The sequence below is a fragment of the Serratia sp. root2 genome (assembly GCF_031931805.1).
In the GTDB taxonomy this organism is placed as follows: Bacteria; Pseudomonadota; Gammaproteobacteria; order Enterobacterales; family Enterobacteriaceae; genus Serratia; species Serratia inhibens.
On sequence record NZ_JAUJXB010000001.1, the window covers coordinates 1,942,376 to 2,173,061 of the forward strand.

Here is a 230,686-nt window from a genome sequence, read left to right on the forward strand (position 1 = left end):
TGAAATAAAACAAAACGATGATTATCTTTCGTCTCCTCTGGAAAAATAGTCGCAAAAGAAAATTATTCAGTATTGACTTATGTGCCAAAGAGTAAGACAACCGCGATGATAATTAAAACAACCCATATAAGTTGATAATAACATGCCGGGTGAATACTTATTAACCCCACCGAAATAACTGCCCTCTTATTCTGCCCCCTTCCGGCTGCCATACGGATACCCCGCATTCATTAGCCCATTGCGCGCCTGCGCTATACCCCACAGCCGATAATGGCCTCATTAATGTATCGATAACCACGGAATGGTGCGGTTCCAGCGCTATCTGTGCAGATGGATATCGGATGCTATGCTATACTCCGCGCCCAGATAAATACGCATCTGCATGCCAGAGTGAATGTAATCGGTGCTGATGCTCATCAAAATGCATATTGTTTCAGGCTACGGCCCAAAAAATCAGGAGAGAAAATGAGCAACGTTGATTTCACTACGTCTGCAAACCCGGAAACGCTGGCGACAGAAGTCGCCTGTCTTAAAGCAACGCTGACGCTGATCCTGAAATCGATCGGTCAGGCGGATGCCGGGAAAGTCATTATCAACATGGAACGCTTTATCGCACAGATTGAAGACCCGGCTCAGGCCGAAATCTTTAAAAACAGTATCCAACAGATTAAACACGCGTACCGTCAATAAAACGATCGTCCATCCGGCCTGCACTTCCTGCAGGCCCGATTCTCCGCGAGTGATTGATCTCCCAATTTTTTTCGGGCAGTGTATTTTTATTTACGCCAGAGAAATCTATGGGCATTCTCGTTAAAGCGCTGATCGGCGCTTTGGTAGTAATCTTAATCGGCCTGCTGGCTAAAAGTCGCAGTTACTACATCGCCGGTCTGGTGCCGCTGTTTCCCACCTTTGCACTGATTGCCCATTACATTGTCGGCAGCGAACGATCGATCGAGGCGCTGAGAACCACGCTGATTTTTGGCATGTGGGCAGTTCTGCCCTATCTGGTGTATCTGATCTCGCTGTATTTATTTATCAACAGCATGAGACTGTCTTGGGCTCTGGGTGCGGCGGTGTTGTGCTGGATTGCTGCGGCGTGGTTATTAATTACGCTGTGGGGATGGTGGCAGGGGCGCTGACTGCGCCCCGCCTGTTTACGGCCTGCCGGCCTGCAGCACAAAGCCGCGTTGCATATCGCCCGCAATGCGGAAGTAACGGCTCTCACCGGCGCGCAGCGTCATCGGTAACCGGCCGCTGGTGTTGCGCCAGATGCACAGGCTATTTTCGATCATATCCTGCCCAATGCTAACTTCGTTATTCCCCACCGGCACCCGGAACTCGGCCTTCTCTTTTGCCGCCAGTGACGCCGCAAACTCCCCGTTGATATAAACCCCGGTACGGCAACTTCCTGCCAACATCCCGCTGTCGCGCACCACCACTACCGTGGCGTAAGGCGTTTGCGGCACGTTCTGATAAAGTATCAATCGGCTGGGCGGCGGCAATTCGGCCTGTTGCGGCGGAACCGCCTGCGTGGCGCAGCCAGACAACAATAGGGCTGTAATAAGTAACGCGGCGTAATGCTTCATCCTGAGCTCCTGGAAAAAACCAATCTTCATAGTAGCAAGAGAATAGGCCGCAACAGTAGCAGGCGCGCGCGAACAATAGAAGAATAGGATAACTTCCAATAGGCTGACAAAAAACACGACGCAAAACGTATTTGCACTGCCCATCGCGACAATGAGCAGAAAAACCGCATGCGCACCAAGAAAATTCCTGGTTATTGTCTTGAAATAGATAAGATTTTTCCGTAATCCATTTAAAATTTAATCATGCGTTTCCTGATATCATCTTGAAAAACTCCCCCCACATAGTTAAATCCCTCCTCAGTGACATACACCCGCGAGTAGCCGGTTTCCGACAGCCCAGTCACCATGTATCCTCGACTGATCATCTCTGGGGAAGGTGCGTTCATCAAAGTAAGAAAACCGCGCCCCCGACACCATTGATAAAAACGGGTGCGGCCATAACCGAACCCATCGCCAACGTCGGAAAGACTTTTCAGCCGAACATAATCGCCTGATAATGAAGATAATTTGGCATTATTTTTAGGTATTTCAGGTTTATTCAAGAAATAAAGCTCCCTTTTCACGCCTTCGCTATCAGGAAAATCATTCATCGCGTCTGAATCTAAAAAATTTATAGATGAATTGCAATCGCATTACGAGTCATTTGAATAATAGTTTTAACTATTCCAGATTGAAGAATTGGATAAAATTGCACATATCAATGCAGTATTTCAAAAAACACCTTCCGCAACCAATAATAAGCCCTACCCTTTAGGTAAAAATCTTAAAAAACACCCTCCATGAAATCATAAAAACTTAGCGACGACACTATAGCTAAAAACATTAGTTCTTTTTTACTCGTTTACGTCATTAATATTCATCTGCACAGCCCATACCCCCGCATACCAAAGTGAAAGTGATTTGCGTGAGCGGCATTATATTCCGGACCCAAGGCGCTACCAAAAAAGCCGCATCCCTCTTCGAACACAGTTCTCAGATAACTTCCTGCGGTACTTTGCTCTGGCCAGTTTCGCAATATTGTCAGCCGATTGCCATTTGCCAGCCGAAAACCGGCAATATCCCAAGCTTCCGCAGTGGCATGCTCACTGAGCCTTCCCACCGGGCGATGATAGATATTTCGACAAGCGTAGCTGCCAAGATGATCAATACGCGCCAGCCTCACGCCAAACTGCCGTTGCGCTTGCGGCTCGGCGATTTGCCCAACGAACATTGCGCTGCTTAGCGCCAGCGGGCAACTGGCAAGAAAACTGGAACTGAGACGCACCTCACCAAAATTTTGCACCTTCACCGGCGCAACCAGCGGACATTCGCCCTGACTGTCACCAGGCAGGGTAAAACCTATACGCCCCGCGTCTCTGGCCTGAGTCAAAATGGCCATGCAGGCCACGGGATCATCGGCCAACAATCGCAGTTTAAGGCGCGTGACCAGAGTTGGCGGATCATCCAGCGTCAAAGGAGCGAAAGGATGATAACCGGGTGGCAAATAACGGCTTGCCCAGGGGAACAGCAAGACCAGCGCCAGCAATACAGAAAGTAAAACGAGCGTACGTCGCATGCCATTTTCCCCTTAGCCAAAAACATCAGTATATACCCGTCGCCTTACCGCAGCGTTGTTGGCTGCAGCCTGTAAGGCGGCGGGTATGGGCTTCGCCGGCGTAACCTCAATCTTACCTAAACAATAACCATTATCATTTCCAATTTTAACATCAGTTCATTACACTCCTGCCTTGCGTTGCCTAGGATGATTCTTAGCACGTGTATTTAGGACGACAGAAAGAGTTAGGGAGACCATGAAGACGTATAATTTTTTGATTATTTTGCCATTCTTGACATTGACCGCCTGCACCCAATGGGAAAAACCCGGCGCTGGCGCAACCACCCGCGATGCGGAATATGCTGAATGCAAAGGTAAGGGCTATGAACGTTTTCCACCAGATATGGTGAGAGATTTTGAGTTTGCCTACGAAAACCAATACAAGAGTTGTAAGAAAGACAAGAAGGATTGCCCAGAAGGCTACCGTTACGAAAAGCAGCCCTCGTTCAAAACGGTGCAGAATGATCGCAATGAGGCCGCCCGTTCGGCGACCATCGAGGCCTGCATGTATGGCAAAGGCTGGCACGAGAAAACCTATTATTGGCCACAGTACTGACAACGCTGTCAACGGGTTCGGCATGCCGAACCCGGTCACCCTGCCTGTAACCGGACGTTATTGATCATCACCGTGCGGCATGCCAGTCTTCGGTTTAGATTTACCCCCCTCTGGTTTTTTATCCTTGGCAGCCGATAGAGCACGGCCAATCAGCCATAACAACAGAGGCATCAGCAACAAACATAGCGCCAGCGTTATCAGTGCATTTGTCATCCTTTGCCCACCCACTTTCTCTGGTTATTATGCCTGAGTGTAGCATGCTTATCCGTCGCTCTCGGCTCGGCCAAGCCGCACCAGCGTTTCTGTTCTGGTCGGCGTCAATGGGATCCGTGGAACCTCCAACGGCCAGCCAAAAAGATGACGTGCCGCCGTCGCGCAAATTTTGCCTTGGCAGGCTCCCATTCCACAGCGGCTACCCAGCTTGGCCGCCGACCAGCCGGAGAACTCACAGACCTGTCCCAGCGGGACATCCTCGCAGCGGCACAACAGAGTGTTGGGCATCGCTAACGTTTTCAGAACAGGGTTTAGCGTAAAGGCGCTATCTACCGCCCCAGCGAAATGCCGCCACTTATCACGTTGCGCCAGTAATGCCTGCGCCCGTTCCATATTGCCGGTTGCGACATAACCTGCGATGGCTCCCTCTGCTAGTGCCAACTCGCTGCCACCCACGCCGGTACAGTCTCCGGCGGCATAAATCTGCGGCAGACTGGTTCGCTGCTGCTCGTCCACCGCCACCGCATGGTTGAAAATGCGACACCCCAAGAACATCGCCAGTTCGATATTCGCCACCAGGCCAAAACCGCAGGCCAATCGATCGCAAGGCAGCGTCACCACTCGTCTGCCCTGCCGAACCCGCACCGCCTCCAGCCGTTGTCCACCCAGCGCCTCCAGCACATGGCTGTCAGGGCGATAGCGGCGATTTAGCAGAGTCAATGATTGGCGTAGCTTCGTCGGCCAGCGCCACAACCCACCGGCAAATCCCGCCAACCGTTGGACGGAGGCTTGCTCCGCCAGCAACACCACTTCGCCGCCGGCTTTGGTAACGCCATTGGCCACCGCCAGCAGCAACGGCCCGCTACCAGCAATCACCACCCGCTCCCCTTTGATTTGCAGACCCTGTTTTATTTGCGCCTGCAACCCGCCGGCACCGGTCACTCCTGGCAGTGTCCAGCCGGGAAATGGCAGCAAAAGCTCCCGCGCGCCGCAGCACAAGATCAACCGTTGATAATCGACGAGCCCGCTGCCCAATGCGCCTTCATAAAGAATTTGCTGTGGCCCGCAATGAGCCACTATTTTAACGGCGTTAAGTAACGTCACGTTATTCAGCGCTTCAACAGCCTGCCGATACTGCTGCGCAAGCACCGGCAATATGACTCCCGGCCCATCGCGCCAAATTTGTCCGCCAGGACGGGGGTTATCGTCCAACACCAGCACCGACTGCCCACTTTGCGCAGCGGCGCGGGCTGCCGCTAATCCAGCCGGCCCTCCGCCGATAATCAGTACATCGCACGTCAGATTACTCATCATCGCCCCTCTCAATACGCATCCCTGGCTGACACAGGGTCTGGCACGCCAGCCGCCGCAGTCCATTCACCGTGACGCGACACTCCTGGCAAATACCCATGCCACAAAACGGTGCTCGCGGCAGTTGGCTGACCGAGTGACGACAGCGATCCTGCCCGCTCAGGCTAAGCGCTGCCGCCACGCTGATGCCCTCCGGCACGCGCAAACTTTCACCCTCAATGGTTAGCGTCAGCAAATTATCCTCCTGGCTCATACCGACAATACCTCCGTGCCAAACATCCGCGCAGCAAGATAGGGAGTGTCGTCAATCGCTGGCCGGTGATTCTGGATCTGCGCCGCAATCAGTGCAGCGCTGCCCAATGCGGTTGTCACCCCCAACCCCTCATGCCCCAATGCCAGCCACAACCAGGAGTGCTGCGGGTGCGGCCCCAATAGCGGCAAACCATCGGCCGAAGCGGCACGCAGGCCTGTCCAGCAGCGGATAATATTCAGTTGCGCCAGCGCGGGCAAAAAGGTTTGGGCGCGCGCCAGCATCGCCGCCAGTATTGGCATGTCTATGTCGGTGTCTAAGGTGCCAAATTGGCGGGAAGAACCAATCAGCAATTGGCCTGTCGGGCGTGCCTGAACGTTAAACGCCACTGAAGTGCCGTCGCAGGCATGCGCACTGGCGCCATAACCCAGTTCGACCAATTGATGGCACACCTGCCGTGGGTAGCGATCGGTGATGGCCAAGTGCCCTTTTTTGGCTTTCAGCAACGGCTGCGCCAACAGCCGATCGGCCTGGAGGCCGCAGGCAAGCACCACTACGGATGCCGTCAGGCGTTCACCGCTGGCCAGCACCACCGCCTGATCCTCCAGCATGACAGCCTCGCCGGCAATCACGCTGATCGCCGTTCCCGCATCGCTCTGTAGCCAGCGGGCAACGTTGGGGGCATACACAATGCCATCGCCCGGCACCCGTAACCCGCCCGCCAGGCCGGGCCGCAGCATCGGCTCAAGACGGGTAACCTGCTCAGCACTGAGCATTTCGCTAAGCACGCCATATTCCGCCATTCGCCGCAGCTTCAGTTCGGCAATCGCCATTTCATCTTCGCGCTCTGCTAACCAGAGCGTGCCGCAACCTCGCCAGGCGCAGCTTTCCGGCATGCGATCCACTACATCGCGCCACAATTGCAACGAATAGGCGCTTAAGGCCAATTCCGCGGGATTATCATCCATGCAGACCAGGTGTCCCATGCCTGCCGCCGTGGCACCAGGGCGCTGATTATCCACCAGCAAGACCTGATACCCTTCCTGCGCCAGCTGCCAGGCACAGGCCGCACCGATAATGCCGCCGCCCACCACTATCGCCTCCGCGCACCTGCCGGCGACCATCAGCGAATCCCCCAGACGAAGGGGTCGTGCTCATCCAGCAATAACCGGTTGTCTGCGCAAACGTACGCTTGCCCGCGAATAAAAGGGGTTATGCGATCGCCATTACGACGGTAATAGCCGCTGAACTCGCTACCCATCACGCTCGCCTGGCGCCAGACCTCATCCGGTTGCAATTTGCCGTCGGCCGCCAGACAAGCCAGCTTGGCGCTGGTGCCGGTACCACAAGGCGAGCGGTCATAGGCCTTGCCGGGGCATAGCACGAAGTTGCGGCTGTCTGCCTGCGGGTCGGCGGTGAACAGTTCAATATGATCGATAACACCGCCGTCTTCCCCATAAACTCCTGCCAGTTCCAGCGCCTGACGTACCGCCCAGCAAAAAGCGGTTAGCGCCTCCAGATTTTGCCTGTTGATGACCAGAGGATGTTCGGCAATCAGGAAAAACCAGTTTCCCCCCCAGGCGATATCGCCCGTCACCGCGCCATAGCCCTTTACTTCAACCGACACCTGGCGGCGAAAACGGTAGGCGGGCACATTTTCCACCGTGACGCTGCCATCTTGATGCAACGTGGCGTTTACCGTGCCGACAGGGGTTTCAATCCGATGCTCCCCGGCGCTGATCCTCCCCAGATAGGCCAGCGAGGCAACCAGCCCGATAGTCCCGTGGCCGCACATGCCCAGATAACCGGCGTTGTTGAAGAAAATCACCCCGGCTGTGGCTTGTGGTGAACAGGGTTGGCACAGCAATGCCCCCACCAGTACGTCATTGCCACGGGGCTCCAGAATCACGGCGCTTCGCCAGTTGTCATACTGCTGCGCAAACAACGCCTTGCGCTCCGCCATACTGCCGCTGCCCAGATCGGGGAACCCCTCAATAATCAATCGGGTGGGCTCCCCGCCGGTGTGGGAATCGATCGCCCGCAGTACGGTGAAATGCGAAGAAATTGTCATCGGAGTCTCCTGGGTTGATAACCTGTTACCTATAGCCCTAGCCTGACCGAATACGCCGACGAGAGCTTGATGCATTTCGGCGCGGTGAATGCAGAAATCAGCACAATGCACACAGCGGCGTTTACCCCATGCCGCAGCCCCCTGTTGAGGCGGTCATAAGAATGACTTATTTATCATTGTGTTATTGATATGCTATTTCTAGAACTGCGAGGCGACAGCCGTTTTTCTTGCTGAAAACTGCGCTGCGAAAAGAAAAAGTATGCGGCAATGCGCATATTTGGCAGCTGCGCTTGAAAAGTTATCGGAAAGTTAATATTGATTAACGGCGCCAAGAATGGCCTGCCCGGACCGCCTCAGGTTCGGTGTCAAACAGCGGGAAAGGTGTTGCTATGCGATTGGCCCATGACCATCAGGTTGTTACTTCTCCTCAGCCCGCTGCAGTTGAGCAGGAAGATGACGTATTCGCCGTAGAACAGCTGTCCCGGCTGTGCGATGGCCTGGCGCAACAGCGCCCTAACAACCTGCACGAATTGCTGAACTCGCTGGCGCTGATCGCCCCGCTGCTGAACGCCATTCCCAACGTGGTGTTCTTTATCAAGGATGCGCAGGCGCGTTATCTGTTGGCAAATCTGACGCTGGCCAAGCGCTGTGGGTTTAAAACCGTCATGCCCTTGCTGGGAAAAACCTCGGCGGACGTCTTTCCCGCCCAGCTTGGCTCAGGTTACATCGAGCAGGATCTCCGGGTGCTGCGCCATGGGGTGCTGATTCAGGATCAGTTGGAAATGCATCTGTATAACGGTCGGGAAACCGGCTGGTGCCTGACGCAAAAGCTGGCACTGTACGACGCGCAGGGCAAAATCATCGGCATGGCAGGCATCTCGCATGACCTGCAGGAGGCTAAAGCCAATCACCCGGCCTATCAACGGCTGGCGGCCATCGACGTCTATATACGTCAGCATTACGCCCGACCGATCGCCCTCGAAGAGCTAACGGAGCTCACCGCGCTTTCCGTGGCGCAGATAGAACGCTACTGCAAACGCATTTTTCACCTCACGCCGCGCCAGATGATCCACAAGGTTCGGTTGGAAAAAGCCACCGAATTACTGGCCGGTGATTTGCCCATCACCGATATTGCCCTGCAGTGCGGCTATACCGATCACAGCGCTTTCAGCCGTCAGTTCAAGTCGATGACCGGCTTGACCCCGCGCGATTTTCGGCTAACGTCAACCCATTAACCTTCTGATATTACTAATCATACCTCTTTTCTCGGCGGAATAACCCTCAGGTTTGTTGCCGCGCGATGATCTGCGCCACTGTGCCAATTTCGTCGTGGCATTCGGCGAAAACCGTCAAGCCCCTGCGAACAATACAGGTCAATCTGTGGTTGGATTTCACCAATAGTTCACCATCGATTAACAAACTTGGACGACAGGATAAACACTATGAGTCATAAAGCCATTAAATGGAGCGGCGTGTTCCCGGCGGTCAGCACCCAGTTTCGCAGTGATTTCTCTCTGGATCTCGATGCCACTCATACGGTGATCAAAAACCTGGTCAAGGACGGCGTTTCAGGTCTGGTAGTGTGCGGCACCGTCGGCGAAAACACGTCATTGACAGTACAGGAAAAACTGTCAGTCATTGAGGTAGCGCGGGATGCGGCCCAGGGCAAGGTCCCGGTGATCGCAGGCATCGCCGAATTCACTACTGCCTTTGCGCGCAATATGGCGCGCGAAGCGCAGAAAGTCGGTGTCGACGGCATTATGGTGATGCCGGCCCTGGTTTACTCCGCCAAACCCCACGAAACCGCCGCGCACTTTCGCAGCGTCGCCACCGCCACCGATCTACCGATCATGGTCTACAACAACCCGCCCATTTACAAAAACGACGTAACGCCCGACATCCTGACCTCGCTGGTCGACTGCGAAAACATCGTGTGTTTCAAAGACTCTTCCGGCGACACCCGCCGCTTTATCGATCTGCGCAACGAGGTTGGCGATCGCTTTGTCCTGTTCGCCGGGCTGGATGATGTGGTGCTCGAAAGCATCGCTGTCGGGGCCGAAGGCTGGATATCCGGGATGTCCAACGCCTTCCCGCGCGAAGGCGAAACGCTGTTCCGCCTGGCGAAGCAAAAACGCTTTGAAGAAGCGCTATCGCTGTACCGTTGGTTTATGCCGCTGTTGCACCTCGATGCGCGGCCGGATCTGGTGCAGTGCATCAAGCTTTGTGAAGAGCTGGTAGGCCGCGGTAGCGCCATTACCCGTCCCCCACGCCTGGCACTGCAAGGCGACACGTTGGCGGAAGTCACTGCGGTGGTCAAAAAAGCGCTGGCAAACCGCCCCGAACTGGCGGACGTCGGCCTGTAATCGCCACCTTCGCCCGGCCGCCTGCCGGGCATTCTCATTTTTCTAACGGGGGAGACATGCCCAATATCCATACCATCAGCGGCCAACAGTTTATCGGCGGCAAACGCTGCTCCAGCGGGGAAGCTACACTGCTCAGCCTGCGTGCCGACAACGGCCAGCCAACCGGCCACCGCTTTCATCAGGCCACCACCGCTGAAACCGCATCCGCAGCCGAGGCCGCCGCACAGGCCTTCACTGCCTATTCACAAATCAGCGCCGAGCGCCGGGCAGCATTCCTTGACGCTATTGCCGATCAATTGGACGCGCTGGATGAGGGTTTCTTCGCCTTCGCCATGCTGGAGACCGCTCTGCCATTGGCTCGTCTGAGCGGTGAGCGCACCAGAACCAGCGGTCAGATGCGGTTATTTGCCACCCTGTTGCGTCGCGGCGATATGCACGGCGCACGCATAGATTGCGCTCTGCCGCAGCGAACGCCATTACCGCGCCCGGACCTGCGGCAGTATCGCACCGCTATCGGCCCGGTAGCGGTGTTCGGCGCCAGCAATTTTCCGCTGGCGTTCTCCACCGCAGGCGGGGACACGGCGGCTGCGTTGGCTGCGGGTTGCCCGGTGGTGTTCAAGGCACACGGCGGCCATATGATCACCGCAGAGCTGACCGCGCAGGCGATTGAACGAGCCCGAGAGTTGCAGCAAATCCCGGCCGGGGTGTTCAACATGATTTACGGCGATAGCATTGGCGCCGAACTGGTACAGCACCCGGCGATCCGGGCGGTGGGCTTTACCGGCTCGCTGCGGGGTGGCAGAGCCTTGTTCGATCTGGCCATGCGCCGTCCACAGCCTATTCCGGTGTTTGCCGAAATGTCGAGCATTAACCCGCTGATCGTGATGCCCCAGGCTCTGGCCCGACGTGGGCAGAAAATCGCTCAGGAACTGGTTGCCTCATTCACCCAGGGGTGCGGCCAGTTCTGCACCAAACCGGGGTTGATCCTCGGCCAGCGCGGTGCAGCATTCAGTCGGCTGATTAACGAGTTAAACACGCAGGTAAAGGCTGCCGCACCACAGCCAATGCTGAACGCCGGCACGCTGACGCATTACCACAGCGGATTGAAAGCGCTCGAAGAGGTGCCGGGTATTCGCCATCTGGCGGGCAACCGCGAGCAGCAACCGCATCTGGCCGCTCCGCAGCTTTATCAGGCTGACGTCAACCTGCTGCTGAGTGGCAACCCTTTGCTGCAGGAGGAAGTTTTTGGTCCGGTGGCCGTCCTGGTGGCGGTGGAAGACAACCGTCAACTGGCCGCCGTGCTGGAAAGCCTGCACGGGCAACTGACCGCCACCCTGCTGGCGGAGGAAGATGATCAAGCCGACGCAGCACCGCTGGCCCAATTACTGACTCACAAGGCCGGGCGGGTACTGTTCAACGGGTATCCCACCGGGGTAGAAGTCTGTGACGCCATGGTGCACGGCGGCCCTTATCCGGCGACCAGCGATGCACGCGGCACGTCGGTAGGCACGCTGGCCATCGAACGTTTTCTGCGCCCGGTCTGCCTGCAGAATTACCCCGCAGCCTTACTCCCCCCGCCGTTGCAAGACAGCAACCCACTTGGCCTGTTGCGGCTGGTTAACGGCATTTATACCCGGGATCCCATGACGTTATCTGCCAGCGACTAGCCAGGCCGTATCTGAATGCCATCAAATAACAAAAGGGTAACCCCATGACAACCCAAGGCAAATTCAAGAAGCAGCTTACGCTCACCGATCTGACGTTTATTGGTCTGGGCGCTATATTTGGTTCCGGCTGGCTATTCGCCGCCAGCCACGTCTCCTCCATTGCCGGCCCGGCGGGCATTTACTCCTGGCTTATCGGCGGCCTGGCCGTTTTGCTGCTCGGCATCGTTTATTGCGAACTGGGTGCCGCTCTGCCGCGCGCCGGTGGCATCATCCGCTATCCGGTATTTTCCCACGGCGAACTGATGGGCTATCTGTTGGGGTTTATCACCCTGATCGCTTTCTCCAGCCTGATATCGATCGAGATCGTCGCCGCCCGCCAATACGCCGCCGCCTGGTTTCCCTTTCTGAGCCAACCTGGTTCCGGCGACCCAACGCTGATCGGCTGGGTCGTGCAACTGATACTGCTGTGTTTCTTCTTCGCCCTTAACTACTACAGTGTCAAAACCTTTGCCAAATCCAACAACCTGATCAGCGTGATTAAATTCGTGGTGCCGCTGTTGGTGATCGTGGTGCTGTTCAACTTCTTCAAACCCGAAAATTTGTATAGCCAGGGCTTTGCACCCTTCGGTTCCGCCGGGGTAGAGGCAGCCATTTCGGCAGGCGGAATTATCTTCGCTTACCTTGGCCTGACGCCGATTATCTCTGTCGCCAGCGAGGTGCAAAACCCGCAGCGCACTATCCCCATCGCGCTGATCCTGTCGGTGATACTGTCCACCATTATCTACGTACTGCTGCAAGTGGCGTTCCTCGGCAGCATTCCCAGCGAGATGTTGAGTGGTGGCTGGGCCGGTATCAGCCGGCAATTCTCACTGCCTTACCGCGATATCGCCATCACACTGGGGATGGGATGGCTGGCGTTCCTGGTGGTGAGCGATGCGATTATCTCGCCGAGCGGCACCGGCAATATCTATATGAACGCCACGCCGCGCGTGATCTACGGCTGGGCGCGCGCCGGCACCTTTTTTAAAATATTTACCCACGTCGACGGTGAGTCAGGCATTCCGCGCCCCGCGCTGTGGCTGACCTTTGGTCTGTCGATCTTCTGGACACTGCCCTTCCCCTCCTGGGAGAAGCTGATCGGCGTAGTGTCCGCCGCGCTGGTACTGAGTTACGCCATTGCACCCGTCACCGCCGCCGGTCTGCGTCGTAATGCGCCAGACCTGCATCGCCCATTCTTCGTGAAGGGGTTTTGCGTGCTCGGCCCACTGTCATTCATCATCTCGGCACTTATCGTTTACTGGTCCGGATGGAACACCGTTTCCTGGCTGCTTGGCCTGCAGATCCTGATGTTCGTGGTCTATATCCTGTTCAAAAACAAGGTACCCACCCATGCCGTCAGCTTGCGGCAGCAGATTTTATCCTCACTGTGGCTGATCGGCTTCTATGCGCTGCTTATTGTGGCGTCTTATCTCGGTAGCTTTGGCGGCATCAATGCCATCGGCCACCCGTGGGATACCCTTACGGTGGCGGTCATTGCGCTGGTGATTTACTACTGGGGCGCCTATACCTGTTTGCCCAAGGCGAATTTCGACGGTGATGAAGAAGAGTAACCCAAAGGAGAAATCTAATGACGAAAACCCAGACACTGTCGCTGAGCGAGGCCTATCATCTCGCGCTGCGCGCACTGCGCAGCAATGGTTTCAGCGCCGAACATGCCGATGCCGTCGCGCAGAATGTGACTGCCGGTGAACGTGATGGCTGCGCCTCGCACGGCCTATACCGGGTGCTCGGTTGCGTGCGATCGCTGCTGGCCGGCAAGGTGTCCGCCGACGCCGTTCCTGTACTTACCGACAGCGCTCCGGCGATCCTGCGGGTGGACGCCAACTACGGGTTTTCGCTGCTGGCTTACCGCAGCGCACTGCCCGCTTTTGTCGACAAGGTACGTACTAACGGCATAGCGGCGTTGGCCATTAACCACTGCGTGCATTTTTCCGCCCTGTGGGCCGATATTGAACCCTTAACCGAGCAAGGACTGGTGGCGCTGGCATGCACGCCCAGCCATGCCTGGGTCACCCCCGCCGGGGGAACCCGTCCGTTGTTCGGCACCAACCCTATCGCCTTTGGCTGGCCGCGCCCGCAACGCCCACCCTTTATCTTTGATATGGCCACCAGCGCCGCGGCACGTGGCGAAATAGAGCTGCATCGCCGCGCCGGCAGGCCGCTGCCGGAAGGATGGGGAATTGATAAACAGGGGCAACCTTCAACCGATCCGGCCAGCGTATTGCAGGGCGCGATGCTGACCTTTGGTGGCCATAAGGGATCGGCACTGGCGGCAATGGTTGAGCTGCTCGCCGGGCCGTTGATTGGCGATATGACCAGTAAGGAATCGCTGGCCTACGATCAGAAGACCGGCTCCTCGCCTTATGGCGGCGAATTGATTATCGCTATGGATCCCGATCGTTTTATGGGGGTCGACAAAGAGGTTCACTTTGCCAGAGCGGAAGCCTTGTTCGCCGATATGTCCGGGCAAGGTGCGCGTATTCCAGGGGAGCGACGTTTTCAGATACGGCAATACAGTGAGCAGCACGGCGTTACCTTGCCGCTGGCGCTGTATGAAGAAATCGTGGCCCTCTGCCACTAAATGATGCAGGCCCGCAAGTTGAACTGCGGGCCTGATTTAACTGATTATCTGATTATCTGATTATCTGATTATCTGATTATCTGACCACCATGACCGAGATATTGGCGTGGCGCACAATCGCCGCTGCATTAGATCCCAGCAGGTAAGTTTTCACGCTCGGACGGCGCGAACCTATGATGATCAAATCCGCTTTGATTTCCTCAGCCAATTCCAGCACCTGATCGCGCGGGGAGCCAAAGCTGATGGTGTAATCCAGACGTTCCAGCGGAATATCAATTTCCGACATGATTTTCTTGAGCTTATCTACCGCTTTTACTTCCGCTTGATTCTCAAACTCCTTGATGCCAAACGAATAGGCGGTAACGAACGCTGAAGCGTCCGGTAGCGCGTGGAAGAAATGCACTTTGGCACCGGAAATTTTTGCCAGGTACTCGACATTCTTCAAGGCGTGCTCTGTCAGCAGATCTTCTTCGATATCTATCGGCACTAGTATGGTCTTGTACATATTACATCCCTTCTATGTAAACCTTGGTACCTATAGGGTACTGCCGGGAGAAAGTTGCGTGAACCGCTTTCTCGCGCTTTTGTGATCGCCGGTAACTCCTGACCAGGATAATTGACTATTTAACAAAATATAAACATAGCGAGGTTAACAGCTAGTCGATTAATTATTTCAACACCCGTTAAATAAGTTGCAAATACACGGCTTTCGCCGTAGCGGCGGTTTTATTGGCAACGGACAGTTTTTTAATCGAATTACCAATATGAAAATTCACCGTCCTTTCACTCAATCCCAGAAGCATGGCAATTTCCTCTGAAGTTTTACCTTCGCTGCACCAGCGTAAAATATCCTTTTCACGCATCGTCAACACGTCTTTGATCGCCTCGTCGTTCACCGATATCAATGCTTCGCGCAACGTTTTATGGGCTATCTGCGCCAACCACAAAAAGAAGGTTTCGTTATGCGCACCTGCCTGCGGCGACTGTTCAGGGATTTTTTTGCCGGCAAAAGTGAGAATGCCCAGCCGGCCGTAGCAGTCCTTGATCGACTGTGACCAGCCTTCACGAATGCCGAACTGCGCCATACGCCACCACAGTTCCGGTTTATCTTGATAGAACCCTTCGTCCCAATGAAACTGCAGAGTGGAATGATGGGCCTGATCGATAACCGGATCCTGCAGATAGACCCGCAATTTGCGATAGTCCTCCAGGTATTCGGCGGGATAGTTCCCTTCTATCTGCATTTTGGGCCGGCTGGCGGGGTAACATGAAAATACGGTATAGGAATAGTATTCGAAGCCCAACGTCTGGGCGCAGAGTTCCAGACGGCGTAAAAAAAGCTCGCGATCGTGCACACTGCCGAGTAAAGCGTCCATCAAAGGCTGAATACGGGGGTCCATAAAACACGTTCTCCAGAAAGCAGTACCGGGTTATCGATAAGTGACATTAACTATAGTGGGGCATCAGGGCTACAACAGCCGTTTCATAGTATAAAAAATACGATGGCTATAACAAAAGAAGCTATGGTCATCCGAACGCTAATAAATAACGCTTTTAACGCTGACGAATAACCGGAATTACGCGAATACCATAACCGCCTATTATTGTAAACCTGTCACTTTTACCGTTAGACAGTCATCTCGCCGCCAATTACCTTCGCCATAGGCACCCGGTGCCGTTCCAAATCCAAATAAATTATAAGCATTTGCGAATTCTGCAATGCAGAAAAATACTCACGGGGATTTTCTATGGCAGAGAACAATTCGGCAATCCGTTCAGCCGCCGTTATTGGTGCGGGGACCATGGGCAGAGGCATCGCCTACCTCCTGGCGCTGAACGACATACGAACCGTACTTTATAATCGCAATAGCAATAATCTCAATCAGGCCCGTGACTATATTGTCAGTGACCTGGACAGAAAAATGGATAACGGAAAAATAACCCTGCAGGAAAAAGGGCAGGTATTAGCCAATATTATTTTCTCGGCCGTTTTTGATGCGATAGCCGACAGCGATCTGGTGATTGAAACCATTGCGGAGGATGAGCAAACCAAGCATGAAATCCTTGCAGCCATCGCGGCTACGGTAAAACCAGAAACGATTATTGCAACCAATACCTCATCGCTGTCGTTGAACAAGTTGGCGGCAGGGGTGGAAAACAATCCGCGCTTTATCGGCCTCCATTTTTTCAATCCGGCACCGCTGATGAAGTTGATCGAAATTATTCCCTCTTATTTTACCTCTCACGCCACCACTCTACGCTGCCAGCAGTTGGTAACAACGTTGGGTAAACAGTTTGTGGTCTGCAAAGCCACACCGGGCTTTATTGTTAATCGCATGGCGCGGCCTTTCTACCTGGAAGGGTTCCGGCTGCTGGAGGAAAACGTGGCGCTGGCACCGCAGATCGACCGCGCCCTCAAGGCTGGCGGGCGTTTTCGCATGGGGCCTTTAGAACTGACTGATTTTATCGGCCAGGATATCAACTATCAGGTCAGCAAGCAGATTTGGCAGGATATGCAGTTCGACCCCCGCTATACCCCCGGCCATTTGCAACGCTCGCTGGTGGATGCCGGGCTGCTGGGGAGGAAAAACGGGCGTTCTTTTTTTTCCGCCCAACCTGCGACGCCGCCCAGCCCCACCACAGAGGGCGACACGCCGACTTCACTGCATTTTTATGGTGAGCACGCGTTATTTGATCATCTGCAACAGCGCGCTCTGGCCGTCTGGCCTGCGCTGCGCGTTCAACGGTTGCCGGAACGGCCGGAGCTGGGGCGCTTTATCCTGGTGAACAACAGGCTGGCGATCAAAATCACCGATGGCAGAACGGCGAACCTGCTCGCCAGCCTGACCGCTCTCGATACCTTCGTGATTGATGCCGCACTGAATTACGCCGATACCGCCTATCTGGTGGCCGCCCACAATCAACATGCCACAGAGAGGAACAAGGCGCTGTTTCTGACGCTGCTGCAAACCGTCATCGCTCAGGTGGAATTTATTAAAGATTCCCCTGCCCTGATCGTTGCCCGCGTACTGAGCAGCCTCATCAATGAATCGGTGATCATGGTAGAAAGCGGTGTTTGCAGCCGTGCGGATATCGATATCGCCGCCGTTGCCGGTGTGAACTATGCAGACGGCATTTTCGCCTGGCTGACGCAACTCGGGCAGAAAAACGTGAAATCGACGCTGGATAACATGGTGCAACTGCTGCACTCCACGCGCTATTACCCGCATTACTCATTGCTGAACGCGGCCCGGCCTGAGCTGGCTGTAGCACCCTAAGGAAAAATGATGACGATTAAAGACGACGGGGTCTATCTGATCGACGGCACGCGCACGGCGATCGGCGCTTACGGCGGCAGTCTGGCGCTGACGCGTCCGGATGATATGGCTGCTGTCATTATTCGGGCGCTGCTGCAACGGCACCCTGAGGCAGAGCTGGATATCGATGAAGTTATCCTGGGTTGCGCCAATCAGGCCGGTGAGGACAACCGCAACGTCGCGCGTATGGCGGCGCTATTGTCTGGCCTGGATCAGAGCGTACCGGCCATTACTCTGAACCGGCTGTGCGCTTCCGGGCTGGATGCCGTGATCTACGCAAGCGCGAAAATAAAAAGCGGCCTCAGCGATCTGGTGCTGGCAGGCGGCGTAGAAAGCATGAGCCGGGCGCCCTACGTGATGGGCAAAAGCGAAACGCCTTTCGACAAGGGCGTCAAGCTGTACGACACCACGTTGGGCTGGCGTTTTGTCAATCCACGGTTGGCGGAGCGCTATGGTTGCGATCCGCTGGGCGTTACGGCGGAGAACGTGGCGCAACAACACCAAATATCCCGTGAGGATCAGGATATTTTTGCCCTGAGCTCGCAGCAAAAGGCCTGGAAGGCTATCGAAAATGGCCGATTGGCCAGAGAAATCACGCCACTCGAGGTGCAGGCGGATCGTAAAACCAGCAAGACTTTCGAACAGGATGAATTTCCGCGCCAGACCACGCTGCAAAAACTCCATGCGCTGAAGCCTGCCTTTATTGCCGACGGATCGGTAACCGCCGGCAACGCCTCCGGCATCAACGACGGAGCTGCCGTGCTGCTGTTGGCTTCCGGCCGTTATGTGAAACGCAAATCGCTGCAACCGCTGGCGGAGATCGGCGACAGCGCCAGTGCGGGCGTTACCCCATCGGTGATGGGTATCGGGCCGATCGCCGCTACAGATCGGTTGCTGGCGCGAACCGGCTTTACCCTGAACGATTTTGACGTGATTGAAATTAATGAGGCATTTGCCGCACAGGTGTTGGCGACGCTGAAAAACTGGCGCATCGATTTCGACGATACACGGGTCAATCCAAACGGCGGCGCCATCGCCCTCGGTCATCCACTCGGGATGTCAGGCGCACGGCTGGTGCTTTCCGCCGCGCTGGAACTCAACGCCCGGCAGGTAAACAACGCGCTGGTGACGATGTGTGTCGGTGTCGGCCAAGGCGTTTCATTGGTTATTAAAGCCCTCTAATGCAAGGAATTCCGTATGAGCGTATTAAACATTCTTGAAGAAAAATTGGCCGAAACCAAAAAACAGGGACGGTTCCGCGAGTTCCTCAACCTCGAACGCAGCGTGGTGGATAAACCCTGGGCCACCAGCCACGGGCAGAACGGGGAGCGTCGTCTGAACGTCTGGTGCTCGAATGATTACCTGGCGATGAGTCATCACCCCAAAGTCATCCTGGCTACCACCGAGGCGGTGAATCGCGTTGGGCTGGGCACCTGCGGCGCTCGCAGCATTTCCGGCACCTCGGTCTACCACAGCGAGCTGGAAACGCTGCTGGCCAGCGCCTACGGCAAAGAGTCCGCATTGCTGTTCACCACCGGTTTCGGGGCCAATGACGCTACGTTGTCCACACTTTGCGACGCCATTCCCAATCTGATCGTATTTTCCGATGAGCTTAACCACGCCTCGATGATTTACGGCATCCGCTACAGCAAGGCGGAGAAAAAAATCTTCCGCCACAATGATGTGGCGCACCTTGAAGAGCTCCTGCTGGCGGCCGAACCTGGTCGCCCCAAGTTGATCGCCTTCGAGTCGCTCTATTCGATGGACGGCGACTTCGCGCCGCTGGCGCAGATTGTGGAACTGGCGGAGAAATATCAGGCGCTGACCTACCTGGACGAGATCCATTCCGCCGGCGTTTACGGCCATCGCGGCCTTGGCTATGCCGAGCAACTGGGCCTGTTGGATAAGATCACCATTATCCAGGGCGGCTTCGGCAAATCTTACGGGGCCGCCGGGGGCTACATCGCCGCACCACGCGTGGTGGTTGAGGCCGTGCGCAGTTGGGCGCCGGCGTTTGTCTTCAGCACGTCGTCCCCTGCGCCAGTGGTGGCCGCCGCGTTGGCCAGCTTTAAATACAACCTTGAGCACGATAATCAACGCAAACACCTGCTGGCGATTATCGATCATCTTAAGTCCGGCCTGCGCGCCGCCGGTATTCCGCTGGTTTCGGAAGACAGCCACATACTGCCGGTGCTGGTCGGCGATCCGCACCGGAACAAACACATCAGCAAGGTGCTGCTCGACGAATACGATATTTACGTGCAGCCGGTGAACGCCCCAACGGTACCGGCAGGCAGCGAGCGTTTGCGCGTTACGCCGACCTCTGCCCATACTCATGAAGATGTGGATTATTTCCTGGCGGCGTTAAGCAAAGTCTGGACCGCCAATGAATTACGGAGAGCAGGATGAAGTTGACGGATTATAACGGCCATTTTCTCACGCTTTGTCTGATGGCGGCCGGCACCTTTGCCATTGGCACCGATGCGTTTATCGTCGCCGGCGTACTTACCGAGATTTCCGACACCTATACTGTCAGCCCCGCTCAGGCGGGGCAGTTAATCTCGGTGTTTGCCCTCGCCTATATGCTGTTTGCCCCGCTGACCGCCTGGCTGTTTGGTAACCTCAACCGCAAGCATATTCTACAGATCGCCCTGATATTATTTATTGCCGGTAATCTGGCCTGCGCGTTTGCCGACAGCTTTTTGCAGATCTCTGCCGGCCGCGTGCTGGCAGCGTTGGGAGCCGCCGCCTACACACCACAAGCCGCCGCCGCCGCAGTCGGGCTGGTGTCGGAAAAGCGCCGCGGGCTGGCTATCTCCATCGTTTACGGCGGCATGACGCTGGCAATCGCCCTCGGCATTCCCTTTGGCACCTTCCTGGCCAAATTGATCGGCTGGCGGGAGATTTTTCTGCTGATCGCTCTGCTGGGCGCCGTTTCTCTGCTGGGGCTTTCGCTGGCGCTGCGCGCCATTGCGGCACCGGGTAAACACACGCTGAAAGAGCGGCTTGCCCCGCTGCGACAAAAAGCGGTGCTGACCACATTGCTGATCACTTTCTTTGCCGTCTGTTCCGAGCATATTGTGTACAGTTATGTCAGCGTGCTGCTGAAAAATACCCAACTGGGCGCGGAGGCCATTTTACCGATCGCGCTGCTGGTATTCGGCGCAGGTGCCGTCATTGGCAATTTCGTTTCCGGCGTGTTGACCGATACCCTCGGCAGTAAGTTTGTGCTGTTGTTTTCGGTGTCTATTCAAACGGTCTCGCTGTTTCTGCTCACCTTTTACGTTACCTCCCCCTGGTGGGTACTGGCGATCTTTCTGGTGTGGGGCATTACCGGCTGGATGTATCTGGTGCCGATCCAACACCACTTGCTGTCGCTATCGAAACGCTTTGGCGCACTGACCGTTTCACTGAACAGTTCCGTACTCTATGCCGGCATCGCCGCCGGCGGCATGCTCGGCGGTCTGACGCTGTATACGCTGCCGGCCTATTATCTGCCGCTGTTTTCGCTGCCTCTGGGCGCCATCGCCCTGCTGTTGACGCTGTTCTTTTTCCAGGGAGAGAAAGCCTATGAATGACCCGCTGCCTCCGGTGCTCTACGAGCGCCACGATGACGGCGTTGCCGTTATTACCCTCAATCGGCCGGAAAAAAAGAACGCCATCAATCTGGAAATGGCGCGTCTGATTCAAACTTATCTGCAACAGGCCGAGCAGGATGATGCGATTCGGGCGATTGTGCTGACCGGCCATCCGGAGGTATTTTCCGCCGGGATGGACATAAAGGCATTTCGCCAGGGGGAACTGCCGGTGGTCGAACCTGAGGGATTTGGCGGCATCGTGCATGCCCAACTCGTCAAAATCCTCATTGCCGCCGTCGATGGCATGGCCTTCGGCGGCGGTTTCGAGATTGCGTTGGCCTGCGACCTGATCGTCGCCAACCGCAGCGCACGATTCAGTTTCCCGGAAACCGGGCTGGGGCTGATTGCGGCACAAGGCGGCTGTTCACGGCTGCCTGCGCGGATCTCTCCTTATGTTGCCCTCGACTGGCTGCTGACCGGCCGATTGATCACCGCAGAGGAAGCCTGGCAACACGGGGCGATTTCCCGTATCAGCGAAGGATCGGCCCGGGAAGAAGCGCTCAGCGTCGCCCGGCAAATCGCGCACAAAAGCCCGCTGGCCAGCCAGGCCGTGAAGGCTATCGTCCGTCATGGATTAACTCAACATGAGGCACCGACGTTTGACTATCAACAAGCTTGGGTTGAACAGGCGCGACATGCGGCAACAAAGTTCTTTTGAGAACATTCTTAGTGAATGGTAATCATTCGCAGTCTAACGTTTAATCACTACAAGACCGCGTTTGAGAAGCCATTGACCCCGCTCAGCGGGGATTTTTTTGCCCTTTTAATCCTTCTCGGAAGAAAAATGTTTCATAAACAGAAAGGTGCAAGGCTTGCTTTGGTGCTGGTTGATCAAAGGCACCAGACGCGTGAAATGTTCGGTTTGGCAATGTGCGTCCAATGCAGCCCGATCGGGCCACTCCTCGACAAAAATAAAATGCCCCGGGTCCTGATGGTCAATAAACAGCTCATAGGAGAGGCAAAGTGGCTCCTGACGTGTTTTCTCCACCAGTTCCCGATACAGCGGCATCACCGTTTCAACACAATCGACCTTGATAAAATCCTCAGCAATTACCTTTAGCATGGCGTTTTTTCCTTTTAGCGTATCTATCATGTGGGCCCACTCTACCGCGAATCCTTATTCCCGAGGCTCCTGTTCGACACCTCATCGGAACCCCGGATAGCGCGAGTTGTCGGGTAAAACGTCGCTCTTTCCCCAATATTTAACCTTTATTGAAGCGTGAAAGAGGACACTGGTTCTCAGACACATTTCATGAGGTTTTTTTATGGCGGAATTGAGCCATATTATCGCTAAATACAGCCCGGAGCCGGGCTTTCTGCTGCTGTTCATCTTTCTGTTTTCGTTCGGCAAGTCGGTAATTTTCATTTCGTCGCTACTGCCGCCGGCGTCGATTACGCTGATGCTGGGCATTGTCGCCGGCAAACCGGTGCTGGCCGACGGTTACGTCTGGGGGGCGATTGCTCTGGGTGCGACGCTCGGTTCCATTTTATCTTTCCATTGCGGGGCGCTGCTCCAGGGCCGTGAACACGGGAAGTGGTTGCCGGCCAGATATCACAGCGCGTTGCACAAGGCTAAGTCAGCCTTGCAGCAAAAAGGCGTGATACTGTTGTTTGTCTCACGTTTTTTGGCCGTGATGCGCTACACCGTGCCTTTGGTCGCCGGTATGATTTCGTTGCCGCGTAAGCAAGTCTACTGCGCCAGCGCGCTCTCCGCCGGGATTTGGGCGGTGGCGTTGATGTCTGTTGGTCAACTGCTGTAAACACTTTCTACCGCTCTCCGAAACACCGCGCGATAAGCCCGAAGAGGTTGAATGCTGAGGTATAATAATATTTATCTTCAGATGGGATGCTGGCTTCACATGAAGCTCCTCGGCACTATAAGGAAATAAAATGCCTCTCCTGCGTATCGCCACCACCGCCCTCCTGGCAGCGCTCAGCTTAACCGCATGCAACAGTAATTACCCTGAGCCAAAACGCGCCGGCGTCGCGATAACGGATTATTACCACGATGTAACCTACGCAATACGTATGGAGACGATCATAAAGGATAACTATTACGGGCAATAATGCAGTATGTCCATATCCCTAAACCGGCAGGGTAAGGTCACCGATATCAATAATGTTGAGGGTTTTAAGCCATTGTGCGAAGCAGGCATGACCGCCGTATTCTCGGCAGAGCTCCCGGTACCGCCGGATGAAAAGACCCATGAAGCCTTCAAAAAACTCGTGATCGTCTTTCAGCCGCAGCGAACCTAGGGTTCGGCAAAGCAAATGCCCTCAGATTTCCATTATCAATTTTGCTGCATATTGAGGGATCAAGTGTCGATAGAAGGGTGCGAAGATAGACTCTTGTTGCGCCAGATCACCTTTTCTGAACACGCGCGGCAAATCGACACTATTTTTTCGTCTTGCGACACGAGTACGCCACAACTTAGGGGCGAAAAGAAGCAATAAAGAAATGTAACCGCATGATTTATTGGTGGGTCGTACAGGGTTCGAACCTGTGCCTCATTGATTAAGCGTCAACCGCGCCACTCATCGTTCTAGCGCCCCAACGGGTTAAAACAATTCGCCTCTCCATAATCAATGTCAAACGCTTACATTCATTACTTTTTCTCATGCGATATTTTCAACCCTCTGTTTTATCAACAAGATAAGGCTGATTAGGGCTATTAATCTGCTACAGCGAGGAGTAATCTTCCGCCCCCAAGACGTCCGATTTGCCTCCTCGGTGTAAAGAATAATCGACTTTTATCCCTCGCATAAATGTTGTAAACATGTTGCACAAAGATGGCGTTATTGCACTACCTTACTAAAGCCGGGTTAACCGGATAATCGTATAAAAAAGAGCCACTTCAGAGCTCGCTATTTCACCCATGACAGGTAAAACAGGACATCATCAGATGGTAGATCACTCTAAAATAGCTACGGACGCGACGCCTGCGTCAGAAGATCATCTACGGCGAAACCTAACTAACCGACATATTCAACTGATCGCCATCGGCGGCGCTATCGGTACAGGTCTGTTTATGGGGTCCGGCAAAACCATCAGTCTGGCCGGGCCTTCCATCATCTTCGTGTACATGATCATCGGCTTTATGCTGTTTTTCGTGATGCGCGCCATGGGCGAGCTGCTGCTCTCCAATCTGGAATACAAATCCTTCAGCGATTTCGCCGCCGACCTGCTCGGCCCCTGGGCCGGTTTCTTTACCGGTTGGACCTACTGGTTCTGCTGGGTCGTTACCGGCATCGCCGACGTGGTGGCGATCACCGCCTACGCCCAGTTCTGGTTCCCCGGGCTGTCGCAATGGATCGCCTCTTTGTTGTGCGTATTACTGCTGCTGGGCCTGAACCTGGCGACGGTGAAGATGTTCGGCGAGATGGAGTTCTGGTTTGCGATGATTAAAATCGTCGCCATTGTCGGGTTGATCGTCGCCGGGTTGGTGATGATCGCCATGCAGTTCCAGTCCCCTACCGGTACCGTCGCGTCGTTCTCACACCTGTGGAATGATGGCGGCATGTTCCCGAAAGGCATCAGCGGCTTCTTCGCCGGCTTCCAAATCGCGGTGTTCGCCTTTGTCGGCATCGAGCTGGTGGGCACCACTGCGGCTGAAACCAAGGATCCGGAAAAAGTGTTGCCGCGCGCCATCAACTCCATTCCGATCCGCATCATCATGTTCTACGTGTTCGCGTTGATCGTGATTATGTCGGTTACGCCATGGAGTTCTGTGGTTGCCGATAAAAGCCCGTTCGTCGAGCTGTTCGTGCTGATCGGCCTGCCGGCTGCGGCCAGCGTGATCAACTTTGTGGTGCTGACCTCCGCCGCCTCTTCCGCCAACAGTGGGGTGTTTTCCACCAGCCGCATGCTGTTCGGCCTGGCGCAGGAAGGCGATGCGCCGAAGTCGTTCGCCAACCTGTCCAAGCGGGCGGTGCCGGCTAACGGCCTGACTTTCTCCTGCATCTGTCTGTTGGGCGGTGTGGTGCTGATTTACCTGATCCCGAACGTAATGACGGTGTTTACGCTGGTGACCACCGTCTCCGCCATTTTGTTTATGTTTGTCTGGACCATTATCCTGTGTTCGTATCTGGTTTACCGTAAGCAACGCCCGGCGCTGCACCAGAAATCGATCTACAAGATGCCGGCCGGCAAGCTGATGTGCTGGGTGTGCATGGCGTTCTTCGCGTTTGTACTGGTGCTGCTGTCGCTGCGCGATGACACTCGTCAGGCGCTGATCGTCACGCCGCTGTGGTTTGTGGTGCTCGGTTTGTCTTACGTGTTCCTGCGCAAGAAAAAAACCGCCTAAAAACAACAGGGGGATAATCGCTTATCCCCCTGCATTTCCGCTATTGAGACGATTAACGTGGGCGTATCCCGTCGATAATCACCCGCTGCACGTTTTCCACCGTCTGCTGAAAGAACGCCTCATCATCCAACGTCTTGCCGGTCACCGCTTCTACCTGCACCCAAAAATCCGCATAGTGCTGAGTGGTAGCCCACAGCATAAATATCAGGTGATGCGGCTCCACCGCCGCGATATGGCCTTCGGCGATCCAGCGCTCAATCATCGCGGACTTCTCGTCCACCAGCGCCTTCAGCCCGCCCTGCAACTCCAGCTTCAGCAACGGAGCGCCCTGGATCATCTCCAGACAAAACAGCCGCGAGGCCTGCGGGTGATGGCGGGACACGTCCAATTTAAGGCGGATATATTCGCGAATAGCCTGCAAGGGTTCCTGATCGGCGCGCAGCGCTTTGAGCGGTGCCAGCCACACGTCGAGGATGCCTTTCAGCACCGCAACGTATAGCTCTTCTTTCGAAGGGAAGTAATAAAGCAGATTGGTTTTGGACACGTCGGCGCGTTCCGCCACCTGATCCAGACTGGTGCCGTGAATACCGTACAGCGAGAAAAACTCCAGTGCCGCATCCATGATAGTGCTGCGTTTTGCAGCCACCGCACGCGAGCGGCGCGTAGGCGGTTTAACGGGTTGTTGCTTCACTGCAGCTCCTTGGCGCCACCTGATTCGGTCACCAGCATAACAAAGCCATTGCGTGAAACCCACGCATTTACCTACTCCTTTCGGGGGATTTTTTGCACCTTTTACGGGCAACTGCGCCTGATTTTTGTGCACATATTTTTTACCAAACGGTCCATTTTGGACCATTCGCTCAACAACCCCCGTCACACATAAACCTCAATCAATTGATAAATAGGCCATTTTAAAAACTGGCATTGCGTTTGCTATATCCATGACAAGCGCCGCGCAATTTGGAACCCGCAGGAAGCATTCAAGCAGCGCGTGAACCGTCCCATTCGCAGACCCGAGGTGTTCAAATGAAAATTGGCGTATTTATCCCGATCGGCAACAACGGCTGGCTGATTTCCAGCAATGCTCCGCAATACAAACCGACGTTTGAACTCAACAAGACCATCGTGCAGAAGGCCGAGCATTACAATTTCGATTTCGCCCTGTCGATGATCAAACTGCGCGGCTTCGGCGGCAAAACCGAATTTTGGGATCACAATCTGGAGTCCTTCACCCTGATGGCCGGGCTGGCCGCAGTCACCTCGCGCATCAAGATCTACGCCACCGCCGCCACCCTGACCATGCCGCCGGCGATCGTCGCGCGGATGGCTTCCACCATCGACTCTATTTCCAACGGGCGTTTTGGCCTGAACGTGGTCACCGGCTGGCAAAAACCGGAATACGAACAGATGGGCATGTGGCCGGGCGACGATTACTTTGGCCGCCGTTACGACTATCTGGCGGAATACGTGAAGGTGCTGCGCGATCTGTGGGGGACAGGCAAATCCGATTTCAAAGGCGAGTTCTTCCAGATGGACGACTGCCGCGTCAGCCCGCAGCCGCAGGCGGACATCAAGGTCATCTGCGCCGGGCAGAGTGATGCCGGCATGGCCTTCTCGGCCAAATACGCCGACTACAACTTCTGCTTCGGCAAGGGCGTCAACACCCCGACCGCCTTCGCGCCGACCGCCGCACGGCTGAAAACCGCCGCCGACGCCGAAGGCCGCAGCGTCGCCTGTTACGTGCTGTTCATGATCATTGCCGATGAAACCGACGAGGCCGCACGGGCCAAATGGGAAAGCTATAAGGCCGGTGCCGACACCGAAGCGCTGGCCTGGCTGACCGAACAAAGCGGCAAAGACACCAAATCCGGCGCCGACACCAACGTGCGCCAGATGGCGGACCCGACCTCGGCGGTCAATATCAATATGGGCACGCTGGTCGGTTCCTACGCCAACGTGGCGCGCATGATGGATGAGATTGCTACCGTGCCCGGCACCGAAGGCGTGTTGCTGACCTTCGATGACTTCGTGAAAGGGGTGGAAGACTTCGGCGAGCGCATCCAGCCCCTGATGAAAAGCCGCGCCGACGTTTGCCCGACAACCGCTGATAGCCGTGAGGTGGCCTGATGAAAATTGTTGAAAACCAGCCGGTAGTACGCCGCCAGTCGCCGGAAACCGGCGCCACCGTCACTCTGCCCGCTCGCCCGGAAGCCATCGCCTTTGCACCGCAGGAAACCGCGCTGATCGTGGTCGATATGCAAAATGCCTACGCCTCGCAGGGCGGTTATCTCGATCTCGCCGGTTTTGACGTCTCGGCCACCGCTCCGGTGATCGCCAATATCAAACGCGCCATCAGCGCCGCGCGCGCCGCCGGTATCCGGGTGATCTTTTTTCAGAACGGCTGGGACAATCAGTATGTGGAAGCCGGTGGCCAGGGTTCGCCCAACTGGCATAAATCCAACGCGCTGAAAACCATGCGCAAGCGCCCGGAGCTGATGGGCAAGCTGCTGGCCAAAGGTGACTGGGACTACGATCTGGTGGATGAACTGCAGCCGCTGCCGGGCGATATCGTCATCCCGAAACCGCGCTACAGCGGCTTCTTCAATACCCAACTCGACAGCCTGTTGCGCTCCTACGGCATTCACCATTTGGTATTTACCGGCATCGCCACCAACGTCTGTGTGGAATCCACGCTGCGCGACGGCTTCTTCCTCGAATATTTCGGCGTGGTGCTCGCGGATGCCACTCACCAGGCCGGGCCGCAATTTGCCCAGCAGGCAGCGCTATATAACATCGAGACTTTTTTTGGCTGGGTGTCGGACGTCGACAGTTTCTGCGATGCGCTCATCGCCCCACTCAGCCAAACGGCATGAGTTTTGCCGGCTTTACCCTTTGATCATTCATCAGGAGCAAGACTATGCCAAAAACCATCATTACGCCGCCGGGCACCGGCAAACCGCTGGCCCCCTTCGTCCCCGGCACGCTGGCCGATGGCGTGGTTTACGTCTCGGGCACGCTGGCGTTCGATAAAGACAATAACGTGGTGCACGTCGGCGATGCCGCGGCGCAAACCCGCCACGTGCTGGAAACCATTAAAAGCGTGATCGAAACCGCCGGCGGCGGCATGGATGACGTGACCTTTAACTCGATCTTCCTCACCGACTGGCAAAACTATGCCGCCATCAATCAGGTCTATGCGGAGTATTTTCCTGGCGACAAACCGGCGCGCTACTGCATTCAGTGCGGGTTGGTGAAACCGGACGCACTGATTGAGATCGCTACCGTGGCCCATATCGGCCGCTAACCCCTTATCCGCAGAGGATTGAGAATGTACTTTGAGATTTTGGGAAAAGACACACCGCTCGCCCCCACCGTGGTGCTCTCTGCCGGTCTGGGCGGCGCAGGCAGTTTCTGGCAACCGCAGATTGACGTGCTGAGCGAGCATTTCCGGGTGGTGGTTTACGATCATCAGGGAACCGCCCGCAGCAAGGGCGAGATACCGGCCGGCTACAGCATGGCCGATATGGCGGATGAGGCGGCACAGTTGCTGCGCTCGATTGGCGTTGAACGCTGTTATTTCGTCGGCCACGCGCTTGGCGGCATGATTGGCCTGCAACTGGCGCTCAACCACCCGCAATTGGTCGAAAAGTTGGTGGTGGTCAATGGCTGGCCGACGCTGGACAGCCAGACCCGGCGCTGCTTCAAGGTACGTCAAGACCTGTTGCTCAACAGCGGCGTGGAAGCCTACGTACGTGCCCAACCGTTGTTCCTGTTCCCCGCCGACTGGCTGTCGCGGCACGAAGCGCTGCTGGACGAGGAACTGGCGCATCAGGTGGCGCATTTCCAGGGGACAGAAAACCTGTTGCGCCGCCTGAATGCGCTGATGAACACCGATTTCCGCCCGCAGTTGGCGGACATCTCCACGCCGACGCTGGCGCTATGCTCCCGCGACGATTTGCTGGTGCCTTACCACTGTTCGCATCAACTGGCGGAAAGCCTGCCGTTCGGCGAACTGGCGCAGATGGTGTACGGCGGCCATGCCATGAGCGTGACGGATGCTGAAAACTTTAACCGCATCCTGCTCGGCTGGCTGCTGAAACCCCACGGCCAGTCGTCTGCTTATAGCCCTGCAGACGCTCAGCTCGAGCCCACAGGGCAGAGACACTGAGCTTAACCGCCAGGCCGCCACTATTGGCTAGCCAAAGGAGAAACAGTATGCAAACCCAAACCCTTCTTGCCAGTGCGACGCTTGCACCGCCGGACGTAGAAAAACAAGACTTCCGCGACGCGATGGCGCGCCTGGGCGCTGCGGTGAATATCATCACCACCGACGGCCCCGCAGGCCGCGCCGGGTTTACCGCTTCTGCGGTATGCAGCGTTACCGATACGCCACCGACGTTGCTGGTGTGTCTGAACCGCTCCGCATCGGTGTATTCGGTGTTCAAGCAAAACCAGACGCTGTGCGTCAATACGCTGGCGGCGGAACACGAGTCGCTGTCGAATCTGTTTGGCGGAAAAACGCCGATGGACATGCGATTTTCTGCCGCACGTTGGTCCACGCTGGCAACCGGCTCCCCCATTCTGCACGGCGCAGTGGTCTCCTTCGATTGCCGAATCAACCAAATTGTCAGCGTCGGCACCCATGACATTCTGTTTTGTCAGGCAGTGGCGTTGGTGCGTAATGATGAAAGCCACGGGCTGGCTTACTTCGATCGCCGCTATCACCCGTTGCTGAAGCGATGATTTGCCGATGATGCCGTAACGCGCACTCACCTGCGCCCTAACCTGTACCCCTGTTTTGGAGATGACGATGGCGAATACCTGGTTTCCCCAATGGCGCATGAAGCAAGGCAGTCTGGACGGTACGGTGGTCGCACCCGATGAAAGGTTGCCGCTGGTGCCAACGCTGGTTATGGGCCTGCAACATGCGGTGGCGATGTTTGGCGCCACAGTGCTGATGCCGCTGCTGATGGGCTTTGACGCCAACCTGGCCATATTGATGTCTGGCATCGGCACGCTGCTGTTCTTCCTGGTGGTCGGCGGCCGAGTGCCGAGTTACCTCGGTTCCAGCGCGGCGTTTGTCGGGCTGGTGATCACCCTAACCGGTTATAGCGGCCAGGGCGCGAACCCGAACATTGCGCTGGCGCTGGGCGGCATCATCGCCTGCGGGCTGGTGTATCTGCTGATCGGGTTTGTGGTGATGAGCGTCGGTACCCGCTGGATCGAACGCCTGATGCCGCCGGTGGTGACCGGTGCGGTGGTGATGGCGATCGGCCTGAACCTGGCGCCTATTGCCGTACGCAGCGTCTCGGCCTCCAATTTTGATAGCTGGATGGCGGTGGTCACCATTTTGTGTATCGGTTCGGTGGCGGTATTCACCCGTGGGTTGATGCAACGACTGCTGATCCTGATTGGGCTGATCGCCGCCTATCTGATTTATGTGGCCGTGACCAACGGTTTTGGGCTCGGCAAACCGGTGGATTACAGCGCGCTGAGTCAGGCCGCCTGGTTTGGCTTACCGCAATTCACCGCGCCGGCGTTTAACCTGCACGCCATGCTGCTGATTGCCCCGGTGGCGATCATTCTGGTGGCGGAAAATCTCGGGCATGTGAAGGCGGTTGCAGGGATGACCGGCCAGAACCTCGATCCCTATATCGGTCGCGCCTTTGTTGGCGATGGACTGGCGACCATGCTGTCTGGCTCGGTAGGCGGCACCGGGGTCACGACCTATGCTGAAAATATCGGCGTGATGGCGGTAACCAAAATTTACTCCACCCTGGTGTTTGTCGCCGCAGCGGCGGTGGCGATTGTTCTGGGCTTTTCACCGAAGTTCGGTGCGCTGATCCACACCATTCCAGGCCCGGTGCTGGGCGGTGCCTCGGTGGTGGTGTTCGGTTTGATTGCCGTCGCTGGCGCACGTATCTGGGTGCAAAACAAGGTCGATTTGGGCGACAACGGCAACCTGATTATGGTGGCAGTAACACTGGTGCTGGGTGCCGGCGATTTTGCGCTGACCATCGGCAACTTCACCATGGGGGGCATAGGCACTGCCACCTTCGGTGCCATTATTCTGAATGCGCTGCTGCGCAACCGTAAAATCCTGCCGCTGGCGGACAACGCCGCACGTTGATACCGAGGGCCCGGCCTGCCGGGCCTTATTCAACCAGCGCCGCGGCTTTGCCCTTGCGGCGAATGCGCAGTTCGCTGACCAGCACGCCCAGCACAATCAGCCCGCAACCCAGCAGGGCTACCCCCGGTAAACGTTCCCCGGCGATACGCCCGACGATCCCCGCCCAGACCGGTTCGCCGGCATAAATGACCGTAGCGCGGGTCGGTGACATGCTGCGCTGCGCCCAGTTCATCGTCAGTTGAATCATGGCGCTGGCAATGCCCAGCCCTATCGCGCTGTACAGCAGATAACTGGTGTACGGCGGCACCGCCTCGCCGGTCGGCACCATCATCAGGAACGAGGCCAGCGATGCCGTGGCCAGTTGCACCACCGTCACCCGTTTGATATTCACCTTACCGGCATAGGCGCCAATCAGAATGATCTCGGCCGCCATTCCCAGCGTGCCGATCAATGTCAGTATCTCGCCGACGCTGAGCGTCATATCCGCACTGCTCGGCGCGGCCAACAGCATCAGACCGGTGAACGCCAACAGAACGCCGACCCACGACATCAGGCCGGGAAAACGCCCCAGCACCAGCCACTGTAACAGCGGCACCATCGGCACATACATGGCGGTGATAAATGCCGACTGGCTGCTGCTGATCGTTTGCAACCCAAGGGTTTGCAAGCCGTAGCCAAACATGATGGCAATGCCGATAAACACGCCCGCTTTCAGTTCATACCAGGTTAACCCGCGCAGAGTACGCAGGGAGAACAGCGTCAGCACCAACGTGGCGGCGGCAAAACGCAACCCGACGAAAAAAAACGGCCCGCTGACCTGCATGGCGTGATGCACCGCCAAAAAGGTTCCGCCCCAGATCATGGTGATGAAAATCAGCACCGCTTCCTGAAGTTTAATTTTGGAAATAAGTGTAGAAACAAAAGATTTTTTTACTGCAGACACTGACTTGCCCTTAATGCCGGGTGCAATATAATGCACAGATCGCACCAGTATGAGGGAATGCCTGCGGATGAGCAATATAGTGCACAATGAAAAACATGACGCGCTCAAAGTGCTGCAATATCTGAGCAGCAACCTGCGCGGATACCGCCAGCAAGCCGGGCTAAGCCAGATGGCGCTGGCGGAAAAATCCGGCGTCAGCCGCCGCATGCTGGCCGGGATTGAGGCCGGCGACCGCAACGTCAGCCTGGCGGTGTTGGACAAATTTGCCGAGGCGCTGAATATCGCCTTCACCGATCTGATCCAGGCACCGGAAGCACGCGGCAATCATCTGGTGGGTGAACTGGCCTGGCAAGGTCGCGAGCCGGCAAGCCAGGCGGTGTTCATCGCCAGCGTTCCCGCACGTCAGCGGGTGGAGCTGTGGGAATGGGCGCTGATGCCGGGCGAACGCTACGACTCGCTGCCGGATGCCGCAGGCTGGAATGAGATTATCTATGTGATCACCGGCAGCCTGACGCTGGTGCTGGAGCAACAGACCCTGACGCTGGATGCCGGTGAAACCCAGGTGTTCAACAGCGATCAGCACTATGCCTACGTCAACCGCACCGATCGGCCGCTGCGTTTTATCCGCAACGTCACCTTTTAATCATCCAGCGCCGGCACTTCCGGCAGCTCTTCCAACGGCGGCTGGATCCCCTCGGAAATGTAATCCCTGGCGGCGAAAGTACGTTCATCGCCCACGTCGTCCTCCACGACCACATGCTTGATGGCGCCGTCGCTCAGCAATACCCGTTTGATGCCACGATATGATGTCATTGTTTCCTCCGTTAATAGGCCGGACACACTGCAAGTGTAGTTTAGTCCTCGTCGGCCGCGGGTGTCACCCGCCTGTCGTGCGCACCCTGCGGCTACCAGATGTTTTCAGCCGTTGGCAACGGCAGCGGCCGGAGCAAAAGCTCAGGCATCTGCACTGAACTTCAGCCAGTCCGCCAGCCTGGCGAGCGCGCTACCTGGCCTGATTTCCTGTGGCGACAACAAACAGTAACCACTGCCGTCCGGCGTAAAACCGAAGGGTGCGCTCAGTAAGCCGGCGGCCACATCATCGCGTACCTGCTGCCACGGGCCGATGGCAATCCCCATCCCCGCCACTGCCGCCTGCAGGCTGAAATAGAAATGGTCAAAACGCTGCTCCGGCCGGCCAGTCAGCGCCACGCCTTGCCCCTGCGCCCATTGCCGCCAGGCGTCGGGACGGGTGGCGGAATGCAGCAGTACCGCGTCGTGGCTCAACTGCGGTTGGCCGTCGCCAAGGGTTACCCAGCGCCGCAGCGTTTCAGGTTTGCACACCGGTCCGACCCGCTCGCTGAACAACGCCAGGCTGTACAGCTTATCCCCCCAGTCAAAATCGTTGCGCCGGATAGCGGCGGTAATGCCGTCATGAAACGAAAATGGCCCGCCACCGGCCACCAGTTGCAGGTTGATTTCCGGGTGCGCCTGCTGAAACGCCGGCAGGCGTGGTATCAACCAGCGCATCAATAACGTTGGCTCGCACGACAACACCAGTGGCGCGTCCTGCGCCTGCCGGCGCAGCGTTTGCGCCGTATGATCCAGAATGCCGAATGCTTGCTGAGACGCCTGAAACAGCGTGTGCCCGGCTGGCGTTAGATATACCCGCCGGTGGCGGCGTTCGAACAACGCAACGCCCAGCTCATCCTCCAGCGCCCTGACCGCACGGCTGACGGCCCCATGCGTCAGATTCAGGCCATTCGCCGCCTGCGTAAAGCTTTCCAGTCGCGCAGCGGCCTCAAAGCAGCGCAGCCCGCCCAGTGACAGCGGCCGATTAATTTTGCGTGAGTTTTTCTCACTGATATTGTCAGATTTCATCGTTTGTCACCGCCGGCTATTCCTCTTATAAATCAGCCACTCTAATTCTGATTTTTTACAGGATAACTATGACTGAACTCCTCGCCGTCGTCACCATCACTTTACTCGCCGTTATCAGCCCGGGACCGGACTTTGCCATGGTGTCGCGCAACAGCCTGCTGCTTTCCCGCCGCGCCGGGGTACTGACCGCCTGCGGTATCGGCGCCGGTGTGTTGATCCACGTGAGCTATACCCTGGTCGGTGTCGGCGTATTGATCCAACAATCGCTGTGGCTGTTTACCCTGCTGAAGGCGATCGGCGCCGCCTATTTGATTTATCTGGGTGTCAGCATGCTGCGCCACGCCGGGGCTGCCGCTGCCGCCTCTTCCCGCGCAGACACAGCCGCCACCAGTGACTTCGCCGCGCTGAAGACCGGTTTTTTGACCAATGTGCTGAACCCCAAAACCACTATTTTTATCGTCAGCCTATTCATGCAGGTGGTCAATCCGCAGACGCCGCTCAGCGTGCAGATCGGCTATGGGTTGTTTATTGCGGTTGCTCATATTCTCTGGTTTGCCGCTGTAGCGCTGCTGTTTTCCGCGCCGGGCGTCAATGCGCGCCTGCTGCGCCTGCGCAAAGGCATCGACAGAGCCTTTGGCGGCCTGCTGATCGCCTTCGGCGCGCTGCTGGCGGTAGCCGGCATCAAATAAGGTCCAAGGATAAGTTCAGCATTCACTTCTATGCTTATGGGGCCACTCTTTCAATCACCGAGCGGGGAACGCAACATGGCAAAAGTTTTGGTCCTTTATTACTCAATGTATGGGCATATCGAAACGCTGGCAGAAGCGGTAGCAGAAGGCGCGCGCAGAGTCAGCGGCGTTGAAGTCACTGTGAAACGGGTGCCGGAAACCATGCCGCCGGACGCCTTCGCCAAAGCCGGCGGCAAAAGCGATCAAAAAGCGCCTGTCGCCACGCCACAGGAGTTGGCCGATTACGATGGCATTATCTTCGGCACCCCTACCCGCTTTGGCAACATGGCCGGGCAGATGCGCACCTTCCTCGATCAAACCGGGGGGCTGTGGGCTTCCGGCGCGTTGTATGGCAAGGTCGGCAGCGTATTTTCTTCCACCGGTACCGGCGGTGGCCAGGAGCATACCATCACCTCCACCTGGACTACGCTGGCGCACCACGGCTTTATTATCGTGCCGATCGGCTACGCCACGCCCGAGCTGTTTGACGTCTCCCACACCCGCGGCGGAACGCCCTATGGCGCGACCACTATCGCCGGTGCCGACGGCTCGCGTCAGCCCAGCCAGGAAGAACTGACCATTGCCCGTTATCAGGGCGAACACGTGGCGAAAATCACCGCCAAGCTGAAAAGTTAAGCAATAACCTTCCGTTATCTACCCGGTGGGGCCGCGGATTCGTTCGGCCCCATCTTGTTGCCAACCCGCAGCAAGGTTAAAATGCCGCTCAGCCTGCCATTCACTACCTGAACGTCACGGTCGAAATTCGTTCTGCCCGTCTATCACCGGCATTGGCCCTGATGGCGGGCGTTCTGTTTTTGCGCATAGCGAAGGGAAATAAGTCAGTGTCTAAAGATTTTGATGAACTAATAAGAGACATGGATCTTATTATTGAAAATGTAGACAGTTTCAAGGCTATGGCCCCGCGCGCACCCGAGCCACCCGTTGCGCCGCCGGCAGTTCACCACTACGACTCGTTCTGCGAGAACGTTGCGCTGAAAGTGGTGTTGAAAGTCCTGCTCTCGTCTGTGGATAAAATCGTCAAGGTGCAGATTGCCAATAAGGTCGAGCAGGAGATCGCCCAGATAGAACAGCAGGTAGTACGTGCCGGCGGAGGGCCAGTATCGCCTGAAGATCTGGCACAGATGACGCAGTATGTGCGCCGCACCGTAAATAACCTGTTGGAATAAACACAAGCCTTATTAGTCGGTGGTATCGAAGGTTAGCCGCCTGCTGCTATCGCCGCTCTCGATTTCCCCCTCCAATTCGACACAACTTTGTGTATCAGCTGTAGCACATTCACAACCTGAATGTGTTGCATTGTTGTATTCATTTCACTGATATAAGTTAAAAACACTGTAAATACATACAGTATAATTTAACTTATTGAGGACATGAATATGCGCTTTAACAAGATGTTGGCCCTGGCCGCCTTGCTGTTTGCCGCTCAGGCTTCGGCCGAAACGCTCGAATCCATCGACAACTGCGCGGTGGGTTGCCCGACTGGCGGCAGCAGCAACGTATCTATCGTTCGCCACGCTTATACGCTGAACAATAACAGCAGCACCAAGTTCGCCAACTGGGTGGCTTACCACATCACCAAGGACACGCCGGCCAGCGGCAAGGATCGCAACTGGAAAACCGACCCGGCGCTGAACCCGGCGGATACGCTGGTACCGGCGGATTACACCGGCGCCAATGCAGCGCTGAAGGTTGACCGCGGGCATCAGGCACCGTTGGCCTCGCTGGCGGGAGTGTCTGACTGGGAGTCGCTGAACTACCTTTCAAACATTACGCCGCAGAAAGCCGATCTGAATCAGGGATCCTGGGCGCGGCTGGAAGATCAGGAACGCAAGCTGATTGACCGGGCGGATATCAGCTCGGTGTATACCGTCACCGGCCCGCTGTATGAACGTGATATGGGCAAACTGCCGGGCACCCAAAAAGCCCACACTATCCCCAGCGCCTACTGGAAGGTGATTTTTATCAACAACAGCCCGGAAGTGAACCACTACGCCGCGTTTCTGTTTGATCAAAACACCCCGAAAAGTGCCGATTTCTGCCAGTATCGCGTAACGGTCAGCGAGATCGAGAAGCGTACCGGGCTGATTATCTGGGCAGGTCTGCCGGAGGATGTGCAGGCTTCGCTGAAGAGCAAGCCAGGAGTGCTGCCGGAGCTGATGGGCTGCAAGAGCTAAAACCAAAAAACCCGCTTCGGCGGGTTTAGGTTGATGACAAAATAGCGTTTGCTTAATTGACAGAGGGCGAATATGTTCGCCCCTGTTTACCATATTGATTGTCAGGGTAACCGAAGCATACCGCGTCCTGGCGAAGAAAACCTGTGAAGGCTTTGCCAGGAACCTGAAGCCCTTCAGCATTTTTTTGTTTCGCAAATTGTATTGAAAAACCTCAGGTTACTGCATCATTGAAAACATCAGCCGCGCTTGTTCCCTTCTTGCTGAGGCTGAAGTTTAGTTCATATAGCTTTTTTTACCTGGAACGTTATTGATGGAGCGGAACTCAAATCTGTGTCTTTGCCTGCAAATACGATGAGTATCAGTTTTCATTATAAGTATCAAAAAAGATAAAAAAGACAATCTTGTTAAGCATGACATATCGCCAATAGCCCATACGATGCAATGAGCATTTTTCAGATGAGTTATAACGTCCCAGATTAGAATCAGCCCTTTCCGAAAACACAATATATTTTAGCTTTTGCAGTAAGTTAGTATGGGAAAACCTCCGGTAATCATAGCGAAATTCTCATTTTTAACCGGCGGGAATATTTTTATTGACAAAGAACATTAAATGGAACATAAATGACTGTTTTGTAAAATTCTGGAATGAAAATGAAGCATGCTAAACACGCCAAAATAGCCGCTCAATCAAATCAATGCAGTCAGTTGATTTTAAATAAAAATTCAAAAAAACATAATATCTATACGTTTTGTAATGGCATGGGTGCATCTCGCAACAGATCCGTCTGTATAAGTTTATATTTTTATTAAAATGCTATTTTTGAACGTAATGAAATGCACTCAAAAAAATGATAGGGGATACATCGATGAAAAGACTCGAACTTCTGGATTATGGACGACTATTTGCGGCACTAATGGTCGTTTTATTTCACTATACATTTAACGGAATCAATAATGGAAAAGTGTACACAATCGATTTCATTCCGCACCTTTCTGAAATAACGAAGTATGGTTATTTGGGTGTAGAGTTGTTTTTCATGATTAGTGGATACGTAATATTCTATTCCGCAAAAAACAGAACCGCCGCAAAGTTCGCGTCATCTCGAGTAACAAGACTTTATCCAGCGTACTGGTTTGCAGTTATTTTTACATCGATCTTTGCTTATTTCCTGGGTGGCAGCATGATGTCAACAAATTTAAGCACGGTACTTGTCAATCTCACGATGTTACAGTCACTGCTTGGGGTTGAAAATGTCGATGGTGTTTACTGGACATTAATATTTGAATTAAAATTCTATTTATTGATATTCGCCCTTCTTTTTATCGGGTTACAAAAGTACTTAGAAAAAATTATTGTCGCATGGGGTGTGATTATAACCTTGTCTTATTTCTTAGGCTTGGAAAGTCACGTATACCTGGGTGGTTTTTACGGTTATTTCGTTTCGGGAGCGTTGTTTGCTATTTTAAAAGAACGTTTTACTCTGTTCAGGTTTGCTGTCCTGACCGCTCTTTATGTAATAAGCACTATTTACATAGTTAATCGTGCTGAATTACCTGGCGAGGCAACTGGAACAGGAAACTCAGCGATCGTCATTTCAATTGTAATCACTTTGTTTTATCTATTCTTTTTCCTTCAAAACACAAAGTTATCAGAAAATCTCAAGTTAAAAGGGTCGAAACTAGCGGGGGCTTTAACATACCCAATATATTTAATTCACGCCCACTTTGGGTATATGATGCTAAACAAGTTTGCAACGAACGATAATAAAATAGTTGCATACATTATCATTATCACTTCTGTTTTCATCATTGCAGCGCTGATGCATTTCATTATCGAGAAAAGGTTATCCTTTATCTGGAAATATCTATTCAGCATGTTTATAGAGAAACCTGTCACTCAGCTTCAATATTACTTCGATGCGGTCAGAGACTCATTATTCCGGAAAAAGAAAATAGCTTAGAATCTTTTTCTGGCATTGAATAAAACCCTACCAATAAAAAAGGTGAGAGGGGTGTATAAAACCCCCTCTCACCGTCTAAATGATTATTCACTTATCATCGATTAATACTAGTCAACAAGGTGAATCCGCTATGGAAAACATCTGAGAATCGAAGTGACTGCTTAAGTTTGATTTTCCACACGCGTAATCCCGTGTTTCTTCATGACGTCTTCCATGGTCAGATTTTCATCCTCTGGCGTTTCGTCAATAACGACATTTTCCGGACGAACATAAGGCTTGGTTGCACGCTTGAACATCCACCACCAAACGAACACCAGAAACGCTCCGGACTTCAGAAAAATCATGGTCCATAACGCCACTTGATACCAGTTCATCTCTATCTCCATGAAAGAGTTAAGCGCAATCGCATTACTCCATTTTAACCTTTGCACTGCCCTGATCAAGCGTTGGAAACCCGTCGACCAGGGATGACATCGAACAGATCGGGGAAAAAACGATGTGACAGTTTGTTCAGTAGCAGAAAGTCGGGCCATCTGGCACGGTCGTGCCGATAAAAAGCTGATTTTCGCATCCCGCGTATACCTGCTTTTTGGCTATGTCAGCGGGAGTCTACTCTGGTGAGCGTTGTTTTAGAGCGGCATAATGGCCACCAAGCTGCTTCAGATGCATCTCCACCTGAGCCTGCACGGCGGAAGGCAACGGCTGCCCTGCAGGTGTTTGCGCCAATATTCGCAACTGTTCTTCGAGCGGCATGGTACGGTTAAACGACTGCATGGCGGTAAATACGACTGATTTCAGTTCGCTGACCGTCATGTATTTTCCCTTTTGCTCATCCAGCCCATTCAGCCTGTCGCTGAGTTGCTGTAGCTTCATCATTCCCTGATGCCAGCCATTCAGATTTTCTGCCGGCAAACAGTAGCGAGAGAAACGGAAGGCAGGCAGGAGTTTATGGGCGTTTCAGTGCGCCAGATACAAAAAACCCCGCGCTCGAAGAGCACGGGGTCAGAATGTATGGCGGAGGAGCAGAGATTCGAACTCTGGAACGGTTTCCCGTCGACGGTTTTCAAGACCGTTGCCTTCAGCCACTCGGCCACCCCTCCGCAACGAGCCGAACTATAAACAGAGCCGATCCGCTTGTAAAGCCCATTCCCGCTCAACCGAACGAAAAAACAGCACCTGGCGTGCAAGCGTTGAAGAAACCACCAACGTTCGCTCAGGGTTGCAGCAATGATAACTAACGGTAAAGATTGGTAAACAAACTTTAATCAAACGCTTGCGCTGCCTATCATCGGAACTAATTTTGTGATGACCTGATAAGAGAGATCATTATGGACCGTATTGTCGTCTCATCCTCCTCGCGCGACTCGTTGCTCAGCACGCATAAAGTTCTGCGCAATACCTACTTCCTGCTTTCGTTAACGCTGGCGTTTTCCGCGCTGACCGCGACCGCCAGCACCATGCTGGGGTTGCCGGCGCCGGGCCTGCTGTTGATGCTGGTCGGGTTCTACGGCTTGATGTTCCTGACCCACAAACTGGCGAACAGCCCGGCGGGTATCCTGGCGGCATTTGCGCTGACCGGTTTTATGGGGTACGCACTGGGTCCAATCCTCAGCTCGTTCATTAATACCGGGGCCGGCGATCTGATCATGCTGGCGCTGGGCGGCACCGCAGTGGTGTTCTTCTGCTGTTCAGCCTATGTGCTGACCACGCGCAAGGATATGTCATTCCTGTCCGGGATGATGATGGCAGGCTTTGTGGTGTTGCTGGTTGCGGTAATCGCTAACCTGTTCCTGCAAATTCCGGCCCTGCATCTGGCGATCAGTGCACTGTTTATTCTGTTCTCCGCCGGCGCAATCTTGTGGGAAACCAGCAATATCATCCACGGCGGCGAGACCAACTACATCCGCGCCACCGTCAGCCTGTATGTGTCGCTGTATAACATGTTCATCAGCCTGTTAAGTATTTTGGGCTTCGCGCGCAGCAACTGAGTCAACGCTTGCTAAACACCCAAACCCTGCCTCGGCGGGGTTTTGTTTTTTGCGACAACCAAAAATTTGTTAAACTGGCGGCCGTTCTGAATCATTCGTTATCGAGGCAGTATGTTGGAGTTTGAAGGCCAGACTATTGAAACTGATGCGCAAGGTTACCTGAAAAACAGCGCAGACTGGCATGAGGGCCTGGCGCCGCTACTGGCTGCACAGGAAGAGATAACGCTAAGCGAGGCGCATTGGGAAGTGGTGCGCTTTGTGCGTAACTTTTACCAGGAATTTAATACTTCACCGGCAATCCGCATGCTGGTGAAAGCCATGGCGCAGAAATACGGTGAAGAGAAAGGCAACAGCCGTTACCTGTATCGCCTGTTTCCAAAAGGCCCGGCCAAGCAGGCAACAAAAATCGCCGGCCTGCCAAAACCGGTAAAATGCATCTAAACGTTAATAGCGAATACTGAAACCCTGGTAATCGGCCGTGCCGCGGGGCTCAACCAAAACGCGATCGACACGTGCGCTGCGCGGGCCACCGTTCTTCAGCCATTCCACCAGCTTATCTACCTGCGGTTGTTCGCCGCAGGCCACCACTTCGACGCTGCCGTCATCAAGGTTGCGCGCATAACCGCTTAACCCCAACGCCGTCGCCTGATGCTGGGTGTTATAGCGAAACCCCACCCCTTGCACCACGCCATAGACATACGCAGCAATGCAAACTTGTGTCATAATCCGCCCCTTATCAACTTTCGTTTATGGCATGGCCTGTGCGTCGCACGGCGATGTCACTCTTTTTATCTAGCTGGCACATTCTTAATTATGACCGTACGCCTGTTTCTCGCCAAAGGACGTGAAAAATCCTTACTCCGTCGCCACCCATGGGTATTCTCCGGTGCCGTTCAACGTATTGAAGGTAAAGCCCTTTCCGGCGAAACTATTGATATTCACGACGCCCAGGGCAAATGGTTGGCGCGCGGCGCCTATTCACCTGAGTCGCAGATCCGCGCCCGTGTCTGGACATTCCAGCAGGAAGAAGAGATTAACATCGATTTCTTTGTCCGCCGCTTGCAGCAGGCACAAAACTGGCGTGATTGGGTAGCGAAACGTGATGGGCTGGATGGTTATCGCCTGATTGCCGGCGAATCTGATGGTATGCCAGGCGTTACCATCGATCGTTTCCAGAATTTCCTGGTCCTGCAATTACTGTCCGCCGGCGCCGAATACCAACGCGCGGCGCTGATTACCGCCTTGCAGCATTGCTATCCTGAATGTGCGATCTACGATCGTTCAGACGTAGCTGTACGTAAAAAAGAAGGTTTGCCGTTGGCGCAGGGGCCTGTGCTGGGCGATCTTCCCCCTGCTCTGCTGCCAATTACCGAGCACGGCATGAAGCTGTTGGTGGATATCCAGCAAGGCCATAAGACCGGTTTTTACCTCGATCAGCGCGACAGTCGCCTGGCGGCACGTAATTATTCCGCCGGCCGCCGCGTACTCAACTGTTTCTCCTACACCGGAGCCTTCGCCGTTTCAGCCCTGATGGGCGGTTGTTCGCAGGTGATCAGCGTAGATACATCGCAAGCTGCGCTGGATATCGCCAAGCAGAATGTCGAACTGAACCGGTTGGACCTGAGCAAAGCTGAGTTTGTGCGCGATGATGTATTCCAGTTGCTGCGCGCCTACCGTACGCAAGGCGAAAAATTCGACCTGATCATTATGGATCCACCGAAGTTCGTCGAAAACAAAAACCAACTGGCCAGTGCCTGCCGCGGCTATAAAGATATCAATATGCTGGCGTTGCAGTTGCTCAATCCGGGCGGCATTTTGCTCAGTTTCTCCTGCTCCGGCCTGATGCCAACCGATTTGTTCCAGAAAATTTTGGCCGACGCCGCTGTAGATGCCGGGCGTGATGTACAATTTATAGAGCAGTACCGTCAGGCTGCCGATCACCCGGTTATCGCAACTTATCCTGAAGGATTGTATTTGAAAGGGTTTGCGTGCCGGGTGATGTAACTTGAAATACGCTGCGTTGCCCTCATATAGAGAGCAACGCACTGTTTCTCAGGAGGTCATCATGATTGCCAGCAAATTCGGTATCGGACAACAGGTTCGGCATAAGTTGCTGGGGTATTTGGGCGTGATTATCGATATCGACCCTGAATACTCCCTCGAGCAGCCCAAAGCTGATGAGATAGCGGCGAATACCGATCTGCGGTTCGCCCCTTGGTACCACGTGGTGATGGAAGACGAAGAAGGCCAACCGGTGCATACCTACCTGGCGGAAGCACAGCTGGATGGGGAAGCTCAAGACGCCCACCCCGAACAACCATCGCTGGATGAACTGGCGGAATCCATCCGTCACCAGTTACAGGCACCACGCCTGCGCAACTGATGCGTAATGGCCTGAGAAACTCGCCTTAAAGGCCTGGCGCAATACCAGGCCTTTATTTTACTCAGTGCTCGAGGCCCAGCCGCGGGATTTCGATTTTAGGGCAACGATCCATCACCACCTTAAGCCCCGCTTCGTTCGCCAATGCCTCTGCTTGCTCATTAATTACGCCGATTTGCAGCCACAACGCCTTGGCACCGATGGCAATAGCCTCTTGCGCCACCTCGTATGCAGCCTCTGAATTGCGAAATACGTCAACCATATCGATCAGATGCGGAATATCCGCCAGCTTCGCATAAACTTGCCGGCCCAGGAGCATCTGCCCCGCCAGCTTGGGGCTAACCGGTGTCACCTGGTACCCCTGTGAAAGCAAATAGGCCATCACGCCAAAGCTGGCGCGCGCCGGATTATCACTGGCACCCACCAGCGCAATGGTTTTCACCTGTTGCAGCAGGCCGGCAATGTCGTTGTCTTGCATTTTCCGCTCCCAATAATTGACAGGGACTCCCCTGTGATGAGTGTAACTCATTGACCTTGAATCGACGAAACGCGATACCCCGGAAACTCCCTGCCACTTTTGTGGTCTGATGCTGTCACTGCTAACATTCACTCGGCGAATGATGTCAAAATAAATATAAATGTGTATATTTGTAAACAAAAACGCATTTATGAAAAATTTTGACACAATCTATGGCATGTCCAACACTAATAACGATGCCACTTATAAGGAGATAACGATGAAATTTGGTCTGATGGTTGCGGGGCTGCTCAGCATCAGTATCAGCGTGCCAGCCGTAGCTACGACCCTGAGACTCTCCTCTGATATCGACCTGCTGGTGGTTGATGGCAAGAAAATGACGGGATCGTTGCTAAAAGGCGCCGACAGCCTGGAGCTGGATGGCGGACAGCATCAGTTGCTGTTTAAAGTCGTCAAGTCTGTTCGCTCGGGCCAGCATGAGGTAACGGCCTATACCTCCCCACCGCTTATCGCCACCTTCAATACGCAAAATGTCAGCTCCGTAGCCATTGAGTTGCCACGCATTGAGAATGTACGTGATGGCCAGAGATTTGATAAAACGCTTAATTACCAGGTTATTGATAAAAAAGGCAACGCGTTGGCGATGAGACATGACGTGTTGCACCCCGATGGCGTGACGCTCAATATTGATCTGGAAAAACTGATGGCGGATTACAACAGCCAGAATCGCCCAGCCTCGGTGCCATCCTTCGCACAGGTTCGTACCGGCGCGTCGCCCTCCCCACTGGGCAGCACAACATTAAACTCTCCCACGGTGACGTTGAAGGGTGAAAACGTTTCCGAACAAATGCTGCAATACTGGTTTCAACAGGCAGATAAAGACACCCAGAAACGTTTCCTGCAGTGGGCCAATAAACAGGCCACCCATTAGGATCAGCGGCGCCTTTTGCACAAAGGCACGCTTTCTTCGCATTTTCCGGTGTAAACGCTAGGCAGTGAAAAACAGTTTCAGTAATCTGTCGCACATCCCCCCCGATCAGCGAAGGACATCGAGATGGAATTTACTACCCGCACTATCGCCGCGCGCAAACACATTGCATTGGTGGCACACGATCACCGCAAGCAAGCCCTGCTCAAGTGGGTTGAAGACAATAAATCCGTATTGGAGCAGCATCAGTTGTACGCCACCGGCACCACCGGCAACCTGATCCAGCGGGCCAGTGGCATTCCGGTACAAAGCATGCTGAGCGGCCCGATGGGCGGCGATCAACAGGTCGGCGCACTGATTGCGGAAGGTAAAATCGATATGTTGATTTTCTTCTGGGATCCCTTGAATGCGGTACCCCATGACCCGGACGTAAAAGCCCTGCTGCGCCTGGCGACAGTATGGAATATTCCCGTCGCCACCAATCGCTCTACCGCAGATTTCCTGATTGATTCTTCGCTGTTTAAAAGCGAAGTGGAAATCGCTATTCCAGATTATCAGCGTTATTTGCAGGATCGCCTGAAGTAGTGATTGCGGCCTGGCAAACACCAGGCCCTGAACTTAAGGTTTTTTCTGCAGCGGCACGCCGAGATCCTGCAAATGCTCAACGAACACCGACGGACGTTCGCGATCCTGCAATAGCCAGACCTGATGCTTAGCGCGTGTCAGCGCCACATACAGCAGCCGCCGCTCCTCTGCATCCGGAAAATCTTCCGGTTGGGGCAACAAGACATCCTCCAGCACCGACTCACGCGCTACCGCGGGGAAACCATCGTTGCCTTCGTGCAAACCGGCGATAATCACATACTCCGCCTGCTGCCCTTTGCTGGCGTGAATAGTCATAAACTCGAGGGTCAGTTTTGGCCACCGGGTCGCCGCTTTCGACAGCACTTCCGGTTTCAGATGATGATAACGCGCCAGCACCAGAATGCGCTCATCCGGCTTGGCGTAACCGCTCAGCTTGTCGAGCAGATTCTCCAGTTGCTCATGCGGTAAAATCACCACCGATTTCTTATTGCCTTTACTCAGGCTGTTCAACGGTTTTTTCAACTGGTGTGGATTCTGTTGTACAAAGCGGTTTGCCACCTCACCGATACGTTCATTGAAACGGTAAGTGGTATCGAGCGCACACTGGGCACCTTCGCCAAAGTTTTCGGCAAAGGCCGTGGTTAGCGTCAACTCCGCACCGCTAAAGCGGTAAATAGCCTGCCAGTCATCCCCCACCGCGAACAGGCAGGTTTGCTTATTCTGCTTGCGTAGCGCTGCCAGCAACTGGGCTCGTTGCGGCGAAATATCCTGGAACTCATCGACCAGAATATGCTTCCACGGGCTGACAAAACGCCCTTTTTCCAGAATATGGACCGCCTGATGAATAAGGCCGGAAAAATCCACTGCCCCTTCATCTTTCAGCGCACTTTTCCAGGCTTTCAGCAACGGTGCCATCAGGCGAATGCGTTTTGAAAACAGGTCACGGATCTCTTCATCCGCCTGTTCGATCATTTCCGCCTGGCTGCCACCGTGCATCCGCATCAGTCCCAACCAGCGTTCGAGCCGGCCGGCCAGCCGCTCTGTCAGGCGTTTATCCTGCCAGAAGTCGCCTTCGGGCACGTCCCATTCCAATTCATCAATCAACCACTGACGCCATCCTTTGGCCTGAGTTTTTTTCTCTGTACATTGTTGCTGCCAATGGGTAATCAACAAAGCACGCCGGGCCTTGCTGTCGGTTTCCAACTTGCTGATTGCAGGCACCTTGCGGTTGCCCTGCTGAATGATCTGCAGCGCCAGCGCGTGAAAAGTTTTGGCTTGAATCGCTACGCTGCCCAAACGCTCCTGAATACGCTCATTCATCTCTTCCGCTGCCTGGCGACCAAACGCCAACAACAGTATCTGCCCGGGTTCAGCCTCCTGACGGCGTAACAACCAGCCGGCTCGCGCCACCAGCACCGAGGTTTTTCCACTGCCGGCACCCGCCAGAACCAGCACCGAGTCTTCGCCATTGACCACTGCACGGCTTTGTGACTCATTCAACGGTGAACTTTCGATAGTCTGGAAGAAATCGTGATACGTCTCCAGCATGCGCTCTGTCCACTGCTGATTACGTTGCCCCACACTGCGCAATCCGTGCTGCAACCATTGCTGACATAACTGATAATCATCCCGGCAGTTGTCGAACTCGTCTAACCGCGCTACCGGCATTGGCAAAGCGCCAAAAGACTGTCGGATCTGCTGCTGCAATTTTCCCAGCTCGGACTTTTTGAACCACTTGTCCTGCTGTTCAATACGGTGGATATGTTCAACCTGCTGTTGTAAAACGCCGGAGCTGATTTCGCTCATCTCGGCGCTCCATTGCTGCCAGGCCTGTTGCAGGTAATGGTAGAAACGCTGAGTTTCTTGCCATTCGGTACCATGCAGACGTACCACTTTTTCATCGGGCAGCTCAAATTCCAGCTCGCCCCAGACGATGCCTCGTTTGCATCTGACTTGAATCAACTGATTGAAAGGAATCAGATATTCATGCTTTTCACCGCTCACCTCAACCCCAGCGTGCAGCAACCGCACACGGTTATAAGGATGCTGAGCCAGGTGTTTCCCCAGCGATGTCGCTTTAAGTTCCATATCGGCGCGCCATGACTATGTTGAGATTAAATAACGGATATCTGCCAGTTTACCTGTGATAAGCAGTGGCACTCTAGCGCTAAAAAAAGGGTAGAATAGATTTTGCGTTTTGATACCAAACGCAACCGCGTCGCGGTTTGGCCATCATTAGAGCAGAATGACGACTATGCGTACTGTACTGAATATTCTTAATTTTGTGTTGGGCGGTTTTTTCACTACCTTTGGCTGGCTGGTCGCAACGGTGTTCAGCGTCATACTGATTATTACCCTGCCCTTGACCCGCTCATGTTGGGAAATCACCAAATTGTCGTTTCTGCCTTTCGGCAACGAAGCCATTCACGTTAATGAACTGTATCCGGAAAAAAGCAACGCGCTGCTTTCTGCCAGCGGTTCGCTGCTGAATATTGTCTGGCTGATACTCTTCGGTTGGTGGTTATGCCTGTCCCACATCGCCGCCGGCATTGTGCAGTGCGTGTCGATTATTGGCATCCCGGTTGGCATTGCCAATTTCAAAATCGCCGCCATCGCACTGTGGCCAGTGGGTCGCCGCGTGGTATCGGTTGAGATGGCTCAACAGGCCAGAACTGAAAATGCCCGGCGTCAGTATCAACAGCGTTAATTTTTTCTCCGTTTGAGGAGTTTTTCGTGCTCTCTTTTGCACCAGCAATACGCCGTTATACCTACAACAGCAATTTGCTTTATAACCTGCGTATTTTTATCGCGCTGGCTGGCGCAGCCGCCATTCCTTGGTGGCTAGCCATTCCCAAACTCACGATTCCCCTGACTCTGGGAGTAGTAGCTGCTGCATTGACCGATCTGGATGACCGCCTGAGCGGCAGGCTGCGTAATCTGTTGATCACGCTGGTGTGTTTTTTTATAGCCTCCGCCTCTATTGAGCTGCTTTTTCCTTACCCATGGATGTTCGCTCTCGGTCTAGCCACTTCTACCTGCGGCTTTATTCTGCTGGGGGCCTTGGGGCAACGCTACGCTACCATTGCGTTTGGCGCCTTGCTGATCGCGGTTTACACCATGCTTGGGACCTCAATGTATGACGCCTGGTATCAGCAACCGATACTGCTGATCGTTGGCGCCCTGTGGTACAACCTCCTGACACTTATTGGCCATCTGATATTTCCTATTCGCCCTTTGCAGGAAAATTTGGCGCGCTGTTACGATCATTTGGCGAATTACCTGGATGCCAAGGCCAACCTGTTTGACCCCGATGCCGAACATGCTGCGGACCTGCCGTGGATGGATGTAGCAATGGCCAACAGCACGCTGGTGACCACTCTCAACCAAGCCAAAGTCTCATTGCTGACGCGGCTGAAAGGCGACCGTGGCCAACGCGGTACGCGGCGTACCTTGCATTATTATTTTGTAGCTCAGGATATTCACGAACGCGCCAGTTCCGCTCATGTTCAATATCAGGCGCTGAGCCGACAATTCCGTCATAGCGATATCCTGTTTCGTTTCCAGCGTTTGCTCAGCATGCAAGCACGCGCCTGTCAGCAGTTGGCGCAATCGATCTTGCTGCGGCAAAAATACCAGCACAACCTCCGTTTTGAACCGACCTTCAGCCGCATTGATGAAGCTCTGGCTCGCGTTGCTGTCACCACGGAAAATCGTAAGCTGGCCAAAGCACTATCGCACCTGTTGAAAAACTTGCGTGCGATTGACGCACAGTTGGCAAATATCGAATCCGAACAGGCGTTGGCCGACGGTCAGACAGAAGAGAACAGCCTGTCAGATGACCGGCTCAGGGGTTGGAGCGACATCCGCCTGCGCATTAGTCGCCATTTGACCCCTCAATCGGCCTTATTTCGCCATGCCATTCGCATGTCGGTGGTGCTGTGCATCGGGTATGCTTTCATTCAATTTACCGGCATGCAGCACGGTTACTGGATCCTGCTGACCAGCCTGTTTGTTTGCCAGCCAAATTACAATGCCACCCGCCGCAGACTCGCGCTGCGAATTATCGGTACGCTTGCCGGCATTCTTATTGGCCTGCCGATCCTCTATTTTGTGCCTTCACAGGAAGGCCAGATGGTGTTGATCGTCATTGCCGGCGTCCTGTTTTTTGCTTTTCGTACCGTTCAGTACGCGCACGCGACCATGTTTATCACATTGCTGGTACTGCTATGTTTTAACCTGCTGGGTGAAGGCTTTGAAGTGGCTGCACCACGCGTTTACGACACCCTCCTGGGATGCGCCATCGCTTGGGCAGCGGTCAGTTTTATCTGGCCAGATTGGAAATTCCGCCAATTGGCGGCCGTGGTGAACAAAACATTGAACGCCAACTGCCGTTATCTGGATGCGATTTTGGTGCAATACCATCAGGGTAAAGATAATGGTCTGCCGTACCGTATCGCCCGTCGGGACGCGCACAACAGCGACGCAGAGTTGGCCTCGGTGATTTCAAACATGTCGGCAGACCCCAAGGCCGATAAAGTGGTTCAGGATGCCGCTTTTCGCCTGCTATGCCTGAACCACACCTTGTTGAGTTATATCTCCGCATTGGGAGCACACCGTGAACGTATGAACAATCCCGCTACACTGGCGTTGCTGAATGATGCCGTATGCTATGTCGATGGCGCCTTGCATCAGGAAGAGCAAGGCGGCCTCCGTATCGCTCAGGCATTAGAAAACCTGACTGAGCGTATTCAACTCGCGGCTCCAGAACCAGAAAGCAAAGAGCAACTGGTATTGCAGCAGATAGGCCTGGTCATTGAACTGCTGCCGGAACTCATGATGCTAAAAACGCAGATAGCTAAATCGGCATAATCATGCGAGATCTTTCATCACCCCCCTGATTCCTGGAGTGTGCCCATGGCTAAGCAGAGCCATGGTCTGTTCAAACCACTCGGTTAGCTCACTGCGCAGGGCCAGGGGCAAAGCGGCATGGTGATAACCGGCAATCGCCCCACCTAACGAAAGCAACACCCGCAATCCCAAATTGCGTTGCTGTTGCAACAGCCGCAGATAGCTGCGTTTGGCACCATTCAAGCGCAAGTCATAAACGTTGCGAATACCGACACGCCATAGTAAACGCTCCATGTTAATGTCGATGTTCGGCAACGTTTTCAGCCGCCCATGAGTATCCGTTTTGACCTGAAGCTCCAGGTAGGCTTCCTGGATGGCCTGCCGCGCCAACCCGATAAGCTCATCCCTTTCCCGCCACAACGACTCATCGACCCAATAATAACGCAAGGTTATTGGTACGCCCCGTTTGGAGTAAACCATATTGACCATTCCGCGGGCGCGAAAAGCAGGCTCCAGGCTATCCGTAGCACGAAGATACAGCTCGCCTTCCGCTATCACCCCAAACATAACGCCATCGGCCAGCAGCCCATAACCGCCAAACTGCGAGCGCGTAGTAATGCTCCCTAATGCACAGAAACACGCTTTGGCCTGTTTGACCCTTGCTGTTGATATCCCTTTCATAGAACTTCTCCTTGTGTTGGTTCCAATTGTATTATTTCTCACATCAATGAAATAAAAGTAACGTGAACAAGTAATTAGAAAAATACGCACTATCCGCGGTCCTGCCAATCATAAAAACAGTACGTATAAAAAATAATCGCAATTATGCGAGGTACTACGAAAATTTGGGTTGATCTTACTGATAGTTAGATATACTGTATAAACATACAGTGACACTACGGGCGGGATACTTTATGCGTACTCAATCACTCTACAAACCCCATTTCAGCCACACCTCTTTTGCGGTGAACAATGCTGCGAAAAACACGGATGCCGGTAAAGAAAATGGCCTTATCAGTGAACTTGTTTACAACGAGCATCAACCCGCAGTGGCGCAGCTATTGCTGCCCCTGTTGCAACAGCTAGGCAGACAATCGCGCTGGTTGTTATGGTTAACCCCACAACAAAAACTGAGTAGATTGTGGCTGCAGCAGTCCGGTTTGCCTGTCAATAAAGTGGTGCAACTGAGCCAAATTACTCCGCTTGCCACAGTTGAAGCGATGGAAAAAGCGCTTCTGACGGGTAATTACAGTGTCGTTCTCGGATGGTTGCCCGATCTTACGGAAGAAGATCGGCTAAAATTAAGACGTGCGGCAGAATTAGGTAACGCTTATGGGTTCATTATGCGTCCACAACGTGACATAAACCCGACTCAGGGACAGTGTTCCACGCTAAAAATTCACTCTTCTTTGTATCATTAAGTAAATTTAGGATTTTTCCCATCATTTTTATCGCTCCGGGAGGGAACCTTTGGTGGATCAGGTGCAAAGCGAGTCCTGCTGCGGTTCCGCACGAAAAAATACAGACTAAATTGCCCCATTTTTTACCGGTTAGTGTTAGTAAATATGTACGATTCTGCGTTTTTTTTTAGAGCTTTATCACATCACACTTGTAACTTTCGCGCCACGTTGTAGACTTTACATCGCCAAGGTTGCTCTATAACGCCAGAAAAACTGGCCGAGTAACAAACGAGGGCTCAAACCTTGGCGAAGGAATTTAACCAAGGGCTTAAAACAGCTTTAAAGCTCATTGCCTATTTGGATGATAACGAGGCGCAAAATGAAAAAGACAGCTATCGCATTAGCAGTGGCACTGGCTGGTTTCGCTACCGTAGCGCAAGCCGCCCCAAAAGATAATACCTGGTACACCGGTGCTAAACTGGGCTGGTCCCAGTACCATGACACTGGTTTCTACGGCAACGGTTACCAGAATGGTATCGGCAATGGTCCGACCCATAAAGATCAACTGGGTGCTGGCGCGTTCCTGGGTTACCAGGCGAACCAATACCTGGGCTTCGAGCTGGGCTATGACTGGCTTGGTCGTATGCCTTACAAAGGCAGCGTGAACAACGGTGCTTTCAAAGCACAGGGCGTTCAACTGGCAGCTAAACTGAGCTACCCAATTGCTGACGATCTGGACATCTACACTCGTCTGGGTGGTATGGTATGGCGTGCAGACTCCAAAGCTAACTACGGCAATGGCACTCGTCTGAGCGACCACGACACCGGCGTTTCTCCGCTGGCTGCAGTGGGTGTTGAATACGCACTGACCAAAAACTGGGCTACTCGCCTGGACTACCAGTTCGTTAGCAACATCGGTGATGCAGGTACTGTCGGCGCACGTCCAGACAACACCATGCTGAGCCTGGGTGTTTCTTACCGTTTCGGTCAGGATGATGTTGTTGCTCCAGCACCAGCACCAGCTCCGGCTCCAGTTGTTGAAACCAAGCGTTTCACTCTGAAGTCTGACGTGCTGTTCAACTTCAACAAATCTACTCTGAAAGCAGAAGGCCAACAGGCTCTGGACCAGCTGTACACTCAGCTGAGCTCCATGGATCCTAAAGACGGTTCTGTTGTAGTTCTGGGTTACACCGACGCAGTTGGTTCTGACCAGTACAACCAGAAACTGTCTGAAAAACGCGCACAAAGCGTTGTTGACTACCTGGTTTCTAAAGGCATCCCGTCAGACAAAATCTCTGCACGTGGTATGGGCGAAGCTGATTCCGTCACTGGCAACACCTGTGGCTACAAAGCTGGCCGTGCTACTAAAGCTCAGATCGCTTGCCTGGCACCAGATCGTCGCGTAGAGATCGAAGTTAAAGGTATCAAAGACGTTGTAACTCAGCCACAGGCTTAAGTTACCACTGCTTAGTAAAAAACCCCGCAATGCGGGGTTTTTTTTCGTCTGCTACACGCGGTGAGTTTTGCAATAACGGCCCTTTTCTTGTTGGGCAGGCAGGTTACTTTTCGTCTTTGCCGAGGATAGCCTTCAGATCCTGTTTCAACGACGACATCTGACTGGCGTACTTCTCTTTACGTTCGGCATCTTCGATCAATTGCACTATCGTCTCTGATAGCGTAACTCCACGGCGACGAGCCAGCGCGGCCAGGCGTTGCCAAACCAGAAATTCCAGATCGATAGATTTTTTACGCGTGTGTTGATGTTCTGCGTTAAAATGACGCTTACGCCTTGCGCGGATAGTTTGCTTCATCCGGTTATCAAGTTCCGGATTCATATGCCTGCTAATCCACGTCAGCACTTTTACCGGCTCATTTTCCAGCTTAAGCAGCTCGTCAATGGCTTCCTGAGCTACACTGTTTTCAATGTGGCGGGTAATAGATTCACCTTCCCGGTGTTTTTTCACCAGGTATTTCCATTTCCAGCCGCTCTCCAGGTTTTCCAGTTGCTGATATTTCATCTTGAACTCTTCAGTGACCGCGTAACTTTATTAAGCATAACAGCTTTGCACCGAATTTCCCCGGCAATTACGCCCCCTTTTAGACTGTTTTTTGCACAGTCGTCACGCGATGTCAAACTCCCTGATGCCAACTGTGACTCTGTATGTATCAAGCTGCCGTTATTCTTGTATAATCGCCCTTTCCCTTTTTGACGATTGCATCTAACACTTTGACCAATAACCGACTTGAATGGCAATCTCTGTTGCCGGACGTTACGCCTTATCAAGCGATATTTGATACCGCCGCTCAGTTGGCACCTGTGTCCTTTGCCGCCATTCAGCCTCGGCTGGAAAATGCATTGACGCTGTTTTGCCATCCGCAATCGCCACCGCGTTTCATGTTGCTGAAAGCGCAGGAAACCCGCGAGTATCTGGCATTGATTGCCAGAGCGATTGAGCCATTGCAGCCGCAGAACACTGCTTTCAAAGGCAGCCACTATGTGATCCAGGGCAGCAAGATAAGCGTAGAGCCTGCCAGCCACGGTGATGAGCCGTTTGCCGCCGGTGGCGCCTGCGTGTTTCAGGAATGGGTTGAGCCGGAGCAGCTGTTTGGCTGCGTCAGAATTCACAATGATGAAATCTCGCTGCAACCGGGCCTGGTGCATCAGGCCAACGGCGGCGTACTGATTCTGTCGGCACGTTCTCTGCTGGCCCAGCCCCTGCTCTGGCTGCGGTTAAAGCAAATGATCACCCAACGCCAGTTCCATTGGGTTTCTCCCGATGAAACGCGCCCGCTTCCGGTCACTATCCCACCGATGCCGCTGGAGTTGCGTCTGATTGTGGTAGGCGATCGCCACGGCCTTGCTGATTTTCATGATATCGAACCGGAGCTGAGCGAGCAGGCCGTCTACGGCGAATACGAAGATGACCTGCAGCTCACCGAAGCCGAGGATATGGTGCAGTGGTGCAGCTACGTCAACACGGTTATCGATGAACAGCAACTGCCCTCGCTGGCGGCAGATGCCTGGCTCCCGTTGATGATACAGGCGGTACGCTACAGCGGCGATCAGGGCAATCTGCCGCTCTCACCGTTGTGGATCGGCCAGCAGCTCTCTGAAGCAGCTCTGTATGCAGAAGAAGAAAGCATCACGGCCAAAGCCTTTGAAGCCGCCTTGAATGCGCGCGAGTGGCGCGAAAGCTACCTTGCCGAACGGATGCAGGATGAGATCGAACTGGGTCAAATTCTGATTGAAACCGAAGGCGAAGTCGTCGGTCAAATCAACGGACTCTCAGTGCTGGAATATCCGGGGCATCCACGCAGTTTCGGTGAACCCTCCCGTATCAGCTGCGTGGTTCATCTTGGCGACGGTGAATTTACCGACGTTGAGCGTAAGGCCGAGCTTGGCGGTAATCTGCATGCCAAAGGCATGATGATTATGCAGGCATTTCTGATTTCCGAACTGGAACTTGACCAACCGCTGCCCTTCTCCGCTTCAATCGTGTTTGAACAATCCTACGGTGAAGTAGATGGCGATAGCGCCTCGCTGGCCGAGCTGTGTGCATTGATCAGCGCGCTGTCATTACAACCGATCACCCAGCAGATTGCAGTCACCGGCTCTGTCGATCAGTTCGGTAATGTTCAGCCGATTGGCGGCGTCAACGAGAAGATCGAAGGCTTTTTTGAAGTTTGCCAGCGTCGTGGTTTGACAGGCAAACAGGGCATCATTCTGCCCGCAACTAACGTGCGTCACCTGTGCCTGCGCCAGGATGTGGTCGATGCGGTGCGCGAAGGGCAATTCCATCTGTGGGCCGTCAACAGCGCCGCAGAAGCCTTGCCATTACTCACCGGTTACCCCTACTCTGATGAGCAGCAACCGAATCTGTTGGCTGCCATTCAGGAACGAATTGCGCAGGTGAATCCGCAGGAACGTCGGCGCTGGCCATGGCCGTTTCGTTGGCTCAACTGGTTCAACCACGGCTGATCGGACTTGTTCAGCGTACACGTGTTAGCTAATCTGCGTCCTTCAATAAAATAAGGCTTACTGAGAACATGGTAGAAAAACGCGACTCCTATACGAAAGAAGACCTCGAAGCATCCGGCCGTGGCGAGCTGTTTGGCGCTGGTGGCCCGCCGTTGCCGGCAGGTAACATGTTGATGATGGACCGCGTGGTCAAGATGACCGAAGACGGTGGCTCCCACAACAAGGGTTATGTGGAAGCGGAACTGGATATCAATCCGGACCTATGGTTCTTTGGTTGCCACTTTATCGGTGATCCCGTCATGCCAGGCTGCCTGGGCCTGGACGCAATGTGGCAGCTGGTAGGTTTCTATCTCGGCTGGCTGGGTGGCGAAGGTAAAGGCCGTGCGTTGGGCGTGGGTGAAGTAAAATTCACCGGCCAGGTACTGCCAACCGCGAAAAAAGTCACCTACCGCATTAACTTCAAACGTGTCATCACCCGTAAGCTGATTATGGGTGTGGCTGATGGTGAAGTGCTGGTCGATGGCCAGGTCATTTATACCGCCAGCGATCTGAAAGTGGGCCTGTTCAAGGACACTACTGCGTTCTAATCGCAGTGACGGCGGCCCTTCCCGGCCGCCGTTTATTATCCCCGCCGTTATCTTGTTGCGAACTGCAAAGCTCGCGTTCGTAACGGCCAATAAGTTACTACAATTATTGTAGTTACCTAAGAGGTGTGCCATGCAAAGAACCCGTTTTGATAACATGCCATGCCCGGTAGCTCGCTCACTTGATCGCGTCGGCGAATGGTGGAGCATCCTGATACTTCGCGATGCGTTTCATGGGTTGTCGAAGTTTGATGAATTCCAGCAAAGCCTCGGCCTTTCACCTACCATACTGACGCGCCGCCTGAAATATCTGGTGGAGAGCGGCATTCTGCATAAACAACGTTATCAGACGCGGCCGGTACGCCATGAGTATTTGCTCACCGAACGCGGAAAGGATTTTTTCCCGGTGCTGGCGGCTCTGTTTCACTGGGGCAATACGCATCTGGCCGATGAAGGCATTACCGCCGAACTGGTCGATCGTCGCACCGGACAACCGATAGATGTGCAACTGATCGACAGCGTTACCCGGCAACCGATCGCATTGCATGACATCACTTTAGCGCCAGGGCCGGCGGCAACCGACGGTATACGTCGGCGTGCGGCCCTGATGCAACAAAATCATTCTGCATTACCCCCCGAATCATCCAAGGAGTCACTATGAACAGTCGTCGTATAGTCATTACCGGCATGGGCGCCGTTTCACCACTGGGATGCGGCGTAGAAGCTATCTGGCAGCGTCTGCTAAATGGCCAGTCAGGTATTCGTCCGCTTCCGGAAGCGATCGTGGCCGACCTGCAGGTAAAAATCGGTGGCCAGGTTCCTACGCTGGAACAGGATGCCGAAGCGGGCTTTGATCCCGACCTTTCCGTGGCACCCAAAGACCAGAAAAAAATGGACCGTTTTATCCTGTTCGCCATGGCTGCGGCCGACGAAGCAATCCGTCAAGCGGGCTGGGTCGCGGATACGGAAGAGAAACAAGAACGCACCGCAACCGTGATCGCCTCCGGTATCGGCGGCTTTCCGGCCATTGCCCACGCGGTGCGCACCACCGACAGTCGCGGTACCAAACGCCTGTCGCCATTTACCATTCCCTCCTTCCTGGTAAACCTGGCTGCCGGCCATGTGTCGATTAAACACCAGTTCAAGGGCCCGATTGGCGCCCCCGTTACCGCTTGTGCCGCGGGCGTACAGGCCATCGGCGACGCGGTGCGTATGATTCGCAACGATGAGGCCGATATCGCGCTGTGTGGCGGTACAGAGGCCGCTATCGACACTGTCAGCCTGGGGGGCTTTGCCGCCGCGCGTGCCATGTCCACTACGCCGCCAGAAGCGGCAGAAAAAGCGTCTCGGCCTTTCGACAGCGCTCGTGACGGCTTTGTCATGGGCGAAGGCGCCGGCATGCTGGTCATTGAGACGCTGGAACATGCGCTGGCCCGCGGAGCGACCCCTCTGGCGGAGATCGTCGGTTACGGCACCAGTGCAGATGCCTACCACATGACCTCCGGCGCAGAAGATGGTGACGGTGCCTACCGCGCAATGAAAATTGCTCTGAAACAGGCAGGTGTCATACCCGAACAGATCCAGCACCTGAACGCCCACGCCACATCGACACCCGTGGGCGATCTGGGGGAAATCAACGCGATTAAGCACCTGTTCGGTACCGACGGCGGCGTGGCGGTGACCTCAACCAAATCAGCGACCGGCCATTTACTGGGCGCCGCGGGTGGGCTCGAAACCATCTTTACTGCACTGGCACTGCGCGATCAGATCGCACCGGCTACGCTGAATTTGGATAATCCGGATCCGGCTTCCGAGGGATTGAATCTGGTGGCGAAAAAAGCGCAGCCTATGGTCATCAATTATGCGCTGTCGAACGGGTTTGGTTTTGGTGGGGTGAACGCGAGTATCTTGCTGAAACGTTGGCAGGGTTAATAAGGCTTAAACAAAAACCTCCGCCTTGAGCGGAGGTTGTTCCTTTTTATGACAGGGAGCCGCTTAAGCGGTCACAGCCCTGTCCTCCATGGCTTCTCGCCAACCTCCCAGCCATTGAGACCGGCTGTCCACAGTCGTTTTGTAGGGACAATAATCTTTCGAATGCCCTAAAATACCTGCCTGATAACCTTTCGAATGCGCCCTTTCCAGACGATCGCGTTTCTGTCTCTTCATGCCTCGTTTCCCTCACTTTTTTGGTCAGTTGGAAAGAAAACAATGGCTGCTTTTTGCGCAACCACCTATAAGCAATAGCGCTAAATGAAGGGAAGATCAATGCGCAAAATTCACGCCAATGTCATATTTGTGAGCTACGTACGCAGAATTCCCTAAGTGGCTGATATGCCAGAAAAGACGTTAATTCATTGAATTAAAATAAAAATCCCTCCCGGAGAAAAGTTTTAATACCTCTCGCCGGAAGGGATTAGACCGTTTTAGTACAAATTATGACTAAAAACTACCCGCCTGAGAGGCGATAGCCTGGGCTTCCTGCTGCCAGCCTTGCGCCAAGGTACGGACCAACGCATCGTAACCGTCCTCACCCTGTTTCAATTCCAGGCTGAATGGCCGTTTGGTCAGCTTGCCCTGATGATTCAGCACCCACTCGCCACGGATAATCGCCTTGCCGTCAAAGCGGCCGTGGAAGCCGCTGATAGTGACGTTAAGCACATCCTGCTCGCTGCTCATCGGCAGAGAGGACACCACCCAACCTGGCAGCGCGCTGCTCAGGTTGGTAACCAGCGTCTGCTGCAATTGTTGATCGAGCGGGCTGGCCCACAGGTTGTTTTGGGCGATGACATACTGCACATCATTGGTCTGGTAAACCACACCGTTTTGCGCCAGGTAATCCGCCACGCTGACGTGTTCCAGCCACAGCTGACGCGTCGCAGTGCCAGTACTGACCGTACTAACTGGCGCCGACACACCCAGCGCCGGCAGTTGATAGTAGGTTTTCTGTGGTGTGCTGCTACAGGCGCTGAGTAACAGCGCCATGGCTACCGGAATCCATTTCATCATTTATTGGCCTTCTTCGGCTGAGGATCGTTACTGCCCGCGGCTTCAAATACCAGCGCGTTGCTCTTTTCGTTCAGGGTACGCAGCACGGGTTGCAATTCGCGCAGCACCTGATCAAGACGTTGCATGTCACCGACCATCTTGTTGTAGGCCGGGGAGCCTGGCTGGAAGCCTTTCATGCTGCGGTTCAGTTCCTGCAGGGTTTTTTGCATATCCTGCGGCAGCGCCTTCATCTCTTTGCTGGCGATGATGTCATTCAGCGACTGCATGGTTTTCTGCGTCGACTGCATGGTTTTCTGGCTTTCCGCCAGCGTTTTGGTCGCTTCGTTGATCATCGGATTCAATGGCATCGAGTTGATCTTATCCAGCGTCTGCATCAGTTTCTGCTGGATCTGCGCCAGACCGCCGCTGGTGGTCGGCATCAACGGATAACCGAACAGTTCGCGCGGCCCTTTCCAGGCTTTCTCCTGCGGATAGAAGTCCAGATCGATATACAGCGAACCGGTCAGCAGGTTGGCGGACTTCAGCGAAGCACGCATACCACGTGACTCAGCATCTTTCAGATGACCTTCGATATCGAAGTTGCCGCCCAACTGTTTCTGGAAACGATCCGGCTCAATGCGGATCAGCACCGGAATGCGGTAGTCGTTGTCCAAACGCTGCGCCATACCTTCTTTATAGAACGGCACCTGCGCGACCGTACCGAGACGAATGCCGCGGAATTCTACCGGCGCGCCTGGCTGTAAGCCGCGAACCGAGTCGGAGAAGAACATCAGGTAATCTTTGTGTACGGTATACAGCGAGTCCTGAATGCTGCGCTGGTTGTCGAACAGCTGATATTCCGCCTTTTCTTTCGCCAGTTCACCTCGCTCCCAACCGTCCGGCACGTCAAAGCTGACGCCGCCGCTGAACAGGGTTGCCAGCGATCCCATTTCCACACGCATGCCCTGTGCCGACATATCGAATGCCACACCACTGTCTTTCCAGAAACGCACGTTGCTGGTCACCAGTTGGTCATAAGGCGCCGAAATAAACAGCTGATAGCGCATGGCGCGCTCTTTAGGATCGAAATAGCTGGTTTCCACCGAGCCGACGCGGTAGCCGCGGAACAATACCGGATCGCCAGCGTTCAACTGACCCGATTTCTCACTGTCGAGCACGATGCGCAACCCTTTGGCGTCCGGAGAGGCCAGCGGCGGCGCGTCGAGCAATTGGTAGTTATCCTTGCCGTTTTTGCCTTTGTTGCCCGGCTGCAGTTCGATATAGGCGCCAGACAACAACGTACCCAAGCCGGAAACGCCTTCTCGGCCAATCTGCGGTTTAACCACCCAAAAGGCGCTATCCTGGTGCAGCAATTTCTCCATACCAGAGCTGAGCCGCGCCTGCACCATCACCTTGCTCAGGTCGTCACTCAACGTCACGGTCTCGACGACGCCAACGTCGACGCTACGGCTCTTGATTTTGGTTTTGCCCGCCTCCAATCCTTCGGCTGTGGTGGTAACCAAGGTGACTACCGGCCCCTGATGGCTAAAGTGGTAAAACAGGATCCACGCGCCGATCAGCGCGGTGACGATGGGAACAATCCACACCGGCGACCAGCGCTTGATCTTTTCAACGTCCGCGACGCTATGATTATTTTCCGTCACCTTGCGGCTCCTTTTTTATTGTCTCGTTTACGCGATCCCAGGTCAGCCGGGGATCAAACGTCATGGCTGCGAACATGGTGAGGATCACCACCAGGGCGAACAGCAGCGCGCCAGTATCAGGATAAATACTCATCAATTGTCCCATCCGTACCAATGCCGAAAGCACGGCGATAACAAACACGTCTATCATTGACCAGCGACCGACAAACTCAACCACTTCATAAATCAGGTGCATTCGTTCGCTGTCGGCCCTGTCTTGCTTCTTGCCGTTGGCATCCCAGCACAGCCAGCCAATCGCCAACATTTTCAGTGAAGGCACCATAATACTGGCGATGAAAATGACCATCGCCACAGGATAGGATCCTTCTCCCCACAGCAGGATCACCCCAGCCATGATGGTAGAAGTGATTTTGTTGCCCAGCGCCTCGGTCACCATAATAGGCATTAGATTCGCCGGAATATACAGCATGATCGACGTGAACAGCAGCGCCAGCGTCCATTGCAGACTGTGGCGGCGACGCACGTAACCATTGGTATGGCAGCGCGGACAATGAGCCAGCTCCGCCGGCAGGATCGCCGTACAACACGGGCAGGAACGCAACCCCTGGCGTAACCCGATCCGACCTACCGTTACTGGACGATCGAGGCGCGGCATCGGCTCTATGTCATTCCACAGCCAACGGCGATCCACACATTGGAAAGCACGCACCTGCAGCAAGCAAAACAGGCAATATGCCGCAAAGCTGCTGCCGACGCCAATATCCCCGTAGGCCATCAGCTTAACGAAACTGACCAGTACCCCGGCGAGAAAAATTTCTACCATGCACCAGGTTTTAAACTGAAACAGCATCTTGGCCATCCACTCTTTCAGGCCAAGAGGCATGCGCACCCTGGCGCATAACAAGACAATCGCCACCATGCAAAACGCCGGGATCAACTGAACGAATACCATAAACAGCGTGGCCATGCTGGCGTAGTCTTCCGCCACCATCACCTGCGGGATCTGGATCAGTTTGATTTCGTTACCTATACCGGCAACGCGCATATTGATAAACGGGAAAATATTCGCCAGCAGCAACATAAACAAAGCGCTGACGGCATAGCCGATGGGCCGCTTGCGCGGTTCTTCCCAGCGGGAGCTGAGGGTCGTTTTACAGCGCGGGCACACCGCTTTTGTGCCATATGCCAGCGGCGGCAACGCCACCATCATGTCGCATTGCGGGCACAGCATCAGGTTGTCCTGTTGCCGTTCAGCAGGCTTTGCGTGGCTGTACTGCTCGTGATTGTCGTGGGAACACACCATATTCCTCCTTAATAACGTTGCTCACCGGTACGGCAATACCGCCCGCAGCAGCGCGCGGACGGTATTTTCAACGGTCAGCCGTTTTTCATCGCTTCCAGCTCTTCCCAACGGGCGAACGCTTCTTCCAGAGCCCCTTCAGCGGCGGCCAGCGCCGTCAACACCTGCTGTGTTTCACTGTGTGGACGCGTGAAGAAATTCGCGTCGCTCATTTGCGCCTGCAGCGCTTCGATTTCCGCTTCCAGCTGTTCCAGGCGTTGTGGCAACTGTTCCAACTCACGCAACAGGTTATAGCTCAGTTTAACCGTTGATTTCTTCGGCTGTTCAGCCTTTTTTTCCACCGACGGCTTGTTCTGTTCGGCCGCTGCAGCCTGACGGATCGGTTTCGCCGTGGCACGTTGATGATGCGCATCATAGTAACCGCCGACGAAGGTGCTGATCGCCCCCTTGCCTTCGAAGATCCAACACTCGGTCACCGAGTTATCAACGAATTGACGATCGTGGCTCACCAGCAGCACGGTGCCCTGATAGCCATCGATCAACTCTTCCAGCAACTCCAGCGTTTCGACGTCGAGATCGTTGGTTGGTTCATCGAGGATCAGCAAGTTGCTCGGTTTCAGGAACAGCTTGGCCAACAGCAGACGGTTGCGTTCACCGCCCGACAGCGCTTTCACCGGCGTCATCGCGCGTTTTGGATGGAACAGGAAGTCCTGCAAATAGCCCAACACGTGGCGAGACCGGCCGTTGACCATCACTTCCTGTTTACCTTCCGCCAGGTTGTCCATCACCGTGCGTTCCGGATCCAGATCGGCGCGGTGCTGGTCAAAGTAAGCCACTTCCAGCTTGGTACCGCAATGTACGCGGCCGCTGTCGGCCTTCAACTGACCGAGCATCAGTTTCAGCAACGTGGTTTTACCACAGCCGTTAGGACCTACCAACGCAATCTTGTCGCCACGCTGCACCTGGGCGGAGAAATTACGCACCAGCACTTTGTCGCCGACCTGATAGTTAACGTCTTCCATCTCGAACACGATCTTGCCGGAGCGCACCGCTTCTTCCACCTGCATTTTGGCGGTGCCCATCACTTCACGGCGTTCCGAACGCTCATTGCGCAGCGCTTTCAGGGCGCGTACGCGGCCTTCGTTACGAGTACGGCGCGCCTTGATGCCTTGGCGGATCCAGACTTCTTCCTGCGCCAGCTTGCGGTCAAATTCGGCGTTCTGCAACTCTTCCACCCGCAGAGCCTCTTCTTTGCTCAGCAGATACAGATCGTAGTTGCCCGGCCAGGACACCAGCTTGCCGCGATCGAGATCGACAATGCGCGTCGCCATGTTGCGGATAAAGGAGCGGTCGTGGGAAATGAACACAATGCTGCCCTGGAACTCTTTAAGGAAACCTTCCAGCCAGTCGATGGTTGAAATATCCAGGTGGTTGGTTGGCTCGTCGAGCAGCAACACGCGCGGTGAACTGACCAGCGCGCGGCCCAAGGCGGCCTTGCGCAGCCAACCGCCGGAGAGCGAGGACAGCTCCGCATCGCCATCCAGCCCCAGTTGCAACAGCACTTCGCTGATGCGGCTGTCGAGTTGCCACAGCCCCTGGTGATCGAGGATCTCCATAATCTGCGCCATGCGCGTCAGATTTTTCTCGCTGGGATCGGTTTCCACCAAATGCGAAATCGCGTGATACGCTTTCAGGTGCTCTGCCTGCTCGGCCACGCCTTCGGCGACAAAATCGAATACCGTACCGCCGATATTGCGCGGTGGATCCTGTTGCAGACGCGCCACAATCAGATCCTGCTCATAAATCACCCGGCCGTCGTCCAGCGGAATTTCTTTGCCGAGGATCTTCAACAGCGTGGATTTACCGGCGCCGTTGCGCCCAACCAGACAAACGCGCTCGTTGTCTTCAATATGAATTTCGGTGTTGTCTAAAAGCGGCGCATCGCTGAAGGACAGCCAGGCGCCGGACATGCTGATTAACGACATAGTAATTATTTTCCTTCGCCGGCATGGGTGAGCAGCCAGCAGTTATGAATTTGACGGTTACGGGCGAAATCCTGCGACTGCGTCTGGGCGGTGATCTCTTTCGCCTCAAGACCCAACGCGCTCAGGCCGGCCATATCCATCTGGAAACCGCGCTTGTTGTTCGAGAACATGATGGTCCCGTTACGGCGCAGCAACCGTTTTAAATCTTGCATCAGCACCAGGTGATCGCGCTGGACGTCAAAGGTGTTCTCCATCCGCTTGGAGTTGGAGAACGTCGGCGGGTCGATAAAGATCACGTCGAACTGTTCGTCGGCATTATGCAGCCATGACAGGCAGTCCGCATGGATCAATCGATGCTGTTTACCGGTCAGGCCATTGACGCGCAGGTTCTTCTCCGCCCATTCCAGGTAGGTGCGCGACATATCCACGGTAGTGGTGCTGCGCGCGCCGCCCAGCCCGGCATGCACGCTGGCTGTGCCGGTATAAGCGAACAGGTTGAGGAAGTCTTTGCCTTTGCTCATCTCGCCCAACATGCGGCGCGCGATGCGGTGATCCAGGAACAAACCGGTATCGAGATAATCGGTCAGGTTAACCCACAGCTTGGCGTTAAATTCTTCCACCAGCAAGAACTCACCTTTCTGAGCCAGCTTTTCGTACTGGTTTTTGCCTTTCTGACGCTCACGGGTTTTCAGGATCAACTGATTGGACGGCAGATCCAGCACCGACAGCGTAGCGTTGATCACGTCGAACAGACGCTGGCGCGCCTTCTGCGCATCAACGGTTTTCGGCGGCGCATACTCCTGTACCACAACTTTGCTGCCATAACGGTCAACCGCGACATTGTATTCCGGCAGGTCGGCATCATACAGGCGATAGCATTCAATGCCCTGCTGCCTGGCCCATTTATCGAGCTTCTTCAGGTTTTTGCGCAGACGGTTGGCAAAGTCTTCCGCCGCCAGTACGCCGCCGGCGCCCTGCGGGTTTTCCGCCAATTGGTAGTTTTTCTGTACGCAATCCAGCGGGCCATTTTTAGCCTTGAACTGGCGTTCGGCACGCAGTTGCAGACAGCTCAGCAGCTCCGGCGACGCACTGAACAGCGACAGTTGCCAGCCGCCGAAGGCGCTCTTCATGATGCGGCCCAGCATATTATGCAGCGCAATCAGCGCCGGTTCGCTTTCCAGACGCTCACCGTAAGGCGGGTTGCTGACCACGGTGCCCTTCGGGCCTTCCGGTAGCGGGTTGGTCAGTTTGCTGACATCGCTGACGTTAAAAGTAATCAGTTCGGCAACGCCGGCACGGCGAGCGTTGCCGCGCGCCATCTCAATCACCCGGCGATCGATATCCGAGCCGAAGAAACGCGAGGGCGTTTCCTGCAAACCGCGGCGCGCGCGCACCTGCGCTTCGGTGATCACTTCACGCCACAAATCGGCATTGTGGCCGTTCCAGGCGGTAAAGCCCCAGTGCTGCCGGTGCAAGCCCGGCGCGCGATCGGAAGCAATCATGGCCGCTTCAATCAGCAAGGTGCCTGAACCGCACATCGGGTCAAGCATCGGCGTACCCGGCTGCCAGCCTGAACGTTGCACAATGGCTGCCGCCAGGCTTTCCTTCAGAGGAGCCTGGCCGGTCAGATCGCGGTAACCGCGCTGATGCAGGCCTTCTCCGCTCAGATCGAGCGCAACGCTGGCCATATCGCGTTGCAGGAACACGTTAACGCGAATGTCCGGCTGTTGCTTCGCCACCGTCGGGCGTTGATCGATCTTGCGGGTAAAGCTGTCGACAATGGCGTCCTTGACCTTCAGCGCGCCATATTGGCTGTTACGGATCTCTTCGTTAACGCCGCTGAAGTGAACGGCGAAGGTTTTATCCACGCCAAAAATGCTCGTCCAGTCGATCGCCTGCACGCCAAGGTACAGGTCCAGATCGCTGTGTACGCGGAATTCATTGAGCGGCAACAAAATACGTGAGGCCAGACGGCTCCACAGCAGGCTTTGGTACAGAAGACGATCGTCACCCTGAAAATGTACCCCACCCTGCACCACTTTACAGGCGTGAGCGCCCAGCGCTTCCAGTTCGCTTTTTAACAGTTCTTCCAGTCCACGCGCCGTGCTGGCAAACAGAGAGTTCATATCGTACTTATCACCAAAAAGAAAATTGTTGCGCATTATAGCTAATCCAGACCGCTTGTCATAAAGTTGCTCCCTTCTATTTGATAATCGCACGGGGGCAAGGGTGATTACGCTTTCCAGGCTGTACGTTCATCCGGTTAAATCGCTTCGAGGTTTGCAACTTTCTCACGCCCAGGTTTCCAGCAGCGGTCTGGCGTTCGATCGCACCTTCATGATCACCGAGCCAGATGGCACCTTTATTACCGCACGCCAATATCCTCAGATGGTTCTGTTTACGCCTGCACTGCTGGCGGACGGCCTGTTCCTGAGTGCGCCCGACGGGGAAAGTGCCGCCATTCGTTTCAACGATTTTTCCACCGAGGCGCAACCAACCGAAGTGTGGGGCAATCATTTCACCGCCCTGATTGCGCCGCAGGCTATTAACAGCTGGCTGAGCGGTTATTTCCAGCGTGAGGTACAGTTGCGTTGGCTTGGCCCTGAGTTGACCCGGCGAGTCAAGAAGCACCCGGAAATCCCTTTGTCTTTCGCCGACGGCTACCCTTATCTGCTGATTAACGAAGCCTCGTTCAATGATTTGCAGCAACGCTGCCCTGGCAGCATCAAGCTGGAGCAGTTCCGCCCCAATCTGGTGGTGACCGGTGCCAGCGCCTGGGCCGAAGATGGTTGGCAGGTGATCCGCGTCGGTGACGTGATGTTCGATCTGGTAAAACCGTGCAGCCGCTGCGTGCTCACCACCGTCAGCACCGAGCGCGGGCGCAAACACCCCAGCGGCGAACCACTGAGCACCCTGCAGAAATTCCGCACCGCCGATAATGGCGATATCGACTTCGGCCAGAATTTGGTGGCGCGCAACAGCGGCATTATCCGCGTTGGCGATACGGTGGAAGTGTTATCCACCAAGCCGCCCCGCCCTTATGGCGCAGGTAAAGTGGTTGAAAGCGTGCAAGCGCCACAAGACAGTGCGCAGAGCGTCACCATCGAATACGCAGGGAAGGTATTTACCGGCAATAATCAACAGATCTTGCTTGAACAGTTGGAACAGCAAGGGATCCGCGTGCCTTATTCGTGCCGTGCGGGGATTTGCGGCAGTTGCCGTATTGAGTTGGTCAGTGGCGAAGTGGCACCGCTGAAGAAAAGCGCGGTCGCCGGCAACGGCACCATTCTCTCCTGCAGCTGTATTCCGAAAAGCAATTTGACGCTGGCGTAATCTGCCTTATACCGCCCTGTCGTAAGCCGGGGCGGACGCTTCATCCTGCGCACAGGGTTTAAGGCGATCGTGCATCACTTTGATCGCATCACCCAGGACCATGGTACGGCCGGCCAACAACAGCTGATTTTGCGCCAGCAGACACAGGCTGGCGTTATCGCCGGCTTCCACCACCAACAGACGGGCATCCGCGCCGCTGTCCATGACCTTTACCGCCGCCAGCTCGCCGTTCTTAGGTTGCAGCGGGTAGTGTTGCTGGGCGAAATGCCAGCTTTTCGGCATCAAGGGTTTCAGGAAGCGATAGGCCACCAGAGCGTTTAATACCAGTTCGGCGCGTTGTTCATGGCTGAGCTTTATCTGTTTGCACTGCTCTTCATAATTAAAATAAAGCGCAGCGTCGTCAACGCAAAAGGCGCATTCATCGAAGGCATCCGGCGTTAGCATTTTGGCAGGGAAGCGCGAGCGGAAGATCATCCCATTGGCTAAATCCAGCATTAGCCGATCGTGTTCGGCGTCAAAATACCAACGCCAATTATCGTCAGGTTTTATCTTCATCTCTTATCCTTCTCGCTGCCCATGCCACGCTGTATTTACCCAAAAGGCGATTTTATCACCGATAAAGTAGCTCAAACATCAGATAATTCCGCGAACGATATTTATGCTAGTGGACAAAATATAGACGAGCCGGGGGAAGAAATAAACCCCCGGCGGAAAATGAAACAAAAAATATTAGATGTAGTTAACGATATCTTTAATCAGACGCGGACCGTGGAAGATAAATCCGGAATAAATCTGCACCAACGAAGCACCGGCTGCCATTTTTTCCCGCGCTGCAGTCAGAGAGTCAATTCCGCCAACGCCGATAATCGGCAAACGGCCCTGCAGCTCAATCGACAGGCGGCGGATCACTTCAGTGCTGCTCGCCTGCAGCGGACGACCGCTAAGGCCCCCCATTTGTTCGCAGTAATTCAGCCCCTGGATCAACTTGCGATCCAGCGTTGTATTGGTCGCGATCACGCCATCAATATTATGACGCACCAGGCTGTCGGCTATTTGGATCAATTCTTCTTCAGAAAGATCCGGCGCGATCTTTACCGCGACCGGCACATATTTGTGATGCCGCGCATGCAATTCCTGCTGTTTATTTTTAATGGCGGCTAAAAGATCGTCCAACGCTTCACCATACTGTAAGGATCGTAATCCCGGTGTATTTGGTGACGAAATGTTAATCGCGATATAGCCGGCATACGGATAAACTTTATCCATGCAGATCAGATAATCGTCTTTGCCTTGCTCTACCGGGGTATCTTTATTCTTGCCGATATTGATCCCCAAAATACCGCCAAAATGGGATTTTTTAACGTTTTCAACCAGATTATCCACACCCTGGTTATTAAAGCCCATACGGTTGATCAGGCCTTCAGCTTCCACGATCCGGAACAGGCGCGGCTTATCATTGCCCGGCTGCGGACGTGGCGTCACAGTGCCGACTTCGACAAAGCCAAACCCCATGGCACCGAACGCATCGATGCACTCGCCGTCTTTATCCAGACCGGCGGCCAACCCCAATGGGTTTTTAAAAGAGAGCCCCATGCAGCTAACCGGCTTGGTCGGCACAGACTGACGAATGAGAAATTCTAACGGGGTGCCGGTGATGCGGCGAAGCTGGTGAAAGGTCAATTCATGCGCACGCTCGGGATCGAGCTGGAACAACGCTTTCCTGATGATGGGGTAGTACATGTACTCTCCTGATTTCCCGGTTGCAAACCGGGGGCCGATTATCCGGCATCCCCCGATCAATTGGAATTGATTAAAAGCAAAAAAAGCGTTTTTTACGCAATCGTTTTCCTTTAACGAGCCAAGACCACCACCAAACCGCATTTGCGCATATCAAAATCAAAAAATGAGATTTAAGCAACTCGCTCCTAACTGATAGGTTTAAAACAAGTCACGAACATTTCCTGATTAAACCTAACTTTTAGTTATAAGGAGTGGTAATGCGCGTTATATCACTGGCCGGCAGCCCCCGCATCCCCTCGCGCTCAGCCGCGCTGCTTACCCTGAGTCAAAACTGGTTGCAGCAACAAGGCGTGGAAGTGATTGCCTACACGCTGCACGATTTTGATGCCGAGGATTTGCTTTACGCCAATTTTAACAGCCCGGCAATCAGAGCCTTTACCGAGCAGTTAGCTCAGGCGGACGGTTTGCTGGTGTCTACGCCCGTCTATAAAGCCTCGTTCTCCGGCGCGCTGAAAACCCTGCTGGATCTGCTGCCGGAACGCGCCCTGGACCATAAGGTCGTGTTGCCGCTGGCCACCGGCGGCTCGATTGGCCACATGCTGGCGGTGGACTACGCCCTGAAGCCGGTGCTGGCGGCGTTGAAAGCGCAGGAAGTGCTGCACGGCGTGTTTGCCGACGACAGCCAGGTGGTGCTTAACGGTGAAGAGATCAGCCTGTCTGACGGCTTGGCGACCCGCCTGGAAGAGGCGCTGGAAAGCTTTTATCTGGCGCTCGGGCGCCGCAAGCCCCCCACGGTAAAGCTCTCCCCTTCCCTGTTTGCCCGTCAGACCGCCTGACGGAGAAGAGAATAAATAAGGAAAAGGACATCATGATGAAGCGACTTTCTTCACTCCGCCGCTGGCTTGGCGCCAGCACCTTAGCCGGTATCCTCTCCCTTGCGTGGAACAACGCCGCCAACGCGCAGGATCCGGCGCAGTTCCGCATCGGTTACCAAAAAGGATCGGTCAGCCTGGTATTGGCAAAAACCCATCAGCTGTTGGAACAGCGTTTTCCCTCGACCAAAATCAGCTGGATAGAATTCCCCGCCGGCCCGCAAATGCTCGAAGCGCTGAACGTCGGCAGTATCGATTTGGGCAGCACCGGCGATATCCCTCCGATCTTCGCCCAGGCCGCTGGCGCCGATCTGCTTTATGTCGGCGTAGAGCCGCCAAAACCCAAGGCAGAAGTGATCCTGGTACCGGAAAACAGCCCTATAAAAACCGTCTCTGAGTTGAAAGGCCATAAGGTCGCCTTCCAGAAAGGCTCCAGTTCCCACAATCTGCTGTTGCGTTCACTGCAGAAAGCCGGGCTGCAATTTACCGATATCCAACCCATTTACCTGACCCCGGCCGATGCCCGCGCCGCCTTCCAGCAAGGCAACGTTGATGCCTGGGCGATTTGGGATCCGTACTATTCCGCCGCATTGCTGCAAGGCGGCGTACGGGTGCTGGGCGACGGCAGTGGTCTGAATCAAACCGGTTCGTTTTATTTGGCGGTTCGCCCTTATGCGCAAGCGCACGGACCCTTTATCAGCCAGGTTCTTGAGGTGCTGACCCAGGCCGACGCGCTAACCCGCAGCGATCGTGCGCAAAGCGTCACTCTGTTGGCAAACGCCATGGGCCTGCCGGAAAAGGTGATCGCCACCTATCTGGACCATCGCCCACCGACCGCCATTAAACCTTTGGATGCGCACACTATTGCCGCCCAACAGCAAACCGCCGATCTGTTTTACGCCAACCGTTTCGTGCCGGTGAAGGTCGATATCTCTCAACGCATCTGGCACCCGAGCGCGCAATAACTTTGGAGAACAAGCTATGAGCCTAAACGTATTCTGGTTTTTACCTACTCACGGCGACGGCCATTATCTAGGCAGCACGGAAGGCGCACGCAGCGTAGATTACGGCTATTTGCAGCAGATAGCTCAGGCCGCTGACCGGCTGGGTTTCGGCGGCGTGCTGATCCCTACAGGCCGTTCGTGCGAAGACTCCTGGCTGGTCGCGGCTTCACTGATCCCGGTCACCCAGCGGTTGAAGTTCCTGGTGGCTCTGCGCCCCGGCATCATTTCGCCCACGCTGGCAGCTCGCCAGGCAGCAACGCTGGATCGCCTTTCCAACGGTCGGGCGTTGTTTAACCTGGTCACCGGCGGTGACCCCGAAGAACTGGCGGCAGAAGGTCTGCATCTGAATCACGAAGAACGCTATGAAGCCTCGGCAGAGTTCACCCACGTCTGGCGTAAGGTGCTGGAAGGGGAAACCGTCGATTTCCAGGGCAAGCATATTCAGGTGAAAGGCGCCAAGCTGCTGTATCCACCGGTGCAACTGCCGCGTCCGCCGCTGTATTTTGGCGGATCCTCCGACGCCGCTCAGGATCTGGCCGCAGAACAGGTTGAAATGTACCTCACCTGGGGGGAGCCGCCTGCACAGGTAAGAGAAAAAATTGCCGAAGTACGTGCCAAAGCGGCGGCCAAAGGCCGCACGGTGCGTTTCGGTATTCGCTTGCATGTGATCGTGCGTGAAACCACAGAAGAAGCCTGGCGGGCGGCCGACCGGCTGATTGCCAATCTGGATGAAGAGACCATCGCCAACGCACAGAAAGCCTTCGCTCGTTTTGATTCCGTTGGACAACGGCGCATGGCGGCGCTGCACGGCGGCAAGAAAGACAATCTGGAGATCAGCCCTAACCTGTGGGCCGGGGTTGGCCTGGTACGCGGTGGCGCCGGCACTGCGCTGGTCGGCGATGGCCCGACGGTGGCGGCACGCATTCAGGAATATGCCGATTTGGGTATCGATACCTTTATTTTGTCCGGCTATCCGCATCTGGAAGAAGCCTATCGCGTCGGCGAATTACTGTTCCCGCATCTCGACCTGGCGGAAAGCGAAGTGCCTGCCCAGCGTCGACCGGTCAAACCGCAGGGCGAAGTGGTCGCCAATATTTATATTCCGCAAAAAGCGTCGCAAAGCTGAGGAGCAGCCCTATGGCAAACGGTACACAACGCATTCTGCACCGACTGGCGCCCTGGGCATTGCCGGTCGCACTGGTGGTTATCTGGCAAATTTCCGTTGAAGCCGGTTGGTTGTCGAACCGTATTCTGCCGGCACCGAGCGCAGTCGTGACCGCTTTCTGGGCGCTGACCAAAAGCGGTGAATTGTGGCAACACCTGACCATCAGCAGTTGGCGCGCGCTGATCGGTTTTAGCATCGGCGGCAGTATCGGGTTGGCGCTGGGTTTTATCACCGGTTTGTCGCGCTGGGGCGAGCGCCTGTTGGACAGTTCCGTGCAGATGATCCGCAACGTGCCGCATCTGGCGCTGATCCCGTTGGTGATCTTGTGGTTCGGCATCGATGAATCCGCCAAGATTTTTCTGGTCGCGCTGGGCACCCTGTTCCCTATCTATCTGAATACCTATCACGGTATCAAGAATATCGATCGCGGTTTGCTTGAAATGGCACGCAGCTATGGTCTGAGCGGTTTCCGGTTATTTACCCAGGTGGTATTGCCGGGCGCATTGCCCTCAATCATGGTCGGCGTGCGTTTCGCTCTGGGCTTTATGTGGCTGACGCTGATCGTGGCCGAAACCATTTCCGCCAACTCGGGGATTGGTTATCTGGCGATGAACGCTCGTGAATTCCTGCAGACCGACGTGGTGGTGGTGGCGATTGTGCTGTACGCCCTGCTCGGCAAACTGGCTGACGTCAGCGCGCAGTTGCTGGAACGTGTCTGGCTGCGCTGGCATCCGGCTTATCAACTTAAATCAGGAGAAGCGCTATGACGACTCCCGCCCGAATTCCCCAGGGCACCCCGGTTACGCTGGACTCTATTGCCAAACGCTATGGCAACCGTACGGTGCTGGACAATATTCAGTTGCGTATCCGTTCCGGGCAATTTGTCGCCGTGGTCGGCCGCAGCGGTTGTGGCAAAAGCACGCTGCTGCGTTTGATGGCCGGGTTGGAAAAAGCCAGTAGTGGCGCGCTGCTTAGTGGAACCGCTCCCCTCGCCAGCGCCAAAGAGGATACCCGCCTGATGTTTCAGGATGCACGCCTGCTGCCATGGAAAAAGGTGATCGACAATGTGGGACTCGGCCTGCGCGGCGACTGGCGTGCCGACGCGTTGCTGGCACTGGAAGCCGTTGGGCTGGCCGATCGCGCCAATGAATGGCCGGCCGCGCTGTCCGGCGGGCAAAAACAGCGAGTGGCGCTGGCACGCGCGCTGATTCATCGTCCTCGCCTGCTGTTGCTGGACGAGCCTTTGGGAGCGCTTGATGCGTTGACAAGGATTGAAATGCAGGGGTTGATCGAAGGCTTGTGGCAACAGCATGGTTTCACTGTGTTGCTGGTGACGCACGATGTCAGCGAAGCCATTGCGTTGGCGGATCGGGTGATCTTGATCGAAGAGGGACGTATCGGGCTGGATCTGACGATTGATCTACCGCGCCCGCGCCGTAAAGGGTCGGCCAGATTGGCGGAGCTGGAAGCAGAGGTATTGGACAGGGTGCTTTCACCGCCCCCACCGGTGGCTGAAAACCCACGCCGGGCAACGAATTGAAACCAGGGACGGCATGTCGCAGCGCCGTCCCTGGTCAGTTTTTATGCGTCGAGCGCTTTGCTGACTTTTTCGAACAGATCGCCGGAGAGGTTTTCCAGCCCTTTCAACTGTTCGAGCGCCTTGCGCATCAGAGCCTGACGCGAAGCATCATAGCGTTTCAGGCGGATCAAAGGTTCGATCAAACGAGCGGCAATCTGTGGGTTGCGCTGGTTCAGATCGCTGAGGATCTCCGCCAGGAACTGATAACCACTGCCGTCCGCCGCATGGAACGCCGCCGGGTTGGCGGAAGCGAAACCGCCGATCAACGAACGGGTACGGTTTGGATTGCTCAGGCTGAACGAACGGTGCTTCAGCAGGCCGCGGACCTGGGTCAGCACGTCCGCCGCCGGGCTGGTCGCCTGCAACACGAACCACTTGTCCATGACCAGGCCATCCTGATGCCAGCGTTCATCGAACGCCGACAGCAGCGCATCGCGGCACGGCAACTGCGCCGCTACCGCCGCCGCCAGCGCCGCCAGCGAATCGGTCATGTTGTCGGCCTGACGATACTGCTCGGCCACCAGCCGATCGGCCAACGCCTCGTCGCCAAAAGCCAGATAACTCAGGCACAGATTGCGCAGAGCGCGTTTGCCGATATCGGCATGCTCCACCCGGTAACCGTCGGTTTTGTTGGCGTGATAAACCGCCAACCACTCATCGGCCATTTCCTTCGCCAGGCAACGGACAATCGCTTCGCGCACCGCGGCGATCGCTTCCGGATCGATAGTGGCGAACAGTTCGGCAATCTCGGTTTCCGAAGGCAAAGTCAGGATCTGCGCGGCAAGCGCCGGATCCAGCTTCTCGTCCAGCAGCACAGCCCGGAACGCGTCGGCAACGTGCAACGGCAGAGACAGAGGCTGTTTCTGCTGATGCTTGGCGACGTTCAGTTTGATATAGGTAGCCAGCAGGCTCTGCGCCGCGTCCCAACGGGCAAACTCATTGCGCGCGTGCTGCATCAGGAAAGTCAGTTGCTGATCGCTGTACGGATAATCCAGCTTCACCGGCGCCGAGAACTCACGCAACAGCGAAGGCACCGGTTTGTGCGCCACGCCGTCAAACACGAAGGTCTGCTCGGCTTCAGTGACGTTCAGTACGTTACCGATCGCCGCACCGCCTTTCTGCAGGGCGATCACATTGCCTTCGGCGTCGTACAATTCGATATCCAGCGGAATATGCAACGGCAGCTTCTCTGGCTGATCGGCGGTCGGCTCGGTTTTTTGGCTGACGTGCAGACGGTATTGTTGGCGCTCTGCGTCGTATTCATCGCGAACGGTCAGCAACGGCGTGCCGGACTGGCTGTACCAGCGGCGGAACAGCGACAGATCGACATTGGAGGCATCCTCCATCGCCTGAACGAAATCGTCGCAAGTCGCCGCACTGCCGTCATGACGCTCGAAATACAATTGAATACCTTTCTGGAACTGTTCTTCGCCCAGTAGCGTGTGCATCATGCGGATGACTTCTGACCCTTTCTCATACACCGTCAGGGTGTAGAAGTTGTTCATTTCGATCACTTTATCCGGACGAATCGCGTGCGCCATCGGGCTGGCGTCCTCTGCGAACTGCGCGCCGCGCATAACGCGCACGTTATCGATGCGGTTGACCGAGCGTGAACCCAGATCCGAACTGAACTCCTGATCGCGGAACACCGTCAGGCCTTCTTTCAGGCTAAGCTGGAACCAATCGCGACAGGTCACGCGGTTACCGGTCCAGTTGTGGAAATATTCGTGGCCAATCACCGCTTCGATATTCAGGTAATCCTTGTCGGTCGCGGTTTCCGCTTTCGCCAGCACATATTTGGAGTTGAAGATATTTAGCCCTTTGTTCTCCATCGCACCCATATTGAAGAAATCGACGGCCACGATCATATAAATGTCGAGGTCGTATTCCAGACCGAAACGGGTTTCGTCCCATTTCATCGAGTTCTTCAGGGAGGTCATCGCCCAATCGGCGCGATCCAGGTTGCCACGGTCAACGAACAGTTCCAGCGCCACCTCACGCCCCGAGCGGGTGGTGAAGCTATCGCGCAGCACGTCGAAGTCGCCGGCCACCAGCGCAAAGAGATAACAAGGTTTTGGGAACGGATCTTGCCACTGTACCCAGTGACGCCCACCCTCCAGTTCGCCCTGGCCCACGCGGTTGCCGTTCGACAGCAGGAAGGGATAACGCGCCTTATCCGCCACAATGCGGGTAGTGAAGCGCGCCAACACGTCCGGACGGTCCAGGTAATAGGTGATGTGACGGAAACCTTCCGCCTCGCACTGGGTACACAACGCTTCGCCTGACAGATACAGCCCTTCGAGCGCGGTATTCTTCGCCGGGTGAATATCATTGACGATGGTCATAGTAAATTGTGCTGGTAATTTCTCGATAACCAGCTTGTTATCCTGCAACTGATAGGCACTCCACGGCTGCCCGTCGATCTGAATGCTCACCAGCGTGAGATCTTCGCCGTTCAGCACCAGCGCCGCATCGGCCGCGCCCTGGCGTTTAATCTTGCTGACTGCGGTGACGCGTGTCGTTTCTGCGTCCAGCTCAAAATCCAAATCAATGTCAGTGATGCTGTAGTCTGGCGCGCGATAATCGTGGCGATACTTCGCCAGTGGCTGTTGTGTCATAAAAACCCTTCGACGTCTCAGTGAGTTACAGGTGCCAGGTGGTCATCATTGGCTTATTTCACCCTCAGCAGAGGTGCGAAATTATCGATGAGCCTGATTGTAAATAAACTGTATCACAGCCACGAAAAAAGCCTAGAGATGCCGGGGCGCTGGAGCGGAGAAATCGGAGGTGGATCCAAAAGTTGTCGCAGAATGCCCCACTCCATCAGGCTCCTTCACCTGATGCAGAGCAAAAATCAGCATTTAATGCTAAAAACCTCCCTTCATGTTACCCACTTGCAGATGCTTTATAACTGCGGAGGATATCCCTGTTTCAACGTTCCCCGAGCCGCTACACACCGATGGACTCTCTGCGGGTATAGTTAAGACATTTCGGCTGACTCGATGATATAATTGAAAAATCTGGCTCAAGGACTCCCGGCAATATGAAAGTAAAATATCTGATCTATTTTTTTACCTTTGCCCTGATGTCATCGTTCGCCATATTTATTTCCGATGAGCTGATTGAAGCCCATACCGACTATCGCGACAATCAACTTAATCTGTATAAGGTAAGCCGCGCCAAAGAGATCTCGGAAGCGTTTCAAGCCACCCTGTTGGCGCACCGATTAAAACGTTTGAGCCTGATTAATGCGAACATTACTCCGGCACAATGGCAGGAGGCCGATCGCCTGGCGCGCGAAAAAATTGACCGGTTCAAGCCTCATATCGACAGCAAGATTTCGCAACAACTCGGCATACGGCAAAAGATCGCCGCGCTTTCCATGCTCGGCCTGATGGAGCAATTGCTGGATAACGATAATCGACAGCTTTCATATGTTACCGATGCCAATGCCAATCTGTTTAATATCAACAGCGCCTACTACATTTCTCAGACCAGCAAAAGCTACTACCGATATACCTACGATACCCGCATGATTGACGCCGACTCGTTTCTGTTTCTGGAAGCCGTGCGCCTGAATAACCGGCTGAATATGTCCCTGACCGAATTAATCGATCAGGTCATTGACGTAAATACCAATCAGTTGGAACGCAAAGACGCCTATCTGAAAGCCGTACAGCTCACCGGGGTGTTGAATGCGCTAAGCACCCGGCTGATCTTTATGAAACTGACCTACAACGATGTACCCACCACCCTGCTGGTGAATGAGCTGCTCCGTCAGCTGTCGAAAGGGCAACTCGACCGGATTACCCAAGGGTTGTATACCGCGGTCGATAATCATATCCCCTACTCCCCCGATTTTATTTATCAGTACGTCAAAAATCTGAGTGAGCTTTCACAACGACTCTATCAACGCAGTTTTGAACTGGAAATCGCCGCATCACAACATAAGATCTACACCAGCCAGACGGCTATTTATGGGTTGATTTCTCTCGGTGGTCTGATCGTGCTGTTTATTTTCCTGCCGACGCTGGTTTACTGTTCAAATATCAGCCGTTGGCTGACCAAAACGCATAACAATATTTTGCGGTTGTCACGCGGCAATATGAACATCGACCGTAATGAGGTGTTTTACGGCCAGGAGTTAATCGCCATCAGCGACGCCATTAAACAGCTAAAACAGTATCAATTGGAAAAGGTGACGTTGGAAAATGAGAAACAGTTGTTGATCAAAGAACTGGAAGCCTCTTCGTTCGTTGATCCTTTGACCAATATCTATAATCGCCGCAAGTTCTTCCGTGAATGCGAATCCCTGGCAGCCCGCAGTTATCCATTGGCCTTTTGCTTGATTGATATCGATAATTTCAAAAACCTGAATGACAGTTACGGGCATGATATCGGCGACCGCGTGCTGGTGGCCTTCGGCAAACTGCTGCAAAGCGCTTTCCGCTCCAGCGACATTTTCTGCCGCTATGGCGGAGAGGAATTCGCCGTGATCCTCGGCAACTGCACGTTGGAGAATGCGCGGGAAATTATGGCTAAGCTGCGCGAGCGCACCCACCAACTCATCCTCACCGTCGCCGACGGGCAAAACGTGCGTTTCACGACCAGTTGCGGTATTGCCCAGGTGGACAGCCTCGGGATGTTGCCAACGGCGATCAAACAAGCAGATGAAGCGCTCTATTTCTGCAAGAAAAACGGCAAGGATCGGATCAGCATTCACACGCCGACCGGTTTTATCTGAATTGTTGTTTAAAATAATTAACATTATAATTTTTATGACTAATTAGGCTAAGTCGTTCACCTTACAGGCTTATCTGGCTTTTCTGCCTGGAACCTGATGGCAAGCCGACATAAAGGCACGTTTAATCCTCGACCCGCTCCGGCGATTTGTGGTGTGATGCAGCTTCAATAACAGGATAATCCGGGTATACTCGCTCAACTTTTTTATGACTATCCGGATTTGGACTCGCGCCTGACGAGGATGCAGTAACGCGCTATGACTCAATACGCTTCCCCGATTTTGACATCACTGCTTGATACTGACGCCTACAAGCTTCATATGCAGCAAGCAGTGTTCCATCGCTACCCCGCGATCAGCGTGGCGGCGGAATTTCGCTGCCGTGGTGATGAACTGCTGGGCGAATATGCCGACGAAATCCGTGCGCAAGTCGCGCTGATGAGCCAACTGGCACTGACCGAGGCTGAATTTGGCTATCTTTCAGGGTTGCCTTTCTTCCGTCAGGACTACCTAAGCTGGTTGCGTGATTTCCGCTATGATCCGCAGCAGGTTCAGATCGACGATCGTGACGGCAGGCTGCATATCCGCATTGCCGGCCCGTGGCGCGAAGTGATTCTGTGGGAAGTCCCCCTGCTGGCAGTGATCAGCGAGGTGGTGCACCGTCACCGTTCGCCGCAGGTGACACCGGACATGGCGATAGCCCATCTGCGCAGCAAACTGGCGCAGTTTAAAGCCGTAAGCGCCGACGTGGATATCTCACGCTTTAAACTGATGGATTTCGGCACCCGCCGCCGTTTCTCCAAAAGCGTGCAGCAGGCGATCGTCAGCACGCTGAAAAACGAATTCCCCTACCTGGTCGGCACCAGCAATTACGATCTGGCGCATCAACTCGACCTGACGCCGGTAGGCACCCAGGCGCATGAATGGTTCCAGGCGCATCAACAGATAAGCCCGGTACTGGCCAACAGCCAACGCGCAGCCTTGCAGGCCTGGCTGGACGAATATCCAGACCAGCTCGGCATCGCGCTGACCGACTGTATCGCCATGGACGCCTTCCTGCGTGATTTCGGCCCACAGTTCGCGCCGCGCTATCAGGGGCTGCGCCATGACTCCGGCGACCCGTTTGAATGGGGTGAGAAAGCCATCGCGCATTACCAGAAGTTGGGTATCGACCCGATGAGCAAAACGCTGGTGTTCTCCGACAACCTGGATCTGGACAAGGCATTGGCGCTTTATCGCCACTTCTATCAGCGCATCAACCTGGTATTCGGCATCGGCACGCGCTTGACCTGCGACATTCCGGGCGTGAAACCGCTGAATATCGTCATCAAACTGGTCGAATGCAAAGGCAAACCGGTGGCTAAACTGTCCGACAGCCCGGGTAAAACCATCTGTCAGGATCAGGCCTTCGTGAAAGCCTTGCGCAAAGCCTTCGATCTGCCGCTGGTGAAGAAAGCCAGCTAAGCGGCCAGCCGCTTCAAAGGGAAAAAAGCCGGCTGAAAACTTCAGGCCGGCTTTTTTCTTCTTTATAAGACACTTTCCGCCGCTCCCTTTTCGCCCTGCCCCAAGAAATGTTGCACCAATCCGGCGATTTCTGCTTGTGCTCTGCATCGCGGCAAGTAACATAGCACCATCCCCATATTGTTGGGTTTTAAGCTATTTCCAAATCAAATTATAAAGAGAGAAATCTATGAGCGTAGTGCCTGTAGTCGACGTACTGCAAGGTCGTGCTGCGGTTGACAGTGAAGTCACCGTGCGCGGTTGGGTGCGTACCCGGAGAGATTCTAAAGCTGGTATCTCCTTCCTGGCCGTCTATGACGGTTCCTGCTTTGATCCGTTACAGGCCGTCGTTAATAATTCTCTGCCGAATTATCAGGATGAAGTGCTGCATCTGACCACCGGCTGCTCGATTGAAGTCACCGGCAACGTCGTTGCCTCACCGGGCGAAGGCCAGAGTTTCGAACTGCAGGCGACCGCCATCAAAGTGGTTGGCTGGGTTGACGATCCGGACACTTACCCAATGGCGGCCAAACGTCACAGCATCGAGTACCTGCGCGAGGTCGCTCACCTGCGTCCACGCACCAATCTGATCGGTGCCGTGGCCCGCGTGCGTCATACGCTGGCGCAGGCGATCCACCGTTTCTACCACGAGAACGGCTTCTTCTGGGTTTCCACCCCGCTGATCACCGCTTCCGATACCGAAGGCGCCGGCGAAATGTTCCGGGTTTCGACGCTGGATCTGGAAAATCTGCCGCGCACCGATAAAGGCGCGGTTGATTTCAGCCAGGACTTTTTCGGCAAAGAAGCTTTCCTGACCGTTTCCGGCCAGTTGAACGGCGAAACCTACGCCTGTGCGCTGTCGAAAGTGTATACCTTCGGCCCAACCTTCCGCGCAGAGAATTCCAACACCAGCCGCCACCTGGCGGAATTTTGGATGATCGAACCGGAAGTGGCGTTTGCCGACCTCGAAGACATCGCCGAACTGGCGGAAAAAATGCTGAAGTATGTGTTCCAGGCCGTATTGAACGAGCGTATGGATGACATGCAGTTCTTCGCCGAGCGTGTGGACAAAGATGCAATTGAGCGTCTGAAGCGCTTTGTGTCTTCCGATTTCGCCCAGGTAGATTACACCGAAGCGGTGGAAATCCTGATCGCCTCCGGCCAGACCTTCGAAAACCCGGTATCCTGGGGCATCGACCTGTCTTCCGAACATGAGCGTTATTTGGCCGAGAAACACTTTAAAGCGCCGGTGGTAGTGAAAAACTACCCGAAAGACATTAAAGCTTTCTATATGCGCATGAACGATGACGGCAAAACCGTCGCGGCCATGGACGTGCTCGCTCCTGGCATTGGCGAGATCATCGGCGGTGCCCAACGTGAGGAACGTCTGGACATATTGGATCAGCGTCTGGAAGCGATGGGCCTGAATAAAGAAGATTACTGGTGGTATCGTGATCTGCGTCGTTACGGCACCGTCCCTCATGCCGGTTTCGGTTTAGGCTTTGAACGTTTGATCGCCTATGTTACCGGCGTGCAAAACGTGCGCGATGTGATTCCGTTCCCACGCACCCCGCGTAACGCAAGCTTTTAATTAATCAGTCTAAACATTTCCAAATAATTTAGTTACAAAACCAGGGCCAGCTTTGCTGGCCCTTCGCATTTTTTAATATTGACCCGCGTCACAAAGTTCCCTGAATATTACATTTTGTTACATATACTTTCCTTTTGAAACCTCATTAGGACATTGGTAGCATTTTCGTTCTAGATTAACCCGCCTGCGAATGGAACACTGCGTGCAGACACAGGACGACACCAATCTATCTACAATAGTTCCAAAAGAATTATTGGCGGCAGTGGCAAAGGTGTCCGAATAACACCAATGAGGGTAATAATGATGAAGCGCAACATTCTTGCAGTGGTAATCCCGGCTCTGTTAGCTGCTGGTGCAGCAAACGCAGCTGAAATCTACAACAAAGACGGCAACAAGCTGGATCTGTACGGCAAAGTTGACGGTCTGCACTACTTCTCCGACGACAAAGACAATGACGGCGACCAGACCTATGTTCGTTTCGGCTTCAAAGGTGAAACCCAGATTACTGACCAACTGACCGGTTACGGCCAGTGGGAATACAACGTTCAGGCTAACCACGCTGAATCAGACGGCACCGAAGGCACCAAGACTCGTCTGGGCTTCGCGGGTCTGAAATTTGCTGACTACGGTTCATTCGACTACGGCCGTAACTACGGCGTACTGTACGACGTGGAAGGCTGGACAGATATGCTGCCAGAGTTCGGTGGCGATACCTACACCTACACCGACAACTACATGACCGGCCGTACCAACGGCGTTGCTACTTACCGTAACAACAACTTCTTCGGTCTGGTTGACGGTCTGAACTTCGCTGTTCAGTACCAAGGCAAGAACGAAAACGACGGCCGCGCGCTGAAGAAACAAAACGGCGACGGTTGGGGCCTGTCTTCTACTTATGACATCGGCGAAGGCGTAAGCTTCGGTGCTGCATACGCGTCTTCTGACCGTACTGATGATCAGACCAACCACTCTGCCGCTAAAGGCGACAAAGCTGACGCATGGACTGTGGGCGCTAAATACGACGCGAACAACGTCTACCTGGCTGCCATGTACTCCGAAACCCGTAACATGACGCCATACGGTGATTTCGATGCCGGTATCGCTAACAAAACCCAGAACTTCGAAGTGACTGCTCAGTACCAGTTCGACTTCGGTCTGCGTCCAGAAGTGTCTTACCTGCAGTCTAAAGGTAAAAACCTGGCTAGCCATACCGATCATGGCTCAAGCTTCGGTGGCGGCGATGCCGACCTGGTTAAATATGTTTCTGTTGGTACCACTTACTACTTCAACAAAAACATGTCCACCTATGTTGATTACAAAATCAACCTGCTGGACGACAACGAGTTCACTAAAGCCACTGGCACCGCTACCGATGATATCGTAGGTGTTGGTCTGGTTTACCAGTTCTAAGTTGTCACGCTTGACGGCGGTTCACCGCCGGCTGAGTTAAAAACAGGGCTTCGGCCCTGTTTTTGTTTTTGTGCCGCGAGTAACTTTTTATTCTGCCAACCCCCCCCTTCTCCCTCATTTTTTATGCTGAATCTGCCCCCTTCACAAGATCGATGTGTTTTTCTCGCAAACGGTTGGCAAAGCGCATAACTGGCGCTACCCTGATGCCTCTGTCTGCTTAACTCCGAGCCATGGAAGCACCTGACATGTTTGAAAAAATCACTGCTGCACCCGCCGACCCAATCCTGGGTCTGACCGACATTTTCCGCGCGGACGCCCGCCCTAATAAAATCAACTTAGGGATTGGCGTTTACAAAGACGAAACCGGTAAAACGCCGGTGCTGACCAGCGTGAAAAAAGCTGAGCAATATCTGCTGGAAAATGAAACCACCAAAAACTATCTCGGCATTGAAGGCATCCCGGCGTTCGCCAACTGCACGCAAGAGCTGCTGTTCGGCAAACAAAGCCCTATCATCGCCGACAAGCGTGCACGCACTGCGCAAACGCCTGGTGGCACCGGCGGCCTGCGTGTGGCAGCGGACTTTATCGCCAACCAAACCAGCGCAAAACGCATCTGGATCAGCAACCCAAGCTGGCCGAACCACAAAAACGTGTTCAGCGCCGTTGGCCTGGACGTGCTGGAATACGCCTACTACGATGCCGCCAACCATGCGCTGGATTTCGATGGCCTGCTGAACAGCCTGAAACAGGCGCAGGCCGGCGATGTGGTGCTGTTCCACGGCTGCTGCCATAACCCGACCGGCATCGACCCTACCGCCGAACAATGGGCGCAGTTGGCAGAACTGTCCGTCGCCAACGGCTGGTTACCGCTGTTCGACTTCGCTTATCAGGGCTTTGCCAAAGGCTTGGAAGAGGATGCCGAAGGGCTGCGGATTTTCGCCGCCAAGCATCAGGAACTGATCGTCGCCAGCTCGTACTCGAAGAACTTCGGCCTGTACAACGAACGCGTCGGCGCCTGCACGATCGTAGCCGCAGATGCGGATACCGCCGATCGCGCTTTCAGCCAGGTGAAAGCCGCTATTCGCGCCAACTACTCCAACCCGCCGTCCCACGGTGCCGCCGTCGTGGCGACCATCCTGGGCGACAATGCGCTGCGCGCGCTGTGGGAGCAGGAACTGACCGATATGCGTCAGCGCATCCACCGTATGCGTCAGTTGTTCGTCAATACGCTGCAAGAGAAAGGTGCAGAGCAGGACTTCAGCTTTATCATCAACCAGAACGGCATGTTCTCGTTCAGTGGGCTGAGCAAGGAGCAGGTGCTGCGCCTGCGTGAAGAGTTTGGCGTTTATGCCGTCAACTCCGGCCGCATCAACGTTGCGGGCATGACGCCGGACAATATGGCGCCGCTGTGCGAAGCCATCGTCGCCGTGCTGTAAAACATTGCTGCTGCAAATAAACAAAAGGGGCGCACAAAGCGCCCCTTAGTTATTTCTGCCGGGAAATAACCTTACCAGATAGCCGGTTCTTCGCGCAGGAACGGGTTGGTCTCACGCTCCTGACCAAAGGTGGACATGGGTCCATGGCCTGGAATAAATGCCATGTCATCGCCCTGCGGCAACAGCTTGGTGCGAATAGAGTTAATCAGCGCCTGATGATCGCCACGCGGGAAATCGCTACGCCCGACACCGCCGTTAAACAACACGTCGCCCACCAACGCCAGCCGCGCCTTTTCATTAATAAAGACGATATGGCCAGGTGTATGGCCAGGGCAATGCAACACGTTGAACGTCATCTCTCCCACCTGCACCTTGTCGCCTTCTTGCAGCCATTGGGTCGGCGTCAACGGCGCACACTCTTCCAGCCCAAACATCCGGCTCTGCGCAGGCAGGCCATCCAGCCAGAAAGCGTCTTCCTTATCCGGTCCGTAAATCGGCACCTGATAATGCTCAGCCAGTTCCGCCGCGGCACCTACATGATCGAGATGACCGTGCGTCAGCAGGATCTGCGTGATCGTAACGCCCTGCTTCGCCACTTCGGCCTTCAATTTTTCTGCCTCGCCACCGGGATCGACCAATGCCGCCTGCTGCGTGCTTTCACACCAGATCAGGCTACAATTTTGACTGAAGGCGGTAACGGGAATAATTTGGTATTTCATAAGGCTCCAACGACAACAGCGCCACACCCTCGCAGGCCGGCGCTATTCACAATGGTGCACAGCGATTACCAGGTCCGCACCGGGCCGGTATCGATGTGTACAAAGTTGCTACGTGGGTAATATCCTACACCACCACCGCGCATTTTTAACGCCGCTTTACGGATATTACTCAATTGGATACCTTCGATATGGAAATCCATCGCCTGGCCTTTGGTGTGATAGCTGTGCTTGGCCACACCGCGGCTGCGCTCACGCAGCTCGTTGTTGGTATCCAGAGAACGGTAACCTGAAACCAACTGCACCGGCTTATTAGTACCCAATAGACCTTGCAGACGATAGAGCTGATCAAACAGGCGGGGATCGATCGGCTTAACCTTGTTGGCGCGATAATCACGGAAAAGATGATTAAGACGAACCAGTTCGTCTTTATTATACCCCTTCCCATCGAAGAATTCGGCCTTTAACGTTTCGCCCGTATGCATGTTATTTACGACCAGAATACGTGGGCGTGAAGTAGAGAGGCTGGCAAAAGCCTGCCCTGGGAGCAGGGCTATACCCATAGCGGCGCTACCTAACGCCAACCATTTACGGCGATGATGATCAATTTTGTCCATGTTTCTGTTAAACCCGGCAAGAATATCAAAATATATGCACAAAACAGCGCACTGCCCGAACCATAACCGCCCACACAGCCTGAGTCAACCCGTGATGTCCCGCGGTTTGCAGGCACTCACTGAATGAGTGCCTGCATCATGGTCCGATATTCAGACCGTTATTTATTTATAATTACTGCATTTATTGCATTAATTTTTCGGCCTGAGCCAAAATTTGTGCACCCGATCTCACCGTATCATCATAATTGTAAATATCTGTACGGAATTGTGGCTTTCCATCATCAGAAACCCAGGCGGTTAAATAATACAATTTAACCGGAATATGCTGTCGAATATTTACGTAGGTGGTATTCCCCCCTTTAAGGGTGGAGGAAACGCGGGTATTGTTCCAGCCGGCATCTTGCAGCAGCATATTCGCCAAATCAGAGGCCTTGTTAACACGCACGCAACCGGAACTCAGGGCGCGAATATCTTTCTGGAACAGATTATGGTTCGGCGTATCGTGCAGATAGATAGCATCCGAGCTCGGCATGTTGAATTTGAAACGCCCCAGTGAGTTGGTGGCGCCTGGCGCCTGGCGAATGCGGTAAGGGAAATTACGCGCAGACACCATGTTCCAGTCAATCATCGCCGGGTTAATGACTTCGGCGTCATTGCTCCAGCCGGAAAGCACGGTATAGCCGTGTTTCTGGAAATAGCTGCCGTCACGCATTGCCTTTGGCACAATATCTTCGCGTACCAGCGTAGTCGGCACATTCCACGGCGGGTTGACCACTACGTTGTTCAGTGCACTGTTCATCAGCGGCGTCTTGCGGCTAGGTCGACCGACGATGACCCGTGAGGAAAGCACTTCATTGCCGTTCTGGTAGTAAGTCAGCGAGTAATTGGGAATGTTAACCATGATCCCGGTGTCGACGTAGCCTGGGAGGATACGCAAACGCTGGATATTCAATGCCAGCAGCGAAGCACGCATTTGCGGCGACACGTTGAGCCATTCGCGGGTACGAGCGCCGATCACGCCGTCAGCGCTCAAACCTTGCCATTTCTGGAAGCGTTTAACGCCTTCAACCAGATCGGGGGTATAGGCGTTATCGGTGACGGTCACCGGGCTGGCAGGCTGCTGAGCGAATGGCGATTCCGGAGATACGGTAAGATCTTTTACCGGTGCGGCAGACGGGCTGATAACCACGCTTTTGCTCTCGCGGGTTTTTTCTTCATCTACTGACAAGCCGCCATCGTCCGGTTCATTGCGCGAGCCGGTCAGTACCGCAGGCGGATCCTGCGTTTGCACCGGTGCTGCGGTAGTGGTCAGCATGCCATTGCGCGCCAGGATCTCACGCAGGGCGGAAATGTCGCTGCTCAGTTGATCGGGGCGCAAGCTCGGGCCGTTAGCCATCTGTGGCCACGGACGGTTGTCGGCCAGCATATCGCGCAGCGCCTGATGCATCTTGGCATATTGCGGGTGCTGCGGCGCCAGCGTGGTGATATAAGCCAACGTCTTGCCCTGACGCACCGCCAGTTGCCATTGATTAATCACCGCATTAGGCGGCAGGCCGAGCTTGTAGGGAATATTGCTATACAACCAACTGTTACCGTTGGCACCGATGGCTGAAACGAACTGCAAATACCCCAACATAGCGTCAGACAGGACAACGTCGCGTGCCACGCCGGTAATCGCCGGATCGGTCAGCAGCTTCACCCATTGGGTAAACTGCGGCTGCACGCCGGACATGGCCAGTTCGGCCAACTGCTGCTGGAACTGCTGAACCGCTTCGCGATCCTGCCACATCAGTTGCATTCGGTTCGCGGCGTACAAAGGAGCCAGCGCTGAAAGATAGTGCGGTACAATCCCTTTCGGCAATGCAGCCAACAATTCCGAACGGCTTTGCGCAACTGACATGCCGGATGACGCCACCGGAAACGCAGGCACGGTTGCCCATGCGGGTAACGACGACGCAAGTCCAGATGCGATTGCGCAGCTCAGCGCCAGACGCCGTAAAGTGTTTCCATTTTTAAGCAACATCCATTGCCCCCTGTATGCTCACAAAAAATGCATCAAAAACCGCTTGTTAATTTCAGTATACGAACAGAAAGGCCATTTTGCCCTTGGACGCCGCTAATAACTGTTATTTCATTAAGCTACCCGGTTTTTAGCGGATAAAAAAGCAGGACTATCATCCATGCACACAAAAAAATAGCCACCCCAGGGCGGCTATTTTCAGATTATTAGCGGGCTTTTTTGCGTTTACGGCGTTTCCACCGTAGCCGCGCCCAGCGCAGGCGGCTCATTGGCGAAACCGCGCAGCCCCACTACGTGCACGTGCTCATGGTTCTGGAACACCTTACGCACCAGCTTATAAGTAGTGCCTTTTTCCGGGCTGATGTTTTCCGGCGCGGCGATAATCAGCTGCATTTCCAGACGATCGCACAGCTCGAACAGCGTTGCGATGGACTTGGCATCCAGTCGCGCCGCTTCATCGAGGAACAGCAGGCGGCAAGGTGAGATATCCTTGCCACGCAGGCGGCGTGACTCCTCTTCCCAACTCTGCACCACCATCACCAGAATCGACATCCCGGTCCCTATCGCTTCCCCGGTAGACAACGCGCCGCTCTCGGCACGCAGCCAACCGTCAGAGCCGCGGAACACTTCCACTTCCAGCTCCAGATAGTTACGGTAATCCAGCAGCTCTTCGCCGATAGTCTGCGGCGTGCGTTGGCCCATATCAATCTGCGGGTTCAGGCGCTGATACAACTTGGCCAACGCTTCAGAGAAGGTCAGACGGTTGCTGTTGAACAGATCCTGATGCTGCTCTCGCTGTTCGGCAAGCACATCCAGCAGCGTCGCATGCGCTTCGCGCACGTTGACGTTCAGCCGCACGCTCTTCACCTGACCGAAAGATACCGCCTGCAGACCCTGGTTGAGCATACGGATGCGGTTCTGTTCACGCTGAATGGTTTTACGGATGATATTCGCCACGCTCTTGGAACTGATCGCCAGCTTCTGCTCACGTGCGGTCAGTTCTTCGGTCAGGCGCCCCAGCTCGATTTCCATCTGTTCGATGGCCTCAACCGGGTCATCGGTACGAATGATATCCTGGCGAATACGCTCGCGCAGATGCTGATACACCGCGATATAGAACTGAATTTTGCGTTCCGGGCGCTTTGGATCTTCCGACAAGCGCAGAACGTCGCGCAGATGTTCGTTATCCGACACCGCCAGACGCAACGCACCCAGTGCCTTATCCGACATCGAGCGCAGCTCGTCACCGTCCATATAAGCCAGTTCGCGACGGTGCAGACGGCGTTCAACGCCGTTGTCTTTCACCATGCGCATGACCGCACACCAGCCCGCCTTGGCGGTCACCACCTGCTCACGCAGTTGGTGATAGTCGCGCTCCAACTTGCGCAGTTTCTTCTGCAGGCTGTCCATCTCCGCTTCGCAGAAGGTCAGCTGTTTTTCCAGTTGATTACGGCGTGCACGGTTGGTACTCAGCGCCGCATGCAGCTCGTCACGACGCGCTCGCGCTCGCGCCTCGGCATTGGCATCGGCTTGCACACCGATATCCACCAGCTCCTGGCTCAGCTCTTTCAGCATGTCGCGCTTGGCGTCATACGAACTTTTCAGCGATGCCAGCACCTGGCTGTACTGGGTAAATTGGGTTTGATACTGGCGCAGTTGCTCACGGGCGCGGGTACGTTCCGCTTCCGCATGCTCCAGACGCTGACGCAGTTTGTCGTTAAGATCGTTGTTGGCATTCTGCATGCCGGCCGAGTCGGTATAACCAAAGTGCGCGCGACGCTGTACCACTTCGATCAGAGCAAACGCCTGCTGCTTGGCCTGACGTTGTACGCTCTGCGCCTGGGTGTAATCCTGCTGCAGCTGTTCATGCTGTTGCGGGTCGCTTTGCAACACCGACAGCAAGGGTTCCAGCTTGGTCAGGGAGACGCCATGTTGCTGAATATGGCGCGCGGCATCCTGCGCCTCTTCCAGCTCTTCGCGGATTTCTTCCACCCGGTCCTGCAGGGTGTCGTCGTTCAACAGCGACACCAATGGCATCAGGCGGTTGAGCGCCGAGATGCCCTCTTTCGCCTGATCGTACTGCTGCCGCTGCTGCTGGTTCTGCGCTTCATGGTTATTCAGCGCACGCTCGATTTCACCGCGACGGGTATTGAGGCCACGGATCTCCGCTTCCGGATCGGCGTCAAACGCCACCGCCAGATGAGAGCCGATAAAGCGGCTGAAAGCCTGATGCGAACGCTGGGTCTTTTGCACGTCGAATGATAGCGTCGCGTAGCGCTCAGCCAGCGTTTCACGCTCGGCATGCAGCACTTCCAGGCGGTTTTCACGCGCGGCGCGGCCAAACAGCGGCACTTCCGGGTAACGCGAATAACGCCACTGGCGATCGGCGGTTTTCACCAACACCGCCCTGTCCTGCTCTTCGACGGCGAACACGCTGTCATCGAACGACTGCGGATCCCCTTCGATCAGATAGAGATCTTCCGGGCAGTCTTCGAGACCTTCCAGCATCTCGCGCACCAGCGACAGATCCGGCACCACGATCGCGTGGCGCGATGGGCCGTACAGCGCCGAGAAGTAAGGCGCATCGTCGATGGTGACATCGTCGTAAATTTCAGAAAGCAGCACGCCGCCAAAACGTTCGGCCAGGGTCACCAGACGCTGATCTTCCGCGCCGCCGGGCTGGCTAAGGCGTTCGATTTGCGCTTCGACTTCACGCTTGCGGGCAGCCACTTCGTCGCGCTCAACGGTGGTTTCACGTTCGCGCTCCAGCAGCTGCTGCATGAACTCGGTCACCTGCTGGCTGCTTTCCAGTTCTTCACCGCTCTGCTCGCTAAGCTGACTCAGGGAGTCCTGCGCCGCCAACCAGACTGGCGCGCGGGCGGTCAGCTCACGGATGCGCTGCTGGATCTGTTCCAGTTCCTGACGCATTTCCATCCGGCGCTCGCCGGCGTCGCTGACGCTCTGCGACAGCGATTCCAGACGCTCTTCCAACTCTTGCAACAGCGCATCGAGATCGTCCGGCTGATACTCCTGACCGTGGCGCTTGCAGAACTCCTGCAGCAGACGCTCGGCATCTTGTTGGGAGCGCAGACGCTGTTCCAGCTCGCTCAAGCGCATGCGCAGCGGCTGCACGCGTTCGGCAAGGTGCTGCTGCGAAGGCCAGTCGCGCAACAATTCGCGCGCACATTGCCAGGCTTCACTGCGGCTGACCTGGCCGGCGATTTTACCCACCAGCTGATAAGCTTGTTCAAACTGGCCGTGCGCGGCGTCGGCCACGCTCAGTTTCTGCTCGAGCATCAGCAACGCTTCCGTCGCTTCCTGCTCACGCGCCTGGAAAGTATCCAGCCACTGTTCGGCATTTTCAGCGGTCAGTTCTGGCAGCTGGCACAGCCCACGCGCGCGTTCCAATGCCTGCAACGCCTGCTGATACTGAATGGCGCGGGTCTGCTGCACGTCGAGCGCCTGCTGGTAGTCGGCGAGCTGGCTTTTCAGTTCATCCACTTCCAGCTCGGCCGCCTCGGCGCGCGCTTCGTTTTCTGCCTGTTGCTCACTGGCCTCGGCAACCACTTCGTTCTGTTCTTCCAGGCGGTAGGTCAGCTCTTCCAGATCGCCTTCATAGCGTTCGATCTTTTCCTGCTGACGCATCGCCGTCTGCACCAGATTCAGGTGATCGCTGGCGGCCTGGTAGTCGGTTTCCAAATCGGATTCCGCACCGCTCTGCTCGGCCAGCTCACGCGCCATTTCCACGTGGCGATACTGCTCGGCGGCCAGTTGTTTACGGCTGCCCAGCAGATCGCTGCGCAGCGCCAGCGCGCCGTCCAGATGAATGCGCCGTTCGTTGGCATGGCGCATGTAGTCTGCCGCCACGTAGGACGTGGCTTCGGAAATCAGGTGTTTGAACAGGTCACGGTCCGACTGAGTGACGCGGATCGCTTCCAGCGTCATACGGTTTTCGCGCAGCGCCGCTTCCATATCCTGGAACGCCTTGCGCACGCCGCTGTTCTCCGGCAACAAATAGTCACGCAGCGAGCGGGTGATGGCGCTGGAAATCCCGCCGTACAGCGAGGCTTCGATCAGGCGGTAAAACTTGCTGCGATCGGCAGACGAACGCAGGCGTTTAGGGATCACGCCCAGATCGAACATTAAGGAGTGGTAGTCGGTGATCGAGTTGAACTGCTTGAACTGCACGCCTTCCATCTCTTCAACGCGATCTTTCAGTTCCTGCAACGTCAGCACGCGCGCCTGGCGCTCGCCCACCGTTTGGGTCAGAAGTTCTGTCGGCTGCACTGCCGTCGGCAGGCCCTGAATGGTGAACGGCTTGATGTCCACCTTGCGATCGCGGCCGGCTACCTGCTGCAGGCGCACACCGACCACCACGCGCTGATGGCGTGAGTTGATTACATCAAGCGTGGAGTAACAGACCCCGGCGCGCAGCTTGCCGTGCAAGCCCTTGTCGCGCGAACCGCTGGTGGCGCCGGCTTCGGTGGTATTACGAAAGTGCAGCAGCGTCAAATCGGGGATCAGCGCGGTGACGAAAGCCGCCATAGTGGTGGATTTCCCTGCCCCGTTACCGCCGGATAGCGTGGTCACCAACTCATCCAGATCAAAAGTGCGGGCAAAAAAGCCGTTCCAGTTGACCAGCGTCAGCGAGCGAAATTTACCGCGTTCAATCATTCCTGTTCATCCTCTGCACTGTCCGGAGTGTTATCAACCTGCTGGTCTTCAGCGTCGCTCTCGTCATTCAGCGACAGGCTGTTTTCAACCGGCATCGCCTCGCCGTCACGAATCATGCGCAGCTGTGCTTCACGCGGATCGTCACCGCTGCGCACGTCGGCGCCAAAGCGGAACACGGCTTCGGTGATACGGAACTTGCTGCTGTCATTGCCCATGAAATAGACCATGCCCAGACGACGCAGGCGGTTCAGCGAGGTACGCACTTTTTCGTGCAGTTTCTGACGATCGAGATCCGAACCGGTGGAGCGCTGGTTAACGAACTTCAACAATTTGGTCTCATCCGCCAGGCTCAGCAGCTCGTCGTACAGCTCCTGATGGCTGAAGATCCCCTCATGCGCCAGGCGCTCGGGGCTGAGATAGAGATAACACAGGATTTTTCCCACCATCATGTCCAGTTCGGACAGCACCGAACGCGGGATCAGGGTGGTGGAGCGCGGGCGCAGGTAGAAAAAACCTTCCGGCGCACGGATCAGTTCCACGCTGTAGCGAGTGTAAAACTCTTCCAGCTCGTCCTGAAAATCCATTAAGAAGGCGTGGTTGTCCAGCTCATCGATACCGATGTGACGACCCGCTCGCAGTTGGCTGTCAAGCGCAGGAAACAGCGCGTTAGACAATGCCTTGGCCAGCTTGACTGGCATTACTTGTTCAATATTTGTCGATGACATGGGCCTGGACCTTGGCTCCGTAATCATTGATTGCCTGCCATTGCGCTGGCAACCCTGAAAAATCTGCTTCAGCCACACCAAGGCGCACAGCCTGGTCGACCACTAAACGTGCTACGTCAAAATGACGCGCACGCGGATATTGCGCCAGATAATCGCGCATTACCGCCCCTAAATTGAGCGGCATCTGTTGTTCCTGATAAATTTTCAGCGCCTGTTCGATCATTGCCGCCAGCTGTTCGCGGATCTCGCTGAACTCTTCGAACTCCAGATCCGGCGGCAGTTCCCCGGTCACTTCCTCGCTGCGCAGCGCCAGTTCTTCGTCACGCATATCCAGCAGACGATCGGCGTTGGCATGGGTCAGCGTCCATGGGTTGTCAAAATAGTTTTGCACCGACTGGCGCAAACGCTGAGCGAACACACGGTTCTTATCCATGTCGATCGCGGTACGGATAAATTTATGCACATGGCGGTCGTAACCGATCCACAGGTCAATCGCCTGTTGGCCCCAGCTGATAATGCGGTCGAGCTTGCTTTGCAGATCGAACACCAGTTTGTCGACGAAGCCCAATTCCATCCCACCCAGCGTCGCATCCTGAATGCGCAGCAGGTTGGCCTGCAGCTTGTCGCCCGCCGCCTCAAGCGTATCTTGCAGCTCGCGCAACGTGCCGGAAGTTTCGGACAACAGCATTTCGCAACTGGAGATAGCCGCACGCCAGTCCTGGTTCAACAGTGCCGCGATATCTTCCTTCACGCCCTGCTGCTGTTCATCCATCAGCCGCTGGGTCATGTCGATACTGTCGAAGATTTCCGCCACCGAATATTTCAGCGGTGCAAACACGTTGCGGTGCCAATGGAAATCATCCCCGCCCTCTTCGGCGGCGTCGGCGGCGCGCTTCAGCTCCTCCGCCACGATCGACAGCTGCATCGACAGCCGTAACGTAGAGAATTCGCGCTGACGGATGTAGTAATCGGTGATACCTATGCCCAGCGGCGTCAGACGATAAATGGCGTTACCGTCTGCCAGTTCGCTGGTAAAGCGGTTTAACAGGCGCTGGCGCACCATGTCGTTAATCGCATTGTTGGCGCGGACCGCCACCGTTTCATGCGTCTGTTCGAAACCTTTGCTGACATGGCGAAATGCATCAACCAGCTCACCTTCGCTCATCTCGCCGTCCAGCCGCTCGCCGTTAAGGGTGGCGATAGCGAGCAAAAACGCGAGACGCTCCGTAGGGAGCGAAATAGAGAAATCATTTTTCCGTGCCCAGGCGACCAGTTCGGGTACTGTCTGGGAAAATTCACTCATAGTTCGTCCTTCAGGTTTGGTTTATGCGCCATGACGTGAATATAGCGCCCCAAACTCACGTACGGCTCCTGCCGGCAATAGTGCTGTTCAAGCGCCAGTAACTCTTCAAATTTTTGCGTCTGTAGCTGCCTGCTCTGCAGATAATCGTGGAACACCCGCACCCCGGTTTTCCCGCTGATGCGCATGCCCATTTGCTCCAGCCAGCCATAAACCTGCGGCGGGTTGTGCGGATATTGCGGCGACAAAGAACGTTTTCTGCGCCTTCTGATCTCGGGATTCACCAGTTGGAAATTACCCAACACCACGTTGCGCATCAAGAGGCCGTTGGCATTAAAGAACATCAATGACAGCGCGCCACCGGGCAGCAGGCAGTTGAACAACTCTTGCAACGCCACCTCAGGTTCAGCAATCCATTCAAGCACCGCATGGAACAATATCAGATCAACCGGCTGTTCCAAGTGCTGACCAATGTCCTGCGCTGAACTTTGTATGAATTGCATGTTCTGGCTCACACCTTTCTGTTCAGCCAATTGCGCAGCGCGTTGGATCATCTCACCAGAGAGATCGCACAACAACACCTGATGTCCTAATTCTGCCAATTGGCAAGCCATGTGGCCTTCGCCGCCACCGGCATCCAGAATGCGCAGCGGCCGCTGCGGCAACTGGGCCAACAGCGTGGTCAGGTCCTGCCAGACTACCGCCTGACGGATCTTCCCTTTGGTGGTGCCGTAAATATTACGCGCAAACTTTTCAGCAATATCGTCAAAATTGCGATCCTGCATGGACAACGGCTCCGCTGATCTTATCCTGATGGGGGCAAAGCGCCAGCCCATTCAAACCTGCTATTTTGGCACAGACTGGCTTAGAATGAATCTTCTTGCGGCCTGATTGTGCCCGGATGTCGTTTTTTCGCCCAAAAGGACCTGATTTTTGATGCTGTTCAACCTGAAAAAGTTCATTGGCGCCATTTTAATGCCATTACCTGCGCTGCTGCTGTTGATGGGGCTGGCGCTGTTGCTGCTGTGGTTCACCCGCTGGCAAAAAAGCGGCAGAGTAATTTTATCACTGAGCTGGCTGTTTTTACTGCTTTTCAGCCTGCAGCCGGTGGCCGACCGGCTGTTGCGACCTATTGAGTCTGAATATGTAACCTATCGTGGCAATGACCAGGTGAATTATATCGTGGTGCTGGGTGGCGGCTATACCTTTAACCCGGATTGGGCGCCCAGCTCCAATCTGATAGGTAACAGCCTGCCGCGAGTGACGGAGGGCGTGCGCTTATATCTCGCGCATCCGGGCACCAAAATGGTGTTCACCGGCGCCGGCGGTGCCAATACCTTGAGCAACGCAGCGACAGCGGCGCAGGTAGCGGAAAGCCTGGGGGTACCGCGTAGCGACATGGTGTTGTTGGATCGCCCGATGGATACAGAGCAGGAGGCGTTGCAGGTGTCGAAGCTGGTCGGCCGGCAACCGTTTATTTTGGTGACCTCAGCCAACCATTTGCCGCGGGCAATGCGCTTTTTTGAAGCCAAAGGGCTGCACCCTATCCCGGCGCCGGCCAATCAGTTGGCCATCAGCTCAAGGCTGAATATTTGGGATCGCGTGGTACCCTCGGCCATGTTCCTGGGCCATAGCGAACGCGCCTGGTATGAAACCTTGGGCAGCCTGTGGCAATCGCTGAAAGGGGCTGATAAAGCCGCTGTCGACTAATCCGCAAGCCAGGGCAGCAGCTGTTTCGACGCATGGTCAAACAGCTGCCGGTCCAGCTTACCGGTGTGAATCAACCGCCCTGCCGCTTCCCACACGCCATACAGCCATCGCCTCGCCAGGAACGATTCCGATACCGGGGCCCGCTGCAAATAATAAAACATCAGTTGGCTGGGCATCCCCGCCTCGCACAACCTGAACAGCTCATATTCGCGCGGGGCCCACAGCATCATCCCAGGGTTGAGCATCGCCAGCAGTTGGTCGCTTTTTGCATCTTTCAGCATACTGCGCAGCGACAGATTGCCGTGCACCAACACGCAAGGGTCGTCGAAACCGACAAAAAAATGGGTCAGCGCTTCTCGCGTGCGGTACAACAAGCGGCGATCGGCCATCGTCAACTGCGGCGAGTTGAGGTTGCCGAGCGTCGACCACAGCACCTCGACCCGCTGCTGATACCAGCAAAACCAGTCGTTTTCCTGCGTGCTGTCAACCGTGCCAACGCAACCGTGGCTGTCGATACGGTGCCAGGCCAAAATGCCGTCAACGATCTGTTCCATCAGCATAGTCCAGCGGTTCGGCGTGCGTGTCGGCGCCTCTGCCGACACGCCCCGCAAACGTTCGATCAGCAAGATTTCTTTATAGGGCGCCTGATGGGTATAGACCACGCCATACACCGTCGGCAGGCGGATATCGCCTTCACGCGCCAGCATCGACAGCTTATAGGCTTCCTGCTGGGCGATCCCCTGGCAGACAAAGCTTTTTGCCATCAGCGGGATTGCGTGGCCCTGTTGATCGTACAGCGAATACATGTGTGCATAAGGCTGTTCGCTAACGCGTTCCAGCCGGCTGATAGATTCACCCAGCACAATACTCAGTTCGGCGCGTAACTGCTCCATAAGGAAATAGCCTCAAGAGAAAGGAGGAGACGCTGACATCATCGAACGGTAAGCAAAAAAAAGCTTCAACGCAGATCAACAAAATGGGGATAAAAAAGGCGGGAAATTGTACTGCCGGCACACCAGGTGACATGCCGGCGTTTACTGCTCAGCCTTTGATGCTGTCGCGCACACGCTGCAGATCTTCCGGCGTATCAACACCCACGGTTGGAATGGCTTTAGCGACCGCCACGTGGATTTTTTCACCGTACCACAGCACCCGCAGTTGCTCCAGCAGCTCAATTTGCTCCAGCTGGCTTGGTGCCCAACTGACATAACGGCGCACAAAACCGGCACGATAGGCATAAATGCCTATATGGCGCAGCAGGCTGTCGCCGATACTTTCTTTGGATTGAGCAAAGCGCTCGCGATCCCAGGGAATGGTGGCGCGGGAAAAGTAGAGCGCATAGCCCTGTGCATCCATCACAACTTTGACGGCATTGGGGTTAAAGGCTTCTTCCGCGCTATCGATCGGCACCGCCAGAGTCGCCATACCGGCCTGGCAGGCTGCCAGGTTTTCAGCTACCTGACGTACGATCACCGGCGGGATAAGCGGCTCATCACCCTGTACGTTAACGATAATTTCGTCATCGGCAAAACCGTAGTGCTCGATCACTTCCGCCAGGCGTTCGGTACCGGAATGGTGATTCGGGCTGGTCATGCACACTTCACCACCGGCAGCTTTGACCGCTTCAGCCACCTCGGGGTGATCGGTCGCTACGATAACGCGGCTGGCGCCGGACTCACGCGCACGCTCCATCACGTGCACCACCATTGGCTTACCGTGAATATCGGCCAGCGGCTTGCCGGGCAAACGGGTTGATGCGTAACGGGCTGGAATAATAGCGATAAAACTCATGCGTGTTTCTCATCCAATGACAGCGCACGCGCTTCGTTTTCCAACAGCACGGGAATGCCATCACGCAGCGGATAGGCGAGGCCGTCCACTTTGCAGACCAGTTCCTGATTTTCTTTATTGAAATAGAGCTTACCGTTGCAGACCGGACAGGCAACGATTTCGAGTAAACGGTGGTCCATGCTTCCTCCAGGGTGGAGATCTAAAGTGCGTGAGAATAGCATAACGCTATGCGCCAGGTTAATCACCGGCTGTTTTACCGCTGCATTTTAATCTGGCCCCGGGATTGAAGTGACTGCTATGCATGCGTATAATTTTGTGACTCAAGTCACAAAAAAGCATCTTTCCCATGATCAAGCGTATTCACAAAATCATCGCCCTGTTTGCCAATTTCAGCAATTGAGGCCTCTATCTGGTTGTAACGAGCGGCGCTGACAATTCGTTTTCCTCACGCTGACGACACCGTTCGTTATTCCACTTCCCAGCCTTCACCCCATTCTATGGCCAGTTGAGCCGGAATATCCCCCAGCGTCACCTGTTTGGCCCCGTGCCATTTTGCACTGCGGGTAATTGCCTGCCGGAGATCCTGCGTGCGCTGTTTACCAAAACGAACGTTGGCCTGAGGATGGAAACTGATAATTTCAAAAATGCCCTGTCGTCGATGCATTTTTGCATCAATGCGGCCAATCAACTCGCCCCGATGCAACACCGGCAAGGTGAAATACCCGTACTGTCGCTTCTCCTTCGGTGTATAGCACTCCAGCCGGTAATCGAAATTGAACAGCTCCAGCGCACGTCGTCGATCCCAAACCACGGGATCAAACGGAGAAAGCAAGGTAGTCACACTGGATTTTAGCGCCCCTCGCTCCGCCAACTGCAGTTCTTGCGCCAGTGAATGATGCACGTAAAAATCGCCGTCCAGCCCATCAATGACCACCGGCGCTATTTCGCCCTGCTGTTGTAGCGATGCCAGCAGCGCTTTCGGCGCAACTCGCTTCAGACGGTAGTAATCAGCCAACCATTCAGCCCTGAAAATCCCCAGGTAACGACAGGTTCGGCTGAGCATTTCCTGCTGCGCATTGCCCGCAGGTAACGCATGACGCTCATCATCCCAGTGCGGCAATAGCCTTTCGGTCAGATCGTAGACACGATGAAAATTACGCCGTTCAGACACCATCAGTTTACCGGCGGTGAACAAGATTTCGAGATGACGCTTTTCCGGCTTCCAATCCCACCAACCGCTATTTCCTTTCTTCTCGGCATTAAAATCCGCCGAACGTACCGGCCCACCAGCTTCGATATGCAATAGCAGATCGTCCATTGCCGTCTGGTGCTTTTGCACCCACTCTTCAGAATATTTCCAGCCCATACCCTGCGGATGCAACATGCGGTGGCGCAACAGGCCAAAATCTTCGATGGGTAAAAAACAGGCTTCATGCGCCCAATATTCGAACAGCTGACGGCTGGCCAGCGCCTGCTCCAGCCATTCAGGCTGATAGTCGCCCAGGCGACTGAACAACACCAGATAGGGGCTGCGTGCAACAACGCTGATGGTATCGATTTGCAGTAACCCCATACGCTGAATGGTGGTAACCACATCATCAGGTTTGGCTCTGCGTTTAATCGGGGATAACAGCCCTTGTGCGGCAAGATGAAGCGCGCGGGCGGCGGCAAGAGAAATAACCGGGGTAATCATCCTGACATCCAAAGTCGTTAAGCGATGGCTCGATAATAGTGGATATCAGAAGATTTTTCTTCGCCAGTGCTTGGGGTGGCGGCACCGGCACTGGCGAGGAAGGAGTGGGTCAGAACGCGATAACGTCTGCCGCTGACAGCCCGTGGGAGCTGCGATAGATCGAGAACTCAACGTTCTGACCTTCGTTTAATGATTTATTTTTGGTATTGGCGATAGAACGACGGCTTACATAGATTTCGTCACTACCATCTACCGGTGAAATAAAACCATAACCTGCGGCCTGATCAAACCATTTCACCCGGCCCATTTGTAACACAGTATTTTTAAACATAAGTTATATCCTTTTACTTGAGCATCCTTAACAACGTTATTTTTATTATTGTTGGATGCTACCAGCCCATCCTAAAGTTTTTCGTAACAAACCTCTCGTGAGCAAAAAATTAAAAACCCGCACTATGCGGGCTTGTTGAACTTAATATCTTCCGCAATGAATCAGCGTCAACGCTTCATCATGGTTGTATTAAACTCTCTTTACGTTATTCCCTGTTTATTTACAGAGCCACAACGTTGGCGGCAGCCGGCCCGCGCGGGCTGTCCTCGATGGTATACTCAACACGCTGGCCTTCAGCCAGGGTTTTGAAACCGTCGGTCGCGATTGCAGAGAAATGTACGAATACATCTTTACCGCCGTCGCTCTGCTCAATGAAACCAAAACCTTTGCTTTCGTTGAACCACTTCACCTGACCCGTCTTCTTAGACATTACACATTTACCTTTTAAATATATATACAAAACCTGCCATAAGGCAATTTAGGCCGTTTTTAGGAACATTACTTATGGGAGGTACTTAGAAGGTTCGTCTTTGAAGCGGAATCGGATGATAACGTTTTTGGAGGAACTGCTTAAATCTAGACTCGAACATAAATAGGTCTGTATCACAGGCCGACGAGCATTTACTCATAAATTCACCCTTTGCACAAGGGGTTTATTGGTCTATTTTTATCATTCCGCCGAATTCATTTTTATGTCTATGATTGTTCATAGATTAATTTCTTTATTTTTACAGATTTCACTCAAAATCACTGCCTTCCAGAAGGCCGTTATCTCCGCCAGTTCCCAGGCAAATGAGAGCTAACGCATAAAAATCCAATATGCTTGTCCAAGCTATAACAAAAACCAACCGAGATAGCTAAACTTGGGGTGAAAACAAGGTGGATGGCCATTCAGCCAGTACTTTTACCGCCCAAAATACTATTTTTCAGATTATCCTGAATAAAGGAGCTATGCGCATGACCGCCCAGCAGTTCGTCTCACCGAATGAAATCCGCGCCAGGTTCTCGCACGCCATGTCAGATATGTACCAAAAAGAGGTACCGCTGTATGGCGATTTGCTCGAACTGGTTGCGGAAACCAACCGACAGGTCCTGCGCGAAGATGCAGCATTGGCTCATCAGTTACAAATTACCGGCGAAATCGAAAGGCTGACCATGGAGCGCCACGGGGCAATTCGGGTGGGCACAGCGGAGGAACTGGCTACGCTGCGGCGGTTGTTTAACGTTATGGGCATGTCGCCGGTCGGATATTACGACCTGGCCGTGGCGGGAGTTCCGGTGCATTCCACCGCATTTCGCGCGGTGCATGAAGATGCGTTGCAGATCAGTCCATTCCGTGTTTTTACCTCCTTATTACGCTTGGAACTGATTGAAAGCCCGGCGTTGCGTGAGTTGGCGCAGCAACTGCTGGCTCGCCGCAGCATCTTTACCGAACGGGTGCTGGAATTGATCGTCTTGCAGGAAGCTCAGGGCGGGTTGGATGACGACCAGGCCACAGAGTTTATCGAACAAGCGTTGGAAACTTTTCGTTGGCACAATCGGGCGACCGTCAGTGTCGCCGAATATCAACAATTGCACGATCAGCACCGTCTGATTGCAGACGTTGTGGCATTCAAGGGCCCGCATATCAACCATTTGACGCCACGCACGCTGAATATCGACCTCGTCCAGCAAGCGATGCCCGGCCGGGGAATAACGCCTAAGGCCGTTATCGAAGGCCCGCCGCCTCGCCGTCGGCCAATTTTGCTTCGCCAGACCAGCTTTAAAGCGCTGGAAGAAAGCGTAGCCTTTGTTGAACATGACGGCAGCACCCTGGGCGGACACCATACTGCGCGTTTTGGCGAAATCGAGCAGCGTGGCGTAGCGCTGACCCCGAAAGGCCGAGCTCTGTATGATCGCCTGTTGCAAGCTACCAACGATGCCTTGCAGGCACCGCCAAGTGAAAAAAACGCCGATCGGTACAATCAGTTGCTGGCGGAAAACTTCCAGGCGTTTCCGGACGATTTTGCAACCTTGCGTGAGCAGCAACTGGCCTGGTTCCGCTATTTCCCTACCGAGTGTGGCCTGGCGGCCAAAGATTCGCTGGATAAACACAGTACGCTGGAGCAGTTGATAGCTCAGGAACACATTCGCTTTCAGCCTTTGGTGTATGAAGACTTCTTACCGGTCAGCGCAGCGGGCATTTTCCAGTCTAACCTGGGCGACAACCGACATGCGCAGTACAATGCAGCATCGAGCCGTTCCGCTTTCGAACAGGCGCTGGGTGCAGAGGTGATTGATGAATTGGCGCTGTATGAGCAAACACAGCAGCGTTCGATAAACGCCTGCGCGCAAGCTCTGGGGCTTAACGCGCTGGCCGTTTGAGTTATTTAGTCAGCAGAGCTTCGATACTTTGCAGCAACGGCTCGGCCTGATTGGAGGGAAGAACCGCATCAACCGGTAAATACCACCAGTTAGGCTGGGCAAAAATGCGGCATTTGACCGCATCTTTTTCAGTCATCAATAGCGTTTGCTCAGATGACGTCAACGCGGCCAGTTGAGCATATTGGTACTCTTGGTGATCGGCGAATGCCACTTCCTTCTCGACATCCACACCAAGCTTTTCCAGCGTGGCGAAGAAGCGCGGGGGATGGCCAATCCCGGCCATTGCCACCACGTGCGGCAACTCAGCCACCGGCCGGCGCGCACCGCTGGCGATATTAACCGCCTCGCGCGCTTGCAACTGCATGGCAATTTCACCCGCCTGAGCCACGCCGCCGTTGGCGATCCGCGCATTAACGCTGCTCAAGCGCGATGCGCGTTCACGCATCGGTCCTGCTGGTAACCACCAGCCATTGCCAAAACGGCGCACACCGTCGATCACCACCAGTTCAAAATCACGCTGCAACGCGTAATGCTGCAAACCGTCATCAGTGATGACAACGTCGAGTTTCTGCTGTTGCAGCAGTGCCTGTACCGCTTCCGCACGCTTTGGCGAAATGGCCACTGGCGCACCGGTGCGTTGATAAATCAATACCGGTTCATCGCCCGCCTGCTGGGTCGTAGTGTATTCGTCCAATACCAACGGATAAGATGCCGCTTTGCCACCATAACCGCGTGATACCACACCCACCCGGTAACCACGCTGTTGCAGTTGCTCAACCAGCCAGATCACCATCGGCGTTTTACCGTTGCCGCCGGCGGTAAGGTTTCCCACCACTACCACCGGCACCGGCGCACGCCAGCTTTTACGCAGACCGCAGCGATAACTCAGCCGAATCAAGCCGCTGACCAAACCATACAGCCAGGACAGCGGCAGTAACAGCAGATATACCAGTGAACTACCCGACCAAATGCGCTCGATCATTATTGACCGAACTGCATGCGGTGAAGCTGCGCGTAGACCCCGCGCTGTTCGATCAATACGGCATGCTCACCACGTTCAACGATGCGCCCATCTTCCACCACCAGGATCTCATCAGCCTTTTCAATGGTCGACAAGCGGTGCGCGATCACCAGCGAAGTGCGGTTTTTCTGCAGTTCATCCAATGCAGCCTGAATGGCGCGTTCTGATTCCGTATCCAGCGCTGAAGTGGCTTCATCAAGGATCAGAATCGGGCAGTCACGTAGCAGTGCGCGCGCTATGGCAATACGCTGACGCTGTCCACCGGACAACATCACGCCATTCTCACCGATCACCGTATCCAGGCCGTTCTCCATTTTCTCAATGAAGTCCATGGCATAAGCCATTCGTGCAGCTTTTTCGATATCTTCCCGGCTGTAGCGTTTCTCGCGGGCGTAGGCGATATTGTTGGCGATGGTGTCGTTGAACAGATGAACGTTTTGCGATACCAAAGCTACCTGATCGCGCAGTGACGCTAAAGTATACTCACGCAAGTCATGCCCGTCCATCAGGATTTCACCTTCCTGGACGTCATAGAAGCGGGTCAGCAGGTTGGCAATTGTCGATTTGCCGGAACCTGAACGGCCAACCAGCGCCACCGTTTTCCCTTCAGAAATGCTGAGGCTGATATCACGCAACGCCGGAGTTTCTTTCCCTGGGTAATAGAAAGTCACGTTACGGAATTCGATGTCACCTTTTGCACGCGCCACTTCACGGGTGCCAGTATCTTTTTCCTGCTCCATATCCAGAATGGAGAACAGCGTTTGACAAGCTGCCATCCCACGTTGGAACTGGGCGTTGACGTTGGTCAGCGACTTAAGTGGACGCATTAACGCAATCATCGACGAGAATACCACGGTGATAGTACCGGCGGTCAGAGTCTCCATCACGCTCGGGAAGCTGGCTGCATACAACACAAACGCCAGTGCCAACGATGCAATCAGCTGAATAATCGGATCTGAAATGGAAGAAGCGGAAACCAGCTTCATACCCTGTTGACGCATACGGTTACTGACGGAGTTAAAACGATCGGTCTCAACCTGCTGGCCGCCAAAAATCAGCACTTCTTTATGGCCTTTCAGCATCTGCTCAGCACTGGTCGTCACCTGCCCCATGGTGTTCTGCATATTTTTGCTGATATTGCGGAAACGCTTGGAAACGATGCGGATAGCAATAGATACGATCGGCGCCAATACAATCAAGATCACCGACAGTTGCCAGCTGTAATAAAACATCATGCCGAATAACGCAATAATCGATGCACCTTCACGCACCACGGTCACTAACGCACTGGAGGAGGAGGAAGCCACCTGCTCAGAATCGTAGGTGATACGCGACAACAGCGTACCGGTAGACTGTTGATCGAAGAAGGATACCGGCATTCTCATCATGTGGCCAAACAACCGGCGGCGCATATGCATCACCACCATGCCGGACACCCATGAAATACAGTAGCTGGAAACGAAGCCCGTCAGACCACGAACCACCATCAGGCCAATAACGACCAACGGCATCCAAAGCAAGATGCTGCTCTCGGTTTTCCCAAAACCGTCATCCAATAAAGGTTTAAGTAAGGACAGCATAAAGGCATCGCTGGCCGCGTTTAAAATCAACGCAATGGCGGCCACAATCAGCCCGGTCTTAAAAGGAGTGATCATCGGCCAGAGGCGACGGAAAGTCTGCCAGGTGGAGAGATCTTTATCATTCATCATGCAAATACCAGCATCGGAAGAAATAGCGGCCCATTTTACTCATTATCACCCTCTACGCCAAACCGCTGATGGTACCAACGGGGCATTAATTGTTCACGAAAGCCTTTAATTTGCCAATCGTTGTCGAAAAAAAGCACGGATATCTGACCTGAGCGCGAAGTATCGCGCCATATGATGCCATTTTCCAGATATCTGGCGATAACTTTAACAGCGGGTAATCGCCATTTGTTGTAACGAGATGCGGACGCTAAAGCTACCTCCGGCGCTACCGCGCGCAGAAAGGGCGGCGTTGAGGACGTCCTGCTACCGTGATGTGGAACCTGAAGCACCGTGGATGCCAGCCGCTCGCGTTGTGATCTGAGCAACTGTGCCTCCGCTTTCTTTTCCACGTCACCGGTCAGTAACAGGCTATATTGGCCATCATCGACGCGGATCACGCAGGAGTCGTCGTTAACCGGTCGTTTGAGCGCTTTCGGTGGCCATAACACCTGAAATTGCAGCGACTGCCACTGCCAGTTTTCGCCGGCCACACAAGGTAAATGAAGCGGATCAAGTATTGGGCTGCGTACAGTGGCCCGAGGAAATGCCTGACGCACCTCTTCCAGCCCTCCGGTATGGTCAAGATGATCGTGGCTGATGATAATTTGCTCCAGGGAGATACCCCGCCAGTTGAGCATGGGTAAAATATGACGTCCCGCAGCACTCCCCGTCGCCCAGCGATCGCCGGTATCAAACAATACCCCTTTGCCGTTACTTTCGATCACTATCGCCAGGCCATGGCCGACGTCCAGCATATCGACCCGCCAACGATATGCGGGTTCTTTTTCTCGCCACAGTACGCAGCATATCGCTACTGCGGCCAATCCCGCCGCATAGCTTAACCACCAGTGGAAACGCCAACAGATAACCAACAGCCAGCCAGCCGCGCTGACCAGCAGCGAGGCGGCACCCAGATCGACCCAACCACGCTGCAAATAATACAGCGGCGTGAACACCCATAGCAGTGTCAAATCGGCCAACCACCATAACCCACCGCTCAATAGCGGCAAGGCACCGCAAATCACCGCAAGCAAAATCAAGGGAACCGTCACCAGTGAAACCACGGGTACTGCCCACAGATTCGCCGGCATAGAGGTCAACGTCAGCCCAAGAAACAAAGCGGCTTGCATCGGCACCAGCAGCAACGTGATACCGAGTTGAATATGCAGCCAGCGTACAGGAGCCCAGTACCAGGCTGAGCGGAAACGGGCGCTTAACGGCACCCATTCGAACCAAAAGACCAGGCAAGCAACCGCCAATACCGATAACCAGAAGCTGTCCGACAGTACCGCCAGCGGATCGCAGACCAGAATTAACCCCACGCACCACAGCCATACCTGCCAGGAAGTGCAGTGAACGCCGCGTAGACGTAGCAGCATCCACAATGTTAACGCCACAGCGGTACGTACTGCCGGGGGCTGTGCGCCTGCCAGCCAGACATACGCCAAGGTGCCAAACCAACTGACCAGCAGTGGAAAGCGGTAGCCGATCAGATGAACGGGCAATAATAACTGAACCGCCCGCAGCGCCAACCAAATCAATATGGCCGCCATAGCCACATGCAGACCTGAAATTGCCATCAGGTGAGCAATGCCGGTTTTCAGCATCAAAGTACGTAACGCCGGATCCAGCGAGGTTCTCTCACCAAACGCTAAAGCCAGCAATACCGATTTATAACGCAGGTCGCCAATATTACTCTCGGCATGGCTGATAATACGCTGCCGCCAGTTGCACCTCCCCTCCAGCAGCCTGGCGCTTTTCACCTGCGCAGTCAGTGGTTGACGTTGCGCCATCGCCCAACGCTGGCTATCGAATCCACCCTCATTCAGTTTGCCGTGCACCGCTCTCAGACGCAGCCGGAGCTCCCAGCGTTGCCCAGCGCACAGTTGCGGCCCTTCCGGCTGCCAGACGGTAGTAAAGGCAATTGAAGGCGTTAACCAGCGCCCATTAACCTGTTCGATGCGCATTAGCGTTTGTCGGCTGGCTGCGGGTACCAAAGTAACACCGGTAACCTGCACCACTGCGGTCACCTCTGGCCCACGGCTCAGGCGTTCGACTTGCATCACCAGATTCCCGGCGTTGAAGGTCGCCCACAGAAAACCCAGTGCTCCCCAAGCAATAAATTGGCAGCCCACCCAACGGAAACGCAACATCAAGCTAACGGGCAAAACAACCAGCAAAGTTGTTAATACATCGGGTAACTGCGGTAGCACCAGTAACGGCAGAATACCGCAGACGACGGCGATAACCGCCAGATCCAGCGAAGTTTTAATCGACCTTTCTCCCGTCCGACAGAGGACATGCAACTACTGCACATCACACTCCGTAGACAGGATTGTTCCCCCGTTGTCAGGCAGCCACCAGCGCCAATGCGACGGCTCGCGGCACACACAGCAGGTTAACGATACAGGTTTCATTTATTGACACTGAAATGCGGTGTAGCGTGCAAAATAAAGTCAGAACGGGAGACTAAGAAATCAGAAAACAGGTGAACGACAGGCAAAAAAAACGGTGCCCTAAGGCACCGTTTATATTCTTTACAAGCAACAACTCTATGGATAATCAGTGATTAACCATAGATATTGGCGCGGTCACGCAACTCTTTACCTGGCTTGAAGTGAGGAACGTACTTGCCGTCCAACTCAACTTTATCACCAGTTTTCGGGTTGCGACCAACGCGCGGAGCACGGTAGTGAAGAGAAAAACTGCCGAATCCGCGGATCTCGATGCGTTCACCATCGGCTAACGTTGCAGCCATGTGCTCTAACATCTCTTTCACTGCATCCTCAACGGCTTTCGCCGGTACATGAGATTGCTGGCCAGCAAGTCTTTCAATAAGTTCAGACTTGGTCATGAGTCCTCCAAGCTTTGCAGCTAAACTACCGTATCGGGGCGGTCAGAAACCGCCCCCCGTCATTACTCGCCTTTAGCCGCTTTGAAAGCTTCAGCCATTGCATTAGAGAAGTTGCTTTCTTCCTGCTTGTTGTTAACAGTTGCGATAGCGTCTTTCTCGTCAGCTTCGTCCTTAGCACGTACGGACAGGCTTACTACACGGTTCTTACGGTCAACGCCGGTGAATTTAGCTTCAACGTCGTCACCTACATTCAGAACCAGAGTTGCATCTTCAATGCGGTCGCGAGAGGCTTCAGATGCACGCAGGTAACCTTCTACGCCGCCTGCTAATTCAACTGTAGCACCTTTGGCGTCAACTGCAGTGACTTTACCAGTAACAATAGTACCTTTCTTGTTCATAGACAGGTAGTTATTGAACGGGTCTTCAGCCAGTTGCTTCACGCCCAGGGAGATACGCTCGCGCTCTGCGTCAACTTGCAGAACAACCGCTGCGATTTCGTCGCCTTTCTTGTATTCACGTACTGCTTCTTCGCCTGCAACGTTCCAGGAGATGTCAGACAGGTGAACCAGGCCGTCGATACCGCCGTCCAGGCCGATGAAGATACCGAAGTCAGTGATAGACTTGATTTTACCTTCAACGCGGTCGCCCTTGTTGTGGGTTTCTGCGAACAGCTGCCATGGGTTAGATTTGCACTGCTTCAGGCCCAGGGAAATACGACGACGCTCTTCATCGATGTCCAGAACCATAACTTCCACTACATCGCCCACGTTAACAACTTTGGACGGATGGATGTTTTTGTTGGTCCAATCCATTTCAGAAACGTGTACCAGACCTTCAACGCCTTCTTCGATTTCTACGAAGCAGCCGTAATCAGTCAGGTTGGTTACACGACCAGTCAGCTTGGTGCCTTCTGGGTAACGTTTCGCGATAGCAACCCATGGATCTTCGCCCAGTTGTTTCAGGCCCAGGGAAACACGAGTACGCTCGCGGTCGAACTTCAGCACTTTAACAGTGATTTCGTCGCCAACGTTGACGATTTCGCTTGGATGCTTAACGCGTTTCCAAGCCATATCAGTGATGTGCAGCAGGCCGTCTACGCCGCCCAGATCAACGAATGCACCGTAGTCAGTGAGGTTCTTAACGATACCTTTAACTTCCATGCCTTCCTGCAGGTTTTCCAGCAGTTGATCGCGTTCTGCGCTGTTTTCGGATTCGATAACCGCACGGCGAGAAACTACAACGTTGTTGCGTTTCTGGTCCAGCTTGATGACTTTGAACTCAAGCTCTTTGCCTTCCAGGTGCAGAGTGTCACGTACTGGACGCACGTCAACCAGGGAACCTGGCAGGAACGCACGAATACCGTTCAGCTCTACAGTGAAGCCACCCTTAACTTTGCCGTTGATAACACCGACGACAGTTTCAGCTTCTTCGTAAGCTTTTTCCAGCGTGATCCAAGCTTCGTGACGCTTAGCTTTCTCACGGGACAGCAGAGTTTCACCGAAGCCATCTTCAACAGCGTCCAGCGCAACGTCAACTTCGTCGCCTACCTGGATTTCCAGCTCGCCCTGTGCGTTTTTGAATTGCTCAGCCGGGATGGCAGACTCAGATTTCAAACCGGCGTCAACCAGTACTACGTCTTTGTCGATAGCAACTACAACGCCACGAACGATGGAACCCGGACGGGTTTCGATTGTTTTCAGGGATTCTTCAAAGAGTTGAGCGAAAGATTCAGTCATGTTTAATCTTCAGGGTTCTATAGTTTAACGTCCATTTAGCATCCCGCCGAATGGGGTTGTTTCACATACCCCGCCATTGGCTCCATGCCGACAGGGTTTAGGTTACAGGGGTAAAATTTTACCCGATATAGTTCGATACTGCTATGACAAATATGACAAAAAGCAATAACGTCGCGGCAGCTTATTGCTGCGGCAACGCTAACACTTCGTGTGCATAAGTCAGCGCACGCTGGATGACTTCGTCGATCGACATGCTGGTTGAATCCAGCACGAGGGCGTCGGAAGCCGGCACCAGTGGCGCGATAGGCCGATTACGGTCACGGTCATCCCGTTCCTTTATCTCGGCTAAAAGACGTTCAAAGTTAACATTAAAGCCCTTTTCCTGCAACTGTAGCATGCGGCGGTGCGCACGCTCCTCCGAACTGGCATCCAGGAAAATCTTAACCGGTGCATCAGGAAATACCACCGTACCCATATCGCGGCCATCGGCAATCAAACCCGGGGCCTCGCGAAATGCACGCTGACGGCGCAGCAAAGCTTCACGCACGCGCGGAAAAGCCGCCGCCTGCGAAGCGGTATTACCGACTGTTTCAGTGCGGATCTCATTACTGACGTCCTCACCTTCCAAAATGACCTGCAGTTTGCCGCCTTGGGCAACAAAGCGAACGTCGAGATGTGCGGCCAGCGGAACCAGCGCCTCCTCAGAGGTGATATCGACCTGATGATGCAGCGCCGCCAACGCCAGCACGCGGTAAATCGCACCGGAATCCAGCAAACGCCAACCAAGGGATTCGGCCAACGCCTTACACAGTGTGCCTTTGCCTGCGCCACTTGGTCCATCAACGGTTATCACCGGGGCTGTAGCCGTCATTTCTCTCTCCTTCGGGTAGTAAACCTCACAGGGACATAATCTGCCGTCAGCACAACGCGAAAGCATAATTAAAAACGCCCCTGCCGCCCGCCCAGTCGGGGCAGGTACGGTGGCGTATTATACGCTGCCAAGAGACGAACTGTTACCCTGGAACTGTCTGGTTGTTGAAAATAAGCTCGTAACCGCAGAAAAGTATAGAAGACGTCTCGGTGCCAGGGCGTTAAAAACGATAAAGGCCCGGTTAAGGGCCTTGAAAATAAATCATCTGACTGCCGGTTATGCCAATTGGCTGATGCGCGCCAACTGCTCAAAATAGTCCGGGAAGGTTTTCGCCGTGCATTTCGGATCGAGAATGGTCACCGGAGTATCCGACAACGCCACCAGCGAGAAACACATCGCCATACGGTGGTCGTTGTAGGTACCGATATCGGCAAACTTCAGCTTCGCCGGCGGTATCACGTGAATATAGTCCTCACCTTCATCCACTTCCGCACCTACTTTGCGCAATTCAGTTGCCATAGCAGCCAAGCGATCGGTCTCTTTCACCCGCCAATTATAGATATTGCGGATAGTGGTCGGTCCTTCGGCAAACAAGGCCGCGGTGGCAATAGTCATTGCCGCGTCCGGAATATGATTCATATCCATATCAATGCCGTGCAGCTCACCGCGGCTACATTCGATAAAGTCATCGCCCCAGGTAATGCGCGCGCCCATTTTCTCCAGCACATCGGCAAATTTGGTGTCGCCCTGAACGCTTTTCTTGCCGATTCCGGTCACTCGTACAGTGCCGCCTTTAATCGCCGCCGCAGCCAGGAAGTAAGACGCGGAGGATGCATCACCTTCTACCAGGTAATCTCCCGGTGAACGGTAGGTTTGGCGGCCTTGAATATGGAACACGCGGTAATTGTCATGGCTGACCTCTACGCCGAAGGTACGCATCAGGTGCAACGTGATGTCAATGTACGGTTTAGAAACCAATTCGCCCTTGATATGGATATTAGTGTCCTGATCGGCCAACGGCGCGGTCATCAGCAGCGCGGTCAGGAACTGGCTGGAAACGCTGCCGTCGACGGTCACGTCACCGCCATGAAAACCGCCGCGCAGGCGTAATGGTGGGTAATCGGTCTGTTCCAGATAATCAATTTGCGCGCCGCCCTGGCGCAAAGCATCCACCAGATGGCCAATCGGCCGCTCCTTCATGCGGGGTTCACCGGTCAACACCACATCGCCGCTACCCAGACACAACGCTGCAGCCAGCGGGCGCATCGCTGTACCGGCATTGCCGAGGAACAGCTCAAGCGGCTCGCGGGCCACCAGCGGGCCGGCAACACCCTCGACTTTACAAGTGGTACGATCGTCGGACAGCTGATAACTCACGCCCAACGCCTGCAGTGCATTCAGCATATGGCGCACGTCGTCGCTGTCCAGCAGGTTGGTTAACGTGGTCGTTCCCTCCGCCAGCGCAGCCAGCAGCAGAGCACGGTTGGATACGCTCTTGGAACCGGGTAAGTTGACGGTGCCATTGACCAGGGCGACCGGTTGTAACGTCAGGGAATCCACCATGTGAACAAAACTCTCCAAAATCTGATAAACGAAACGGCCCCGGGAAAATGCCGGAGCCGCTTTAATGCAAAAGGACAACAGCGAAAGCTGCCCGCGTAAAGCAGGCTGCCAGGCTTAACCGTGACGACGTTCGAAGTCGATCATAAAATCGGTTAATGTCCGCACGCCGGCCAGCGGCATCGCATTGTAAATAGAAGCACGCATGCCGCCAACCACCCGGTGACCTTTCAGCGCCTGCAGGCCGATGGCTTCCGCTTCGCTGAGGAACACTTTGTCCAGCGCCGAGTCAGCCAATTGGAAGGGTACGTTCATCCAGGATCGATTGGCATGCGCCACGCGGCTGCGGTAGAAATCAGAATTATCGATGGTTGCGTACAGCAACTCGGCCTTGGCCTGATTGCGCTTGTGCATCTCCAGCAGGCCACCCTGCTCCTTGAGCCATTTGAATACCAGGCCGGACAAGTACCAGGCGAAGGTCGGCGGCGTATTGAACATGGAATCGTTCTCGGCCAGCACGGTGTAATCGAGAATCGACGGCACTTCTCGACGCGCTTTACCCAGCAGATCGTCACGTACGATAACCAGCGTCAGGCCTGCCGGCCCAATGTTTTTCTGCGCGCCGGCGTAAATCACGCCAAAGCGGCTGACGTCCAGCGGGCCGGACAAAATGGTGGAGGAGTAATCGCCGATCACCACTTTGTCGCCAAAGTCCGGCGTCTCATTGATAGCGATGCCGTCGATGGTTTCATTCGGGCAGTAATGCACATAAGCCGCATCGTCGTTCAACTGCCACTCTTTCATCGGTTTGATACCGAGCAGGCCGTCAACGGTGGTTTTCACATCAATGGTATTTGGCGTGCAGTATTTCTCCGCTTCCTTGATGGCGCTGTGTGCCCAGTAACCACCATCGATATAGTCCGCAGTGGTGTTGTCACCCAGTAAATTCAGCGGCAGTGCGGCAAACTGCGCACGGGCGCCGCCATGGCAGAACAGCACTTTGTAGTTGGAGGGGATCTTAAGCAGATCGCGCAGATCCTGTTCGGATTGCTGGGCAACTTCGATGAACTCTTTACTGCGATGGCTGATTTCCATCACCGAGGTGCCGAGACCGTGCCAGTTGCACAGTTCCTGTTCAGCACGACGCAACACTTCTACCGGCAGCATTGCCGGGCCAGAGCTAAAATTATAAACCTGAGTCATTTCCCCTCACCACATTCACTATTCGCCAATGAGACTGGCCAACCGAAATACGCCCAAAGTTAACTGTCGAGTTAACCAACCCATCGGTTTTATCACTCACGTAACGCTGCTGCAATGCTTATTCGCCCGCGGGCGGCAAACTACCGCAAGACGGAATAACAGGCTCTGCCGTCACTGTGTTTTTTTGTGCGATAAAACGCTGCGTCATCGGAGAATTCAGTGGGTTAACACGGTGTTTTATGCTGTATTCAGCTAACCCGACTGTGGGACAAGGCCGCAATCCACCGACCGTTGCCGCAACGCGGGCAAATATGTTGCTGCAAATCCGCCAGAGGCGCTATCAGGCTGCAGACGCTACAGGCATAATCCCCTGCGGCTTCGGCCTGCGGCAGACTCTTAACGCACTGCACCGGCAAAACGGGCAAACCGGGGTGCACCTCGTCATCCGCGTAAAAATAGACCGAAATGGCACCGTTCACCTCAAGGATAGCCAAGCGCACCTGGCCGAGATGCTCCACACCCGCCAGTCGCAACTCCATAAAGAACTCGTCATGGGTGATGTTCTCCCGTTGCAGCGTGTCCCAATCGAAAATGCCCTGGCTTACCAAAATCAGCGGTTTGCCCTCCATCCAGGTCTGGAGTGTGTCAAAACGGTCCATCAACCAGGTAGCAAGCCGATACAACACCATGATGGAAATAAAAACCGCCAGCACCGGCAACAAAGGGACATCGTGGTAAAACGCCACGTCCCCCGCCGCCGAACCGAGAGTCAAAATGATCAGCACCTCAAACAATGACATCTGCCGCACGCCACGGCGGCCGGTCATTTTGAGAAAAATAAACACCAGCACAAAGGTGAACAAGCACCGTGCCGCAACCTCAGCCAAAAATGCCGGAGTGGTTTCATCCAATGCCATCCGCTGGAGGTCAAATGCGTGCATAAATCGATCCTCAGTAAAATGATTGCCTACAGCTTAGCCCGGCTACAGAAAACGGGGAGCGATACCCCCCCGTCGATCACGACTCAATACTGATTAAACATCTGCTGGATTTGTCTGGCGTCTTTGGTCTGAGTCAGCGCCAACTGCAGCAGGATCCGTGCTTTTTGCGGGTTCAGCGTGCCAGAGGCGACAAAACCGAATTTAGCGTCATCCACTTCCGCGTCTTCCGTGGTGGAACCGGTCGGCACTCTTGAAGAGCGCACCACGGCCACGCCGTTATGTGCGGCGGTCGCCAGCGTATCAAACACCGTTTTGTACAGATTTCCGTTACCGACCCCAGCACTGACGATACCCTGGCAACCTTCGGCGATCAGCGCCTTGGCCGGCGCATCGGAAGCGTTGGCATAGTTATAGACGATGCCGACCTTGGGCAGGTCGGTCAGGCTGGATACGTCAAATGGGGTGTCGGTAGTATGCTTGCGCTGCGGTGAACGCTGATAGTCAACCTTGCCGTTATGGATATAACCGAGCGGGCCGAAATTGGGCGACTGGAAGGTCTGCACCGAGGTGGTGTTGGTTTTGGTCACATCGCGCGCATCAAGTACGCTGTCGTTCATCGCTACCAGTACCCCACGTTTGGCCGATTGCGGATCCGCCGCCGTCACTACGGCGTTATACAGATTGAACGGGCCGTCGGCGCTCATCGCCGTCGCCGGACGCATCGCGCCGACAATCACCACCGGCTTGTCGCATTTGACCGTCAGATCGAGAAAATAGGCGGTTTCCTCCAGCGTGTCGGTCCCATGGGTGATCACAAAACCATCCGTTTTCCCGCAGTCAGCGTTGATTTTCTTCACCAGTTTCAACCACACCTCATCGTTCATGTCCTGCGAACCGATGTTCACTACCTGTTCACCCTGCACATTGGCGACGTTTTTCAGCTCCGGCACCGCATTCACCAGCGCATCGACGCCCAGTTTGCCCGCCGTATAGTTAGATTTTGTCGCCGATTCGCCGCCGCCGGCAATGGTGCCGCCAGTCGCCAGCAGGGTGATGGAGGGCAATGCCAGCGCAGAATCGCTAGCGCCTGCCAGGAGTAGCGCCACAACGCTGAGTTTCACTGATTTCATTAGGTTTCTCCTTGATAGATAACCCGCTGAATTATGGCCCTTATCCTCAAAAAAACTGTGACTTTGCCACCGCTTTAGGAATACATGGAGCTTGGGCGTAAAACCCCGTATCATTGCGCGTTTTTAGTACGCTCAAAAAGTGAAGACAATGACGCAAACTTTTATCCCTGGCAAAGACGCCGCGCTGGAAGATTCCATCGCCCGTTTCCAACAGAAATTAAGCGATCTGGGTTTTAATATCGAAGAAGCCTCCTGGCTGAACCCGGTACCGCACGTATGGTCGGTTCATATCCGCGATCGCGATTGCCCGCTGTGCTTCACCAACGGTAAAGGCGCCAGCCAAAAAGCCGCGCTGGCTTCCGCTTTGGGCGAATACTTCGAGCGCCTTTCCACCAACTATTTCTTCGCCGACTTCTACCTGGGCAAGCACATTGCCGAAGGCGATTTCGTGCATTATCCGAACGAGAAATGGTTCCCGATCCCGGCCGATGATTCGCTGCCGGAAGGCATTCTCGACGAGCGCCTGCATGCGTTCTACGATCCGGAGCAGGAACTGACCGCCGGCGATCTGATCGATCTGCAATCCGGCAACGGCGAACGCGGTATCTGCGCCCTGCCGTTCTCCCGTCAGTCAGACCAGCAGACGGTCTATATCCCGATGAACATCATCGGCAACCTGTACGTGTCCAACGGCATGTCCGCCGGTAACACCGCGAACGAAGCCCGCGTACAAGGCCTTTCCGAAGTCTTCGAGCGTTATGTGAAAAACCGCATTATCGCCGAATCCATCAGCCTGCCGGAGATCCCGGCCGAAGTATTGAACCGCTATCCGGGCGTGGTGGAAGCTATTGCCCGCCTGGAGCAGGAAGGCTTCCCGATCCTGTCCTATGACGCCTCATTGGGCGGCAACTATCCGGTAATCTGCGTAGTGCTGTTCAACCCGGCCAACGGCACCTGTTTCGCCTCGTTCGGCGCTCATCCTGACTTCGGCGTGGCGCTTGAGCGTACCGTGACTGAACTGCTGCAGGGTCGCAGTCTGAAGGATCTGGACGTGTTCACCGCGCCAACCTTCGATGACGAAGAAGTGGCCGAACACACCAATCTGGAAACCCACTTTATCGATTCCAGCGGTTTGATCTCCTGGGACATGTTCAAGCAGGATGCGGATTACCCGTTTGTCGACTGGAACTTCAGCGGCAGCACGCAGGAAGAATTCGCCACGCTGATGAGCATTTTCGACAAAGAAGGCGCAGAAGTGTACATCGCCGACTACGAGCACCTGGACGTGTACGCCTGCCGTATCATCGTGCCCGGGATGTCCGACATCTATCCGGCGGAAGATCTGCTGCTGGCCAATAACAGCATGGGCGCGCACCTGCGTGATACCCTGCTGGCGCTGCCGGGCAGCGAGTGGGAACCGCAAGAATATCTGGCGCTGATTGAGCGCCTGGACGACGAAGGCCTGGACGATTTCACCCGCGTACGCGAACTGCTGGGCATTGCCTCCGGTAAAGACAACGCCTGGCATACCCTGCGCGTGGGCGAGCTGAAATCCATGCTGGCACTGGCGGGCGGCGATATGGATCAGGCTCTGATCTGGACGGAATGGACCCAGGACTTTAACGGCTCGGTGTTAAGCCCGGCGCGCAGCAATTACTACCGCTGCCTGCAAACCCTGCTGCTGCTGACGCAGGAACCTGAGCGCGATCCGGCTCAGTACTACGGTGCCTTCGTGAAAATGTACGGTCAGGAAGCGGTCGATGCCGCCTCTGCGGCCATCAGCGGCGAAGAGCGCTTTAACGGCTTGTTCGCTGTCGACAGCGATCTGAAGGCGTTACCGGCACATCAGGCGCTGCTGGCGGCCTACGAAAAACTGCAAAACGCCAAGCGCCGCTACTGGACGCAGGCATAACGGCAGTCTTAATGCGCCGGCAACTCGTTTGCCGGCGCCACTCCTAAAGGGGTAGAGCGCTGGATGCTGCCGCCATAAACGCAGCAAAAAATAACCAGATATTATTTTGACGGTTAAATCATCGTTTTCTCTTTTTATTTTTTCCGGCTAATTACGCACTTATCAACAAACAAGATGAACAAAACGTTAATTGTTGCAGGTTGGTGAAATAATAATTAACCGATAAGTCATCTTTAGCCGTCAAAAATAGACAATACCCGTAAATATTTAACCTTTATTAAGGGTATTCACCCCACCTATTCAAAATTATTTGCAAACATTAAAAAATAGTTTTTACTTAAAAATCAAACAATTAATGTAATTAACCATGCGATTTATCTGGCTTTACACCTCTCTAGTTCCCCGCCTTATGATCCAAATCAATTTTTACCCTATACTGCTTTGCTAGTATCTCATTGCGTTGTTTTAACCCTTAAGAGAGAGAGTTAGTGTGAAAGCTGACAACCCCTTCGATCTGATATTACCTGCGGCAACGGCGAAAATCGCTGAAGATGCAGGCGTGTATAAAGCCACCAAGCACCCGCTGAAAACTTTTTATTTGGCGATCACTGCCGGCGTCTTTATTTCCATCGCATTCGTGTTTTATATCACTGCGACTACCGGCACTGCCGGTGTGCCTTTCGGCCTGGCAAAACTGGTCGGCGGCATCTGTTTCTCTCTGGGGTTAATGCTGGTTGTGGTCTCAGGTGCAGACCTGTTCACCTCCACCGTGCTGATTGTGATTGCCAAGGCCAGCGGCCGCATCAGTTGGTGCCAATTGGCAGCCAATTGGTTGAACGTCTATATCGGTAACCTGATTGGCGCGTTGTTCTTTGTGGCACTCATCTGGTTTTCCGGTGAACACATGGTCGCCAACGGCCAGTGGGGCCTGAACGTCCTGCAAACCGCTGACCACAAGCTGCACCACACTTTTATCGAGGCTGTCTGCCTCGGCATTCTGGCTAACCTGATGGTCTGCCTGGCCGTGTGGATGAGCTATTCCGGCCGCAGCCTGATGGACAAAATGTTCGCCATGATCCTGCCGGTCGGCATGTTTGTCGCCAGCGGTTTCGAACACAGCATCGCCAACATGTTTATGATCCCTATGGGTATCGTGGTTAAACACTTCGCCACACCAGAATTCTGGCAAGCCGTAGGGGCAGCACCCGAGCAATTTGCTCATCTGACCGTAAGCAACTTCATCATCGACAACCTGATCCCAGTCACCATTGGCAATATCATTGGCGGCGGCCTGCTGGTTGGGTTGACTTACTGGGTAATTTATCTGCGTGGTGGCGAACAGCAGCATTAAGCTGCCAGTTACCGTGCGCCGAGTTAGAAATCCACAATTAAAGGTAGGTGTATAATGACCGAACTTAACGAGAAGTTAGCCAAAGCTTGGGAAGGTTTCAGCAAAGGTGACTGGCAGAATGAAGTCAACGTTCGTGACTTCATCCAGAAAAACTACACTCCTTACGAGGGTGATGAATCCTTCCTGGCCGGCGCAACTCAGGCCACCTCCACCCTGTGGGACAAGGTTATGGAAGGGATCAAACTGGAGAACCGCACCCATGCGCCGGTTGATTTCGACACCAACGTTGTCGCGACCATCACTTCCCATGACGCAGGCTACATTGCCAAAGAGCTGGAAACCATCGTTGGCTTGCAGACCGACGAGCCACTGAAACGCGCCCTGATCCCGTTCGGCGGCATCAAAATGGTTGAAGGTTCTTGCAAGGTTTATGGCCGTGAACTGGATCCACAGCTGAAAAAAGTCTTCACCGACTACCGTAAGACCCACAATCAGGGCGTATTCGACGTTTACACCAAAGACATCCTGAACTGCCGCAAATCCGGCGTGCTGACCGGTCTGCCGGATGCTTACGGTCGTGGCCGTATTATCGGCGACTACCGCCGCGTTGCGCTGTACGGTATCGACTTCCTGATGGCCGACAAGCTGAACCAGTTCAAATCTTTGCAGAACAAGCTCGAAAACGGCGAAGATCTGGAAATGACCATTCAGCTGCGTGAAGAAATCGCTGAACAACACCGCGCTCTGGCCCAGATTAAAGAAATGGCCGCCAAATACGGCTGCGATATCTCCGGCCCAGCGACTACCGCGCAAGAAGCCGTGCAGTGGACCTACTTCGGTTACCTGGCCGCGGTGAAATCCCAGAACGGCGCAGCAATGTCCTTCGGCCGCGTGTCCACCTTCCTTGACGTGTTCATCGAACGCGATATAAAAGCAGGCAAGCTGAGCGAAGAACAAGCGCAGGAATTGATTGACCACCTGGTAATGAAACTGCGTATGGTGCGCTTCCTGCGTACCCCTGAGTATGATGAGCTGTTCTCCGGCGACCCAATCTGGGCGACTGAATCCCTGGCGGGCATGGGCGTTGACGGCCGTACGCTGGTCACCAAAAACAGCTTCCGTTTCCTGAACACCCTGTACACCATGGGGCCGTCTCCGGAACCGAACATGACCATCCTGTGGTCTGAAAAACTGCCGTTGAACTTCAAAAAATACGCGGCGAAAGTGTCTATCGACACCTCCTCCGTACAGTACGAAAACGACGATCTGATGCGCCCTGACTTCAACAACGATGACTACGCCATCGCCTGTTGCGTCAGCCCGATGATTGTCGGCAAGCAAATGCAGTTCTTCGGCGCCCGTGCCAACCTGGCGAAAACCATGTTGTACGCCATCAACGGCGGCGTTGATGAAAAACTGAAAATTCAGGTAGGCCCGAAAGAAGCGCCAATGATGGACGACGTGCTGGACTATGACAAAGTCATGGAACGCATGGATCACTTTATGGACTGGCTGGCCAAGCAGTACGTAACCGCGCTGAACATCATTCACTACATGCATGACAAGTACAGCTATGAAGCTGCGCTGATGGCCCTGCACGACCGTGACGTTTACCGCACCATGGCCTGCGGCATCGCCGGCCTGTCGGTCGCGGCTGACTCCCTGTCCGCCATCAAATACGCCAAAGTCTCCACCATCCGCGATGAAGACGGCCTGGCGACCGACTTCAAAATCGAAGGTGAATACCCGCAGTTCGGTAACAACGATGCCCGCGTTGATGACATCGCCTGTGACCTGGTAGAACGTTTCATGAAGAAAATTCAGAAACTGCGTACCTACCGTAATGCGGTACCGACCCAGTCCGTGCTGACCATCACTTCTAACGTGGTCTACGGCAAGAAAACCGGTAACACTCCAGATGGCCGCCGTGCAGGCGCGCCGTTCGGTCCTGGTGCCAACCCGATGCACGGCCGCGATCAGAAAGGCGCTGTAGCATCCCTGACCTCCGTAGCCAAACTGCCGTTTGCCTACGCGAAAGACGGGATCTCCTATACCTTCTCCATCGTGCCAAATGCGTTGGGTAAAGATGATGACGTGCGTAAAGCCAACCTGGCGGGCCTGATGGACGGTTACTTCCATCACGAAGCCTCCATCGAAGGCGGCCAGCACCTGAACGTCAACGTGATGAACCGTGAAATGCTGCTGGAAGCGATGGAAAACCCTGAGAAATACCCTCAGCTGACTATCCGCGTATCCGGTTATGCCGTACGTTTCAACTCGCTGACCAAAGAACAACAGCAAGACGTGATTACCCGTACTTTCACCCAGTCGATGTAATTGCCCCATCCGGGCGGGGTTTCCCGCCCGGTGGTCAAGCTGAATACCGGGGCCGGATCTTTCCGGCCTTTTTAACAAACGCAGTTCCCCTGACTCATCGCGAGTCTGTTTTGCCAGACAGCTATACTGAATGAAAGTGATGGATATCCGGCAAAACAGTTATCCGGTGTAATAATCGGCCAACAGGAATCGTTCCACCCCAGTCGTCGGACCTATCCGGTTGCTGCATCGCTGATCCCTGACCGTCGGTTATGAGCCTACTTTTAGACTGCGTTTGACAGTCAATATTGGAGAACCCCCTGCAATGTCAGTGAAAGGCCGCATCCACTCCTTCGAATCCTGTGGCACCGTTGACGGTCCCGGGATCCGCTTTATCGTTTTCTTCCAGGGTTGCCTGATGCGCTGCCTGTATTGCCATAACCGCGATACCTGGGACACCCATGGCGGAAAAGAAGTCACCGTGGAAGAGCTGATGAAAGACACCGTCGCTTATCGCCACTTCATGAACGCATCCGGCGGTGGCGTGACGGCCTCCGGCGGCGAAGCCATTTTGCAGGCCGAGTTTGTCCGCGACTGGTTCCGTGCCTGCCAGCAGGAAGGTATCAATACCTGCCTGGATACCAATGGTTTTGTACGACGTTACGATCCGGTGATCGACGAGCTGCTGGACGCCACCGATCTGGTGATGCTGGATCTGAAACAGATGAACGACGACATTCATCAAAATCTGGTCGGCGTCTCCAACCACCGCACGCTGGACTTCGCCCGTTATCTGGCGAAACGCAATCAGCGCACCTGGATCCGGTATGTGGTGGTGCCCGGCTGGTCAGACGATGACAAATCAACGCACATGCTGGGTGAGTTCACCAAAGACATGACCAACATCGAGAAAATCGAGTTGCTGCCCTATCACGAACTCGGCAAGCATAAATGGGTAGCGATGGGAGAAGAGTACAAGCTGGACGGCGTCCATCCACCCAAGGCGGACACAATGGATCGCGTCAAAGGTATTCTGGAAAGTTATGGCCATAAAGTGATTTATTGATCTTTTTGGCGAGATCAAAAAACCGGCGCAATGGCCGGTTTTTTTGATCTCAGGCTGCGGCCAGTGGAGTGTGATGATGGTCTGGCTTTTTCAGCAACATCATCAGATACACCAGCGCAACGGCGGCAATCATCACAAACAGCAGACGGTCGGAATAATTCTGCATCAACAATGCCGTCATCGACGGGCCAAGCAGGCTGCCAATCGTGTAGCTCATCAGCAGCGCCTGATTCATCGCCACCAACTCATGCGGCAGTGCTTTCTCACAGGCCCAGGACATCGCCACCGGGTACAGCGTGAAACCGGCGCAGCCGAGAATAAACAGCGCCGGCGCCATGGCATAGTTGCCGAGCATCGCCACACTGGCGAGGATCACCACAAACACCTGAATGCGCAGCACCAACAGGCGACCATAACGATCTGCCAGGCGCCCTACCGGCCACTGCCCGACAATACCGGCGCTGACCAGCAGCGCCATCCAGTAACCGACGTTGGCATCGCTCATTCCCTGATGGGATAAATACAGCGGCATCAAGCCATAGAGTGAACCGAGAACGATACCGGAAATAATGCAACCATTGATGCCCAACCGCGCGCTGCGCCGTTTCAGCATTGGCCATACCGCTGCCTGCTGCGGTTCGTCATGCTGGCTGTTAACCCGCGCAAACAGCATTGGCAGCATGGCACAGATGATGATGGTGGTTACCCAAGGCACCACGTTCAGCAATTCGGTCGATACCAGGCTCAACAACAATTGGCCAATCACGGTGCCAAGATAGTAAACCATCATATAGGCCGCCAACAGTTGCCCGCGGTTGGACAAGTTACCGCTGCGCAACAAGGCGCTTTCAACAATCACCCAGATCCAGGCGCAGCCAATGCCGGCAAAGAAACGCCAGCCCATCCAGCTCCAAAAATCGAGCGACAGCGCCATACCGGCCGTCGCAACGGCAAACACCACGCAGGCAAGATGATAGCTACGGGTAAAACCGATGCGTTTGATCAACTTGCCCGCGATCAGCGTGCCTAACAGGTTGCCGGTAAAGTAAGAAGAACTCACCATCCCCACCTGGCCGGTTGACAACTGAGCGTGAGTCAACCAAAGAGGAACTAACGTATTCAATACGGCAATAGAAACCGTGAGCAATAACAGACCACAGAGCAGCAAGAGCACTGGGCGGGAATATGCGGACATAGTGAAATTGAAACCGAACGCGCGATGAGAGTGCGCGCATCATGCCACTGGCGATAAAAAAGTCAATCCGCTCTTATATGTTCACCGCACAATTTGTTTCGCTCCCGGCAGCAGGAGCATCGCGGAGCAAAAAGGTCTATGCTGACGGCAGAAGAAATACACTCCCCGGAGGCGTGATGAAACAGGCTATCGATGATGCCATCAGCGCATTGTTGGCGGATATAGGCAGCACCCATGATGAACTTCTGGAGGTGGTGCAGCGTGTTCGCCATGTGGCCGCTGCCGCCGGTGACGGCGTCAGTGAGTCGGTAAAATATGGCGGCATCATGTTCTCCCATAAGGCGTTTTTCTGCGGCGTGTTCGCCTACAGCGGCCATGTGACGGTGGAGTTTGGCCGGGGCTATTTGCTCGAAGATCGCCACCGAATGCTGGAGGGCGGCGGTAAGTATCGCCGGCATATCAAGCTTTATTCGGTTGCCGATGTCGAGACAAAACGGCTGGCGGACTACGTCAGGCAGGCCTATGAGTTGGAACCTCCACGCTGAGACCTGCGTGCCCCCCGGCACTTCAAAGGATAAGGTGATGAAGAAACGCGCTATTCAGATCGTCCCAAGCAGCCTCCGCGGTGTGGAAATAGTAGCGGCGGACACGGATTTTTCCTTTGGGCGCCATACTCACGACCAGTTTGGCATTGGCCTGATGGATCGCGGTGCCCAGAAATCGCTGAGCGGCCGGGGGCGCGTTGAATCATCCGCAGGGGAGATCATCACCGTGAACCCCGGAGAGGTGCATGACGGTTCCCCCCTCGCCGGCACCAGGGCCTGGCGCATGATCTACTTCCAACCCGAACGGCTCAATCAATGCTTCGCGGATATCAGCGAGGGCAGATTTACCTCCGGGGAATTCAGCTACCCGGTTTTCAGCAACCCTCAATTGGCTGCCTGCTTTAACCGGCTGTTCTGTGCCGTCACGCAAAATGATGGGCTGGCCGCCGAAGAAACTTTGCTGGTTATGGCCGCGGCCCTGGCAGAGATCCCGCGTCCCCATTTAACCTTCCCGCAAGATGGCATCGTGCGCGCACGGGAAATGATTGACGACGAGCCGGACAGCCCACTGACGCTGGCTGAGTTGGCCGCCGAAGCCGGCCTGAGCCAATACCAGCTTTTACGCGGTTTCAAACGCCGCACCGGCCTGACGCCACACGCTTACCTGCTGCAACGCCGCCTGTTGCTGGCGCGCCGTCTGATCCTCGCAGGTGACGAGTTGGCCGAGGTGGCCATCGCCTGCGGCTTCGCCGACCAAAGCCACATGACGCGCCTGTTCGTCCGGAGTTTTGGTTACACTCCCGGCTCTTTCTCCCGGCAATCAGCCTGAACTTTACCGCTGTAAAGGCGGGCTGCAATTTCGTTCAAGACCGTATGGCTCCTTCACCTGAAACTGGGTGCCAATTATCGCCAATAAGGAGCTTTACCCGTGAATGCAGATTTCCTGTTCACCGCATTACTGATCGTTATTTCGCCGGGGACCGGCGCGCTGATTACCTTGTCTACCGGGCTGCAGCAGGGTACACGCAGCGCTCTGGTAGCGGCCGCGGGCTGCACTCTGGGTGTATTACCCCATATGCTGGCCGCAGTGACCGGTTTGGCCGCGCTGTTGCAAACCAGTACCCTGGCCTTTGGCCTGGTGAAATACCTTGGCGTGATTTATTTATTGTTTATGGGGTGGCAAACCTTGCGTGAAAAAGGGCCGCTGGCTCTGTCTCAGACCAATTCGCCTTCCACAGACGGCGCCCTGGTGCACTATGCCGTCGTGGCTAATGCGCTTAACCCCAAACTGTCCATTTTCTTTCTGGCGTTTCTCCCGCAATTTATCGCTGCGGGAGAACCACACCCTGTCCGCACCATGCTGATACTTTCTGCGGTATTCGCCATAATGACGTTCGTTGTTTTTTCTCTTTATGGTGCCTTTGCCGCACGCGTTCGGCATCGCATCCTGGGGAGTGCCCGCGTAATGCGCTGGATACGTGGGTCGGTTTCCCTGGCGTTTATCGGCCTGGCCATCAAGTTGGCGTTGACCAGCCACTAACCTCGCGCCGATTTTCAGACATAAAAAAAGCGCCCGCAGGCGCTTTCTTACCGGTCAGCTTTTCAGCCGATATATTCCAGACCATTCATGTAAGGACGCAGAACTTCCGGCACCTGAATGCGGCCGTCTGCCTGCTGGTAGTTTTCCAGCACGGCGACCAGCGTACGACCCACAGCCAGACCAGAACCGTTCAGTGTGTGCACCAAACGCGGTTTTTTCTCGGTTTTGTTGCGACAGCGTGCCTGCATGCGGCGTGCCTGGAAATCCCACATGTTGGAGCATGAGGAGATTTCACGGTAGGTGTCTTGCGCCGGCAGCCACACTTCCAGATCGTAGGTTTTGCAAGCGCCGAAGCCCATGTCGCCGGTACACAGCAAGACTTTACGATACGGCAGGTTCAGCAGTTGCAACACTTTCTCCGCATGGCCGGTCAGCTCTTCAAGCGCCGCCATGGAATCTTCCGGGCGAACGATCTGTACCATCTCGACCTTGTCGAACTGGTGCATGCGGATCAAACCACGGGTGTCACGTCCATACGAACCCGCTTCCGCACGGAAACATGGCGTGTGCGCGGTCATCTTCAGCGGCAGGGATTCCTCTTCCAGGATCTCGTCGCGCACCAGATTGGTCAACGGCACTTCCGCCGTTGGGATCAGCGCATAGTTGCTGCTGTCTGACTCTTCTTCCAGGGGTTTGGTATGGAACAGATCATCGCCAAACTTCGGTAACTGGCCGGTGCCATACAGCGTGGCGTGGTTGACCAGGTACGGCACGTAGGCTTCCAGATAGCCATGTTGTTCCGTATGCAGATCCAGCATGAACTGGGACAGCGCACGGTGCATGCGGGCGATCTGCCCTTTCATCACCACAAAGCGTGAACCTGTCAATTTCACCGCTGCGGCAAAATCCAGCCCGCCGGCCATTTCGCCCAGATCGACGTGATCGCGCACCTGGAAATCATACTGGCGCGGCTCGCCCCAGCGGCACACTTCCTGGTTTTCGCTGTCATCTTTACCGTTCGGCACGGCATCGTCAGGCAGGTTAGGCAACGTCAGGGCGTAATCGCGGATTTCGGTCTGCAACGTATCCAGTGCGGCCTTGGCAGCATCCAGCTTGTCACCCAGCTCGTTCACTTCGCGACGCAGGGGCTCAATGTCTTCCCCGCGCGCTTTAGCCGCGCCGATGGATTTCGATCGGGAGTTACGTTCTGCCTGCAGCGTTTCGGTTTCTACCTGCAGAACTTTGCGGCGCTCTTCTTGCGAACGCAGCAGATCCAGATCGAGTTTAAAGCCTCGGCGAGCCAGTTTGACGGCGACTGCGTCTAGCTCATTACGCAGCAGATTGGGATCGAGCATGCTAATCCTGTGCTTATTGTTATTGAAAGAAAATTTGTCGTTTTATTTGGCTGAATATCAACCGAATAAAGAAAGGGTGATACCCGCTAACCTTACCGCAACGGCAACGCTAGCGGTAGCGTTTTGTCTGGCTATTTTGATCCTGTTCAGCCAGCCATGCCAGCTTTTCACCGATTTTACCTTCCAGCCCGCGCGCGGTTGGATGATAGTAACGAGTCCTGGCCATCTCGGGCGGGAAATAATCCTCGCCGGCGGCATAAGCGTTGGGTTCGTCGTGTGCGTAGCGATACTCCGCGCCCAACCCCATTTCCTTCATCAACTTGGTCGGCGCGTTGCGCAGGTGTTCCGGCACGTCGTAATCGGCCATCTCTCGGGCGTCACGCATCGCCGCTTTGAAAGCGGTGTATACGGCGTTGCTTTTAGGCGCGCAGGCCAGATAAACGATGGCCTGAGCAATTGCCCGCTCGCCCTCCGCCGGGCCGACGCGGGTAAAGCAATCCCAGGCGGCAATCGCCACCTGCATGCCGCGCGGATCGGCGTTGCCGACATCCTCGGACGCAATCGCCAACAGGCGACGCGCCACATACAGTGGATCGCCGCCGGCGGTAATAATGCGCGCGTACCAGTACAGCGCGGCATCGGGTGCCGAACCGCGCACCGATTTATGCAGCGCCGAGATCAAATCGTAATAACGATCGCCTTTATTGTCGAAGCGCGCACTGCGCTCACCGGAAACCTCTTTTAGCAATGACGGCGTCAAAACGCGGATGCCTTTGGCGTCGATTTCCGCCATATCCGCCATCATCTCCAGGCTGTTCAGTGCCCGGCGCGCATCACCACCCACCAACTCCGACAGCATGCGGCGTGTCTCTTCGGGCAACTCGATATTCTGGCCGCCGAACCCCCGGCTAGTGTCTTTCATCGCCTGATCCAGCACCTGGCTGATATCTTCGGCGGTCAACGCTTTCAACAAATACACGCGGGCACGTGAAAGCAGCGCCGAGTTGAGCTCAAAAGACGGGTTTTCGGTCGTAGCGCCGATAAAGGTGATGGTGCCGTCTTCAATATGCGGCAGGAAAGCGTCCTGCTGGCTTTTGTTGAAGCGGTGCACCTCATCGACAAACAAAATAGTGCGGCGACCGGCGTCACGATTCTGACGTGCTCGCTCGATCGCCTCGCGGATCTCTTTGATGCCGGACGTTACGGCGGAAATCCGCTCAACGTCCGCCTGGCCATAACGGCCAATCAGCTCTGCCAGCGTCGTTTTCCCGGTGCCCGGCGGCCCCCACAGAATCATCGAATGCAGTTGCCCCGCCTCGATCGCACGCGGCAAAGGTTTGCCGGCGGCCAGCAAGTGTTGCTGGCCGATATATTGCGCCAGCGTGGTTGGCCGCATCCGCGCGGCCAATGGCTGGAACTCATTCTGGGAAAAATCGAGCGACATATTACTCACGCGGACCTCACTGGCGCTGGTCGTCCAGCGTCACCCCCTTCGGCGGGGTAAATTTGAATTTGGCGGCGTCAACAGAGGTATTTTGCTGGCTTTTCAGTGCATAAGAGCTGCGCTGGCCGTCTTGCTCAACCGCGGCAAAACTGCGGATAGTACCGCTGTTGGTCACGGAGATGGCGAACTGTTTCAGGTTGCCGCTGCTGGATTTTGGCGTCAGCTCAAAATCATCGCCTTTCTGCTTCACATTATACTGTTTCCAGTCGTTGGCATCATTGCGGGTGATTAGCATAAACGGCGTATTGCCGGTGGCGTTTTTCAGCCAGGTGGCCGTTACCTGCTCAACAAAAGGGTTATAGAACCACAGGGTTTGGCCGTCCGATACCAGCACGCTCTCGTCAGGTGAGGTCATGTGCCAGTTAAACAGGTTCGGGCGTTTCACCCACAGTTCACCTTCGCCCTGCTGTACCGCTGCGCCGTCGCTGCTGGTCACGGTCTGGGAGAAACTGGCGTGGAAACTGTTCACTTTCGCCAGACGACTTTGCAGATCCTGTGCGGCGTCGGCCAACACAGAAGTGGAAGCGAATCCTGAAAGCAGACAACAGGCAATTAACAGTTTTTTCATTATTCCAGATACCTTATGAAATGCGTTAACCGCAAGGCGGTGCCGTGCGGGTCAAATTAACCCTTAATCCAGCTTACTCTACCCGAAGCCACACGTCGGCAGATAGGCCAATGTTCCGAGAAGCAGAGGGGTTTACGCTTCTTTGCACAAGGGCCGCAAAGCGGCCCTTTATTATTGAATAACAACGATTAAAGCTTAATCAGTCATGCCGTGGCGGTGCCAGCACCTCGCGGTTGCCGTTATGCCCTTGTTCGCTGACAATGCCCTGCGCTTCCATCTGTTCGATGATGCGCGCGGCACGGTTATAGCCTATGCGGAACTGGCGTTGTACGCCGGAGATAGAGGCGCGGCGCTTATCCACCACAAACTCCACCGCCTGATCAAACAGCGGATCCAGCTCTTCGTCACCGTCCAGACCACCGCCGGCACCACCCTCACCGTCGTCACCGGCGCTGAGGATACCCTCTTTATATTGAGGCCGCTCACGCGCTTTCCAATCCTTAACCACCGCATGCACTTCCTGATCGCGCACAAATGCACCATGCACACGTACAGGGATGGAGGAGTTAGGCGCCAGATACAGCATGTCACCCATTCCCAGCAGAGATTCGGCACCGCCCTGATCGAGGATAGTGCGCGAGTCAATCTTGCTGGATACGGTAAAGGCGATACGGGTTGGGATGTTGGCCTTGATCAGGCCGGTGATCACATCCACCGACGGACGCTGGGTCGCCAGCACCAGGTGGATCCCCGCTGCACGCGCTTTCTGCGCCAGACGAGCGATCAGTTCCTCAACCTTCTTGCCTACCGTCATGATCAGGTCGGCGAATTCATCCACCATCACCACGATGTAAGGCTCTTTCTCCAACACAGGCGGCGTAATGTCCATGCTGTCGGTCGGCTTCCAGAAAGGATCCGGGATCGGACGGCCCATCGCTTCAGCCTGATCGACGCGTTCGTTATAACCGGCCAGGTTACGCACACCGAGTGCAGACATCAGCTTGTAGCGACGCTCCATCTCGGCGACACACCAACGCAGAGCGTTGGCGGCGTCTTTCATATCGGTCACAACGTCCGTCAGCAGGTGTGGAATGCCTTCATAAACAGACAGTTCCAGCATTTTCGGGTCAATCATGATAAAGCGCACTTCTTTCGGTGTGGCCTTATACAAGATGCTCAGGATCATGGCATTGACCCCAACCGACTTACCGGAACCCGTGGTACCCGCCACCAGCAGGTGTGGCATTTTAGCCAAATCGGCCACCACCGGCTCACCGGAAATGTCTTTACCCAGCACGATCGCCAGCGGCGACGGATTGTCGCGGAACGCTGGGCAATCCAGGACTTCACGCAGATAAACCGTCTGACGTTTAACGTTAGGCAGCTCCAATCCGACATAAGGCTTGCCGGGGATGACCTCTACCACGCGCACCGCGGAGGTTGACAGCGAGCGTGCCAGATCGCGCGACAGGTTGGAAATACGCGCGGCCTTGACGCCCGGTGCCAGATCCAGCTCAAAGCGGGTAATGACCGGGCCAGGTAAAATATCCACCACGTCGGCTTTCACCCGGTAGTCGGCCAAACTCGCTTCCACCAAACGCGCTTTTTGCTCCAGCGCGAAGGAATCCACCGGCTCCACCTCTTTCGGGGCTTCGGTCAGCAGATCCAACGTCGGCAACGGCGTGGTCGGTTTCTGCAGCGGTTGATCGTTACGCATCAGGAACGGGTGGATCAGGCTGTCCATTGCCGGCTGCTGCGGTGCGGCCGGTTGCGCTGCAGGCTGCTGATAGGATGGCGACTGCTGTGGTTGCTGGTAAGCCGGCTGAGCAGGCTGTTGATAAGCAGGTTGGGCCGGCGGGTATGACTGCGCCGCCGGAGTCTGAGACTGCGGCGAATAAGCCGGTGCCGCAGGCTCAAACTGGCCAAAGGGAACATCGTCTTCACGTTCGCTTTGCTGCTCAATGCGTTCTTCAAGCTGCGGCGACAGAGTGAACAAGGGTTCGCTCGGACTATCGTCGACCAAATCATCCATCGGCGAGAAGCTGAACGCGTTGCGAGTATCTACCGGATTGGCGATTGACGATGATTGCTCAGGTTCCTGCTCGCCATAGCGAGCCTGCTGTTGCTCGGCAAACGCCTGACGCAACGCAGCCTCCTGCAGGGCCTGCTCATCATCCTGATTATCCTGCGGATATTCTTCGCCGTAACGCTGGCTTTGCTGTTCGGCAAACGCCTGACGCAACGCCGCTTCCTGCAAGGCTTCGTCATCTTGCTGATGGCTATCCGCATGCTGCAGAGGTTGATCTTCGCGAGGACGCTGTTCTTGCTCGGCTACACGCTGTGAGGGCAACTTGATGCCGTAAGAGGCCAGTTCGCGCCGGGTAGGAATACGCACCGGGTTCGGCCGCGGCAATTCAGGGCCGATGCCCTGTTTCACCTGAGAGTTACCGTCGCTGGTGGCCGTAAAGGCCGGCATAAAGGTATTGGCGGCAACGGCACCGACAGTGGCCGCCGCTGCGGCTTCAGCCTGGGGTTTCACGCTGCCAAATGGCGTAACGTCAGGCTCACCGGCACTGAAGCCGGTAGAGGTGCCAACGTCAACGCTGTCGCGCTGAGCCGCAGAAAAATCAAACGGGGAACGATCGCGCGGCTGAGATACGGCCGGAGCTTCCCAGTTGCCCAAACGCGGTTCATCATCGTCCCGGTAAGGATCGACCGGGCGCGCCATTTTCGGCGCGGGTGTCTCTTCAGGGATTTCAAACGAATAGAGCGGTGGCACCGTGTTTTCCGCCACAGCGCTCATCGGATGTTGGTTCACCGTGGCTGGAGCCGCCGGCGCTGCCGTTACCGCAGGTGCTGCCACCGGTGCCGCTATCGGCGCGGGAGCCGGCGTTACCGGCGTGCTGACAGCCGCCGGCGCGACAGGCGCCACATCGGCATCGTCGTTAGCTCGCAAGCCGTTGAGCAGAGGATCGTCAGCCTCGTCTACCGCTGCTTTGGCGGCATCCGTTACCGAAGGTGCAGAAAACAGCACGTCGTCTTCCGCCGCGTTGGCCGCTGCCGCAGAGGCGGCTGCAGCAACCGCTGCTCCCTTCCCTGCCTGCTCCGGTTCATCATCGACGTAGCGATCGTCATCGTCGTGATAACGCTCGTCACGGCGTGAACGATTGGTCATGAAGGTGGCCGTACCCAGCACCACACCGCCGATTCTCTCGGCGATCACCAACCAGGACCAGCCGGTAAACAGCGTGAGTCCTGCAGCCCATACGCACAACAATGCCAGCGTTGCGCCAATGCCGTTGAACCACGGCAGCATGGCGTTGCTCAGCAAGCTGCCGATAACGCCGCCGGAAGCGAAGTAATAGAGATCGTCGACATTCAGTGCCGCCAGGCCACACGAAGTGAGCACCAGCGCCAGCGTGCCGATAAGGCGCAGTGAGAGCGCAAAATAGTCGATGTAATCGCCGCTGTCGCGCTGACGGTAGGCCGCCCAGCACAAAACCAGCATGATCGGCGGTATCGCGTAAGCGAGTACCCCGAAAGTGAAGAACAGTGTGTCGGCCATCCAGGCTCCGACGCCACCACCCAGGTTATGAATCGGCTCATGCCACGCGGTCTGCGACCAGCTTGGGTCAGACGGATTGAAACTGACCAAGGCAGCCATGAGGTAAATGGCAAAAATCGCTACCACGATTAACACAGCTTCAAGCAAACGGCGGCCACTGCTGAGTTTTTTCAGGGTAACTTCTTTATCTTCTGTATATTCCTGGCTCAAGAAAGGCTCTCCAGGTTCCTGTTAGCTGACATAGCAACAGCGCCGAGAAGCTTCCCCGGCGCCGAAACTGTATGAATAAACAGGAGTGTAACCAATTTAATCAGGTTTTGCACCTGCACCTTACCGTGTTTTGATAACCAGACGGTTACTCTGTTTGACTTCTTCCATGACCACGTATGTACGGGTGTCGTTAACTCCCGGCAGACGCAGCAAGGTTTCACCGAGCAACTTACGGTAAGCCGACATATCCGGCACGCGGGTTTTCAACAGATAGTCGAAATCACCGGACACCAGATGACACTCCTGAATTTCTTCAAGCTTTTGAACTGCTGAGTTAAATTGCTCAAACACATCCGGTGCACCGCGGTTCAGCGTGATTTCCACGAAAACCAGCAGGGACGCATCCAGATAATGCGGGTTGAGCAAGGCGGTATAGCCATGAATAAAACCCTGGCGCTCGAGGCGGCGCACACGTTCTAAACATGGGGTTGGGGATAACCCCACGCGCTTCGAAAGCTCAACGTTCGAAATACGCCCATCCTTCTGTAACTCGTTCAGGATATTGCGGTCGATACGGTCGAGATCTTTACCCGGGCGTTTCTTATTGTCTGCCATTATTATTGTCTCTCTTATTTTCTTCCCTGCACTTGCCACACCCTAGCCAACGTCAATGTGTAAGGGCTTGTTCCAAGCGAAGACCCGATGCCTGTCATATGCTTCACTACCATCATTCATCGTGGTGCAGCCTGTCTGTCAACCCTGCACAACGGATTCAAATGACGTTCATCTCAAGAAGGAAATCACCATTCGCTGACGCGATGTTCCCCTCACCTGCCGTTCTCCGCTTCGACAATGGCGCAAAATTCTGCACCGCCGCCGCAAATACGTACGATTTACTGTAGGTAGGGGGATAATTTCTTCTTCCTATGATGTTTTCGCAAATGCGCAGCGGATTGTCAAAGTAAAAGAAGCAAAATCAGAAGAACGTACCGTCATGAAAAGTTAGCACCCCATTTTTAGTTATGAATCGCTGGCTTAAACCCTGCAGAGCAAAGCGGCTTAAACCCGGTAAATGTAGTGTCTCAGGTAGAATGCACGCATAACGCCGACAAGTGACTTCCATAAGTTAAATTGCTGCGTTTTACGCTCGCTTTGACGGCAAAATAATAATTAATAGGTCATAGCTATCAAACAAATCGTTAACAACATCCGCTGATGCTTTTTTTAATGCTGCATTTTCCCTACAATCGGTTTCATTGTCCGCATTGTGGGAAAAGAGGGTATTCATGGGCACGGCTAAACATAGCAAATTATTGATCCTGGGTTCCGGCCCTGCCGGCTATACCGCCGCGGTTTACGCAGCGCGCGCAAACCTGAGCCCGGTATTGATTACCGGTATGGAACAAGGTGGCCAGCTGACCACCACGACCGAAGTGGAAAACTGGCCGGGTGACGCCGAAGGCCTGACCGGTCCGGCACTGATGGAGCGCATGCGCGAGCACGCAGAAAAATTCCAGACCGAGATCGTGTTCGATCACATCAACAGCGTTGATCTGCAGAACCGCCCGTTCCGCCTGTTTGGCGACAGTGGTGAATACACCTGCGATGCGCTGATCATCGCCACCGGCGCATCCGCCCGTTACCTGGGCATGCCTTCCGAAGATGCCTTCAAGGGCAAAGGCGTTTCCGCCTGCGCCACCTGTGACGGTTTCTTCTACCGCAATCAAAAAGTCGCGGTCGTCGGCGGCGGCAATACCGCCGTGGAAGAAGCGCTGTATTTGTCCAACATCGCCGCTGAAGTTCATTTGATCCACCGTCGCGACAGCTTCCGCTCAGAGAAGATCCTGATCGACCGGCTGATGGAGAAAGTGAAAAACGGCAACATCGTGCTGCATACCGACCATACGCTGGACGAAGTGCTGGGCGATCAAATGGGCGTTACCGGCGTGCGCATTCGCAGCACCAAAGCGGAAAATGCAACGCAGGAACTGGCGTTGGCCGGCGTATTTATCGCCATCGGGCACAGCCCGAACACCAGCATTTTCGGTGGCCAACTGGAGCTGGAAAACGGCTATATCAAAGTTCAGTCCGGTATTCACGGTAACGCCACCCAGACCACCATTCCTGGCGTATTCGCCGCGGGTGACGTGATGGACCATATCTACCGTCAGGCGATCACCTCCGCCGGCACCGGCTGTATGGCGGCGCTGGACGCTGAGCGTTACCTCGACGGCATCGCCAGCGCAGAAGTGCTGTAACGGCACAGTCTGTTATCCTGAAAAGCGGCTGCTTCAGCCGCTTTTTTTGTACCTTAAATATGAGCGGACGGGCATTCGATGCAGAATCTTCTCCACTGGCGCCTGCTGGTCGCCGTGGCCGACAGCGGCAAAATTACGCTGGCGGCAAATCAATGCGGCATGACCCAGTCCGGTGCCAGCCAGGCTATCGCCCAGTTAGAGGACGCCCTGAATACGCCGCTGTTCGTCCGCCTGCCGCACTGCGTTACGCTGACACAAAGCGGTGAGAGGATTGTCGCCCACGCTCGCACTATGCTGGCCGAACTCGATGCGATCCAAAGCTACGCCCGGCAGGCGAAAAGCGCGCATTCAGGCAAGATTCGCCTGGCCAGCTTTCCCTCGGCATTTGCCCTCCTGCTACCGCCGTTATTGCGCAAATTCCGCCGCCGCTACCCCGCCATTGAACTGGTTCAGTTGGAAGGTACCGATCGGGAAGTGGAGAACTGGCTGGCACTGGAAACCGCCGACGTCGGCGTAGTGCTGAACCCGAAAGACGAAAGACAGAGCGCCTCCCTGGGACAGGATCTGTGGCTTGCGGTTACCACCAGCGGTCACCCGCTGGCCAGAGGCCGGCAACCGGTGGATTTCAGGACACTGGCCGGGTTGCCCTTTGTGCTGGCTACCGGCGGCTGCAGCCTCAACGCGCAACTGTTGGCACAACAGGCCGGTATTGCGCTGGCTGACGTACGCGTGACCGTCAGCGACTGGAGCACCGCACTGACGCTGGTGCGCGAAGGCGTCGGCGTTTCGTTGATGCCTGCGTCGGTGATACCTACCGATGCCGCCGGCATTTGCGCTCTGCCGTTGAGCGTCCCGCTCTACCGTTATTTTGGCCTGGTCTGTTCGTTCACTGGCGCAAGCTCTGCACCAGTACAAACCCTGTTGGATTACCTGCGAGATCATCTGCCGCAGCCCGTCAGTAGCTGAACTGATGACGGGTTTCTGACATTCTAATTTTTCTGCAGGCAGCACCGGCGGCATGCTGTCGGTTAAGCGATATCGCTTTTTGCCTCAGGAACGCTCATGAAACTCTATTTTGCGCCCGACACCTGTTCGCTATCCCCGCATATTGTCCTGCGAGAGCTGGAATTGCCGTTTGAACTTATCCGGGTGAATAACCGCAGCAAACGCACCGCCGACGGCAGTGATTTTTACCAGGTCAATCCCAAGGGTTATGTCGCGGCCCTGATGCTGGAAGATGGCCGCGTGATTACCGAAGGCGCAGCCATCGTGCAGTATCTGGCGGATTTGCGCCCTGACGCCGCGCTGGCCCCTCCCGGCGATGCCTTCGAGCGGGTGCGTTTGCAGGAATGGCTGAATTTCATCACCGCCGAGATCCACGCCGGAGCCAGCCCGCTATTCAATGCAACCCTGTCGGAAGAGGTCAAAAGTCTGTTTCGCGACAAGCTGCGCCGCCGCCTCGATTATGTCGCTCAGACGCTGGACGGGCAGGTTTTCCTGATGGGCGAACGCTTTGGCGTCGCGGATGCTTATCTGTTTACCGTACTGCGTTGGATGGCCCAATTTTCCATCGAGTTAAAATGCTGGCCCTCGTTAACCCGTTATATGGCGCAGATCGGCCAGCGTAAATCGGTGCAAGCCGCCCTGGCGGCGGAAGCGGCCAGCCAGGAGGTGAAATAACCCTCGTGACCAGAGTCTGTTATAGGGATATTTGACCGCTTTATTATTTTCAGTCTGCCGGGTGAAGAGGTAACATTGGCCTTCGCTTGTTCGCTTCAGGTTGAGGCAAACACTTTTTTTAACAGTACGTTAACCTTGCCTGTAACAACAGGCGCCGGCGACGCAGACTCATATCTGATGAAAAAAACCAGACAGCAACAGTTAACCCGTTGGCTCAAAACTCAGAGCTCGTTGGCGCAGCGTTGGCTGCGCCTTTCCATGCTGTTGGGGCTGATAAGCGGCATTTTGATTGTCGTGCAGGCATGGCTGTTGGCCGCCCTGCTTCACGCCCTGATTATCGAACACGCCCCGCGTGAACAGTTGATCCCCTCGTTTATCTGGCTGGCCGCCGCCTTCGCGCTGCGTGCGTTGTTGAGCTGGCTGCGTGAACGCGTTGGTTTTATCTGCGGCCAGGTGATCCGCCAGCGTATGCGCCGGCAGGTGTTGGACAAGCTGCAACAACTCGGCCCCGCCTGGATCCAGGGTAAGCCGGCGGGCAGTTGGGCCAGCATCATCGTTGAGCAGATCGAAGACATGCAGGATTATTACTCCCGCTATCTGCCACAGATGTATCTGGCGGTGTTTATCCCGTTGCTGATCCTGATTACCGTCTTCCCGATTAACTGGGCCGCCGGCCTGATTCTGTTGACGACCGCCCCGTTGATCCCGCTGTTTATGGCACTGGTCGGCATGGGAGCAGCAGACGCCAATAGGCGCAACTTTGTGGCGCTGGCGCGACTGAGCGGCAATTTCCTCGATCGCCTGCGCGGGCTGGATACGCTGCGCCTGTTTAACCGGGCGGAGGCGGAAACCGCGCAGATCGCCAAATCGTCCGAGGATTTCCGCAGCCGCACCATGGAAGTGCTGCGGCTGGCGTTCCTGTCATCGGCGGTGCTGGAATTCTTTGCCTCCATCTCCATCGCCGTGGTGGCGGTCTATTTTGGCTTCTCCTTCCTTGGCGAACTGAATTTCGGCAGTTACGGCACCGGCGTTACGCTGTTTGCCGGCTTCCTGGTGCTGATTCTGGCGCCGGAGTTCTTCCAGCCGCTGCGCGATCTGGGCGCTTTCTATCATGCCAAAGCGCAGGCCGTGGGAGCTGCAGAAGCGTTGGAAACCTTCCTCGGCGCCGAAGGCGAGCAAAGGGGCAATGGCACGCAGGAGCTGAATACCGATGCGCCACTGGAGCTAAAAGCGCAAGATCTGGAAATTCTGTCGCCGAACGGCGTGCTGCTGGCCGGCCCTCTGAGTTTCACCCTGCCCGCACACCAGCGCATTGCCCTGGTCGGGCTGAGCGGGGCCGGCAAAAGCTCGTTACTGAATCTACTGCTCGGCTTCCTGCCCTATCGCGGTTCACTGACGGTCAACGGCATCGAGCTGCGCGAGCTAGCAGCGGAAGACTGGCGTCGGCAGCTTGGCTGGGTGGGGCAAAACCCGCACCTGCCGGCGCAAACGCTGCGGGCAAATATTCTGCTGGGTCACCCGCAAGCGAGTGAAGCCCAATTGCAACAGGCCGTAGAGCAAGCTTACGTCAGCGAGATCCTGCCACATTTGCCGCAGGGGCTTGACACTGAGGTCGGCGATAGCGCCGCACGGCTGTCCGTCGGCCAGGCGCAACGGGTGGCGGTTGCCCGGGCGCTCATCAGCCCACGCCGTTTACTGTTGCTGGATGAGCCGGCAGCCAGCCTGGACGCGCATAGTGAACGACGAGTCATGCAGGCGCTCAACGTAGCCTCGCATCAACAAACCACCCTGCTGGTCACGCACCAGTTGGAAGATACCGAAGAATACGACCAGATTTGGGTCATGGAAGGCGGGCGGATCGTGCAGCAAGGCGATTACGCCACGCTGAGCGCCCAACCGGGGCTGTTCGCCAATCTGATCGCACACCGCAGCGGGGAGCTATAATCATGCGCGTTTTGCTGCCGTTCCTGGCGCTATACCGTCGTCACAGCCTGCTAATCTGCCTGGGCATCCTTCTGGCCATTGTCACGCTGCTGGCCAGTATCGGTCTGCTGGCACTTTCCGGTTGGTTCCTCGCCGCGTCGGCGCTCGCCGGGCTGGCGGGCCTGTTTACATTCAACTACATGTTGCCTGCTGCCGGCGTGCGGGGCGCGGCGATCTTCCGCACGGCCGGGCGCTACGCAGAGCGCGTGGTCAGCCACGACGCCACCTTCCGCGTTCTTTCTCATCTGCGGGTGTTTACCTTTAAAAAGATCCTGCCGCTGTCACCAGGCGGCATTGCCCGTTTCCGGCAGGCCGATCTGCTTAACCGGCTGGTGGCGGACGTCGATACGCTGGACCATCTCTATCTGCGGGTTATCTCGCCGCTGGTCAGCGCAGCAGTCGTGATCATCGTGGTCACCTACGGCCTCAGTTGGCTGGACAGCTCGCTGGCCCTGACGCTGGGCGGTATTTTGTTGCTGCTTTTGCTGCTGATACCGCCGGTATTTTACCGCGCCGGCAAGCCGATTGGCGGCCAACTGACCGCCCTGCGCGGCCAGTACCGCACCGACCTGACCGCCTGGCTGCAGGGCCAGGCCGAACTGGTGGTGTTTGGCGCAGTCAACGATTTCCGCGCCGGTCTGGATGCCACCGAGCGGCACTGGCAGCGTCGTCAGTGGCAGCAGGCCTCGTTGGGCGGAATGGCGCAAGGGGTGATGATTCTGGCCAGCGGCCTGACGGTGACGCTGTTGCTGTGGCTCACCGCCGGTGGCATAGGTGGCGATACCCAACCCGGCGCGCTGATTGCGCTGTTCGTGTTTGCCGCGCTGGCCTCGTTTGAAGCGCTGATGCCTGTCGCCGGCGCCTTCCAACACCTCGGCCAGGTCATTGCTTCCGCCACACGGGTGAAACAGGTTATCGATCGGCAGCCGGAGGTCACCTTCCCGGCCAACGGCCCAACTGCCGGGAACGGCGCTGCGTTAAGCCTGCAACAGCTCACCTTTACCTATCCCGGCCAACCTCTGCCGGTATTGCAAGACGTCACGCTGGAGATTGCCGCCGGCGAACATATTGCGCTGCTCGGACGCACCGGCTGCGGCAAATCGACCCTGTTGCAGTTGTTAACCCGCGCCTGGAACGCCGATAGCGGCAGCATGCTGCTCAACGGCCAGCCGCTCAGCGCCTATGATGAAACTACGCTGCGACAGATGACCACCGTCGTCAGCCAGCGGGTGCATATTTTCAGCAACACGCTGCGGGAAAACCTGCGCATCGCCGCCCCGAAGGCGGCGGATGAACAGTTACGCGACGTGCTGTACCAGGTCGGGCTGGAAAAGTTGTTGGAAAACGAAGGGTTAAACGCCTGGCTGGGGGATGGCGGCCGCCAGCTTTCCGGCGGTGAACAACGTCGCCTGGGTATCGCTCGCGCATTGTTGCATCAGGCTCCTCTGCTGTTGCTCGACGAACCGACCGAAGGTCTGGACGCCGAAACCGAGCAGCAGATCCTGGCGCTGTTGCGCCGGCACTGCCAGGGCAAAACGTTGATCCTGGTGACTCACCGCCTGTATGGGCTCGAGCATCTTGACCGCATCTGCGTAATGGACGGCGGCCGGATTGTCGAACAGGGCGACCACCTTGGTCTGATCCGCCAGCAAGGGCGTTATGCCCGTTTACGCCAGCGTATCAGTGGGATACCGCTTGAAAATGGCCTGTAGAGGACGCTGAGACCTTTTATGCGTATTGTTAAGCTGTCACCGCAGTCACTCGCTTTTCCCTCGCCAGAGGGCGCGCTGCGCGATCCTAACGGCCTGCTGGCCATTGGCGGCGACCTGACGGCGCCGCGTTTGCTGGCCGCCTATGAGCGGGGTATCTTCCCCTGGTTTTCGCCGGGGGAAGCCATTTTGTGGTGGTCGCCTGACCCGCGCGCCGTGTTGTTCCCGGCGCAATACCATATCAGCCGCAGCCTGAAACGCTTTCTGAGCGGCAATCCCTTTCGCATTACGCTGAACCACGACTTTGCCGCGGTGATTGCCGCCTGCGCCGATCGGCCGCATGAAGGCACCTGGATCGGCCCGGAAGTACAGCGCGCCTATCTGCATTTGCACCGCCTTGGTTTTGCCCATTCAGTCGAGGTATGGCAGGATAAAACGTTGGTTGGCGGTATGTACGGCGTGGCGCAGGGCGCGCTGTTCTGCGGCGAATCGATGTTTAGCCGCACCACCAACGCCTCCAAGTGCGCACTATTGGCTTTTTGTCGGCATTTTGCCGCTTATGGCGGAGAATTGATTGACTGTCAGGTGCTTAACGCTCACACTGCCACGCTGGGAGCGAGAGAAATCCCCCGCCGCCAATTTTTACAGCAGCTCAGTAACCTTCAGCGCAAGCCGTTAGCACCGGAGTGCTGGGCCGCACAAGTCTTACCCCCACAGCAGGCTGAACCACCCTCCCCAACAAACTAATTTTGCGGAAACGGTGCAATGTTCACCGACACGTCTTTACATAATGTGGGTTTTTCGGCATTATCTTGCCGGTTAAAAACTAAGGTAGTTAGACCTAGAGGATTCGATGGCCAAAGAAGACAATATTGAAATGCAGGGCACCGTTCTTGATACGCTGCCGAACACTATGTTCCGCGTTGAATTGGAAAACGGGCACGTGGTAACCGCACATATCTCCGGTAAAATGCGTAAAAACTACATCCGCATCCTGACGGGCGACAAAGTCACTGTAGAGCTGACCCCGTACGACCTGAGCAAAGGCCGCATTGTCTTCCGTAGCCGTTAATCGGCTCACTCGTCGCCAGCCTATGGCGGCACCGAGGATGTAACCCCTCCGGAGCCCTTTCCGTTTACCCCCGTAGCAACGTTCAACATCGAGTTGCAAGAGCGCAGGTAAACCGAGAGGGCTCGCTCATTTCTGTAGTGGTGATGAAACACTTTCACCCATAAAAAAAGCGATGCCGAAGCATCGCTTTTTCATTATCTGAACTGGCCGGCCTTTAATGCACCGCACCTTCATCCGCTTTGCGCTTCTGCGCGCTGAGGAAGTGGTAAGTCAGTTTCTGGTTGTCCTTGTCCAGCTCGACCTTCACCGAGCCACCGTCCACCAGTGAACCGAACAGCAGTTCGTTGGCCAGCGGTTTCTTCAGGTTTTCCTGCATCACGCGCGCCATCGGACGAGCGCCCATCGCACGGTCATAGCCTTTCACCGACAGCCAGTCACGGGCTTCATCGCTCACTTCCAGCGATACGCCCTTCGCATCCAGCTGTGCCTGCAGTTCGACGATAAACTTATCGACAACCTGCTGGATCACCGTAGTCGACAGATGGTTGAACCAAAGAATGTTGTCCAGACGGTTACGGAACTCCGGCGTGAACACTTTTTTGATCTCTTCCATCGCATCGGTGCTGTTGTCCTGCTGAACCAGGCCAATCGATTTACGTTCTGTTTCACGTACCCCGGCGTTGGTGGTCATCACCAGGATCACGTTGCGGAAATCCGCCTTGCGACCGTTGTTATCGGTCAGGGTGCCGTTGTCCATAACCTGCAGCAGCAGGTTGAACACATCCGGATGCGCCTTCTCGATTTCATCCAGCAACACGACCGAATGCGGATGTTTGAGCACCGCATCTGTCAGCAGCCCGCCCTGATCGTAACCGACGTAGCCCGGAGGCGCACCAATCAAGCGGCTGACGGTATGACGTTCCATATACTCGGACATGTCAAAACGCAGCAGTTCGATATCCATCGCCTTCGCCAACTGCACTGTCACCTCGGTTTTCCCGACGCCGGTTGGCCCGGCAAACAGGAAGGAACCGACAGGCTTGCGATCGTGGCCCAGGCCCGCACGGCTCATTTTGATCGCTTCGGTCAGCGCTTCGATCGCCTGATCCTGACCGAACACCAGCATTTTCAAACGGTCGCCCAAGCTTCTCAACACATCGCGATCGCTTGCCGACACGGTTTTTTCCGGGATACGCGCAATACGCGCAACCACAGACTCAATGTCCGCAACGTTGACGGTTTTCTTGCGCTTGCTGATCGGCATCAGCCGGCTGCGAGCGCCCGCCTCGTCGATCACGTCGATAGCCTTGTCCGGCAGGTGTCGGTCATTGATGTACTTCACCGACAGCTCAACCGCCGCACGCACCGCCTTGGCGGTATAACGCACGTCATGGTGCGCTTCGTACTTGGTTTTCAGACCGTTGATGATCTGAATGGTCTCTTCCGGCGTCGGCTCGGTAATGTCGATTTTCTGGAAGCGACGGGCCAGCGCACGGTCTTTTTCGAAAATGTTGCTGAATTCCTGATAGGTGGTGGACCCAATCACCCGGATCTTGCCGCTGGAGAGCAGCGGTTTGATCAGGTTGGCCGCATCCACCTGCCCGCCGGAAGCCGCACCGGCACCGATGATGGTGTGGATTTCATCGATAAACAGGATGCTGCTCTTGTCCTGCTCCAGCTGTTTCAGCAACGCCTTGAAGCGTTTTTCGAAGTCGCCGCGGTATTTGGTGCCTGCCAGCAGCGAACCGATGTCCAGAGAATACAACGTGCAGTCCGCCATCACTTCCGGGACGTCGCCCTGCACGATGCGCCAGGCCAGCCCTTCGGCAATGGCGGTTTTACCCACACCGGACTCGCCGACCAGCAGCGGGTTATTTTTACGGCGACGGCACAGCACCTGAATAGCGCGCTCCAGCTCAGGATCGCGACCAATCAGGGGATCGATACCGCCCACACGGGCCAACTGGTTGAGGTTGGTGGTGAAGTTTTCCATACGGTCTTCCCCTCCGGACTGCTCTTCGTTCACCGGGTTTTCCGCATTTGGCGCTTGGCCCGGCTCGTCTTTACGCGTGCCATGTGAAATGAAATTCACTACGTCAAGACGGCTGACGTCGTGTTTGCGCAGCAGATAAGCCGCCTGCGACTCCTGCTCGCTGAAAATCGCCACCAGCACGTTGGCACCGCTTACTTCGCTGCGGCCGGAAGATTGAACATGGAATACGGCACGCTGCAGCACACGCTGGAAGCTTAGCGTCGGCTGAGTGTCGCGCTCTTCTTCACTGGCAGGCAGCGTCGGCGTGGTTTGTTCGATAAAGGCTTCCAGCTCCTGGCGCAATGCGGCCAGGTCTACCGTACATGCCTCAAGCGCCTCTCGCGCGGCAGGGTTGCTGAGTAATGCCAGCAACAGGTGCTCCACGGTCATAAACTCGTGTCTGTGCTCACGCGCTCTGGCGAAAGCCATGTTGAGACTGAGTTCCAGTTCTTGATTGAGCATAAGCACCTCCCCAATAGTTGCCAAAATCTAGGCTTTTTCCAGCGTACAGAGCAACGGATGCTCGTTCTCCCTTGCATAACGGTTCACGTGTACGACCTTGGTTTCCGCCACCTCGGCGGTAAAAACACCGCAGATCGCCTTGCCTTGATAGTGGACCGTGAGCATCAGTTGCGTTGCACGTTCAATATCATAAGAAAAGAACTTTTGCAGAACGTCAATCACAAATTCCATCGGTGTGTAATCGTCGTTGTTAAGTATAACTTTATACATAGACGGCGGTTTTACCGCATCGATTTGTTTTTCTTCGGCCAAGTGTTCAAAATTTAGCCAATCGTTGTTATTGCCCATTGCCGCTCATCTTCTCTGCTCTGTCCTCTGATATGGGGACAGGTTCCGGTTATTCAAAGTGGGGATCATTACTATTTTATCATCTACGCCATCATCTCGCCGTACTGGAACGTACGCAAAAATCTCTGACAAATTGTTACCAAACAATGTCAATAGCGTTAACTGCTTCAAACTTTGATGAACTGCCTCCTGCGGACAAAAGCCGATCCCTTGACGTGATGATCATTTGCTCTAGAGTGTAAATTCGTGAGCTGGCGGTCTTTTAACCACCCTGGGCTCATCTGCTACCTGCCTTTGGCGGGTGCGAATTCAGTTATTCATCTCACCTAAAATAGCGTTGCGAGGGATGTAAAAGCATGGAGACGGGTACTGTTAAATGGTTCAACAACGCCAAAGGCTTTGGTTTTATCTGTCCTGAAGGCGGCGGCGAAGACATATTCGCCCATTATTCAACGATTAAGATGGATGGGTACAGGACACTGAAAGCCGGCCAACAGGTCAGTTTCGACGTGCATCAAGGGCCAAAAGGGAACCATGCAAGTCTTATTGTGCCACTGGAAAGCGAGGCACTGGCCTAAACACGGGTGCAGAGCCTGCCTAAAGCCAGTCCGCTAAAAATGCCAGCCGCCGTATGACTGGCATTTTTTATTATATCCATGAATGTCGAGTTACCGCTAACACCCTGCGGTTTGCAATAAGACGGAGTTAGATTATTACTCGCGCGCCAGCGCGTCAATCGGGTTAAGCCGGGCGGCACTGCGCGCAGGCAGGTAGCCGAACACCACGCCGATACCGGTGGAACACAAAAACGCGCTCAACAACGCCGCCGGCGGGAAGCTGATCTGCCAACCCGGCAGCACCAGTTGCACCAGCAGCCCGATGGCAAAAGACAGCATAATCCCCAAAGCGCCGCCAACCAGGCACACCAGCACCGCTTCAATCAGGAACTGCTGCAATACATCGCCGGAACGAGCCCCTACCGCCATACGAATACCAATCTCACGCGTACGCTCCGTCACCGACACCAGCATGATATTCATCACGCCAATTCCGCCGACCACCAGCGAAATTACCGCCACCAGCGTCAGGAATAACTGCAGCGTTCGCGTGGTTTTCTCCGCCGTCTGCACCAAACTGTCCATGTTATAGGTGAAGAAGTCTTTTTTACCGTGGCGCAGCGCCAGCAGACGCGTCAGTTGCTGCTCGGCCTCCTGGCTGCTGTAACCGTCACGGATACGCACGGTAATCGAATCGAAATAGGCATTGCCCATCAGCCGGTTTGCCATGGTGCTGTAAGGCACCCAAACGTTCAGCGTCTTGCTGCTGCCGAACATCGACTGCTTCTCCTTCGCTACCCCGACCACCGTCGCCGGCATATTGCCCACCAGCATTACCTCGCCCACCACGTTCTTTTGATGCGGGAACAGCCGGCGCTGGGTATTAGTATCGATCACCACCGTTTGCGCCTGCGATTGCACCTGGAACGGGTCAATGCCGCCCCCCTGGGTGAAGGTCATGCCGTAAACGCGGAAAAACTGCTCGCTGACCCCGGTCACATTGGCCGCCACATCGACGTTGCCCAACCGCAATCGCATGCTGCTGGCAATGGTCGGCGACAGCGCGCTGACATAAGGCTGCTCGCGCAACGCGTCGAGATCCTCATACTTCAACGATTGGCGGAAGGTCGGATCGTCGTCGCCGAAGTCCTTGCCGGGATAAATGTCCACCGTATTGGTGCCGATGGATTTGATATCCGCCAACACCATCTGCTTGGCGGCGTCGCCGATCACCAGGATCGAAACCACCGAAGCGATGCCGATAATAATGCCCAACATGGTCAGGGCGGTGCGCATTTTATTCGCCGCCATCGCCCGCCAGGCCATCACCAGCGCCTCGCGAAAACGGCCGGTCGTCTGCTGCCAGGACGGCGCGGGTGCAACCAGCTCCAACGGTTTGGCATTCGGATTGCCCTGCTGCGCCGGGCGCGAGTCGGCAATGATCTCGCCATCGCGAATTTCAATGATCCGCTCTGCCTGCTGAGCGACAGCCGGATCGTGAGTAACGATAATCACCGTATGCCCCTGCTCACGCAGTTGCTTGAGGATCGTCATTACCTCTTCGCCAGAATGGCTGTCGAGGGCGCCGGTCGGTTCATCCGCCAGGATCACCTGGCCGCCGTTCATCAGCGCACGAGCGATACTGACACGCTGCTGCTGGCCACCGGAAAGCTGGCTCGGCCGGTAGCTGACGCGTTCACTCAACCCAAGGCGCTGTAACAGCGCTACCGCCCGTTCGCGCCGCGCCGCCTTGCCCAGCCCGGCGTAGACCGCCGGCACCTCAACGTTGTGCGCCGCGCTCAGATGAGGCAGCAAGTGGTATCTCTGGAAGATAAAGCCAAAATGCTCACGCCGCAGCCGGGCCAACGCATCGCCATCCAGCGTCGCCACATCCTGGCCGGCTACCCGGTACACGCCGGCACTGGGTTTGTCCAGGCAACCGAGAATGTTCATCAGCGTAGACTTGCCAGAGCCGGAAGCACCCATAATGGCTACCATTTCACCGGCATCGATGCTCAGGCTCACGTTTTTCAATACGTCCACCGTCTGATCGCCCGACTGATAGCTGCGGCGGATACCGCTCAGTTGCAACAGCGCCGCCATCAGTTGGCCTCCGAGCCGCCGCGGCTGACAATCACTTCATCCCCGATGCTCAAGCCGCTCAGAATTTGTACGTCAATATTATTACGCAGTCCGATGCTCACCTCGCGTTTCTCTTCCTTGCCCTGTTTCAATACCGCAACGTGGTAACGGTTATCGGCGATTTGATCGCCCAACGCGGCCAGAGGAATGACCTGCGCCTGGCTGACGCCCGCCAGTTGGATATGCACCTGCGCCGTCATCTGCAAACGCAGCAACCCTTCGGGGTTCGGCACTTCGAAACGCGCATAGTAAAAGATGGCGTTGTTAACCTTTTCCGGCGTCGGCTGAATGTCTTTCAGCACGCCGTCAAAACGCCGGTTAGGATCGCCCAACACGGTAAACCAGGCCTTCTGACCCGGTTTGAGGCTGATAACGTCCGCTTCCGACACCTGGGCCTTCACCAGCATGGTGCTGAGATCCGCCAGCGTCAGAATGTTCGGCGCCTGTTGCGCCGCGATCACCGTCTGGCCTTGCAGCGTGGTGATCTGCACCACGTCTCCGTCCATCGGCGCTTCAATACGGGTAAACGCCAGGTTGATTTTAGCGGTGTCCAGGCTGGCCTGGTTGCGGGCAATCTGCGCATTGATGGTACCGACCTGCGCCTTCTTCACCGCAAGCTGCGTCGCCGCCTGATCCAGATCCTGGCGCGATACCGCTTGCAACTTCGCCAGTGCCTGATTGCGCTGCAGCGTCACCGCCGCCAGTTGTTGCTCGGCCTGGGCCTGTTGCAGTTGAGCGTGCAGTTCACGCAGCGTCGCCTCACCCTCACGGATACTGTTTTGCGCCTGCTGCGGATCGATCACGCCCAGTAACTGACCTTTTTTCACCTTATCGCCGATCTCAACATACAGACTTTCCAACTGCCCGCTGACCTGAGCGCCAACGTCAACCTTGCGCACCGCGTCAAGCTGTCCGGTCGCCAGCACATTTTGCTGCAGGTCGCGCTTGGCTACCTTCACCGTTTTAAACTGGGGTGGCACCGGGTGGCTGAAATGCCAGATCGCCAGCGCGGCGATCGCCGCCACGACGATCAATGCACTGACCCAGCGTCGCTTGTGTCCTTTAAACATCATTGATGCCATCATCCTTTTGTTTTTTATTAATTATTTCAAATAATCCAGAAAGTGTTTCCTGCATCTTATCCGGTTTGCGTCCGCGACTCATCATGCCCATAGCAAGTTGAACGGGATTATAACCTTCCCTATCTATGTACGCATTAAGGCAGAATTAAGAGCAAACCGTGAAGGGTCACTTACAGGAACAGATAAGGTTATCTCCGGCATGTCCTGCAATTTAACGGGTACTTTTTTGCGCAAGGAGATCATTTTTTGGCGGAAGAAAGGGCAACATTGCCGCGCACAGTGCGGAGTAACTAAACCTTAGCTCAACACAATGTGGAGACGCCCTTGGTTACCGTTGAGCATTGAACTCCCGTTTAGCGAACGCTTGCTGAAATAGCGGCATTCAACACTGCCAAGGATTTCATCATGTCTCAGCTCAGCTATCCACTCGTATCTGTACGCCCGCTCAACGGCTGGCAACTGATGACGGCGCTGATCAATGGCGATATGGCGCCGAGTAAAGCCTGGAAGAAAACCTCATTCCGCCTGAAGTTCATCGGCCGCTCGCTGTTTAGCTGGCACACTACCGGTGCCCTGCTGAATACGCTGGCATCCAATCCCCTGCTGGATGAGATTCTGAACGCCCAGCCCAATCTGCCCTGCAAGCTGCATCGCCCTTATCTGGCGGCAAACATGAACAAGATCGAGTGCCTGTTCGCCCTGCGCGATCACTATGATCTCAGCGCACAGCGCATGCCGCTGAAAATGCGGATCGGTCACCTGAATAAACCTTTCGTGCTGGCCAGCGTCACCGGCAAAAGCGGCGAACCGGTTTCACTGGAGCTGTCGGCCATCGATCACCTGAACAAAGAAGGGGAAACCACCCTGCTACTGCGTAATGCCGCCGGCATTATGCTGGCGGAAATCACCTTTGCGCTGATGCACTATCAGCAACAGCCGACGCTGTTCATCGGCGGTTTGCAGGGAGCCAACCACCAGGTGCCGCACGCGGAAATCCAGCACGCCACCAAAGAATGCCACGGGCTGTTTCCCAAACGCCTGGTGCTGGAAGGCATTTGCACGCTGGCGCATCATTTGGGCATCCGCCAAATAGTGGCGGTGGGCAATGCCACCCATATCTATCAAAACTGGCGTTATCACAGTAAAAAGAAAGACCAATTGCACGCCGATTACGATCAGTTCTGGAGCTCAATGGGCGGCAAGATGCTCGACAGCGGTTACTTCCTGCTGCCGGAACGCATCACGCGCAAACCGATCGATGAGGTGGTCAGCAAGAAACGGGCAGAATACCGCCGCCGTTATCAATTGCTGGATGAACTGGAACAGGGAATGGCTGAACATTTCAGCCCCCCGATAAGATTGCCGGGCGCCTAATCCGCCCGGCCGCGCGCCAGCCAGATCACGCGCGAGAACATTTTCTTTAGCAGTGGCGGCACAGAATCGGTGCCCCACTCGCCAGCCTGCATCGCTACTTCGATAGCCAGATCGGGTTTCGAAGAGTGATGCACCGCCTTCAGGATCACCTTGCGTATCGGCATCTGAGCATTGATCGGTACAGAGGCGACGCGGTGATAGACCGGGCTGAACCCCTCGCGGAACATAAAGTGCTCCATATCCGGCGCCGGCAGCGCGGTCAGGCGGTCACGCTCGCTGTCGCCGTGGTTATCCAGCAAACTGCGCACGGTGTTGGCGTATTTCTTCCCGGCCTCGTCGCCGTCCACCAGCGCATGCCATTCAATGCCCATGCGGCGGGCAAACCTCAACAGCGGCTTCAGGCCACACTGGGCGAATTCAATCACCCGCACCCCTTCCGCCTCAAAGTGATAGCCGCACTGGCGCGCCAGCTCACTCAACAGCCAAACCTCGGTCTCGCCTTCCACCAACAGCCAACAGCGGGCAAACAACGATGAGGGCCGGTTAAAGCGAATATGAAAAGCAATGCGCCGCCCGTCCTCCGGCCCCAATCCGCGCGGGCCGAGGCGGTAGGTGGCAACCCGCCCCGACTCGCGCACCAGCCGGCAAACGTGCTCCACCGGAACCAACGACACCAGTTCGCTGGAATTGGTGGTGGTGATGCGTTGCAGCGGCAGCTGGTTGAGTAGCCCCCAGGCCACCGACAGCATGATCGGGTGCAACCGGGTTTCCGGGTCCTCCACCAACAGCAACGGCCGGGCGTGCGGATCCAACTTGACGTTGCCCTTGGCCTGCAACAGCGTAGAAAACATCCCCAGCAAAATCAGCCGCATGCTGCGGCTGTTCGGTTCAGCGACCATTCGGTTGATGCTGTCCAGCGAGCGCCACGCCTGCTGGTCCTGATCTTGATCCAAACGGTGGCTGCGCGGGCGCGCCACCTGCGATCCCTGCTCAGCGAAGTAGTGTTCCAGCAGTTGCTGCATCGCCGCCAGCCCCTGACGCAATTCGCCATTAGTCAGCTTTTGCGGATTGCGCACCAGTTCGCGCGTCAGTTGATCCAACTGCTGGGCCAGCGCCTGATTATCCGCTGGGTGCTCGTCATTGAGCGTACTGGGCCGCAGACGACGAATAAAACGCGCATCGCGCAAACGCAATACCGGGTGAATACGGATAATGGCGTGCGCCAGCTGTTCAATATGGTGCAGTTGCATCGCATTGCCCTCGGCGTCCAAAAAACTGCGCCAGGTGCACACCGTATCGTCATCGGCCAGTTCGCCTTCGCAACGGTAATAAATACGGTTCAGATTATCATCGCCCTTGACCCACAACGGCGACAGGTGGCGGTAACGGGGGAGATGAGCATGGCCGAGGTCTTTCTCGCAAAAGGTAAACACCACCTGCAAATGCCGGTCTTTGGCCGCCTCTTCGCCGGGAGGGAAATGAAAGTCGTGTACTTCAAAACGGTAGAGCTTTTGCTCCGGCGCCAACAGCAGAGTCAGCGCGTCGAGCAAACTGGATTTGCCCCAGGCGTTTTCGCCGAGCAGCAGCGTGTTGTCATCCAGCATCAGGGACAGCCGGTTGATGCCGCGGAAACCTACAATCTCGATACGCTCTAAGAACATCTGCCGCCTCCCGTGCGCGCCGTCACCGTCCTCAATGAAGGTGACCTTCCCTGAGCATGGTCAAAAAACCCCTTGCAGGTCAAGCAGACTGCATCAAATCTGCCGCTTTACTCCGGCCATCGTTTTGGTTAGCGTGTGGGCCTTGCCGGTCATCCGCGCACCGCCTCCCGAACAAAGGACGTAAGCTTCACCATGTATTCAGGACTGTTGATTATTCTGTTACCGCTGATTGCCGGTTACCTCATCCCCTTGCGCAGCCGAACGTTACTGCAAACCATCAATCGCCTGTTGAGCTGGATGGTTTACGTGATCCTGTTTTTCATGGGCATCAGCCTGGCATTTCTGGAGGATCTGAGCAGCAACCTGTTGCTGATATTCCAGTACGCCGCAGTGTTTTTCCTGTGCATCTTGGCCGCCAGCTTGCTGATGCTGACACTGCTGGAACGCAAAATGCCATGGCGCAACAGCCATAAACAGGAGCGACTGCCTTCTCGCCTGCATATGGCTCTGGAGTCGCTCAAACTGTGCGGCGTGGTGCTCGGTGGTTTCCTCCTCGGTCTGACTCAGTGGCAGTGGCTGCAGTTTGCCGGAAAGGGCAGTGAATACGCGTTGATTTTCCTGCTGCTCCTGGTGGGCATCCAACTGCGCAACAGCGGCATGACGCTGCGTCAAATTGTGATTAACCGGCGCGGCATGATGGTGGCGGTAGTGGTGACGATCAGCGCACTGGCCGGCGGTGCGCTGGCGGCCCAGCTGCTGGGGTTGCCGATCAAAGCCGGGCTGGCGATGGCTTCCGGTTTCGGCTGGTATTCGCTTTCCGGTATTCTGATCACCGACGCCTATGGCCCGGTACTGGGTAGTGCGGCGTTCTTCAACGATCTGGCGCGCGAGTTGGTGGCGATTATGCTGATCCCTACCCTGGTGCGCCGCAGCCGTTCCTCGGCGCTGGGCCTGTGCGGAGCCACCTCGATGGATTTCACCCTGCCGGTGTTGCAACGCAGCGGCGGGCTGGAGATGGTGCCGCCGGCGATCGTGCACGGTTTCCTGCTGAGCCTGTTGGCGCCGGTGCTGATCGCCTTGTTCTCCTGATCTCTTCCGGGGGCTATGCCCCCGGAAAACGTAATAATTCCCATCCGCAGAGTAAAATTGCGCTAAATCAAACTTACCCGCAGTAACCTCACAAAAGCCTTTTTAAGCCCCGGTTGCCGATCTATGCTCATAAACAAGCATTATAAATGCAACTTTAAAAAGGAAGCGATTATGTTCTGTGTGCAATGTGAACAAACCATCCGAACCCCGGCAGGCAACGGCTGCTCGTATGCTCAGGGCATGTGCGGCAAAACGGCGGAAACCTCCGATCTGCAAGATCTGCTGGTAGCGGCGTTGCAGGGACTGTCCGCCTGGGCGCTGCAGGCTCGCTCGCTCGGGATTATCGATCATGATATCGACAGCTTTGCCCCACGCGCCTTCTTCTCTACCCTGACCAACGTTAACTTCGATTCCGAGCGCATCATCGGTTACGCACGGGAAACGCTGCTCCTGCGTGACTCGCTGGCCACGCGCTGCCGGCTGCTGGATGCCGGCGCGCGCGTCGATCATCCGCTGGCCAGTCTGCAACTTGACGGCAACGACATGCCGGCGCTGTTGCAACAGGCGGCACGGTTCGCCCTCGACACCGACAAAGCCGAGGTGGGCGATGACGTTCACGGCCTGCGCATGCTGTGCCTGTACGGCCTTAAAGGCGCGGCGGCCTATATGGAGCACGCCCACGTGCTGGGCCAGTTCGACGAAAAAATCTATGCCGATTACCACGCCTTTATGGCCTGGCTCGGCACCCAGCCGCGCGACGTGGATACTTTGCTGAACAATGCCATGGGCATCGGCAAAATGAACTTCAACGTGATGGCGATCCTCGATCAGGGTGAAACTCAGGCCTATGGCGATCCGATCCCCAGTGCGGTGAATGTACGCCCGGTGACGGGCAAAGCGATTCTGATCTCCGGCCACGACCTGAAAGATCTGCGCATGCTGCTGGAGCAAACCGAGGGCCAGGGGATTAATGTCTATACCCACGGTGAAATGCTGCCGGCGCACGGCTATCCCGAACTGAAAAAATTCAAACATCTGGTAGGCAATTACGGCAGCGGCTGGCAGAACCAGCAAATCGAGTTCGCCAAATTCCCCGGCCCCATCCTGATGACCTCCAACTGCATTATCGATCCTAACGTCGGCAACTACGGCGATCGTATCTGGACGCGCAGCATTGTCGGCTGGCCAGGCGTCAACCACCTGGAAGGGGATGACTTCGCCCGCGTGATCGCCCAGGCGCAAGGTATGAACGGTTTCCCTTATACCGAGATCGAACATATGATCACCGTCGGCTTTGGCCGCCAGACGCTGCTCAATGCCGCCGATACGGTGATCGATCTGGTGGCGCAGAAGAAACTGCGCCACGTGTTCCTGGTCGGCGGTTGTGACGGTAGCCGCGATGAGCGCAGCTATTTCACCGACTTCGCCCGCAGCGTGCCGCAAGATTGCCTGATCATGACGCTGGCCTGCGGCAAATACCGCTTCAACAAGCTGGACTTTGGCACGCTGGAAGGCCTGCCACGCCTGCTGGACGTAGGCCAGTGCAACGACGCCTATTCCGCCATCATGCTGGCGGTCAAACTGTCCGAGACGCTTGGCTGCACGGTCAACGAACTGCCTCTCAGCCTGGTGCTGTCGTGGTTTGAACAAAAGGCGATCGTCATCCTGCTGACGCTGCTGTCGCTGGGGGTAAAAAACATCGTCACCGGCCCGACCGCACCAGGCTTCCTGACCGACAACCTGATGGCGATCCTCTACGACAAATTCGGCATGCGTCCAATCACCACCGTTGAACAAGATCTGCAAGCCCTGCTCGGCTAATGCCGTTGTTTTTCGGGGCCGCGCCTATGCCGGCCCCTTTGCCTTTGAGGTGCTCTATGACCCAACCCAGCCCCCTTTGCCCCAACCGCATGCAGGTGCACTCGATCCGGCAGGAAACTGCCGATGTCTGGACGCTGGACCTGATCTGCGACGTTTTTTACCCTTATCAGGCCGGCCAGTTTGCGCTGGTCAGCATCCGCAATACCGAAGAAACGCTGCGCGCCTATACGCTCTCTTCCTCGCCCGGCCAAAGCCGCTTTCTCAGCATCAGCGTGCGCTGCCTGCCGGACGGCGCGGGTTCGCGCTGGCTGACGCAGGAGGTCAAACCCGGCAACACCCTGTGGCTGTCCGATGCGCAGGGAGAATTCAGTTGCGAACGCCACCCGGCCGATCGTTACCTGATGCTGGCGGCCGGCTGTGGCGTAACGCCAATTATCTCAATGTGCCGCTGGCTGGTCGTCAACCGTCCGGCCTGCGATATTGCCGTCATCTTTAACGTACGTACCCCCGCCGATACGATTTTTGCCGAACAATGGCGCGAGTTGTGCGCTGCGCATCCGCAACTGCGGCTGACGCTGATGGCCGAACAGCATGCGCAACCGGGTTACCTCAGCGGGCGGATAACGTTAGAGACGTTGCGCCAGGCCGTGCCGGATATTGCCGAACGTACGGTGATGACCTGTGGCCCCGCGCCCTACATGACACAGGCGGAACAGTTTTGCCACCAGCTTGGCGTGCCGACAGCCCGCTTCCACAAAGAACAGTTCCATACGCCTACGGAAACGGACGCCGGACAAGGTGAAGGATTAACGCTGCGCGTCGCCCGGCCGCTGCGCGAGTTCCGCGTACCGGTCGGCAGCACGCTGCTGGCAGCGATGGAAGCCCACGCGCTGCCGGTTAACGCCGCCTGCCGTGCCGGGGTCTGCGGCTCGTGCAAAACCCGCATCCTCGACGGTAACTACACCACCACCAGCAGCATGACGCTCACCCCGGCCGAGATCGCCCAAGGGTATGTGCTGGCTTGCAGTTGCCAATTGCAGGGCGACGTCACCCTCGCCTGACGCCCATGGCCCCATCTCGTCGATGGGGCATTTATCGGCAAGCACGCTTTAAAGTCCCCTTCTACACTTTCCCCTGTTCCGTGCGTGTTATTACATTCATCTGATGCTGAAAAAGCCTTAATGATTCATGCCCACTGGATTTCAAGTTGCAGCCAACAACGCCGTGGCTTGAAAGATACAGGGGCCTTTACAACGCTTGGGGGAATTATGAAGCAAACCGTAGCCACACTGGTCGCCAAAACGCTTGAGCAGGCCGGCGTGAAACGCATTTGGGGCGTCACCGGCGATTCGCTCAACGGCCTTAGCGACAGCCTGCACCGCATGGGAACCATCGAATGGCTGGGCACACGCCACGAAGAGGTGGCCGCGTTTGCCGCCGGCGCAGAAGCCCAGCTCACCGGCCAGTTGGCGGTTTGCGCCGGCTCCTGCGGCCCGGGTAACCTGCACCTGATCAACGGCCTGTTCGACTGCCACCGCAACCACGTGCCGGTATTGGCGATTGCCGCGCATATTCCCTCCAGCGAAATCGGCAGCGGTTATTTCCAGGAAACCCACCCGCAAGAGCTGTTTCGTGAATGCAGCCACTACTGTGAACTGGTCTCCAATCCGGAACAACTGCCGCGGGTGCTGGAAATCGCCATGCGTAAGGCGATCCTCAATCGCGGCGTGTCGGTGATAGTGCTGCCGGGCGACGTAGCGCTGCGCATGGCGCCGGAAGACGCCAGCATGGTATGGCACACCCCGGCGCTGCCGCTGGTTCAACCGCCGGTGAGCGAACTGAACAAACTGGCAACCATACTGAATCAGGCGAAGAACATCACACTGATGTGCGGCAGCGGCTGCGCCGGTTCGCATGACGAAGTCGTCAGGCTGGCCGAGCTGTTGCAAGCGCCGGTGGTGCATGCGCTGCGCGGTAAAGAGCATATCGAATGGGACAACCCGTACAGCGTCGGCATGACCGGCTTGATCGGCTTTTCGTCCGGCTATCACGCGATGATGAACGCCGATACCCTGGTGCTGCTCGGCACCCAGTTCCCGTACCGCGCCTTCTACCCCACCAACGCCAACATCATTCAGATCGACATCGACCCCGGCAGCATCGGCGCGCATTGCCCGGTCAACATGGCACTGGTCGGCGATATCCACACTACTCTCACCGCCCTGCTGCCGCAGTTGAAGCCGAAGAGCGACCGAGCGTTTCTTGACAAGGCGCTGGAGCACTACCGCACTGCACGCAAGGATCTCGACGGGCTGGCGTCCGCCAATGACGATCAGCCGATCCACCCGCAGTATCTGGCGCAGCAGATCAGCCAATACGCCAACGACGACGCCATTTTCACCTGCGACGTCGGCACACCGACGGTGTGGGCTGCACGTTACCTGAAAATGAACGGCAAACGCCGCTTGCTGGGCTCGTTCAACCACGGTTCGATGGCCAATGCCATGCCGCAGGCAATAGGCGCACAGGCCACCGAGCCGGGCAAGCAGGTGATCGCCCTGTGCGGCGACGGCGGTTTTACCATGCTGATGGGGGATTTTCTGTCGCTGACGCAGTTGAAATTGCCGGTCAAGATTGTGATCTTCAATAACAGCGTACTGGGTTTTGTGGCCATGGAAATGAAGGCCGGCGGCTATCTGACCGACGGCACCGATCTGCACAACCCGGATTTTGCGGCGATTGCCAACGCCGCCGGCATCAAGGGCATTCGCGTCGAGAAGGCTTCTGATCTGGACGCTGCACTGCAGGAAATGCTGGCTCACCCTGGCCCGGCGCTGCTGGACGTGGTAACCGCCAAACAGGAACTGGCGATGCCGCCGCAGATCAAATTCGAACAGGCCAAAGGCTTCAGCCTGTATATGCTGCGCGCCATTATCAATGGCCGCGGCGACGAAGTGGTCGAACTGGCGAAAACCAACTGGTTGCGTTAATAATCGTATCCTCTTTCCCATCACTATAACTATCCCCAATAGATTTCAAGTTGCAGCTAACAACGCTGCGGCTTGAAAGATGAAGGGGATAAGGAATTGTATGCTTATCGATTTACGCAGTGACACCGTGACCCGCCCCTGCAGCGCCATGCGCCAAGCCATGGCGCAGGCCGAAGTGGGCGATGACGTCTATGGCGATGATCCCACGGTAAACGCGCTGGAGGCGGAAGCGGTTCGTCTGTCCGGCAAGGAAGCGGCGCTGTTTCTGCCCAGCGGCACCCAGGCCAACCTGGTGGCGCTGTTGAGCCACTGTCAGCGCGGCGACGAATATATTGTCGGCCAGCAGGCGCATAACTATAAATACGAGGCCGGCGGCGCGGCGGTGCTCGGCAGTATCCAGCCACAGCCGATTGAGGCGAATCCGGACGGCACCCTGCCGCTGGACAAAGTAGCGGCGGCAATCAAACCCGATGACATTCACTTCGCCAGAACCCGTCTGCTGAGCCTGGAAAACACCATCAGCGGCCGCGTGCTGCCGCAGAAATACCTGCAACAGGCCTGGCAGTTCACCCGCGAGCATCAGTTGGCGCTGCACATCGACGGCGCGCGCATCTTCAATGCCGCCGTCGCGCTTAGCCTGCCGCTGAAAGAGATTGTGCAGTACTGCGACACCTTCACTATTTGTCTGTCGAAAGGGCTGGGCGCGCCGGTAGGTTCACTGCTGTGCGGCAATGAAGATTTTATTCGGCGCGCCCTGCGTTGGCGTAAAATGACCGGCGGCGGCCTGCGCCAGGCCGGTATTCTGGCGGCAGCAGGTTTGTATGCGCTGGAACATAACGTCGAACGGCTGCGCGATGATCACGACAACGCCAAATGGCTGGAGCAGCAATTGCAGGGGATAGGCGTGGAGATTGCCGAACCGGGCGCGCAAACCAACGTACTGTATCTGCGCCAATCGCCAGAGTTGGCGGCTAAACTGGGGCCGTGGATGCGGGAGCGTGGCGTGCTGATCAGCAGCGGGCCGCTGACGCGCATTCTGACCCATCTCGACGTCAGCCGTCAGGATCTGCAGCAAGTCGTCGATTTATGGCAGGAGTTCCTCCGGCAGCATGCCTGAATCCTGCCCCGAACGGGGTGCCACTGCGCCCCGCCTTCAGATAATCCAGCGGCCGTAAACCCAGTACCAGATCCCCAGCGTCGCCACCAGGTTCAGCACCACGCTGAGGATAAACCAGGTTTTGAACGGCTGTTTCTGGGTTTTATGACGAAACAGCTGCTGTGCGACTATCGCCCCGATCCAGCCCCCCACCAGCCCAAACACCAGCAACGTGCTTTCCGGCACCCGTTGCCAGTCCTTGCGTGCAGCAAACTTATCCGCGCCGTACACCAGCAACGTCAGCAGGTTGGCCAACAGCCACCACATTCCCAGCGGATGCAGGAAAAACAGACTGGCGATCAGGGCCAGACCCAGCAGGGCATAACAAACAGCATTCAGTTTCATATCATCCGTCTTATCGCAGGCAAACGGCGCGTAGTGTGACTCCGCCTCTTGGCAGATGCAACTCCCTCATAACCACACAAAAAGTGCATTTAAACGCCGAATTTGGCATTCTGTCACCGACTTTCACTGCATAAGGCAGCGCTGATGCCCCCCCAACGCATATTGGTTCTTGGAGCCAGCGGCTACATTGGCCAGAACCTGATCCCTCACCTGATCGAACAGGGACATACCATTACCGCCGCCGCACGCCGTTTGGAATGGCTGCAGGAACAGAACTGGCCGCAGGTCGACTGCCACTATGTCGACGTTTACCGCCCGGAAACCCTGACTGCCGCGCTGTGGGATATAGATGCCGTTTATTATCTGATCCACGGCATGGGCGACGGTGATGACTTTATGGAAAAAGAGCGCCGGGCGGCGGAAAACCTGCGTGACGCACTGCGCAGTTCTGCCGTCAAACAGGTCATTTTTCTGGGTGCCTTGCAACCGGCAGGCGACAGTTCGCCGCATCTGGTGGCGCGCAAGCTGACCGGGGAAATCCTGCGTCAAAGCGGTATCCCGGTCACCGAATTGCGCGCCGGCATTATCGTCGGCCCCGGTTCGGCGGCGTTCGAAGTGATGCGCGACATGGTCTACAACCTGCCGGTGCTGACGCCGCCGCGCTGGGTTCGCTCTAAATCTTCGCCGGTGGCGCTGGAAAATCTGCTGGTGTATCTGGCCGATCTGCTGGCGCATCCGGCGGAAGAAAACCGCATTTTTGACATCGCCGGCCCGGAATACATCAGCTACCAGACCATGTTTGAGCGTTTCATCCGCATCAGCGGCAAGAAGCGATGGCTGATCCCGATCCCCCTGCCCACGCGCTTTATTTCAGTGTGGTTCGTCAGCCTGATCACGTCGGTGCCCACCCCCATCGCCGGCGCGCTGATTCAGGGCCTCAATCACGACTTGCCCGCCGACGGCAAACCGCTGCAGGCGCTGATCCCGCAAACATTGCAGACATTCGATGAGGCGGTACGCGAAACCCTGCGCCGCGAGAAGGAGGTGGTCGACTCTGCCGACTGGGGCTACGATCCGGAGGCGCGAGCACGCTGGCGGCCGGGTTACGGTTTCTATCCCAAGCAGGCGGGCTGCACGCTGGAAACCCAGGCGTCCAGCCAGGCGTTGTGGCACATAGTGCAGCAACTGGGCGGTAAAGAGGGGTATTTCTATGCCAATCTCCTGTGGCAGATCCGCGCCCGCATGGACGATATGATCGGTAATCGGGTGGTGTATGGCCGCCCAGAACGCGATACGCTGGCGGTGGGCGATCTGGTCGACGGCTGGAAGGTGATTACCCTCAAGCCACAACGTCAACTGGCGCTCTTGTTCGGCATGAAAGCGCCTGGCCTGGGCCGTTTAACCTTCACTATCAAAGATCACGGCGACCGCCGCAGCCTCGATGTGCGCGCCTGGTGGCATCCCGCCGGTTTCAGCGGGTTGCTGTACTGGTTCGCCATGATGCCCGCTCACCTGTTCATTTTTCGCGGCATGGCGCAACGTATTGCAAAGCTGGCCGAAGAACACGAACGCAATCGGCCGTAACTCGCGGCACAGCCTGATGCTCATTTGTCGATCAACCGCACAGTTTGCTGCTGTGGTTAAGCCCTTTCCGATTGCATAGCGCACGAAATCACGAAAGAATGGCATCTTATTTGCTGGGGTGCCGCTGACGGCCTTCAGCATTCTGATTTTTGGTGAGAATAGAGCTCGTTATGAAGGTATTGGTCACCGGTGCAACCAGTGGGTTAGGCCGTAACGCCGTTGAATATCTCCGCCGCCAGGGCATAAAAGTACGCGCCACCGGCCGTAATCAGGCCATGGGCAGTTTGCTGGAAAAAATGGGCGCGGAATTCATTCATGCCGATCTCACCAACCTGATCTCGTCGCAGGCCAAAGCGATGCTGGCCGAGGTGGACGTGCTGTGGCACTGCTCCAGTTTTACCTCCCCCTGGGGCACCGAAGAAGCATTTGAGCTGGCCAATGTGCGCGCCACCCGTCGCCTGGGCGAATGGGCGGCGGCCTATGGCGTTTCGCAGTTTATCCATATCTCTTCACCGGCGATTTACTTCGATTACCATCACCACCGCAACATTACCGAAGATTTCCGGCCGGCGCGCTATGCCAACGAATTTGCGCGCAGCAAGGCCGCCGGCGAGCAGGTGATCCAGCAACTGGCGCTGTCCAACCCGCAGACCCACTTCACCATCCTGCGTCCTCAGGGGCTGTTTGGCCCTCACGACAAAGTGATGTTGCCGCGCCTGCTGCAGATGATTAAGCATTATGGCAACCTGCTGCTGCCGCGCGGCGGTGAAGCGCTGGTGGATATGACCTATCTGGAAAATGCGGTACACGCCATGTGGCTGGCGACCCAGAAGGAGGATACGCCGTCCGGGCGCGCCTACAACATCACCAACCAACAAGCGCGCCCGTTGCGCAGTGTAGTGCAACAGTTGATCGACGAACTGGGCATGAAATGCCGGATACGCTCGGTGCCCTACCCGATGCTGGATATGATGGCGCGCGGCATGGAGAAGCTCGGCAGTAAAAGCGAGAAAGAGCCGGTGCTCACCCATTATGGCGTCGCCAAGCTCAATTTTGATCTGACGCTGGATACCACCCGTGCGCAGCAGGAACTGAATTATCAGCCCATTGTTTCGCTGGATGAAGGTATTACCCGCACCGCTCGCTGGCTGAAAGAACACGGCAAGCTGTACGGCCTGTAATCAACGCGCCGCCCCGTACTTCTGCAGCAACGCATCGACAATCGCCTCGCTTTCAGCATCCGGCTCACCGCGAAAATCGCTGGGTCGGAAGTGCATCTGGAACGCCGCCAGCACGTTTCGCTGCTGCCGCGCATCCCATAGCGCATCGATGCCATAACCGTAGCGCGCCAGTTTTTCCAGCAGTGGCGCCAACGGCACCGTCGCATGGCGGTCACGCCCCGCCAACCGCCTTTGCACCTCCGCTGCGTCCGGCCAGGCGCCAATCCCCGCCTCCGCCAGTTGTTGCCAGGGAAAGAGCGGGCCGGGATCCTGCTTACGTTGCGGCGCAATATCGCTGTGCCCCACCACGTCGGTCGGCTGAATGCCGTAGCGCTGAATGATATCCCGGCTTAGCGGGATCAACAGCGCGATTTGCTCTGGCGTATACGGCTGCCAGCGGGTAAACAACATGCGGCGGCTGAACCCGCGATTGACGATCTCAATGCCTATCGAAGTGTCATTCAGGCTGGTACGACCGCGCCAATAGCTGGCCCCGGCATGCCACGCGCGCAACGCTTCCGGCACCAGTTGAAAGGCAACCGGTTTGCCCTGCTCACGCAGCGGATGCGCCGGCAGCAGGTAATGTGCGCTGACATGTTCATCCGTCAGAGTTTTTAACGAAGAATGGAAATCTTCTGCGGTGTAGTGCATCACCAGAAAACGGATGCGCTGGTCGGCGCCTTGCGCCTGATGCAGAGTTTCAAGCTGGTAGCCGCCGCGATCGACGGTAGTCCCGTGCGGTACAGTTTGGCAGCCGGCAAGCAGCGTGGCGGCAATGATCCCTGGCCAAATTTTCACCTCTCCCTCCCTTGGGTCAGATCCCCAAATTTGTAACTCAGGTTGATTAACTTGTATCCAATAATCAAGTTAATCAATAAATGATGACAGACCCGCCAGATGTGCAAGCGAGTATTGCTCAGCACTGGCAGCCCGCCCGACAGGTGTTAGCCTCATCATATTACCTGTGCCGAAATAAGCGAATAAACCATGCGCAAATCAAACTGTTTAACCGGGTTGATCTGTCTCGCTCTGCTGCCGCTCAGCGGTTGCGATCAGAAAAGTGTCGCCGGCATAATGGGCGTCACCCCGCCCACCGCTACACCGGCCTATACGCCGCTAAGCGCCGATCAACTTTATCAGTTGGTCAGCCCGGTAGCCCTGTTTCCCGACAAACTGCTGGCCCAGGTGTTGGCCGGTGCAGGTTATCCCGATCAAATCAACGCCGCCGATAATTGGCTGGCGCAGAACCGCAGCCTGCAACCGACGGCGCTCACCACGGCCGCAGACGCCCAACCCTGGGATCCCAGCGTTCGCAGCCTGGTGCAATTCCCTGACGTGCTGGACCAGATGGCGAAAAACCTCCCCTGGACCAGTGCGTTGGGCAATGCTTATGTCAATGATCCCACCGACGTAATGAACGCTATCCAGGTGATGCGCCAACGCGCGGCGAGTAAAGGCACGCTGAAGAGCTCGCCCCAGCAGCGGGTGGTGCTTGCACCGGCTACGCACACTCTCCGGCAGCCTTATCAGCAAACCGTGATCGCCGCGCCCGATCGCGTGATTGTGATTGAACCCAGCCAGCCGGATGTAGTTTATGTGCCGCGTTACGATCCCTGGGTGGCCTACGGCGAAGCCGTGCCGATTTACCCCGGTTACCGCTATCAACCGGTCCCCGGCTACAGCGGCGGGGATATGCTGGCGGCCGGCGTTATCAGCTTTGGCGTCGGCATCGCGGTCGGTGCCTTGATCAATCAGCACAACAACGGCTGGCATAACTGGGATGTGCACTGGGGAGACCGACGTCAACCGGTGATTTACAACAATGCGCCTTATATATCGCACTCCACTACGGTGATTAACCGCGTCACCAATATCAATCAGTACAATAATGTAAACCGCACCAATACCCTGAATAACTACAATACGCGGGTGAATCAGGCGCCGCATTTCGCTCCGACCATGCCAACGGCAGAGCACCCGGCGCCGAATGTTGCCACCATGGCAAAACCGCACTTTGCCCCCCAGCAGGCAGGCAATGCTCATCCACCGGTAAGTATGCCGGCTTTCACTCATTCAGCGCCTCCGGCCCCCCGCCCGGCAACGCAGCCCACCACCGTCCATCAGCCGATGAACACGCCAAACTTTAACCATTCTGCCCTTGCGGTAATGCCGCAACATCCGCATACGGAATCCCCGACGCTTCAGCGAGCGGATAATCGGGCAGCGCATCAGTCTGCGCCATCGGCAGCGGCTCCTCATCCGACCTACGCGCCTTCACCGGCAGTCAGGCCGATGAGTCATGCCATTGCGCCACCGGTGATGAATCGACCGACGCCGATGCAACAGCATCAACCCCAGTTGCGTCAACCGCAGGAGCAACACCCAATACCCGCGGCAAAACCGCAGGAACATCGCCCGCTGAAGCCTGAAGAACACAAGGTGGGATAAATAGACTGCGCCCCGACGGCTGCCGGGGCGTTTCATAAAGAGGGGGATTAGCGGCTTACTTTCACTGCGGTGCCGCTGACCGTCACCATCAGCATGCTGCTGTCTTTACCCACGGTTTCATAGTCGATATCAATGCCGACCACCGCGTTGGCGCCCAGCTCTTTCGCCTGTTCTTCCAGCTCCTGAAATGCTATCAAGCGAGCTTTACGCAGTTCTTTCTCGTAAGCGCCGGAGCGGCCACCGACGATATCGCGCACGCCGGCGAAGAAATCGCGAAAAATATTGGCACCGAGGATCGCCTCGCCGGTAACAACGCCGCAGTATTCGGTAATGGTGAACCCTTCCAGGGTCGGGGTGGTTGAAAGCTGCATCAGAATTCCTTGTTTGATTAATTCATCACTTTTCTATGACCATCGTTTTAGCGCTATGTTCTGTTAGGGAATGGCACTCAGTACGAATGCAAGGCCCGAAAACGCATTTATACTGTAGGCTATCGGTCTTCATGGTAGAGACTTTCACATAAGGTAATCAGATGAAAACAAAAACGATTGCGGCTGTTTTTCCCTTAGCGCTGTTATTGAGTGCCTGTACCACCGTCGAGCCGGCATTCAAGGATATCGGCACCCGTACCGGCGGTTGTGTGGAAGGCGGCCCGGATACGGTCGCACAGAAATTTTACGATCTGCGCTTGCAACAAGGCCCCGCGGCCTCCCTGCCGGACAGCAACCGTCTGGCACAATTACAGCCTTACCTGAGTAAAGTGCTGTACCAGGATCTGGTCGCAGCCAATCAAAATCCGGGCAAGCATCAGGTAACCGGCGATCTGTTCTCCGGCAATGCCCAGGGAGCGACCAGCGCCTCCGTTGCCAGCGCGTCTACCATTCCTAACACCGATGCGAAAAATATCCCGCTGCGCGTTCAGTTGAGCCATCAAAAAGACGGCGGCAGCGCGGTCAACTGGCAAGATGAAGTGCTGATGGTGCGTGAAGGCACCTGTTGGGTAGTGGACGATATCCGCTATCTGAACGTACCGCCACACGCCGCCAGCGGCACGTTGCGCCAGGTCCTGGAAAACCAGTAAGCCCCCTGCCACCGGCGCGCCTTTGGCGCCGGTGGCCACATGCCTTGATTGCGCTCAACCTTTGTTCAATTTAAGAAATTTCGCTACATACCTCACAGCATGCACCACAAATCCCCCCTTCGGACTTGAGTCGCGGTATCTTATGCTATTCTTTCACTATCCTGCCGCGCAGTAATAAATTTTAACGCACAAAGATTGCATAAGTATTCTGTGGAAGTTAACATTCGCGGCATCAATGTCTATTCAATTCTGGCGCATGAGTATTCAACTTAACGGTATCAACTGCTATTACGGCGCGCATCAGGCGCTGTTTGACATCACGCTGGAATGCCCAGCAGGGGAAACCTTAGTGCTGCTTGGTCCAAGCGGCGCCGGGAAAAGCTCATTGCTGCGGGTATTGAATCTGCTGGAAATGCCCCGTTCAGGGCAATTGCAGATCGCCGGCAATCAATTCGATTTCAAACAGGCTCCGGGCGAAAAAGCCATTCGCGAACTGCGTCAGAACGTTGGCATGGTGTTCCAGCAATACAACCTCTGGCCACACCTCACCGTGGTGCAAAACCTGATCGAGGCACCGTGCCGCGTGTTGGGTCTGACCAAGGCGCAGGCGATGGAGCGCGCGGACAAACTGCTGAAGCGTTTGCGCCTGACCGACTTTGCCGATCGTTTCCCGCTGCACCTGTCCGGCGGTCAGCAACAGCGCGTGGCGATCGCCCGTGCGTTGATGATGGAACCACAGGTGCTGCTGTTCGATGAACCGACCGCCGCGCTGGATCCTGAAATTACCGCCCAGATCGTCAGCATCATTCGCGAATTGGCCGGCACCGGGATCACCCAGGTGATTGTGACCCACGAAGTGGAAGTGGCGCGCAAGACCGCCAGCCGCGTGGTGTACATGGAAAACGGTCGCGTGGTGGAACAGGGCGATGCCGGCCATTTTGCGCAGCCGCAGACCACCGAGTTTGCCAATTACTTATCACACTAATAATTTTACTTGCTGTAATTTGGGGAGTTTGCGATGAAAAAACTAATAATCGCCGCCGTTCTGGCCGGCATCAGCGTTTCCGCCTCTGCAACCGAAACGATCCGTTTCGCTACCGAAGCCTCATATCCTCCATTTGAATTTATTGACGCCGGCAACAAGATCCAGGGCTTTGACGTCGATCTGGCCAACGCGCTGTGTAAAGAGATCCAGGCCGAATGCACCTTCACCAATCAGGCCTTCGACAGCCTGATCCCGAGCCTGAAGTTCAAGCGCTTCGACGCGGTCATGGCCGGCATGGACATCACGCCTGAGCGTGAAAAACAGGTGTTGTTCACCAAGCCGTATTACGATAACTCCGCCCTGTTTGTCGCCCAGAAAGGCAAAGTGGCTGACGTTGCGGCGCTGAAAGGCAAAAAAGTGGGCGTGCAGAATGGCACCACCCATCAAAAATACCTGACAGACAAACACCCGGAAATCACGACCGTACCTTATGACAGCTATCAGAATGCCATTCTGGATCTGAAAAATGGCCGCGTCGATGCGGTATTCGGCGACACTGCGGTGGTCAACGAGTGGCTGAAACAGAACGCGGCGCTGGCGGCGGTGGGCGATAAAGTGACGGACAAAGATTACTTCGGCACCGGTCTGGGCATTGCCGTGCGTCAGAAAAACACCGAGTTGCAGGGCAAGTTCAATGCGGCTCTGGACAAAATCAAGCAGGATGGGACTTACGAAACCATCTACAAAAAATGGTTCCAGCAGTAATCAACCCCGATGAATGAAATTCAACCTCTAGCAAGCGCCGCCGGGATGACCGTCGGCCTTGCCGTTTGTGCCCTTATCCTCGGGCTGATCCTGGCGATGCTGTTTGCCGTCTGGGAATCGTCACGCTGGAAAGTCGTCAGTTGGCTCGGTACCGCCTGGGTGACGCTGCTGCGCGGCCTGCCGGAAATTCTGGTGGTGCTGTTTATTTATTTCGGTTCGTCGCAGTTGCTGTTGATGCTGTCCGACGGCTTCACCCTGAATTTCGGTCTGTTCCAACTGCCCATCCAACTGGCGATCGATAACTTCGAAGTCAGCCCGTTCCTGTGCGGCGTGATCGCGCTCGCCCTGCTCTATTCGGCTTATGCGTCGCAGACGCTGCGCGGCGCATTGAAGGCCGTGCCGCAGGGACAATGGGAATCCGGACAGGCGCTCGGAATGAGCACGACGGCCATTTTCTTTCGCCTGATCATGCCGCAGATGTGGCGCCATGCGCTGCCTGGACTCGGCAACCAATGGCTGGTATTGCTGAAAGATACCGCGTTGGTGTCATTGATCAGCGTTAACGATCTGATGTTGCAAACCAAGAGCATCGCCACCCGCACCCAGGAGCCTTTTACCTGGTACGTGATTGCAGCGGCAATTTATCTGGTCGTCACCCTGTTCAGCCAATACGCTCTCAAACGTATCGAACTGCGCACCACGCGTTTTGAGCGGGGCCAGTCTGATGCTTGAGTTCTTGCCGGAAATTATCAAAGGGCTGCACACCAGCCTCACGCTGACGATCACCGCGCTGATTGTGGCGCTGGTGCTGTCGCTGCTGCTGACGGTGATCCTGACGCTGAAAACGCCAATCCTGACGCCGCTCGTGAAGATCTATATCACGCTGTTCACCGGCACGCCGCTGTTGGTGCAGATTTTCCTTATCTACTACGGCCCCGGCCAGTTCCCGGCGATCCGTGAGTATCCGTGGTTATGGAACCTGCTGTCGCAGCCATGGTTATGCGCGATGATCGCGCTGGCGCTGAACAGCGCCGCCTACACCACTCAGCTGTTTTACGGTGCGGTGCGGGCGATCCCAGCCGGTCAGTGGCAATCCTGCGAAGCGCTGGGCATGTCACGCTCACAGTCGCTGCGCATTCTGCTGCCTTTCGCCTTCAAGCGCGCGCTGTCGTCCTACTCCAACGAAGTGGTGCTGGTGTTCAAAAGTACCTCGCTGGCTTATACCATCACCCTGATGGAAGTGATGGGCTACAGCCAACTGATGTATGGCCGCACCTACGATGTGATGGTATTTGGTGCCGCCGGGCTGGTGTATCTGTGCGTCAATGGTCTGTTGACGTTGCTGATGCGCCTAGTCGAGCGGCGTGCGCTGGCGTTCGAACGCCGCAACTGAGTGTTCTGCCAGTCAGTCTAAAAGCCCTGCCTTCGCGCAGGGCTTTTTATTTCCACTGCGATTTTTAATCATTTATATTGCATATCAATTCATTAAATGGCAGGGTAAACGCCAGCGACCACCGCATGAACCTTTGGGTTATTGTCAGTAAAATCAAGCGGTGGCGAGATAAAAATACGCAGACTTGCAGACAGGAGCTTTACGCATGAAAAAACTATTACTTGCCGCAACGGTGCTGGCCGGGATCGCCTTCAACGCCAACGCTGCGGACACCATTCGCTTCGCCGCTTCCGCCACCTATCCGCCGTTCGAATCACTGGATGCCAGCAATAAAATCGTCGGTTTTGATATCGATCTGGCTAACGCGCTGTGCAAACAAATGAAGGCGGAATGCACCTTCACCAACCAGGCGTTCGACAGCCTGATCGCCGCGCTGAAATTCAAAAAATACGATGCGGTGATCTCAGGCATGGACATCACGCCGGAGCGCAGCAAGCAGGTCGCCTTCACCCAGCCGTACTACGCCAACTCGGCGATTGTGATCGCCCAGAAAGGCAAATTCAGCTCACTGGCCGATCTGAAAGGCAAAAAGGTGGGTATGGAGAACGGCACCACTCACCAGAAATACATGCAGGACAAGCACCCGGAGATTAACACCGTCTCTTACGACAGCTATCAGAATGCCATTCTCGAGCTGAAAAATGGCCGTATCGACGGCGTATTCGGCGATACCGCTGTGGTGAACGAATGGCTGAAGAATAACCCTCAACTGGCGCCGGTTGGCGAGCACGTCACCGACTCGCAGTACTTCGGCACCGGTCTGGGTATTGCGGTGCGTCCAGACAATAAGGCGCTGCTGGCCAAGTTGAACGCCGCACTGGACGCCATCAAAGCCGACGGGACTTACAAGGCCATCAACGACAAGTGGTTCCCGCAGTAAGACGAAGACGACCAGGGCATGGAATACCCTGCCCTGCTTTGTTGCTTTTCAATAATTGCCTTTGGTATCAAATTTGATACCAAAGGCAATGCCATGATCGTTCAACCTATCCTCGCGAATTCAGCCGTCAGCATCAGTGATTTTAAAAAATCGCCTAACGCTGCACTCAAAGAAGCCAACGGGCAACCTGTGGCAGTACTTACCAATGGAAAGATCTCCGGCTATTACGTCTCTCCGGAAACGTGGGAAGCAATCTCTGAATATCTGGAAGATATTGAACTCGTAAAAACAGCCCGTTCACGGATGAGCGGCAAACGTATTAAGGTCAATCTGGATGACTTATAGCCTTGAATTCGAAGAACATGCACTAAAGGAATTTAAGAAATTGGCCCCGGTACTTCGGGATCAATTCAAGAAAAAACTGGCAACAGTATTAGAAAATCCCTGTATTCCCGCCAATAGGCTCTCTGGCCTATCGCGTCATCGACGAGGAGATTGTGGTGCTGGTACTTTCGATAGGTAAGCGTGAGCGCTCAGAGGCCTATACGGCTGCCAAAAAACGCCTTTAATGACGCACCAGCAGCGTCAGCACTTCGTAATGGGCGGTATGCGGGAACATATCAAACAGCTGTACACGCTCGATGCGATAATCCGGCAGCCCTTCAATGTCTTTCGCCATGCTTTCGGCATTGCAGCTTGAATACAGAATGTAGTCTGGCGCCATCTGGTTCAGGTAGTCGCACAGCGCCTGGCCGATACCGCGCCGTGGCGGATTGACCAGCACCAACTGCGGCACGCTGCCTTCAGCGGTGGCAAAACGCGTGGAGTCCAGCGCCTGGAAACTGACGTGCTGCAGACCCAGCGTTTCCGCCGACTGGCGTGCGCAAGCAATGGCTTCGGCGCTGATTTCAATGCCGGTCAACCGGGTTTCAGGCTGCGCACAGTGCAGGCCAAACCCGCCCACGCCGCAGAACAGATCCCACATGCTGTCGATATCCAGCGCCCGAACCCAGTCGCGCGCGGTAGCGTACAATTTGGCCGCCACCTGCGGATTGGTCTGGAAGAAGCTTTGCGGACGGATATACAGCGGCACCTGATTAAACTGCTCCTCCAGCGCCTGCTGCTCGGTCAGGGGGATCTCGCGCTCCCCTTCCATAATCGCCATATGCACCGGCTGAATATTGGCGGAAATCACCCTGAGCTGCGGTAACTGTTGCTGCAACCACGGCAACGCGGCGCGAAGTTGCGCCAGTTTGCTATCCGAACGCAGCACAAAGCGCAGCATTACGCCGCCGCTGTGGGTGCTTTCGGTCAGCAGCAGGTACTTCAGTTCGCCGCGCTTGCGCGCCACGTTGTACGGTGTCAGGCCGGCGCGGGCGATAAAACTTTTCAACACCACGAACATGAGTTCAAAACTGGCAGGATACAACGGGCAAGCACTCAGATCGACCGGCGTGCCATCGCGATGCAGCATGCCCAGCAACGGGCGTTCTACGCTGCCGCTGACCACCATTTTGGCTTTATTGCGAAACGCGCTCTGCTCGCCGGCAAGGGGCTCCAGCCACTGGGCGACATCACGCCCGGCCAGCAGCGATTGCAGGTGATGCTGTTTGTCCATCAGTTGCTGTGGATAAGGTTTTTCCAGCCACTGACAGGAACGGCAGGTTCCCGCCGTATACAAAGCGCAATGCATAAAGATGACCCTGTGGGTTCGGGGTGAATAATTAAGGGCGCAGAGTTTATCACTCTACGCCGTTAAAATCTCAGTGACGCGCGGCGAAATACCGGCGGCTGGTGACGGGAACAAACAGTAACGCCAGGATAAGCGCGTCGGGAATTTTTTGCAGGATCAAGACATGCAGGATCTGGCTGCTGGTTTCCCCTTCAACGGTAAAAACCTCCGGCAGAAAATTGCCGATGGTCGCCAACAGCAAATAACCGACCACCAGGCACTGGCAAATCACGTAGCACCAGCGCCCCCAATTGTGACCGCGCATCACCGCAAAACCGCAGCTGATTTGCAGGCACAGCAACAGCAGGCCGGCCAGGAAAATAAACGTGGAATCCCAGGCCTGAGCGCTGGTACTGACAAATTCCTGAGCGCCGTCGACACCCAGTTCCCCCAACAGCAACAGCACACTGATGCATTTGATAGCCACCATTGCGGTCCCGGCCACCATCACCGGTACTGGCGCATCTGAAGTCGATCTCATTCCCTGCCTGCTGTTCAGCATGTCTGACATATCCGTGTATACAACCAAACGCCGCCTATTCAGGCGGCATATATAAAGTCAGGTAATCAATTGCAATACCAATAATTGCAAAAATAGCAGGTTTGAACCGAATCAGCTACGGGCGGCCTTTTGTAATTCGCGCGATCGCTGTTTTTCCGAGCGCGCCATAAACCACCAGGCAATCAAACCGATAATCCCCACCACCAGCAGAATCAAACTCGCCAGGGCGTTGATTTCCGGATTCACCCCCATACGCACGCTGGAGAACACCAGCATCGGCAAGGTGGTGGCGCCCGGCCCGGCGACGAAGCTGGCAATCACCAGATCATCCAACGACAGAGTGAACGCCAGCATCCAGCCGGCAACCAGCGCCGGGGCAATCATCGGCAGCGTGATCACGAAGAACACTTTTAGCGGCGTCGCGCCCAGATCCATCGCCGCCTCTTCGATCGAGCGGTCCAGTTCACGCAGGCGCGAACTGATCACCACCGAGACATAGGCGGTACAGAAGGTGACGTGCGCCAACCAGATGGTGAACATCCCGCGCTCCGACGGCCAGCCAAACGCGTGCCCCATAGCCACAAACAGCAGCAACAGCGACAGGCCGGTGATCACGTCCGGCATGACCAGCGGCGCGGTCAGCATAAAGGCAAACCCCGTTGACCCGCGGAAACGGCCGAAACGCACCATCACCACGGCGGCAATCGCCCCCAGCACCACTGCGGCGGTCGCCGAAGCGGCCGCTATCGTCAGGCTCAGCCCAACGGCGCTGATCATCGCCGAATCATGGAACAACTCTGAATACCAGCGCGTCGACCAACCGGCCCATACCGTCACCAGCTTGGAGCTGTTGAACGAGTAAATGACCAACATCAACATCGGCGCATACAGGAAGGTGAAACCTATCACCAGAATGGCGATACGCCACGGTGAACGCACTACCGGCAAGTTGTTCATCCCTGCCCCCCCATTTCCTTGTTCTGGTGCTTGTGGAACCAGAGAATCGGTACGATCAGCAACAGCAGCATGACGGTGGCAACCGCCGAGGCCACCGGCCAGTCGCGGTTGTTGAAGAACTCTTGCCACAGCACGCGGCCGATCATGATACTGTCCGGCCCGCCAAGCAGTTCCGGGATCACAAACTCGCCCACCGCCGGGATAAACACCAGCATCGAGCCGGCGATAATGCCGCCGCGGGTCAGCGGCACGATCACGCTAAAGAAGGTTTTCAACGGTTTGGCCCCCAGATCCAGCGAAGCCTCAACCAGCGAGTAATCCAGCCGCGTCAGCGCCGTGTAAATGGGCAATACCATAAACGGCAGGTAGGAATACACCACGCCGATATACACCGCCAGATTGGTATGCAGGATCACCAACGGATGGTCGATAACGCCCAACCACAGCAGGAAATTATTGAGGATACCGTTGTTTTTCAGGATCCCCATCCAGGCGTAAACGCGGATCAGGAACGAGGTCCACGACGGCAGGATCACCAGCAGCAGCAAAATGTTGCGGGTTGAAGATTTGCTATGCGCCACCGCCCAGGCCAGCGGATAGCCGATTATCAGGCAGCAAATCGTCGATACCGCCGCCACCTGCAACGATTGCAGATAGGCATCCAGATACAGCGGATCGTCGGTCAATTGCAGGTAGTTGGCAAAGTTGAGCGCGATATCCAGCTTGCCTTCCGCCCAGCTCATCAGATCGGTATAAGGCGGAACGGCCAACGCCAGCTCCGACAGGCTGATCTTGAACACAATCAAAAACGGCAGCAGGAACAGCAGCATCAGCCACAGCAGCGGCACTGCGATCACCAGCTTGCGGCCGTGGGCCATTTGCAGGCGCTGGAAAAACGCTTTGAGCGGACCGGGGCCGTTAGCCGGCGGTTCCGGCGGCGTGCGTTCAGAAAGCATTGTCATAACAATTACTCCTCACCTTCTCAACTACACCGTCAACACTACGCAGCTGTCGGCTTCCCAACACAGACGCACTTCATCGCCCCAGGTCGGCATCCCTTTGCGGAAACGGTGACCGTTCTGCAACTGGGCACTGAGCATCTGGCCGCTGAGCAGCTTCACGTGGTAGATCGACAGATCGCCGAGGTAAGCGATATGCACCACTTCCCCCACCGCAAAGTTGCAGCCGTCTTGCGGCACCTCTTCGCACAGCATGATTTTTTCCGGTCGCAGCGCAACCTGGATCGGTACGCCGTCCACCACAGACGAATCCGGATCCACTTTTAGCGCATGACGCAGGCCGGGGCTTTGCAGGATCAGCGCATCGTCATGACGTTCCTGCAACACGCAGTCAAAGACGTTGACCGAGCCGATAAATTCGGCGCTGAAGCGGCTGTTCGGATGCTCGTAGATCTCTTCCGGCTCACCGATTTGCACAAACTTGCCACGGTTCATGATGGCGATGCGCCCCGCCATGGTCATCGCTTCTTCCTGATCGTGGGTGACCATTACGCAGGTCACGCCTACGCGCTCAAGAATATCCGTGACCTCAAGCTGCATGCGGTCACGCAGTTTTTTATCCAGCGCGCCCATAGGTTCGTCCAGCAGCAGCAGCTTCGGCCGCTTGGCCAGGCTGCGCGCCAGCGCCACACGCTGACGCTGGCCGCCGGAGAGCTGGTGCGGCTTGCGTTTGGCGAACTCTTGCATGTGCACCAGCGACAGCATTTCCGCCACCCGTTCGGCGATTTCCGCACGCGGCATCTTGTCCTGCTTCAGGCCGAAAGCGATATTCTGCTCAACCGTCATGTGCGGGAACAACGCGTAAGATTGGAACATCATATTGATTGGCCGCTGGTAAGGCGGCACATGCGACATGTCCTGCCCGTCGAGCATAATCTGCCCTTCCGTTGGCTGTTCAAAGCCGGCCAGCATGCGCAACAACGTGGACTTGCCGCAGCCGGATGGCCCCAGCAGCGCAAAGATTTCGCCCTTGTAAATGGTCAGGCTGACGTCTTCGACCGCGTTTTGGCCGTCAAAGGTTTTAGTGAGGTTACGGATTTCCAGCAGAGGGGTGAAAACCTTCTGCGACTTGGCTTGAGGACGAGGAATGACGTCGTTCAATCGGGGTGCTCTCCGGTGTAAAGCAGTGCAAAAAACCACGGCGATTGCCATGGCCCAAAATGGCAACGCAGGCGGGGAGCACCCGCCTGCTGATCAGAACACGACTGAAAACCGGGCTCGGCTGATTGAGCCCTTACGTATTACTTCCCGCTTTTAACTTTAGTCCAGGCACGGGTAATGACACGGTCCAGCTTCGGCGATTGCACGTTCAGCGTGAACAGCTTGGCGCGCAGATCGGCCGGTGGGTACACGTTCGGGTTATTGCGTATATCGGCGTTCACCAGCGGCGTGGAATCCTTCACCGCGTTGGCGTAATACACGAAGTTGCTGATGCCTGCCATCACGTCCGGCTTCAGCAGGAAGTTCAGGAACTGGTAAGCAGCGTCCTTGTTTTTGGCATCCGCCGGCATGGCGAACATGTCAAAATAGGTCAGCGCCCCTTCTTTCGGGATGGTATAAGCCACGTTCACCCCGTTCTTCGCTTCTTTGGCGCGGTTAGCTGCCTGCATCACGTCGCCGGACCAGCCGATCGCCACGCAGATGTCACCGTTCGCCAGATCGTTGATGTACTGGGAAGAGTGGAAGTAACGGATGTTTGGCCGCAGCTTGAGCAGCAGATCGTTCGCCGCACCGGTGTAATCGGCCGCGTTGGTGCTGTTGGGATCTTTACCCAGATAATGCAGCACGGTCGCGTAGATTTCGCTAGGTGCATCCAGGAAGGAAACGCCGCAGCTCTTCAGTTTTTCAAGGTTTTCCGGTTTGAGGATCAGATCCCAACTGTCGACCGGCGCGTCTTTGCCCAGCACCGCTTTCACCTTGTCGACGTTGTAGCCGATGCCGGTGGTCACCATCAGGTAAGGAATGCCGTACTTGTTGTCCTTGTCGTTATGCGCCACCAGCTGCAGCATCTCGGGATCAAGGTTTTTGTAATTCGGCATTTTGCTCTTGTCGAGCGGCTCGAAGATACCGGCCTTCGACTGGCGCTCAAGGAAGTTGGAAGAAGGTACCACCAGGTCATAACCGGTGCTGCCTGCCATCAATTTGCCTTCCAGCACTTCGTTGGAGTCAAAGACGTCGTACACCACTTTGATGCCGGTTTCTTTCTGGAATTTAGCTAAGGTGTCCGGCGCAATATAGTCGGACCAGTTATAGACGTGCAGCGTTTTTTCATCGGCTGACGCTGTGACGGACGCGGCCATCAGCAGGCCGGCAACAACACCCGATAACCACTTTTTACGTTGGGTGACCATCCGTAACTTCCTCCAAAACAGGGGTGAATCATAGAATTGAACTTGTATCCCGAAATGATACAAAACCTTTCCTGATCGAGCGCAATCGTTGCAACCGCGAATTGAATGGCTATGCATTTGATTGCATACGCCTTTTTCAGCTGTCCAGCCCGCGTGGTTACAAGGGGAATCGCAAGCCCTTAGCAGAATCAGCAGCATAACCGCTGTTGCCGGAACGCACCAGCCTTCAGGGCCAAAAACGCCTTTTATCGATTTTTTATGCAGTTTCTCTCTATGTGATACGCCATTAATGGCATAAACGGCGAGAAATATCTGGCAACAGGGGGTAAAACGCAGAATATATTATTGCGGAAGGAAATAAGGGCAGCATGCCGCCGGAGGTACGGCATGCATCATTTACAGCGGCGATCAGTGCAACATGGGCTGGCGGTCAGCGGCAGCCGGGTTCTCTTCTTCGTCACCCATAAACAGCAGATCGTTCGCCCGCGCCTCGAGGATCACCATCGAGATCTGTTCTTCGCCCTGCTGCATAAAGTGGGTGAACTGCTCCAGCGTCACGCCCACGGCGATACTCAGCGACTGGCAGACGATCAGTTTCGGCAGGTTGTCGTCCTGGATATCGACAAACGCCTTGATGGTCAGCGAGCTGGCGTTGATCTGGCTGAGATCGGCCACCAGCGGGATCAGCGCGGTCGGCTTTACCTCGGCCAACGCGGAGAACAAGATCACGTTGTCTACCAGATCGATCTTGGCGTCAAACACGCCGTCGAAGTTTTGCATGTGCGGCAGGTGCAGCGCCTGACAGGAATCGCACTCAAAGAATGAAATGCCCGATTGATCCAGCCAACGTCGCAACAACGCCAAATCAGGGACAATGAGTGAATCCATATTACCAGCCTCACAATATTCAAAACGCGAAAAAGGCGCATAGCTTACGGAATATTGCCCCAATACGCCACGATCAAAGCCGCTTAATTCGCTATTAGGATAAATATGGGCGAGAAAAGGTCACAGCACCAGCCGCAAAGCAGCGAATCTTTGCCGACAGGCATTCAGCCGCCCGATTTCAAGCGAAACCCTGGCCGAGCGCGCTGTTCAATGTATTCGATCATCATGCCGGCGATATCCAGCCCGGTGGTTTTCTCCACCCCTTCCAGCCCCGGTGAAGCGTTGACTTCCATCACCAACGGGCCGCGGGCGGCACGCAGGATATCCACCCCGGCGACATCCAATCCCAGCGTAGCCGCGGCCTTCACCGCAATCGCCCGCTCTTTGGCGGTAATGCTTACTTTATGGGCTGTGCCGCCGCGGTGCAGGTTGGAGCGGAATTCCCCGGCCTTGGCCTGCCGCTCAATGGCGGCCACCACCTTGCCGCCCACCACCAGACAGCGCACATCCCTGCCCTGCGCCTCGCGAATGAACTCTTGCACCAGAATATGGGCATTGAGACCGCGGAAGGCGTCAATCACGCTCTCCGCCGCCTGGCGCGTTTCCGCCAACACCACGCCGATACCCTGAGTGCCTTCGACCAGTTTGACCACCAGCGGCGCACCGCCGACCAGCTCGATCAGATCGCCGGTATCGTCCGGCGAATGAGCGAAACCGGTGATCGGCAGATCTATCCCCTGGCGCGCCAGTAATTGCAGCGAGCGCAGCTTGTCGCGCGCCCGGGTGATCGCCACCGACTCATTCAGCGGATAGCTGCCCAGCAGCTCAAACTGCCGCAGCACTGCAGTACCATAAAAAGTGATGGCGGAGCCGATACGCGGGATCACCGCATCATAACGGTCCAACTGACGGCCGCGATAATGGATAGTCGGCGCGGCGGGGTTGATGTTCATATAACAGGAGAGCGGATCGATAATATCAATGCTGTGCCCGCGCTGCTCCGCCGCTTCCAGCAGACGTTTGCATGAGTACAGCGTTCCATCGCGCGAAAGAATGGCAATTTTCACTCGTCACCCCAAAAGCAATTACCTGCCAGGCAGGAAGGCATGTTATCGGCGGCCGGCGCTCAGGCGCGCGGCTCACGGTCTTTTTTATCATCCGGCGCGTTTTTCGGATCGGGCTTGCGCCGATCGTTTTCCGGCGGCAGGCCTCCACGCATCAACGGACCAAACCCCTGCGCTACGCGCCAGACCAAAAACGCCGCAGCCGGCACCATCAGCGCCACCCCGAGAAAGATCATCGCCACCGCCGCCTGCTGTGAAGCCAGCCAACCCGGCAACCGGACATGATCGTGAATACTCAGATAAGCCAGCACCAACAACACCATACCCAGGCCTTCCAATACCAGCACCGGGCGCGGTAAGTCACCGAATGAACGCATATTTTTCTTCTCCAGAGGCACTGCCTCCAGTGTAGTGAATTCCCCCCGGCGGCGACAGCCCCGGTGGCTTAATCGGTTACGTGAATCAGATTAACAGGTAATTCCTGCTTTTTTTTCACCGAGCCAACGGGCATAGTAACCGACATCAACGCAGGTAATGCGCAGACCAAGGCTTTTTCGGCTGACAGAATGTCGTTGCAGTAGCGATTAACTAATTGAATATCAACCAAGGAGTGATGCATGTTTGCAGTAATCTTCGGGCGCCCAGGCTGTCCTTATTGTGTCCGTGCGAAAGAGTTGGCGGAAAAACTGACTGAAGACCGTGACGATTTCAACTTCCGTTATATTGATATCCACGCAGAAGGCATCACCAAGGCCGACCTGGAAAAAACCGTCGGCAAGCCGGTAGAAACCGTACCGCAGATCTTCCTTGATGAAAAACACGTTGGCGGCTTCACCGATTTCGAAGCCTACGCCAAAGAAAACCTGAATCTGTTCCAGTAAACCCTCAGGTTTAAAGACGAAAAGGCGCTTAGAGCGCCTTTTTTTATTGCCGTTCGCGGCGGTGGTCTGGCTGAAACGCCTGCAGCAGGCTGCGCGCAAACAGCGCCAGCATAGCGCCGAATACGCACCAAAACACCGCGCTGGTGGCATAAGCCAGCTCCTGCCAGAACGAATAATACGGCGTCAGCCAAAAATGGCGGATCGTCAGGCACAGCGGCAATGCATACAGCGCGCCCAACAACGGACAGAGGATCCGCTTTTTGCTCGACAAATAGCTGGCGATCATGCCGGGTATAACAAACAGCAACAGACCGGTTTCACCGTGATGCTCGTGATCCGTGCTGCCGAATGCCCCGCTCTGCTGGCCGAGAAACACCAGACTGAACAACAGAGAACAGCTTAAAATGCCTACCCAATACCGATAATTCGCCATGCGGAGACTCCCCTTTAGCGTCGTCACTACCCCATAGAAATCAGCCATGTCACAAAACCGGTGACGCCTTGCCATAAACGGCAACGCTGAGCTGAACTTTTTCCTTGGTCTAAAGAGAGTTAAATGCGTTCGGCAGCGCAGGAACTCAGCTTAATGCTGGCTGTCACGCGCTATAGCGACTAGAATATACGCCGCCGATCGATGGTTCGAATCGCCTTCCGCTGGTTAGTTATTTATGACGTCATTTTCCGACTGAATTTATATCTTATAGTCATCTACATCAAGCACTTACTGGTAAACAATAAGTTATCCTCCGTGAACATAAACGTCGCTAGTTTGTTAAACGGTAACTACATCCTGTTACTGTTTGTGGTACTCGCACTGGGGCTGTGCCTCGGTAAAGTTCGTCTGGGCTCCGTTCAACTCGGTAATTCCATTGGCGTTTTGGTGGTTTCGCTGCTGTTGGGCCAACAACATTTCGCCATTAACACCGAAGCGCTGAATCTCGGCTTTATGCTGTTTATTTTCTGCGTCGGCGTGGAAGCCGGACCAAACTTTTTCTCGATTTTTTTCCGCGACGGCAAAAATTACCTGATGCTGGCGCTGGTGATGGTCGGCTCGGCGATGGTGCTTGCCATCGGCCTCGGCAAGTTGTTCCATTGGGACATCGGGCTAACCGCCGGCATGCTGGCCGGGTCGATGACCTCGACCCCGGTGCTGGTGGGCGCAGGCGACACGCTGCGTAACACTATCGTCAACGGCCCGGCGCTGCTGGCGGCACAGGACCATCTGAGCCTCGGCTATGCCCTGACCTACCTGATTGGCCTGGTGAGCCTGATCTTCGGCGCACGCTACCTGCCCAAGCTGCAACATCAGGATCTCTCCACCTCCGCCCAGCAGATTGCCCGCGAGCGCGGTCTGGACACCGACAGCCAGCGCAAGGTTTACCTGCCGGTCATTCGCGCCTACCGCGTTGGCCAGGAGCTGGTGGCCTGGGCCGATGGCAAAAACCTGCGTGAGCTGGGCATCTATCGCCAGACCGGTTGCTATATAGAACGCATCCGCCGCAACGGCATTCTGGCGAACCCGGACGGCGACGCGGTGCTGCAAGTGGGCGACGAGATTTCCCTGGTCGGCTACCCGGATGCCCATGCGCGGCTGGACCCCAGCTTCCGCAACGGTAAAGAAGTGTTCGACCGGGATCTGCTGGACATGCGCATTGTCACCGAAGAGATCGTGGTCAAGAACAGCAATGCGGTGAACAAGCGCCTGAGCCAGTTAAAGCTGACCGATCACGGCTGCTTCCTCAACCGGGTGATCCGCAGCCAGATTGAAATGCCCATTGACGACAGCATAGTGCTCAACAAAGGCGACGTGCTGCAGGTCAGCGGCGACGCGCGGCGGGTGAAAAGCGTGGCGGAGAAGATCGGCTTTATCTCTATCCACAGCCAGGTGACCGATCTGTTGGCCTTCTGTTCTTTCTTCATCATCGGGTTGATGATTGGCCAGATCACCATCCAGTTCAGCAATTTCTCGTTCGGTATCGGCAACGCCGCCGGCCTGCTGATGTCCGGCATCATGCTGGGCTTCCTGCGCGCCAACCACCCGACCTTCGGCTACATTCCGCAGGGCGCGTTGAACATGGTGAAAGAGTTTGGCCTGATGGTGTTTATGGCCGGCGTCGGCCTGAGCGCTGGTGCGGGTATCGGCCACAGCCTCGGTGCCGTCGGTGGCCAGATGCTGGTCGCCGGGTTGATCGTCAGCCTGGTGCCGGTGGTGATCTGCTTCCTGTTTGGCGCCTATGTGCTGCGCATGAACCGCGCCCTGCTGTTCGGCGCGATTATGGGAGCGCGTACCTGCGCACCGGCAATGGAAATCATCAGCGATACCGCACGCAGCAACATCCCCGCGCTGGGCTACGCCGGAACCTACGCCATAGCTAACGTATTGTTAACCCTGGCAGGTTCGTTGATTGTGGTGTTGTGGCCGGGAATACTCGGCTAACCGATAAGCAGCAAAGATGAATCAGTGGCAAATATATTTTGAAATTTTTATCGCCGGCGAGAACTTTCCTTTCCGGGGGTAGTCTGAATTAGTGCCACTGCTTTTCTTTGATGTCCCCATTTTGTGGAGCCCGTTAGTCCCGCCTTTTTAGGTTCAAGACTATCGGGTTTTTTGTTGCCTAAAACCTTCCGCCCCTTACAAAACGTGCCCCTCGGCCGGCCCTGTCTCCCCTGAGGAGCTCACCATGCGCATTGCCCTACTCGCTGACTATCAGAACGTCGCCGAACAGAAATAGGTTGGTCGAAGCCGCACGGCCCGCCAATGAAGAGGGCCGTAAGGCCCCGAATGCCGATGATGACAACGGGAAGGCTGCAGATTTTATCAGGCATCCGTCACCCTGCCCGCTGGTCTAAATCACTGCTCTTGCGAGTAAGCGACCCATTTGGCCATGTCGTGATGCGAGATATTCCCGCCGCACACCACTATCCCGATGACGGCATCAGCGGGCAACCTGGGTGCGGTGGCAATGACTGCGGGTATCAGCGCGCCGGATGCGAGTTCAACCCATAATTTTGCCTGTTCGCCAAAGGCGAGCATGCCGTCAATCGCCTCTTTGTCCGAGACAACAACTATGTCCTCGGCATAAGCTTGAGCATGGGCCAGCATCATTTCATCAATAATTGGTACCCCAAGGGTAGAGATGATCGAGGTGACATCAATATTTACCGGCTTTCCGGCGCGCAGCGCCTGATGCATCGAACTGGCACCTGTGGTCTCTACGCCCCAGATTCGGATATCCGGCTTGATGGCCTTTAGCGCCGTAGCCGCACCGGCCAACATGCCTCCACCGCCCACGGCAATGAAAACGTCGGTCAGCTCCGGGCAATCGGCAATAAACTCAAGCGCCAGGGTTCCATGCCCTTCAGCTATCAGCGAATCGTTGCAGTCGTCGATGACGACATATCCCTCGTCAGCCATAACTTTGGCGCGCTCAAATGCCGCGTGAACATCGGTTTCTATGATGACGGAACTGCCCAAGTCCCGGACTCGGTCGACAGAGGTCGCCGGCGCGTTGGGAGGCATGATAATAGTGACGTTGGCGCCAAAGATCTTCGCAGCCTCGGCAATGGCGATACCAAAATTACCGCCGCTCACCGCGACAAATCGGGTCTCTTTGAAATCGCCTTTCAGGCTCAGGAACTTGTTAAGCACTCCGCGTGCTTTAAAGGAACCGCCAAGCTGAGTATTTTCAAGTTTCAGGAAAACCGGTCTCTGAATCTTTTCGGCCAATCTCGAGCCGGCAATGGTTGGCGTACGGATGACCTTCCCTGCTAACCGCTCTGCCGCCGCGGCAACCGCGCTAAACTCAATTAATGTTGTCATTTTTGCCCAGTCAGATAGAGGTTGTTGAATCACGTGTTTGGCAAACTATCCCGACTGAGAATAGAGTTCTGCGGGCAGGGTTGCAACAGGCATACATATTGGTTTTTGCCATAAAAAAACCCGCCTGCGGGCGATTGCCAACTGCGCAATCCACTCTCCAGACGGGTTCGTTTTCCTGTAATGACTTAGCCGTGCCGCATTACTTTTGTTCGGCGCTGCTCAGAGTGTCTTCGGCTTTCCACACGCGGTATTTCACTTCCACGTCTTTAGGCACGTAAACCACGATCGGCAGGCGGCTGTTGTAGCGCTGCATGGCGGCATCGCCCAGGTTGGCGGCGATGAACTTCTGCTGCCTGGTGCCGTCCGGGCAGGCCATCATGGTGGAGGCCGGTGCAGACAGTTTATCCAGCACCAGGTAGTCGTAGCCCCAGCCGGAAAGGGTTTTGCTCTCCAGCGTGCCGCCCATCATGTGGCGGTTACAGTCCACTTCCAGCGTTTTGCCGATCAGCAGCTCAACCTTGAAGTTTTCTTCCTGCTCCTGCTTCGGCAGGTAAATGACCTGGCGGCTCATGCCCTTTTCCGCTTTCGGATACGGCGCGACCTTTTCCAGCGGCTGTTTGCTGATATCGGCGTCAACGGCCGGAGTGGCAGCAATAGCGCTGGCGGATGCGGCCATCAGCAGGCCGGAAAATACAACGGATGCCTTGTTCATGTTTTATCCCTACAATTTATAAGATGCTCCGGCCATAAACTAATACACTGCCGCCAGCCTGGCTATAGGTTTAATCTTCTTTACAATAGCCAGTACGTAGTTACAAAAACCTATCGCTAGCCATTGATCGGGACAAAACCTTAGTGGGTTGCGGTTTTGGCGATATAGGCCTTCACCACCTGATAAACATAGTCCTGGCATGCCAGCCCGGTTTGCGGGTCGTATTTGCCCTGATTGGTAATATTGTTGGAGAGCACCCGGATGCCGATAAACGGAATAGCGAAAGAAGCGGCGATCTGCGCCGCAGAAGCCGTTTCCATCTCTTCAACCGAGGTGTGATAACTTGCCCGGAAATGGCTAATACGGTCCAGTTCGCTGTTCCATACGTCGGCGGAGCCAATCACGCCCTCAACCACTTTGCCCCGGGTGTAGCTTGCTTTAACGCCTTCCGCTATCGCCAGCAGTTTGGCGTCTGCCGGGAACTGGCGAATGCTGTGGACATTTTTATCCTCTCCCGCACTGCCCTTCGAAGCCAGCAGGTCCATGGGTTGCCATTGCCGCGAGTCGCTGCCTTCCCCTGCCGCCTTCTTCGGTGTTTTAAAGGCGCCCAGGCTGACCGAATACTTGCCCAGCACAATATCGTAGACCTTGAGCGCCGGATCATGGCCGCCTGCGGTTCCCTGGTTGATAATCGCTACCGGTTGGAAACGGGTGGCGGCAATCGCCGTGGCCGCCGCTGCATTGGACATACCTTTCTGGGTTTCCGAGACCACTACCGGATAGCCGTCCACGGTGCCATGCCAGAAACGCCAGCCGCCAATCTGTTCCTCACGCGGGTTATCCAGACGTTGGGCGAAGCGTTCCGCCTCCACCGGCATTGCGCCTTGCACCACAATCGGCCCGGCTGCATGGCCCTGCTGCGCCAGCGCTAACGCGGAAAATGTCACGCCACAGGCGGCCAACAGCATAAAGCTCAGTTTTTTCGTCATCACCACAGCATCCCGATAAAAAGCAAAGGTTTACCTTAGCCGAAAGGCGCAAGCCCGCCTATCGCTTTCTCGCGGGCCCGCCGAAGGGTTAAGGTTTTCTTAAGACAGAATTATTACAGTGGCCTAATTCCTCACTGCCACCGAGCCTGCGCGTGAACCAAAAACCTTCATTAAATCAATCCTCAACGACACCACAAATTCAGACTAACGCCCTTTACTCCTTACCGGCATCCTTTTACCTTTGGCAGGTTTTTGGGTTGATAGTCAGTGGATTGTTGTTCCTTTGGCTGTCACGCAACGAACAGCTGGACTGGGCAATCAGCAATTACTGGTTCGATGCCGCCAGCGGACATTTCCCCTGGCAGAACGATCGCTGGCTGGATTTGATCAACCATCGTTTGCTGAAAATCGGCGTGATTAGCGGTGCGGTGCTGGCGCTGTTTTATGGGATTTACCGCCGTAATCCGCGCATGATCGTCGCCATGCTGCTGATCGGTATCGGGCCGTTGGTGGTCGGGATCCTCAAAGCCACCAGCGCACATTCCTGCCCATGGGATCTGATCGAATACGGCGGCAAAGCGATGTCCTACCCACTGTTCGGCGCGGTGCCGGCCGAACCGGGGCCGGGCCGTTGCTTTCCCGGTGGCCATGCTTCCAGCGGTTTTGCGGTGATGGCGCTGTTTTTCCTGTTTTATCCGCAACGCCCGCGCCTGGCTTACTGGTGCTGGTTTGGCGGCATGGCGCTCGGCATGATGATGGGGTTCGGTCAGGTTATGCGCGGCGCACATTTTCTTACCCATAACCTGTGGGCAGGTTGGTGGGTTTGGCTCAGCCAACTGGCTGTTTATTGGATGGTGAGCGGGTATTTCCGCCGCAAGACAAGGTAAATATTATGGAGCAGTTGAATCATCTTCTTTTCGCCTGGATCAACGCGACCCCGGCGTCCCCCGAGTGGTTAATCGATGTCGCGACCTTTCTGGCGCGCGATCTGATCGCCATCGTGCCTGTGCTGATCGTCGGGTTATGGCTGTGGGGGCCGCAGAGCCAACTGGTATCGCAACGTGAAGTGGTGGCCAAGACGACGATTGCTCTGCTATTCGCCATGCTTTCTGCCGCTACCATCGGCATGTTGTTGCCGCACGAACGGCCGTTCGTCGCCGGTATCGGCTTCACCTTCCTGGCCCATGCGCCGGACAGCTCATTCCCCAGCGATCACGGCACTGCCATCTTTACCTTTGCCCTGTCCTTCCTGTTCTGGCACCGGGTTTGGTCCGGCATTTTATTGCTGATCGTCGCGGCCGGCATCGCCTGGTCACGCGTGTATCTTGGCGTGCACTGGCCGCTGGATATGGTCGGCGGCTTCCTGCTCGGCCTGGTCGGCTGCTTGTTCGCACAACTGGTGTGGAACCTGTTTGGCGATGCTATCGCCGCCAAACTGACGCGCCTGTACCATTTCCTGTTCGCCTTCGCAATCCGCAGGGGCTGGGTAAAAGAATAACCGCGCATAACGGCAGGGGCGGTACCGTCCCTGCCATTACACCACCCCGGTGGTGACGCGAAACTCCCGCGTTTTTCCTCCTCCCAACATTGTTACCGCAACTCCGCCGGGCGTATGTGGGCTGCAGGTAGCCGGCTGAACAAACCTGAACACGCGTTGGCTGCCTTGTTGCGTAACGGGGCGCAGACCGTAATTGAATTGGGCGGTAGAAAACCGCGTTACGTACCGCCTGCCCTTTGATGCCAGCATAAAGAACTCAGCCTGATCGACATACAGTGACAGATCGTCCGAGCACAGCATCTCTTGTTCGGCTACGCTCCCGTGTGGTGCCAACGCCGGAGCCGGCAGATTCTGACGGAAGACCGCATCCGGAATGCAGCCATAGTTAAGGTGGCAAACGTAGTCCAACGGCAGCGGCTCATCAGCAAGGTTGGTGATTTGCATCTCGATGGCAAATTGTGCGCTGTCCGCCGTTAAAAGCAATGCCGGGCGTACCCGGCAACGTGGGTGAGAAAGTTCTCCGCTGCCGTAAAGCGTCAATGTATCGCCTTCCACCTGCAGCCCTATCCTTTGCATCTCTGATAACGGACTGTCTTGCTCCGGCCAGGGTGAATGAAAGGCAGTACCGCCGACAAGCTTGCCCTTGCCCGACCGGGCGCTGCGACGCCCCGACTTCAACGAATAGCCATCAAAATCGGCATCCCAAATCGTCAGGCCACGGTAAGGCAATACCGTCAGCGTGCCACGGCGATTTGCCAGCGTCAGCACCTGGCCTGCCTCTTCGCAGATAAAAGCTGTGACCACAAAATCCGCATTGCGGAAAACTTCATCCGGTTGCATCCCAAACTGCTCAGGTGCCAGATTTATCATTATGTTCCTCCTTTTCCCCTGGACATTCCGCCCGTAAACGCGCGGCCTGCACCTAAAATGTTACTTAAATAACATAACACCCTTCCTTATGTTATACACCTGACAGCCAAAAAACGATGATCTGCGCGTCATTTTAAAATCTCGCTAGGTTTACCGCTCGCAAAATGTTATTATTCTAACATTATTCACATCCTGCTTTGTTTAAACCTCAATAAGGAATCGAGATGACTACCGAAAACATTGATTACGCCCGCTATGTCGATCACACCCTGCTGGCCATGGACGCGACCGAAGAGCAAATCGCCAAGCTCTGTGAAGAAGCGCAGCAGCACAATTTTTATGCCGTCTGCGTAAACTCGGGTTACGTACCGCTGGCGGCGCACCTGCTGCAAGAAAGCGAAGTAAAAATTTGTTCCGTGATCGGTTTCCCTCTGGGTGCCGGCCTGACCGTAGCGAAAGCCTTCGAAGCCAAAGCGGCGATTGCTGCCGGCGCGCAGGAAATTGACATGGTGATCAACGTGGGTTGGCTGAAAAGCGGCCTGCTGGATGAAGTCAAAGCCGACATCGCCGCAGTGCGCGAGGTTTGCGCGGCGATCCCGTTGAAGGTAATATTGGAAACCTGCCTGCTCAGCGATGCGCAGATCGTTCAGGTTTGTGAAATGTGTCGCGAACTCGATGTGGCCTTCGTTAAAACTTCAACCGGCTTCAGCACCGGCGGCGCTCGTGAAGAGCACGTTAAACTGATGCGAGCCACCGTGGGCAGTGAAATGGGTGTGAAAGCATCCGGCGCCGTGCGCGATCGCGCAACCGCCGAGAAGATGATCAAAGCAGGCGCCACTCGTATCGGCACCAGCTCTGGCGTAGCAATCGTTTCCGGTGATCAGGCTGCCGCCGGCAGCTACTGATAACCTGAGGCACCTCAGTACCGGGTGCACGCCGTGAAAATCTGATGCGGGGTAATACGTCCAGCCAATGGCTGAGCGCGTATTGCCCCGCATTTGTGTGTTCGGCCCTAGAGATTGGCTCTTAACCCTGTGGGAAGACAGACTGATGGAAACGCGGCGCGAAGAACGTATTAACCGGTTAGTGCAGGCGTTAAAGCGCTCTGACAAGATCCACTTAAAAGAAGCCGCCGTGCTGTTAGGCGTTTCAGAAATGACCATTCGCCGCGATCTCAGCGCGGAACCGGCCGCCGTGGTGTTGCTCGGCGGCTATGTGGTGGCCGATCCACGCAGTAACGGCGTGACCAACTATTTCGTTTCCGATCAAAAAGCCAAGCAAGTAACGGAGAAGCGCCGTATCGGCCTGCTCGCCGCTGCGTTGATCGGCGAAAACGACACGGTATTTTTCGATTGCGGCACCACCACCCCGGCGATTATCGACGCCATTGCCGATGAATTGCCCTTCACGGCGGTGTGCCACTCGCTGAATACCTTCCTGGCGTTGCAGGACAAACCGAACTGCAAGGTGATCCTGTGCGGCGGCGAATTCAAACCGAACAACTATATTTTTACCGCCGTCGGCCGGCACAACGAGCTGGACCATATCTGCCCGAATATTGCCTTCATCTCCGCCGCCGGCCTGAACCTGCAGCATGGCGCTACCTGTTTTAACTTCGACGAACTGGAGATGAAGCACCGGGCGATGGCGATGGCGCAGCAAAAGATCCTGGTCGCCGACCACAGCAAGTTCGGTAAAACCAAACCTGCATGCATCGGCCCGCTGACCCAGTTCGATCGGGTGATTACCGATCGCCAGCCCGACCCGCAGTTTGTCGAGTTTTTCAACGAAAACGCCATCGCCATACGTTTTTGAGCCACCTCTCACCGTCGGGCCCACCGGCGGTGCTCTTCATTTACCTGTTCAGACTCATCGCTACCAGGGCAAATAATGCGCAGTTGATGCGTTTATTTTTTTAACCGCACGCTAAATCAGGTTAATAAATCGCAACATCCCTTCAGGCAAATTCCCCCGCCTCGGTGAAACCCGGCTAAATATCGGCGGTTATTCATGCTTAACGAAGTTTTTATATGATAAATAGCGCAACCTGGATGCGATAAATATCAACAAACACGTAACCATAACGCTCTAAATATGCCCAAATCATCTTATTTATATGATGAATGGTTAAGCATTTTTATTCGCTATCTGGTTAACTAGTTTACCTGAGTTACTAGCGGGATATTTTCAATAAAATAAATAAAAATCATTAAGTTAATAATTATTTTACTTAAAAATGGAATGTGATCTGCGTCACTAAAACTGCTTAATCCGGGTTTTTAGCTAGATCCAAACCTGCGCTTAAAATATATTGCTCGGCTTGCTGGCAACAACAGCGTTTTATCTGGTTAAATATTATCCATACCGAATAAACGTTAAAATACTTATGAGAGCGTTCTCAGCTAGAAATCTTACACAATTGCGCAACACATGCGTGAAAAACCAATAAAAAAGCAGTTACACGCACAGGTTACGCATTTGGGAGCATGATCACGGTTGTTTCTACTGTAAATCGTTATCTTGCCGCCAACAAAATCGGCAGGCACGGACCTTCCGGCAACAGTAACGATGGAAAGCCCTGTTTCGGCGGAACGTCATTTGGTTAGTTATCCGGCGCCTGCGCAAAAAGATAATTAGCATAATAAACAACCAGGGGGACGCCACTTATCCCCGCAAGCAACACCTGATTCTTACCGATGCCGCATCTGATATTGCGCCATTCGGTTTTAACCCTAAGTTTTGCCTTTAATTTTAAATTATCGTGTTCACTTCGGAGATATTTATGGACACTACACAGACCGGCACTATTGCCTCTGCGGCTTCTGGCTCCACCAGTACCTGGCGTAAAACGGACACCATGTGGATGTTGGGCCTGTATGGCACCGCCATCGGCGCAGGCGTTTTGTTCCTGCCAATCAACGCCGGCATCGGCGGTTTGATTCCGTTAATCATCATGGCCATCATTGCTTTCCCGATGACCTTCTTCGCCCACCGTGGCCTGTGCCGTTTCGTCCTCTCCGGCAAAAATGCCGGTGAAGACATCACCGAAGTGGTTGAAGAACACTTTGGCATCAGCGCCGGTAAGCTGATCACTCTGCTCTACTTCTTCGCTATCTACCCAATCTTGCTGGTTTACAGCGTGGCGATCACCAATACCGTCGACAGCTTCATTACCCACCAGTTGGGCATGACCTCGCCACCGCGCGCCATTTTGTCACTGATCCTGATCGTCGGCCTGATGACCATCGTGCGTTTTGGCGAGCAAGCGATCGTGAAAACCATGAGCATCCTGGTGTTCCCGTTTGTCGCCGTGCTGATGCTGCTGGCCCTGTACCTGATCCCGAACTGGACCGGCGCCATCTTTGAGAACGTCTCCCTTTCCGGCGCAGGCACCGGCATGGGCAATGGTCTGGTGATTACCCTGTGGCTGGCGATCCCGGTAATGGTGTTCTCCTTCAACCATTCGCCGATCATCTCCGCCTTTGCCGTCGCCAAGCGCGAAGAATACGGTCAGGAAGTTGCCGAGAAAAAATGCTCCCGCATTTTGGGTTACGCCCACATCATGATGGTGCTGACCGTCATGTTCTTCGTGTTCAGCTGCGTGCTGAGTCTGTCTCCAGAGAACCTGGCGGAAGCCAAGGCGCAGAACATCTCTATTCTGTCTTACCTGGCCAACCACTTTAACAACCCGATGATCGCCTACATCGCGCCGGTTATCGCCTTTATCGCCATCACCAAGTCGTTCCTCGGTCACTACCTGGGCGCACGTGAAGGCTTTAACGGCCTGATTGCCAAGTCGATGAAGAGCCGTGGCAAAACCATCAGCACCAACAAGCTGAACCGCATCACTGCCATCTTCATGCTGATCACCACCTGGATTGTCGCGACCCTGAACCCAAGCATTCTGGGTATGATCGAAAACATGGGCGGCCCAATCATCGCCATGCTGCTGTTCCTGATGCCGATGTACGCTATCCGCAAAGTGCCTGCAATGCGTAAATACAGCGGCCACATCAGCAACGTATTCGTCGTCGTGATGGGCCTGATCGCCATCTCCGCAATTCTGTACAGCCTCTAATCAAGCTCCGCCGGCGCCCCGTGCGCCGGCTTCTCTCGGCACTGCCCCCTTCATTAAAAGCGCCTATACGCTATAGCTTTCAAGTTACGGCCAGGCGGCAAACGCAGGAGTCCCCAAAAGCTTACTTAGGTAAGTGAATGGGGTGAGTGCGTGCAGGCAACAACGCTGTGGCTTGAAAGATGAAGGGTATAACACCTGAAGAAGGAGGCTAGACCATGGTCAGCGTTTTCGATATTTTCAAAATTGGTATCGGTCCATCCAGCTCTCACACCGTCGGCCCGATGAAAGCCGGCAAGCTGTTCACCGATGATTTGATTGCCCATCAACAGTTGATGGATACCACCCGCGTGGTAGTGGATGTGTACGGTTCGCTGTCGCTGACCGGCAAGGGTCACCACACCGACATCGCGATTATCATGGGGTTGGCGGGCAACCTGCCGCATGACGTGGACATTGACGGCATCGCCGGTTTTATCCGCGACGTAGAACAACGCGGTCGCTTGCTGCTGGCTAACGGCCGCCATGAGGTGGATTTCCCGTTGCAAGGTGGCATGAACTTCCACAGCGATAACCTGCCGCTACACGAAAACGGCATGCGCATTCGTGCCTTTGGCGGCGAGCGACTGCTGCACAGTAAAACCTATTACTCGACCGGCGGCGGCTTTATCGTCGATGAAGAACACTTCGGCCAACCCGCGGCACATCAGGTTCAGGTACCCTATCCGTTCCAATCGGCTCGTGACTTGCAGCAACACTGCAAGGACGCCGGCCTGTCGTTGTCCGGCATGGTGATGCAAAACGAGCTTGCCCTGCACAGCAAGGCCGAGATCGACGCCCACTTCGCCAACGTCTGGCAAGTGATGCGCGCCGGCATCGAACGCGGCATGAACAGCGAAGGCCTGTTGCCTGGCCCGATGAAAGTTCAGCGCCGTGCCGCCGCTCTGCGCCGCCTGCTGGTCACCGGCGACAAGAACAATATCGACCCGATGAACGTGGTTGACTGGATCAACATGTTCGCCTTCGCCGTGAACGAAGAGAACGCCGCCGGCGGCCGCGTGGTGACTGCACCAACCAACGGTGCCTGCGGCATCATCCCGGCGGTGCTGGCCTATTACGATCAGTTTATTCGCCCGGTGAATCCTAATTCCTACACCCGTTATTTCCTGGCTTCCGGCGTGATCGGCGCGCTGTACAAGATGAACGCGTCTATTTCCGGCGCAGAAGTGGGTTGTCAGGGGGAAGTGGGCGTCGCCTGCTCAATGGCTGCCGCGGGATTGGCAGAGCTGATGGGCGGTAGCCCGGCGCAGGTTTGCATCGCGGCGGAAATCGCCATGGAGCACCATCTTGGGTTGACCTGCGATCCGCTGGCCGGCCAGGTTCAGGTGCCTTGTATCGAACGTAACGCGATTTCTGCGGTGAAGGCGGTCAACGCCGCACGTATGGCGCTGCGTCGCACCAGCGAGCCGCGCGTGTGCCTGGATAAGGTGATTGAAACCATGTACGAGACGGGCAAAGACATGAACGCTAAATACCGCGAAACCTCGCAAGGTGGCCTGGCGATCAAGGTTGTGGCCTGTAACTGATAAAAACCGAGGGCGCAATGTTATCCATTGCGCCCTCTTTCATATTATTGCCGTTAACCGAAAACGCTGCCGAACCACTGACTCAGCTTCATCATCACCATGTCCCAAATGCGGCTGAAGAAGTTCCCTTCTTTCACTTCCTGCATTACCACCAGCGGGTATTGCTCAATGGTTTTACCGTCCAGCTGGAAGTCAATGGTGCCCACCACCTGGTTTTTCGCCAGCGGCGCTTCCAGCGTTGGCTGATTCAGTTTGTAACTGGCTTTCAGATTTTTCATCTGCCCTTTCGGGATAGTTACCGCCGCATCTTTGGCGACGCCAAGCGGCACTTCGTTGATTTCACCGAACCACACGCGCTGGGTAACAAACGGCTTGTCGGTCTTGATCGGCGTTGCGGTTTCGTAGAAACGGAAACCCCAGGTCAGCAGTTTTTCACTTTCACTAAAGCGGATACGGTCACTCGGCGCGCCCAGCACCACCGAGATCAGGCGCATTGGGCCGTCGGTAGCGGATGCCACCAGGTTATGGCCGGCACCGCCGGTGTAGCCGGTTTTGATGCCGTCGACATTCAGGTTGGAGCTCCACAGCAGGCGGTTGCGGTTGACCTGGCGGATCTTGTTGAAGGTGAACTCTTTTTCTTTATGCAGCGCGTACTCAACCGGCACGTCACGGATTAGCGCCTGGCTCAGCAATGCCATATCGCGCGCGGTGCTGTACTGCCCTTCCGCATCCAGGCCGTGCACCGTCAGGAAATGGGTATTCTGCAGGCCCAGCGATTTGGCGTAGTTGTTCATCAGGCCGACGAACGAATCCTGGCTGCCCGCCACATAATCGGCCAGCGCGATGCTGGCATCATTGCCCGACTGAATGACGATGCCTTTGTTCAGTTCCATTACCGGCACCTGATCGCCCGGTTTGATAAACATCAGCGAAGAGCCGCGCAGCGCCGGGTTGCCGGTTGCCCAGGCGTCCTTACCGACGGTCACCATATCCTCCGGTTTGATCTTGCCGGCCTTGATCGCCTGGCCGATCACATAGCTGGACATGATCTTGGTCAGGCTGGCGGGATCGAGACGCGTATCGGCATTGCCCTCCGTCAGGATTTTGCCGCTGTTGTAATCCATCAGCACAAACGCCTTGGCGTCAACCTGCGGGGCCGCCGGCGCTTCGGCTGCCTGGATCGCAGGCGTAGCCAGCAACAAAATGCTGACGCTAAAGGTCAATTTCTTCAGGGAGGTGGATAAGTTTTTTTTCATCATGACGTCGCCAGAGTGTCCATTCAAATCATTGAAATAGCGTTAACTTTCAAACATGTTCACGTTTTCAGCCAACCAGCGAGAGTGGCTCGGCGCGCGTTTGCCAACCGCAGACTCCCTGCGGCCCCCCAACGGGTGAGCGGCGCACCAAAAATGCCCTTGCTGTGAGTTTATTAGATTTATCTTATTTTTGCAGGGTTTAGCATGAATTTTCATCATTTTTACATAACTGTACGCTCTGTCGCGCAATTTGGATGAAAAGCCAGCCATCCGGTGTTTTCTTATACCACTAACGGCTATACGGCTGCACATCTGAACCGCTGAACATCTGCGCATCCATACGTCCAAATCAGACTAATATATTCCAAAAATGCATATTGGACGGTTATTTGTTCTTTTTAATGCGCTTATTCACAGCGCTATCATCCAGATAACGGTTTTTAAACCGAATTATCCTGGAGATTACCCATGGCAATACCGCACTCCGTCATCGACATGATCGGCAATACCCCGATGCTGGAACTGACCCAGTTCGATACCGGCCCCTGCCGGCTGTTCGTCAAACTGGAAAACCAAAACCCCGGTGGCTCGATCAAGGATCGCGTGGCGCTGTCGATGATCGAGCAGGCTGAACGTGACGGCAGCCTGCTGCCCGGTGGCACCATCATTGAAGCCACCGCCGGCAATACCGGCCTGGGGCTGGCGCTGGTGGCGGCCCTGAAGGGCTATAAACTGCTGCTGGTGGTGCCGGACAAGATGAGCCGCGAGAAGATTTTCCATCTGCGTGCGCTGGGGGTTGAGGTGGTGCTGACGCGTTCGGACGTGGGCAAAGGCCACCCGGCTTATTATCAGGATTACGCCAAACGGCTGGCGGATGAGATCCCCGGTGCTTTCTATATCGATCAATTCAACAACCCGGCCAACCCGGCAGCCCATACCCGCACTACCGCACCGGAGCTGTGGCGACAGATGGAAAATCGGGTGGACGCCATCGTGGTCGGCGTCGGCTCCGGCGGTACGCTGGGCGGCCTGAGCCGGTATTTTGCCGAGGTGTCGCCGCAAACCGAGTTTGTGCTGGCCGACCCTGCCGGCTCGATCCTGGCGGACTACCTCGACAGCGGCCAGATCGGCGAAGCCGGCAGTTGGCTGGTGGAAGGCATCGGCGAAGATTTCATTCCGCCGCTGAGCGATTTCAATCAGGTGCGTAACGCCTATCGCATCGGCGACGCCGAAGCCTTCACCACCGCGCGCGATCTGCTGCGCAAAGAAGGCGTGCTGGCCGGTTCATCCACCGGCACCCTTTTAGCCGCCGCGCTGCGCTATTGCCGGGCGCAGACCGAACCAAAACGCGTGGTCACCTTCGTCTGTGACAGCGGCAACAAATACCTGTCCAAAATGTATAACGATCACTGGATGCTGGAACAGGGCCTGTTGAGCAAACCGCAGCACGACGATCTGCGCGATCTGATCGCCTACCGTCACGACGAGGGCGCAGCGGTGTCGGCCGCGCCGGAAGATACTCTGGCGATCGTTCATGCCCGCATGCGGCTGTATGACATTTCGCAATTGCCGGTACTGGAGGGCGATCGCGTGGTCGGCCTGATCGATGAGTGGGATCTGCTCAATGCGGTTCAGGCGGACGCCAGCCATTTTAGTCTGCCGGCCACCCGCGCCATGACCCAGTCGGTCAACACCTTGCAAAAAGAGGCCAGCTATCAGGATTTGCTCGCCACCTTCAATCACGGCCACGTTGCGGTGGTGCTCGACGGCGAGCGCTTCCTCGGCCTGATTACCCGGACAGACGTGCTTAACGCCTGGCGCCAAAAATTACGCTAATAAGGATTATTGTATGGCCAAGTTTGATACGTTGACCGTTCATGCCGGATATACCCCGGACGCCACCGGTGCAGTGATGCCGGCTATCTACGCAACCTCGACCTACGCCCAACCGGCGCCGGGCGAGCACACCGGCTATGAATATTCACGCAGCGCCAACCCGACGCGCACCGCGCTGGAAAGCGCCATCGCCGAGCTGGAAGGCGGCAGCCGCGGCTACGCCTTTGCCTCCGGCCTGGCGGCCTGTTCAACGGTGCTGGAGCTGCTCGATCAGGGCAGCCATCTGGTGGCGGTCGACGATCTGTACGGCGGCACCTACCGCCTGCTGGAAAAAGTGCGCAGCCGCACCGCCGGTTTACGCGTCACCTATGTTTCTCCGGCGGACATCGCCGCGCTGGTGCAGGCGATAGAGCCGGAGACCAAAATGATCTGGGTGGAAACGCCCACCAACCCGCTGTTGAAGCTGGCCGATCTGCGCGCCATTGCCGCTATCGCCAAAAAACACGCGTTGATCAGCGTGGCGGACAACACTTTCGCCTCGCCTTATATTCAGCGGCCGCTGGAACTGGGGTTCGATGTGGTGGTGCATTCCGCCACCAAATACCTGAATGGGCACTCCGACGTGGTGGCCGGGGTTGCCGCCGTGGGCGATAACGCGGCGCTGGCGGAACAGCTGGGCTTCCTGCAGAACGCCGTGGGCGGTATCCTCGACCCCTTCAGCAGTTTCCTGACGCTGCGCGGCATCCGTACTCTGGCGTTGCGCATGGAGCGCCATAGCAACAGCGCATTGCGTATCGCCCAGTGGCTGGAAACCCAGCCGCAGGTGGAGGATGTTTATTACCCAGGCCTGCCGAGCCACCCGCAGCACGCACTGGCGGCGAAGCAAATGAGCAGCTTCGGCGGCATGATTTCGGTCCGGCTGAAAGGTGACGACGCCTTTGCGCGCCGGGTCATCAAACGTTCGCGGCTGTTCACTCTGGCGGAAAGCCTGGGCGGCGTTGAAAGCTTGATCAGCCAGCCATTCAGCATGACCCATGCGTCGATCCCGCTGGAGCAGCGGCTGAAAACCGGCATCACGCCGCAACTGTTGCGCTTGTCGGTGGGGATTGAGGATGCGGAAGATTTGATCGCCGATCTGCAACAGGCACTGGCGGAATAATCCCCCGTCATGAGCATGAGGTAAAAAGGCCTGGCTTACTGCCAGGCCTTTCGCATTCAAACGCCGACGACATCCTGATAGTGGCGCTGCGCCACATCGGGATGGGAGCGGATCCGCCCCTTCAGATAGTTAAAGCCCACGTCACGGAACAACGGATTATGCGGATCGCTGGCCGGGCCGTGTGCCTCTGCCGCCAGTGGTGCAGGAAGTTGATACAGCGGCACCACGGCGTCCAATCGCGCCCCCAGGAAGAACGCAATCGACAGGCGATCGCTTCCCGCCGGCGGTGTCTCCACCCTATGCACCGTAGCGCGCAAATAACCGTTGGTCGCCAGTTCCAGCAGCTCGCCGATGTTGACCACGAAGGTCTCCTCGCGCGGCTCGGCGTCGACCCAGTTCCCTTCGCTGACTTCGACCTGCAAACCTTTCTGCCGGTCCTGCAGCAGGAAGCTGAGAAAACCGGAATCCTTATGGGCTCCAACCCCCTGGCCACTGGCGGTCGCCTCACGCCCCGGGTAACGGATCAACTTGATATGTTCATTCGGCTTCTCGCCGTAGAGCGTATCAAACGCCTGCTCGGGCAACGAAAGCGCCAGCGCAAAGGCACGCAGTAGCCGCAACGACATGCCGGTCATCGCCTGCTGCCACTGTAACAGTAGCGGTTTCAGTTCAGGCAGAGCCTCGGGCCATTGATTCGGCCCCTGCAAGCGCGCCCAGCGCGGCGTTTTTTCGGTCAGTTGCAACGCAGGGCGCTCCGCACCGATGTCAAATTGCTCGCGCCAGTCAGGTTGGCCGCGCGTCAGTTCGGCCGCTGCACGGTTATAGCCGCGAAAGTGCGGCGAATGCACCATCTGCACCGCCAGTTTGTCGGCTTCCGGTAGAGCGAAAAATTGCCTTGCTCGCTGCTGCAATTGCGCATTCAATTGGGTATCAACGCCGTGTCCGCGCAGATAAAAGAAACCTACATCACGCGCTGCCTCACGCAAGCCGTCGAGAAATGCCTGCCGCTGCTGCGCGTCGCCATCAAGCTGCGAAAGATCCAGCAGCGGCAACGTCTTCAGCGTCAGTGGTGGTGTCATTGTCCTGTTCCTCGTCATCCCCGACAAAAACCGGGCCGGTATAAAGGCGAATTATCAACATTTTCAGTTCCTGAATGGCCTGTGCATGCCCCTATAGTTACCACCCAGCCTGACGGGCGAGCCAATATTGTTGCGTTCTAAGATATGCAAAGGTTCAACAAAGTGACGCAAAACCGTCATCAAAGTTTCTTATGCTCTGCGCAATTTCGTCGCCGCCGCTGGCTGGCGACGTAGGGTATCCGCTATTGTTGTATGCAACCCCCCGTTTCCCTCCCTGCCTGCCGGAGAAATACTGATGGATTTAGCCTTGTTCGACCTGGATGAGACCCTGATTGATGATGACAGCGCCAGCCTGTGGATCCGTTGGCTGGTCGCGCAAGGGTTCGCGCCGGCGGAACTGGAACAGCAGGAACAGCAACTGATGCAGCTCTATTACCAGGGCAAGCTGTCCATGGAAGACTACATGCAGGCCACTCTGGCACCGCTGGCCGGCTTAAGCACCCAGACGGTGGCCGGTTGGGTACAGCGCTATATCCGGCGCGATATCCTGCCTCGGGTTTATCCCGCCGCGCGTGAGCGGTTGCTGTGGCACCGCGAACGCGGCGACTGCATTTTGGTCATTTCCGCCACCGGCGAACATCTGGTCGCCCCTATTGCCGAACAGCTCGGTGCCGACGGCGCGCTGGCGATTGGCGTCTCCGTTGAAGACGGGCGCTTCACCGGTAACACCTACGGCACCATGACCTATCAGAAAGGCAAGGTGATCCGCCTGAAACAGTGGCTGGCGGAACACCCGGAGCTGAGCTTCGAACACAGCCACGGTTACAGCGACTCGCTTAACGACAAGGCGATGCTGGAATATGTCGACAGCGCCACGGTGATCAACCCGGACCGCGATCTGCATGCGCTGGCGACCGAGCACGGTTGGGAAGTGTGCCGCTGGGAACGCTGAAAGCAGGCAAAAAATGCCATTCGGGTGTGACAAAAACAAAACTGTGGCGTAAGAATAATCGCTTGGGTTCGTTAATCCGCTGAAGCTTAAAGAGGCGCTCTATGCTGACCATCTGGGGTCGTGAGAATTCAAACAATGTCAGGAAAGTGCTGTGGTGCGCAGCAGAACTGGAGTTGAGCTACACCCATATCAATGCCGGCGGCGCATTCGGTAAGGTGAACGAGGAACTCTACCGCTCATTAAACCCGAACGGTCTGGTACCGCTGCTGCAAGATGATGACTTCGTGCTGTGGGAATCGAACACCATCGTGCGCTATCTGGCGGCCAAGTTTGGCAGCGAGCCATTCTACCCGCAGGATCTGCAAGCCCGCGCCAGCGCCGAGAAGTGGATGGATTGGACGACCTCCACCATAGTCGCATCCTTTTCCATCGTATTCTGGGGTCTGGTGCGCACCAAACCGGAACTGCGCGACATGGCGAAGATCGAAGCGGCGATCGCCACGCTGGAAAAGCATTTCGACGTAGTGGAAGCAGCCTTGGGCAACCAGCCTTATCTGTCCGGCGAAGCCTTCGGTTTCGGCGACATTACGCTCGGCAGCTTTGCCTACGCCTGGTTCTCCATGCCGATTGATCGCCGTCCGCGCCCGAACATGGAGCGCTGGTACCAACGGTTGACCGAACGCCCGGCCTACCAACGCGCCGTGATGAGCGAGTTAACCTGAGTGTTGTGCGCCCCTCCGGGGCGCTATGATTTCTCCGTCAGCCCGACACGCAACAGCTTGCCGTTTTCCGCATCGGTCAACAGATAAATATAGCCATCCGGCCCGGTCCGCACCTCGCGGATCCTTTCCCCTCGATCCTCCAGCAACCGCTGTTCGGCGATCACCTTATCCCCCTGCAACGTCAAACGAATCAACGCCTCCTGCGCCAATGCACCGATAAACAGCGAACCCTGCCATTCAGGGAAACGGCTGCCGTTGTAGAACGCCATACCGCTGATGCCCGGCGACACTTGCCAGAAATGCAGCGGCTGTTCGGTGCCCGCCACCTTCTGCCCTTTCGCCTCCGGGATTGCCAGCCCGGAGTAATTTATGCCGTAAGTGGCGAGAGGCCAGCCGTAGTTTTTGCCCGCCCGAGGAAGATTGATCTCATCGCCGCCGCGCGGGCCGTGCTCATGCTCCCAGAGTGCTCCGCTCCACGGGTTCAGTGCCAGTCCCTGCGGGTTACGGTGACCGTAAGACCAGATCTCCGGCCGCTTGCCGGCCTGGCCGACAAACGGATTATCCGGCGGTACCGCGCCGTCGGCAGTCAAGCGCACCACCTTGCCCTGCAGTTTGTCCAAATCCTGCGCCGTCGGCCGTTGGTTATTTTCCCCCAGCGCGATAAACAGATAGCCCTGACGATCAAACGCCAGCTTGCCGCCAAAATGGTTGCCGACCGACAGCTTCGGCTGCTGGCGGAAAATCACCTTGAAGCCTTCCAGCTGCCGATTGTCGGTGCTCAGCCGCCCGTAACCCACCGCGGTGCCCGCCTTGCCGTTATCACCCGCCTCGGCAAAGCTGAGATAGACCCGTCGGCTGTCGGCAAAGTCCTGCGCCAACAGCACGTCCAACAGGCCGCCCTGCCCTTCGGCATACACCTGGGGCACGCCGGTAATTGGCGCTGACAGCCCTTTGCCCTGCTGCCATAGCCGCAAGCGGCCCGGCCGTTCGGTAATTAACATCCCCTGTTCGTCGGGCAAAAATGCCAGCGACCACGGGTGTTCCAACTTGTCTTGCAACTGTGTTACCGCCGGCGCGGCGTGTAGCAGGCCACTGAATAACAGCAAACCGGCCATCAGGGTCAATCGGGGCATGGCATCCTCCTGGACAAAAAACCGACCCATTCAGTGTAGCCCAGCAGGCTGATCACGACGTTTGTTTTAAATTTCAATATGTTGAATTTTAGCCAAACTGAGCTTAAGTTAACGGATTACTCAGGAGGAAATATGGATATCACCGTAACCGATACGCTCAGTGAAGACACCCTTGACGCCATCCGACAAGGTCTGAGGGCCCATAACAGCCCGTACATTGATGCCAGCCAGCGCAAACCGCTTGGCGTCTATACCCGGGATGCTTCCGGTCAGGTTGTCGCCGGGCTGACCGCAGAGACCTGGGGCTACTGGCTCAGCGTCGACTGGCTATGGGTGGCAGATTCACAGCGTGGCACCGGGATCGGCCGTAAAGTGCTGCTGGCCGCCGAACAGGAGGCTATCGCCCGTGGCTGTCGTTACGTTCGTTTAGATACCTTCAGTTTTCAGGCGCGGCCGTTCTACGAGAAACTTGGCTACCAACTCCAGATGACGCTACAGAATTACCCGGTGGAGCATGAATGTTATTTTCTCACCAAAACCCTTATTGAATAACAGGTGGCCTGATGGAAACCGCAACCATGGTTGTGAACAGCGTGGCGTACAAAGCCGGTAAACGGCTGGGTGAAGTGACCATTGATGACATCAGCGACGTGGTCAAGCAGCCGGATACCTTCGTCTGGCTCGGGCTTTGGCAGCCGGAGGACGCCTTTATGCGCAAGGTGCAGGAAGAGTTTGGCCTGCACGATCTGGCAATTGAGGATGCGCTGTGCGCCCACCAACGGCCCAAGCTCGAAGCCTACGGCGATTCGCTGTTTATCGTGGTGAAAACCGCACAGTGGGGCGACAACGAAGTCGAGTACGGCGAAACCCATTTCTTCGTGGGTAAAAATTTCCTGATCACGGTGCGCCACGGCGCGTCACCCAGCTATGCGCCTATCAGAGCCAAAGCGGAGGAGAACCAGAAGCAACTGTGCCACGGACCCGGCTTTGCGCTGTATTCGGTGCTGGACTTTGTGGTGGATAACTACCGCACCGTAGTGGCCAAATTCGAGGCGAGCATCGAAGGCATCGAAGCCAATATGTTCAAATCGGAGTTTGATCAAGCCGCCATCGAGAACGTCTATACCCTGCGGCGGCACCTGTTGGCGCTGCGCAATGCCGCATTGCCGATGGACGAAATCTGCAACCAGCTGATTCGTCTGCATGAAGAGGTGATTCCGAAGGAGCTGCGCGCCTACGTGCGGGACGTTCAGGATCACGCACGTCAGGTGGTCAGCAATATCGACGATATGCGCGAAATGCTGACCAATGCGATGCATGTAAACCTGGCGCTGGTCACCGTCAAGCAAAACGAAGTGGTGAAACGGCTGGCAGGCTGGGGGGCGATCCTGGCGATCCCGACCGTGATTTTCAGCCTGTACGGCATGAACTTTGCCGACATGCCTGAGCTGAAATTCCCCTGGGCCTACCACACCACACTCGGGGTGACCCTCGCCGGTTGCTTCTTCTTGTATCAGAAACTGAAGAGATCCGGCTGGTTGTAAACCGCAAAAGGGGTTGCACACGGCACCCCCGTTTTTTTCGAATTACTCAGACTGCACCTGCGGCTGCGGGTTTGGACGGGTCAACAGACTACCGACCACAAAGGCTACACCGCCCGCCAGCAGGCCGCCGTAGATCGGGCTGTTGGCCTCAATGCCGTGATAATACATCAGCCCCAACACGCACAGGCTGCCGGCCAACATGCTGGCGATAGCGCCGGAGCTGGTGGCGCGCTGCCAGAAAATCGCGCCGACCAGCGGGATCAACATGCCGCCCACCAGCAGATTATAGGCCAGCGTCAGTGCCGCCATGACATCCCGTACCAGAAACGCCAGCCCCAGCATAATCACGCCCATGATCAGGGTGGTAAATCGCCCGGCCGCCAAGCCGCCCGAAGGCCGCTTGCGGATCGCCGGTAATACGTCTTCCAGCGCAATGGTTGACGATGCCAACAGACAAGCGCTGGCGGTTGACATCAGCGCAGCCAGCGCGGCGGCAGCCACCAACCCACTGATGCCTGCCGGCAATACCGCCTGGGCGATGGCGGCAAAGGCGCCGTCGGTGTTGGCCAACTGCGGCAGGACAATCTTGCCCGCCATGCCGATCAACGCGCCAGTGACGCCATACAGCACGCAGTACACGCCGGCCCCCAGACCGGCATAGCGCGCGACATTGGCGCTGCGGGCGGTGAATACCCGCTGCCAGATGTCCTGGCCAATCAGGATGCCGAAGAAGTAGATCAGGAAAAACACCAGTATGGTGTCCAGACCGATTGATGACAGCTGATAGTAGCTGGCCGGCAACAGGCTGCCGAAAGCTTCCCAACCGCCGGCCTTGACGATGCTCATTGGCATCAGCACCAGCATCAGACCAACGGTCATGATGATAAACTGGATGATATCGGTAAGCGTCAATGACCACATGCCGCCCAACGTGGAATAGAGCACCACCAAACCGCCCCCCAGCAGAATTGACGTAGTGAAGGGCAGCTCAAACATCACCTGCATCACGCTGCCGATGGCGATAATCGAGGTCACCGCCACCATCAGGTCATACGCCAACATGATGGCACCGCTGGTGAGCCTGGCGGCAGGGTGATAGCGTCGAGCCAGCACCTGGCTGACGGTATACAGCTTTAACTGGAGCAACGGCTTGGCCAGCACCGTGCTCAGGACCACAATTCCCGCTCCCAGCGCGCCACACAGCCACACCCCCGAGATACCGTAGGTGTAACCCAGTTTAACGCTGCCGATGGTTGACGCGCCGCCAAGCACCACGGCGGACAGCGTTCCCAGGTACAAACACGGCCCCAGATTGCGGCCGGCAACCAGATAATCTTCCTTGGTGGTGGCCCGGCGAACGCCAAGCCAACCCACCGCCCCTATTACCAAAAAATAAAACACCACTACGAGCAGATCGAGATTCATCGGCAACTCCGTTGGCTTGTTGTTATATGGGCCCAGGCGCAACGGCTCCGCCGGCCAGATTTCACGGCGTCTTATCTGCCAGGCAGGACGCACAGCATTTCAAACAGTAGGTTGGCCGCCAGTAGCGCGGTGTTACCGGAACGATCATAGGGAGGCGACACCTCCACCACATCGGCACCCACCAGATTCACCCCGTTGCACCCTCTGACGATCTCCAGCCCTTGCCAGACCGACAGCCCACCGACCTCCGGCGTACCGGTGCCTGGCGCAAACGCCGGATCCAGCCCATCGATGTCGAAGCTGAGGTAGACCGGGGCATCGCCCATTTTCTCGCGCACCTCCTCCATCAAGGGTGCCAGCGAGCGATGCCAGCACGCCTCTGCCGGCACTACGCGAAATCCTTGTCGCCGCGACCAGTCGAAATCGTCCGCGGCATAGCCGCTGCCGCGCAGGCCAATTTGCACCACCCGCTGCGGCGCCAGCAGCCCCTCTTCATAAGCGCGGCGGAAAGTGGTGCCATGAGCCAGTTTTTCGCCAAACATCTCTTCGTTGGTATCGGAGTGGGCATCAACATGGATTAAACCGACCGGACCATAACGGCGGGCGACTGCCCGCAGGATCGGCAGCGTCAGCGTGTGATCTCCCCCCAGCGTCAGCGGGAGGCAACCTTGGGAAATAATGCCGTTATAGGCCAGTTCTATGCGGTTAACGCTGTCTTCCAGACTATAGGGATTGATGGCAACGTCACCCAGGTCGGCGACCTGGAGCCGCTCAAAAGGCGCGGCGCCGGTGCCCATGTTATAAGGGCGGATCATCACCGATTCCTGCCGAATTTGCCGTGGTCCATAGCGCGTGCCGCTGCGATTTGAAGTGCCTATATCAAGGGGCACGCCGACAAAGGCCGCATCCAGCCCCTGGGCATCGTCGGCTACGGGCAGACGCATCATGGTGGGAATACCGGCAAAACGCGGCATCTCGTTGCCGCTCTGGGGTTGATTAAGCATGTTTTTTCCTTTTGATCAGCCGTTGTGAAATCCCAACATTTAGGTAACAAATACAGGCTACCCACCACCCGACTGGACTACCATTCCCTCTTTGGAATGTAAGCATTGAAAAAACCGATGCCAGTAAGGTGTTGAACTATTGATTTTTATTTCAAACCCATGACATATGAACCCAGGGACCCACCGGTGTGCGCCCATCACGGTGATGTTATCAAAGGGTTAATAACAGGCTGTTTCTGCGGAGGGAAAGATGCTCACCAACCTAAGCGATATCGATCTCAGGCTGCTGCGGGTTTTTGTCGCCGTTGCCGAAGCCCAGGGCGTCAGCGCGGCTCAGGAGGCGCTGTTGATGAATCAGTCCACCATCAGCACTCACCTCGCGACGCTGGAAACCCGGCTGGGATTTCGCCTGTGTCAACGTGGCCGCTCCGGTTTTATGCTGACCCCGAAAGGGGAACGCATACTGATCGCCTGCCGCAGTCTGTTCAACGCCGCGCGCGACTTTACCCGGGTAAGCCAGTCGCTGAACGGCTTACTGACCGGCGATCTGCAGATAGGCCTGGTGGATAATCTGGTGTCGCTGCCGGGCAATCCATTTAGCCGCGCCATCAAACGGTTTCAACGGAGATATCAGGATGTTCAGTTGCAATGCCGAATTTGCTCCCCCGCCGAAATCGAACAAGGGCTGCTGAATCAACAGCTCGATCTGGGCATCGGCTATTTTGGCCAGCAGTTGGATGAATTGCAGTATCGCCCGTGGGCAAGCGAAACGCAGGCGATCTATTGCAGCAGCGATCATCCGTTGTTTACCGTCGAGCAACCGAGCCGCGAACAGATCGAAAATGCGCGCTGGGTTAAACGCGGCTATTTGTTGGCGCAGCAGCTGTGCCCTGTCGCGCCGTTAAATCTCGGCGCAGTTGCCCATCATATGGAAGGTGTCGCCCATCTGTTGCTCAGCGGGGAATATCTCGGCTACCTGCCAACCCATTACGCCGCACGCTGGGTTGAACAAGGCGAATTAAGACAACTTGGCGGACAGGCGCTCTCTTATCAGGCGATGCTAAGCCTGGTGAGCCGGCCTGGCCAGCCGAAAGAGGCGTTGACTGCGCTGCTGGAGGATTTGAACAGGTTCGCGCGGGAACCGCAGACGAAAAACCCCGCGGCTGCGGGGCTTGAAAAAGCGAATTAGTTGACCGGCATACGTGCCGGATCCGGGTACTGGTACTCAAACCCCAGTTCGTTGCAGATGCGGCTGCCGTCCACCAGCCGACCGCCCTGCTCGCTCTCGGCGGCAAACCGCGGTGGGGCTAAATGCAACTGCTCCGCCAATGCCGGGTAGAACTCGCGTTTGGTCGGATGGGCAGGCGCACACAGATTATAAACGTGCCCGCCTTTCGGCAGCTTCAGCAACAGTTGAATAGCCGCAATCACATCATCCTGATGCACCAGATTGACGCCTTGCGAGCCGCCCTTGACGTCGACCTTGCCGGCCAGGAAACGGCCAGGGTGGCGATCCGCCCCCACCAGCCCCGCCAGCCGCAAAATATCCACCGAGGTGTTAGGCAGTTCATGCAGCCAGCGCTCCAGTTCAGCCAGCACACGCCCGGACGGCGTCACCGGCCTCAGCGGCGAATCTTCGCGCACCGTGCCGGCCGTTTCGCCATACACCGAGGTTGAACTGGTAAAAATGATGCGCGACACGCCAAAGGCCATTGCGCTGTCCACCAGCATGCGCACCGCATTGAAGTAGTTTTCGCTGCCTTCGACGGTGCGACGGGCGGGAAGCGTCACCACCAGCGCGTCTACGCTCAGCAAGGGTTCCAGATCGTCCGGATCGCAAATCAGCTCCGGCGTCATTTCCAACTGATAACATTCAATCCCGCTCATGCGTGCGGCCTCGACGCCATCCGGCGTGGTTTTACTGCCGACCACGTCAAACCCACGGCTCATCAGCGACAGAGCCAGCGGCATACCCAGCCAGCCCAGACCAATAATGGCTACCTTTTTCATTATCTTCCTCTCCTGAAGATTGCAGCACTTTACCCATTCAGGCTACGCCACTCCGTAAAGGGATACAATCCGCCCCGATTTAAGCTTAGGTAAACTTGTGTCTGACTAATAACCCAGCCTGTTTCAATAAATTAAATTTATGACTGTAAAAAAGGGTTGCGCGACAGACAGCGGATAGTTTAGGTTAATTAGCAATTCGGTTTGTACCGACATTTTACAGAGAAAACACCATGACACGCATTCAGTTCAACCACCATCATCACCATCATCCTGACTAGTCTTTCAGGCGATGTGTGCTGGGAGACGGTTTCTTAATCTTCCAGTGGCGCGCAGAATGCAAGAGAGAGCCCTCGGAAGATTTCTTCCGAGGGTTTTTTTTTGGCTCCGGACAGACAGAAAAATAATTTTTACAATAAATTCATAAAATTACAGATTAAACAGAGGTTACCATGCTGGACAAAACACGTTTACGGATAGCAATGCAGAAATCAGGCCGCCTGAGCGATGAATCCCAGGAACTGCTTGCGCGCTGCGGGATCAAAATCAATCTGCAACAACAACGCCTGATTGCCTTCGCCGAGAATATGCCGATTGATATCCTGCGCGTGCGTGATGACGATATCCCAGGGCTGGTCATGGACGGCGTGGTTGATTTGGGCATCATCGGTGAGAACGTGCTGGAAGAAGAGCTGCTCACCCGCCGCGCCCAGGGCGAAGACCCGCGTTACTTCACCCTGCGCCGCCTGGACTTCGGCGGCTGCCGCCTGTCGCTGGCCGCACCGCTCGACAGTGAATACAACGGCCCGCAAAGCCTGCAAGATTCCCGTATCGCCACCTCTTACCCGCACCTGCTGAAGCAATACCTCGACAAACAGGGCGTACGTTTCAAATCTTGCCTGCTGAACGGTTCCGTCGAAGTGGCGCCGCGTGCCGGTCTGGCCGACGCCATCTGTGATCTGGTCTCTACCGGCGCAACTCTGGAAGCCAACGGCCTGCGTGAAGTCGAAGTGATTTACCGCTCCAAAGCCTGCCTGATCCAGCGTGACGGCGAAATGCCGGAGGCGAAACAACAGTTGATCGATCGCCTGATGACCCGTATTCAGGGCGTAATCCAGGCACGCGAATCCAAATACATTATGCTGCACGCGCCGAGCGAGCGCCTGGATGAAATCGTCGCGCTGCTGCCGGGTGCCGAGCGCCCTACCATTCTGCCGCTGGCCGGCGCGCAAAACCGCGTGGCGATGCACATGGTAAGCAGTGAAACCCTGTTCTGGGAAACCATGGAAAAACTGAAAGCGCTCGGCGCCAGCTCCATTCTGGTGTTGCCAATTGAGAAGATGATGGAGTAACGCCATGTCGACCTTCAATACCCTCATCAATTGGGCGGACTGCAGCGCTCAACAGCGGGCAGAACTGCTGATGCGCCCGGCGATAGCGGCCGAAGACAGCATCACCCGCACGGTACGCGAAATCCTCGACAACGTGAAGGCCAACGGTGACCAGGCGCTGCGCGATTACAGCGCCAAATTTGATAAAACCGACGTTGGCGCACTGCGCGTCACCGCAGAACAAATATCCGCAGCCGGCACTCGCCTGACTGATGAGGTCAAGCAGGCGATGGCGGTGGCGGTGGCCAATGTGGAAACCTTCCACAACGCGCAACAGCTGCCGCCGGTCGATGTGGAAACCCAACCTGGCGTACGCTGCCAGCAGGTAACCCGCCCGATCGACTCGGTTGGTCTGTATATTCCCGGCGGTTCCGCACCGCTGTTTTCTACCGTGTTGATGCTGGCAACCCCGGCACGCATCGCCGGTTGCCGCCGCGTGGTGCTCTGTTCGCCGCCGCCGATTGCCGACGAAATTCTCTACGCCGCGCAACTGTGCGGCGTGCGGGAAGTGTTTCAGGTGGGCGGCGCGCAGGCGATTGCCGCCATGGCGTTCGGCACCGACTCCGTGCCCCGTGTGGCGAAAATCTTCGGGCCGGGCAATGCCTTTGTCACCGAAGCCAAACGTCAGATCAGCCAGCGGCTGGACGGTGCGGCCATCGATATGCCGGCAGGCCCTTCCGAAGTGCTGGTGATCGCCGACAGCGGCGCCACTCCGGCGTTTGTCGCCTCTGACCTGCTGTCGCAGGCGGAGCACGGCCCGGACTCCCAGGTGATCCTGTTGACCCCGGACGTGGCCATGGCGCAAGCGGTGGCCGTTGCGGTGGAGCAACAGTTAGCCCAGTTGCCGCGCGCCGAAACCGCCCGTCAGGCGCTGGCCAGCAGTCGGCTGATCGTCGCCAAAGATTTGGCCGAGTGCATTGCCATCAGCAACCAATATGGCCCGGAACACCTGATCATTCAGACCCGCAACGCCCGCGAACTGGTCGACAGCATCACCAGCGCCGGTTCAGTGTTCCTTGGCGACTGGTCACCGGAGTCCGCCGGTGACTATGCTTCCGGCACCAACCACGTGTTGCCGACTTACGGTTATACCGCCACCTGCTCCAGCCTGGGCCTGGCGGACTTCCAGAAACGCATGACGGTGCAGGAGCTGACGCCGCAGGGCTTTATGAATCTGGCGGCCACCATTGAAACGCTGGCCGCCGCCGAGCAGTTGATCGCCCACAAAAACGCCGTCACCCTGCGCGTTGCCGCCCTGAAGGAGCAAGCATGAGCATTGAAAATCTGGCACGCGCCAACGTTCGCGAGCTGACCCCTTATCAATCGGCGCGCCGCCTGGGCGGCAACGGCGACGTGTGGCTGAATGCCAACGAATACCCGACCGCGCCGGAATTCCAACTGACGGCCCAAACCTTTAACCGTTACCCGGAGTGCCAGCCTGCGCTGGTGATCGAGCGTTATGCCGATTACGCCGGCGTTAACAAGGATCAGGTGTTGGTCAGCCGTGGCGCAGATGAAGGCATTGAACTGCTGATTCGCGCGTTCTGCGAGCCGGGCAAAGACGCAATTCTGTTCTGCCCGCCGACCTACGGCATGTACGCCGTCAGCGCCGAAACCTTTGGCGTGGAGCGTCGTACCGTGGCGGCCAGGCAAGACTGGCAGTTGGATTTGCCCGCAATCGCCGACAGCCTGGACAACGTAAAACTGATTTATGTCTGCAGCCCGAACAACCCGACCGGCAATCTGATCGATCCCGACGACCTGCGCACGCTGTTGGAGATGGCCAAAGGCAAGGCGATCGTTGCGATTGACGAGGCCTATATCGAATTCTGCCCCCAGGCAAGCTGCGCCGGTTGGTTAAAGGACTACCCGCACCTGGCGATCCTGCGTACGCTGTCGAAGGCCTTCGCGCTGGCCGGCCTGCGCTGTGGTTTCACTTTGGCTAATGAAGAGCTCATTACCCTGCTGCTGAAGGTAATTGCCCCCTACCCGCTGTCGACGCCGGTTGCCGACATCGCCGCTCAGGCGCTCAGCACCGAAGGGGTCCGCACCATGCGTCAGCGCGTTACCGAGATCTCGGCCAACCGCAGCTGGCTGCAACGGGAGCTGGAAAACTGCGCCTGCGTTGAACAGGTTTTCACCAGCGACAGCAATTACCTGCTGGCTCGATTCACTGCCTCAAGTAATGTGTTTAAAACCTTATGGGATCAGGGCATTATCTTGAGAGACCAAAATAAACAGCCTGGGTTATCCGGCTGCCTGCGCATCACCATAGGCACCCGCGACGAATGCCGGCGCGTCATCGATGCGCTGTCAGCCCTGCCCGGAGCAACCGAGACTCGCCAGGAGCCAATGTGAGCCAGAAATTCCTCTTTATTGACCGTGACGGCACGCTGATTGCTGAACCACCGGAAGACTTCCAGGTCGATCGCCTGGACAAGCTGGCATTGGAGCCGGACGTGATCCCTTCGCTGCTGAGTTTGCAGCAGGCGGGTTATCAACTAGTGATGATCACCAATCAGGATGGCCTCGGCACCGCCAGTTTCCCGCAGGAAACCTTCGATGCGCCCCATGGCCTGATGATGCAGATCCTCAGCTCACAGGGCATCCACTTTGAAGATATCCTGATCTGCCCGCACCTGCCGGCGGACAACTGCGACTGCCGCAAGCCGAAGACCGCGCTGGTGAAAGGCTATCTGGAGCCGGGCGTGATGGATACCGCTCACAGCTATGTGATCGGCGATCGTCCTACCGACGTTCAGTTGGCGGAAAATATGGGCATTCAGGGGCTGCGTTATCAGCGTGACACGCTGGGCTGGAAAGAGATCACCCGCCAACTGACCCAACGTGACCGCCACGCGCGGGTGAATCGCGTCACCAAAGAAACGCAGATCGACGTCAACGTTTGGCTGGATCGCGAAGGCGGCAGCAAGATCAAGACCGGCGTCGGCTTCTTCGACCACATGCTGGATCAGATCGCCACCCACGGCGGCTTCCGCATGGACATCGACGTGAAAGGCGACCTGTATATCGACGATCACCACACGGTAGAAGATACCGGCCTGGCGCTCGGCGAAGCCTTGAACAAAGCGCTGGGCGACAAGCGCGGCATCGCCCGTTTCGGCTTCGTGCTGCCAATGGACGAGTGCCTGGCGCGCTGCGCGCTGGATATCTCCGGCCGCCCGCACCTGGAATATAAAGCCGAGTTCAACTACCAGCGCGTCGGCGATCTCAGCACCGAAATGGTCGAACACTTCTTCCGTTCGCTGTCGTACACCATGGGCTGCACGTTGCACTTGAAAACCAAAGGCAAAAACGACCACCATCGGGTCGAAAGCCTGTTCAAAGTGTTTGGCCGCACGCTGCGCCAGGCGATCCGCGTTGAGGGCAACACCCTCCCGAGTTCAAAAGGAGTGCTGTGATGAACGTGGTGATTCTGGATACCGGCTGCGCCAATCTTTCGTCGGTCACCTATGCGGTGCAGCGGTTGGGCTACCAGCCGGAGGTGAGCCGTGATCCGGAGATCGTGCTGCGCGCCGACAAGCTGTTCCTGCCGGGCGTCGGCACCGCGCAGGCGGCGATGGACCAATTGAAAGAGCGCGAGCTGATTGATCTGATCAAGGCCTGCACCCAGCCGGTGCTGGGTATTTGCCTCGGCATGCAGCTGCTGGCGAAAAGCAGCGAAGAAAGCGGCGGCATCAACACACTGGGCATTATCGACACGCCGGTGATGCAGATGACCGACTTCGGCCTGCCGTTGCCGCACATGGGCTGGAATCAGGTTTCCGCGCAAGCGGGCCACCATCTGTTCCGCGGTATCGAGGACGGCGCCTACTTTTACTTCGTTCACAGCTATGCGATGCCGATATGCTCAAGCACCATCGCCCAGGCGAACTACGGCGAGCCCTTCACCGCCGCCGTGCAAAAAGACAATTTCTTCGGCGTGCAGTTTCATCCAGAACGATCTGGAGCGGCCGGCGCGCAACTGTTGAAAAACTTTCTGGAGATGTAGGCAGCATGATTATTCCGGCTTTGGATTTGATCGACGGGAATGTGGTGCGTTTGCATCAGGGCGATTATGGTCAGCAGCGCGACTACGGCAACGATCCGCGCTCACGTCTGCAGGACTATCAACAACAGGGCGCGCAAGTCTTGCATCTGGTCGACTTGACCGGTGCCAAGGATCCGGCGGCGCGCCAGATCCCGCTGCTGCGCAAACTGCTGGCAGGGGTTAACGTACCGGTACAGGTCGGCGGCGGTATTCGCACCGAGCAGGACGTCTCAGCCCTGCTCGAAGCGGGCGCGAGCCGGGTCGTCATCGGCTCCACGGCGGTAAAACAGCCGCAACGGGTGCAGGGTTGGTTCGAACGTTACGGCGCGGAAGCCCTGGTGCTGGCGCTGGATGTGCGCATCGACGCCGAAGGTATCAAGCACGTGGCGATCAGCGGCTGGCAGGAGAACTCCGACGCCACGCTGGAACAGGTGGTCGAGCAGTTCCTGCCCTACGGCCTGAAGCACGTGCTGTGCACCGACATTTCGCGCGACGGCACGTTGGCCGGCTCTAACGTGGCGCTGTACCGGGAAATCAGCCGCCGCTACCCGCAGATCGCCTTCCAGGCATCCGGCGGTATCGGCAATCTGGATGATATCGCTCAGTTACGCGGCAGCGGCGTTGAGGGTGTGATCGTAGGCCGCGCGCTGCTGGAAGGTAAATTTAGCGTTGAGGAGGCAATCGCATGCTGGCAAAACGGATAATTCCCTGTCTGGATGTGAAAGACGGGCAGGTAGTGAAAGGCGTGCAGTTCCGCAACCACGAGATCATCGGCGATATCGTTCCGTTGGCGCAACGTTATGCGCAGGAAGGCGCGGACGAGTTGGTGTTCTACGATATTACCGCCTCCAGCGATGGCCGGGTGGTAGACAAGAGCTGGGTGTCGCGCGTGGCGGAAGTGATCGATATCCCCTTCTGCGTCGCCGGCGGGATTAAAAGCCCGGAAGATGCCAGCCAGATCCTCTCTTTTGGCGCCGACAAGATTTCCATTAACTCACCGGCGCTGGCCGACCCGACGTTGATTAGCCGCCTGGCGGATCGCTTTGGCGTGCAGTGCATCGTGGTGGGAATTGATACCTGGTTCGAATCTGACACCGGCAAGTATCACGTTAATCAATACACCGGCGATGAAAGCCGCACCCGTATCACAGAGTGGGAAACTCTGGACTGGGTTCAGGAAGTGCAAAAACGCGGTGCCGGTGAGATTGTGCTGAACATGATGAATCAGGACGGCGTGCGCAACGGCTACGATCTGGAGCAGCTCCGGCGGGTACGGGAAGTGTGCAAAGTGCCGCTGATCGCCTCCGGCGGTGCGGGCACCATGGAACACTTCCTGGAAGCGTTCCGCGATGCGGACGTCGACGGCGCATTGGCCGCTTCGGTGTTCCACAAGCAAATCATTAATATCGGCGAACTGAAAAAGTTCCTGGCAGAACAAGGCGTGGAGATTCGCGTGTGTTAACAGAACAACAAAGAAACCAGCTGGACTGGGAAAAAACCGGGAGCCTGCTGCCGGTTATCGTCCAGCACGCCGTGTCCGGCGAAGTGCTGATGCTCGGCTATATGAATCAGGAAGCGCTGGCCGCCACCGAGCAAAGCGGCAAGGTCACCTTTTTCTCTCGTACCAAGCAGCGTCTATGGACCAAGGGTGAAAGCTCCGGCCATTTCCTGAACGTGGTCAGCATCACCCCAGATTGCGACAACGATACGCTGTTGATTCTGGCCAACCCAATTGGCCCAACCTGCCACCTGGGCAACAGCAGTTGCTTCCACCCGGCCGCCAGCGATTGGGGTTTTCTGTATCAGTTGGAGCAACTGTTGGCGGAACGCAAGACCGCCAGCCCGGACAGCTCTTACACCGCCAGCCTGTACGCCAGCGGCACCAAGCGCATTGCGCAGAAGGTGGGTGAGGAAGGCGTGGAGACCGCGCTGGCTGCCACAGTGAACGATCGTGAAGAGTTAACCAACGAAGCCTCCGATCTGATTTATCACCTGCTGGTGCTGCTGCAGGATCAGGATCTGGATTTAAGCAAGGTGATTGGCCGGCTGCGTGAGCGGCACCAAAAATGACCTGATTTTTCAGGCAATAAAAAAGCACGGCTTGGTCCGTGTTTTTTTATATCCAATTGAAATCAAATAACATTACCCCAACAGAAATTAACATAAAATCCATACATAAAAACAATAAAGTAACTTAAAATCAACGTAAGGAAATCATATGGGCAGCATCTGACAGGGTTAAAAAATGAACAATCATGATCTGGAACGCTTTGAAAGCATGGGTGACAACTGTGAATTTGGTTTCTATCTGCGAAGTAAAGGTCTCGAAAATGGTAGCCTTTTTCGCTGGTCATTGATCAAAGATCATCAAGACCTGCTCAACCTGGTCACAGGTGATTTTGCAAATTTTTATCAGTTCGACAATTTGCATCCCACCTGGAGCAATATGCTCGTTGATAAAGATAACGGTATTATCTTCCATACTGAGCTCTATAGCAGTCAAATTGATAACAATTGGGTTTTTGATGATGCCGAAAATAACCGAAAAGAAAAATACCTGATCGAAAAAAATAAAATAGATTATCTTGTTAAAAAATTTCTTGATGGTCTACAAAACAAAAAAAAGATTTTCGTCATTAAGAAAAATAATAACCAAATTGATATGGACGTAATAGCGAAACTAGCTAATGAACTAAATCGAAGAGGAAAGGCCAAGGTTTTGGTGGTTTTCCAAAGTGATGACAGTAGTAAACATGGTATCATTGAATATGCAAACGAAAATGTTCTTATTTCTTACATCGAACGTTTTGCAGAATATAATAAAGCGGACGACATCTCTGTTGCGGGATGGGATAAAATCGTAAATAACATATTACATGCACTACCCCCAGAGACATGATAATTAAATATGTCGGCAATTGGAATTACAGATATAAAAAAAGCGCCGTAAAAACGGCGCTTTTTTATCATGCGTTAAATCAACGGCCTTTAAGGATACGGTAACATTTTCTCAAGGCACGGTAAAATATGTTTTTTCTATTGACTGCGTTAATTAATACATTGAAGCGGTCATGTGCCCAACCATCTCGTTGCTGCGATATAAGAAACTCCAGCTTTTCATTGATAGTACCGAGAGTGCCTGCGTCCCCCATACTCCCACTGTTCCGGTAAAAAGCAAGATCGCGTTCTAATTTATTAATCTTTTCCATGAAAGAAGGTAGCAATCCCATTGTATACTGGACTTGATTACCTGGAGTCATGAATGGACGGTAGCTGCGGAAGTTATTCTTTGACTTATTTCCACTGATCAACATGCCTGTATTAGCAACGCGATACCAGAATAACGGTTCAGGAATAACCTGCATTTTATGGCCTGCCAACGCTACACGGCAGAAAAACTCCCAGTCCTCGTGACCAATACCATAATCCTCTGTAAACCCATACAGACTATCAAAAACACTCTTTTTCACCATAGCATTAGCATCACCAAAGCAATTGGCAAAACTGGCTACATTGATGTCAGCACCCAACGGCAGCCAGCAATCCTTCATTTTTCTAAATGGCGACGGGAATTCATCACCGTAGATCAGATCGCTTGGCGTTGTTAAGACATCGCTACCTGAGTGGATTGCCGCCTTAACAAACATCTCAATCTCGTCAGGCTTGGCGACGTTATCGTCATCCATGAAAATCAGGTACTCACCCGCTGCGTGTTTTGCAGCCAAATTCCTTGCTGCGCCCAAATAGTTATTTGAGCTTTTAATGATCTTCCAGCCCCTATCCGTGAACTCTTTATTAATCAGGTTCAGGTAACGATGAGAATCTTCTTTTACGCTGCCATCGTCGACAAGAATAACCTCAAAATTCGAATAGGTTTGCGTCTTAAGAGAGGCAATTGCCTGCTGCAGCAAATGGCACCTATCGTGATGAACCAAGCAGACAGTAACTAATGGCTCACGATTAACCCCTTGGGCAATTTCGCGTGTCTTAAAATCTTCTTTAAGTTTAGCCACCCATTTGTCTTTAATATCTTCGACAGATTCTGAAAGCTGCGAAGTAATGCTCAAGTTATCAAGTCGAGAAGCTATTTTTAGATAAAGATCCCCAGGTGTTGGGTTAAAGATAATATCAGGATGGTTTTCCTCGGGGATGAGTTCTTTGATGCCACCAACGGAAGAAGCAATGAAGTTAACACCACCAATAAGACTTTCATAAACCGTATAAGGCGAGTTCTCCACCAACGAGGGAATAACTACCAGAACATTTTCTTTCTTTATGTATGCGTCAGCCTGGGTACGATCGTAGTCGGTAATAATATTAACTTTTACTTTGATCTTATCCGTTTTTTCACGAATATGCTCAATCGAATTAAAGTTATCCGACGACACACTTTTACCTAGAAACGTAACAGCAGATACCTTTTCTAGTTCATTATCTTTTAAACTCTGTAAAGCGCGCAGAAAAATGTCCAGGCCCTTACGCGTTTCAAGACGACCGAAGAAAACCAATTCAGCCCCAGAGGTATTATTTTTCTTACTACGGGGACGAATAAGCTGATCATCTTCTTCTTGTATAGAAAAGGGTTCGCAGTTAAAGATAACCTGACTGCGCTCTGGCAGAACCCACTTCTTGTCTTTCATCCAGTCTAAAAGGTATTGGGATGGGCTAATAACCTGATCCGCCATCTCAACGACCTTCTGCTCCATGAAATACAATTCCATGTGATTTTGATCGTAAGGCAGTTGATAATTACCCTCATCAGCCCAAAGCGTCGAACTATGGGTATTGACGATAAAGGTTGTTTTTTCAAAGAACAAACCCTGCTCCTTACTCAGGAGCGAGTAATACAAATCAGCTTGCCATTCGCAACTAATGACAACCTCATACTTGTCATTGTTTTTCAGCCAGTCATATACAGTATAACTTTTCCTTCTAAAATACGGAGCATCAATATTAACCTCTTTCAATGAAGGAAGAACAATAAGATTAACATTATGCTCGCCGTATACATCAATCCAATAATCAATATTTTTATCACCTGACTCAGAGTAATCTCCGCAGGTATAAAGAACATCGATATCGAATCCCTCCTTGGCCATATTTACTGCCAGAGAGGTAAATGCTGTGCCTATTCCCCCATTACGAATTGGACCTTCAATGTCGGGAGTAACAATAAGAACTTTCTTCATTCTAAACTAATCCTTTTAAATCATTTATTGTCTAATTTAATTATAATTATTATAATTTAGTAACAAATATATAGTTGTTGATATGAGAACAAAAATTCAGTACGGTACATACCATCTATGCGAAGGAGCGTGTTCACAGTACTTTCAACTATTATGTTATTGCGAAACGCGGAGTTACATGATGTTACATAAAAACGAAAATCCACTGACCCTATTGTTAAAATCATATTGCGAAAATTATCGTTTTATTTACAAAGCCAATCCAGGAAACGCAGGTGATGGCGTCATCGCTGCTGCGACGTATGATTTCCTTGAAGGCAATAATTTTAACTTTTCCCCTTATGACGCAACAGAAAACTACACGCCAGAAAGAGATATTTTACTCTTTGGCGGTGGCGGAAATCTTATTGAAGGTTATTACGCCGAAGGTCGCGATTTCATACGAGATAATATTCATAAATTTGCAAAAACAATTATATTCCCATCAACAATAAATGGATACGAAGACTTTTTTGAAGCCAACAAAAAATCACTGTTTATTTGCTGCAGGGAAAAAATATCTTATTCGAAATTATTGAAGTTAGGTTACGTCCCTAATGAATCAATTATATTGACTCATGATATGGCATTTTATCTTAATAAAGAAAATTACATAACTTCAATCGTTGCGAAAAAAAAGGTAGTTTCCTGTTATAGAACAGACTCAGAGTCATTAACAAAAGAACATCGGGAAAATAATTACGATATATCGCTCACTTGGAACGGTGATTTTTGGGATAACGTGCATCTTGCCAGAAACTCAACGCGTTCTCTGATCAGCTTCTTACAAGAGTATAAAACTGTGAATACCGACAGATTGCATATTGCTATTTTAGGTTCACTACTTGGTATGGAGGTTAACTTCCATCCTAACTCTTATTATAAAAACGAGGCTGTTTATGACAACTCATTGTTGAATTATTATCCCAAGACTTACTTTATGAAGAACTCGTAATTTTTATAAAATTTTATATGAAACCGCCGGGTTTCCCCGGCGGCTTTAATAGATAGGGTTAATTACTCCATCCATTCGGTATGGAATACACCTTCTTTATCGATACGCTTGTAAGTGTGGGCACCGAAGTAGTCGCGCTGCGCCTGGATCAGGTTGGCAGGCAGAACGGCTGAACGGTAGCTGTCGTAGTACGCGATGGCTGCAGAGAAGGTCGGCGTCGGGATGCCGTTCTGCACCGCGTAGGACACCACATCGCGCAGCGCTTGCTGATATTCATCAGCGATCTGCTTGAAGTATGGCGCCAGCAGCAGGTTGGCGATGTCGGCATTGTCTGCGTAAGCGTCAGTGATTTTCTGCAGGAACTGAGCGCGGATGATGCAGCCGGCGCGGAAGATCTTGGCGATATCGCCGTAGTGCAGATCCCAGTTATTTTCCTGAGAAGCCGCTTTCAACTGAGAGAAGCCCTGCGCATAAGAAACGATTTTGCCCAAGTACAGCGCGCGGCGCACTTTCTCGATGAACTCAGCTTTGTCGCCGCTTACTGGCGCAGCTTTAGGACCGGTCAGCACTTTGGACGCGGCAACACGCTGATCTTTCAGTGAGGAAAGGTAACGAGCGAAAACGGATTCGGTGATCAGCGACAGCGGTTCGCCCAAATCCAGAGAACTCTGGCTGGTCCATTTACCGGTGCCCTTGTTGGCCGCTTCATCCAGGATCACGTCAACCAGGTATTTACCTTCTTCGTCTTTCTTGGTGAAGATATCTTTGGTGATGTCGATCAGGTAGCTGTTCAATTCGCCTTTGTTCCACTCGGCGAAGGTGTCAGCCAGCTCTTCGTTGTTCAGGTTCAGCGCCTGTTTCAACAGAGAATAGGCTTCGGCAATCAGCTGCATGTCGCCGTATTCGATGCCGTTGTGCACCATCTTCACGTAGTGGCCGGCACCGTCAGCGCCGATGTAAGTCACGCAAGGCTCGCCTTCGGCAACCGCAGCGATTTTCTTCAGGATTGGCGCCACCAGCTCATAAGCTTCTTTCTGGCCGCCTGGCATGATTGAAGGCCCTTTCAACGCCCCCTCTTCACCACCGGAAACGCCGGTACCGATGAAGTTGAAGCCTTGATCAGACAGTTCGCGGTTACGACGGATGGTGTCCTGATAGTAGGTGTTGCCACCGTCGATCAGAATGTCACCTTTATCCAGGTGCGGAGTCAGGGAAGCAATGGTTTTGTCTGTCGCTTCACCCGCTTTCACCATCAGCAAAATGCGACGTGGTTTTTCCAGCGATTCGACAAACTCTTCGACGGTGTAGAACGGCGCCAGGTTTTTACCCGGGTTCTCAGCGATAACCTCGTCAGTCTTGTCGCCTGAACGGTTAAAGATGGAAACGGTGTAACCACGGCTTTCGATGTTCAATGCCAGATTGCGGCCCATTACCGCCATGCCGACAACGCCGATTTGTTGCTTGGACATTTAGGAACTCCTGTCTGAGGATGACCCTGTTAACAACTTTGGCCAACAGGTTTTGTGATGTGGCACACATGTTAACTCAGGATTGAGCAGCGTGGGTAGTGATTGGTGCGATAGGCTTTGCAACAGTCTATAACCACTCAAAAATCATACAGCCTGGCTAACAACGTCCGCTTCTCCAAGTAAATTTTCTCACGTCCTTCAGAGCGATCAGCGCGTCTTTCAACCAGCAACTGCGCTATTGAATCCGCAGAAACGTCAGGTCTGACCATCGGCCAGTCAGACATCTGCTGCAGACTGGCAAATTTGTTATCATAGTAATCTGACCAAGACAGAGAGATGCCTGCGACGCCCAAACTGGCGGCAATGACCTGGAAGTGAAAACGCGAACTAATACAGAAATCATTAACAGCAAATTGAAGACCATCGCGCCAAATATCTTCGAAACGAATGAACTCAGCATGCGGAAAACACTGCCTTACCTGTTGGAAGAACACGCCATCGGAACCTGGTCTGAATTCATAAAATCTGATCGCGGTACCCGGATGCTGCTTACTGAATAAGGAAACCGCTTGCTGAAGTAGCGCCAACAAATTCTGCGTCAAAAGGCCATTTTCAGAAAACTCAGTATGAATGCATAAGTGCAATGTAGGTTGTTCGCGCTCGATCAAGCGCCCTATCGGATAATCGGGGAAGGCGAAGTAATCATCGCCGGTGAAGCTCAAAGCAGGGATATCAAATGGCTCCAGCACTTCGAAACTGGCTCGGTCACGCACGTCAAAGTGATCGAAGTGACGAATAAACGGCGAAAGCTTATTGGCATTGTCGGCAGAGAACGGCTGCAATCCCAAGCCTGTGGCGTAACATGCCAAATCGTGTTTCTTTGCGAAGTAGGCCGTGAGCTCCATAAGGCGTACGTTCGCCCCCCAGAGCTCATTAATATACCCTCCCCCTAAGAGATGGATACTGTGTGCGACACTAAATATCTTCCCCATAAGACGTTCACGAGAAGGTAGCGCATACGGATCGGCAAACTTGTCCTCCACCGACCCTTCATCACCCAGAGCCTGTGCCAGACGCCAGACATAATCCACGCATCTGGCGGTAGGAAATAATTCCGAGGCGACTACGGAATCGACCGCATCAAGATAAATAGTACAACCAGGAAACTTTTCTTGGAGATAATCCACCCAATAACGCGTCAGCATATCATCGCCAAAATTTGGCATGCCGGCAGCGGAAATCAGATAAAAGACTTTCGTTTCAATGGGCTGAACGGGAATGTCCTTATTGTGCCTTTTCGTCCATCGCTTTGCGAAAAAAGCCAAAATGAGACTCCTGTATTTCAGTCAAAAATTAGTAACCTTCAGCAGAAATAGCCCTCTGATAGAGTTTTAGAGTATCGTCAATGACTAAGGACGAGGCGAACTTGTTTTCAATGCGCTTTCTACCACGCACCCCCATCTCGACTCTTTTACTGGGGCTGGTAAGCAAATGCTCCAGTTTTTCCGCCAACAACGCGATATTGCGTTTCTCAACCAAGCTGCCGGTGTATTCGTCGATAATCAAACTTTGGCAACCGCCAACGTCATACGCGATGCAGGCACGCCCCACTGACGAAGCCTCTAACAGGATGCGTGGGATACCTTCGGAATAGGTCGATGGAAGCGCAACCACATTAGAAGCTTTAATCAAACTGTACACGTCGCTGCAACGGCCGAGCCAGTTAATCAAACCCTGCTGATGCCATTCTTCGATCTGCGACAGAGGTATCGCATCCTGATCGTCGCCTATGGAAATACCCGCCACGTTGAGCACAAAATCGACACCTTTAAGCGCCAAGCGTTTTTTCACCTCAACCAGATCGCCCAGCCCTTTACTCCAGAGCAAACGGCTGGCGAACAGAACAATCGGCTTTTCGCGATTTATTTCCAATGAATAGTGGTAGATTTCCGGGTTGATGCCAGCACCGTCAATCACTACCGTCTGATTCTTATTTACCTGGGTCAGCTCGATCAAACGATCTCTATCGTGCTCGTGTTCAAAGGCAAGCAACGATTTTTTATTTTGAAAAATATGCTTGTAGGAACGCAGAGTCAGCAAACGAATGATGTTCATAGATAACTTATCTTCCATAAACACCCGTCCCAGGCCGACAAAGCCCAAGATAATGGGTTTGTTATAGAAGCGGGCAAAGAACCCACCCATCAGACAAGGTTTGATGGTGATGCAATGTAGCACATCTGGGTTGATCTTCTTGAGCAAACGCCACACTTTGAAAAGTGAACCGACAAAGTGGAATGGGTTAATAGATTGCTCAGAAACTGAAGAATTGTGACATACAAAGCCTTTCTCTGTCAGTTTTTGCAGGATATCATCACCTACAAAGTGACTGACAACATGTATTTCATAGCCTGCCGATTTAGCGGCAAAAGCGCGTTCAACCCAGTGCAGGTCAAAGTACCAGTCTGAGTTGATAAAGTAACAAATCTTTTTCATTTAACTCTTACCGGCTAATGTTGTTTACCATTTTTACCTGATATACCGTCAACAATACCGCGAACCACATATCTAATATATTCCCCTTTACGCTCTTGAGGTGTAAAAGAAAGTAAATATTTTGCAATACGCAGTGCGATAGCACCTAATGAGTATGGTCTTTCATGTTTTCTGAACAATGCCCTTGAAAGGAGCAGATTTCTTACCAGATAGTAGACCTTCCAGGGTGGGTTGATCCCCACACTCACAGTCGGCACATCATGCAAGAACGTCAGCTCGGGTGAGTATCGGATACGATACCCTCGTTGACTCAACCTGTAAGAGAAGTAAAGATCATCATAATAAATAAAAAGCTCAGGCCAAATTGATTCGCGATTAGCGCTCAAAACGTCTTTGCGAATTATTGCGCCAACAAATGAAAGTGTCACCACTTCAGACGCATGTTGCTCATCGGGGAGGTAACTTTTTGGCCTGAGAATATACTCTATAGTCTGCACCAGCGAGGTAGGCATGGTTCTATAGGGTACGTTCATTTTACACAACGCCCCTTGCATATCCACCACGCGGCAACAATAAGCATCGTAGCCTGATTGAGCCACGGCAGAAAATTTCTCGATCAGCCCTGCCGTTGGGTAAGCATCATCATCAAACATAAACACCCAGTCGGTGCTTATGTTCTCCGCAATAAACTCGCTTCCCAGTTTAAAGCCACCAGCCCCTCCGCCGTTGCTTTTGGCACGTATAACATGAAGGCGCGTATCATCAATTGCATTCAACCATTCAAAAGTATTGTCGGTAGAGGCGTTATCAACGATGACAATGTGCTGAAAGGGCAACGCTGCCGTCGCTGCCCAGCAGTGTTTTAGTTTTTCCAATCGGTTGAAAGTAACAATTAACGCCGTTGCATTCATCTTACGCTGACCGTAAACACTGGCATTGAGTGTGTTGTTTCAAGACTATCCAGATAAGTCTCAGCCGTTTTCAACGCCTCGGCAATAGTCACATCCATATCCAGGTAACGATAAGTCCCCAGACGACCGATAAAGGTGATGTTTTTTTCTTGCTCAGCCAAATCAACATACTTTTCCAACAGGCTCATCTCACCGACCTGACGGATAGGATAATAAGGGATATCATCCGCCTCACAGGCCCGACTGAACTCTTTGTAGCATACTGATCCGTCATGTTGTTCCCATGGTGAGAAGTATTTATGCTCTGTAATACGAGTATAAGGCACTTCTTGCTCGCAATAGTTCATTACGGCGCACCCCTGGTAGTCCCCTTCCACGGTAAAACGCTCAAAATCGAGGGTCCGATAGCCCAGACGGCCGAACTGGAAACCGTAGAAAGCATCCAACGGCCCACTGTAGAACACGTGATCATATTGCGCACGTGTTTCCGTCTGGTATTCAGTCCCCAGAGACACCGAAATATTAGGATGATCAAGAATACCCGCAATCATGCTGGTGTAACCGTCTTTCGGCATACCCTGGAATTTATGATTGAAGTAATTATCATCATAATTAAATCGAATCGGTAAGCGTTTCAAGATTGAAGCCGGCAATTGGGCAGGCGACATTCCCCACTGCTTGATGGTGTAACCTTTGAAAAAGGCCTCATACAGTTCTTTACCGACAAAACGCAATGCTTGCTCTTCAAAGGACTGAGGATCCGTTATGCTGCTGTCGCCTTTTTCAGCAATTAATGCTTTCGCTTCTGCAGGCGAACAGGTCTTTTTAAAGAACTGGTTGATGGTATGCAAATTAATAGGTAACGAGAAAACCTGGCCGCTTACCGTAGCTTTTACACGGTTCACATAGGGCATCATGGTGGCGTATTGGTTCACAAAATTCCACACTCGCTCATTATCGGTATGGAAAATATGTGGGCCATAGGTATGTACCATGACATCCGTTTTTTCATCACGGGCATCATAGCAATTACCTGCAATATGCTCGCGGCTGTCTATGATTTGGACTTTATGACCTTGCTCGGCCAATTGACGACCAATAACCGCGCCAGAGAAACCAGCGCCAACGATTAAAACATTTTTGCTATTCATCAGTATGTTACCCAAGTATTACGCGTCTAACTTTATAATAGTACTTCGTCAATGTGTTGCGGCGTACGGTTCCTTTTGGTGCCAACTTGTTCAAGGCAGGCATTAGTAACCTTTTGACCTTTGTCAGATGTAGTACGGGTACATGATGATCTTTCTGCGTGCTACCCGAGAGCGCCACTGAAGTAACTAATCGTTCATAACTCTCAAATGCCCAGGGTGTATTTACGACATTTTTGTGATAATTATCAAAGAAATCAACATGTCGATTATTCCAGGGCTTATTTTCCCCGGCAAAGTGAATCATTTTAGGGTTTTTACGTGCCTCGAGGAAACTCATGTACGTGGCAAAACGTAAGTTCGGGAAGAAATCATCAGTATTACCGTTGCCATGGTATACGTTCCATTCTAATGGAAGATAATGCACACGCCCATGGAATACCTGATTCATAATATCCTGATCCAGGAACCAATAAGTTTTGCTTTTCAGGGCATCCATCAGACTGGAAAAGGTATTCTCTCTATTCATCTGAGCGATATTGAATACTAAAATCCCGGCCTGAAAATAACCATCCGGATTAGCCATACCCAGTGAGCTTGATAAATATTGTTCCGCAGGCATCACACCATCGCTGGATTGCGACATTGCGCCAAACATGACGAAACCTTCCATTACAATATCTTTTACTGCAGCAACCAGATTATCTTCCAACGGGACCGTCATCAATTCCGCCAGATCGCTTTCCACGACGGTATCGGAATCGATAAAGATAACTTTTTCAAAATCAGAAAAAAGTTTCGGAATAAATAAACGGGCATAGGTTGCAGCACTAAAGTGCGCTCGAGTAAACACGCTTTTTATTTCACTGAAAGCATTAACGTCAAAGAAACGCAGGCTAATATTTTCATGTTTGGAAACTAATGAGAAAAAGCGTTCTTTGTTGGCAAAAGAAACACCATTTTCCAACACCACCAGATCGTAATTCAGTTCCGGATTGGCATTGACAATAATGGAGTGAATCAACGCCCCACCGCTAATCGCATAGTTATTATCAAAACAGATCACTACTGGCACATTTTTGACAGGAAATGCAGGCTTCAATTTTGCATTAAAAGTTTCCTGCTGAATAAACGTACGTTGTAACTCTTTTATTTTTAAGCTGCGCTTATCAATTTGATAGTTGATATAAATGTTTAGCAATCTTTCTGCAATATGACCAACAACCCGTTTTTCTTGATTGTTATAATTTTTAAAACGGATTTTTCCTTCTAACTTATCAAGAATGGCGAACAACCATTCCGAATAGTCCTCAAATATGTCCTTCCGCATAACAAACATATTTGTGTAATAACCATCCGATGCGTTATTAAATTTATCTGCCGCACTCTTATACTCTGGATAAAGTTCCTCCAGAACTTCCAATGCTGCATCATAGTCTTCAATATGAAGATAGTTGGATACTTTATAGTGTTGGTAGTTATTTTTGCTACCCGCAGCGTTGACATCCCATTTTTTTGGCAAAACAACATCAACATCTGCTAAACATTTGATAATATCGGTGTCGTTTAATCCGTATTGGCGTTGGTACTGCTCGTCAATTTTTTCATAATTGACCACACCCCAATTATCTTCCGGAGCATGTTGATCTTCAGAAAAATTGAAATGACGGCGATAATGCATAAAGCCGATATAATCAGCTGGAGCGGCATTTTTCCACACCCAATAATGGGCCGTTAGCTCACAGTAGAACGGATTTTTGAATGAAATATTATCGCCAGTATCATCACCTGGGCAACCAATCTCATTTAAACTATTTGCCTTTCCTACATGAATCGGTTGGATTAACGTAGAGTCAAGAAAAGCGCTTGGCTTATGGTGACAAGTGTAAATTTTAATATTACTCATTTGCATTACCTAAAGGTTACCTTGTTCATAAACATCAAGCCATTGCCTCTTTATAATGAGAGATAACCGTTTTAGCATCTCCAATTTCTCTCATCTTATGGTTTTCTATCCAAATGACCTTGTCACAAATTTTCTCAACGTCGGCAAGATTATGACTCACAAAAAGAATAGTGACACCTTTTGCCTTAAACTCACTGATGGTATTTAAGCATTTGCGTTGGAATGAAATATCCCCCACAGCCAAAACCTCATCGATAATGAGAATATCAGGGTCAACTTGGGTGATCACAGAAAAACCTAACTTAGCCAACATACCGCTGGAATAAACACGAATAGGTTCATCAATGAAATCCCCCAACTCGGAGAACTCAATAATCTTGTCGAGTCTTTCCTTCAACTCCTTACGGCGCAGTCCTAATAAAGTTGCATTGAGGCGGATATTTTCACGGCCGGTCAATTCAGGATGGAAACCGCCCCCCAACTCCAACATGGAAGCCACGCGCCCTTGTACGCTAACCGTACCAGAGGTAGGCCGCATCACACCGGCTACAAGCCCCAAAGAGGTACTTTTTCCTGCACCGTTTCGGCCTATCAGCGCAACTGATTCGCCCTTTTGAACCTGAAAACTAATGTCGCCAATAGCCAAATAACTGCGTCCCCGTAGCAGGTTGAACGCGCGGCGCGGGTTAAAAATTAACTCTTTAATGCCAGATCCAATATGATGATATAATGGATAGCGCTTAGTAACATTTTTAAATTCGATAGCTATGCTCATTATAGAATCTCTGCAAACCTGTACTTCAGCTTATTGAATATACTAACGCCAATGATAATAAACAACAGTGCATATCCGTATAGCATGCCGACCTGTTGATAATCGATGACACCATTCATGAACAGATCACGCCAGCTCAATATCATATTGGCCAGAGGATTATAATCAATCAGGAATTTGTACTCTTTGGGAATCATATCTCCGGAATAGAGAATTGGAGTACAATAGAACATCAGCATAATGCCCAACGTCACAAACCGCTCCAAATCGCGGAAAAAAAGATTCAATGTTGACAACATCATGGCAATACCGAAAGTCATCATCATTTGTGCCAAACCGATTAAGGGAACACCCCAAAGCCAATCAATGGATGGCCGCATATCGTAGACATAGAGAAATACGATAATGACTGGAATCGTACATAAAAAATGCAAACACTCCATTAACACATTACTGAATGGAATCACCGAACGAGGAAAAACGGTTTTTTTGATGATTTGAGCATTTGCTAGAAAAGAGTGTAACGAGTTTGACGTTGAACTGGCAAACCATTGCCAAGGGAAAAGACCGGTAATAATAAAAATAGTATAGTTAGGGATTTGAACCCGCATGACTAACTTAAATATAAAATAGTAGATCATGGCAAACAGCAATGGGTTAGCAATTGACCATAAATAGCCAAAGAAACTACTTTTATATCTTACTTTTAATTCTTTCTCTGTAATGACCGTGGCCAAATCCCAGAGGTAACCTAGACTATACTTCATATAAAAACTCGATTTAAGATTAAAATTCCCTAACATCTGAAACGTAATAGCATTTCAACCGGTGCTGTTCTTGATGAGAAACACTTACCTACGACTGGCTCGAAGGAATCAAGTACTGCATAATTTTAAACGATATTTTAAACCACGCTACCGCCCCTGGCGTTGCTGCAACCAGAGTACACTTGAGATAACTCACTGATTTTTATTAAACGGACGCCCCTACTCGCTTTCGCTATCGTGGCCCCAACAGCCTCCCTATTGCGGGTCTTGGTGCTCGCTAAGTTACATCCAACCGCACCCTATTGCTTTAGGAATAGGCTGGATTCACCATCAAATCCCTGCAAAACTCAGCCCTGCAGCATGCCCTTTAACCACTCGGCGAATGCAGTTCCCTGCACAGGATGACGAACGCCATACTCTACGAACGCTTTCATATAACCCAATTTATCGCCACAATCATGAGAACGCCCCACCAAAGCAAAAGCATCGACCGGCTGTTGTTCCATTAGCATAGCGATGGCATCGGTAAGCTGAATCTCACCGCCAGCACCGTAAGGCGTTTTTTCAAGCAAAGGCCAAATATCCGCAGCCAAAACATAGCGACCTACCACTGCCAAGTTGGACGGTGCTTCATCTAATGCTGGTTTTTCTACAATCGCGTGCATTGGCACACTTTCACCCGGTGCGACCGCAACGCCTCGGCAATCCACCACCCCGTATTTGGAAACATCCTTATCTGGCACCGGCTCAACCATCACCTGACTGCGACCGTGCTGATCAAAACGGGCTATCATACTGGCCAGATTATCTCTTTTCAGGTCGCTGGCAACATCGTCCATTAAAACATCAGGCAGCAGCACAGCAAAGGGTTCATCGCCAATTAAAGGCCGAGCGCAAAGAATCGCATGCCCCAAGCCTTTGGATTGCCCCTGACGGACATGCATCAGCGTGACGCCCTTAGGGCAAATCGATTGAACTTCCTCCAGCAGTTGGCGCTTTACACGCGACTCCAGCATGCTTTCCAGTTCAAAGGAAGTATCGAAATGATTCTCGATGGCATTTTTAGATGAATGAGTTACCAGAATAATTTCTTTAATGCCGGCAGCGACACATTCATTCACGATGTATTGGATGAGGGGTTTGTCAACGACTGGCAACATTTCTTTCGGAATAGCCTTTGTTGCCGGCAACATGCGGGTGCCAAGACCTGCAACGGGAATGACAGCTTTAAGCATTTCTGTGGAGACTCCCAACTACTTTAGTTTCATTAACGCAACACACCAAATGTTTACCGCTGTGGCCCATCGTTCCGTTCGCCAGGCTTGGGTGTATTGCCAAAAATGATGTCAATTTTCTTCGGGCTGAAGTATACACCTATGTTGAGGGTTAATACATTAACACCACATAGACGACAACCTACTTGCCTATCAGTTAGCCAGAACACAACTAAAAAATCAAAGCAAGACGATGAAAAACATAAAAAAAAATAGAATCAGCGCCTATTTTGGCGCTAATATTGAGTAAAGCATATAGATATAGACAGCATCGGCTTTTGAACAAATATCAATCACAATAAATAGCCAAAACATAGTAACTCATGTTGCAAATAACCCGGTTTATTGAGAATGATTATTGCTCAATTTATTCAGCCCCACAGGCTATAAATATCAGCGTACTGTTAATAAAAAAAAAGCCCACAAAACAGGGGCTTTCGAAGATTCAATGTACCTTGGTGCGGCCTTAGAGTTTATTGCCGTACCCTTGCGGGTTGTTCTTTTGCCAATTCCACGTATCGCGCATCATATCATCAATTCCGCGGCGGACTTCCCAACCCAACTCCTGACGGGCCAGGTTGGCATCAGCCCAAAATGCGGGCAGATCGCCATCACGACGCGGCAAAATTTGGTAGGGGATGTTCACTCCTGAAGCCTTTTCAAAAGCCTGTACCATAGCTAAAACAGAGTAACCAACGCCAGCCCCCAAGTTATAGGCTTTGAACCCCTCAATCTTATCCAAGTGGTCCATCGCCATCAGGTGCCCTTCGGCTAAATCCATAACATGAATATAATCGCGCACACCGGTACCATCCTCAGTCGGATAATCGCCACCGAATACACCCAGTTTTTCAAGTTTACCAATGGCAACTTGAGAAATGTAAGGCAACAGGTTATTTGGGATACCGTTTGGATCTTCACCAATCATCCCCGACTCATGGGCCCCCACTGGATTGAAGTACCGCAGGGCAATAATGGAGAATTGAGGTTCGGCCTTGGCGAAGTCCTGCAGAATTTGCTCCACCATCAGTTTCGATGTGCCGTAAGGGCTGGTAGTACCGCCGATCGGCGTGGTCTCAACATAAGGAACAGGGGAATTGGCGCCATAGACCGTTGCGGAAGAGCTGAAGATGAACTTGCTCACCCCTGCACGACGCATTTCTTCCAGTAATACCAGAGTGCCAGAAACATTATTTTGATAATATTCTAGTGGTTTGCGAGTTGACTCGCCGACTGCTTTCAGACCGGCAAAGTGGATCACGGCTGAAATCTTATTCTCGCCGAAGATATTGCGCAAACATTCACCATTCTGAATATCGCCTTGGTAGAACCTTGCCGCTTTACCAGCCAACTGTTCGACGCGGTGCAACGACTCCTCTGATGAATTCGACAGGTTGTCCAGCACAACAACATCTTCGCCACGCCCCAACAAGGCCAGCACGGTATGAGAACCAATATAACCGGCACCGCCAGTGACTAAAATCGCCATAACAACTCCTTATACGCGCCTATGGCGCTAAAGATATAAATTTTGATTATCGCCCATGACGTTCATTCAAACAAACAGGGCTGCAAATAGCAGCCCTGTTCTGATGCAACATCGTGGTTATGATATCAGCGAGACAGCATCGCCAAAATTTCGTTTGTTTTTTCTTGCATCAACGCTACATCCGCACGTGACTCAACGTTGAGACGAACTACCGGTTCGGTATTGGATGAACGCAAGTTAAAGCGCCAATCGGCAAATTCCATGCTGATCCCATCGGTGTAATCTACCTCACCAGCCTGGGCCAGATAATGTTGCTTCACGCTTTCAATTGACGCTGCCGGCTGCGACAGTTTGATATTGATTTCTCCCGAGGAAGGGTAAGCCGCAATTCGGTCTTGCACCAGTTGCCCCAGCGTCTGGCCCTTGACACAGACCAGTTCAGCCACCAGCAACCACGGAATCATGCCGCTATCGCAATAAGCAAAATCGCGGAAATAATGATGGGCGCTCATTTCACCACCATAAATGGCATCTTCTGAGCGCATACGTTCCTTAATGAACGCATGACCCGTTTTTGACATCACCGGCACGCCGCCAGCTTTATTCACAACATCGATGGTGTTCCAGCTCAGGCG

210 protein-coding genes, 2 tRNA genes, 2 pseudogenes and 1 other annotated feature (1 of these 215 only partly in view) are annotated in these 230,686 nt (G+C 54.8%); of the genes and pseudogenes, 113 read left to right on the forward strand and 101 right to left on the reverse strand.

The window, feature by feature from the left end:
- Positions 1 to 465: 465 nt before the first annotated feature.
- Together QZQ97_RS08910 and QZQ97_RS08915 are read left to right on the forward strand one after the other, a co-directional pair.
- On the forward strand, positions 466 to 690 hold the full coding sequence (locus tag QZQ97_RS08910) for a DUF2594 family protein (protein WP_006321715.1): 225 nt from the start codon (positions 466 to 468) through the stop codon (positions 688 to 690).
- 107 nt (positions 691 to 797) lie between these two features.
- Positions 798 to 1,139, forward strand: a complete 342-nt coding sequence (locus tag QZQ97_RS08915) for a GlpM family protein (protein ID WP_006321714.1) — start codon at positions 798 to 800, stop codon at positions 1,137 to 1,139.
- Positions 1,140 to 1,154: 15 nt separating this feature from the next.
- On the opposite strand, the gene QZQ97_RS08920 is transcribed toward QZQ97_RS08915, so the two are convergent.
- The 3 genes from QZQ97_RS08920 to QZQ97_RS08930 form a co-directional block, all read right to left on the reverse strand.
- Positions 1,155 to 1,586: a hypothetical protein gene (locus QZQ97_RS08920; protein WP_311993140.1), complete on the reverse strand. Its 432-nt coding sequence runs from the start codon at positions 1,584 to 1,586 to the stop codon at positions 1,155 to 1,157.
- Between the two features lie 230 nt (positions 1,587 to 1,816).
- On the reverse strand, positions 1,817 to 2,176 hold the full coding sequence (locus QZQ97_RS08925; protein ID WP_311993141.1) for a hypothetical protein: 360 nt from the start codon (positions 2,174 to 2,176) through the stop codon (positions 1,817 to 1,819).
- 266 nt (positions 2,177 to 2,442) lie between these two features.
- Positions 2,443 to 3,141, reverse strand: a complete 699-nt coding sequence (locus QZQ97_RS08930; protein WP_311993142.1) for an extensin-like domain-containing protein — start codon at positions 3,139 to 3,141, stop codon at positions 2,443 to 2,445.
- A gap of 235 nt (positions 3,142 to 3,376) precedes the next feature.
- Between QZQ97_RS08930 and QZQ97_RS08935 the strand changes: the two genes are divergently transcribed.
- The gene (locus QZQ97_RS08935; RefSeq protein ID WP_311993143.1) at positions 3,377 to 3,736 is read left to right on the forward strand and encodes a hypothetical protein; all 360 of its coding nucleotides are present in this window, start codon (positions 3,377 to 3,379) and stop codon (positions 3,734 to 3,736) included.
- 261 nt (positions 3,737 to 3,997) lie between these two features.
- Here QZQ97_RS08935 and QZQ97_RS08940 read toward each other — a convergent pair whose 3' ends face one another.
- From QZQ97_RS08940 to QZQ97_RS08955, 4 genes are read right to left on the reverse strand one after another with little or no spacing between them, the layout of a single operon-like run.
- Positions 3,998 to 5,260, reverse strand: a complete 1,263-nt coding sequence (locus tag QZQ97_RS08940) for an FAD/NAD(P)-binding oxidoreductase (RefSeq protein ID WP_311993144.1) — start codon at positions 5,258 to 5,260, stop codon at positions 3,998 to 4,000.
- Positions 5,253 to 5,513: a (2Fe-2S)-binding protein gene (locus QZQ97_RS08945; RefSeq protein WP_311993145.1), complete on the reverse strand. Its 261-nt coding sequence runs from the start codon at positions 5,511 to 5,513 to the stop codon at positions 5,253 to 5,255. Before QZQ97_RS08945 ends, QZQ97_RS08940 begins: the two co-directional genes overlap by 8 nt.
- Positions 5,510 to 6,634 carry an NAD(P)/FAD-dependent oxidoreductase gene (locus tag QZQ97_RS08950; protein WP_311993146.1) on the reverse strand — a complete coding sequence of 375 codons (1,125 nt, stop codon included), beginning with the start codon at positions 6,632 to 6,634 and terminating at the stop codon, positions 5,510 to 5,512. Before QZQ97_RS08950 ends, QZQ97_RS08945 begins: the two co-directional genes overlap by 4 nt.
- A complete protein-coding gene (locus tag QZQ97_RS08955) occupies positions 6,634 to 7,581 on the reverse strand; it encodes a 4-hydroxyproline epimerase (RefSeq protein ID WP_311993147.1) in 948 nt (315 codons plus the stop codon). Before QZQ97_RS08955 ends, QZQ97_RS08950 begins: the two co-directional genes overlap by 1 nt.
- A 389-nt stretch (positions 7,582 to 7,970) precedes the next feature.
- Here QZQ97_RS08955 and QZQ97_RS08960 point away from each other — a divergent pair, with 389 nt between their 5' ends.
- The 5 genes from QZQ97_RS08960 (at position 7,971) to QZQ97_RS08980 (ending at position 14,252) form a co-directional block, all read left to right on the forward strand.
- Entirely contained in the window at positions 7,971 to 8,816 is an 846-nt protein-coding gene (locus tag QZQ97_RS08960; protein WP_311993148.1) for an AraC family transcriptional regulator, read from the forward strand.
- 207 nt (positions 8,817 to 9,023) lie between these two features.
- Complete coding sequence (locus QZQ97_RS08965; RefSeq protein ID WP_311993149.1) at positions 9,024 to 9,944, forward strand: dihydrodipicolinate synthase family protein; 921 nt, start codon at positions 9,024 to 9,026, stop codon at positions 9,942 to 9,944.
- A gap of 56 nt (positions 9,945 to 10,000) precedes the next feature.
- The gene (locus QZQ97_RS08970) at positions 10,001 to 11,611 is read left to right on the forward strand and encodes an aldehyde dehydrogenase (NADP(+)) (RefSeq protein ID WP_311993150.1); all 1,611 of its coding nucleotides are present in this window, start codon (positions 10,001 to 10,003) and stop codon (positions 11,609 to 11,611) included.
- A gap of 44 nt (positions 11,612 to 11,655) precedes the next feature.
- Positions 11,656 to 13,221, forward strand: coding sequence for an APC family permease (locus QZQ97_RS08975; protein ID WP_311993151.1), 1,566 nt, complete (start codon positions 11,656 to 11,658; stop codon positions 13,219 to 13,221).
- Positions 13,222 to 13,238: 17 nt separating this feature from the next.
- Positions 13,239 to 14,252 carry an Ldh family oxidoreductase gene (locus tag QZQ97_RS08980; RefSeq protein WP_311993152.1) on the forward strand — a complete coding sequence of 338 codons (1,014 nt, stop codon included), beginning with the start codon at positions 13,239 to 13,241 and terminating at the stop codon, positions 14,250 to 14,252.
- 76 nt (positions 14,253 to 14,328) lie between these two features.
- Here QZQ97_RS08980 and QZQ97_RS08985 read toward each other — a convergent pair whose 3' ends face one another.
- The gene (locus tag QZQ97_RS08985; protein WP_004942906.1) at positions 14,329 to 14,757 is read right to left on the reverse strand and encodes a universal stress protein; all 429 of its coding nucleotides are present in this window, start codon (positions 14,755 to 14,757) and stop codon (positions 14,329 to 14,331) included.
- Between the two features lie 178 nt (positions 14,758 to 14,935).
- The gene (locus QZQ97_RS08990; RefSeq protein WP_311993153.1) at positions 14,936 to 15,652 is read right to left on the reverse strand and encodes an autoinducer binding domain-containing protein; all 717 of its coding nucleotides are present in this window, start codon (positions 15,650 to 15,652) and stop codon (positions 14,936 to 14,938) included.
- A gap of 348 nt (positions 15,653 to 16,000) precedes the next feature.
- On the opposite strand from QZQ97_RS08990, the gene QZQ97_RS08995 reads away from it, so the two are divergent.
- The 5 genes from QZQ97_RS08995 to QZQ97_RS09015 are packed head-to-tail and all read left to right on the forward strand — an operon-like array spanning position 16,001 to position 21,865.
- Positions 16,001 to 17,530: a 3-hydroxyacyl-CoA dehydrogenase NAD-binding domain-containing protein gene (locus QZQ97_RS08995; protein ID WP_311993154.1), complete on the forward strand. Its 1,530-nt coding sequence runs from the start codon at positions 16,001 to 16,003 to the stop codon at positions 17,528 to 17,530.
- A 9-nt stretch (positions 17,531 to 17,539) separates the two neighbouring features.
- Positions 17,540 to 18,751 carry an acetyl-CoA C-acyltransferase gene (locus tag QZQ97_RS09000; protein ID WP_311993900.1) on the forward strand — a complete coding sequence of 404 codons (1,212 nt, stop codon included), beginning with the start codon at positions 17,540 to 17,542 and terminating at the stop codon, positions 18,749 to 18,751.
- Between the two features lie 15 nt (positions 18,752 to 18,766).
- Entirely contained in the window at positions 18,767 to 19,978 is a 1,212-nt protein-coding gene (hemA, locus tag QZQ97_RS09005; protein ID WP_311993155.1) for a 5-aminolevulinate synthase, read from the forward strand.
- The gene (locus tag QZQ97_RS09010; protein WP_311993156.1) at positions 19,975 to 21,147 is read left to right on the forward strand and encodes an MFS transporter; all 1,173 of its coding nucleotides are present in this window, start codon (positions 19,975 to 19,977) and stop codon (positions 21,145 to 21,147) included. The genes hemA and QZQ97_RS09010 overlap by 4 nt, the downstream gene beginning before the upstream one ends.
- Entirely contained in the window at positions 21,140 to 21,865 is a 726-nt protein-coding gene (locus QZQ97_RS09015; protein ID WP_311993157.1) for an enoyl-CoA hydratase-related protein, read from the forward strand. Before QZQ97_RS09010 ends, QZQ97_RS09015 begins: the two co-directional genes overlap by 8 nt.
- 105 nt (positions 21,866 to 21,970) lie before the next feature.
- On the opposite strand, the gene QZQ97_RS09020 is transcribed toward QZQ97_RS09015, so the two are convergent.
- Positions 21,971 to 22,270, reverse strand: a complete 300-nt coding sequence (locus tag QZQ97_RS09020) for a putative quinol monooxygenase (RefSeq protein ID WP_311993901.1) — start codon at positions 22,268 to 22,270, stop codon at positions 21,971 to 21,973.
- A 202-nt stretch (positions 22,271 to 22,472) separates the two neighbouring features.
- Between QZQ97_RS09020 and QZQ97_RS09025 the strand changes: the two genes are divergently transcribed.
- Positions 22,473 to 22,967, forward strand: coding sequence for a DedA family protein (locus tag QZQ97_RS09025; RefSeq protein WP_311993158.1), 495 nt, complete (start codon positions 22,473 to 22,475; stop codon positions 22,965 to 22,967).
- 313 nt (positions 22,968 to 23,280) lie between these two features.
- On the forward strand, positions 23,281 to 23,463 hold the full coding sequence (locus tag QZQ97_RS09030) for a cell envelope integrity TolA C-terminal domain-containing protein (protein ID WP_311993159.1): 183 nt from the start codon (positions 23,281 to 23,283) through the stop codon (positions 23,461 to 23,463).
- A gap of 221 nt (positions 23,464 to 23,684) precedes the next feature.
- On the opposite strand, the gene QZQ97_RS09035 is transcribed toward QZQ97_RS09030, so the two are convergent.
- Positions 23,685 to 23,760: transfer RNA gene (locus tag QZQ97_RS09035), tRNA-Lys, on the reverse strand.
- Positions 23,761 to 24,110: 350 nt separating this feature from the next.
- Between QZQ97_RS09035 and cycA the strand changes: the two genes are divergently transcribed.
- On the forward strand, positions 24,111 to 25,511 hold the full coding sequence (gene cycA / locus QZQ97_RS09040; RefSeq protein WP_311993160.1) for a D-serine/D-alanine/glycine transporter: 1,401 nt from the start codon (positions 24,111 to 24,113) through the stop codon (positions 25,509 to 25,511).
- A gap of 52 nt (positions 25,512 to 25,563) precedes the next feature.
- Here the strand turns inward: cycA and rutR are convergent, their stop codons facing one another.
- Positions 25,564 to 26,202, reverse strand: a complete 639-nt coding sequence (gene rutR, locus QZQ97_RS09045) for an HTH-type transcriptional regulator RutR (protein WP_013812371.1) — start codon at positions 26,200 to 26,202, stop codon at positions 25,564 to 25,566.
- Between the two features lie 335 nt (positions 26,203 to 26,537).
- Here rutR and rutA point away from each other — a divergent pair, with 335 nt between their 5' ends.
- The 6 genes from rutA (at position 26,538) to rutG (ending at position 31,641) form a co-directional block, all read left to right on the forward strand.
- Entirely contained in the window at positions 26,538 to 27,638 is a 1,101-nt protein-coding gene (gene rutA / locus QZQ97_RS09050) for a pyrimidine utilization protein A (protein ID WP_311993161.1), read from the forward strand.
- Positions 27,638 to 28,384, forward strand: coding sequence for a pyrimidine utilization protein B (gene rutB, locus QZQ97_RS09055; RefSeq protein WP_311993162.1), 747 nt, complete (start codon positions 27,638 to 27,640; stop codon positions 28,382 to 28,384). Before rutA ends, rutB begins: the two co-directional genes overlap by 1 nt.
- 44 nt (positions 28,385 to 28,428) lie before the next feature.
- Positions 28,429 to 28,815, forward strand: coding sequence for a pyrimidine utilization protein C (rutC, locus tag QZQ97_RS09060; protein WP_311993163.1), 387 nt, complete (start codon positions 28,429 to 28,431; stop codon positions 28,813 to 28,815).
- A 24-nt stretch (positions 28,816 to 28,839) separates the two neighbouring features.
- On the forward strand, positions 28,840 to 29,679 hold the full coding sequence (gene rutD / locus QZQ97_RS09065) for a pyrimidine utilization protein D (RefSeq protein WP_311993164.1): 840 nt from the start codon (positions 28,840 to 28,842) through the stop codon (positions 29,677 to 29,679).
- A gap of 47 nt (positions 29,680 to 29,726) precedes the next feature.
- Positions 29,727 to 30,254 (forward strand): NADH-dependent FMN reductase RutF, encoded by a 528-nt coding sequence (gene rutF / locus QZQ97_RS09070; protein ID WP_311993165.1) that lies wholly within the window; start codon positions 29,727 to 29,729, stop codon positions 30,252 to 30,254.
- A 67-nt stretch (positions 30,255 to 30,321) separates the two neighbouring features.
- Positions 30,322 to 31,641, forward strand: a complete 1,320-nt coding sequence (gene rutG / locus QZQ97_RS09075; RefSeq protein ID WP_311993166.1) for a pyrimidine utilization transport protein G — start codon at positions 30,322 to 30,324, stop codon at positions 31,639 to 31,641.
- A 25-nt stretch (positions 31,642 to 31,666) separates the two neighbouring features.
- Here the strand turns inward: rutG and QZQ97_RS09080 are convergent, their stop codons facing one another.
- Positions 31,667 to 32,584 (reverse strand): DMT family transporter, encoded by a 918-nt coding sequence (locus tag QZQ97_RS09080; protein ID WP_311993167.1) that lies wholly within the window; start codon positions 32,582 to 32,584, stop codon positions 31,667 to 31,669.
- A gap of 67 nt (positions 32,585 to 32,651) precedes the next feature.
- Here QZQ97_RS09080 and QZQ97_RS09085 point away from each other — a divergent pair, with 67 nt between their 5' ends.
- Entirely contained in the window at positions 32,652 to 33,227 is a 576-nt protein-coding gene (locus tag QZQ97_RS09085; RefSeq protein ID WP_311993168.1) for a helix-turn-helix domain-containing protein, read from the forward strand.
- Here the strand turns inward: QZQ97_RS09085 and QZQ97_RS09090 are convergent.
- Together QZQ97_RS09090 and QZQ97_RS09095 are read right to left on the reverse strand one after the other, a co-directional pair.
- Positions 33,224 to 33,397 (reverse strand): hypothetical protein, encoded by a 174-nt coding sequence (locus tag QZQ97_RS09090; RefSeq protein WP_311993169.1) that lies wholly within the window; start codon positions 33,395 to 33,397, stop codon positions 33,224 to 33,226. The two genes, QZQ97_RS09085 and QZQ97_RS09090, sit on opposite strands and share 4 nt — an antisense overlap.
- Positions 33,398 to 33,538: 141 nt before the next feature.
- Positions 33,539 to 34,462: a LysR family transcriptional regulator gene (locus QZQ97_RS09095; protein ID WP_311993170.1), complete on the reverse strand. Its 924-nt coding sequence runs from the start codon at positions 34,460 to 34,462 to the stop codon at positions 33,539 to 33,541.
- 68 nt (positions 34,463 to 34,530) lie between these two features.
- Between QZQ97_RS09095 and QZQ97_RS09100 the strand changes: the two genes are divergently transcribed.
- The 5 genes from QZQ97_RS09100 (at position 34,531) to QZQ97_RS09120 (ending at position 39,346) form a co-directional block, all read left to right on the forward strand.
- The gene (locus tag QZQ97_RS09100) at positions 34,531 to 35,151 is read left to right on the forward strand and encodes a LysE family transporter (protein ID WP_311993171.1); all 621 of its coding nucleotides are present in this window, start codon (positions 34,531 to 34,533) and stop codon (positions 35,149 to 35,151) included.
- A gap of 75 nt (positions 35,152 to 35,226) precedes the next feature.
- The gene (gene wrbA / locus QZQ97_RS09105) at positions 35,227 to 35,826 is read left to right on the forward strand and encodes an NAD(P)H:quinone oxidoreductase (RefSeq protein WP_311993172.1); all 600 of its coding nucleotides are present in this window, start codon (positions 35,227 to 35,229) and stop codon (positions 35,824 to 35,826) included.
- Between the two features lie 239 nt (positions 35,827 to 36,065).
- Entirely contained in the window at positions 36,066 to 36,377 is a 312-nt protein-coding gene (locus QZQ97_RS09110) for a hypothetical protein (RefSeq protein ID WP_037430565.1), read from the forward strand.
- A gap of 210 nt (positions 36,378 to 36,587) precedes the next feature.
- Positions 36,588 to 37,385, forward strand: a complete 798-nt coding sequence (locus QZQ97_RS09115) for a DNA/RNA non-specific endonuclease (RefSeq protein WP_311993173.1) — start codon at positions 36,588 to 36,590, stop codon at positions 37,383 to 37,385.
- A gap of 866 nt (positions 37,386 to 38,251) precedes the next feature.
- Positions 38,252 to 39,346, forward strand: coding sequence for an acyltransferase family protein (locus QZQ97_RS09120; protein ID WP_311993174.1), 1,095 nt, complete (start codon positions 38,252 to 38,254; stop codon positions 39,344 to 39,346).
- 161 nt (positions 39,347 to 39,507) lie between these two features.
- On the opposite strand, the gene QZQ97_RS09125 is transcribed toward QZQ97_RS09120, so the two are convergent.
- The 3 genes and pseudogenes from QZQ97_RS09125 to QZQ97_RS09135 all read right to left on the reverse strand — a co-directional run bounded on the left by QZQ97_RS09125 (position 39,508) and on the right by QZQ97_RS09135 (position 40,446).
- Positions 39,508 to 39,720 (reverse strand): hypothetical protein, encoded by a 213-nt coding sequence (locus QZQ97_RS09125; RefSeq protein ID WP_311993175.1) that lies wholly within the window; start codon positions 39,718 to 39,720, stop codon positions 39,508 to 39,510.
- Between the two features lie 235 nt (positions 39,721 to 39,955).
- Positions 39,956 to 40,258: pseudogene (locus tag QZQ97_RS09130) on the reverse strand (VasL domain-containing protein); the annotation flags it as partial.
- A gap of 100 nt (positions 40,259 to 40,358) precedes the next feature.
- Positions 40,359 to 40,446, reverse strand: a tRNA-Ser gene (locus QZQ97_RS09135).
- 228 nt (positions 40,447 to 40,674) lie between these two features.
- On the opposite strand from QZQ97_RS09135, the gene yccA reads away from it, so the two are divergent.
- Positions 40,675 to 41,334, forward strand: a complete 660-nt coding sequence (yccA, locus tag QZQ97_RS09140; protein WP_004942825.1) for an FtsH protease modulator YccA — start codon at positions 40,675 to 40,677, stop codon at positions 41,332 to 41,334.
- A 111-nt stretch (positions 41,335 to 41,445) separates the two neighbouring features.
- Positions 41,446 to 41,775, forward strand: a complete 330-nt coding sequence (gene tusE, locus QZQ97_RS09145) for a sulfurtransferase TusE (RefSeq protein WP_311993176.1) — start codon at positions 41,446 to 41,448, stop codon at positions 41,773 to 41,775.
- Between the two features lie 3 nt (positions 41,776 to 41,778).
- Here the strand turns inward: tusE and yccX are convergent, their stop codons facing one another.
- Positions 41,779 to 42,057 (reverse strand): acylphosphatase, encoded by a 279-nt coding sequence (gene yccX / locus QZQ97_RS09150; protein WP_126527812.1) that lies wholly within the window; start codon positions 42,055 to 42,057, stop codon positions 41,779 to 41,781.
- A 90-nt stretch (positions 42,058 to 42,147) separates the two neighbouring features.
- Between yccX and rlmI the strand changes: the two genes are divergently transcribed.
- Positions 42,148 to 43,338, forward strand: a complete 1,191-nt coding sequence (gene rlmI / locus QZQ97_RS09155; RefSeq protein WP_311993177.1) for a 23S rRNA (cytosine(1962)-C(5))-methyltransferase RlmI — start codon at positions 42,148 to 42,150, stop codon at positions 43,336 to 43,338.
- Positions 43,339 to 43,399: 61 nt separating this feature from the next.
- Entirely contained in the window at positions 43,400 to 43,717 is a 318-nt protein-coding gene (hspQ, locus tag QZQ97_RS09160; protein ID WP_004942817.1) for a heat shock protein HspQ, read from the forward strand.
- 61 nt (positions 43,718 to 43,778) lie between these two features.
- On the opposite strand, the gene QZQ97_RS09165 is transcribed toward hspQ, so the two are convergent.
- A complete protein-coding gene (locus QZQ97_RS09165) occupies positions 43,779 to 44,192 on the reverse strand; it encodes a CoA-binding protein (protein WP_311993178.1) in 414 nt (137 codons plus the stop codon).
- Positions 44,193 to 44,451: 259 nt separating this feature from the next.
- Between QZQ97_RS09165 and QZQ97_RS09170 the strand changes: the two genes are divergently transcribed.
- Complete coding sequence (locus tag QZQ97_RS09170; protein WP_311993902.1) at positions 44,452 to 45,123, forward strand: DUF2057 family protein; 672 nt, start codon at positions 44,452 to 44,454, stop codon at positions 45,121 to 45,123.
- Positions 45,124 to 45,246: 123 nt separating this feature from the next.
- Positions 45,247 to 45,705, forward strand: coding sequence for a methylglyoxal synthase (locus QZQ97_RS09175; protein ID WP_006320716.1), 459 nt, complete (start codon positions 45,247 to 45,249; stop codon positions 45,703 to 45,705).
- A 33-nt stretch (positions 45,706 to 45,738) separates the two neighbouring features.
- Here QZQ97_RS09175 and helD read toward each other — a convergent pair whose 3' ends face one another.
- Positions 45,739 to 47,793 carry a DNA helicase IV gene (gene helD / locus QZQ97_RS09180; RefSeq protein ID WP_311993179.1) on the reverse strand — a complete coding sequence of 685 codons (2,055 nt, stop codon included), beginning with the start codon at positions 47,791 to 47,793 and terminating at the stop codon, positions 45,739 to 45,741.
- Positions 47,794 to 47,959: 166 nt separating this feature from the next.
- Here helD and QZQ97_RS09185 point away from each other — a divergent pair, with 166 nt between their 5' ends.
- On the forward strand, positions 47,960 to 48,412 hold the full coding sequence (locus QZQ97_RS09185) for a YccF domain-containing protein (protein WP_126527809.1): 453 nt from the start codon (positions 47,960 to 47,962) through the stop codon (positions 48,410 to 48,412).
- A 26-nt stretch (positions 48,413 to 48,438) separates the two neighbouring features.
- Entirely contained in the window at positions 48,439 to 50,574 is a 2,136-nt protein-coding gene (gene yccS / locus QZQ97_RS09190; protein ID WP_311993180.1) for a YccS family putative transporter, read from the forward strand.
- Here the strand turns inward: yccS and QZQ97_RS09195 are convergent, their stop codons facing one another.
- Positions 50,575 to 51,234, reverse strand: a complete 660-nt coding sequence (locus QZQ97_RS09195) for a TfoX/Sxy family DNA transformation protein (protein WP_311993181.1) — start codon at positions 51,232 to 51,234, stop codon at positions 50,575 to 50,577.
- A 233-nt stretch (positions 51,235 to 51,467) separates the two neighbouring features.
- Here QZQ97_RS09195 and sulA point away from each other — a divergent pair, with 233 nt between their 5' ends.
- Together sulA and ompA are read left to right on the forward strand one after the other, a co-directional pair.
- On the forward strand, positions 51,468 to 51,974 hold the full coding sequence (gene sulA / locus QZQ97_RS09200) for an SOS-induced cell division inhibitor SulA (protein ID WP_006320722.1): 507 nt from the start codon (positions 51,468 to 51,470) through the stop codon (positions 51,972 to 51,974).
- A 358-nt stretch (positions 51,975 to 52,332) separates the two neighbouring features.
- Complete coding sequence (gene ompA, locus QZQ97_RS09205; protein ID WP_311993183.1) at positions 52,333 to 53,409, forward strand: porin OmpA; 1,077 nt, start codon at positions 52,333 to 52,335, stop codon at positions 53,407 to 53,409.
- 103 nt (positions 53,410 to 53,512) lie between these two features.
- Here the strand turns inward: ompA and matP are convergent, their stop codons facing one another.
- Positions 53,513 to 53,971, reverse strand: a complete 459-nt coding sequence (gene matP, locus QZQ97_RS09210) for a macrodomain Ter protein MatP (protein ID WP_126481688.1) — start codon at positions 53,969 to 53,971, stop codon at positions 53,513 to 53,515.
- Between the two features lie 209 nt (positions 53,972 to 54,180).
- Between matP and QZQ97_RS09215 the strand changes: the two genes are divergently transcribed.
- The 4 genes from QZQ97_RS09215 (at position 54,181) to fabF (ending at position 58,448) form a co-directional block, all read left to right on the forward strand.
- Positions 54,181 to 55,932, forward strand: a complete 1,752-nt coding sequence (locus QZQ97_RS09215) for a Lon protease family protein (protein ID WP_311993184.1) — start codon at positions 54,181 to 54,183, stop codon at positions 55,930 to 55,932.
- Positions 55,933 to 56,000: 68 nt separating this feature from the next.
- Complete coding sequence (fabA, locus tag QZQ97_RS09220) at positions 56,001 to 56,519, forward strand: bifunctional 3-hydroxydecanoyl-ACP dehydratase/trans-2-decenoyl-ACP isomerase (protein WP_006320726.1); 519 nt, start codon at positions 56,001 to 56,003, stop codon at positions 56,517 to 56,519.
- A 130-nt stretch (positions 56,520 to 56,649) separates the two neighbouring features.
- Entirely contained in the window at positions 56,650 to 57,177 is a 528-nt protein-coding gene (locus QZQ97_RS09225; protein ID WP_311993185.1) for a winged helix-turn-helix transcriptional regulator, read from the forward strand.
- Complete coding sequence (fabF, locus tag QZQ97_RS09230) at positions 57,174 to 58,448, forward strand: beta-ketoacyl-ACP synthase II (RefSeq protein WP_311993186.1); 1,275 nt, start codon at positions 57,174 to 57,176, stop codon at positions 58,446 to 58,448. Before QZQ97_RS09225 ends, fabF begins: the two co-directional genes overlap by 4 nt.
- A gap of 63 nt (positions 58,449 to 58,511) precedes the next feature.
- Here fabF and rmf read toward each other — a convergent pair whose 3' ends face one another.
- The 6 genes from rmf to rlmKL all read right to left on the reverse strand — a co-directional run bounded on the left by rmf (position 58,512) and on the right by rlmKL (position 66,576).
- Complete coding sequence (gene rmf, locus QZQ97_RS09235) at positions 58,512 to 58,682, reverse strand: ribosome modulation factor (protein WP_006320734.1); 171 nt, start codon at positions 58,680 to 58,682, stop codon at positions 58,512 to 58,514.
- A gap of 273 nt (positions 58,683 to 58,955) precedes the next feature.
- On the reverse strand, positions 58,956 to 59,522 hold the full coding sequence (gene pqiC / locus QZQ97_RS09240; protein ID WP_311993187.1) for a membrane integrity-associated transporter subunit PqiC: 567 nt from the start codon (positions 59,520 to 59,522) through the stop codon (positions 58,956 to 58,958).
- The gene (pqiB, locus tag QZQ97_RS09245) at positions 59,519 to 61,165 is read right to left on the reverse strand and encodes an intermembrane transport protein PqiB (protein WP_311993188.1); all 1,647 of its coding nucleotides are present in this window, start codon (positions 61,163 to 61,165) and stop codon (positions 59,519 to 59,521) included. Before pqiB ends, pqiC begins: the two co-directional genes overlap by 4 nt.
- Positions 61,152 to 62,468, reverse strand: coding sequence for a membrane integrity-associated transporter subunit PqiA (gene pqiA / locus QZQ97_RS09250; protein WP_311993189.1), 1,317 nt, complete (start codon positions 62,466 to 62,468; stop codon positions 61,152 to 61,154). The genes pqiB and pqiA overlap by 14 nt, the downstream gene beginning before the upstream one ends.
- A 74-nt stretch (positions 62,469 to 62,542) precedes the next feature.
- Complete coding sequence (locus QZQ97_RS09255) at positions 62,543 to 64,450, reverse strand: ABC transporter ATP-binding protein (protein ID WP_311993190.1); 1,908 nt, start codon at positions 64,448 to 64,450, stop codon at positions 62,543 to 62,545.
- Between the two features lie 5 nt (positions 64,451 to 64,455).
- Positions 64,456 to 66,576 carry a bifunctional 23S rRNA (guanine(2069)-N(7))-methyltransferase RlmK/23S rRNA (guanine(2445)-N(2))-methyltransferase RlmL gene (rlmKL, locus tag QZQ97_RS09260; protein ID WP_311993903.1) on the reverse strand — a complete coding sequence of 707 codons (2,121 nt, stop codon included), beginning with the start codon at positions 66,574 to 66,576 and terminating at the stop codon, positions 64,456 to 64,458.
- 103 nt (positions 66,577 to 66,679) lie between these two features.
- Between rlmKL and QZQ97_RS09265 the strand changes: the two genes are divergently transcribed.
- Complete coding sequence (locus QZQ97_RS09265; protein ID WP_311993191.1) at positions 66,680 to 67,783, forward strand: YcbX family protein; 1,104 nt, start codon at positions 66,680 to 66,682, stop codon at positions 67,781 to 67,783.
- Between the two features lie 6 nt (positions 67,784 to 67,789).
- On the opposite strand, the gene QZQ97_RS09270 is transcribed toward QZQ97_RS09265, so the two are convergent.
- Positions 67,790 to 68,338, reverse strand: coding sequence for a cell division protein ZapC (locus QZQ97_RS09270; RefSeq protein ID WP_311993192.1), 549 nt, complete (start codon positions 68,336 to 68,338; stop codon positions 67,790 to 67,792).
- Positions 68,339 to 68,512: 174 nt separating this feature from the next.
- Complete coding sequence (gene pyrD / locus QZQ97_RS09275; protein WP_311993904.1) at positions 68,513 to 69,523, reverse strand: quinone-dependent dihydroorotate dehydrogenase; 1,011 nt, start codon at positions 69,521 to 69,523, stop codon at positions 68,513 to 68,515.
- A 257-nt stretch (positions 69,524 to 69,780) separates the two neighbouring features.
- On the opposite strand from pyrD, the gene ssuE reads away from it, so the two are divergent.
- The 5 genes from ssuE to ssuB are packed head-to-tail and all read left to right on the forward strand — an operon-like array spanning position 69,781 to position 74,104.
- Positions 69,781 to 70,359: an NADPH-dependent FMN reductase gene (ssuE, locus tag QZQ97_RS09280; protein ID WP_311993193.1), complete on the forward strand. Its 579-nt coding sequence runs from the start codon at positions 69,781 to 69,783 to the stop codon at positions 70,357 to 70,359.
- A 35-nt stretch (positions 70,360 to 70,394) separates the two neighbouring features.
- The gene (locus QZQ97_RS09285; RefSeq protein ID WP_311993905.1) at positions 70,395 to 71,360 is read left to right on the forward strand and encodes a sulfonate ABC transporter substrate-binding protein; all 966 of its coding nucleotides are present in this window, start codon (positions 70,395 to 70,397) and stop codon (positions 71,358 to 71,360) included.
- A 16-nt stretch (positions 71,361 to 71,376) separates the two neighbouring features.
- Complete coding sequence (gene ssuD / locus QZQ97_RS09290) at positions 71,377 to 72,525, forward strand: FMNH2-dependent alkanesulfonate monooxygenase (protein ID WP_311993194.1); 1,149 nt, start codon at positions 71,377 to 71,379, stop codon at positions 72,523 to 72,525.
- Positions 72,526 to 72,536: 11 nt separating this feature from the next.
- Positions 72,537 to 73,331, forward strand: a complete 795-nt coding sequence (gene ssuC, locus QZQ97_RS09295) for an aliphatic sulfonate ABC transporter permease SsuC (RefSeq protein ID WP_311993195.1) — start codon at positions 72,537 to 72,539, stop codon at positions 73,329 to 73,331.
- On the forward strand, positions 73,328 to 74,104 hold the full coding sequence (gene ssuB / locus QZQ97_RS09300; protein ID WP_311993196.1) for an aliphatic sulfonates ABC transporter ATP-binding protein: 777 nt from the start codon (positions 73,328 to 73,330) through the stop codon (positions 74,102 to 74,104). The genes ssuC and ssuB overlap by 4 nt, the downstream gene beginning before the upstream one ends.
- A 41-nt stretch (positions 74,105 to 74,145) precedes the next feature.
- Here the strand turns inward: ssuB and pepN are convergent, their stop codons facing one another.
- Complete coding sequence (gene pepN, locus QZQ97_RS09305; protein WP_311993197.1) at positions 74,146 to 76,761, reverse strand: aminopeptidase N; 2,616 nt, start codon at positions 76,759 to 76,761, stop codon at positions 74,146 to 74,148.
- Positions 76,762 to 77,186: 425 nt separating this feature from the next.
- Here pepN and QZQ97_RS09310 point away from each other — a divergent pair, with 425 nt between their 5' ends.
- From QZQ97_RS09310 to QZQ97_RS09330, 5 genes are all read left to right on the forward strand, one after another.
- Positions 77,187 to 78,887 carry a GGDEF domain-containing protein gene (locus QZQ97_RS09310; RefSeq protein ID WP_311993198.1) on the forward strand — a complete coding sequence of 567 codons (1,701 nt, stop codon included), beginning with the start codon at positions 77,187 to 77,189 and terminating at the stop codon, positions 78,885 to 78,887.
- Positions 78,888 to 79,142: 255 nt separating this feature from the next.
- Entirely contained in the window at positions 79,143 to 80,348 is a 1,206-nt protein-coding gene (gene pncB / locus QZQ97_RS09315) for a nicotinate phosphoribosyltransferase (protein WP_119803468.1), read from the forward strand.
- A 226-nt stretch (positions 80,349 to 80,574) separates the two neighbouring features.
- Positions 80,575 to 81,975, forward strand: coding sequence for an asparagine--tRNA ligase (asnS, locus tag QZQ97_RS09320; protein WP_311993199.1), 1,401 nt, complete (start codon positions 80,575 to 80,577; stop codon positions 81,973 to 81,975).
- Positions 81,976 to 82,275: 300 nt separating this feature from the next.
- Entirely contained in the window at positions 82,276 to 83,385 is a 1,110-nt protein-coding gene (gene ompC / locus QZQ97_RS09325) for a porin OmpC (protein WP_311993906.1), read from the forward strand.
- A gap of 245 nt (positions 83,386 to 83,630) precedes the next feature.
- Positions 83,631 to 84,821 carry an amino acid aminotransferase gene (locus tag QZQ97_RS09330; protein WP_311993200.1) on the forward strand — a complete coding sequence of 397 codons (1,191 nt, stop codon included), beginning with the start codon at positions 83,631 to 83,633 and terminating at the stop codon, positions 84,819 to 84,821.
- Between the two features lie 71 nt (positions 84,822 to 84,892).
- Here QZQ97_RS09330 and QZQ97_RS09335 read toward each other — a convergent pair whose 3' ends face one another.
- The 7 genes from QZQ97_RS09335 to cmoM form a co-directional block, all read right to left on the reverse strand.
- Positions 84,893 to 85,540 carry an MBL fold metallo-hydrolase gene (locus tag QZQ97_RS09335; protein WP_004942704.1) on the reverse strand — a complete coding sequence of 216 codons (648 nt, stop codon included), beginning with the start codon at positions 85,538 to 85,540 and terminating at the stop codon, positions 84,893 to 84,895.
- A 65-nt stretch (positions 85,541 to 85,605) separates the two neighbouring features.
- A complete protein-coding gene (locus QZQ97_RS09340; RefSeq protein ID WP_006320781.1) occupies positions 85,606 to 86,154 on the reverse strand; it encodes a YcbK family protein in 549 nt (182 codons plus the stop codon).
- A gap of 181 nt (positions 86,155 to 86,335) precedes the next feature.
- Positions 86,336 to 88,177: a L,D-transpeptidase gene (gene ldtD, locus QZQ97_RS09345; RefSeq protein ID WP_311993201.1), complete on the reverse strand. Its 1,842-nt coding sequence runs from the start codon at positions 88,175 to 88,177 to the stop codon at positions 86,336 to 86,338.
- Between the two features lie 222 nt (positions 88,178 to 88,399).
- Positions 88,400 to 92,848: a chromosome partition protein MukB gene (gene mukB / locus QZQ97_RS09350; RefSeq protein ID WP_311993202.1), complete on the reverse strand. Its 4,449-nt coding sequence runs from the start codon at positions 92,846 to 92,848 to the stop codon at positions 88,400 to 88,402.
- Positions 92,845 to 93,573: a chromosome partition protein MukE gene (gene mukE / locus QZQ97_RS09355; RefSeq protein ID WP_311993203.1), complete on the reverse strand. Its 729-nt coding sequence runs from the start codon at positions 93,571 to 93,573 to the stop codon at positions 92,845 to 92,847. The genes mukB and mukE overlap by 4 nt, the downstream gene beginning before the upstream one ends.
- Positions 93,554 to 94,876, reverse strand: a complete 1,323-nt coding sequence (gene mukF, locus QZQ97_RS09360) for a chromosome partition protein MukF (protein ID WP_013812305.1) — start codon at positions 94,874 to 94,876, stop codon at positions 93,554 to 93,556. Before mukF ends, mukE begins: the two co-directional genes overlap by 20 nt.
- The gene (gene cmoM, locus QZQ97_RS09365; protein WP_311993204.1) at positions 94,873 to 95,658 is read right to left on the reverse strand and encodes a tRNA uridine 5-oxyacetic acid(34) methyltransferase CmoM; all 786 of its coding nucleotides are present in this window, start codon (positions 95,656 to 95,658) and stop codon (positions 94,873 to 94,875) included. Before cmoM ends, mukF begins: the two co-directional genes overlap by 4 nt.
- A gap of 151 nt (positions 95,659 to 95,809) precedes the next feature.
- Here cmoM and elyC point away from each other — a divergent pair, with 151 nt between their 5' ends.
- Positions 95,810 to 96,583 carry an envelope biogenesis factor ElyC gene (elyC, locus tag QZQ97_RS09370; protein WP_311993907.1) on the forward strand — a complete coding sequence of 258 codons (774 nt, stop codon included), beginning with the start codon at positions 95,810 to 95,812 and terminating at the stop codon, positions 96,581 to 96,583.
- Here the strand turns inward: elyC and QZQ97_RS09375 are convergent.
- From QZQ97_RS09375 to cspE, 6 genes are all read right to left on the reverse strand, one after another.
- Positions 96,580 to 97,476, reverse strand: coding sequence for a YcbJ family phosphotransferase (locus tag QZQ97_RS09375; protein WP_311993205.1), 897 nt, complete (start codon positions 97,474 to 97,476; stop codon positions 96,580 to 96,582). The two genes, elyC and QZQ97_RS09375, sit on opposite strands and share 4 nt — an antisense overlap.
- Before the next feature lie 148 nt (positions 97,477 to 97,624).
- Positions 97,625 to 98,374, reverse strand: coding sequence for a 3-deoxy-manno-octulosonate cytidylyltransferase (gene kdsB, locus QZQ97_RS09380; protein WP_311993206.1), 750 nt, complete (start codon positions 98,372 to 98,374; stop codon positions 97,625 to 97,627).
- Complete coding sequence (locus QZQ97_RS09385) at positions 98,371 to 98,553, reverse strand: Trm112 family protein (protein ID WP_006320791.1); 183 nt, start codon at positions 98,551 to 98,553, stop codon at positions 98,371 to 98,373. The genes kdsB and QZQ97_RS09385 overlap by 4 nt, the downstream gene beginning before the upstream one ends.
- Positions 98,554 to 98,840: 287 nt before the next feature.
- Entirely contained in the window at positions 98,841 to 100,067 is a 1,227-nt protein-coding gene (locus tag QZQ97_RS09390) for a winged helix-turn-helix domain-containing protein (protein WP_311993207.1), read from the reverse strand.
- 109 nt (positions 100,068 to 100,176) lie between these two features.
- Complete coding sequence (locus QZQ97_RS09395; RefSeq protein ID WP_006320799.1) at positions 100,177 to 100,398, reverse strand: cold-shock protein; 222 nt, start codon at positions 100,396 to 100,398, stop codon at positions 100,177 to 100,179.
- Positions 100,399 to 100,618: 220 nt separating this feature from the next.
- Entirely contained in the window at positions 100,619 to 100,828 is a 210-nt protein-coding gene (gene cspE / locus QZQ97_RS09400) for a transcription antiterminator/RNA stability regulator CspE (protein ID WP_311993208.1), read from the reverse strand.
- A gap of 527 nt (positions 100,829 to 101,355) precedes the next feature.
- On the opposite strand from cspE, the gene hglS reads away from it, so the two are divergent.
- Positions 101,356 to 102,762, forward strand: a complete 1,407-nt coding sequence (gene hglS / locus QZQ97_RS09405; protein ID WP_311993209.1) for a 2-oxoadipate dioxygenase/decarboxylase HglS — start codon at positions 101,356 to 101,358, stop codon at positions 102,760 to 102,762.
- Between the two features lies 1 nt (position 102,763).
- Here hglS and lpxK read toward each other — a convergent pair whose 3' ends face one another.
- From lpxK to ansB, 10 genes are all read right to left on the reverse strand, one after another.
- Positions 102,764 to 103,744, reverse strand: a complete 981-nt coding sequence (gene lpxK / locus QZQ97_RS09410) for a tetraacyldisaccharide 4'-kinase (RefSeq protein ID WP_311993210.1) — start codon at positions 103,742 to 103,744, stop codon at positions 102,764 to 102,766.
- Entirely contained in the window at positions 103,744 to 105,492 is a 1,749-nt protein-coding gene (gene msbA, locus QZQ97_RS09415; protein ID WP_311993211.1) for a lipid A ABC transporter ATP-binding protein/permease MsbA, read from the reverse strand. The genes lpxK and msbA overlap by 1 nt, the downstream gene beginning before the upstream one ends.
- Positions 105,493 to 105,527: 35 nt before the next feature.
- Positions 105,528 to 107,792 (reverse strand): ComEC family protein, encoded by a 2,265-nt coding sequence (locus QZQ97_RS09420; RefSeq protein ID WP_442995189.1) that lies wholly within the window; start codon positions 107,790 to 107,792, stop codon positions 105,528 to 105,530.
- A 308-nt stretch (positions 107,793 to 108,100) separates the two neighbouring features.
- Positions 108,101 to 108,385, reverse strand: coding sequence for an integration host factor subunit beta (gene ihfB, locus QZQ97_RS09425; RefSeq protein ID WP_004942652.1), 285 nt, complete (start codon positions 108,383 to 108,385; stop codon positions 108,101 to 108,103).
- Between the two features lie 62 nt (positions 108,386 to 108,447).
- The gene (rpsA, locus tag QZQ97_RS09430; protein WP_004942650.1) at positions 108,448 to 110,121 is read right to left on the reverse strand and encodes a 30S ribosomal protein S1; all 1,674 of its coding nucleotides are present in this window, start codon (positions 110,119 to 110,121) and stop codon (positions 108,448 to 108,450) included.
- 181 nt (positions 110,122 to 110,302) lie between these two features.
- On the reverse strand, positions 110,303 to 110,992 hold the full coding sequence (gene cmk, locus QZQ97_RS09435; RefSeq protein ID WP_126481629.1) for a (d)CMP kinase: 690 nt from the start codon (positions 110,990 to 110,992) through the stop codon (positions 110,303 to 110,305).
- A gap of 276 nt (positions 110,993 to 111,268) precedes the next feature.
- Entirely contained in the window at positions 111,269 to 112,555 is a 1,287-nt protein-coding gene (aroA, locus tag QZQ97_RS09440; RefSeq protein ID WP_311993212.1) for a 3-phosphoshikimate 1-carboxyvinyltransferase, read from the reverse strand.
- A 114-nt stretch (positions 112,556 to 112,669) separates the two neighbouring features.
- Positions 112,670 to 113,755 carry a 3-phosphoserine/phosphohydroxythreonine transaminase gene (gene serC / locus QZQ97_RS09445; RefSeq protein ID WP_311993214.1) on the reverse strand — a complete coding sequence of 362 codons (1,086 nt, stop codon included), beginning with the start codon at positions 113,753 to 113,755 and terminating at the stop codon, positions 112,670 to 112,672.
- A gap of 248 nt (positions 113,756 to 114,003) precedes the next feature.
- On the reverse strand, positions 114,004 to 114,696 hold the full coding sequence (locus QZQ97_RS09450; protein WP_311993215.1) for a DUF421 domain-containing protein: 693 nt from the start codon (positions 114,694 to 114,696) through the stop codon (positions 114,004 to 114,006).
- Between the two features lie 83 nt (positions 114,697 to 114,779).
- Complete coding sequence (gene ansB / locus QZQ97_RS09455; RefSeq protein ID WP_311993216.1) at positions 114,780 to 115,826, reverse strand: L-asparaginase 2; 1,047 nt, start codon at positions 115,824 to 115,826, stop codon at positions 114,780 to 114,782.
- A 148-nt stretch (positions 115,827 to 115,974) separates the two neighbouring features.
- Between ansB and ycaO the strand changes: the two genes are divergently transcribed.
- From ycaO to pflA, 4 genes are all read left to right on the forward strand, one after another.
- A complete protein-coding gene (gene ycaO, locus QZQ97_RS09460; RefSeq protein WP_311993217.1) occupies positions 115,975 to 117,738 on the forward strand; it encodes a 30S ribosomal protein S12 methylthiotransferase accessory factor YcaO in 1,764 nt (587 codons plus the stop codon).
- A 490-nt stretch (positions 117,739 to 118,228) separates the two neighbouring features.
- Positions 118,229 to 119,089 (forward strand): formate transporter FocA, encoded by an 861-nt coding sequence (gene focA, locus QZQ97_RS09465; RefSeq protein WP_006320825.1) that lies wholly within the window; start codon positions 118,229 to 118,231, stop codon positions 119,087 to 119,089.
- 54 nt (positions 119,090 to 119,143) lie between these two features.
- Positions 119,144 to 121,426 (forward strand): formate C-acetyltransferase, encoded by a 2,283-nt coding sequence (gene pflB / locus QZQ97_RS09470; protein ID WP_311993218.1) that lies wholly within the window; start codon positions 119,144 to 119,146, stop codon positions 121,424 to 121,426.
- Between the two features lie 304 nt (positions 121,427 to 121,730).
- Positions 121,731 to 122,471, forward strand: a complete 741-nt coding sequence (gene pflA / locus QZQ97_RS09475) for a pyruvate formate lyase 1-activating protein (RefSeq protein ID WP_004942624.1) — start codon at positions 121,731 to 121,733, stop codon at positions 122,469 to 122,471.
- A gap of 49 nt (positions 122,472 to 122,520) precedes the next feature.
- On the opposite strand, the gene QZQ97_RS09480 is transcribed toward pflA, so the two are convergent.
- Entirely contained in the window at positions 122,521 to 123,666 is a 1,146-nt protein-coding gene (locus QZQ97_RS09480) for an MFS transporter (protein ID WP_311993219.1), read from the reverse strand.
- Positions 123,667 to 123,842: 176 nt separating this feature from the next.
- Between QZQ97_RS09480 and QZQ97_RS09485 the strand changes: the two genes are divergently transcribed.
- The 3 genes from QZQ97_RS09485 (at position 123,843) to QZQ97_RS09495 (ending at position 125,751) form a co-directional block, all read left to right on the forward strand.
- The gene (locus tag QZQ97_RS09485; protein ID WP_311993220.1) at positions 123,843 to 124,211 is read left to right on the forward strand and encodes a DUF1801 domain-containing protein; all 369 of its coding nucleotides are present in this window, start codon (positions 123,843 to 123,845) and stop codon (positions 124,209 to 124,211) included.
- 37 nt (positions 124,212 to 124,248) lie between these two features.
- A complete protein-coding gene (locus QZQ97_RS09490) occupies positions 124,249 to 125,040 on the forward strand; it encodes an AraC family transcriptional regulator (protein ID WP_311993221.1) in 792 nt (263 codons plus the stop codon).
- A 99-nt stretch (positions 125,041 to 125,139) separates the two neighbouring features.
- Positions 125,140 to 125,751, forward strand: coding sequence for a LysE family translocator (locus tag QZQ97_RS09495; protein ID WP_311993222.1), 612 nt, complete (start codon positions 125,140 to 125,142; stop codon positions 125,749 to 125,751).
- A gap of 62 nt (positions 125,752 to 125,813) precedes the next feature.
- Here the strand turns inward: QZQ97_RS09495 and serS are convergent, their stop codons facing one another.
- The 5 genes from serS to lrp all read right to left on the reverse strand — a co-directional run bounded on the left by serS (position 125,814) and on the right by lrp (position 133,568).
- Positions 125,814 to 127,106 (reverse strand): serine--tRNA ligase, encoded by a 1,293-nt coding sequence (gene serS, locus QZQ97_RS09500; RefSeq protein WP_311993223.1) that lies wholly within the window; start codon positions 127,104 to 127,106, stop codon positions 125,814 to 125,816.
- A 109-nt stretch (positions 127,107 to 127,215) separates the two neighbouring features.
- Positions 127,216 to 128,559, reverse strand: coding sequence for a replication-associated recombination protein A (locus QZQ97_RS09505; RefSeq protein WP_311993224.1), 1,344 nt, complete (start codon positions 128,557 to 128,559; stop codon positions 127,216 to 127,218).
- 7 nt (positions 128,560 to 128,566) lie between these two features.
- Positions 128,567 to 129,178, reverse strand: a complete 612-nt coding sequence (lolA, locus tag QZQ97_RS09510; RefSeq protein WP_311993225.1) for an outer membrane lipoprotein chaperone LolA — start codon at positions 129,176 to 129,178, stop codon at positions 128,567 to 128,569.
- 199 nt (positions 129,179 to 129,377) lie between these two features.
- Positions 129,378 to 132,953 (reverse strand): DNA translocase FtsK 4TM domain-containing protein, encoded by a 3,576-nt coding sequence (locus QZQ97_RS09515; protein ID WP_311993226.1) that lies wholly within the window; start codon positions 132,951 to 132,953, stop codon positions 129,378 to 129,380.
- A gap of 120 nt (positions 132,954 to 133,073) precedes the next feature.
- Positions 133,074 to 133,568: a leucine-responsive transcriptional regulator Lrp gene (gene lrp, locus QZQ97_RS09520; protein ID WP_004928318.1), complete on the reverse strand. Its 495-nt coding sequence runs from the start codon at positions 133,566 to 133,568 to the stop codon at positions 133,074 to 133,076.
- A 671-nt stretch (positions 133,569 to 134,239) separates the two neighbouring features.
- On the opposite strand from lrp, the gene trxB reads away from it, so the two are divergent.
- The 7 genes from trxB to infA all read left to right on the forward strand — a co-directional run bounded on the left by trxB (position 134,240) and on the right by infA (position 141,655).
- Positions 134,240 to 135,211 carry a thioredoxin-disulfide reductase gene (gene trxB / locus QZQ97_RS09525; protein WP_311993227.1) on the forward strand — a complete coding sequence of 324 codons (972 nt, stop codon included), beginning with the start codon at positions 134,240 to 134,242 and terminating at the stop codon, positions 135,209 to 135,211.
- A 78-nt stretch (positions 135,212 to 135,289) separates the two neighbouring features.
- Positions 135,290 to 136,177, forward strand: coding sequence for a LysR family transcriptional regulator (locus QZQ97_RS09530; protein ID WP_311993228.1), 888 nt, complete (start codon positions 135,290 to 135,292; stop codon positions 136,175 to 136,177).
- 96 nt (positions 136,178 to 136,273) lie between these two features.
- Positions 136,274 to 136,891 (forward strand): glutathione transferase GstA, encoded by a 618-nt coding sequence (gstA, locus tag QZQ97_RS09535; RefSeq protein WP_311993229.1) that lies wholly within the window; start codon positions 136,274 to 136,276, stop codon positions 136,889 to 136,891.
- Between the two features lie 177 nt (positions 136,892 to 137,068).
- Positions 137,069 to 138,835: a heme ABC transporter permease/ATP-binding protein CydD gene (gene cydD / locus QZQ97_RS09540; protein WP_311993230.1), complete on the forward strand. Its 1,767-nt coding sequence runs from the start codon at positions 137,069 to 137,071 to the stop codon at positions 138,833 to 138,835.
- 2 nt (positions 138,836 to 138,837) lie between these two features.
- Positions 138,838 to 140,586: a heme ABC transporter ATP-binding protein/permease CydC gene (cydC, locus tag QZQ97_RS09545; protein WP_311993231.1), complete on the forward strand. Its 1,749-nt coding sequence runs from the start codon at positions 138,838 to 138,840 to the stop codon at positions 140,584 to 140,586.
- A gap of 18 nt (positions 140,587 to 140,604) precedes the next feature.
- Positions 140,605 to 141,330, forward strand: a complete 726-nt coding sequence (gene aat / locus QZQ97_RS09550) for a leucyl/phenylalanyl-tRNA--protein transferase (protein WP_311993232.1) — start codon at positions 140,605 to 140,607, stop codon at positions 141,328 to 141,330.
- 106 nt (positions 141,331 to 141,436) lie between these two features.
- A complete protein-coding gene (gene infA / locus QZQ97_RS09555; protein ID WP_002211347.1) occupies positions 141,437 to 141,655 on the forward strand; it encodes a translation initiation factor IF-1 in 219 nt (72 codons plus the stop codon).
- Positions 141,656 to 141,869: 214 nt separating this feature from the next.
- On the opposite strand, the gene clpA is transcribed toward infA, so the two are convergent.
- Entirely contained in the window at positions 141,870 to 144,149 is a 2,280-nt protein-coding gene (gene clpA / locus QZQ97_RS09560; RefSeq protein ID WP_006320858.1) for an ATP-dependent Clp protease ATP-binding subunit ClpA, read from the reverse strand.
- 27 nt (positions 144,150 to 144,176) lie between these two features.
- Positions 144,177 to 144,497, reverse strand: a complete 321-nt coding sequence (clpS, locus tag QZQ97_RS09565) for an ATP-dependent Clp protease adapter ClpS (protein WP_004928347.1) — start codon at positions 144,495 to 144,497, stop codon at positions 144,177 to 144,179.
- Positions 144,498 to 144,853: 356 nt separating this feature from the next.
- On the opposite strand from clpS, the gene cspD reads away from it, so the two are divergent.
- A complete protein-coding gene (gene cspD / locus QZQ97_RS09570; RefSeq protein ID WP_004942590.1) occupies positions 144,854 to 145,075 on the forward strand; it encodes a cold shock-like protein CspD in 222 nt (73 codons plus the stop codon).
- Positions 145,076 to 145,210: 135 nt separating this feature from the next.
- Here the strand turns inward: cspD and macB are convergent, their stop codons facing one another.
- Complete coding sequence (gene macB, locus QZQ97_RS09575) at positions 145,211 to 147,157, reverse strand: macrolide ABC transporter ATP-binding protein/permease MacB (protein WP_311993233.1); 1,947 nt, start codon at positions 147,155 to 147,157, stop codon at positions 145,211 to 145,213.
- On the reverse strand, positions 147,157 to 148,269 hold the full coding sequence (macA, locus tag QZQ97_RS09580; RefSeq protein ID WP_311993234.1) for a macrolide transporter subunit MacA: 1,113 nt from the start codon (positions 148,267 to 148,269) through the stop codon (positions 147,157 to 147,159). The genes macB and macA overlap by 1 nt, the downstream gene beginning before the upstream one ends.
- Positions 148,270 to 148,683: 414 nt before the next feature.
- On the opposite strand from macA, the gene QZQ97_RS09585 reads away from it, so the two are divergent.
- Complete coding sequence (locus tag QZQ97_RS09585) at positions 148,684 to 149,652, forward strand: VirK/YbjX family protein (RefSeq protein ID WP_311993235.1); 969 nt, start codon at positions 148,684 to 148,686, stop codon at positions 149,650 to 149,652.
- On the opposite strand, the gene QZQ97_RS09590 is transcribed toward QZQ97_RS09585, so the two are convergent.
- Positions 149,649 to 151,313, reverse strand: a complete 1,665-nt coding sequence (locus QZQ97_RS09590; protein ID WP_311993236.1) for an ATP-dependent endonuclease — start codon at positions 151,311 to 151,313, stop codon at positions 149,649 to 149,651. The two genes, QZQ97_RS09585 and QZQ97_RS09590, sit on opposite strands and share 4 nt — an antisense overlap.
- Before the next feature lie 192 nt (positions 151,314 to 151,505).
- Here QZQ97_RS09590 and QZQ97_RS09595 point away from each other — a divergent pair, with 192 nt between their 5' ends.
- The 5 genes from QZQ97_RS09595 to ltaE all read left to right on the forward strand — a co-directional run bounded on the left by QZQ97_RS09595 (position 151,506) and on the right by ltaE (position 158,330).
- Positions 151,506 to 152,402, forward strand: coding sequence for a lysine exporter LysO family protein (locus tag QZQ97_RS09595; protein WP_311993237.1), 897 nt, complete (start codon positions 151,506 to 151,508; stop codon positions 152,400 to 152,402).
- A 171-nt stretch (positions 152,403 to 152,573) separates the two neighbouring features.
- Positions 152,574 to 154,223, forward strand: a complete 1,650-nt coding sequence (hcp, locus tag QZQ97_RS09600; RefSeq protein ID WP_311993238.1) for a hydroxylamine reductase — start codon at positions 152,574 to 152,576, stop codon at positions 154,221 to 154,223.
- A 56-nt stretch (positions 154,224 to 154,279) separates the two neighbouring features.
- Positions 154,280 to 155,284, forward strand: coding sequence for an NADH oxidoreductase (gene hcr / locus QZQ97_RS09605; RefSeq protein ID WP_311993239.1), 1,005 nt, complete (start codon positions 154,280 to 154,282; stop codon positions 155,282 to 155,284).
- Positions 155,285 to 155,491: 207 nt separating this feature from the next.
- Positions 155,492 to 157,213 carry a ubiquinone-dependent pyruvate dehydrogenase gene (gene poxB / locus QZQ97_RS09610; protein WP_311993240.1) on the forward strand — a complete coding sequence of 574 codons (1,722 nt, stop codon included), beginning with the start codon at positions 155,492 to 155,494 and terminating at the stop codon, positions 157,211 to 157,213.
- 100 nt (positions 157,214 to 157,313) lie between these two features.
- On the forward strand, positions 157,314 to 158,330 hold the full coding sequence (gene ltaE, locus QZQ97_RS09615) for a low-specificity L-threonine aldolase (RefSeq protein ID WP_311993241.1): 1,017 nt from the start codon (positions 157,314 to 157,316) through the stop codon (positions 158,328 to 158,330).
- Positions 158,331 to 158,366: 36 nt separating this feature from the next.
- Here ltaE and QZQ97_RS09620 read toward each other — a convergent pair whose 3' ends face one another.
- Positions 158,367 to 158,714 carry a DUF1294 domain-containing protein gene (locus QZQ97_RS09620; RefSeq protein ID WP_311993242.1) on the reverse strand — a complete coding sequence of 116 codons (348 nt, stop codon included), beginning with the start codon at positions 158,712 to 158,714 and terminating at the stop codon, positions 158,367 to 158,369.
- A gap of 144 nt (positions 158,715 to 158,858) precedes the next feature.
- Between QZQ97_RS09620 and QZQ97_RS09625 the strand changes: the two genes are divergently transcribed.
- Together QZQ97_RS09625 and QZQ97_RS09630 are read left to right on the forward strand one after the other, a co-directional pair.
- Positions 158,859 to 160,298: a DUF2867 domain-containing protein gene (locus QZQ97_RS09625; protein ID WP_311993243.1), complete on the forward strand. Its 1,440-nt coding sequence runs from the start codon at positions 158,859 to 158,861 to the stop codon at positions 160,296 to 160,298.
- A gap of 170 nt (positions 160,299 to 160,468) precedes the next feature.
- On the forward strand, positions 160,469 to 161,479 hold the full coding sequence (locus QZQ97_RS09630) for an NAD-dependent epimerase/dehydratase family protein (protein WP_006320882.1): 1,011 nt from the start codon (positions 160,469 to 160,471) through the stop codon (positions 161,477 to 161,479).
- Here QZQ97_RS09630 and QZQ97_RS09635 read toward each other — a convergent pair whose 3' ends face one another.
- Positions 161,480 to 162,316 (reverse strand): N-acetylmuramoyl-L-alanine amidase, encoded by an 837-nt coding sequence (locus QZQ97_RS09635; protein ID WP_311993244.1) that lies wholly within the window; start codon positions 162,314 to 162,316, stop codon positions 161,480 to 161,482.
- Between the two features lie 189 nt (positions 162,317 to 162,505).
- Between QZQ97_RS09635 and QZQ97_RS09640 the strand changes: the two genes are divergently transcribed.
- On the forward strand, positions 162,506 to 163,966 hold the full coding sequence (locus QZQ97_RS09640; protein WP_311993245.1) for a DUF3300 domain-containing protein: 1,461 nt from the start codon (positions 162,506 to 162,508) through the stop codon (positions 163,964 to 163,966).
- Between the two features lie 47 nt (positions 163,967 to 164,013).
- Here the strand turns inward: QZQ97_RS09640 and QZQ97_RS09645 are convergent, their stop codons facing one another.
- Positions 164,014 to 164,337 (reverse strand): heavy metal-binding domain-containing protein, encoded by a 324-nt coding sequence (locus QZQ97_RS09645; RefSeq protein WP_004942542.1) that lies wholly within the window; start codon positions 164,335 to 164,337, stop codon positions 164,014 to 164,016.
- A gap of 161 nt (positions 164,338 to 164,498) precedes the next feature.
- Between QZQ97_RS09645 and QZQ97_RS09650 the strand changes: the two genes are divergently transcribed.
- From QZQ97_RS09650 to QZQ97_RS09685, 8 genes and pseudogenes are all read left to right on the forward strand, one after another.
- Complete coding sequence (locus QZQ97_RS09650) at positions 164,499 to 165,047, forward strand: lipoprotein (RefSeq protein WP_311993246.1); 549 nt, start codon at positions 164,499 to 164,501, stop codon at positions 165,045 to 165,047.
- Positions 165,048 to 165,303: 256 nt separating this feature from the next.
- Positions 165,304 to 166,032 carry an arginine ABC transporter ATP-binding protein ArtP gene (gene artP / locus QZQ97_RS09655; protein ID WP_311993909.1) on the forward strand — a complete coding sequence of 243 codons (729 nt, stop codon included), beginning with the start codon at positions 165,304 to 165,306 and terminating at the stop codon, positions 166,030 to 166,032.
- A gap of 33 nt (positions 166,033 to 166,065) precedes the next feature.
- Positions 166,066 to 166,797: an arginine ABC transporter substrate-binding protein gene (gene artJ / locus QZQ97_RS09660; protein WP_311993247.1), complete on the forward strand. Its 732-nt coding sequence runs from the start codon at positions 166,066 to 166,068 to the stop codon at positions 166,795 to 166,797.
- Between the two features lie 9 nt (positions 166,798 to 166,806).
- Entirely contained in the window at positions 166,807 to 167,529 is a 723-nt protein-coding gene (artQ, locus tag QZQ97_RS09665; protein ID WP_311993248.1) for an arginine ABC transporter permease ArtQ, read from the forward strand.
- Positions 167,522 to 168,190 (forward strand): arginine ABC transporter permease ArtM, encoded by a 669-nt coding sequence (gene artM, locus QZQ97_RS09670; RefSeq protein WP_311993249.1) that lies wholly within the window; start codon positions 167,522 to 167,524, stop codon positions 168,188 to 168,190. The genes artQ and artM overlap by 8 nt, the downstream gene beginning before the upstream one ends.
- A 205-nt stretch (positions 168,191 to 168,395) precedes the next feature.
- Positions 168,396 to 169,130, forward strand: a complete 735-nt coding sequence (gene artJ / locus QZQ97_RS09675; protein WP_311993250.1) for an arginine ABC transporter substrate-binding protein — start codon at positions 168,396 to 168,398, stop codon at positions 169,128 to 169,130.
- 93 nt (positions 169,131 to 169,223) lie between these two features.
- Positions 169,224 to 169,475 carry a type II toxin-antitoxin system Phd/YefM family antitoxin gene (locus QZQ97_RS09680; protein WP_311993910.1) on the forward strand — a complete coding sequence of 84 codons (252 nt, stop codon included), beginning with the start codon at positions 169,224 to 169,226 and terminating at the stop codon, positions 169,473 to 169,475.
- Positions 169,465 to 169,699, forward strand: a pseudogene (locus tag QZQ97_RS09685) (type II toxin-antitoxin system RelE family toxin). Before QZQ97_RS09680 ends, QZQ97_RS09685 begins: the two are co-directional and overlap by 11 nt.
- Here QZQ97_RS09685 and rlmC read toward each other — a convergent pair.
- From rlmC to QZQ97_RS09730, 9 genes are all read right to left on the reverse strand, one after another.
- Positions 169,696 to 170,823, reverse strand: a complete 1,128-nt coding sequence (gene rlmC, locus QZQ97_RS09690; protein WP_311993251.1) for a 23S rRNA (uracil(747)-C(5))-methyltransferase RlmC — start codon at positions 170,821 to 170,823, stop codon at positions 169,696 to 169,698. The pseudogene QZQ97_RS09685 and the gene rlmC sit on opposite strands and share 4 nt — an antisense overlap.
- Positions 170,824 to 170,893: 70 nt before the next feature.
- A complete protein-coding gene (locus QZQ97_RS09695) occupies positions 170,894 to 171,373 on the reverse strand; it encodes a YbjO family protein (protein WP_311993252.1) in 480 nt (159 codons plus the stop codon).
- 102 nt (positions 171,374 to 171,475) lie between these two features.
- Positions 171,476 to 172,321 (reverse strand): putrescine ABC transporter permease PotI, encoded by an 846-nt coding sequence (potI, locus tag QZQ97_RS09700; protein WP_006320894.1) that lies wholly within the window; start codon positions 172,319 to 172,321, stop codon positions 171,476 to 171,478.
- On the reverse strand, positions 172,318 to 173,283 hold the full coding sequence (gene potH, locus QZQ97_RS09705; protein WP_062792954.1) for a putrescine ABC transporter permease PotH: 966 nt from the start codon (positions 173,281 to 173,283) through the stop codon (positions 172,318 to 172,320). The genes potI and potH overlap by 4 nt, the downstream gene beginning before the upstream one ends.
- A 24-nt stretch (positions 173,284 to 173,307) precedes the next feature.
- Positions 173,308 to 174,441 (reverse strand): putrescine ABC transporter ATP-binding subunit PotG, encoded by a 1,134-nt coding sequence (potG, locus tag QZQ97_RS09710; protein ID WP_013812251.1) that lies wholly within the window; start codon positions 174,439 to 174,441, stop codon positions 173,308 to 173,310.
- Positions 174,442 to 174,581: 140 nt separating this feature from the next.
- Positions 174,582 to 175,691: a spermidine/putrescine ABC transporter substrate-binding protein PotF gene (gene potF / locus QZQ97_RS09715; RefSeq protein WP_006320897.1), complete on the reverse strand. Its 1,110-nt coding sequence runs from the start codon at positions 175,689 to 175,691 to the stop codon at positions 174,582 to 174,584.
- Positions 175,692 to 176,099: 408 nt separating this feature from the next.
- Entirely contained in the window at positions 176,100 to 176,579 is a 480-nt protein-coding gene (locus QZQ97_RS09720; RefSeq protein WP_004942518.1) for a YbjN domain-containing protein, read from the reverse strand.
- 164 nt (positions 176,580 to 176,743) lie between these two features.
- Positions 176,744 to 177,646, reverse strand: coding sequence for a 30S ribosomal protein S6--L-glutamate ligase (gene rimK, locus QZQ97_RS09725; RefSeq protein ID WP_311993253.1), 903 nt, complete (start codon positions 177,644 to 177,646; stop codon positions 176,744 to 176,746).
- Positions 177,647 to 177,705: 59 nt separating this feature from the next.
- Positions 177,706 to 178,020 (reverse strand): YbjC family protein, encoded by a 315-nt coding sequence (locus QZQ97_RS09730; RefSeq protein WP_311993254.1) that lies wholly within the window; start codon positions 178,018 to 178,020, stop codon positions 177,706 to 177,708.
- Between the two features lie 240 nt (positions 178,021 to 178,260).
- Here QZQ97_RS09730 and QZQ97_RS09735 point away from each other — a divergent pair, with 240 nt between their 5' ends.
- Positions 178,261 to 178,524, forward strand: a complete 264-nt coding sequence (locus tag QZQ97_RS09735) for a GrxA family glutaredoxin (RefSeq protein WP_004942515.1) — start codon at positions 178,261 to 178,263, stop codon at positions 178,522 to 178,524.
- Positions 178,525 to 178,567: 43 nt separating this feature from the next.
- Here QZQ97_RS09735 and QZQ97_RS09740 read toward each other — a convergent pair whose 3' ends face one another.
- Positions 178,568 to 178,957 carry an inner membrane protein YbjM gene (locus QZQ97_RS09740; RefSeq protein ID WP_311993255.1) on the reverse strand — a complete coding sequence of 130 codons (390 nt, stop codon included), beginning with the start codon at positions 178,955 to 178,957 and terminating at the stop codon, positions 178,568 to 178,570.
- A 315-nt stretch (positions 178,958 to 179,272) separates the two neighbouring features.
- On the opposite strand from QZQ97_RS09740, the gene QZQ97_RS09745 reads away from it, so the two are divergent.
- Complete coding sequence (locus QZQ97_RS09745) at positions 179,273 to 180,961, forward strand: aspartate:alanine antiporter (RefSeq protein ID WP_311993256.1); 1,689 nt, start codon at positions 179,273 to 179,275, stop codon at positions 180,959 to 180,961.
- Between the two features lie 414 nt (positions 180,962 to 181,375).
- Here the strand turns inward: QZQ97_RS09745 and QZQ97_RS09750 are convergent, their stop codons facing one another.
- The 3 genes from QZQ97_RS09750 to QZQ97_RS09760 all read right to left on the reverse strand — a co-directional run bounded on the left by QZQ97_RS09750 (position 181,376) and on the right by QZQ97_RS09760 (position 184,045).
- A complete protein-coding gene (locus tag QZQ97_RS09750; RefSeq protein ID WP_311993257.1) occupies positions 181,376 to 182,344 on the reverse strand; it encodes a threonine ammonia-lyase in 969 nt (322 codons plus the stop codon).
- A gap of 199 nt (positions 182,345 to 182,543) precedes the next feature.
- Positions 182,544 to 183,056 carry a serine protease inhibitor ecotin gene (eco, locus tag QZQ97_RS09755; protein WP_311993258.1) on the reverse strand — a complete coding sequence of 171 codons (513 nt, stop codon included), beginning with the start codon at positions 183,054 to 183,056 and terminating at the stop codon, positions 182,544 to 182,546.
- 140 nt (positions 183,057 to 183,196) lie between these two features.
- Entirely contained in the window at positions 183,197 to 184,045 is an 849-nt protein-coding gene (locus QZQ97_RS09760; RefSeq protein ID WP_311993259.1) for a 5'-methylthioadenosine/S-adenosylhomocysteine nucleosidase, read from the reverse strand.
- 152 nt (positions 184,046 to 184,197) lie between these two features.
- On the opposite strand from QZQ97_RS09760, the gene QZQ97_RS09765 reads away from it, so the two are divergent.
- Positions 184,198 to 184,932: a phosphatase PAP2 family protein gene (locus QZQ97_RS09765; RefSeq protein WP_311993260.1), complete on the forward strand. Its 735-nt coding sequence runs from the start codon at positions 184,198 to 184,200 to the stop codon at positions 184,930 to 184,932.
- A 5-nt stretch (positions 184,933 to 184,937) separates the two neighbouring features.
- Positions 184,938 to 185,543, forward strand: a complete 606-nt coding sequence (ybjG, locus tag QZQ97_RS09770; RefSeq protein WP_311993261.1) for an undecaprenyl-diphosphate phosphatase — start codon at positions 184,938 to 184,940, stop codon at positions 185,541 to 185,543.
- A gap of 36 nt (positions 185,544 to 185,579) precedes the next feature.
- On the opposite strand, the gene QZQ97_RS09775 is transcribed toward ybjG, so the two are convergent.
- Entirely contained in the window at positions 185,580 to 186,413 is an 834-nt protein-coding gene (locus QZQ97_RS09775) for a hypothetical protein (protein WP_311993262.1), read from the reverse strand.
- Positions 186,414 to 186,637: 224 nt separating this feature from the next.
- Here QZQ97_RS09775 and deoC point away from each other — a divergent pair, with 224 nt between their 5' ends.
- The 4 genes from deoC to QZQ97_RS09795 all read left to right on the forward strand — a co-directional run bounded on the left by deoC (position 186,638) and on the right by QZQ97_RS09795 (position 192,074).
- Positions 186,638 to 187,318, forward strand: a complete 681-nt coding sequence (gene deoC, locus QZQ97_RS09780) for a deoxyribose-phosphate aldolase (RefSeq protein ID WP_020826066.1) — start codon at positions 186,638 to 186,640, stop codon at positions 187,316 to 187,318.
- Between the two features lie 145 nt (positions 187,319 to 187,463).
- Entirely contained in the window at positions 187,464 to 188,228 is a 765-nt protein-coding gene (gene deoR, locus QZQ97_RS09785; RefSeq protein ID WP_311993264.1) for a DNA-binding transcriptional repressor DeoR, read from the forward strand.
- A 967-nt stretch (positions 188,229 to 189,195) separates the two neighbouring features.
- Positions 189,196 to 190,491, forward strand: a complete 1,296-nt coding sequence (locus tag QZQ97_RS09790) for an HAAAP family serine/threonine permease (protein WP_311993265.1) — start codon at positions 189,196 to 189,198, stop codon at positions 190,489 to 190,491.
- A gap of 215 nt (positions 190,492 to 190,706) precedes the next feature.
- On the forward strand, positions 190,707 to 192,074 hold the full coding sequence (locus QZQ97_RS09795) for an L-serine ammonia-lyase (protein WP_311993266.1): 1,368 nt from the start codon (positions 190,707 to 190,709) through the stop codon (positions 192,072 to 192,074).
- Between the two features lie 53 nt (positions 192,075 to 192,127).
- On the opposite strand, the gene QZQ97_RS09800 is transcribed toward QZQ97_RS09795, so the two are convergent.
- Complete coding sequence (locus QZQ97_RS09800) at positions 192,128 to 193,333, reverse strand: serine hydrolase (RefSeq protein WP_311993267.1); 1,206 nt, start codon at positions 193,331 to 193,333, stop codon at positions 192,128 to 192,130.
- A gap of 465 nt (positions 193,334 to 193,798) precedes the next feature.
- On the opposite strand from QZQ97_RS09800, the gene QZQ97_RS09805 reads away from it, so the two are divergent.
- Complete coding sequence (locus QZQ97_RS09805) at positions 193,799 to 195,166, forward strand: cystathionine beta-synthase (protein ID WP_311993268.1); 1,368 nt, start codon at positions 193,799 to 193,801, stop codon at positions 195,164 to 195,166.
- A 13-nt stretch (positions 195,167 to 195,179) separates the two neighbouring features.
- Complete coding sequence (locus tag QZQ97_RS09810) at positions 195,180 to 196,325, forward strand: trans-sulfuration enzyme family protein (protein WP_311993269.1); 1,146 nt, start codon at positions 195,180 to 195,182, stop codon at positions 196,323 to 196,325.
- A gap of 56 nt (positions 196,326 to 196,381) precedes the next feature.
- On the opposite strand, the gene QZQ97_RS09815 is transcribed toward QZQ97_RS09810, so the two are convergent.
- Positions 196,382 to 197,404: an isopenicillin N synthase family dioxygenase gene (locus QZQ97_RS09815; RefSeq protein ID WP_311993271.1), complete on the reverse strand. Its 1,023-nt coding sequence runs from the start codon at positions 197,402 to 197,404 to the stop codon at positions 196,382 to 196,384.
- A gap of 295 nt (positions 197,405 to 197,699) precedes the next feature.
- Between QZQ97_RS09815 and QZQ97_RS09820 the strand changes: the two genes are divergently transcribed.
- Positions 197,700 to 198,356 (forward strand): HAD family hydrolase, encoded by a 657-nt coding sequence (locus QZQ97_RS09820; protein ID WP_311993272.1) that lies wholly within the window; start codon positions 197,700 to 197,702, stop codon positions 198,354 to 198,356.
- A 101-nt stretch (positions 198,357 to 198,457) separates the two neighbouring features.
- A complete protein-coding gene (locus tag QZQ97_RS09825; RefSeq protein ID WP_311993273.1) occupies positions 198,458 to 199,078 on the forward strand; it encodes a glutathione S-transferase family protein in 621 nt (206 codons plus the stop codon).
- A 23-nt stretch (positions 199,079 to 199,101) separates the two neighbouring features.
- On the opposite strand, the gene QZQ97_RS09830 is transcribed toward QZQ97_RS09825, so the two are convergent.
- Complete coding sequence (locus QZQ97_RS09830; RefSeq protein ID WP_311993274.1) at positions 199,102 to 200,211, reverse strand: PQQ-dependent sugar dehydrogenase; 1,110 nt, start codon at positions 200,209 to 200,211, stop codon at positions 199,102 to 199,104.
- A gap of 132 nt (positions 200,212 to 200,343) precedes the next feature.
- On the opposite strand from QZQ97_RS09830, the gene QZQ97_RS09835 reads away from it, so the two are divergent.
- The gene (locus QZQ97_RS09835; RefSeq protein WP_311993275.1) at positions 200,344 to 200,763 is read left to right on the forward strand and encodes a GNAT family N-acetyltransferase; all 420 of its coding nucleotides are present in this window, start codon (positions 200,344 to 200,346) and stop codon (positions 200,761 to 200,763) included.
- Positions 200,764 to 200,774: 11 nt separating this feature from the next.
- Positions 200,775 to 201,755 (forward strand): magnesium and cobalt transport protein CorA, encoded by a 981-nt coding sequence (locus QZQ97_RS09840; protein ID WP_311993276.1) that lies wholly within the window; start codon positions 200,775 to 200,777, stop codon positions 201,753 to 201,755.
- A gap of 42 nt (positions 201,756 to 201,797) precedes the next feature.
- Here the strand turns inward: QZQ97_RS09840 and QZQ97_RS09845 are convergent, their stop codons facing one another.
- Positions 201,798 to 203,180 (reverse strand): sodium:solute symporter, encoded by a 1,383-nt coding sequence (locus tag QZQ97_RS09845; protein ID WP_311993277.1) that lies wholly within the window; start codon positions 203,178 to 203,180, stop codon positions 201,798 to 201,800.
- Positions 203,181 to 203,251: 71 nt separating this feature from the next.
- On the reverse strand, positions 203,252 to 204,184 hold the full coding sequence (gene speB / locus QZQ97_RS09850) for an agmatinase (protein WP_311993278.1): 933 nt from the start codon (positions 204,182 to 204,184) through the stop codon (positions 203,252 to 203,254).
- Positions 204,185 to 204,434: 250 nt separating this feature from the next.
- On the opposite strand from speB, the gene QZQ97_RS09855 reads away from it, so the two are divergent.
- Complete coding sequence (locus QZQ97_RS09855) at positions 204,435 to 205,373, forward strand: LysR family transcriptional regulator (RefSeq protein WP_311993279.1); 939 nt, start codon at positions 204,435 to 204,437, stop codon at positions 205,371 to 205,373.
- On the opposite strand, the gene QZQ97_RS09860 is transcribed toward QZQ97_RS09855, so the two are convergent.
- A complete protein-coding gene (locus QZQ97_RS09860) occupies positions 205,370 to 206,194 on the reverse strand; it encodes an SDR family oxidoreductase (RefSeq protein WP_311993280.1) in 825 nt (274 codons plus the stop codon). The genes QZQ97_RS09855 and QZQ97_RS09860 overlap by 4 nt on opposite strands.
- 230 nt (positions 206,195 to 206,424) lie before the next feature.
- On the opposite strand from QZQ97_RS09860, the gene hisL reads away from it, so the two are divergent.
- From hisL to QZQ97_RS09910, 10 genes are all read left to right on the forward strand, one after another.
- Positions 206,425 to 206,472 (forward strand): his operon leader peptide, encoded by a 48-nt coding sequence (gene hisL / locus QZQ97_RS09865; RefSeq protein WP_110605893.1) that lies wholly within the window; start codon positions 206,425 to 206,427, stop codon positions 206,470 to 206,472.
- Positions 206,448 to 206,574: a sequence feature (His leader region), on the forward strand. (Overlaps the previous gene by 25 nt.)
- A 69-nt stretch (positions 206,575 to 206,643) precedes the next feature.
- Complete coding sequence (gene hisG / locus QZQ97_RS09870; protein ID WP_004942454.1) at positions 206,644 to 207,543, forward strand: ATP phosphoribosyltransferase; 900 nt, start codon at positions 206,644 to 206,646, stop codon at positions 207,541 to 207,543.
- 4 nt (positions 207,544 to 207,547) lie between these two features.
- The gene (gene hisD / locus QZQ97_RS09875) at positions 207,548 to 208,855 is read left to right on the forward strand and encodes a histidinol dehydrogenase (protein WP_311993281.1); all 1,308 of its coding nucleotides are present in this window, start codon (positions 207,548 to 207,550) and stop codon (positions 208,853 to 208,855) included.
- A complete protein-coding gene (gene hisC / locus QZQ97_RS09880; protein WP_311993282.1) occupies positions 208,852 to 209,940 on the forward strand; it encodes a histidinol-phosphate transaminase in 1,089 nt (362 codons plus the stop codon). The genes hisD and hisC overlap by 4 nt, the downstream gene beginning before the upstream one ends.
- Entirely contained in the window at positions 209,937 to 211,004 is a 1,068-nt protein-coding gene (gene hisB / locus QZQ97_RS09885) for a bifunctional histidinol-phosphatase/imidazoleglycerol-phosphate dehydratase HisB (protein WP_311993283.1), read from the forward strand. The genes hisC and hisB overlap by 4 nt, the downstream gene beginning before the upstream one ends.
- Complete coding sequence (gene hisH / locus QZQ97_RS09890) at positions 211,004 to 211,594, forward strand: imidazole glycerol phosphate synthase subunit HisH (RefSeq protein WP_004942445.1); 591 nt, start codon at positions 211,004 to 211,006, stop codon at positions 211,592 to 211,594. The genes hisB and hisH overlap by 1 nt, the downstream gene beginning before the upstream one ends.
- Before the next feature lie 5 nt (positions 211,595 to 211,599).
- Positions 211,600 to 212,337 carry a 1-(5-phosphoribosyl)-5-[(5-phosphoribosylamino)methylideneamino]imidazole-4-carboxamide isomerase gene (gene hisA, locus QZQ97_RS09895; RefSeq protein WP_311993284.1) on the forward strand — a complete coding sequence of 246 codons (738 nt, stop codon included), beginning with the start codon at positions 211,600 to 211,602 and terminating at the stop codon, positions 212,335 to 212,337.
- A complete protein-coding gene (gene hisF / locus QZQ97_RS09900; protein WP_311993285.1) occupies positions 212,319 to 213,095 on the forward strand; it encodes an imidazole glycerol phosphate synthase subunit HisF in 777 nt (258 codons plus the stop codon). Before hisA ends, hisF begins: the two co-directional genes overlap by 19 nt.
- Positions 213,089 to 213,703 carry a bifunctional phosphoribosyl-AMP cyclohydrolase/phosphoribosyl-ATP diphosphatase HisIE gene (gene hisIE / locus QZQ97_RS09905; RefSeq protein ID WP_006320932.1) on the forward strand — a complete coding sequence of 205 codons (615 nt, stop codon included), beginning with the start codon at positions 213,089 to 213,091 and terminating at the stop codon, positions 213,701 to 213,703. Before hisF ends, hisIE begins: the two co-directional genes overlap by 7 nt.
- A 175-nt stretch (positions 213,704 to 213,878) precedes the next feature.
- Positions 213,879 to 214,532 (forward strand): hypothetical protein, encoded by a 654-nt coding sequence (locus QZQ97_RS09910; protein WP_311993286.1) that lies wholly within the window; start codon positions 213,879 to 213,881, stop codon positions 214,530 to 214,532.
- Between the two features lie 79 nt (positions 214,533 to 214,611).
- Here QZQ97_RS09910 and QZQ97_RS09915 read toward each other — a convergent pair whose 3' ends face one another.
- A complete protein-coding gene (locus QZQ97_RS09915) occupies positions 214,612 to 216,822 on the reverse strand; it encodes a glycosyltransferase (protein WP_311993287.1) in 2,211 nt (736 codons plus the stop codon).
- A gap of 178 nt (positions 216,823 to 217,000) precedes the next feature.
- On the opposite strand from QZQ97_RS09915, the gene QZQ97_RS09920 reads away from it, so the two are divergent.
- Entirely contained in the window at positions 217,001 to 217,816 is an 816-nt protein-coding gene (locus tag QZQ97_RS09920) for a polysaccharide pyruvyl transferase family protein (protein ID WP_311993288.1), read from the forward strand.
- Positions 217,817 to 217,878: 62 nt separating this feature from the next.
- On the opposite strand, the gene gndA is transcribed toward QZQ97_RS09920, so the two are convergent.
- The 11 genes from gndA to cpsG all read right to left on the reverse strand — a co-directional run.
- The gene (gene gndA, locus QZQ97_RS09925; protein WP_004942437.1) at positions 217,879 to 219,285 is read right to left on the reverse strand and encodes an NADP-dependent phosphogluconate dehydrogenase; all 1,407 of its coding nucleotides are present in this window, start codon (positions 219,283 to 219,285) and stop codon (positions 217,879 to 217,881) included.
- A 137-nt stretch (positions 219,286 to 219,422) separates the two neighbouring features.
- Positions 219,423 to 220,610 carry a polysaccharide pyruvyl transferase family protein gene (locus QZQ97_RS09930; protein WP_311993289.1) on the reverse strand — a complete coding sequence of 396 codons (1,188 nt, stop codon included), beginning with the start codon at positions 220,608 to 220,610 and terminating at the stop codon, positions 219,423 to 219,425.
- Positions 220,611 to 220,638: 28 nt separating this feature from the next.
- On the reverse strand, positions 220,639 to 221,781 hold the full coding sequence (locus QZQ97_RS09935) for a glycosyltransferase family 4 protein (RefSeq protein WP_311993290.1): 1,143 nt from the start codon (positions 221,779 to 221,781) through the stop codon (positions 220,639 to 220,641).
- A gap of 14 nt (positions 221,782 to 221,795) precedes the next feature.
- Positions 221,796 to 222,692, reverse strand: a complete 897-nt coding sequence (locus QZQ97_RS09940) for a glycosyltransferase (RefSeq protein ID WP_311993291.1) — start codon at positions 222,690 to 222,692, stop codon at positions 221,796 to 221,798.
- Positions 222,689 to 223,843, reverse strand: a complete 1,155-nt coding sequence (gene glf, locus QZQ97_RS09945; protein ID WP_311993292.1) for a UDP-galactopyranose mutase — start codon at positions 223,841 to 223,843, stop codon at positions 222,689 to 222,691. The genes QZQ97_RS09940 and glf overlap by 4 nt, the downstream gene beginning before the upstream one ends.
- 7 nt (positions 223,844 to 223,850) lie before the next feature.
- Positions 223,851 to 225,746, reverse strand: coding sequence for a DUF4422 domain-containing protein (locus QZQ97_RS09950; protein WP_311993293.1), 1,896 nt, complete (start codon positions 225,744 to 225,746; stop codon positions 223,851 to 223,853).
- A 34-nt stretch (positions 225,747 to 225,780) separates the two neighbouring features.
- On the reverse strand, positions 225,781 to 226,521 hold the full coding sequence (locus QZQ97_RS09955) for an ABC transporter ATP-binding protein (protein ID WP_020438762.1): 741 nt from the start codon (positions 226,519 to 226,521) through the stop codon (positions 225,781 to 225,783).
- The gene (locus tag QZQ97_RS09960) at positions 226,521 to 227,288 is read right to left on the reverse strand and encodes an ABC transporter permease (protein WP_311993294.1); all 768 of its coding nucleotides are present in this window, start codon (positions 227,286 to 227,288) and stop codon (positions 226,521 to 226,523) included. The genes QZQ97_RS09955 and QZQ97_RS09960 overlap by 1 nt, the downstream gene beginning before the upstream one ends.
- 347 nt (positions 227,289 to 227,635) lie before the next feature.
- Complete coding sequence (gene galU / locus QZQ97_RS09965) at positions 227,636 to 228,523, reverse strand: UTP--glucose-1-phosphate uridylyltransferase GalU (protein ID WP_311993295.1); 888 nt, start codon at positions 228,521 to 228,523, stop codon at positions 227,636 to 227,638.
- Positions 228,524 to 229,028: 505 nt separating this feature from the next.
- On the reverse strand, positions 229,029 to 230,051 hold the full coding sequence (galE, locus tag QZQ97_RS09970; protein ID WP_311993296.1) for a UDP-glucose 4-epimerase GalE: 1,023 nt from the start codon (positions 230,049 to 230,051) through the stop codon (positions 229,029 to 229,031).
- Between the two features lie 125 nt (positions 230,052 to 230,176).
- On the reverse strand, positions 230,177 to 230,686 hold the 3' portion of the coding sequence (gene cpsG / locus QZQ97_RS09975) for a phosphomannomutase CpsG (RefSeq protein WP_311993297.1). The gene runs 858 nt beyond the window's last position; 510 of the gene's 1,368 nt are visible here — the last part of the coding sequence; its start codon lies off the right edge, out of view; the stop codon is at positions 230,177 to 230,179.

Excerpts from the sequence above, each read along its gene's own strand:
- QZQ97_RS08910 (WP_006321715.1), top strand. The coding sequence starts at position 466 with ATGAGCAACGTTGATTTCACTACGTCTGCAAACCCGGAAACGCTGGCG.
- QZQ97_RS08915 (WP_006321714.1), top strand. The coding sequence starts at position 798 with ATGGGCATTCTCGTTAAAGCGCTGATCGGCGCTTTGGTAGTAATCTTA.
- QZQ97_RS08920 (WP_311993140.1), bottom strand. The coding sequence starts at position 1,586 with ATGAAGCATTACGCCGCGTTACTTATTACAGCCCTATTGTTGTCTGGC.
- QZQ97_RS08925 (WP_311993141.1), bottom strand. The coding sequence starts at position 2,176 with ATGAATGATTTTCCTGATAGCGAAGGCGTGAAAAGGGAGCTTTATTTC.
- QZQ97_RS08930 (WP_311993142.1), bottom strand. The coding sequence starts at position 3,141 with ATGCGACGTACGCTCGTTTTACTTTCTGTATTGCTGGCGCTGGTCTTG.
- QZQ97_RS08935 (WP_311993143.1), top strand. The coding sequence starts at position 3,377 with ATGAAGACGTATAATTTTTTGATTATTTTGCCATTCTTGACATTGACC.
- QZQ97_RS08940 (WP_311993144.1), bottom strand. The coding sequence starts at position 5,260 with ATGAGTAATCTGACGTGCGATGTACTGATTATCGGCGGAGGGCCGGCT.
- QZQ97_RS08945 (WP_311993145.1), bottom strand. The coding sequence starts at position 5,513 with ATGAGCCAGGAGGATAATTTGCTGACGCTAACCATTGAGGGTGAAAGT.
- QZQ97_RS08950 (WP_311993146.1), bottom strand. The coding sequence starts at position 6,634 with ATGGTCGCCGGCAGGTGCGCGGAGGCGATAGTGGTGGGCGGCGGCATT.
- QZQ97_RS08955 (WP_311993147.1), bottom strand. The coding sequence starts at position 7,581 with ATGACAATTTCTTCGCATTTCACCGTACTGCGGGCGATCGATTCCCAC.
- QZQ97_RS08960 (WP_311993148.1), top strand. The coding sequence starts at position 7,971 with ATGCGATTGGCCCATGACCATCAGGTTGTTACTTCTCCTCAGCCCGCT.
- QZQ97_RS08965 (WP_311993149.1), top strand. The coding sequence starts at position 9,024 with ATGAGTCATAAAGCCATTAAATGGAGCGGCGTGTTCCCGGCGGTCAGC.
- QZQ97_RS08970 (WP_311993150.1), top strand. The coding sequence starts at position 10,001 with ATGCCCAATATCCATACCATCAGCGGCCAACAGTTTATCGGCGGCAAA.
- QZQ97_RS08975 (WP_311993151.1), top strand. The coding sequence starts at position 11,656 with ATGACAACCCAAGGCAAATTCAAGAAGCAGCTTACGCTCACCGATCTG.
- QZQ97_RS08980 (WP_311993152.1), top strand. The coding sequence starts at position 13,239 with ATGACGAAAACCCAGACACTGTCGCTGAGCGAGGCCTATCATCTCGCG.
- QZQ97_RS08985 (WP_004942906.1), bottom strand. The coding sequence starts at position 14,757 with ATGTACAAGACCATACTAGTGCCGATAGATATCGAAGAAGATCTGCTG.
- QZQ97_RS08990 (WP_311993153.1), bottom strand. The coding sequence starts at position 15,652 with ATGGACCCCCGTATTCAGCCTTTGATGGACGCTTTACTCGGCAGTGTG.
- QZQ97_RS08995 (WP_311993154.1), top strand. The coding sequence starts at position 16,001 with ATGGCAGAGAACAATTCGGCAATCCGTTCAGCCGCCGTTATTGGTGCG.
- QZQ97_RS09000 (WP_311993900.1), top strand. The coding sequence starts at position 17,540 with ATGACGATTAAAGACGACGGGGTCTATCTGATCGACGGCACGCGCACG.
- hemA (WP_311993155.1), top strand. The coding sequence starts at position 18,767 with ATGAGCGTATTAAACATTCTTGAAGAAAAATTGGCCGAAACCAAAAAA.
- QZQ97_RS09010 (WP_311993156.1), top strand. The coding sequence starts at position 19,975 with ATGAAGTTGACGGATTATAACGGCCATTTTCTCACGCTTTGTCTGATG.
- QZQ97_RS09015 (WP_311993157.1), top strand. The coding sequence starts at position 21,140 with ATGAATGACCCGCTGCCTCCGGTGCTCTACGAGCGCCACGATGACGGC.
- QZQ97_RS09020 (WP_311993901.1), bottom strand. The coding sequence starts at position 22,270 with ATGCTAAAGGTAATTGCTGAGGATTTTATCAAGGTCGATTGTGTTGAA.
- QZQ97_RS09025 (WP_311993158.1), top strand. The coding sequence starts at position 22,473 with ATGGCGGAATTGAGCCATATTATCGCTAAATACAGCCCGGAGCCGGGC.
- QZQ97_RS09030 (WP_311993159.1), top strand. The coding sequence starts at position 23,281 with ATGTCCATATCCCTAAACCGGCAGGGTAAGGTCACCGATATCAATAAT.
- cycA (WP_311993160.1), top strand. The coding sequence starts at position 24,111 with ATGGTAGATCACTCTAAAATAGCTACGGACGCGACGCCTGCGTCAGAA.
- rutA (WP_311993161.1), top strand. The coding sequence starts at position 26,538 with ATGAAAATTGGCGTATTTATCCCGATCGGCAACAACGGCTGGCTGATT.
- rutB (WP_311993162.1), top strand. The coding sequence starts at position 27,638 with ATGAAAATTGTTGAAAACCAGCCGGTAGTACGCCGCCAGTCGCCGGAA.
- rutC (WP_311993163.1), top strand. The coding sequence starts at position 28,429 with ATGCCAAAAACCATCATTACGCCGCCGGGCACCGGCAAACCGCTGGCC.
- rutD (WP_311993164.1), top strand. The coding sequence starts at position 28,840 with ATGTACTTTGAGATTTTGGGAAAAGACACACCGCTCGCCCCCACCGTG.
- rutF (WP_311993165.1), top strand. The coding sequence starts at position 29,727 with ATGCAAACCCAAACCCTTCTTGCCAGTGCGACGCTTGCACCGCCGGAC.
- rutG (WP_311993166.1), top strand. The coding sequence starts at position 30,322 with ATGGCGAATACCTGGTTTCCCCAATGGCGCATGAAGCAAGGCAGTCTG.
- QZQ97_RS09085 (WP_311993168.1), top strand. The coding sequence starts at position 32,652 with ATGAGCAATATAGTGCACAATGAAAAACATGACGCGCTCAAAGTGCTG.
- QZQ97_RS09090 (WP_311993169.1), bottom strand. The coding sequence starts at position 33,397 with ATGACATCATATCGTGGCATCAAACGGGTATTGCTGAGCGACGGCGCC.
- QZQ97_RS09095 (WP_311993170.1), bottom strand. The coding sequence starts at position 34,462 with ATGAAATCTGACAATATCAGTGAGAAAAACTCACGCAAAATTAATCGG.
- QZQ97_RS09100 (WP_311993171.1), top strand. The coding sequence starts at position 34,531 with ATGACTGAACTCCTCGCCGTCGTCACCATCACTTTACTCGCCGTTATC.
- wrbA (WP_311993172.1), top strand. The coding sequence starts at position 35,227 with ATGGCAAAAGTTTTGGTCCTTTATTACTCAATGTATGGGCATATCGAA.
- QZQ97_RS09110 (WP_037430565.1), top strand. The coding sequence starts at position 36,066 with ATGGATCTTATTATTGAAAATGTAGACAGTTTCAAGGCTATGGCCCCG.
- QZQ97_RS09115 (WP_311993173.1), top strand. The coding sequence starts at position 36,588 with ATGCGCTTTAACAAGATGTTGGCCCTGGCCGCCTTGCTGTTTGCCGCT.
- QZQ97_RS09120 (WP_311993174.1), top strand. The coding sequence starts at position 38,252 with ATGAAAAGACTCGAACTTCTGGATTATGGACGACTATTTGCGGCACTA.
- QZQ97_RS09125 (WP_311993175.1), bottom strand. The coding sequence starts at position 39,720 with ATGAACTGGTATCAAGTGGCGTTATGGACCATGATTTTTCTGAAGTCC.
- yccA (WP_004942825.1), top strand. The coding sequence starts at position 40,675 with ATGGACCGTATTGTCGTCTCATCCTCCTCGCGCGACTCGTTGCTCAGC.
- tusE (WP_311993176.1), top strand. The coding sequence starts at position 41,446 with ATGTTGGAGTTTGAAGGCCAGACTATTGAAACTGATGCGCAAGGTTAC.
- yccX (WP_126527812.1), bottom strand. The coding sequence starts at position 42,057 with ATGACACAAGTTTGCATTGCTGCGTATGTCTATGGCGTGGTGCAAGGG.
- rlmI (WP_311993177.1), top strand. The coding sequence starts at position 42,148 with ATGACCGTACGCCTGTTTCTCGCCAAAGGACGTGAAAAATCCTTACTC.
- hspQ (WP_004942817.1), top strand. The coding sequence starts at position 43,400 with ATGATTGCCAGCAAATTCGGTATCGGACAACAGGTTCGGCATAAGTTG.
- QZQ97_RS09165 (WP_311993178.1), bottom strand. The coding sequence starts at position 44,192 with ATGCAAGACAACGACATTGCCGGCCTGCTGCAACAGGTGAAAACCATT.
- QZQ97_RS09170 (WP_311993902.1), top strand. The coding sequence starts at position 44,452 with ATGAAATTTGGTCTGATGGTTGCGGGGCTGCTCAGCATCAGTATCAGC.
- QZQ97_RS09175 (WP_006320716.1), top strand. The coding sequence starts at position 45,247 with ATGGAATTTACTACCCGCACTATCGCCGCGCGCAAACACATTGCATTG.
- helD (WP_311993179.1), bottom strand. The coding sequence starts at position 47,793 with ATGGAACTTAAAGCGACATCGCTGGGGAAACACCTGGCTCAGCATCCT.
- QZQ97_RS09185 (WP_126527809.1), top strand. The coding sequence starts at position 47,960 with ATGCGTACTGTACTGAATATTCTTAATTTTGTGTTGGGCGGTTTTTTC.
- QZQ97_RS09195 (WP_311993181.1), bottom strand. The coding sequence starts at position 51,234 with ATGAAAGGGATATCAACAGCAAGGGTCAAACAGGCCAAAGCGTGTTTC.
- sulA (WP_006320722.1), top strand. The coding sequence starts at position 51,468 with ATGCGTACTCAATCACTCTACAAACCCCATTTCAGCCACACCTCTTTT.
- ompA (WP_311993183.1), top strand. The coding sequence starts at position 52,333 with ATGAAAAAGACAGCTATCGCATTAGCAGTGGCACTGGCTGGTTTCGCT.
- matP (WP_126481688.1), bottom strand. The coding sequence starts at position 53,971 with ATGAAATATCAGCAACTGGAAAACCTGGAGAGCGGCTGGAAATGGAAA.
- fabA (WP_006320726.1), top strand. The coding sequence starts at position 56,001 with ATGGTAGAAAAACGCGACTCCTATACGAAAGAAGACCTCGAAGCATCC.
- QZQ97_RS09225 (WP_311993185.1), top strand. The coding sequence starts at position 56,650 with ATGCAAAGAACCCGTTTTGATAACATGCCATGCCCGGTAGCTCGCTCA.
- fabF (WP_311993186.1), top strand. The coding sequence starts at position 57,174 with ATGAACAGTCGTCGTATAGTCATTACCGGCATGGGCGCCGTTTCACCA.
- rmf (WP_006320734.1), bottom strand. The coding sequence starts at position 58,682 with ATGAAGAGACAGAAACGCGATCGTCTGGAAAGGGCGCATTCGAAAGGT.
- pqiC (WP_311993187.1), bottom strand. The coding sequence starts at position 59,522 with ATGATGAAATGGATTCCGGTAGCCATGGCGCTGTTACTCAGCGCCTGT.
- pqiA (WP_311993189.1), bottom strand. The coding sequence starts at position 62,468 with ATGGTGTGTTCCCACGACAATCACGAGCAGTACAGCCACGCAAAGCCT.
- QZQ97_RS09255 (WP_311993190.1), bottom strand. The coding sequence starts at position 64,450 with ATGTCGTTAATCAGCATGTCCGGCGCCTGGCTGTCCTTCAGCGATGCG.
- rlmKL (WP_311993903.1), bottom strand. The coding sequence starts at position 66,576 with ATGAACTCTCTGTTTGCCAGCACGGCGCGTGGACTGGAAGAACTGTTA.
- QZQ97_RS09270 (WP_311993192.1), bottom strand. The coding sequence starts at position 68,338 with ATGAAGATAAAACCTGACGATAATTGGCGTTGGTATTTTGACGCCGAA.
- pyrD (WP_311993904.1), bottom strand. The coding sequence starts at position 69,523 with ATGTACTACCCCATCATCAGGAAAGCGTTGTTCCAGCTCGATCCCGAG.
- ssuE (WP_311993193.1), top strand. The coding sequence starts at position 69,781 with ATGCGCGTTATATCACTGGCCGGCAGCCCCCGCATCCCCTCGCGCTCA.
- QZQ97_RS09285 (WP_311993905.1), top strand. The coding sequence starts at position 70,395 with ATGAAGCGACTTTCTTCACTCCGCCGCTGGCTTGGCGCCAGCACCTTA.
- ssuD (WP_311993194.1), top strand. The coding sequence starts at position 71,377 with ATGAGCCTAAACGTATTCTGGTTTTTACCTACTCACGGCGACGGCCAT.
- ssuC (WP_311993195.1), top strand. The coding sequence starts at position 72,537 with ATGGCAAACGGTACACAACGCATTCTGCACCGACTGGCGCCCTGGGCA.
- ssuB (WP_311993196.1), top strand. The coding sequence starts at position 73,328 with ATGACGACTCCCGCCCGAATTCCCCAGGGCACCCCGGTTACGCTGGAC.
- pepN (WP_311993197.1), bottom strand. The coding sequence starts at position 76,761 with ATGACACAACAGCCACTGGCGAAGTATCGCCACGATTATCGCGCGCCA.
- QZQ97_RS09310 (WP_311993198.1), top strand. The coding sequence starts at position 77,187 with ATGAAAGTAAAATATCTGATCTATTTTTTTACCTTTGCCCTGATGTCA.
- pncB (WP_119803468.1), top strand. The coding sequence starts at position 79,143 with ATGACTCAATACGCTTCCCCGATTTTGACATCACTGCTTGATACTGAC.
- asnS (WP_311993199.1), top strand. The coding sequence starts at position 80,575 with ATGAGCGTAGTGCCTGTAGTCGACGTACTGCAAGGTCGTGCTGCGGTT.
- ompC (WP_311993906.1), top strand. The coding sequence starts at position 82,276 with ATGATGAAGCGCAACATTCTTGCAGTGGTAATCCCGGCTCTGTTAGCT.
- QZQ97_RS09330 (WP_311993200.1), top strand. The coding sequence starts at position 83,631 with ATGTTTGAAAAAATCACTGCTGCACCCGCCGACCCAATCCTGGGTCTG.
- QZQ97_RS09335 (WP_004942704.1), bottom strand. The coding sequence starts at position 85,540 with ATGAAATACCAAATTATTCCCGTTACCGCCTTCAGTCAAAATTGTAGC.
- QZQ97_RS09340 (WP_006320781.1), bottom strand. The coding sequence starts at position 86,154 with ATGGACAAAATTGATCATCATCGCCGTAAATGGTTGGCGTTAGGTAGC.
- ldtD (WP_311993201.1), bottom strand. The coding sequence starts at position 88,177 with ATGTTGCTTAAAAATGGAAACACTTTACGGCGTCTGGCGCTGAGCTGC.
- mukB (WP_311993202.1), bottom strand. The coding sequence starts at position 92,848 with ATGATTGAACGCGGTAAATTTCGCTCGCTGACGCTGGTCAACTGGAAC.
- mukE (WP_311993203.1), bottom strand. The coding sequence starts at position 93,573 with ATGTCATCGACAAATATTGAACAAGTAATGCCAGTCAAGCTGGCCAAG.
- mukF (WP_013812305.1), bottom strand. The coding sequence starts at position 94,876 with ATGAGTGAATTTTCCCAGACAGTACCCGAACTGGTCGCCTGGGCACGG.
- cmoM (WP_311993204.1), bottom strand. The coding sequence starts at position 95,658 with ATGCAGGATCGCAATTTTGACGATATTGCTGAAAAGTTTGCGCGTAAT.
- elyC (WP_311993907.1), top strand. The coding sequence starts at position 95,810 with ATGCTGTTCAACCTGAAAAAGTTCATTGGCGCCATTTTAATGCCATTA.
- QZQ97_RS09375 (WP_311993205.1), bottom strand. The coding sequence starts at position 97,476 with ATGGAGCAGTTACGCGCCGAACTGAGTATTGTGCTGGGTGAATCTATC.
- kdsB (WP_311993206.1), bottom strand. The coding sequence starts at position 98,374 with ATGAGTTTTATCGCTATTATTCCAGCCCGTTACGCATCAACCCGTTTG.
- QZQ97_RS09385 (WP_006320791.1), bottom strand. The coding sequence starts at position 98,553 with ATGGACCACCGTTTACTCGAAATCGTTGCCTGTCCGGTCTGCAACGGT.
- QZQ97_RS09390 (WP_311993207.1), bottom strand. The coding sequence starts at position 100,067 with ATGATTACCCCGGTTATTTCTCTTGCCGCCGCCCGCGCGCTTCATCTT.
- QZQ97_RS09395 (WP_006320799.1), bottom strand. The coding sequence starts at position 100,398 with ATGTTTAAAAATACTGTGTTACAAATGGGCCGGGTGAAATGGTTTGAT.
- cspE (WP_311993208.1), bottom strand. The coding sequence starts at position 100,828 with ATGTCTAAGAAGACGGGTCAGGTGAAGTGGTTCAACGAAAGCAAAGGT.
- hglS (WP_311993209.1), top strand. The coding sequence starts at position 101,356 with ATGACCGCCCAGCAGTTCGTCTCACCGAATGAAATCCGCGCCAGGTTC.
- lpxK (WP_311993210.1), bottom strand. The coding sequence starts at position 103,744 with ATGATCGAGCGCATTTGGTCGGGTAGTTCACTGGTATATCTGCTGTTA.
- msbA (WP_311993211.1), bottom strand. The coding sequence starts at position 105,492 with ATGATGAATGATAAAGATCTCTCCACCTGGCAGACTTTCCGTCGCCTC.
- ihfB (WP_004942652.1), bottom strand. The coding sequence starts at position 108,385 with ATGACCAAGTCTGAACTTATTGAAAGACTTGCTGGCCAGCAATCTCAT.
- rpsA (WP_004942650.1), bottom strand. The coding sequence starts at position 110,121 with ATGACTGAATCTTTCGCTCAACTCTTTGAAGAATCCCTGAAAACAATC.
- cmk (WP_126481629.1), bottom strand. The coding sequence starts at position 110,992 with ATGACGGCTACAGCCCCGGTGATAACCGTTGATGGACCAAGTGGCGCA.
- aroA (WP_311993212.1), bottom strand. The coding sequence starts at position 112,555 with ATGGTGGATTCCCTGACGTTACAACCGGTCGCCCTGGTCAATGGCACC.
- serC (WP_311993214.1), bottom strand. The coding sequence starts at position 113,755 with ATGACTCAGGTTTATAATTTTAGCTCTGGCCCGGCAATGCTGCCGGTA.
- QZQ97_RS09450 (WP_311993215.1), bottom strand. The coding sequence starts at position 114,696 with ATGCACGCATTTGACCTCCAGCGGATGGCATTGGATGAAACCACTCCG.
- ansB (WP_311993216.1), bottom strand. The coding sequence starts at position 115,826 with ATGAAATCAGTGAAACTCAGCGTTGTGGCGCTACTCCTGGCAGGCGCT.
- ycaO (WP_311993217.1), top strand. The coding sequence starts at position 115,975 with ATGACGCAAACTTTTATCCCTGGCAAAGACGCCGCGCTGGAAGATTCC.
- pflB (WP_311993218.1), top strand. The coding sequence starts at position 119,144 with ATGACCGAACTTAACGAGAAGTTAGCCAAAGCTTGGGAAGGTTTCAGC.
- pflA (WP_004942624.1), top strand. The coding sequence starts at position 121,731 with ATGTCAGTGAAAGGCCGCATCCACTCCTTCGAATCCTGTGGCACCGTT.
- QZQ97_RS09480 (WP_311993219.1), bottom strand. The coding sequence starts at position 123,666 with ATGTCCGCATATTCCCGCCCAGTGCTCTTGCTGCTCTGTGGTCTGTTA.
- QZQ97_RS09485 (WP_311993220.1), top strand. The coding sequence starts at position 123,843 with ATGAAACAGGCTATCGATGATGCCATCAGCGCATTGTTGGCGGATATA.
- QZQ97_RS09490 (WP_311993221.1), top strand. The coding sequence starts at position 124,249 with ATGAAGAAACGCGCTATTCAGATCGTCCCAAGCAGCCTCCGCGGTGTG.
- serS (WP_311993223.1), bottom strand. The coding sequence starts at position 127,106 with ATGCTCGATCCCAATCTGCTGCGTAATGAGCTAGACGCAGTCGCCGTC.
- lolA (WP_311993225.1), bottom strand. The coding sequence starts at position 129,178 with ATGAAAAAACTGTTAATTGCCTGTTGTCTGCTTTCAGGATTCGCTTCC.
- lrp (WP_004928318.1), bottom strand. The coding sequence starts at position 133,568 with ATGGCAGACAATAAGAAACGCCCGGGTAAAGATCTCGACCGTATCGAC.
- trxB (WP_311993227.1), top strand. The coding sequence starts at position 134,240 with ATGGGCACGGCTAAACATAGCAAATTATTGATCCTGGGTTCCGGCCCT.
- QZQ97_RS09530 (WP_311993228.1), top strand. The coding sequence starts at position 135,290 with ATGCAGAATCTTCTCCACTGGCGCCTGCTGGTCGCCGTGGCCGACAGC.
- gstA (WP_311993229.1), top strand. The coding sequence starts at position 136,274 with ATGAAACTCTATTTTGCGCCCGACACCTGTTCGCTATCCCCGCATATT.
- cydD (WP_311993230.1), top strand. The coding sequence starts at position 137,069 with ATGAAAAAAACCAGACAGCAACAGTTAACCCGTTGGCTCAAAACTCAG.
- cydC (WP_311993231.1), top strand. The coding sequence starts at position 138,838 with ATGCGCGTTTTGCTGCCGTTCCTGGCGCTATACCGTCGTCACAGCCTG.
- aat (WP_311993232.1), top strand. The coding sequence starts at position 140,605 with ATGCGTATTGTTAAGCTGTCACCGCAGTCACTCGCTTTTCCCTCGCCA.
- infA (WP_002211347.1), top strand. The coding sequence starts at position 141,437 with ATGGCCAAAGAAGACAATATTGAAATGCAGGGCACCGTTCTTGATACG.
- clpA (WP_006320858.1), bottom strand. The coding sequence starts at position 144,149 with ATGCTCAATCAAGAACTGGAACTCAGTCTCAACATGGCTTTCGCCAGA.
- clpS (WP_004928347.1), bottom strand. The coding sequence starts at position 144,497 with ATGGGCAATAACAACGATTGGCTAAATTTTGAACACTTGGCCGAAGAA.
- cspD (WP_004942590.1), top strand. The coding sequence starts at position 144,854 with ATGGAGACGGGTACTGTTAAATGGTTCAACAACGCCAAAGGCTTTGGT.
- macB (WP_311993233.1), bottom strand. The coding sequence starts at position 147,157 with ATGGCGGCGCTGTTGCAACTGAGCGGTATCCGCCGCAGCTATCAGTCG.
- macA (WP_311993234.1), bottom strand. The coding sequence starts at position 148,269 with ATGATGTTTAAAGGACACAAGCGACGCTGGGTCAGTGCATTGATCGTC.
- QZQ97_RS09585 (WP_311993235.1), top strand. The coding sequence starts at position 148,684 with ATGTCTCAGCTCAGCTATCCACTCGTATCTGTACGCCCGCTCAACGGC.
- QZQ97_RS09590 (WP_311993236.1), bottom strand. The coding sequence starts at position 151,313 with ATGTTCTTAGAGCGTATCGAGATTGTAGGTTTCCGCGGCATCAACCGG.
- QZQ97_RS09595 (WP_311993237.1), top strand. The coding sequence starts at position 151,506 with ATGTATTCAGGACTGTTGATTATTCTGTTACCGCTGATTGCCGGTTAC.
- hcp (WP_311993238.1), top strand. The coding sequence starts at position 152,574 with ATGTTCTGTGTGCAATGTGAACAAACCATCCGAACCCCGGCAGGCAAC.
- hcr (WP_311993239.1), top strand. The coding sequence starts at position 154,280 with ATGACCCAACCCAGCCCCCTTTGCCCCAACCGCATGCAGGTGCACTCG.
- poxB (WP_311993240.1), top strand. The coding sequence starts at position 155,492 with ATGAAGCAAACCGTAGCCACACTGGTCGCCAAAACGCTTGAGCAGGCC.
- ltaE (WP_311993241.1), top strand. The coding sequence starts at position 157,314 with ATGCTTATCGATTTACGCAGTGACACCGTGACCCGCCCCTGCAGCGCC.
- QZQ97_RS09620 (WP_311993242.1), bottom strand. The coding sequence starts at position 158,714 with ATGAAACTGAATGCTGTTTGTTATGCCCTGCTGGGTCTGGCCCTGATC.
- QZQ97_RS09625 (WP_311993243.1), top strand. The coding sequence starts at position 158,859 with ATGCCCCCCCAACGCATATTGGTTCTTGGAGCCAGCGGCTACATTGGC.
- QZQ97_RS09630 (WP_006320882.1), top strand. The coding sequence starts at position 160,469 with ATGAAGGTATTGGTCACCGGTGCAACCAGTGGGTTAGGCCGTAACGCC.
- QZQ97_RS09640 (WP_311993245.1), top strand. The coding sequence starts at position 162,506 with ATGCGCAAATCAAACTGTTTAACCGGGTTGATCTGTCTCGCTCTGCTG.
- QZQ97_RS09645 (WP_004942542.1), bottom strand. The coding sequence starts at position 164,337 with ATGCAGCTTTCAACCACCCCGACCCTGGAAGGGTTCACCATTACCGAA.
- QZQ97_RS09650 (WP_311993246.1), top strand. The coding sequence starts at position 164,499 with ATGAAAACAAAAACGATTGCGGCTGTTTTTCCCTTAGCGCTGTTATTG.
- artP (WP_311993909.1), top strand. The coding sequence starts at position 165,304 with ATGAGTATTCAACTTAACGGTATCAACTGCTATTACGGCGCGCATCAG.
- artJ (WP_311993247.1), top strand. The coding sequence starts at position 166,066 with ATGAAAAAACTAATAATCGCCGCCGTTCTGGCCGGCATCAGCGTTTCC.
- artQ (WP_311993248.1), top strand. The coding sequence starts at position 166,807 with ATGAATGAAATTCAACCTCTAGCAAGCGCCGCCGGGATGACCGTCGGC.
- artM (WP_311993249.1), top strand. The coding sequence starts at position 167,522 with ATGCTTGAGTTCTTGCCGGAAATTATCAAAGGGCTGCACACCAGCCTC.
- artJ (WP_311993250.1), top strand. The coding sequence starts at position 168,396 with ATGAAAAAACTATTACTTGCCGCAACGGTGCTGGCCGGGATCGCCTTC.
- QZQ97_RS09680 (WP_311993910.1), top strand. The coding sequence starts at position 169,224 with ATGATCGTTCAACCTATCCTCGCGAATTCAGCCGTCAGCATCAGTGAT.
- rlmC (WP_311993251.1), bottom strand. The coding sequence starts at position 170,823 with ATGCATTGCGCTTTGTATACGGCGGGAACCTGCCGTTCCTGTCAGTGG.
- QZQ97_RS09695 (WP_311993252.1), bottom strand. The coding sequence starts at position 171,373 with ATGTCAGACATGCTGAACAGCAGGCAGGGAATGAGATCGACTTCAGAT.
- potI (WP_006320894.1), bottom strand. The coding sequence starts at position 172,321 with ATGAACAACTTGCCGGTAGTGCGTTCACCGTGGCGTATCGCCATTCTG.
- potH (WP_062792954.1), bottom strand. The coding sequence starts at position 173,283 with ATGACAATGCTTTCTGAACGCACGCCGCCGGAACCGCCGGCTAACGGC.
- potF (WP_006320897.1), bottom strand. The coding sequence starts at position 175,691 with ATGGTCACCCAACGTAAAAAGTGGTTATCGGGTGTTGTTGCCGGCCTG.
- QZQ97_RS09720 (WP_004942518.1), bottom strand. The coding sequence starts at position 176,579 with ATGGATTCACTCATTGTCCCTGATTTGGCGTTGTTGCGACGTTGGCTG.
- QZQ97_RS09730 (WP_311993254.1), bottom strand. The coding sequence starts at position 178,020 with ATGCGTTCATTCGGTGACTTACCGCGCCCGGTGCTGGTATTGGAAGGC.
- QZQ97_RS09735 (WP_004942515.1), top strand. The coding sequence starts at position 178,261 with ATGTTTGCAGTAATCTTCGGGCGCCCAGGCTGTCCTTATTGTGTCCGT.
- QZQ97_RS09740 (WP_311993255.1), bottom strand. The coding sequence starts at position 178,957 with ATGGCGAATTATCGGTATTGGGTAGGCATTTTAAGCTGTTCTCTGTTG.
- QZQ97_RS09750 (WP_311993257.1), bottom strand. The coding sequence starts at position 182,344 with ATGACAACATTAATTGAGTTTAGCGCGGTTGCCGCGGCGGCAGAGCGG.
- eco (WP_311993258.1), bottom strand. The coding sequence starts at position 183,056 with ATGAACAAGGCATCCGTTGTATTTTCCGGCCTGCTGATGGCCGCATCC.
- QZQ97_RS09760 (WP_311993259.1), bottom strand. The coding sequence starts at position 184,045 with ATGACGAAAAAACTGAGCTTTATGCTGTTGGCCGCCTGTGGCGTGACA.
- ybjG (WP_311993261.1), top strand. The coding sequence starts at position 184,938 with ATGGAGCAGTTGAATCATCTTCTTTTCGCCTGGATCAACGCGACCCCG.
- QZQ97_RS09775 (WP_311993262.1), bottom strand. The coding sequence starts at position 186,413 with ATGATAAATCTGGCACCTGAGCAGTTTGGGATGCAACCGGATGAAGTT.
- deoC (WP_020826066.1), top strand. The coding sequence starts at position 186,638 with ATGACTACCGAAAACATTGATTACGCCCGCTATGTCGATCACACCCTG.
- deoR (WP_311993264.1), top strand. The coding sequence starts at position 187,464 with ATGGAAACGCGGCGCGAAGAACGTATTAACCGGTTAGTGCAGGCGTTA.
- QZQ97_RS09790 (WP_311993265.1), top strand. The coding sequence starts at position 189,196 with ATGGACACTACACAGACCGGCACTATTGCCTCTGCGGCTTCTGGCTCC.
- QZQ97_RS09795 (WP_311993266.1), top strand. The coding sequence starts at position 190,707 with ATGGTCAGCGTTTTCGATATTTTCAAAATTGGTATCGGTCCATCCAGC.
- QZQ97_RS09800 (WP_311993267.1), bottom strand. The coding sequence starts at position 193,333 with ATGATGAAAAAAAACTTATCCACCTCCCTGAAGAAATTGACCTTTAGC.
- QZQ97_RS09805 (WP_311993268.1), top strand. The coding sequence starts at position 193,799 with ATGGCAATACCGCACTCCGTCATCGACATGATCGGCAATACCCCGATG.
- QZQ97_RS09810 (WP_311993269.1), top strand. The coding sequence starts at position 195,180 with ATGGCCAAGTTTGATACGTTGACCGTTCATGCCGGATATACCCCGGAC.
- QZQ97_RS09815 (WP_311993271.1), bottom strand. The coding sequence starts at position 197,404 with ATGACACCACCACTGACGCTGAAGACGTTGCCGCTGCTGGATCTTTCG.
- QZQ97_RS09820 (WP_311993272.1), top strand. The coding sequence starts at position 197,700 with ATGGATTTAGCCTTGTTCGACCTGGATGAGACCCTGATTGATGATGAC.
- QZQ97_RS09825 (WP_311993273.1), top strand. The coding sequence starts at position 198,458 with ATGCTGACCATCTGGGGTCGTGAGAATTCAAACAATGTCAGGAAAGTG.
- QZQ97_RS09830 (WP_311993274.1), bottom strand. The coding sequence starts at position 200,211 with ATGCCCCGATTGACCCTGATGGCCGGTTTGCTGTTATTCAGTGGCCTG.
- QZQ97_RS09835 (WP_311993275.1), top strand. The coding sequence starts at position 200,344 with ATGGATATCACCGTAACCGATACGCTCAGTGAAGACACCCTTGACGCC.
- QZQ97_RS09840 (WP_311993276.1), top strand. The coding sequence starts at position 200,775 with ATGGAAACCGCAACCATGGTTGTGAACAGCGTGGCGTACAAAGCCGGT.
- QZQ97_RS09845 (WP_311993277.1), bottom strand. The coding sequence starts at position 203,180 with ATGAATCTCGATCTGCTCGTAGTGGTGTTTTATTTTTTGGTAATAGGG.
- speB (WP_311993278.1), bottom strand. The coding sequence starts at position 204,184 with ATGCTTAATCAACCCCAGAGCGGCAACGAGATGCCGCGTTTTGCCGGT.
- QZQ97_RS09855 (WP_311993279.1), top strand. The coding sequence starts at position 204,435 with ATGCTCACCAACCTAAGCGATATCGATCTCAGGCTGCTGCGGGTTTTT.
- QZQ97_RS09860 (WP_311993280.1), bottom strand. The coding sequence starts at position 206,194 with ATGAAAAAGGTAGCCATTATTGGTCTGGGCTGGCTGGGTATGCCGCTG.
- hisG (WP_004942454.1), top strand. The coding sequence starts at position 206,644 with ATGCTGGACAAAACACGTTTACGGATAGCAATGCAGAAATCAGGCCGC.
- hisD (WP_311993281.1), top strand. The coding sequence starts at position 207,548 with ATGTCGACCTTCAATACCCTCATCAATTGGGCGGACTGCAGCGCTCAA.
- hisC (WP_311993282.1), top strand. The coding sequence starts at position 208,852 with ATGAGCATTGAAAATCTGGCACGCGCCAACGTTCGCGAGCTGACCCCT.
- hisH (WP_004942445.1), top strand. The coding sequence starts at position 211,004 with ATGAACGTGGTGATTCTGGATACCGGCTGCGCCAATCTTTCGTCGGTC.
- hisA (WP_311993284.1), top strand. The coding sequence starts at position 211,600 with ATGATTATTCCGGCTTTGGATTTGATCGACGGGAATGTGGTGCGTTTG.
- hisF (WP_311993285.1), top strand. The coding sequence starts at position 212,319 with ATGCTGGCAAAACGGATAATTCCCTGTCTGGATGTGAAAGACGGGCAG.
- QZQ97_RS09910 (WP_311993286.1), top strand. The coding sequence starts at position 213,879 with ATGAACAATCATGATCTGGAACGCTTTGAAAGCATGGGTGACAACTGT.
- QZQ97_RS09915 (WP_311993287.1), bottom strand. The coding sequence starts at position 216,822 with ATGAAGAAAGTTCTTATTGTTACTCCCGACATTGAAGGTCCAATTCGT.
- QZQ97_RS09920 (WP_311993288.1), top strand. The coding sequence starts at position 217,001 with ATGATGTTACATAAAAACGAAAATCCACTGACCCTATTGTTAAAATCA.
- gndA (WP_004942437.1), bottom strand. The coding sequence starts at position 219,285 with ATGTCCAAGCAACAAATCGGCGTTGTCGGCATGGCGGTAATGGGCCGC.
- QZQ97_RS09935 (WP_311993290.1), bottom strand. The coding sequence starts at position 221,781 with ATGAAAAAGATTTGTTACTTTATCAACTCAGACTGGTACTTTGACCTG.
- QZQ97_RS09940 (WP_311993291.1), bottom strand. The coding sequence starts at position 222,692 with ATGAATGCAACGGCGTTAATTGTTACTTTCAACCGATTGGAAAAACTA.
- glf (WP_311993292.1), bottom strand. The coding sequence starts at position 223,843 with ATGAATAGCAAAAATGTTTTAATCGTTGGCGCTGGTTTCTCTGGCGCG.
- QZQ97_RS09950 (WP_311993293.1), bottom strand. The coding sequence starts at position 225,746 with ATGAGTAATATTAAAATTTACACTTGTCACCATAAGCCAAGCGCTTTT.
- QZQ97_RS09955 (WP_020438762.1), bottom strand. The coding sequence starts at position 226,521 with ATGAGCATAGCTATCGAATTTAAAAATGTTACTAAGCGCTATCCATTA.
- QZQ97_RS09960 (WP_311993294.1), bottom strand. The coding sequence starts at position 227,288 with ATGAAGTATAGTCTAGGTTACCTCTGGGATTTGGCCACGGTCATTACA.
- galU (WP_311993295.1), bottom strand. The coding sequence starts at position 228,523 with ATGCTTAAAGCTGTCATTCCCGTTGCAGGTCTTGGCACCCGCATGTTG.
- galE (WP_311993296.1), bottom strand. The coding sequence starts at position 230,051 with ATGGCGATTTTAGTCACTGGCGGTGCCGGTTATATTGGTTCTCATACC.